The sequence below is a fragment of the Methylobacterium sp. UNC378MF genome, from assembly GCF_900103195.1.
Classification (GTDB): domain Bacteria; phylum Pseudomonadota; class Alphaproteobacteria; order Rhizobiales; family Beijerinckiaceae; genus Methylobacterium.
Window position 1 is genome coordinate 165344 of sequence record NZ_FMWU01000001.1, and the last position, 203773, is coordinate 369116.

Here is a 203773-nt window from a genome sequence, read left to right on the forward strand (position 1 = left end):
CCCGGCCTCGCCCATGAGGCCGGTGCCGCCCGCCATGGGAAAGTAGGTCGGCGCGGCCACGACTCCGCCGGCGGCGAAGGGCTGGACGCGGCCGCCCCGGAACACGCCGCCCCGGGCGAAGCCGGTCTCCGAGCCCGAGCCCAGCATCGCGCCGATGAGGCCCGCGACCCCCGACTGGATCGGCCCGGCCGCCGCCCGCGTCGCCACGCCGGCGAGGCGCGCCCCGATCGTGCCGAGCACGCCGTCGAGGCTACGTCCGGACGCGGCCCCGCGGGTCAGCGCGGTGTCGAGGCTGCGGCCGAAACTCTGCGCCAGCCGGTCCATGGTCTCGAGCTGGCGGATCCGGTCGTCGGCCTGCGGGTCGGTCTCGCTCTCGGCCATGGCGGTGCCTCATGTCGGATCGGGATAGGCGGCCAGCAGCCGCGCGAGGGCGGCGCGGGTCAGGGGCTCCGGCCCGGCGCGCCGGCCCAGCGCGGCGGCGAATTCGCGCGGCGTCGCCGACCAGAAGTCGCGGGGCCGCCAGCCCAGCACGCCGAGGCCGAGCGCGAGGGCGTCGTCCCATGGGAAGGTACCCGGAGCCGGATGCGGGGACGGAGCCTCCGCGTCCGGCTCTAGGGAGGGTTTGCCGGGCCCGGCGCCTCCCCGAAGGCCACCGCCAGGACGTCGCCCAGGGCGGTCGAGACGGCGTCGAGCCCGCCCGCGAGCGGCAGCCGCGCCACGGCCGCGTCGTCGAGGTCGTGGCCCCCGCCCCGCAGGGCGACGCCGAGTAGGGCGATCAGGTCGCGGGCCGAGACGCGCCCGCCCGCGAAACGTGCGGCCAGGCCCGCGAGATCGCCGGCCTGGAGCGCCGCCTCCAGCTCGGCGAGCGCGCCGAGGGTGAGGCAGAGGGTGTAGCGCTGCCCGCCGAGGGCGAGCAGCACCTCGCCGCGGATGCGGTTGGCCATGGGGCTCAGGCCGCCGTGAAGGCGAGCGCGCCGCCGGATTCGAGGCTCATGTCGAAGGTCACCTCGCCGGCATGGTCGCCCCGGTATTCGAGGCTCGCGATCTGGAACGGCCCTTCCAGGATCCCGAAGGCCGGGATCACGATCTGGAACGCCTCGACGGCGCCCTCGAAGAACAGCAGCCGCAGGCGCGCGTCCGAACCCTGGTCGCGGAACACGCCGGAGCCGGCGATCGCGGCCCGGCGCAACCCGGCCCCGGCGAGCAGTTCGCGCCAGCGCCCGGCGGAATCGGCGTTGGTGACGTCGACGGTCTCGGCGTTGAGGGTGATCTGGCGGCTGCGCAGGCCCGCCACCGCCACGAAGCTGCCCGCGCCGTCGCCGGCCCGGATCAGCAGGTCCTTCCCCTTCTGCGCGCCCATCGGCACCCTCCTCAGAGATTCTCGGTGACGGCCTCGACCGTCAGACTCGCCCGGGCCTCGCCGGTCCGGACGTCGCGGTGGGCGCGGACGGCCCGCACCCGCAGGGTGACGAGCCGGCAGCCGGCAAGAGGCAGGACGAGGGGCGTCGGGGCGTCGGCGAGCAGCGCCGCCATCCGCGCCGCGGCGTCGAGGGCGGTGCGCACCGAGCCGGCCTGAGCGATCACCACGATTCCGTGGCTGTGCCGGTGACGCTCGGCGCCGTCGACGGATTCGTCCGTGATCTCGGCATCGCCGAACAGCGCGTAGACCGGGAGCGAGGCCCGGGGCGGCTCGTCGTAGAGCCGGACGCGCCCGCCCAGCAGGGAGGCCAGGGCGGCGTCGGCGGCGAAGCGGGCGATCAGGCCGGCGCGCAGCGCCAGGAGCGGGCTCGGGTCGCTCATGACCGGCCCTCCCGGGGCAATTCCTCGACGTGGCAGATCAGGTCGCGGCCCCGGCCATCCGGCTCGGTGACGGCGCGGATCGCGAAGCGGCGTGGCCCGGCGGCGAGGCGCATGGTCGGGTCGAGGTCGGCCCGGCTCCGCAGGGTGATGCGGTAGGCCGGCAGCGTGTCGGTGCGGCCGCCGGCCGGTCGGTCGACCAGGCCCGCCGGGGCGATGGCGCCCCACAGGACCGGGCCGGCCACGTAGCGGCGCAGCACGCCCCCGAACCCGTCCGGCTCCTCCAGGGGCCGTTCGAGCACGAAGCGGCGGCGGCGTGCGCCGAGGGAAGCGTGGCTCGACGAGAACGCCATCGGAACGGCTCCGGGAACGGGCATCACAGCCGCAGCCGCCGGAACGGCGCGGCGAGGCCGGCGGCGTCGGTGCGCGCGGCGTCGGGCTCGTCGCCGCGACGCTCGTAGCGGGCGGCGGCGAGACGCAGGATCGCGAGGCGCAGGGGCTCGGGAAGCGGCGGCCCGTCGCCGCCGTAGCCCGCGGCGACCTCGATCAGGATCGTGCGGCCGGCGGGATCCGGCGCCGCGGGGTCGACCAGCAGGGACGGTGCCTCGCCCGGATCGGGGCCGAGGCGCACCAGTCCTGCGGCGAGGTCGGTGACGCCCCCCGGAGGCTCGGCGAAGCCGGCGCGAAGGAGCCCGACCAGCGGGCTCAGCGGCAGCGGCACCTGCCCGTCGGGCGGCCAGGCGGAGAGGGCGATCCGGTAGCGGCCCGGGATCAGGGTCCGGCGGGTCTCGATCTCCAGGCTCGTGCGGGCCGCACGGATCAGCGCCTGGAGCAGCCCGTCCTCGTCGGCGCCCGCGTCGGAGTCGAAGCGCAGGTAGGCGCGCAGCTCGGCCACGCTCACCGGCTCGACGGCGGCGGCCTCGATGCGTAACGGGATCATCGCGCGTCTCTCTGCAGGTGGTCCGATGCCGATCTCGAAGCGCCGAACGGCGCGCTGCGCCGCGCTGGCGGCGGCCCTCTCGCTCGCCGCCGTTCCGGCGCGGGCGATCGTCGGCGGCACCGAGGCGCCGGCCGGCGGGGCCGTGATGGTCCTGTCGTCGAAGGGCGGCGTCTGCACCGGCGTGGTGCTCGCCCCCGACACGGTGCTCACCGCCGGCCATTGCCTGGCCGACGCGCGGGAGCACCGCGTCCATTTCCGCGACGCCGCCGGCGCGCCGGTGCTGGTCGACGTCGCCGCCCAGGCGCTCCATCCGGGCTTCGATGCCGGCGCGGCCGCGGCCCGGCGGCGCTCCATCGATCTCGCGCTGCTGCGCACCGCGACGCCGCTGCCGGCGCGCTTCGCGCCCGTGACCCTGAGCGCCGCCCCGGCACGGGCGGGCGAGACCCTGACCCTGTCGGGCTACGGCGCGGCCAAGCCCGGCGACCCGCGCTCCACCGGCACCTATCGCAGCCTCGGCCTGCCGGTGATCGAGCCTTACGGGCCGAGCCGCATCCTGGTCTGGCTGAAGGGCGCGGGCGGCGGCGCCTGCCAGGGGGATTCCGGCGGCCCGATCGCAGGACCGGACGGGGCCGTGCTGGCCCTCTCGGCCTGGATCGGCGGTGCCTGCGGCGGGCTCACCCAGGGCGTCCTGGTCGGCCCGCAGCGGGGCTGGATCGACCGCGTGCTCGGCGGCTGGGGCCGGTCCGCGCGCTGGTCGGAGTAGCGCCGGCAGGGAACCTCAGCTTGGCCGGGCACTTGCCTTGCTCTAGGCTCAACCCGCGCCGCCTCCGCATCCGGCGCCCCACATCCGCGCAGGCCGCGCGCCCGGAGTTCCCGATGTCCCCTCGCCCGTTCCGAAAGGCCGGTTTTCGCGAGCGCAGCCTGCGCGGCGGACTGGGGGCCGGATTGCTGGGCGCGGCGTTGCTCGGCGCCGTGTCGGGCCTGCTCCCCGCGCCCGCGGCGGCGGTCATCAACGGCACGACGACGCGCGACCCGAACGGCGCGCGCAGCTTCGTGGTGCGGATCGAGAGCACCGAGGGCGAGATCTGCTCGGGGACGCTGATCGCCCCGGATCTCGTGCTCAGCGCGGCCCATTGCGTGATGCGGCCTGCCGGCTACACGGTGATCAGCGTCGATCGCGGCTTCCGCCAGCAGCGGACCTCGGTGATCGCCGCCACCATGCACCCGGATTTCGTGCCCGGGACGACCCCCGAGGACCAGCCCGGCGTCGATCTGGCGCTGCTCAAGCTCGAACGGCCCCTGGGCAACGACTACGTGCCCCTCGATCCACGGGGCGCCGCCTCGATCAGCGACGGCCAACCCGTCGACATCGCGGGCTTCGGTGTGGTGGCCGAGAACAGGCGGAACTCGGCGCGGATCCTGCGGCTCGCCCACCTCGTGTCGATCGGCTCGCTGCAGGTGGCCAACCGGGTCACCGTCGTGACCGACCGGCGGCGGATGGCCGAGACCTCGGGGGCCGGAGCCTGTCTCGGCGATTCCGGCGGTCCGATCCTGACCGGCGGCCCGGGCGGTTACCGGATCGTCGGCGTGGTGAGCTGGTCGAGCGGCGCCCTGCAACAGGGCGCGCGCCGGACCGCCTGCGGCGGCTTCACCGCCGTGACGCCGGTGGCCGAGCATGCCGGCTGGATCGCCGCGCGCTCGGCGGAGCTGTCGCGGATCCAGGTCGGCGAGGCCCTGCCCCGCGGCGGCCGGTCCGATTGGATGGCCCGCCCGGGCCGCCGCTAGGGGCCGTCCCAGCCAGAACCTGTCGGCATCCCTGGATCCTGCGCGCCGACGGGAACCCGGGGCCGCATCGACACTTTCGAATCCGAACCTTTCCGCCGCACGGAGCGAGAGCATGGCCGACACTGGCACCAGCAACACCCCCCGGACCCACAAGACCCGGAACAACACCGATTCGAACGCCAAGAAGGTCTCGATCGAAGCCCTCAACGCGCGGCTCGCCGACGGCATCGACCTCGCGCTCGCGATCAAGCAGGCCCACTGGAACCTCAAGGGCCCGCAATTCATCGGCGTCCACGAGATGCTCGACGGGTTCCGCACCCAGCTCGACGAGCTGAACGACAGCGTCGCCGAGCGGGCCGTCCAGCTCGGCGCCACGGCCTTCGGTTCGACCCAGGCGGTCGCCGAGCGCACCAAGCTTCCGGCCTACCCGACCGGCATCTACGCGATCGCCGACCATATCGCCGCGCTGATCGACAGCTACGCCGCCTACGCCAACGCCGTGCGTCAGAACATCGACGAGACCGACGAGGCGGGCGATCCCGACACGGCCGACCTGTTCACCGAGATCTCGCGGGCGGTCGACAAGCACCTCTGGTTCCTCGAGGCCCACGTGCAGGAGCCGACCGGGACCCTGCGCGACGGCAATTCCGGCCGCTGACGGCCGCGGCGCCCCGCCCGTTGGCGGGGCGTCACCCGAGGAACGGAGAGGCCCGGCCGCGAGGCCGGGCCGGCCTCTCCCTGTGCGCGGGCTGCGGCCGCCCCTCCTGACTCGCCAGCCCGCGGAAGTGTCCGGGGCCGCTCAGGAGAATTTCAGCAGCTTGATCGCGTCGAAATCCTGCACCCCGCCGCCGACGCGCTTGGTGGTGTAGAACAGCACGTAGGGCTTGGCCGAGTACGGGTCCCGCAGAACGCGCATGCCGGTGCGGTCGACCACCAGATAGCCCCGCCGGAAATCGCCGAAGGCCACCGACAGGCTGTCCTTGGCGAGATCCGGCATCGCCTCGGCCTCGGTGACCGGGAAGCCGACCAGCGTCGCGGCGCGGCCGGCGGCGAGCGGCGGCTGCCAGAGATAGTTGCCCTCCGAATCCTTGAACTTGCGGATCGCGCTCTGGGTGCGCCGGTTCATGACGAAGCCGGCATTCTGCCGGTAGGCCGCCCGCAACCCGTAGATCAGGTCGAACAGAACGTCACCCGGGCTGGCGGAGGGGAAGGCCCCGGCCGCCCCGGTGGCGATCGTGCCGAGCTTGCCTGGCACCCAGGCGGCATTGGCGACCGTGTCGTAGCTCAGGAAGCCCCGCGGGCGGCTGGCGCCGTTGCCGGACACGAAGGCGACGCCTTCCTGCTCGGAAAAGGCGGTCTCCACCTCGGCCGAGAGCCACACGTCGAGATCCACCACGGAATCGTCGAGGAGGGTCTGGGTGGCGGCCGGCATGGCGTAGAGTTCCATGGCGGGGAACGTGATCTCCGACAGGGCCGGCGCGGCGGTCTCGGGCCGCGGCGCGGTCTCGGCGGCCCAGCCGGTGACCGGCGCGCCCACCGAGACCGCGCGCTTGTACTGGGAGCCCGAAATCTGCTGCACGCTGGCGATCGCGCGGATCGGCGAGACCTGGCCGAGGCGCGTCAGAACGGTCCGCTCGATCGTGTCGGGGACGAGATAGCCGCCGTCCGGCCCGGACCCAGCCGACAGCGCCTTGGCCTCCAGCCGCTTGAGGCCGGCGCTCTCGCCGGCCCGGACATAGAGGTCGAAGGCAGCCTTGTGCTCGTGCGCGGCCCCCGTCTCCCGGGCGTCCGGCTGCCCGAGGGGCGGCCGGGCGCGATCGAGGGCGATCCGGTCGAGGCGGGTGCGGGCGGCGTCGAGGGCCGCGTCGATCCGGGCGAGCTTCTCCTCAGTGACCACGTCGACGCCGAGGCGGCCCTCGATCTGGTCGATCCGGGCGTCGTTCGTCTCCTTGAACGCCGCGAAGGCGGCGGCGAGTTCGTCGAGGGCCGAGCGGACAGGGGCGTCGTCGGGCCGGGCGGCCTTGTTCTCCAGCGCGGGCAGGCCGCGGGTGGTCGTGCAGGCGGGATCGGCAAACGGGGTCTGGGCGTGCATCGGGGCCTCGTCGACGGGGTGGAAGTCAGGGCCGCGCGGCCGGCTGGGGCCGGACGGCGGATGTCGCGGGACGGAGCGGAGCGATCAGACCGGCGAGGCCGCGGATCGCGTCGGCCTCGGGATCCGGCGCGGGGCTCGGGCTCGCCCTGGCCCCCGGCTGCAGCGGGAAGGTCACCAGCGAGATCTCCCAGAGGTCGACCTGGTGGAGCCGGCGGTCGCCGCCGGCGCCCTTCCGGGCCAGCAGCGTGCGGAAGCCGATCGACAGCCCGTCGAGGCCGCCGCCGCGCAGCAGCGCGTCCACCTCCCGGGCGCGCTGCACCGCGAGGTTGAGCTGTCCGTGCGCGAACAGGCCGCGTGCATCCTCCCGGAGGGACAGCCAGCGGCCGATCGGCTCGGCCGGATCGTGCTGGAACAGGAGCCGCACGCCCGCGGCGCCGCGCCGGGCAAGGCTCGACGCGAAGGCGCCGGGCACCACCACGTCGCGGCCGAGATCGGGCACGCCGAAGACGCTGGCATAGCCGGTGAAATGGCCGTCCATGGCGGGATCCTCGAATGCGGAACGGGTCGTGCGGGACGGACCGGCGGCTTTCCCGCCGCGGACGAGAAGGCCGCTGGCGGGCATCGTCATCCCGACCCGCCGCGGCGGCAGGCCTTGCAGCGACGGTGCGTTGGGTTGCCCGCCTCCGGCGCGCCCCTTCGGGTTCGGGCTCGCTCGCGGCGTCCGGAATGACGATGCGGATCCATGGGAGGCCGGCGTCGAGGCAGCGAGGTCTCTCCCGCGAGGCGCAGACGGGCTGGGAGGATGCGCCCGGTCAGGCATCCGGCGCTCGCGGCATCGCGGGCGGGTAGCCCACGGCCTCCCGCTTCTCGGCTACCGACAGGAAGTCGGCGGCCTGCACCCGGCGCCAGAGGGATTCCCGCTCGACGGCCAGCGCCTCGACCCGGTCGAGGTCCGGCTCCAGGTCGACCGCGCCGAAGGCGGGTTCCAGCCAGCCGGCCAGCGCCTGCGCGGTGCGGGCGGCGAGCGGGATCAGGGTCTGGCGGTAGAGGGCGCGGTTCGCCTCGGCGTAGTTGGCGTGGGTGTTGTCGCCGGGCAGGCCCAGCAGCAGCGGCGGCACGCCGAAGGCCAGCGCGATCTCCCGGGCGGCCGCGTTCTTGGCATCGACGAAATCCATGTCCCGCGGCGAGAGCGCCAGCGGCTTCCAGTCGAGCCCGCCCTCCAGCAGCAGCGGCCGGCCGGCATTGGCGGCGCCCTGGTAGTTCGCCTCCAGCTCAGCCTTCAGCCGGTCGAATTGCGGTTCGGAGAGCGACGCCCCGGCGAAGACCAGGGCCCCGGACGGCCGCGCGGCATTGTCGAGCAGCGCCTTGTTCCAGGCACTCGCGGCGTTGTGAATGTCGAGGGCCGCGGCCGCCGCCGTGATCGGGGCGAGACCGCCGGCCTCGTCCTCCGGGTGGAACAGCGCCAGCGCCAGGATCGGCGCCACGGCGGCTCCGGGCTCGGGTAGATCGAACCGGCGGCTGCGGCCGCCCGCCGTGTACAGGTAGGCGGCCGGCCAGCCGTCCGGGCCCGGCAGCATCCGGATGCGGCCGGGCCGGAGGGTCTGGAGCGCCGCGAGCCGTCCGTCGAGGCTCACCGCCTCCAGATAGGCCGTGCCGGTGAGCAGGAGGTCGGCATAGACGGTCTCCAGGAGATGCGTGCCGCTCTCCCGGGGGTTCGGCCGCGCCAGCAGGGCCAGCAGGTCCCCCGCCCGCTCGGCCCCCGGGCCGGTGGCGATGAGCGGCAGGCGCGCGGCGCTCTCGGCGACGAGCCGCACTGCGCGGTGGACCACCGGGTTGGCCTGATAACCGGCCCGGGCGAGCGCCGCCGGGTCGCGGGGCGTCCAGCTCGCCCGGCCCTCGGCATAGAGGGCGAAGGCCGGGGCGGCGGCCTTGGTGGCGAGCACCGGGCCGCGGGTGGCGCGGCGCGCGACCCGCGCCAGTCGTTCGAGGAGGGTCGACATGCCGGTCCGTTCCTGAGCTATGGTCACGCGATGCAGCCCCGGTTTCCCAGACGGCCCCCGACGTGGTTCCGGGCGCGCTCCCGCGCAGCCCGTCTCGGCGGCCTCGTCGCGGCGTTCCTCGCCGCTTCGGCCTGGGCAGGCGATGCGCCCGCACCCGGACCCGTCTGGCCGGAACCCGACGGAACCCTGATCCTGGCGCGCCCCTTCGGACGGTCGGAGATCAGCCTGCGCCTGTCCCGGCGGGTCGCCGGGGCGGTGGACACCCTGACCTGGGACGGCGTCACCTTCCTGGCCGACACGGAACCGGGCGACGCCCTGCAGGCGCGGGCGGAGGTCGGCACCGGGACCGGTTGCCGCCGGGCGAGCGAAGCCGGCACCCCGCAGGACGCCACCGGCGAGCCCGCCGCCCGCCGGCTCCGCACCTTACGGGCCGGACGGAGCTGGGCGGAGACCGAGACCCGCATGGCCTGGGATGGGCCGTCCGATCCGGCCGATGAGCCCCCCTCCGATTGCCCGACACGCGCGGCGGCCACCGCGGTCCCGGCGGTGATCCTGCACAAGCGGATCGCCCTCGGCCTGCCGGGCCTCGGCAACGCCGTGGAGGTGCAGACCCGCTTCGACCTGGCCGAGCCTGCGGCGGCGCTCCGGCTCGAACCCCTGGCCGCCGCCGTGCCGGCGGAATTCTCGACGGCCTGGCGCTTCGACCCGGCGAGTGGCGGGATCGCGCCCCTCGATCCCGGACCGGGCGCGCGGCCGGATCCCGTCATTCTGGCGACGCCCGAAGGCTCGCACGCCCTGGCGGTCTGGGCCCCGGGCCCGCCCGAACAGGAACCCGATGGGCCGCGGCCCGGCTTCGCGGTCGAGGCCGAGGCCGGTGCGAACCGCCTGAGCTGCCGCTTCCGGGTGGCGAACGCCGCCGCCGGATCGCATGATTTCGCCTGCTACGCCCTGGTCGGCGCCCTCGCCGACGTGCGGGCCGCCCTGCGGAGCCTGACCGCGCCGCCGTGACCGCCTGTTCTCGATTGTCGGGACCGACGAAGGTTCCGATGGACGGGGCGCAGGCGCCCGAACGCGTCATCGCGCTGATCCCGGTCGTTCCCGTCCTTAGCTGCCTGATTTCGTCCGCCATGCGGTCCCGCCGACCGGGCGCCCGGTTGCCGAGGATCGGTCCCGCGAGCCTGCGCAGCCGGTTCCCCGTCATTCCGGGACTGCGCAGCAAACCCCGGGACCCGGACACGCCGACGCGTCAGAATCGGCACGGGCAGCGGTTCCGGGTTGCCCGCCTCCGGCGTGTGCTCCCGGTCCGGGCTCGCCTGCGGCGCGCCCGATATGGGCCCCGATCCGCCCGTCGGAGCCGTGCAATACGTAGAAGTGCGGTGGCGATTCCCATGACAGGACGGCACGCCGTGTCCGGATCGCTACAGATTTGGCGCACGACATTGTGTATACAGGATTCAGTTCGTTCCAGAGACCACGAACCGACTCCGGCGCGCTTCTTGCAGAAGCGCGCCGTATTGTTTTAGCCCCCTGATCACAGCCGCCGGATCCGCGGCGCCGCCCGGGTTTCCAGCATCAGGTGCGTGAGCGCCCAGACCAGGGCGTCGAGCCGGTCGGGCGAGGCCCCGCCGGACAGGCCGTCCGGCCCGAAATCGCACAGCTCGTCTTCCAGCGCCGGGAACGCCCCGACATGGTGGACCAGCCCGCGGGCGTAGAGCAGCGAGACCGGCTCAGCGCGCAGATACTTGCCCCGCGTGGCGTGGACCCGGGTCACCGGAACGGCGGGATCGCACTGGCCCAGCACGGCGGCGGCCATCTCGCCGCCCTGGTTGACCTCGACCACGAGGGTATCGGCCTGGAGCCGGTGGTAGAGCGCCAGCGCCGTGCCGGCCCAGGCCTGCGGGGTGGCGCGGGCGAGGCTCGCATCGGCGAGCACGTAGGCGTGGCCGCCCGCACGCCCGGCCGCCACGATCCCGCAGGCATCCGAGCGCGCGCCCGAGGCGGCCGGGGGATCCACCGCCACGACGATCCGGCCGAGATCGGGCGCGCCCGCGACCCGGCCCGCCTCCAGGGCGGCGCGGGTCCACAGGGCGTCGTCCCGGTCGGCGATCAGTTCGCCGTCGAGTTCCTGGCGTCCGAGCCGGGTGCCGGCGTAGCGCCCGACCACCTGCTCCAGGAAATCCGGCGCGAGATGCGCGGCGTTGTCGTGGGTCCGGGCGCGGCTGACCACCGTGCGCGGATCGGCGAGCAGGCGCCGGATCAGCGGCACCGGCCGGGGCGTCGTCGTCACGAGGTTGCGCGGCCGGGCGCCGAGGCGCAGGCCGAATTGCAGCATGTCGAAGGTGGCGTCCGGGCGGCGCCACTTGGCGGCCTCGTCGCACCACGCGGCGCCGAATTGCGGGCCGCGCAGCGCGTCGGGCTCCTCCGCCGAGAAGGCGAGCGCGACGGCGCCGTTGCTCCACTCGACCCGGCGGCGGCTCGGCGACCAGATGGGCCGGGCCCGCCCCCGCGCCGGCAGGCCGAGCAGACCCGAGGGCCCCTCGACCATCACGTCGCGCACGTCGAGATGCGTCTCGCCCACCAGGGCGATCCGACCGACCGGTGCAGCCGTGAAGGCGGGATCGCCCCGGGCGAGGGCATCGACCCATTCGGCTCCGGTTCGGGTCTTGCCGCTGCCGCGGCCGCCGATCACCGCCCAGGTGGTCCAGGGCTCCGGATCGGGCGGCGGCAGCTGGTCGGGCCGCGCTTGGTGCAGCCAGTCGCCCGCCAGCGCCACGAGGAGGTCCGACGGCAGGGTCTCGAGGAAGTCAGGCAGCTGGCCGGCGGTCGACAAAGCCAGCATAGCGGCGCGCGATCTCCGCGCGCAGGGCGGGCAGGTCGGATTCGCTGCCATCGCCGCCCGCCCCCGCGGCGCTCCGCGCGCCGTCCGCGTCGATCGTGTCGAGGAGCCGCTTCAGGCCGCCGAGATCGCGCAGGACCCGGGCGGAGTCGCGCGCTGCCGGCTCCCCCGCGCTCAGCGCGGCGTCGAAGGCGGCGATCTGCCGGATGATGTGGGCGCGCAGATGCGTCCGCAGGGTCGTCGGGTCGGTCGCCGCCCCGCGATCCGGCCGCACCAACGCCGTCGGCGGGAGCCGCAGGGCGGTCCCGAAGGCCGCGACCATCATCTCCGGCGTGAGCCGCCCGAGACCCAGAATCGCGGTGACGTCGCCGGGATCGTTCCCGGGCGCGCAGAGCAGCCGGACCAGCGCCGCACGGCGCTCCGCGGGCCAGAGCTTCGTCGCGAGCCACCGCCGCCGCGGCGGCCGGATCCAGCCGGCCCGGACGTTCCAGGACAGGATCGTGCGCGGGTTGATGTCCAGGCGGGCCCCGATCACGTCGACCGGGAAGTCGGTCTCGGCGAGTAGCCGGAGCGCCTCCGCCCGCCGCTCGGCCGGGTGGGCCCTGCCTCGTGGCATCGCCGCTCTCCGCACACGTCTCGACCGTGCAGGGTTGATACCCCAGCAGCCGGACGCTGTCAAGCGTCTTTTCCTATTGATGATCGATTTTAGGACTTTAGGCAGAGGCGGAGGGCTCAGCCTTCCCAATGCGCCACGCCGCCATGGCGGGAACAGGTGCCGCGATGCGTGTGGCTGAAGCTCCATGTCCCGTCCCGGCATTTGGCCGTGGCGCCCCCGGGCTTCGTGCCGTCGCGGCTTTTGGCCGGCTGATGGACCTCGGACCCGTCCCGGCTGCGGTAATGGCCGTGCCGGTCGAGATTCCGGTCGTCGGGCTCTGCGAAGGGCCGGGCCAGCGCGCTGCCCGACAGGCCGAGGAGGATCAGGCCGGCGAGCGCGAACCATCGGCCGAGGCCTCGAACCGAGGGCGACGGACCCGCCGCGCCGCGGCACCGCGCGCTGACATTCGCGAGAGCCCTCTTCCGGAGGGTGGGAACAGTCGCGATGGGACCAGGCAGCACGGCACCCTCAAGGTTGTGTCATATGCCATCAGACACAACCAAGACGAGGCGTCACGCACAATCTGCGGTTATCCCGGGAGACGTTTCAGGTCGTCACGGTGGGTCGCGGTGAGGTCGTCCGGCCGGGGCGCCGGACCGGGCGCGGCGGCCGCGGATCCCCGCCGCGGGCCCGCGGCGCGGCGGGCAGCGGAACGGGCTCGAAAGGTATCGCCGCTATCATCATGGTGAATGGCAGTTCTGAAGGCGGCCCGGGATCGGAACGGCCGTCCGGTCGGCACGTTGACCGGCGCCATCCGCACGCAGGCAAGCCTTTCACGCAGTTCGTCAGAGTGAATCGGGTACAGAATGGTCGGTGAGCCACCAGGGTCCGGTGCGGCAGAGCCGCTGGGCGACGGCCTCGCGGGGGAAACTGGTCGGGGCCCGGCCCAGGGAACAGCGGAAGCCGCTGCCCTGAGCGACAGCTTCAAGCGCTTCGCCGACGTCGTGCCCCTCATGATGTGGCGCTCGGACGAGGCCGGCCACGCGATCCACCACAACGAGTGCTGGCTGAAATTCACCGGGCGCCCCCTGGAGGAGGAACTCGGGCAGGGCTGGCGCAGCGGCCTGCATCCCGAGGATTTCGACCGCCACGCCAAGATCGTCGCGGATGCCTTCGAGACGCGGGCGCCGTTCACCGTCGAGTTCCGGCTGCGGCGCCACGACGGCGAATACCGCTGGCTCCTCGACACGGCCCGCCCCCTCGTGGAGGACGGCCGGTTCCAGGGCTATCTCGGTTCCTGCTTCGACATCACCGACCGCAAGCATGCCGAGGAGCATATCGAGCACGCGCTCGCCGAGAAGGAAGCGCTGCTGGCCGAGGTCTACCACCGCGTCCGCAACAACCTGCAGGTGATGGTCAGCCTGATCGGCCTCTACGGCCGGGCGGCGCCCGATGCCTGCCGCGGCAGCTTCGAGGCCCTGGGCCAGCGGGTCCGGGCGATCGCGCTGGTGCAGCAGCACCTGCACGAGGCGCCGCACATCGCCTCGATCGACCTCAAGGATTACCTGCACCGCCTCGCCTCCGGGCTCGGGCAGCTCCGGCGCGCCGGGCGGATCAGCGTCCAGGTCGGCGGCTCCGGGAACGGCCTCGTGGAGCCGCGCACCGCCAACGCCCTGGGCATGATCGTCGCGGAGATCGTGGCCGAGTGCCTCGACGCCACGGCCGAGCACGTGGCCTGCTCCATCGCCATCGACATCGAGGAGGGGCTGCCGTCGCGGCTTTCGATCGTCTCCGGCGTGAGCGAGATGGCCGCCTCCGGCCGGCCGAACGTCCCGAACCTCGGCCCCCGCCTCATCGCGGCCTACGCGGCCCAGGCCGAGATCGCCGTCACGGGGGATGCCAGCCCGAGCGATCCCCTGCGGCTGACCCTGCCGACGGCCCGGCCGGCCGCGCAATGAACGCCCGCGTCGCCGAAGCCCGTCGCCACGACGGCGCGGCGGGCCTATAGCGGCGCAGACCCTTCCGGACCCGGCCGAGCATGCTTCCTCCGATCGACACCATCATCGAGAATTTCGAGATCGTCGAAGACGACGACATGCGGCTCGAGTACCTGATCGAGCTCGGCCGCGCCCTGCCGCCGATGCCCGAAGCGGAGCGGACCGAGGCGAACCGGGTCCATGGCTGCGAGAGCCAGGTCTGGATCGACACGAAGGCGGAGCTCTCGGAGGGAACGCCGCGCCTCGTCCTGCACGGCTTCAGCGATTCGTTCATTGTCCGCGGTTTCGTGGCACTGATGGTGGCGCTGTACACCGGCAAGACGCCCCGGGAAGCCGCCGACACCGACGGCCTCGACCTGTTCCGGCAGCTCCGCTTCGGCGCCCACGTGACCTCGAAGCGCTCCAACGGCGTGCGGGCGATGGCCGAGCGCATCCACCACGACGCGGTCCGGCTCGCCGCGCAGGCCTGAGCCGCCTCAGCCCCGCCACAACCGCAGGCGTGCCCGATCCGGGCCGGTGGCCTCCCGCTCCAGACCGTAATGCTCGGCCAGCCGCCCCAGCGCGATCCGGGCCACGACCTTGGCGGAGCGGGCCGGCCAGCGCCGCTCGGCCTCGATCCGCTCCAGACCTTTCAGGAAGCCGCAGAGGTCGATCAGGAGGCCCGACAGGTCGCTTCCGACCGCCTCGAGGGCGCCGCGCACCCGCTGGCGGGCCGCGATCACGTGGTCGGCCGCACAGGCGGGATCGCGCGGGCCGCCGCCATCGACCCGGGGCGCCCCGAAATCCGAGCCCATCCGCGGCAGCAGAGCGGCGGTGGTCATGTCCCGCCGCAGCCGCTCCCCGGCCTCGAACGAGGCCGCGTCGATGAGCGGCGCGCCGTGCCGGTCGCGACGGCGCACCATCCAGGCCAGGGGGTTCTCGGCGGCGTTGCGGAAGGTCGGCCCCGCGCCGCCTTCCACGACGGCGAGATCGTGGTGCTGGGCGGCGAAGGCCAGATCGCCCGGCATCGCCTGACGGCGCAGGCGCGCCCGCCCGGCCTCGCTGATCGTGAGCCGCGTGCCGGTTTCATTCCAGGTCGCCAGATCGGCTGCGGCCAGGGCCCGGCCGGACGCGGCCGCGAAGCGCCCGCTCCCGACCGAGATCCCGTCGCCGCCGCGCCGGGTCACCAGCGCATCCTCCACCAGCGGGTCGGGCCGCGCATAGGCCCCCGGTTCGCCGAGCCGCACCAGCAGGCGGGACGCCTCCGCCGGCAGGTCGCCCGGCGCGGCGCCCCGCCGGGACGGTGCAGGGCGCCCGCTTCCGAAAGATTTGTTCATGTTTTGTTCCGCATGCGCTACAACGGACGTGCCGAAGCCCCATTCTCCCAGGAAAAATAAGAACGTCAAGGCTTTTTTACCTACAACCCACAGCTATTGAGTCACCGTTTTACGCGCGGCGCGTGTCGGCGACCGGTGCAGGATGTCGGCGATTTCGGCCTCGGACTTGCCCCGGACCTCGTAGCCCATCGCCTCGAACCGATCGATCAGCGCGGCGCTCTCGGTGGCGGAGCGCGCCGCCCAGGCGGCGAGGACGTCGTTCACCTGCTCCAGCTCCGCCTCGGGGTGATCGTCCTGCGCATCCGGTTGCGGATTGGGGATCGCGACCATGTCGGTACCTCGGAGTCGAACCGGCGACCGCGTTCGACGCCACGGCCCACCCTTCAACGCCCAAGGTCGGAACCGGCTCCCGGCCAAACCTCGTCTCGCCGAGACGCCACAGGCCAGCCGGCCGCGAGACGCGAACGCGGCCTGGCGCCGCCAGGCTTGGCGTCATCCTCCGTCGCAGCGGACGACGCCTTTCACGGAATCACTGGGCCTCGGGTGCCTTGCATCCCGGCGCCGGGCGGGACACACCCCCTCACCCCAACGTGACGGGACCCGACGGGAGAGACCATGACGGAGATCGGCCACGGCTTGCTCGCTCACCGGACCGGCGCGCCGGTCGCGGAGGCCCGGCCGCGACGCTTCAGCGTCCACGGGCAGGAGATCACCGACGATTATGCTTGGCTGAAGGCCGAGAACTGGCAGACGGTCCTGAAGGACCCGTCCGCGCTGCCCGACGACATCGCCACCTACCTGAAGGCCGAGAACGCCTTCGCCGAACAGGCGCTCGCCGGGAGCGCGGCGCTGCGGCGGCAGCTCGTCGCCGAGATGCGCGGGCGAATCCAGGAGGACGAGAGCGGCGTCCCCGAGCCGGACGGGCCCTTCGCCTACTACACGCGCCACCGCGAGGGCGGACAGCATCCGCTGATCTGCCGGCGACCGGCCACCTCCCCCGACGTGCCCGACTCGGGACCGGACCCGGACGAGACGATCCTCATCGACGGCGACCGCGAGGGCGAGGGCCTGCCGTTCTTCGAGATCGCCGCGGCGGTGCATTCCGACGACCACGCCCGGCTCGCCTGGAGCGCCGACACCAAGGGCTCGGAACTCTACACGATCCGGGTGCGCGACGTCGCCACCGGCCTCGATCTCGACGACCGGGTCGAGGCGACCTCTGGCGAGGCGGTCTGGGCCGCCGACGGGGCGAGCTTCTGGTACGTGGCGGTGGACGCCAACCACCGGCCCGCCAAGGTGATGCGTCATCGCATCGGCACCGGGCAGAGCGAGGACGAGACCGTCTTCACGGAAGCCGATGCCGGCTACTTCGTCCATATCGGCAAGACCCAGTCCGGCGCGTTCCTCGACGTGACCGTGAGCGACCACGAGACCTCCGAGGTCCGGCTGCTCGACCGGCACGCGGAGGCCGCCCCCTTGCGCCTCGTCGAGCCGCGCACGCCGCTGCTGATCTACGGCGTGGAGCACCGGGGCGACCGGCTGTTCATCCGCACCAACGCGGACGGCGCCGAGGACTTCAAGATCGTCACCGCGCCGCTGGATGATCCGGGCCGCGCCAACTGGACCGACCTCGTTCCACACCGGGCCGGGGTGATGATCCGCCACCTGCACCTCCTCGCCGGCCACCTGATCCGGCTGGAGATCGAGAACGCCAAGCCGCGGATCGTCGTGCGCGATCTCGCCGACGGCACCGAGCACAGCGTCGCCTTCGCCGAGGAGGCCTATTCCCTCGGCCTGCGGGCCGGCCTCGCCTTCGAGACGGCGACCATCCGCTTCGTCTACTCGTCGATGACGACCCCGTCGGAGACCTGGGACTACGCGTGCGGGAGCCGGGCACGGACCCTGCGCAAGCGGCAGGCGGTGCCGAGCGGGCACGATCCGGCCGCCTACGTCACCCGGCGGCTCTTCGCCACGGCGCCCGATGGCGAGCAGGTGCCGATCTCGCTGCTGCACCGGCGGGATCTGGCCCTCGACGGCAGCGCGCCGCTGCTGCTCTACGGCTACGGCTCCTACGGCACGCTGATGCCGGCGGCGTTCCGCACGAACCTGCTGAGCCTCGTCGACCGCGGCTTCGTCTACGCCATCGCGCATATCCGCGGCGGCACCGAGAAGGGCTGGCGCTGGTACCTCGACGGCAAGCGCGAGAAGAAGCCCAACACCTTCACGGACTTCATCGCCTGCGCCCGGGCTCTGATCGAAGCGCGCTACACCGCCGAGAAGCGCATCGTCGCCCATGGCGGATCGGCGGGCGGGATGCTGATGGGGGCGGTGGCCAACCTCGCGCCGGAGCTGTTCGCCGGCATCGTCGCCGACGTGCCCTTCGTCGACGTGCTCAACACCATGCTCGACGCGGATCTGCCCCTGACGCCGCCGGAATGGCCCGAATGGGGCAACCCGGGCGAGAGCGAGGCCGCCTTCCGGACGATCCTGTCGTACTCGCCCTACGACAACGTCGCCGCCAAGGAGTACCCGGCGATCCTGGCGCTCGGCGGGCTCACCGATCCGCGGGTGACCTACTGGGAGCCGGCCAAGTGGGTCGCGCGGCTGCGCGCCACCATGACGGGCGGCGGGCCGGTGCTTCTGCGGATCAACATGGAGGCCGGCCATGGCGGCGCCGCCGGCCGGTTCGACCGGCTGGAGGAGGTCGCGCTGATCTACGCCTTCGCGCTCATGGCGGTGGGAAAGGCCTGAGCGCGGCCACCCACGCGAGCGCAGGGCCCGTGATGGGGGCGCTGCGCCGGAAGCGTTCATCGGGGCTGGTCCCCCTCCGCCGCCTCATCCTGAGGGTCCCGTGCCAGCGGGCCTCGCGGGAGGGCTCCGGGAATCGCACGGCCGGCCGGAGGAATCCTGCGAGGCCTCCGCCCCGCACCGGCCCCTCAGGATGAGGGCGGGGACGGGAGCCCCACGGCCGCTGGCGCGGATCGCCGCGCCACCGGCGTTGTCAGGATGCGGTCGCGGTCAGCACAAGCCGGATGAGGCTGGGCTCACGGCCTGACCTCGACGGGCGCCGACGGTTGGGCGATCCCCTCCTCCGGATTGCGGCTCCGCTTCGCCGCCTCCTCAGAAGCCTTCTCGGCGGCAGCCTTCTCGGCGGCAGCCTTCTCGGCGGCAGCTTTCTCGGCCGCGGCCTTGAGGGCCGCGGCGCGCGCCCGGTCCATCTCGATCCGGGCGCGGCGGCGCTGCCGCTCCACCTGATCGGCCTCGGTCAGCTCGATCGTCTCCAGCTCGCGCTGAAGCACGAAGGCGGCGAGGCCGTTCGACAGGGCGCCGACATCGAGCACGCGCCCGGGCGCGCCGAGGGGCCCGGTCAGGCCGAACTGGATCGCCGGCGGCCCGGCATTCCAGCCCCGGGGGACCGGGCCGCCGGCGAGCGTGCCGCGGGCGTCGAGGCGGCCGGCGCGCAGATCGTAGCCGACGGTGCCGGCCCAGCGGGCGGGACCGAAATCGAGGTCGAACGGACCGGCCCGCAGCACGCCGCCCACGATGGTGGCGGCGGCCCGGGCGGATCCCCGCGCCTGCGCGCCGCCCCGGCCGAGTTCCTCGGTGACCAGGGCCTGGAGCCGCCCCTCGCGCAGCGGGTCGTCCATCTCGATCGCGCGGGCGAGCGCGTGGCCCAGAGCCGCCGGATCGGCCTCCGGCAGGCTCAGATCCGCGAGCGTGAGCGAGCCGCTGCCCGAGAGGCTGTCGGCGAGGCCCGGCAGGGTCTCGGCCGTGGCGGCGAAGCGCAGGTCTGCGCTCAGGCGGCCGCCGATCGGGCCGCCGGCCAGGGCCGGGATCGCCGCGCCGTCGAGGCTGCCCGAGCCGGAGACCGAGGCGCCGCTCCCGGGCCGAGCGATCGTCACCGAGGCTGCGAGCCGCCCCCCGGCGAGCTTGCCGGTCAGGTCGCGCAGGGTCAGGCTCGCATCGGCGAGGCCGAGGGCGACGGTCGCGTCGGTGGCGACGAGGCCGCGGCCGAGATCCAGCTTGGCGACCCGCGCGTCGAGGGACAGGGCCGGATGGGCGACCGGCGGCCCGAACGTGCCGTTGGCGCCCGGCGGGATCACCAGGGCGGCGGCGAGCTGCGGGACCGACAGGCGGTCGAGGGCGAGGCGGCCGTGCAGCGCGCCGCCCGCCGCCCGCAGCAGCGTCCCGTTCACCCCCGCGCCCGCGACCGTGCCGGCGAGACCGGCGGCGGCCTCGCCCTGCTGGCGCGACAGCGTGGCGGTCAGCTCGGCCGGCCATGCGCCGGGGGCCAGGGTCGCGGCGCCGGCCAGGGTCAGGAACGGCGCCAGATCCGCCGTGTCGGCGTGGATCTCGCCGCCGGTGGGGAGGGAATCGGCACCGACCAGGATCGGGCGGACCGTGGTGAGCCGCAGGCCCGCGACCGTGCCGTTGGCCGTCAGCGCGAGGGCCTGGCCGTCCGGCCGCTCGGCGGTGAGGCGCAGGTCGGCGGGCTGCTGCAGGCCGGCGATGTCGGTGCGGCCGAACCACGTCCCCGCCCGGGGCGCGGTGAGCGTTGCGGTGCCGCCCTCGATCCGCGTGCCCCGGCTCGCCAGGGTCAGGTCGAGGGTACCGCCGCCGGCGCCGCCCTGGGCCTGGGTGCGCAGAGCCGCGGCCGCGCCGCCCTCCCGGTCGAGGGTGACGGCGAGGTCCAGGGGCGCCTCGCGCAGGAAGGGCGGCAGCAGGCGGATCTCGCCCAGCCAGACCCGCTCGAGCAGGCCGAGCAGCGGCGCCGCCGCCGGCGCCTTCAGGCGCCCGGAGACGCGGCCGGTCCCGTCCGCGCCGATCTGGCCGGACAGCCGGGCGCTGGCGCCGGCAAGGTCGGTGACGTCGAGGCTGTCGACCGTGAGGCCGGAGCCGTCCGACTGGATCCGCGCCGCGATCGTGCCGGAGCCGGAGCCCGTGGCGCCGAACCGGACATCCTTCGCCTCCAGCGTGAGGGCGAGGTCGGTGTCGCGCAGGGTGCCGAGCGCCGTCCCGAGCGGCGGCAGGCCGGCAATGTCGAGGCCGCCGGCGCGGATCTGGGCCTCGAACCGGCCGCGCTCATTGCCCTCGGCGGCGGTGTAGCGGGCATTGCCGGTGATCCGCGCCGGTCCGAGGCCGAGGCGCATGTTGCGCAGGGACAGTCCGGTGGTGGCGGCCGACAGGTCGGCGGCCGCCTCGATCGGCCGCCCGTCGAGGAGCGCGACGAGCGGCCCCTCGGCGCCGAGACGGCGCAGGTAGCGGCCGAGGGCCTCCGAATCCGGGGCGGCGAGCGCCACCGGGCCGGTGAAGCGCAGCGGCGCCGTCTCGACCTGCCCGCTCGCCGTGACGGTCGAATCGGCCGGGCCGGCCACCGCGAAGCGGCGCAGCAGCAGGCCGCCGGCCCGCTCCAGGGTGCCGGTGAGGGCGAGGTTCGACCATTCCTCGCCGCCGAGTACGGTGCTGCCAACCGTGAGGTCGAGGTCGAGCATCGCCGGCAGGCTGCCGGCCGAGCGCGGCAGGCCGCGGGCGATCAGGGCCTGCCCCTCCGCCGAGGCCAGGAAGGCGTCGAGGTCGAGGCGGCGGGCCTCGAGGGTCAGGCCGCCGCGCCACTGGCGCAGGTCGAGCCGGCCGGTGCCGCCGAGCCGAAGGGCCCGTCCGCCCGGATCGATGGCGAGGTCGACGCCCTCGAACCGCACCTGCGTGCCCCGGGCCTTGAAGGTGCCGGCCAGCGAGAACGGCAGGTAGGCGCCGGCGGCCTGGGTCGGCGGCCCGACGACGAGCCGCGCGGAGCCCTCGGCCTCGACGAGGGAACCGCCACCGGATTCGGCCGGCACGAAGCCGAACCGGGCATCCGCCTCGAAGCGCGGCGACGCGTCGCCGCCGCCCGAGATCTTGGCGGCGAGCCGCCCGTCCGGTCCGGGCGTGCCGCTGACCGCCCGGAACGGGATACCGCCGCTCGTCCCCTCGATCCGCCAGGGCCCCACCAGGGCCGGCGCCTGCAGGCGCAGGTCCTGGACGTAGAGCTGGTCGGTCCGCCCGGTGGCGGGGACCTGCGTGGTGATGAGGAACTGCTGGATCTGCAGGTTCTCGATGGCGAGATCGCGGTCGCGCAGGGCGCCGCCGAAATCGGGCGGCAGCTTCAGGGCGTCGGGGCCGGCGACGGGCAGCTTGATCTCGGCCCGGCCGATCCGGGTCTCGGTGAAGCGGACCTCGCCCTTCAGGAGCGGCGCGAGGGCGATCTCGGCCTTGACGAACCGGGCGTCCAGGCTCGGGCGCTCGGGATCGATGCCGAGATGCAGACGGTCGACGCGCAGCCGCGGCGAGGGCAGCAGGCGGACCTCGATCCGTCCGTCGGTCCGGACGGGCACGCCGAGGGACCGGGCGAGCGCCCGGTCGACGAGCGCACGATGGGCCTGCCAATCGACGAAGGGCGGAACGGCGAGCGCCGCCACGAGAACCAGGATGACGGCGCACGCCAGCGCGGTCAGAAGATCACGCAATGGTCCTGTTCCGCACCATCTCTCCGCGAGGCCGCGCCATCACCGTGCCGCCGTGCCCCGCGTGCCCCCGCGAGTCAGTCGCCAGGGCCATAGCACGATACGGTGCCGAGGGCTCCAGCGTTGAAGCTCGGGCCTGAGGACGGCGCTTTGCGGCCCGCTCCGTGCCGGGTTCGGATCCGTTGCGCTCCGCTCCACCGGTCCCGGAACGGATCGCGTTTGCACCGCCCCCCTGCTCGGGCGCATGCGCGATGGCGATGGTCGAGCCCGGATCGGATTCCGACCCTCGCGGGACTGCGAAGGGCCGCGGAGGGTGGTTGTCTTCCCGTCCGCTTCCGCGCCTGGTCAGGCGGGAAGCGGACGTTCGCGTGCAAACGAGCCCGGTCGCGCGTGCTGCGGGCCGCCGACCCGAGGTCAGGCAGCTCGCACCGTGGCCAAGAAGCGCCCGACCTCAGCCGTCAGGTGCTCGGACTGACGCGACAGCTCGGAGGCCGCGCCCAGCACCTGGCTGGCCGCGGCGCCTGTCTCCTCGGCCGCGCCAGCCACACCGGAGATGTTGCTCGTCACCTCGCCGGTGCCCATGGCTGCCTGAGCGACGTTGCGGACGATCTCCTGGGTGGCCGCGCCCTGCTCTTCGACGGCAGCCGCGATCGACGTCGCGACACCGCTGATCTCGCGGATCCGGCCCGTGATGCCGCTGATCGATGTCACTGCCTGACCCGTCGAGGCCTGGATCTGCGCGATCTGCGCAGAGATCTCATTCGTCGCCTTCGCGGTCTGCTCGGCCAGCGCCTTCACCTCGGAGGCGACGACCGCGAAACCCTTGCCGGCCGCACCGGCCCGGGCCGCCTCGATGGTGGCATTGAGCGCCAGCAGGTTGGTCTGGCCGGCAATATTCGAGATCAGCCCGACGACGTCGCCGATCCGGGACACGGCCACGCTCAGCTCCTGCACCAAGGTGCCGGTCTGGTCGGCCTCGTGCACGGCACGCTGGGCCAGTTCGGCCGAGCCCGCGACCTGGCGGCCGATCTCTTGAACCGACGAGCCCAGTTCCTCTGCCGCCGCCGCGACGGTGTTCACGTTGGACGCGGCCTCCTCGGCCGCAGCAGCCACAGTGGTCGACTGGCTGGCGGTTTCAGTCGCCGTGGCCGTCATGGTCTGGGCGGTGGCCTGCAGCTCGGTCGCCGACGACGAGACCATGCCGATGATGCCGCCGACCGCGGCCTCGAACCCGTCGGCCATCTGCCGCATACCGGCCTTCCGCTGCTCCTCGGCGGCCAGTCGCGCTTCTGCGGTCTCGTCTTCCAGCGCCTTCATGCGAACCAAACCGTTCTTGAACACCTGCACGGCGTTCGCGATCGCTCCGATCTCCGTCCTCTGGCCCTGATTGGGGATGGTGACGGCGAGGTCGCCGTTGGCCAGCGCCTGCATCGGTTGCACGACAGAGTTGATGCCGCGCGAGATGCTCAGGATAATCGAGGCGGCCAGCACAATTGCAAGACATACGGCGACAAGACCGGCGCCGATGAGCACGGACTGCGTCTGAGCGTATGTCGCTTGACTGTCGCGCGCGGCCTGCTCGGCGCCGTCCTGGTTGAGCTTGATGATCTTGTCGAGCGCGGCCGAAGCGCTTCGACGCGGCGTCACCACCTTGGCTTCGTAGAGGCTGAGGGCCTGCGCCTTCTCACCCTTGCGGGATAGCACCAGGATCGGCTCGACAGCAGTCGCAAGAGCGCGCCATTCCCGATTGAACGCCTCGTAGAGCGCGCGCTCTTCAGGAGAGCTGATCAGCCCCTCATAGACTTTGGACGCCGCTTCAATTTTCTTCGCACGGTCGACGAGATCGTTATCGACACTCGCCAGCATCTGAGGGTCTTCCGTCAGGATATGGCGGAGCAGGCTGGTTGTGTAGCGACCTGTCAGGGAATCAATTTGGCTCGCGGCGCGCACGCTGGGAAGCCAATTCGTCTCGACATCGATCAGCAGGCCGTTGAGCGTTGATGCGCTTCGAAGCCCTATCATGCTCAGGCCGCCGAGAAACAATAGTAACACGGCGAAGGCAGCAATCAGCTTGCTGCGTATGGACAGAGAGTGAAGCTGCACGACCGACCTCGAAGGCAACCATTCAGCGGAACATTCATGAGGCTGCCAGCATCGAGACCTGCACGAAAAAGGTTAATCGGAGGCTTAATATGGCGTGAAGGCAGCTATTCGCCTCGGGATTGTGGAGATTGATCGATAAATCAGCTCGGTGCTCAGGCCTGAGGCAGGGCACCGGACAGGAACAACACGGACGCGGCGCGTGCGGTGAGCCGCTCGCGATGGCCGAGGACGCAGGCGTGGGGGGATGGCGGAGTGGCCCCCAATCGTGGCTGGGCGAAAGGCGAAGGTGTGCACGTCCCCCGAATGCTCGGCGAAGCTCTGACGGCGGGCCGTGTCCGCACAGACAGCGGCGGACCAGGGTTCGTGCCGGGGATGCCACGCTTTCAGAAGCGGATCGAGGCCATTGTTGAGTGTCCGCACGCTGACGCTCGGTACCTGTCCGCGCGGGGCTGCATGCGAACGTTCAGAGCCCCCTGTAGCGCCGGCTTCACGGCCCCTTGATCGAGGTTGGCCCGCGCCGGCATGGGTCTTATGCGAACGGGGGATTCATCGCAGCAGGAGCATGAACGCACGGATCACGGCCGCCACCAGTCACGATTCCGCGCCGAGGCTGAGCAAAAGCGCGACCGGCCAACGATACGCTGGGCCGACACCGAAGGCTCCGGGGGCTCGTCGGCTGGACCAGCGATCACGCGAACCGCAACGCCGAAGGAACGGCCCAAGCCACACCAACGCCGAGGCGCAGGCGGTCGCGGCGGCGCGGCACCGGCGCCTCAGGCCGATCCGACGCGGTACTGCCGCGGGGGCGCGGCGCCGGTGATCGCGAAGGCCCCGACGATGCGGTCCCGGTAGATCCGCGGGTTGTGGGACGCGATGGTGCGGGCGTTGCGCCAGTAGCGGTCGAGGCCGAGGCCAGCCTTCACCGCCGAGGCGCCGAGCGCGTCGAACAGCGTCGTCGTCGCCTGCAGCACGAGGTCGGTGACCACGCTCACGGCCTGGTTGACCTCGACATCGGCGAGCGTGGTCGCCCGGTCCGCCGCGGGCCCGTCCCCGGCCTGATGCGCCTCGTAGGCGCGCTCCAGCGCCTCGGCGCTCTTCAGCACCACGGCCCCGGCCGCGTAGGCGTTGGCGCGGACGCGGCCCACCACCGCCTGGATCTGCGGATCCTCCGCACTGCGCCCGGCATTGCCGTGGCTGTAGACCCGGGTGCGCTCGGCCACGAGCCGCGCCACGTCCTCGGCCGCCGCCCGGCCGATGCCGGCGAGCGTCGCCAGATGCACCAGCTGGAAGAACGCCATCGCGTAGGGGAAGCGGGCCGGATCGGGCTTGATCAGGTCCGGATCGAGCGCGACCCCCTCGAAGGTCGCGGTGCCGCTGGCCGTCAGCCCCTGCCCGAACCCGTCCCAATCGTCGACGATGGTCACCCCTGGCGCCCGGACCGGCACCGCCGCGGTCACGGCGCCGCCCGTCTCGTCCTCCGCCGAGAGATGGATGTAATCCGCAAACAGCGAGCCCGTGGTGTAGAACTTCCGGCCCTCGACCACGAATCCGCCATCCCGGCTCCGGACCACCGTGTCGAACGCGCCGACCTTGGCCGGGCCGGTCTCCGAGACGCCGCTGCCGATGGTCTGACCGGCGCCGATCCGGGCGATCCAGGCGGCACGCCACTCGGCGGAGGCGGCGCAGAGCGCGTCCTCGGTGAAGCCGAAATGCGCCCGCAGCGCATTGGTGACGTTCGAATCCGCCTGGGACAGCTCGATCAGGAGCGCGAACAGCTCGGGCAGGCTCGCGCCGTGGCCACCCTCCTCGGGTGCGAGCCGCAGGGTGGTGAAGTTCGCCTCCCGCAGCCAGCCGATCTCGGCATGGGGCAGGCCGCGGGTTCGGTCCCGGTCCACCGCGGTGGCGCGGATCTCGGCGAAGACCGGTCGGAACCGGTCGGCCAGCGTCTCGTAACGCGCGCTCGGACCCGCGCCCCAGCCCGCTTCCGTCTGCGACATGGCTTCGATTTCCCGGTTCCAGCCCCGACCCGAATGGGCGCCCGAGAAATCGTGGAATTGGCCTTCGATCTCAAGAGAGGAGCGCTGATCCATCGGCGCTTTGGAAAGGTCGTTTCCCAGAACCGGCAGCGGAATTACATTTCTCTAACTGGCCGGATGTTCGGGAAAGATCCCTCTTCCGCGTACGGGACTGCCGGCGGGGCTGTTCCAGGCTTCGGCAGCGGTCAAGCACCGCATAAGGATCGCGGCGGAAGCCTTCGTAGATCGCTCGGTCGTCACGAGCGAAGCGACGTGAACCGGGGACGGGACCTCGACAAGCGTGGCGCGACTGGATTGCTTCGCGGCGCGCAAGCACGGTGCTGCCGAGGCGATCAACCGGGACCGGCATCCGTCCGGCCGCGAGGATGCCGCCCGTTCGGATTCATCGCACCCGACACAGGAACAGCATCGCTGCCGTTGCGGCCGAACGAAGGATCTACTTCTACATTACGCATCGAGATCAAAATACTATTTTATTGATCCCGAACGCGACGCAAGTCTTCAATAAAGCCGGTTGCGCTGCGCCGGCCCGGTGCCGTCGCCGCGCCTCCGACCGCCCGTCCCGAAAGATCCATGATCCGCGAGCGCTCGATGACCGACGACACGACGGGCCGGTTCGGCCCCTCCCGCCGCACGCTGCTGCGCGGCGGGCTCGGCGGGGCGGCTGCCCTGGCGCTCGGGGCTCCGGCGGTGCGCGCGGCGCCTCGCGAGGTGAAGATCAGCATGCAGCGCTCCTCGGTGCTGTTCACCGTGCTGAAGGTGAAGGGGACGCTGGCCGAGCGCCTCGCGCCCCTGGGCTTCACGCCGAGCTGGCACCTGTTCACCAGCGTGATCGAGCCGATGACGGCGGGCGCCGTCGACATCCACGCCGACGTCGCCGACGCGGTGCCGATCTTCACCCAGTCCGCCAAGGCGCCGCTGACCTTCTACGCCCGCGAGCGCGGCGCGCCCGCCGCCGAGGCGATCATCGTGCCCGCGGACTCGCCGATCCGGACCGTCGCGGATCTCAAGGGCCGCACGGTCGGCGTGTCGCGGGGTTCGGGCAGCCATTACGTGCTGGCCGCCGCGCTGAAGCGCGCGGGCCTGAGCTTTGCCGACATCAAGCCGGCCTATCTCCAGGCGCCGGAGGGCGCGGCCGCCTTCGAGCAGGGCAGCCTCGACGCGTGGTCGATCTGGGACCCGTTCCTCGCCTTCGCGGAGGCCAAGCGGCCGGTGCGGGTCGTCGCCGACGCCACCGGCCTGACGAGCTATCACCGGTACTACCTCGTCAACGACAGCTTCGTCGCCGCGCAGCCCGAGGTCGTCGCTGCCGTCTACCGGGCGCTGGTCGAGGCCGGCGCCTGGATGCGGGCGAACCCGCAGGAGGCCGTGGCACTCCTCGCGCCGATCTGGGGCGACCTGCCGACTTCCGTGGTGGCCGCCGCCAACAGCCGCCGCACCTACGCGGTCGAGCCCGTGGACCGCGCCCAGCTCGGCGAGCAGCAGGCCATCGCCGACGTGTTCTACGAGGCCAAGCTCATCCCCCGCCGGATCGACGCCACGGACGTGCCGATCTGGCAGGCGCCCGTGGGCCGGGGCTGAGGCCATGGCCGGATCGACCGATACGCCCCGCTTCGGCATCTGGGCGGCCGTGCACGGCTCCCGGGCCTCCCACCACGACCCCGACGAGCCGGACGATGCCAGCTGGGACCGCAACCGCGCCCTGGTCCTGGAGGCGGAGGCCCTGGGCTTCGATTCCGTGCTGGTCGCCCAGCACACGATGAACCCCTACGACGGGGCGCGCGACCAGCTCGAGGCCTGGACATCCGCGGCAGCGCTCGCGGCCCTCACCCGGCGCATCGAGATCATCGCGGCGATCAAGCCGGGTCTCTACCACCCCGTGGTGCTCGCCAAGATGGCGCTCCAGATCGAGCATATCAGCCGCGGCCGCTTCGCGCTGAACCTCGTGAATGCCTGGAACCGGGCCGAGTTCGAGCGGGCCGGCCTGCCATTCCCCGCGCATGACGACCGCTACGCCTACGGCCGCGAGTGGATCGGCCTCGTGGATCGGCTGATGCGCGGCGAGCGCGTCACCGTCGCGGGGGCGCAGTTCCGCGTGGAGGATTACCAGTTGCGCCCCGCCGGCACCTTCCGGACGCGGCCGACCATCTATCTCGGCGGCGAGTCGGAGCCCGCCCGGGCGCTGGCCGCCGACCATGCGGATGTCTGGTTCATCAACGGCCAGCCGCTGGAGGACGTCGCCGCCCTGATCGCCGACGTGGCGCGGCGGCCCGCTTCCAACGGCCCGCTCCGCTACGGCCTCTCAGCCTTCGTGATCGCCCGGGCGACCGACGCGGAAGCCGAGGCCGAGCACGCGCGGCTCCTCGCCCTGGCGCAGCGCGACGCGGAGTTGCGCGCCGACACCCGCGCCCGCACCGACCAGGCCAGCGTGATGTTCGCCAAGACCGACGCGGCCGCCTCCCGCCATGTCGGCACCAACGGCGGCACCGCGGCCGGGCTGGTGGGCAGCTACGCCACCGTGGCGGAGCGGATCCGGGCGTTCCACGCGGCCGGCATCGACCTGTTCATGCTGCAGTTCCAGCCGTTCGAGGCCGAGATGCGCCGCTTCGCCGAGCAGGTCCTGCCGCGCGTCCGCTGACCCGGAGAGTTCGATGAGCGGACGCACGCTGCATCTCAACGTCAACCTGCTGCATTCGGGCGTCTACCCGTCCGCGTGGCGGCTGCCGGACAGCCGTCCGGACGCCTTCATCGACATCGACCACTTCGTGCGCGTCGCCCGCGTCGCGGAGCGGGGCAAGCTCGACGCGATCTTCCTGGCCGACACGCCGGCGATCAACGACCGGATCGACCACCGGCCGTTCAACGCCCTCGAACCCACGGTGGTGCTGGCGAGCGTCGCGGCGGCGACCTGCCATGTCGGCCTCGTGGCCACCGCCTCGACGACCTACAACGAGCCGTACAATCTCGCCCGGCGCTTCGCGAGCCTCGACCTCGTCAGCCGCGGCCGGGCCGGCTGGAACGTGGTGACCACCGCCGACGCCGCCGCGGGCCGCAATTTCGGCTTCGCGGGCGCGTCCGAGCACGGGGCGCGCTACGCCCGGGCGCGGGAATTCACCGAGCTGGTCCACGCCCTGTGGGACAGCTGGGAGGACGACGCCTTCGTCGGCGACAAGGCGGGCGGCCGGTTCGTCGACACGGCCAAGGTCCACGCCGTCCGCCACCGCGGCGCGCACTACACGGTCGAGGGACCGCTCACGGTGCCGCGCAGCCCGCAGGGGCGCCCGGTGACCTTCCAGGCGGGCGGCTCTGAGGACGGGCGCGAACTCGCCGCCGCGACCGCCGACGCGGTGTTCTCCCTGGCCCAGACCATCGAGGACGGGGCCGCCTACGCCCGGGACCTGCGCGCGCGGGCGGCGCGCTACGGGCGCGGGCCGGACGCGCTGGTCATCCTGCCCGGGCTCGCCACGGTGATCGGCTCCACCGAGGCCGAGGCCCGCCGCCGGCAGGACGAGCTCTGGGATCTGGTGCCGGTGGAATACAGCCTCGCCCGGCTCGCCGGGACGCTGCGGATCGATCCCGCGCGGCTCGACCTCGACCGGCCGCTGCCGGACCCGCTGCCGCTGCCGCCGGATGCCAACCATACGATGTTCCTGGGCACGGTCGCGCTCGCCCGGCGCGAGGGGCTGACCGTGCGCCAGCTCCTGCGGGCGCTGGGCGGCGGCGTCGGCCACCGCATCGTCGCGGGCACGCCCGAGGCGATCGCCGACGACATCGAGGCCTGGTTCCGGGCCGGCGCCGCGGACGGCTTCAACCTGATGCCGGACGTGCTCCCGGACGGCCTTGAGACCTTCGTGGACGCGGTCGTGCCGATCCTCCAGCGCCGCGGCCTGTTCCGGCGCGACTACGCGGGCGCGACCCTGCGCGACCATCTCGGCCTCCCGCGGCCGGCGAACCGCTACGCCGTCGGAGGAACCTCGCTGTCCGCCTGAGCCGGTGGGTGGCTGACAGGCCTGGATCGAAACGGGCGACGGGCGAGCCGGACGAACCGGCCCTGTCCGCATCACAGCAACCGTTGTTCACATGCGGACAGGCCGCTCGCGGCCGCGGCCGGCGACGCGATTGCCCCGACGCCGCAGTCGGGTGAATCTTCGACGGCCTGCTTCCAAGCGGTGAACGCATCCGAGCGGACGTTGCCGTCCCGCCTGCTCTCGACCCTGAACGGCCCTCAGTACTCGGGAAGACGTGCCCAAGAACCACGGTTCCCTTCATTAGCTCGGCCGGCGGCCCGATCGCAGGAGATGGATTTCGACTATTCGGTCAGCCTGCCCCAGATCGCGGAAGATTGATCGTGCTCTGATCCATTTGGGACATGTCCGAGGTCACGCCAGCTAGACCTAGAATTAATACATAGCTACTGGTTCGGCCTTGAATTTGGGTTCGAATTCAAATACCTTCAGATTCTATGAGCAATTTGTAGCGAGATAGAATTTTGGCGTGACTGGATGATAGATATTTGTCAGTGGCAAGAAATTTGCGATGGCTTTGCACTCATACATGATCCCGGATATACAGGAACTTGGGTGCTCCATGAAAGTTATTCGCAAGACAATAATCATTACACAAAAAATTATCCATCGAATTTTGCAGTGGCCGTCCAAAACTATTCACGCAATCTATTCCATTGGTCCGATCAAAAAGAGAGTCACGCAGAATCGGATTCACTCCATTCGCGCTCACAGCCAAGATCTAACGCCATTAGCGACTGAAGAGACTCCGCTCGCCCATGCCTTGAAGGAGCGAGGATTCTGCAAAGTCAACTCCGATTTCTTCGAAGCCTTCAGATCGGAGAAATTTCGGACAGCGGCCGGCGAAATCTATGATTATATAGAAAAGACCTATCTTGAGACGGGGATAACAATTAACATCATAAAGCTTCTCGACGCCGAACCTCGCATGATCGGTCAGTTCGAAACCATTTTTCGGGCCGGGTTGGATATCAAACTCCTGAGGATCATCGAACATTATCTTCAGCTTCCCGTTGGCTATGGGGGCGTAGATATATTTTTCACTGTAGCCGACGGCGTGGAAAGAGGCGCAAGAACTTGGCATAAAGACGGTGAAGACCACCCGATGATAAAGGTTGCCGTCTATCTCAACGATGTCGGCGAAAACGACGGCCCGCTGGAAATCCTTCACTTACAGCGCACCTCCCCCGATTTTGACAAGCTACGAGGCTTCAGGCAACAAAAGTTGATCGACCTGCAGAATGAAGGTAAGATCAAATTCGACATCACGTCCTTTACAGGCCCCCTCGGGAGCGTGATACTTTGCGACACATCCAAATATTTTCACAGAGGCAAGCCCGCCACCGGGCGAAATCGGAGAGCGTTGTTTTTCAACTACTATGCGAACAAGCCTCTGACGCCGTATTTTTGCCCAAACCCGCCTTTTCCGCCCGATAGAATGAAAGAGCTGGTTTCAGATCTATCGATGACACAACGCAATGCAGCTTTGTGGCGCGAGAATTTATCACCGGTCGATAAAATCGTCACAAAAACGAAGCCGTATCTGAATTTATAAGTGAACGCGCGATCGATCTCGATGAGATCCTGAGGCGTTTGCCCGGCCTCTTTCAGGCGGCCATGCGCAAGAGCAAGTGTCGTGGCCACGCTCGCTTCAACGCCAGGTCAGAGCTTGCTGCCTGACGCATCCTGATGTGAGATGCTCCCCGAAGGCGCGGCATCGACTGGATGTGGACCGGATATGGCGCAGGAACGGATCAGCGTGGAGGCAACGGCTCCCGCACCTCTCGATGTCGTCTGGAAAGCCTATACGTCGCCCGAGCATGTGACGCAGTGGAACTTCGCCTCCGACGACTGGCATTGCCCGGCCGCAAGCGTGGACCTTCGAGAAGGCGGAAAGTTCACTTCGCGCATGGAGGCCAAGGACGGCAGCATGGGCTTCGATTTTGACGGCACTTACACCAAGATCATCCCAAACGAGCGGATCGAGTATGCGTTCGGTGACCGTCATGCGGTGATCGAGTTTTCTCCGGCCGGCGACCGAACGATCGTGAGGGTCTCCTTCGATCCCGAGAACCAGTTCCCCGTCGAGCAGCAGCGTAGCGGATGGGCAGCCATTCTCGACAATTTCTGCAAGCATGTGGGCAGAGGCTAAGCTCGGCCTCAGGTGCAGGAAGGGGGGCGACCGCTTGCCTCTGCGCCGAACCTGCCGGACGGCCGACGCATGGACGCTTTCGGGAAGCGTCCACGGCTGCCGGCACCGCTGACAGGGCACGGCTGCGGCCGTTCGAACGGCGGCGCTGCCGCGTGCGACTCCCTCCATAGGCCGTGCCGCGCAGGGGCCGCGGACAGCGCCGATCCGCCGTCCCATCCCGCACGCTCCGGTCGCATCGCGCGCGAACCACCTCGACGCCGTTCGCGATTTGGTCCAGGGATGCGGGATGCAGAACCGCCCGCATGCGCAGCCCGCCGGGGACGGCGCTCCCGCCACTTCCATCGCCGCCCGCGCCATGGGCGCCCTCCGCCGCGAGGCGGCCGGCTATCTCGAGGGGCTGAACCCCGAGCAGCGCCGCGCCGTCGAGACCACGGAGGGACCTGTCCTCGTGCTGGCCGGCGCCGGAACCGGCAAGACACGGGTGCTCACCACCCGCATCGCCCACCTGATCGCCACCAACCGGGCGCGTCCCTTCGACATCCTGGCGGTGACCTTCACCAACAAGGCCGCCCGGGAGATGAAGCACCGGATCGGTGCGCTGATCGGACCGGCCGGCGAGGGCATGCCCTGGCTCGGGACCTTCCACGCCATCGGCACCAAGGTCCTGCGCCGCCACGCCGAGCTGGTCGGCCTGAAATCCGACTTCACCATTCTCGGCACCGACGACCAGCTCCGGCTGATGAAGCAGGTGATCGCCGACCAGAACGTCGACGAGAAGCGCTGGCCGGCCCGGGCCCTGTCCCACGCCATCGACGGCTGGAAGAACCGCGGCCTCGGTCCCGAGCAGGTCCCCCCGGGCGAGGCCGCCTCCTTCGCCTTCGGCAAGGGCGGCGCCCTCTACACCGCCTATCAGGCCCGGCTCGCGACGCTGAACGCCGTCGATTTCGGCGATCTCCTGCTGCTCTGCCTCAAGCTCTGGCGCGAGAACCCGGACGTCCTGGCCAATTACCAGGACCGATTCCGCTACATCCTGGTGGACGAGTACCAGGACACCAACGTCGCCCAGTACCTGTGGCTGCGCCTGCTGGCGCAGAACCGCAAGAACATCGCCTGCGTGGGCGACGACGACCAGTCGATCTACGGCTGGCGCGGCGCCGAGGTCGACAACATCCTGCGCTTCGAGCACGACTTCCCCGGCGCCGTGGTGGTGCGGCTGGAGCGCAACTACCGCTCCACCGGCCATATCCTGGCCGCCGCCTCCGGGCTGATCGCCAAGAACGAGAGCCGGCTCGGCAAGACCCTGCGCACCGACGACGAGCCGGGCGAGCGCGTCACCGTGACCGGCGCCTGGGATTCCGAGGAGGAGGCGCGGATGCTCGCCGAATCGATCGAATCCCTCCAGGCCAAGCAGCACCCCCTCTCGGAGATCGCCGTGCTGGTGCGGATCTCGGCGCAGATGCGCGAGATCGAGGACCGGTTCGTCCAGCTCGGGCTCCCCTATCGGGTGATCGGCGGCCCTCGCTTCTACGAGCGCGCCGAGATCCGCGACGCCCTGGCCTATCTCCGCGCCACCATGAATGTCAGCGACGACCTCGCCTTCGAGCGGATCGTCAACACGCCGAAGCGCGGCCTGGGCGACGCCACGCTCCAGCAGCTCCACACCTACGGCCGGGCGAATCGCCTGCCCTTGCGGATCGCCGCCGAGCGCCTATGCGAGACCGACGAGCTGAAGCCCCGGGTCCGCTCCACCCTGCGGGCGCTCACCCAGAGTTTTTCGCGGTGGGCGCGGCTCGTGGAGGCGCAGCCGCACAGCGAGGTCGCCCAGATCATCCTGGAGGAATCCGGCTACACCGAGATGTGGCAGAAGGACCGCTCGGCGGATGCGGCCGGGCGCCTGGAGAACCTGAAGGAATTCGTCCGCTCGATGGAGGAGTTCCCCGACATGGCGGCCTTCCTGGAGCACGTCTCCCTGGTGATGGAGGCCTCCGAGACCGAGGGCGCCGAGCGCGTCTCGCTGATGACGCTCCACGCCGCCAAGGGGCTGGAATTCGACACCGTGTTCCTGCCTGGCTGGGAGGACGGCCTGTTCCCCAGCCAGCGGGCGCTGGACGAGAGCGGCCGGGCCGGGCTCGAGGAGGAGCGGCGCCTCGCCCATGTCGGCCTCACCCGGGCGCGCAAGCGGGCCAAGCTCTCCTTCGCGGTGAACCGGCGCATCCACGGCCTGTGGTCCTCGACCATCCCGTCCCGGTTCATCGACGAATTGCCGGAGACGGCCGTGGACGTGGTCGAGGCCCCCGCCCATTTCTCGGCCGGCGCCTCGCGGTTCGACCGCAACCCGACGCCGTTCGGATCGAGCTACGGCACGCCCGGCTGGCAGCGGGCGCAGGCCAACACCGCCCAGAACGGCAGCCGGGCCGGCGACCGTGGGGGCCGCGGCTTCGGGTCGGCGCCGGGTGGCCGCTCCGGCGGCTACGCGGGCGGCCCCCGTCAGATCGAGGGCGAGCTGATCGCCAAGTCTTCGGGCGCGCCCTCGGCGTTCCAGGCCGGCCAGCGGGTCTTCCACACCAAGTTTGGCCCCGGGACGGTCGCGGGCGTCGACGGCAACAAGCTGACCGTTGACTTCGACAAGGCCGGCCGGAAGATGGTCCTCGACAGCTTCATCCAGGCCGGGTGAGGCGCGTCCCGCCGATCAAGCCCCGACGTTTCAGGGCGGTAGGGTCGGCCGGCTTCGCCCCGGCGGGCGCGGAGGATCGTGATCGTGCCGGATGCCGCGTTACCGCGACTCCCCCATCCCGAGCCTGATGCATCCGCGACAGCCGCGCGGCTTTTTCAAAGCCTCCCCACCAACCGTCACCCCTTGGTCACACCCGGCGCGCAATCGTCGGGCGCGAACCGCGCTGGTGCGCCAGTTGCATCGTGTATTCGGCCGCGCACGGAACGTCGTGACGCTCTCCACAGGCGGACGAGCGCGGGGCGGAACCTTCGGCCTGGGGCCGGTATTTAGTTCCGCAAGCGAGTAGAACCGGGAGCAAGCAGGTAAACGGCAGTTCAGATACAGATCCAGGTTGGCTAGTCCCGTTGGAGTGTACATCCATGAAGAGACGCCGCGCACGACTTGAACTGGTTGAAGACCGCACGTCCCGCATTCATCGCACGCGCTTCGACGAAGAACGCAATCTCGCTCCCATCCAACCGCTCACCGAACGGCAAGCCGAGTATATCGAGGCCCTCGCCCGCTCGCCGCAGGTCATCGTCCTGGGGCCCGCCGGCACCGGCAAGACCTTCATCGCCGGCACCCGCGCCGCCGACCAGCTCCGCCAGCGCCGGATCTCCAAGGTGGTCATCACCCGCCCGAACGTGCCCTCGGGCCGGTCGCTCGGCTTCTTCCCCGGAACCTTGGAAGAGAAGATCGCCCCCTGGGTCGCCCCGCTCACCGAGGCCATGAAGGAGCGCATGGGCGCCGCCGCCTTCGAGATCGCCCTCAAGACCGGCGACATCGAGATCGTCCCCTTCGAGGTGATGCGCGGCCGGACCTTCAAGAACTGCCTCGTGATCCTCGACGAGGCCCAGAACACCACGATCAACGAGATCAAGATGTTCCTGACCCGGATCGGCGACGATTGTCAGGTCATCATCAACGGCGACGTCTCCCAGACCGACCTGCGTGAGACCTCGGGCCTGCGCACCGTGATGCACCTGATCAAGAGCCGGATGATGCCGATCCCGGTGGTGGAGTTCACCCGCAACGACATCGTCCGGTCCGGGATCTGCGCCGAGTGGGTGAAGGCGTTCGAGGAAACGAATCTCTGACCCAGAAGTTGATGGCGGCGGGTCCTCGCAGACCCGCCGTGCCGTCCCCCGGCATGAGACGACTCTCCGCACCTCCCGTCCGGGAGGATGAACCGGGCGCCATACCCGGCCATCAGAGAATTGGAGTCTCCTCGTGAGGAAACTGACCTTCGCCTTCGCCGTGCTGGCCTCCCTCGGCGGTGCCGCCCTCGTCCAGCCGGCCTCGGCGGCCCCTGCCATGCCCGGCGCTGTCGCGGCTCCCGACGCGGTGACCCATGTCCGCATGACCCCCATGGAGCGGCGGGTGATGCACCGGCGCATGGAGCATCGCATGATGCACCGCCGGATGGAGCGCCGGATGATGCATCACCGCATGCATCGCCGCATGCACCGCATGTGATCTTCATATGATCTTGCGGCGGAGCGGGGTCGTCCGGCCCCGCTTCGCCGTCCCGGCCGGACCGGGCGTTGCTCCCACCTCTGAAGATTCCTATCTCGTCCACTCGAATCGCGCAGTCAGGCGGCCGTCGCGGCAGCCGGCCGATCCGGGAGACCAGGATGCCCCCCTCCAACCGACTGTTCGACGACCTCGCCCGCCTGATGACCGACGCGGCCGGCGCCGCCCAGGGCGTCCGCCGCGAGGCCGAGACCGTGGTCCGCGCCCAGCTCGAACGCGTCGTCCGCGACCTCGACATCGCCTCGCGCGAGGAACTCGACGTGCTCCGCGACCTCGTGACTCAGCTCCAGGCGCAGAACGAGGCCCTGTCGGCCCGGGTTGCGGCCCTGGAAGCGAAATCCGGCGGCGCCGGAACAGGCGCTGCTGGCCTGAGCGAGGTGGTCTGAGTCTCCGCGGCAACGGCGCGGGCTTTTACACAGGAAGCGGCGTCGACGATCCGCTTTCCTGTTCACTGAATGTGACCTGCACTTTGTGTCGCGAGTCACGGCCGGTCTATAGTCGGGCATAGGGTGATTCGGGGGCTGTGAGGCGATGTCCGCAGAGCTTCGACAGTCGATCGCATCACCGCCGGCCTAGATCTGCCGGTCGTTCCAGTTCTCGGAGTGTTCTCACGCTCCGGTTTCGCGTCACCGCCACGTCGGGCCGGATCTCGTCCGGGCCGTCCTTTTGGATCGTCATGCCGCTTCTCAACGTCGACTTCCACGACCCGGACCGGAACGAGCATCCGCTCGACGTCGTCGAGCGGCTTGCGTCCCTGCGCGACTGGATCTTCGACCGGGCCGAGACCGACGAGATGTCGGTCACGAGCCCCGGCCGCTGGACCGACTACAACGTCGCCTTCACCTGGATCGAGGACGTGGAGGCGCTGCACGTTGCCTGCGCCTTCGACCTGAAGGTGCCGGAGCGGCAGCGCACCGAGGTGATGCGCCTGATCGCGATGATCAATGAACAACTCTGGGTCGGTCATTTCGACCTCTGGACCACCGACAGCGTGGTGATGTTCCGGCACGCGCTCCTGCTGACGGGCGGCGCGGTGCCGACCCACCCGCAATGCGCGACCATGATGAAGACCGCGGTCGATACCTGCGAGCGCTACTTCCAGGCGTTCCAGTTCGTGCTCTGGGCCGGCAAGAGCGCCCGCGAGGCGCTGGACGCCGTCCTGTTCGAAACCGAAGGCGAGGCGTGAGCGGTCCGATGCGGATGCCGGCCTCGCTGGTCCTGGCCGGGGCCGGCAAGATGGGCGGCGCGATGCTGGCGGGCTGGCTGGAAGCCGGCCTAGACCCGCGCCGCACGACGATCATCGACCCGGTACCTGCACGCGCGATTGTGGATCTCTGCGCCGAGCGGAGTATCGCCCTGAACCCGCCGGCCCCGGAGCCCGGCGCCGTCCTGGTCCTCGGCATCAAGCCGCAAGGTCTGGAGGCGGCCGCCTCCGGGCTGGACCGGCTGATCGGGCGCGACACGCTCGTCGTCTCGATCCTGGCGGGCAAGACCATCGGGGATCTCCGCGCCCGCCTGCCGCGCGCGCGCGCGATCGTCCGGGCGATGCCCAACCTGCCGGCGAGCATCGGCCGGGGCGCCACCGGCGCCTGCGCGAGTTCCGAAGTCTCGCCCGAGCAGCGGGCGGCCGCCGAGGCGCTGTTCGCGGCGAACGGCACGCTGGCGTGGCTCGCCGACGAGGCGCAGATCGACGCGGTGACGGCGGTCTCGGGCTCCGGACCGGCCTACGTGTTCCTGCTTGCCGAGACCCTGGCGGAGGCCGGCATCGCGGCTGGTCTGGAACCCGACGTGGCCCGCCGCCTCGCCCGGGCCACCGTGGCGGGGGCCGGCGCGCTCCTCGATGCGAGCCCGTCCGAGACGGCGGAGTTGCGCCGCAACGTCACGTCACCGGGCGGCACCACAGCGGCGGCCCTCGACGTGCTGATGCGGCCAGACGGCCTCGGCGCGCTGATGCGAGAGGCGGTGGCCGCGGCCCGTCAACGGGCGGGAGAACTCTCCGGCTGACATCGGACCGCGTCCGTGCGGCATGGCCGCGCGACGGCCCTGCTCATCGCCGCCGACTCGCCTACATGAGGTGACACGACCGACAGACCCGGCGACCGATCCATGACCGACAGCAGAGCCTCCTCCAAGCGTCCCCGCAAGGGCGCGACTCCCGCCAAGGCGAGCAGCGCCCACGAGAGCGTCGCGCCCGCGGCCTCTGCCCACGACGAAGCGGTACAGAGCATCGATGCGGCGCAGAAGGACGGCGAACCGAAGCTGTCGCCCCGGGAAGCCGCCGTCGAGGCCCTGATGCGCCTCGCCGCCGAGCAGCCTTGGAACGACATCGAGGTCAGCGACATCGCCCGTGAGGCGGGCCTGACGCTCGCCGAGCTGCGCGACCTGTTCCCCTCGAAAGGCGCCGTGCTGGGCGGCCTGACCCGGATCATCGACCGCAAGGTCCTGGAGGGCGACCTCGCGGGCCTTGAGGAGGAGCCGACCCGCGAGAGGCTGTTCGACGTGCTGATGCGACGTCTCGACGCCATGGAGCCCTACAAGCCGGCCCTGCGCCGGATCGCCTACGCGCTCCGCGGTGAGCCGCTCTCGATGCTGGCGCTGAACGGCGTCATGCTGAACTCGCACCGCTACATGCTGGCGGCGGCCGGGATCGACACCGAGGGCCCGCTCGGCCAGCTCAAGCTGCAGGGCGTGGTCATTGCCTTCGCCCGCGTGACCCAGGTCTGGCTCGATGACGACGATCCGGCACTGGCTCGGACAATGGCGCGGCTCGACAAGGAGATCCGCAACGGCGAGCGCATCATGGAGCGGGCTGAGGATGTCCGCCGGCTGACGGCGCCGCTGCGCGCTCTCGGCCGCTCGTTCCTGGAACGGCGTCCGCGCGATCGACGGGGACGGGACGGCGACGAGAGCGATCCCGCCGCCGCCATCTAGGCCGTGCTTTCACGCCGCCTGAATGTCGCTCAGGAAGCTGTCGACCTCGCGCTTGACCGTTAGGGACTGCGTCGCCAGCTCGGACGCCGCGCTCTGAACCTGCGCGGCGGCGCTGACGGTTTCGCGGGCTGCACTTAATACGCGCGCCACGGCTGCGGGTTTCGTAACCTTCGTCCAGCCTATCCTGCTGATAAATCGCGTACGCGCCAATAAATGCAGCAGTCGAGACAAGAAGGATAAATCCAGCGTACAAGCGCGATCGAATTCCGATGCTCATACCGGTAACTCCCGAAGCGCACGCCGAAACGATGCGCCATGAAACGGAATATGACGACAGCGACACAAATATGTAGAATGGGCCATTAATAACTGAGGTTTATTGGTTTTCTAATCATTATATTGGTAATATACTGAATTTTTCGGTGCTTGAGGCTGCGTTTAAGCGCAATAGTCGATACGTCAGGCCGCGCATATTGCGTCAACGAATGAAATCGTCCGCGTGTGCAGCGACCGGATAGAAGATGTCGCAATCTCAACGTGCCCGGACCGTCGGTCCGTCGGGCACCATCCGTTTCTGGTCACAGCGCTCCTCTGAACCGCATCCTGAGAGATCAGAGAACGCTCGTCCGATCACGCGTCCGGAACGGGTCGCGGAGCACGGATGGATCCTGCCCCAATTCCGACCTAGGACGCGTCCGATGGGGCGGCGCGCCGCACATCGAAGCGCATTCCTCCCGATTCTTGGACGCAGACGCACCGAAATCCGTGCGACCCCGCACAAGCGCCGGGAATGAAGCTGCGCCTTCAGGACAATGTTGGCCGCATGCTTCAGGCGGCGCGGCTTGCCAGCGCCTCGCGCATCGTCGTTGCGACCATCCCGTTCTGGAGCTGGTCGCGGGGCACGAGCAGGGCATCAGGCACGTGAGCCGCAGCCTCCGGCTCCAAGGCGCCGGCCGCATCACTGGCAAGGATAATGCGCAGGGCGGGTCGCAGAACCCGGGCCTCCACCGCGAGCCGCGCGCAGCACAGGCTGCCCTGGAGGGCTGAATCCACCACCATCACATCAACGGGCAGGCCGAGAGCCAGAACCGTCATGGCATCGACTCCGCGGTCGCAGGTCGTCACCTGATAGCCCAGCAGGCGAACCTGTGCGGCGACCTCGTCGCGCCAGCGCTTATGCCGGCCGACCACGAGAACCTGGATCCGGTAGCATCCGCCCTGAGGGAGCGTGCTGAAGGCAGTCTCGACGTCGGCTGGGGGCATTCCGCACTCGACTTCGCGCTGGCTTTGCGATGCAGCATGCTAAGCTGGGATGCAATCCACACGCAAGCCCGACGCCGTGATGGCGCCGCATTCGGCGCCGCCGTTGCACAAAGCCGATGCACCCCAGCAGCCTGACCATAGGCTGGGCACGGAGTTGACGCCGGCGGGGTCGCGCGGGCAACACCGGGCCGCCGCGGAACCTCAGCCGCGCGCTGCCGGAGCCCGAGCCGATGTCGTCCGCGAAAGCCCCTCCCGTCTCACCGCTGGCGCCCACCGCGATGCCCGACTTGCCGCCCCTGCCGGGCGTGCGAATCGCCACCGCGCAGGCGGGGATCCGCTACAGTGGCCGCACCGACGTGCTCTATGTCGCCCTGGAGCCGGGGACCCGGGCGGCAGGGGTGTTCACCCGGTCGAAATGCCCCTCGGCGCCGGTGGACTGGTGCCGGGACGCTCTGGCGGACGGATCGGCGCGGGTGCTCGTGGTCAATTCCGGCAACGCCAATGCCTTCACAGGCCGCCTCGGACGTGACGCGGTGGCGCGCACCGTCGAGATCGCGGCGGCGGCGGCGGGATGTGGCGCGCGCGAGGTCTACGTCGCCTCGACCGGCGTGATCGGCGAGCCGCTCCCGGCGGAGCGATTCGCGGGTGTGCTCGCGGATTGCGCGGCCCGGGCCGAGGACGGGCCTGCTGCCTGGACCGCCGCGGCCCGCGCGATCATGACCACCGACACGTTCCCGAAGCTCGCCACCCGCACGGCCGAGATCGACGGCGTGCGCGTGACGATCAACGGCATCGCCAAGGGCGCGGGCATGATCGCGCCCGACATGGCGACCATGCTGTCCTTCGTCTTCACCGACGCGGCCCTGCCGCAGGACGTACTGCAGGCGCTCCTCTCGGCCGGGACCAAGACGAGCTTCAACTGCGTGACCGTGGACGGCGATACCTCCACCTCCGACACGCTCATGCTGTTCGCCACCGCCAGGGCCGGCAATCCGGCGGTCACCGACCCCGCCGACGCGCGGCTCGCCGGCTTCCGGGAGGCGCTCGACGGCCTGCTGGTCGAGCTGGCCCAGCTCGTCGCCAAGGACGGTGAGGGCGCGCGCAAGTTCGTCACCGTGCGGGTGACCGGCGCCGAGAGCGACGCCTCCGCGCACCGCATCGCCATGTCGATCGCCAACTCGCCGCTGGTGAAGACCGCGGTGGCCGGCGAGGACGCCAACTGGGGCCGCGTGGTAATGGCCGTGGGCAAGGCCGGCGAGCCCGCCGACCGCGACCGGCTCGCGATCTGGTTCGGCGACGTGCGGGTGGCCGTCCAGGGCGCGCGCGACCCCGATTACAGCGAGGCGGCGGCGAGCGCCGTGATGCGCGAGCCGGAGATCACGGTCCGGGTCGATCTCGGCCTGGGCGACGGCACCGCCCGCGTCTGGACCTGCGACCTGACCAAGGCCTACGTCGAGATCAACGGGGACTACCGCTCGTGAGGGCCGTCCTGTTCGGCGCCCTCCTCGTCCTGGGCCTGGCGACGTCGGCGCGGGCCGACGACGCGGGGTGCAAGCGCCACATCAGCGTCGTCGGGCGCGCGTCCGAGACGCGGGCGCCGGACTTCGCCGAGGTGACCGTCGGCATCGAGGCGCGCGGGGCGAGTGCGGCGGCCGCCCTCGACGCGGCCTCGAAGGCGGTGACCGAGGTCTCGGCGCAGGCCCGCGCCCTGGGGGTTCCGCCGGCCGATCTCGGCACGGCCGCCGTCACCCTGCAGACAGCGACCCGCACCGTCTCCCGGCCAGGGGGCGCCGTCACCGAGGAGCCCGACGGCTACCGCGCCAGCAACCTCGTCACGGTCCGGCTCGCCGACATGGATCGACTCGGCGACCTGCTCCGGCAGGCCCTCGCGTCCGGCGCCAACCGCATCGACGGCGTGAGCTTCGGACTGCGCGACCCGGACAAGAGCGAGGCGGCCCTTCAGGTGGCGGCGACCCGGGACGCCCGGAGCCGGGCCGAAGCCCTTGCCGAGGCGGTCGGTACCAAGCTTGGTCCGCTCTGCACGCTGAGCACCACGGCCGGCACGCCGTACCGCCCGGCGCTGGAGATGGCCCGCCCGGCACCGATGGCCGCCAAGGGGCGGCGGGTGCCCCTCGAGGCGGGCTCGATCCAGATGTCCTCCGAGGTCTCGGCCACCTTCGCGGTGGCGCAGTGAGCGCGCCCGATAACGCCCCCGCGGCCGCGCCCCTGCGCCTGCTCCTCGTGGTCGCCGTCGCCCTCGTCGACGTCGACGGCCGCGTCCTGGTCAGCGAGCGCCCGGTGGGCAAGCAGCTCGCGGGCCTCTGGGAATTTCCCGGCGGCAAGGTCGAGCCCGGCGAGCGCCCCGAGCAGACGCTGATCCGGGAGCTCGCCGAGGAACTCGGCATCCGGGTCGAGGAGCCGTGTCTCGCGCCGCTCACCTTCGCCAGCCACGCCTATCCGGACTTCCACCTGCTGATGCCGCTCTACGTCTGCCGGCGCTGGACCGGGACGCCGCGCCCGATGGAGGGGCAGGCGCTCAAATGGGTCCGGCCGAAGGCGCTGCGCGATCTCGCCATGCCGCCGGCCGACGCGCCGCTGATCCCGTTCCTGATCGACCTGCTCGAGGTCTGAGACGGTTTCCGGCTGACGACCCCGGGTGACGGACCCGCACCGTCATCGCGAGCGCAGCGAAGCGATCCCGGAGCTGGGTGACATCAGCCGGCGTCGCGCCGACGGGATTGCTTCGCTCCGCTCGCGAGGACGGCTGGACGGGAGCGATCACCGCAGTCCTCGGCCGGCCCGGCGCCCTCCGGCTGACGTCCGGCAACGCCGGCGACGTCACCGCCGCTCCGGCCGTCCTGGCCGAGGCGCCCGGCCGGATCCGCCGCCTGAGCGCCGACAAGGGCCACGACGCCGATTGGCCGCGCGCTGACCTGTGCAAGCGCGGCCGCAAGAGAAGGATCCACCACGACAAGCGGCACGACCGGGACCGCTGGCGCATCGAGGCAACCTTCAATTACCTCAAGGACTTCCGCCGCATAGCCACCCGATACGACAAGCTCGCCCGCAACGACGCCTCAACCGTCGCCCTGGCTGCCGTCATCGCCTTCTGGTGCAGAACGAGTCCAAACCCTAGTCCGTCGGATCCAAATTTTTGCTTATCCAAGCTCCGGCCGCACCATCAAGCCGGAGAGCATAAGCTCCGCTTCCACACAGAACGGTATTATAGTATCCATTTGGCAGCCCCCGAATTAGAATACCTATAAGATACTTTACATCATTCTTGCGCGCAAAGACCGGCGACCCTGACTGGCCCTGGCATATCAAATCCGAGCGATCGACGATCATGTTCTCATGCATGCTGATCGAAAACGCCATCGATCCGGCGCTTTTCGGATCAGGAAGACTGATACGGCTTTGCTTATCGAGAGACAGAAGGACGACATCATCGTATCCCTTCGAGTAATGCATAGGCACAATTTCAACGATCCGGGAACGCGCGTCATGTCCATTGGCGTCAAATGTCTTTAATTCGATTGAGAAACTCTGCTTGTCATTGAAATTTTCGATCGGCTCAGCGTCCCCGATGGCGATAACGCCATCGACTTCGGCCGCGAGAGGAACGTTCGCCTGAAACATGGCTATGTCAATGATAGGCGAGCGCGAATACAAAGTTTTTACTCTTGATACTTCAGCAAATCTGACCCGACTGCCGACAAAATATCTAACTCCAAGCCCCTTTCTACCTCGGAAACAATGGGCCGCCGTTATGATATCTTTGCCGATTTTCAGCCCTCGACAAACAAATTGATCTTTCTCATATATACCCACGTGTGAATATTCAAATACTTTGCTCGCATACGATGTCGAAACTGAATGCAATAATCCTACGATGCAAATAAGCACAGACAAAATCGTGCAAAAATATTTCATATGACCTAATGCCATTGGGGGCAGGCACCCCGAAGAGCGCCTGCCAAGATTTATGATCCTCTATTTCAATGCTCGTCGCCAGGATACCCCGGACCATACGGAGGGGGATCATAGGGAGGCGTTGGAGTTGGCTCCGGGTAGTCCGGAGGGTTCGGAATGATTTCCGGCGGGTTGTCGACTGGATTATTGGGAGGAAGGTCGTCACCCGGATTTTGCGGTATGTTTGCAATTTGGAATATTGCTTCTCTGCGTGCTGGAGACAGCGCCAGAGTCGATCGCGGATCGGCCGACTGCTTCAGCTGTGTTGTTTCGACATCGTCCAGAGAAGGCGCTGCCAAACGATCAGTCGGCAGGGGCACTGTCCGAAGGCGAGATGTCGTGAGAGAGGAAATGGCAGCACTCATTCAACGGCTCCTACAAAGACGTGAAATGACTGATGTTTCCTTTGACAACAGCTATGTTCGCTGCAGCCGAGCCGCGTTTTACGATCTTACGATTGCATCCGCCCGTCAATGATCGATCCGGACCGATTTCAGATTCCGAGCCCGCATTGAGTCGCCGGGCTGTCATGCTCGATAGACCGCCACTGATACTTCAGCTGCAAACACAGCAACGTTTCCGGAGATGCCGGTAGGACAATCGTCTTAGTTCGTCAAGCATCCTGCTGCACGACAGCGCAGATCATCACTGTTGGCGCGCAGAAGCTCTCAAGCATTCCTCGCCGAATCTTGCCGGGAGCGATCTTCGAATTTGTAAGGTCAGCACTGTGAGATGTAGCGAACCGCAATCATGGGAGCATGCGATCGCAATTCCCAATCAGCCGCGCCTGGGATCCTTGCACGGGGTTTGCGGGGTCTGCCCCACACTCCGAGCAACCGGGCGCATATACGCTGCCTCTGGTATCGTCATCGTCGTGGTCGTGCCCAAGCTGATGGCGCGGGTGGCGGACGGGCCCTCGGGGGGCGCGCTCCCTTCGAGGGTTGCGCTCCTGGATCGCTTCGCTCTGCCCGCCAGGGCGGCGGGGCCGAAGCCATCACCCGGACAGGGTCCGAGGGCCTCCGCCCTCACAGCGCCAGGATAGCCTCGACGACCTCCTGCACGTCGAGCGCCTCCGCGAAGGTGGCGAGGTGGTGGGGCTCGCCGCGCGCCATGCGGACGACGCCCTCGAGCTGGCGCCGGAGGGTGATCGGCCGCAGCCGCTCGTTCGGGATCGCGTCGGGCTCCGGCTCGAACCGCCCGTCGGCGCCCCGACGCTCGGCGATGGCCCAGTCGCGCAGCCGGACGGCGCCCGCGTCGCCCTCCAGCGTCCACGTGTTGTGGTCGTCGGCCTCGACGCCCCCGACCCGGCCGGTCAGGGTGACGGGGATCCCGCCCGCCGTGAGCGTCACGTCGATCGCGCGCTCGGACCGGCCCGGCTCCGGGAAGGCGATCCGTCCGGCGAGACTCGCGAGCGGGCCGAGCTGGCGGCGGGCCAGGAACAGGAAGTGCGAGACCACCTCGCGGGTGAAGCCGCCCTCGCCGCGCGCGTCGAGCCAGCGGGCGGCGTCGGCCTGCCACGGGCGGGGCCAGCGGGCGAAGGCCACCGCCACGGTGAGCGTCCGGGGCGTGCCGACCGCGCCGGCCGCGATCCAGCGCTCGAGGGTGGCGACGCCCGGCGACGAGGCGAACGGGAAATTGACCGCGCCCGCGCCCCCCGCCTCCGCCACGAAGGCGCGGGCGTCGGCGCGGTCGATGGCCAGCGGCTTCTCGCAGAAGACGCTCCGGCCGGCCGCCAGGGCGGCGCGGGCGTAGCCGAGATGCGAGGCGGGCGGCGAGGCGACGTAGACGCAGTCGCTCGCCGCCACGACGGCGGCGGAATCGGCCACCCGCGGCACCGCCGGGAACGCCGCGCCGATCCGGGCCAGGGCCTCCGGGGCCGGGTCCCAGATCGCCGCGACCCGCACGGGTGAATCCGCCGCCCCGTGGATCGCGCCGAGCAGGCGCTCACCCATGATGCCCGCGCCGATGATCCCGAGGGCGAGCGGTGCGTCGGAGGTCGGCATCCAAGGGTCCTTATGAAGGTCCGCGTCTGACGGGCCACGCTGGCGACCCGTCAGCGGCTTTAGGGGTCTGGACCGCCGCGGGAAAGACCGAACCGTTCAACCTTGGATGAAGGCGAGCAGATCGGCATCGAGCCCGTGCGCGTGCGTCGCGACCAGGCCATGCGGAGCGCCGGGATCTTCCTTCGGCACGGGTTGGGCGGCCCGCGCCGATCGGCACCACGCGAACGTCTCACGCAAGCCTCGGCACCCCAGCCTCTGCATGAAAGCTGCCTGCCGTGCTGCATGGTGACGGAGCGCAGGGTGATCTCCCGCAAGGATTGAAGGACCGGTCAGGCCCGGCCCTGCCGCGCGTCCAGGCTGAACAGACCGGCCCCGAAGGCAACGATCTGGAGCAGGCCACCGGCCATGGCGAGATTCTTCAGGAAGTGGAACATCTGGTTCTGGTCGCCGAGGGAGGCGTGGAAGGTCACCGCGGTGGCCACCGCGAAGAGCGCGAGGACCAGGGCGACCAGTCGGGTGCGGTAGCCGGCGATGAGCAGCAGCCCGCCGACCACCTCCACGGTGGTCGCCCCCGCGTAGGCGAGAGGCGGCAGCGGGAGATGGGCGGCCTCGATGGTGGCGAGCGTCGCCGCGGGGGCGGCGAGCTTGCCGGCGCCGCTCACGAGGAAGATGGCACTCATCAGGACCCGGCCGGTCACCGGCAGCAGGGCGATCGCACCGGGAGAGGAGATCGGGGACATCATCAAACGCTCCGTCCTGTCGTGTGCGGCCGGTTCAGGCCGCTTCGGGAAGTGCGAGGCCGCGAAGCCAGTCCAGCGCCAGGCCGACATCGGCCTGCGACAGGCCGTGGCCGACCGGCAGGATCCGGTGCTCGACGCGGGCTCCGGCCGCGGTGAGCTGCTGCGCGAGGCGCCGCGCGTTCTCCGCGGGCACGATCGGGTCCATCGCCCCGGAGAGGATCAGGACCGGCCGGCCGGCGAGATGCGCGGCCGGGGGCTCGGCGAACGGCACCATCGGGCGGATCAGGACCGCGCCCGCCAGGGTCTCCGGCCGGAGCAGCAGCAGCGACGCGGCGATGTTGGCGCCGTTCGAGAAGCCTAGCGCCACGGGCGCCCCGATCCCGTACCGCGTCCGGGCGGCTGCCACGAAGGCGGCGAGGTCGCCGGTGCGGCGCCGGAGATCCGCCTCGTCGAAGACGCCCTCCGCCAAGCGCCGGAAGAAGCGCGGCATGCCGTTCTCGCTGACGGCGCCGCGCGGCGCGAGCAGGGCGGCCTCCGGCGCAACCATGCGGCCGAGGGGCAGCAGGTCGTGCTCGTCGCCACCGGTCCCGTGCAGGAGGAGCAGCGGACGCGCGGTGTCGGGACCGGGCTCGAAGCGGTGGATGAAGCCGAGGGTATCCTGGGTCATGATGGCCTCACGGGTGATGGAGAGAGGTCCCGCCCCGCGCGGGCGCGGGGTGGGCGTGGCGTCTCAGGCGACCTTGGGCAGGACGGCCTCGATCTCGGCCCGGTGCGGCTCCAGGCCGGCGGGGAGCTTGAGGGCCTGACCGAGGGACTCGACCGGCTCGTCGACCGCGAAGCCGGGCGCGTCCGTGGCGATCTCGAACAGCACGCCGCCGGGCTCGCGGAAGTAGATCGAGCGGAAGTACTGCCGGTCACGCTGCTCGGTGACGTGGAGCCCCCGCGCCTCGAGCGCCCGGCCCATCGCGGCCTGCGCGGCGTCGTCGGCCGCCCGGAACGCGATGTGGTGGACCGAGCCCGCCCCCGCGCGGCCGGGCAGGAACCCGCCGACGGCCCGCAGGGTGACGAGACCGCCGAGTTCCGCGCTGCCCGCGAAGCGGATCAGGTTGCCCTCGCGGCCGACCTCCTCCAGCCCGAGCACCCCCGTGAGGATCGCGGCGGTCGGCTCCGCCTTGTCGAGGAGGAGCGTCACCCCGTGCAGGCCGCGGATCGCGTGCTCGGCGGACACCTCGCTCGACGCCCAGCCCGCCGCGTCGCCGATATCGACGCCCACCAGCGCGAGCATCATGCCGTCCGGGTCGCGGAAGCGCAGTGTCGGCGCGCCGAAGACCTGGACCAGCGGCTCGTGGGCGACGCCCTTCTCGATGAGCCGGTGGGTCCACCAGCCGATCGAGGCACGGGGCACCCGGAAGGCGGTCTCCTGGGTCTCGCCGATCCCGACGCGGCCCGGCGCGGCGTGCTCGATGGGAAAGAAGGTCAGGATCGTGCCGGGCTGACCGGCCGCATCGCCGTAATACAGGTGATAGGTGCCCGGATCGTCGAAGTTCACGGTCTTCTTCACAAGCCGTAATCCGAGGACCCGGGTGTGGAAATCGAGGTTGCGCAGGGCCGGGCCGGAAAAGGCCGTGACGTGGTGGAGGCCGGTCTGAACCATGGCGATGTCTCCCGACAGGCCGCTGCAAGGGGCGGCGCGTTTCGATGACGGGAATGTGCCCCTTGCCATGTCTGTCGAAAATAGAAACGATGGAAACCTATCGTTTCCGGATTTGACCGATGAGACTGCCTGATTTGGAGGCCTGGGCGGTGTTCGCCAAGGTGGTGGAGACCGGCTCCTTCGGGCGGGCCGCAATAGAACTCGGTCTGTCGAAGGCGACGGTCTCGAAGGCGGTGAGCCGGCTCGAAGTCAGGATCGGCGCCCGCCTCTTCAATCGCACGTCCCGGAAGCTCGCCCTGACGGAGGCCGGGCAGGCCGCCAAGGACGGCGCCGCGCGCATCCTGGCCGAGGGCGAGGCCGCGGAAGCCCTGGCCACGGCCGGTGCCGCTGAGCCGCGCGGGCTGGTGCGGCTCGCGGCGCCGATGACCTTCGGGGTGATGCACGTGGCGCCGATCCTGCCGCCCTTCCTCCGGGAGTACCCGACCGTGTCGGTGGATCTCCACCTGTCGGACGCGGTCGTCGACCTCGTCGGCGGCGGGTTCGACATCGGGCTGCGGATCGCGGCCCTGCCCGATTCTTCCCTGCGCGCGCGCCGGCTCTGCGAGATCCGCCGCTCCCTGGTCGCCACGCCCGCCTATCTCGACCGGCACGGCCGGCCCCAGCACCCGGACGACCTCGTCCGCCACACCTGCCTCGGCTACGCCTACCTGCCGACGCCCGACCGCTGGCGCTTCGTGGACGGGAGCGGCGCCGAGGCCGTCGTGGTGCCGGCGGGCCAGTTGCGGGCGAACAACGCCGAGGCGCTGGCGCCGGCGCTGCGGGCCGGCCTCGGCCTCGCCCTGCAGCCCGATTTCATGATCTGGGACGATCTCGAATCCGGGCGGCTCGAGCGGGTGCTGCCGGCCTGGTCGCCGCCGCCGATCGCCCTGCACCTCGTCACGCCCCCGGGCGACCCGAGGCCGGCGCGGGTGACGGCGCTGATCGCCCATCTCGGCCAGACCCTCGGCCAAGCGCCCTGGGCCGCTCCGCAGCCGCGGCGCGACCCGGCGGACCGGTAAGCCGCGCGCCGCCTCCGGCCCCGATTCAGGTGTGTCATTCACCTGGATCAGTGTCGGACCCGTGTGCCTGCGCTATCGGCGAGTCGCGCGGGTCCGAACCGCGGCGTGGTCCTTGCTGCTCGGCGTCCAGGCCGACATCCGTGATTCGCGATCCCCGCGCAATTCGTCAGGCGAACCAACCTCAAGTTTATTCGGGACAATCTGGCATTGGACAGGCGCGCGTTTTCCAGGCAAGAGGATGCCGTGTATACATGTATACCGTTTTTCTGAGGCGTTAATGTCCCCCACGGGCCCTGGACGTCCCGCTCCCGACCGGCTGCGGCACAAGACCGTGGCGGCGGCCGTCGCGGATTCGCTGCGCGAGCAGATCCTGAACGGGGATCTGCCGCCGGGGGTGCAGCTGCGCCAGGACGCCCTGGCGGAGGAGTTCGGGATCAGCCGCATCCCGGTTCGCGAAGCCCTGCTGCAGCTGGAGGCCAGCAAGCTCGTGCGGATCATGCCGCATCGCGGGGCGGTCGTGACGGGCCTGTCGCTCCAAGAGGTCGAAGACATCTTCCAGCTGCGCCTTCAGCTCGAGCCGCAACTGCTCCTGCTGTCGGCCCCGCACCTGACCCCCGACGACATCCGCGATCTCGACGCCCTCTCGAAGGACTACGGCGCGGCGCTGGAGACCGGCCAGGTCCTCCGCTGGGGCGACCTGAACAGCCGCTTCCACCTCGACCTGATCCGGCACGCCGGCCGGCCGCGCTCCCTGGCGATCGTGTCCGAACTGCTGCAGGATTGCGAGCGGCCAACGCGGCTGCAGATCTCGACCTCCGAGGACGCGACCCGCGCGGTCAGGGAGCACGCGCAGATCCTGGCTCTGTGCGAGGCCGGAAAGTCCGACGAGGCGGCTGCCTGCCTGCGTCGCCATATCGAGCATATCGGCGCCTCGCTCATCGCCCTCTACCGGGGCGCGCTCCTCGAAGCGTGAGCGGGGACCGGGCCCGCCCCGCGCGGCCGGATCAGTCCAGCTTGGCCGACCGGCCGCCGATCCGGCCCGGCAGGCGGGTCAGGCGGTCCTTCATCTCCAGCACCTTCTGGACCTTCGAGCCGAGGGTGAGGAGCTGGACGAGGCGCTCGGTGTCGAGGCGGCGCACGTCGGCGTACCAGCCGGCGAACAGCTCGAAGAGGTCGTGCATCTCCCGGAGGCGCGCCTGCGCGTGTCGCTCCTCCTCGGTCCCGGCCTCCTGCATCAGGAGCTCGCGCAGGAGGGTCAGCGTCGGGTCGACCTCGCGCTTCTTGCGCTCCTCGACCAGCGTGCGGACGATCTGCCAGATATCCTCGGGCGTCGTGAAGTAGTCGCGACGGTCGCCCGGCCTGTGCTGGAGGCGGACGAGGTTCCAGGCCTGGAGTTCCTTCAGGCCCATGCTGACGTTGGAGCGCGACACGCCGAGCCGCTCGACGATCTCGTCGGCGTTGAGCGGCCGCTCGGCCACGAACAGCAGGGCGTAGATCTGCCCCACGGTCCGGTTGATGCCCCAGCGCGAGCCCATCTCGCCGAAATGCAGCACGAAGGTCTGGACGAGCGGGGGCAGCTGCACGGCAGGAATCCGACGCTGGGAGAGGTCAGGCGGGAGCCCCCCGGCTTATCAGCTCTTGAGCCAATACCGGAGGACCGTGGCGACGAAGCCGAGGCCGACGATGCTGGAGGCCCAGAGCCCCGCGAACCACGCGAGACGCTTCCAGAGGGGCTGTGCTGCTGCGGGTGCCATCAGTGATATCCGTGCGCGTCGACCTTGCCGCGGAAGACCCAGTACGAGTACGCGGTGTAGGACAGTATGATCGGGATCAAAACCGACGCGCCGGCGAGCAGGAAGATCTGGCTCGCCTCGGGGGCGGCCGCCTGCCAGATCGTGATCCGGCCCGGAACGACGTCGGGGAAGATGCTGATGCCCAGCCCCAGGAAGGTCAGGGCGAACAGCCCCAGCGCGATCAGGAAGGGCGCCCGCTCGGCGCCGCCCCGCAGGCTGCGCCACAGGGCGTAGGCCGCGAGCGATACGAGCAGCGGCACCTGCGCGGTGACGAGCACATTCGGCATCGCCAGCCAGCGCTCGTAGTAGCGGCCCTGGAGGAACGGCGTCACCGCGCTGACGAGGGCGATGGCCACCACCGTCGCAACGGTGAGGCGCAGGGCCAGGCGCCGGGCCCGCAGTTGGAGCAGGCCCTCGGTGCGCATCACCAGCCACGTCGCGCCGAGGAGCGCGTAGCCGACGACCAGGCTCGCGCCGACGAGGACACTGAAGGGCGTGAGCCAGTCCCACCAGCCGCCGGCATAGGCCCGCCCCTCGACGGTGATGCCCTGCAGGAGCGCGCCCAGCGTGATGCCCTGGGCGAGGGCCGCCACCAGCGAGCCGCCCGCGAAGGCCACGTCCCAGGCAGCGCGGTGGCGGGGATCGCGCCAGCGGAACTCGAAGGCGACGCCGCGGAAGATCAGCCCGAGCAGCATCGCGATGATCGGCGCGTAGAGCGCCGGCAGGATCACCGCGTAGGCCAGGGGGAAGACGGCGAACAGGCCGCCGCCGCCGAGCACCAGCCAGGTCTCGTTGCCGTCCCAGACCGGGGCGACCGAGTTCATGGCGGTGTCCCGTTCCGCGCCCGGCCGCAGGACGGGGAACAGGAGGCCGATGCCGAGGTCGAAGCCGTCCATGACGATGTAGGCGAAGACCGCGAACGCGATCACGAGCGCCCAGATCACCGTGAGGTCGAAGCTGTAGGCCATGGGTCCCTCACTCGGCCGGCTGGAGGTGACGGTCGGGATCGATCGCCGGGGCGGGCGTGATGCCCGCCGTCCGGATCGGCGCGCCGGGCTCAATCCCGCTCTCGCCGGCATGCGGGGGCTGGCCCATCAGGCGCAGGATGTAGCCGGTGCCCATGGCGAAGACCGCGAAGTAGATGACCACGAAGGCGGTGAGGGAGGCTGCCACCGCCGGCGCGTGCAGCGGCGAGGCCGACTGCGCCGTGCGCAGCAGGCCGTAGACCGTGTAGGGCTGGCGCCCAACCTCGGTGGTGATCCAGCCGGCCAGCACCGCCACGAAGCCCGCCGGGCCCATGGCGATCGCGAAGCGGTGCAGCGGGCGCCACGCGTAGAGGGTGCCGCGCCAGCGGGCGAGGAGGCTCAGGGCGCCCAGGAGCAGCATCAGCATCCCGAGGCCCACCATGATGCGGAACGACCAGAACACGATCGGCACCGGCGGCCACTCCGCCCGGGGCAGGCTGTCGAGCCCCTTCAGGGGCGCGTCGAGGGCGTGCTTCAGCACCAGCGAGGACAGCTTCGGGATCTCGACCGCCCAGCGCACGGTGCCGGCCTCCTGATCGGGCAGGCCGAACAGCACCAGCGGCGCGCCGTCCGGGTGGCTCTGGAAGTGCCCTTCCATGGCCATGACCTTGGCGGGCTGGTGCTCCAGGGTGTTGAGGCCGTGCGCGTCGCCCGCGAGGATCTGGACCGGCGCGACCAGGGCGGCCATCCACATCGCCATCGAGAACATCGTCCGGGCGGCCGGGTTCGCCCGGTCGCGCAGCAGGTGCCACGCGCCGACCGCGCCCACCACCAGCGCGGTGGTGAGGTAGGCGGCCAGGACCATGTGCACGAGGCGGAACGGGAAGGACGGGTTGAACACGATCGCCCACCAGTCCAGCGGCACGAACTGGCCCTCGGCGTTCGTGCCGTAGCCCGCGGGCGTCTGCATCCACGAGTTCACCGCCAGGATCCAGAACGCCGAGAAGAAGGTCCCGAACGCGACCATCAGCGTCGCCGCGAAGTGCAGCCGCGGCCCGACCTTCGTCATGCCGAAGAGCATGACGCCGAGGAAGCCGGCCTCCAGGAAGAAGGCCGAGAGCACCTCGTAGGCCATCATCGGCCCCAGCACCGGGCCTGTCTTGTCGGAGAAGACCGACCAGTTCGTGCCGAACTGGTAGGACATCACCAGCCCGGACACGACGCCCATCGCGAAGGCAATCGCGAAGATCTTAATCCAGTACTTGAACAGGTCCATGAAGACCTGGCGGCCGGTCGCAAGCCAGAGCCCCTCCAGCACCGCGAGGAAGCTCGCGAGGCCGATCGAGAAGGCCGGGAACACGATGTGGAAGGCCACCGTGAACCCGAACTGGATGCGGGCGAGGATCAGGGGATCGAGGTTGGCGAGCACGTCGGGCCTCCGGCTCAGGGTGCGACCCGGTCTATAGCAATTTCAGAAATGGCTGAAAAGTCGGAACATACCGAAGCCTCGGGCGGCCCTCGGCGGTCGCGCCTCGCGGCAGCCGGGGCGGGAGCGGGCGTCGCCCGGGTCTGGACGTCCGAGCCCGAACGCGTCAGGGTCGCGCCATTCCCTACCGGTCGGGACCTCTCAGGCGCCACGTGGCTCGCTGCGTCACGACCCGCCGCGTCTCGACGCAAGGAGAGCACGCGCCGCCATGGCCGATACCCTCGTCTCCGCCGCACCCGTCGATCTCTCCGCCGCGCTCTCGGCGCGCATCCGCGGCATCGGCACGAGCCAGATCGGCCTCGTGGCAGATCGCGGGCGGGACGACCCAGAGGTGGTGAAGCTCTGGATCGGCGAGGGCGACCTGCCGACGCCGCCCTTCATCGTCGAGGCGGCCCACCGGGCGATGCTGGCCGGGCACACCCGGTACACGACCTCCCTGGGCCTGCCGGCGCTGCGCGCGGCGCTCGGCGCCTACCACGCCCGCCACTGGGGCGTGGAGATCCCGCCGGACCGGTTCGGCGTCACGGCGGGCGGCATGAACGCGATCATGCAGGCGGCCCAGGTGCTGCTGGAGCCGGGGGACGAGATGATCATCCCCTCCCCGGCCTGGCCCAATCTCGGCGAGGCGGTCCGCATCGCCGGCGGCGTGCCCGTGACGGTGCCGTACCGGCGCTTGCCGGACGGGCGCTTCGCGCTGCCGCTCGCCGACATCGCGGCCGCGATCACGCCGCGCACCCGGGTGATCATGGTGAACTCGCCTTCGAATCCGACGGGCTGGACCATGCCGCTCGCCGAGATGACGGCCCTGCGCGACCTCGCCCGGGACCGCGGCCTCTGGATCCTCTCGGACGAGGTCTACGCGCATTTCACCTACGGCAACCGGATCGCGCCGTCCTTCCTGCAGATCTGCACGGAGGACGACCGGCTGATCGTGACCAACACCTTCTCGAAGAACTGGGCGATGACCGGCTGGCGGGCCGGCTGGGTGATCTATCCCCGCGGCCTCGCGCCGACCTTCGCCAAGCTCGGGCATTACAGCACCACCTCGATCCCGACCTTCGTCCAGCACGCCTGCATCGCGGCCCTCGAGGAGGGTGACGGCTTCATCCGCACGATGGTGGAGCGTTGCGCCGAGGCCCGGGCGATCCTGGTGGACGGGCTGTCGCGCCTGCCGGGCGTCACGGTCGCGCCGCCGGACGGGGCCTTCTACCTCATGGCCCGGATGGGCGGCGACGAGCCGAGCCTCGACCTGGCGCTGCGCCTCCTGCGGGAGGCCAAGGTCGGCGTGGCGCCGGGCACCGCCTTCGGGCCCGAGGGCGAGGGCCTGGTGCGGATGTGCTTCGCCATCAGCCCGGACCTGGCGCGCGAGGCGGTGCGCCGGCTCACGGGCGTGCTCGGGACCCGCGTGCCGGCCGCGGCAGCGCACTGATTCGGGCGGAGTCCGGCGGCGGCCCCTCGGCCTCCGTGCCGCCCCGACTCCCGCGGCCTCAGCGCCCCCAGCGCAGGACCAGCGCGTCGTTCCGCCGGGCGAGCTCGATCAGGCCGGCCCGCGTCGCCGGGTGCAGCGGCTGGATCGGCAGCCGCGCGGTCTCGCTCGCGATCACCCCGCCCTCGGCCATCAGCGCCTTGCAGGCGAGCAGCCCGCACTGCCGGTTCTCGTAGTTGATCAGCGGCAGCCAGCGCGCGTAGGCGTCCATCGCCTCCTCCCGGCGGCCCGCCGCGTAGGCGTCGGTGATCTGCCGGATCCCGTCCGGGTAGCCGCCGCCGGTCATCGCCCCAGTGGCGCCGGCGTCGAGGTCGGCCATCAGGGTAATCGCCTCCTCGCCGTCCCAGGGGCCCACGACGGCGTCGCCGCCCAGCGCGATCAATTCGCGGAGCTTGGACGCAGCGCCCGCGGTCTCGATCTTGAAGTACGCGACGTTCGCGATCTCGCGGGCCATGCGCGCCAGGAACGGTGCCCCGAGCGGCGTGCCCGCCACCGGCGCGTCCTGGATCATGATCGGGATCGAGATCGCGTCCGAGACCGCGCGGAAGAAGTCGAAGATGCCGAGCTCCGGCACGCGGATCGTGGCACCGTGATAGGGCGGCATGATCATCACCATCGCGGCGCCGGCCTCCTGGGCGCGGCGCGAGCGCTCGGCGCAGACCTGCGTGGCGAAGTGCGTGGTCGTGACGATCACCGGCACGCGGCCAGCCACGTGCTCCAGCACGGCGTGCATCACCCGCTCGCGCTCGTCGTCGGTGAGGACGAACTGCTCGGAGAAATTGGCCAGGATGCACAGGCCCTGGCTCCCGGCGTCGATCATGAAGTCGATGGCTCGGCGCTGCCCGTCGAGGTCCAGGGCGCCCGCGGCGTCGAAGACCGTGGGGGCGACCGGAAAGACGCCGCGATAGGCTTGGGCGGACGAAGTCATGCGCGGTCCTTCTGCCGGGATCGCGCATCCCGACGGACGAATCGTGTCCGCGGGCGGGACCCGGCCGTCTCTTAGCACGCTGCGCCGAATGGTGTGACCTCCGACAGGGTGCGGGCCGGATTGAGCAAACCAAGCTGTCGACAAGCGCACCGGCTTTCCTGTACGGCCGAGCTCTTCTTTGCTTTGTCCATCGACAGCCAAGATCAAGCGCGGCGGCCGCACGAGAACAGCATTTTCTTTTCGGAGCTACTGTAATGCGATTTTTCTCTGCCAGCCGCGTCGCGGCGTTCATCGTCGCGACGCTCCTCGGCGCAGCCGCCAGCGCGCCCGCGAAGGCCGACGATCTCGACGCGATTCGCGCCGCCAAGACCCTGCGCATCGGCACCGAGGGCACCTACGCGCCCTTCACCTTCCACGACGCGTCCGGGCAGCTCGTCGGCTTCGACGTCGAGATCGGCCGCAAGGTCGCCGAGCAGCTGGGCGTCGCGCCGCAATTCCTCGAAGGCAAGTGGGATGGCCTGATCGCCGGGCTCGACAGCAAGCGCTACGACGTGGTGATCAACCAAGTCGGAATCACTAAGGAGCGGCAGGCGAAGTTCGACTTCTCCGAGCCCTACATCCGGGCCCGGGCCGTGCTGATCACGCGGGCGGACCGGTCGGACATCAAGGCCTTCGCCGACCTCAAGGGCAAGAAGGCCGCCCAGAGCCTCTCCAGCAACTTCGCGCGCCTCGCCGAGCAGTCGGGGGCCGAGCTCGTCGGAACGGACGGCTTCGACCAGTCGGTCCAGCTCGTCCTCACCGGCCGCGCCGACGCCACCGTCAACGACAGCCTGTCGTTCCTGGACTTCCACAAGCAGAAGCCGAACGCCCCCGTGAAGATCGCCGCCGAGCAGGCCGACGCGGACGCCTCGGGGATCATCATGCGCAAGAACAACCCCGCGCTGAAGGCCACGATCGACAGGGCGCTCGAGGCGATCAAGGCCGACGGCAGCTACGCGGCGATCGCCCAGAAGTATTTCGGGGCCGACGTCTCAAAGTAGACCGCCCGCAGCGCGCCCGGCGGGGACCCGTCCGGGCGCCGATCCCGTAAAGCTCGCCGCTCGTTCCGCCCGGTAGGAGACGCCGTCCCGTGCCGCACTGGCTCGACCTCATGCTCCAGTCGCTGGGGCCGCTGCTCGCGGCCGGCCTGCGCTTCACCGTGCCGCTGACGCTCATCGCCTTCGCGCTCGGCCTCGCGCTGGGGCTCGGGACCGCCCTCGTGCGCCTGTTCGCACCGCGGCCGCTGGCGGCGCTGGCGTGGCTCTACGTGTGGATCTTCCGGGGCACGCCGCTCCTCGTGCAGCTCTTCGTGATCTTCTACGGCCTGCCGAGCACCGGCATCCTGATCGACGCCTTTCCGGCCGCCGTGATCGGGTTCACCCTCAATGTCGGTGCCTACACGTCCGAGATCGTCCGCGCGGCCATCGCCTCCATCCCGAAGGGGCAGTGGGAGGCGGCCTACGCCACCGGCATGACGCCGGTTCAGGCCCTGCGCCGCACGATCCTGCCCCAGGCGGCACGGGTGGCCGTGCCGTCGCTTGCCAACTCCTTCATCGCGCTGGTGAAGGACACCTCGCTCGCCGCCGCGATCACCGTGCCGGAGCTGTTCCAGGCGGCCCAGCGCATCGTCGCCGTCACCTACGAGCCGCTGATCCTCTACATCGAGGTGGCGCTGATCTACCTCGTCCTGTCGACGCTGCTGTCCTGGCTCCAGACGCTGCTGGAGCGGCGCCTCGGGCGCTACGGCGGCTACCTGGAGGCCCGCGCGTGATCGCCCTGTCGGCCATCGAGAAGCGCTTCGGCGACAACCCGGTCCTGCGGGGCGTCGACCTCGCGGTGCCGGAGGGGCGCGTCACGGCGCTGATCGGCCCGTCGGGCTCGGGCAAGTCGACGCTCCTGCGCTGCGTGAACCTGCTGGAACTCCCGCAGGCCGGGATTCTCATACTCGGCGACATCCGCCTGACTTTCCGGCCCGGCAGCCCGCCGGCGCGGCGGGACGTGCTCGCCGTGCGCCGGCAGACCGGCATGGTGTTCCAGAACTTCCAGCTCTTCCCCCACCGCACGGTGCTGGAGAACGTCACCGAGGGGCTCGTCACGGTCGGCAAGTGGCCGCAGGCCCGGGCCCGGGCGCGCGCGCTGGAGCTGCTGGAGCGCGTCGGCCTCGCCCACAAGGCGGCGGACTGGCCCGCCAGACTGTCGGGCGGCCAGCAGCAGCGGGTGGCGATCGCCCGGGCGCTGGCCCCCTCCCCGCGCCTGCTGCTCTGCGACGAGCCGACTTCGGCCCTCGATCCGGAACTCGCCGCCGAGGTGGTGGACGTGCTGGCCGGCCTCGCGGGCGAGGGCATGACCATGCTGATGGCCACGCACGACCTTCGCCTCGCGCGGCGCGTCGCCGACACGGTGGTGTTCCTGGAAGGGGGCACGATCGTCGAGCAGGGCGCGGCAGCGGACCTCTTCGGCCGACCGACCGATCCGCGCACCCGCCGCTTCGTCCGGACGCTGCTCGGCGAGGCAACGGAGGGGGCCTGACCGGCGCATGCCGGGACGCGCGGATCAGCGCGACAGGCAGCGCAAGGTGAGAAGATCCTCGACGGTGAGCGCGGTCCCGAAGATCAGCGGCCGCCAAGCCGGCAGGGTGGCGAGGATCAGGCCGGCTGTCAGCGCGAGCCAGGGCAGAACCGGTCGAAGGCCGGGACCGGCGGCCTTCACGCGGGTCGCCGCGCCAGCGACGCCTCCTCCCCCCGGCCGACCAGAACGAGGCCGAGGCCCGCGGCCAGCATGGCACCGCCCCAGAGAAGGAACCCGATGTCCCAGTAGAGCCACTGCGCCCGCGGCGTCAGCTCGTTGACGTGGTGCACGCCGAGGATCTCGTGGTCGATCACGCCCTCGACGAGGTTGAACAGGCCCCAGCCGATCAGGATAGACCCGGCGAGCAGCTTGCTGGACCAATAGAGGTGCGTGCGGTGCGCGGCTCGCCAGAGGATGAACAGCCCGAGGACCACGAAGACGTAGGTCGCACTGTGGAAGATGCCGTCCCAGAGGGTGTTCAGTTCGAGATTCGGGATCGTATCGATCGGGTACCAGCTGCTCAGCATATGGTGCCATTGCAGAACCTGGTGCAGCACGATCCCGTCGAAGAAGCCGCCGAGCCCGAGCCCGAACAGGATGCCGGCGCTCAGGGGGAAGGCGCGCTTTCGGGTGTCAGCCGCTTCCATGCACAACTCCCGCTTGGCGGATGATCCAGAGCCCCGTCAATGCTTCGCTCCGCACGCCAGGACGACGGCGTCTCGAGGAAAAACCGCTCCGGACCCCGGCGGGTCCGTCACGGCTCGCGCGGCGTCACGGCCGGGGTCGACACCATCCGCAGGTAGACGATCAGACCCGCCAGGAAGACCGCGAGGCCGAGCCCCGTGGCGTAGGGTGCGAAATCCTTGCCGGCGATCGCGATCGCCGCACTGTGGCCCGCCAGGAGATCAGTCCCGGCGAGCAGCACGCCCACGCAACTCTCGCCGACCAAGAACCCGGAGGCGAGGAGCACGCCCCGGCGGCGCGCGGCGCCTACCGCCTTGTCGGCCTTCTTCCCCGTCTTGCCGCCGTCGGAGCCGATCCGGGCGCGCAGCCGGCGCTCGGCGACCCAGCCGAGGACGCCACCGATGGCGATCGTCATCTCCACCGAGAGCGGCAGGTACATGCCGATCCCGACCGTCAGCGCCGGGAAGGTGAGATTGCGCCGCTTCAGCCAGGATTCCGCGGCGACCAGCACCACGCCGAGGCCGGCACCGATCAGCACCATGCTCCAGGGAAGCTCGCTCTGCGTGATGCCGTTGGCGATCTGGGTCATCAGCGCGGCCTGGGGGGCCGGCATGGCGCTGCCCGGATCCTGGCCTTCGTGGGCGGGGGCGCCGACGAAGCCGTAGGCCTCATAGAGCAGCGCCAGGAGCGGGGCGATCACCACGGCGCCGACCCCGACGCCGAGGATGAGGGCGACCTGCTGGTGCCAGGGCGTGGCGCCGACGACCTGCCCGGTCTTCAAGTCCTGCAGGTTGTCATTGGCGATCGAGGAGGTCGTGATGATCACGGACGTCAGCAGCAGCGCCATGCCGGTGACGAACCGGTCCCCCTCCGCGCCGGCGGAATGCCCGAGGATGACAGGCAGCAGCAGCGCGGTGGCCATCGTGGTCAGGATGCCGATCCCCGAGATCGGGCTCGACGAGGATCCGAGAAGGCCCGCGAGGTAACCGCAGGCCGCCGCCATCAGGAAGCCGAACAGGACGGTGAACAGGGTCGCGGCCACCGCCAGCACGATCATCAGGCTGCCGAGGTCGGCCGGCTGGGCGAAGTACCCGAACAGGATGGCCAGCGGCACGCACAGGCCCAGCGTCGCGGCGGCGACCCAGGTGATCGGCAAGTCGCGCTCCTCGCGCGGATGATCCTTGCCGAGACCGCCGCTCCCGGACAGGGCGGCGCGGATGCTCGCGAAGATCGGGCGTGCCAGGGATCCGACCGTCCACATTCCCCCCACCGCGATGATGCCGGCACCCATCAGGCGCACCTGCCCGGACCAGACCGCTTCGGCCGCCGCCCCCGCGGACTTGCCGGGATCGGGCGACAGCGCGGTGAGAATCGGGACCGCGATCCCCCAGGCGACCAGGACGCCGGTCAGCAGCGCCAGGCAGGCGCCGATGCCCACGAGATAGCCGACGCCGACCAGCGCCAGCGAGAAGCCGGTCCCGCTGCGGAACACGGCGCCGCCGAGGCTGACCGCACCGTTGAGGCCCTCGCCCAGAATCTTCAGCCCCGTCGTGGCCAGCCCGATCATTCCGGCGACCGCGGCGGCGCCGAGCAGGTCCCGCAGGCCGTGGCCGCCCTGCTCCTCGTGGCCGGTCTTGAGCACCTCCGCGGCGGCGATGCCTTCGGGATAGGGAAGGTCGCTGCCCGATACGAGGGCGCGCCGGAGCGGGATCGAGAAAGCGACCCCGAGGAGGCCGCCCAGCAGGCACACGGCCGTGGTCTGCCAGAACGGGAAGCCGTGCCAGTGCCCGATGAGGACGAGGCCCGGCAGGGCCAGGATGACGTTGCACAGGGTGCCGGCCGCCGAAGCCTGGGTCTGCACGATGTTGTTCTCGAGGATGCCGGCGCCGCCCATCAACCGGAAGGCGCCCATTGAGATCATCGCGGCCGGGATCGAGGACGAGAACGTCATCCCGGTCTTCAAACCCATGTAGAGGTTGGCGGCCATGAACACGACGGTGATGGCCGCGCCGAGCGCGATCCCGCGCAGGGTCAGCTCGGCCTGACGGTCCTGCGTCTTCGGCGTGATCGTCGGGTTGCAGGCGTCCATCATCCACTCGGGCTGTCGTCCGCAAACCATCCGAGGGGCGAAAACTTTCCCCGGGCCTGCCGCCATACCCCCTTCCGCATCCCCGACGGTCGATGCCTGAGGCGATCTGTCCCTGGGACATGCGGTCGACGGGATGCAGTCACCTGCCGCCCTGCAGGGTTTCGTAGCAGACCCTCCCCGCTGCCCCGCTCGGGGTGCCAGGCGCATCTTCCGGGACATCCCAGACAGCCCATGTGGTATCTCTACGGCATCGCACTGCTGGCCGGCGTCGCCAACGCCATCGAGCCCGGCCAGAACGCCACGCTGGCAAAGGTCACGGGGCAGCCGATGCTGGCGGGTCTCTTCTGCTTCGGCCTGGCGATCGTCTGCTTCCTCGGCGCCATGATCGTCGCCCGGCTGCGGGGACGGACGCAGGCCGAAGCGGCGTCCAGCGTTCCGTGGTGGGCCTGGCCCGGCGGCATCCTCGGGGCCGCCGTCGTCCTGGCGCAGCTCTACATCTCCGAGACGGTCGGTGCCGCAGCGTTCCTAGGCTGCGTGATCACGGCGGGCGTCGTCGGCTCCATCGCCCTCGATCATTACGGCCTCGTGGGCTTCGAGCGCCATCGCGCCAGCCTCTGGCGCATCCTCGGGGGCGTGCTGATGGTCGCAGGCGTCGCTCTCGTGGCGGTGTTCTGACGGCCCCGGCCGACGATCCGAACGTGTCGCATCCTCAGGATCCCAGCATGATCTTCCTCTACGGCTTTGCCCTGCTGGCAGGCATCGCCACCGCGATCGAACCGGGCCAGAACGCGGGCCTCGCCAAATCCCTCGCGCGGCCGCTGCTCGCCGGCGTGGTGAGCCTCGTCGTCAGCATCACCACGATTCTCGCCGCCATGCTTGTGACGGGGCAGTACGGGTTGCCGGCGACGGACCGCCTCGCGCAGGTGCCCTGGTGGGCATGGCTCGGCGGCCTGATGAGCGCGGGCCTGACCATGGCGCAGCTCTCCGTCTCCAAGCGGATCGGCGCCGCCAGCTTCCTCGGGCTGATCGTGACGGCGGGCGTGGTCACGTCGATCCTGCTCGACCATTTCGGCCTCGTGGGCTTCAAGGTCCACGAAGCGAGCCTGTGGCGCATCCTGGGGGGCGCCCTGATGATCGGCGGTGTCGCGCTGGTCGCCCGGTTCTGAGGCCCGCGCCGCCGGTTAGATCGTCCAGCCGCCGTCGATCATGACGGCTTGGCCGGTCGTGTAGGTCGCGCCCGCGAGATAGACGGCGAGGTCGGCGATCTCCTCGGGCGTGCCGAGCCGCCCGATCGGCTGGCGCGCGATGAAGGCGGCGCGGGTCTCCTCGTAGTCGCCCTGCTGGCGGATGCGCTCCTGCAGAGACGGGCTCTCCACCGTGCCGGGGCAGATGGCGTTGCAGCGGATGTTGTGGCCGACATAGTCGGCGGCCACCGCCTTGGTCAGGCCGATCACCGCCGCCTTCGTCACCCCGTAGGCGAAGCGGTTGGGCACACCCTTCACCGAGGAGGCGACGGAGGCCATGTTGACGATGGCACCGTCGCGGCGCTCCAGCATGCCGGGCAGGACCGCCCGGATCGTGCGGATCATCGCCTTGACGTTGAGGTCGAGGGCGAAGTCCAGCTCGTCGTCGCGCATCTCCAGGATGGTGCCGGCATGCACGATGCCGGCGCAGTTGAACAGGATGTCGACCGCGCCGATGCGCGCGACCAGGGCGCTGACGGCGCCCGCATCCAGCACGTCGAGGGGTGCGGTGCTGAGGTTGTCGGCGCGCAGATCGGCCAGGGCCGCCGCGTTGATGTCGGTGGCGTGGACCCGCGCCCCGGCGCGGGCGAAGGCGAGGGCGCTGGCGCGCCCGATTCCCTGTCCCGCCGCCGTGACCAGGACCGTCTTCCCGGAAAGATCTGCCATTGCTCGCTCCCAGCAGGCTTAGCTTCGCCGCGAAGGCGTCCGGACCGGGTCACGCGGGTCGCGCCCGGCGGGGCCGCCAATCAGATCCCGGATTCCCGGCTGAGCGGCCGATCCTTGTAGGTTCTCACCGCGCCGAGCTCCAGGCCCGATCGCCCCTCCGCCTCGCTCCGTCGGCGCTGCGCCGCCGTTTCCAACATAGGCTATCGCCGGCCCGGCTCAGGCTTCGTATGGCCATTCCGATCACGAGTGGGGCAGCGCGTGCGCCGGAACTCACAACGCCTCTGGTCGGGCGAGGCCGGGATCAACTGGCGCGCCGCCATGCTGCTCGGCCTGCTCAGCAGCACGTTTTCGACGCTGGTCAGCCAGGTCACGGCGGCCCGCATCGGCCGGGATGCCGTCGTCGACTGGATGGTGGTCGCCGCGATCCCGCTGCGCGACGGCGCGCTTCAGATGGATCCGTCCGGTCCCGTGATCCTCGCCGGCATCCTGTTTCATCAAGCGGCGGATTTCTCCTGGGCGGTGGTGTTCTTCGGCCTGTTCGGGCGCTGGACCGGCCGCCTCGATCCCTGGATGATCCTGCTGATTGCGCCGGTCTGGGCGCTGTTCACCTCGGCGACCGAATGGCTCGTCCTTGTTCCGCTGCTGCCGTTCCGCCAGCCGATCTTCTCCCTGGAGCAACCCTACTGGATCGGCTTCCTCGTCCACGTCACCTCGGCCTCGCTCTACCCGCTCTTCCCATGCCTGCGGGATGCCGTCGCGCGACGGCACCCGTCGCCCCATCGCCGCTTCGCGGTCGCCTGGAGCGGCGGCGCGCTGCTGGGCGCGGGCATGCTCGGGGTACTGGCCCTCTTCGGCTGGCAGGGCCGGGAGGTCGCCTGGATGGGGCGTGATCCCGCCTTCGACCAGGATTACATGCGGCGCATGATGGCCCATCATCGCCAGGGGATCGACCTTGCCCGGCTCGCGGCGGTGCGCGCACAGAACGACCATCTCCGGGCCCTGGCGCGCCTGATCGCCGCCGCCCAGGGCGGCGAGTTCGCGGTCTTCGATCAGTGGTGGCGCAGCTGGTTCGGCGCCGTGTCCCAGATCTGCGCACCGGCGGAAGAAGCGTTGATGCCGGGCATGCTGGAGCCCGGCCAGATCGACCAGCTGCGCGCGATGACCGGGGCGGCCTTCGACGCGCAGTTCGTGGCGCTCATGACCTTCCACCACACCGGCGCGATCCAGATGGCCGATACGGCGATGGACCGGGCATCCGACCTGCGCCTGCGGATCATGGCGCAGGCGATCCGCCACGAGCAACGCGGGGAGATCGCGCTGATGCACGGGGTCGCCGGCCTCGATGCGGTGCGCGCCGCGCTGGGAGATCTTGTGCTGCCGGCGGGCGACGCGGCGCCCGAGCGGGAGGCCCGCGACCGGCTGGAACCGTAGCCTCCGGCGCGGATCCGCGGCTGCCGGTCCTGCGTTCTCCCGGCAACATCGTTCTGTGGAGGATCGCCGTGGGACTTGCCGCCTTCGTCTTCTTCGTCGTCCCCTGGATGGCCGTCGCGATCTGGCTGTCGCTGCGGCCGTCCAGCGCCCGCCTCGGCGCTCCGGCCGCCCCCTGGCGTCCGCTGACGGATTATCCGCCGCCCGCCCGGGATCAGCGGTACGCCGCCGAGACGCGGAGCCTGGAATCGGGCGCGGCGCATGACGGCAAGCACACTCCGATCGAGGCCCTGTAGAGCCGGGTCAGCCCTCGGATTGCAGCAGGTGGAGGTTGAAGCTCCCGCCTTCTGCCGTCCAGAGGGCGCGGGGCTGCCAGCCGCTCTCGACCGCGAGGGCCCGGAAGGTATCCGCAGGGTACTTGTGCGACGTGTCCGTCCGGATGCTCTCGGCGGAAGCGAACGCGATGGTCTGGTCGCCCAGACGATACATAGCGGGCTGCGTTGCCACGAGATGCGCCTCGACCCGCAGCGGATCCGGGCAGATCCGGACGGCGTGCCGGAAATTGTCGCCGTCGAAATCGGCGCCGAGTTCCCGGTTCAGCCGCGCAAGGATGTTGCGGTGAAACGCGGCCATCAGGCCGTCCGCACGCCCGTAGGCACGTTGCAGGCGTTCCGGATCCGTCGTGCCGTCTGCACCGACCAGGAACAGGCTCGGTCCGAGCGTCGCGCGCGCCCGTTCGAGGAAGAGCCGCGCCTCGTGCGGATCGAAATTGCCGATGCTCGTCCCCGGATAGAAGCCGAGGATGCCGCCCGGTCCCGCCGCTTGGGGCAGCTGCACCGGCTTCGAATAGTCGGCGCAGACCGGAATCATCGGGATGGCGGGGTAATCCGCGGAGAGGCGCCGGATCGCGGCTTCCAGGTAGGCGCCGGAGATGTCGATCGCCACGTAGGCCGCCGGCTCGGGCAGCGCATCCAGGAGCGTGCGGATCTTGCGGCTCGCGCCGCTTCCGAACTCCACGACGGTCACGCCCGGGGCCACCAAACGGGCCACGTCAGCGGCGACCTGGGGCAGGACAGTCATCTCCTGCGCGGTCGGATAGTAGTCGGCGCTGTGGCAGATCCGATCGAACAGGTCGGAGCCGGTCTCGTCCCAGAGGTACTTTCCCGGCAGCGTTTTCGGCTGGCCGGTCAGGCCCGCGAGGGCGTCACGGAGAAACGTGTCGGTCATGGCTGGGTTACAGGGCGCGTGACGGTCAGGATGACCAGGGCGAGCCGCTCGACCGCATCGTAGGCGGCGGTCGCGAGTTCCTCGCCGTATTCGTCCGGGTCGAACTCGCTGTAGGTCCAGTCCAGCCCGGTCCGTCCGCAGAGTTCGGCTACCGCGGCACGGAACGGGTCCTCCCCGTCGACGATGGCTGCGCCGGTGAAAAGGACGAGGCTGCCGCCGGGGGCGAGCCGCTCGGCAGCCTGCTCGGCCACGGCGAGGGACAGCCCGGCCCCGAGGGGGCCGCCACCGTGCCGGTAGGCGCGCTCCGCCGTGTCGATCATGAAGGGCGGGTTCGACACGATGAGGTCGAACTGGCCCTCGACGTCACGCAGCATGTCGCTGCGGCGGACCTCGACCCCGTCGGCCCCGGCGAGCCGGGCGTTGACGCGCGCCGCCCGCATGGCCGCCGGGTTGATGTCGACGAGCACGACCTCCGCCTCCGGCGCCCTCTTGGCAATGCAGATCCCGGCCGCGCCCGACCCGCAGCCGATGTCGACGGCACGGCGCACCGGCCGCGAGCGCCCCTCGACATGCGCGATCACCGCCGCGGCGAAGCGCATCGTGTCGGGACCGAAGAACACCGCGTCGGTCGCGCTCGGCGGATACGAGGAATGGGCGAACAATTCGCCGTCGAGGCTGGAGAACCGGATCGTCGGTCGCAGCAGCGGGCCGTCCTCGGTCACCGCCCCGGCCGTCCGCATCAGGCGCAGGATCGGCTCGGGCAGCAGATCCTGCGCCTGATCGGGACGGAAAGGCCGGCTCCAGCCGAACACGTCGCGCAGCTTCCGCGCCTCGGCGTTCCGCGGCCGAGCATTGACGTGGGCGTGGGTGGCCGGCGTTACCGTCGTGAAGGTATAGCCGGTCTCGCGCAGGGCGCTCGCCAGGGCCAGCACGGCCCCTTCGTCCTGGGGAAACGGGTCGGAACGCGTCATCTGTCGGCCCTCAGCTGTCCATCTGGCGCATCACGAAGGCGCCCGATGCGAGATCGGCGGCGACCTGCTGCGCATCCCAGGTCGCCGCTGCCTCCCCGCGCCGGAACGGGCAGGCCCAATCCTCGGGGACTACGCGTCCGCTGAACTGCCGGGCGGCCGAACGCTCGCCGTGCTGGGCGAGCATGGGATTGATCGTTCCGGTCCAGGCCGCGTCGCGGCCGACAATCGCCGCGCGCAGGCGCTCATAGCGCCCTGTGGCTCGCAGCTGCTCGAACTGGTCGTGCAGATTGAACACCAGGGCAGGCGTCTCGAAGCGGCGGGCCCGGCGGCTCGCCCCGGGATGCAGCCCGACGAGGAAGAAGCCCTGGCCGCCGAGGCTGAGCGAGAAATGCGGATCGTCGGGGTCGGAAGCGACGCGCGGGTCGTAGGCTTGGCCGAGGCACTGATCCAAATCGGAGAGCGACTGAACCCGCTGCCATAGCGCGGCCTCGAAGGCTTCCTCCGAGAGGATGTGCGGTTCCTCGAACAGAACCGCGAAGCTCTGGAACAGGCTCGGCTGCGCACGATACCGACAGATGAAGGCGAGCAGGGCCGGATAGATCCGGGCATCGTCAACGCCGGAGGTGATGTCGCGGGCGACCACGATCTTCATCTGGCCGCGCGAAAGGGCGGACTTGGCGCCGACACAGGGGAAGGGCGCATGCTCGATGAAGTCCCGAAACCGTGCGGCAACGGGATGTTGATCGTCATTCGTGGGAAGCTGCATGTGAGCGTTGGTTCACACCATCGGCGTCGGGCGCGGACGCGCACACCACCGCCCGGCCGGCCGCGGTGTAGTCCCGACTTGAATGCCCGGGAAACCGGAGGGGGCCAGCATTGTTCCCCGGCCGGCATTGCCAATCCACTGATTGATCTATGTTAATTCTGGACCCTTAAGAGTACATCTGGATCTAATACTCATCAGAAGACGACCATGATTTCGGCCTCTGGACGATCGAACGGTCGCAGCCGACCGCAGGGCGGTCCAGCGCAAGGGATCGCAGTGAGGCCGCGCCGCCACGCTCGCCGCGTCGTGATCGCAGCCCGACGCGTCGTTAACCAACCGATTACCATGCGATCCTAGCGCAATCGGCAGAACCGGCGCCTCCGCGCCGGCCGGTCGCGCATGATGAACACCGCAATATTTCTGTATTCCTGGTCCGCCGCGGCCGCGACGCACCTCGATCTGTTCGGATCTCTGGGCTTGCTCCTGGGCTTTACTGCCGGCGTGATGCCGCGGCGCGCCTGGATCCTTGCTGCCTCGGCGGCTTGTGCGGCCTGTTTCGGCGCGCATTACCTGACGCTCGGGGCACTCACCGGGACGGCGATGTGCGCCATCTCGGTGCTGCAGAGCCTCGTCTCCCTCCGCTGCATCGGCACGCCGGGTCGGAGCGGCTGGGTTCCGCCCGTCTTCACCGCCAGCACCGTCGCGGCCGCGTGCCTGACCGTGGCCACGTGGAACGGGTGGCCATCGGCCTGCGCGGCCCTGGGCACGCTGCTCGCCACCGGCGCGCGGCTGCAGGCGGCTCCGCAGATGATGCGCCAGCTGTTCCTCGGCGCCTCCCTGTGCTGGGCCGGGCACAACCTTCTGGTCGGCTCGGTCTTCGGTTTGACCTGCGACGTGCTGACGATCCTCGGCCTCGGGATCGCGCTCATGCGCGCCGTCCCGGTGGCGCCCGTGGAACCGGTCGCACCGGACTGCGCGCGCGCGTGAGGCGCGCCGAACCTGCGGCGATCCATACGGGAAATTCGTCGCGGTTCCGCTGTTGCACAGGTGCGGGGTCGCCACGCCGGACGCCCAAGTGAGAGACCGGGACTTGCCCGAAGCAACCTATCCACCCCTCGACGTTCTCAAACCCGTGGCCGATGGCGTCTGGATCGTCGACAGCGGTCCGCTCCGGGCCCTCGGCATTCCCCTGCCCGTCCGGATGACCGTGATCCGGCTTCGGGACGGGGCGATCTGGCTGCACTCGCCGACGCGCTTCGACGAGAGATTGTATCGCGCGATCGCCGCGCTGGGGCCGATCCGCCATCTGGTCGCCCCCAACATCGCCCATTGGACCTTCCTGAAGGACTGGCAAACCCATTGCCCGGAGGCACTGACCTGGGCGGCGCCGAACCTGCGGCAGCGTCGCCAGGTCCGTCGCTCCGGGCTGCGCATCGACCGGGTGCTGGAGGATGCCGCGCCCCCCGACTGGGCGGCGGATCTGCGTCAGATCGTCGTGCCGGGCGGCTTCGGGTTTCGGGAGGTCGCGTTCTTCCACAGCGCGAGCCGGACGCTGATTCTGACTGATCTCGTCCTCAATCTGGAGCCGGTGAAGATGCCGGCCCTCCTGCGCCCGTTCCTGCGTCTCGCCCACATGACGCCGCCCTACGGCGAGCCGCCGCCCTATCTGCGCTTCGTCATCAAGCTCCGCAGGCGCGACGCGGCGCGTGCGGCGGCAGACCTCGTCGGCCTGGCGCCCGAGCGGGTCGTGTTCGCGCACGGCCTCTGGTTCGCGGGGGACGGTACGGCGCGCCTGCGGCGCTCGCTCCGCTGGCTCGGGACGCCGTCCTGAGAGCCGTCGGCGTCAGGCTGCGGTGGCGAGCTGGCGCATGATCCAGGCCCGGGCCGCCCCGAGGTCCGCGAAGAGCGACGGCGCGGCCGGTCCGATCGGGCCGAACCCGGCCTCCAGGAACCATTTCCCGGCATCCTCGTCGTGCTGCGCCGAGAGACGGACCAAGACCGCGACCAGAAACCCGTCGGCGAAGACGAGCTGACTTTCAGCATCGTCGCTGCCGGTTGCGACCTGCACGGCCTGCAGGTTCAGGATCATGTGGACATCGACTTCGAGACGAAAACAACACGAAGGATTGCGGCCGGACGAGACCGTCGCGCGACAGTGACGGGCGCGGATTTTCGTGCCGGTCCCTCTGATCAATCGGCCCTTCGCGACGAAGTTCCGGGCTGGACCGCCCGGTTGGCCAGGGATGGACCGGTCGCCCTGGAAAGCAGGATTGCAGAGGGAGGACAGGGGAATGGCCCGCGGGCCGGCCCTTGTCCCGGATGCGGACCTCTCCCCACTTGGCCCGCATTCGGCACGCGGCCGGCGGCCACCCCGTCCGGGAGCCGCGGGCGATGGTGAGCGTTCCGGCCTGAAGGCCGGGACGATCCGGTCCGCTCAGGCGCCGGCCCGGCCCATTGCGACCGTCCCGTCCGCCCGGTTCAGGGCGCTGACGCGTGGGCCGCGCAGCCCCGGATTCTGCTGCTCCAGGGCGTCGAGAACGGCGTTGGCGGCGTCGATGATCGCGCCGGGGGATCCGCCCGGGATCTCGGGCCGGATCGCCTCGGCGAGACGCGCGAGGCAGGTCTGCTCGATCTGCGGGTGATCGGCCCCAGCGGCCTGGCGCCAATAGGCGGCGTAGACGTTCTCGGCGATCGTTCGGGCCGTCCGATCGACTCCCGGCGTGTCCTGCTGCATCGCGTCCCTGCCTCGATCTCGTGGTGATCGATACAAGGGTGGCTCCCGGAGCGCCGCGTTCAAGGCTCTCCCGGCACGCCGTCCGCGACGGAGCCGGCCCCCTCGATGGTGCGGGCAAGTTCGGTCAGCACCTCCTCGACCATCGGCGGCCAGGGTGCCTTCTCCTCGTCCATGAGGCGTGCGGCGCTGACCAGCGCGGAGATCTGCGCCTCGTAGACCGGTCGGCCCACCAGCTGCGCGTAGCGCACCCGCGCCGCGAGCGCCGTGGCGAGGCGCTGCACCTCCGCGATCTTCGCGCCGCCGTCGCCGTTACCCATCCGTCCGCCCCCTCGGGATCCTCATCGATCCTCATAGGCCATGGCAGGGATGCAGTCAGGACCGGCTACCAGGCCTGCAGGATCCGGCCGCCGACGAGCGCGACCACGATCCCGACCAGCAGCGCCATGGCGATGTCCCGGAGCGGAGCGGTGATCCAACCCGGCTTCGGGACCGGTTGCGACACGAAGCGTGTCAGGCTCTCGGGCAGAGCCGGCGCGGGCGGCAGGGGTCTCCGGCGCGTTCCATTGCGGATGCGGTGCATGGGCTTGGTCCCCGGCGAACTCAGGCAGTCTCGACCCGGCGGGAGGGGGCGGCCGCCTGCGCCTTCCGCGCGGCGGTCTTCGGCCGGACGAAGTCGCCGAGGGGCTTGCAGACTGGGAGGCCGATCACCTCTGCCGGTCGTGGCCCGGCTTGCGTCGCCGGTGCGCGCGCCACCGAGGCGTCGGGCTCGGCGGCGATCTCGGTTGCTTCATCGCCCACGTTCGGCAGATCGACTCGGTGTCCGATCAGGTACGCTTCGAGGTCGATGAGGCGGTGGCGCAGGCGCCAGATGTCGTTCTCGACGCCGTTGATCTGGACCAAGAGGTCGGACACGGTGCCCTGACGCGCCGCGATGGCCGACAGCACGGCGGCCCGCTCGTTCAGCAGAACGGCTCTGACGGTCGGGTTCATGCGCGTGCCTCCGGATGTTCGATCGGCACCATCCGCCACTTCTGTCGCGGAGAAAGTTCTCAAAATGGCTTAGCCGTTACGCCCGAAGGTGAGCGCCTGCATTCGACACCGTCTGGGCGCTGATCCGCCGCGGAATGCCGCGCGTCGGGGAACTTCCCGCGCGCGCATGCGTCAGTTTCTCGCAGACCGACGCACGCAGTGCTGGGAGCTTCTCATGTGCAGATCCGCGATTCTCGCCATGGCCGCCCTGACCCTGGCCTCCGTCACCGCCTGGGCCGATCCGGTGAGCCAGACGGGAACCGGGGGCGGTCCCGACACGGCCGCCAAGGCGCCTCACACCGCGGCGACCGGCCAGACGGTGCCCAACCCGAGCGCCCTCGGCCCGAACGAGACCGGCAGCATCGAACGGCGGGACGCCGTCGAACAGCGCAACGACGCCATCACGCGCGGCATCTGCATCGGCTGCGACCGGTGAGGCCGGGCTGCTCCCGGGAGCGGGTATGACGAGGGTTCATGGCCGGGCTCCCATGGCTGCGGTCGGGGCTTGAAGCCGCGGCCGCCCTGGGCCAAATCAGCGCTCCTTACCAACCATGAACAGGAGTCGAAGCGTGGCCACCGAGTCTGCCCAACAGGCGACGGAGAAGTCCTATTTCGGCCTGACCCTCTCGCAACATGCGGAGCGGATCCGGAAGCTCGCGGCGGAACGCGGCCTGACCGGGGATGTATTTGACCGGGTGACCGCGCAGGCCGTCGCGATGATCCCCACCATCCGGTTGAACGACACCGCCCAGCGTTAGACCGGGCCGGACCGATCATCGTTCGGCCCGCAGCCCCTTGATCATGCGCCGGGCGATGGTCCGCACGGCCTCATCGTCCCGCGCCTCGCCCTCAACCGTGTCCCACAGGTGGGCGAGGCTGCCTTCAAGCTCGTCCAGCAGTTCTGGATGGCGCCGCGCCAGGAATTGCATCGTCCCGAACAGAAGATGCTCCGTCGCCATCTCGCGGCGACGCGCCTCGGTGACGGGATCCGGATGCGGCTTGGGGGTCTGATCGCTCATGGACGCCAAACGGTGCGCGCGCGCCGCGGTTCGGCCAGGTAGACGCGGTGCGACGCCGCGGCTCTGCAGGTCGCGGTTGAGAACGCACCCACGCGTCGATGGGGCGCGCCCACCGTTCCGAAACGCCTGTCCGGGGCGCCCAAGGTGAGCCTAGACCCGAAGGATCACGCCGGAGGCGGGCAAGCCAGAACCTCTGTCGGAAGAGACCCGGAGACCCGGGGCGCGGCGGGGCTGAATTCCGGACTCCGCTGCGCGACACCGGGGTGGTCGGACGCGGCCGCGACGTCGCTCCGCAGAGGCACGGATCGAAGCGGATCCCGGGCACCGAGCGATGAAACCGGCTCCCTGTCACGCCCAAAGCTTGCCGCGACGAACGTGGCCCGGAACAGCGTCGGTCGCGCCCGGTTTGCCCGGCAGAACCAGGCGTCCGGAGAGGGTAGACGATGGCCGAGACGGATCCGCGCAAACCTGGGGACGAGGCCCCGCCCGGCACGCCGGGGACCGGCGAGAATCTGTGCCGAACCTGCGGCGGCACCGGCAAGGTCGCTGACGCGAGTTGTCCCGAATGCAAGGGCACCGGCAAGGTGACGACCGGTATCGGTGGAGCCTGAGGTCCCGCCCGAACGAGCGAACCGCTACCCGCTCAGCGACGGAGCGCGCCGAACCAGGCGGCGACCGGTTCCACGAACGCGGCCCAGGTCCGCGACCAGACCGTGCCGGTGCGCGCATCCGCCGGGCGAGCGCCGGCCATCAGGGCCGCCACCAGGGCGTCCTCTCGGGGCTTGCACTCGTCGAGGGCGTTGCGCTCATCGCCGGCGCGGCTCTGGCCCGTCGGCTGATGTACCCTGGCCTCCCGCAGGCAGCGATGCCAAGCGCGCTCCAGCTCGGCAGGATCAGGAACGCCTGCGGCCGAACCCGCGGCCGCAGGATCGGTGGCCAGAAGGAACATCGCGGACAAGCTGAGCACCGGCATGCGCATGGCCGTTCTATGCCCGATTCGCCTGCGCCTCGGATAGAACGTAGCGGCAACAGTGGCCGCCGCCTGGTGCGGCCGCTCATCCGGGCCGGTCGGCCTTCGCCATCCGGCAGCTGTGATCCATGAGGTACTCGGCGCTGGCCTCCGGCTCCCGATAGGCCAGGAGGATCATCCCGCCCCGCGGATCTTCGGGCACGGCCTCCACCGCCGCGAAGGTCGCATCGTGCAGATGACCCTGCCAGCCCGGCACGTGGGCCAGGGCCGCGAACGGGTTGAAGTCCGCCACGGCGTCGGCCGGAACCCGCAGGGCGATGTAGGGCACCTCCTCCAGCGGCACCGGGAACGGGGACCAGGCCTCGCCGACCGCGCCGCCATGGACCTTCAGGGCCGCCATAACGCTCCGGCGCATGCAGTCGAGGTGGATGTGCAACTGGTCCTGGCTGCGGCCGTCTGCGGAATTCACCTCCAGGCCCACCGCCGATACCGGCAGCCGGTTCTGCAACGCATCCGACACGTAGTGTCGGGCCGCCAGTGCCGCGCGCCAGTAGGCGGCTCCCCGCGGGCCCTGAAGCGCGGGGGCCTCGATGCCCGAGACGCTGTCGGTAGGCATCACCACCGTGTGGGTGGGGTGTCCCGGCGCGCGCAGCACCGCCGTTCCCGGGCGCGCGCCGTCGCCGAGGTCGACGGCCAGACAGGGAAAGCTCCGGCCCGCCGCCTTCTTGGCGAGCACGCAGCCCTGCAGCGCCACCCAGAGCACGTCCCGCACCGGGTTGGCCGCGATGGCGGCGGGGATCGCCGTGAAGGCGAAGAGGGTGGCGACGACCAGAATACCACGCATGATGAGATGTTCCGGTCTCCGGCCGTCGTTATGATACGGGCGGCGCCGCGCCATCATTGTACGCGGCCGCCGTCGATGTGAGGTTACGTTTCCGCGATGCTGAGATCGAACGTGCGGTGGCGGGGCCTGATACGGGTCGCGGCCTGGATCCTGGTGGCGCTGATCGCCGTGGTCACGCTGGTGCCGATCGGCCTCCGCCCCGTGGTCACGGCCAATCCCAGCATCGAGCGCATCGCGGCCTACGCAGCGGCCGGGCTGCTCATGACAGTGGCCTACCCGCGGCACTGGCTCTGGATCCTGGCCGGCAGCGTGGTGCTGGCCGGCGGTCTGGAAGCAGGCCAGACCCTCACCGGATCCCGCCATGGCCGATTCGACGACTTCCTCGTAAAGGCGGGCGCCGGCCTTGTCGGCGCCGTGGCGGGCCGCCCGCTCGCGATCCTGGCCGACCGCCGATTCGGCAGCGGCCTGTTGGCCAGCGATGCGTTGGCTAGCAGTCCCTTGGCCAGCGGGACCCGCAATGGCCGTGATCTGGGCGACCGGACCTGCGGATGAGTCCCGCCGGACCGGTTCGCTGACGTCGCGAGAGGATAGGGGCGAAACGTAGGGCGTCGCGACGGTGGCCACTCGCGCGCCTGTAGTCCGTGCATGGATGCGACACCTTTTCGGCGCGTAGCAACCAGCTTCCGGCGGAAACCGCCGAGCTTGACCCGCGTTGCCTCACGGGGCTCTCACGCGAGGTGCGGCATGTTCGGCGCGGCCAAGCTCACGGGACGGTTCTGGTTTCGCAAGACGTGGACGGGCAAGCTGGTCCTGCTTGTCGAAGAGGAAAGGCCGCGGTGGTTCAGCCGGGCCGGTCTCACCAAGCTCCGCTGGCGCGACGCCCGCCTCCTCGACCTGGCCGAGGCGCCGATGCGGACGCTGATGAGCCTTGAGCGCAGCTATCGCGCCGATTACGCGTCCGGGCCGGCGCGGGTGCTGCAGGCCGTCGTCCCGCCGGGAACGCGCGGCGCGGTCGCGGTGCCGATCGAGAGTGCGGCCAGCGCCTGAGCGCCCAGAGGGCGCGGGCCGAGCTTGGAGGGGCATGGCTCGGCCCGCCTGTCGTTCGGCTTCTTGCCCCCGAAACCGGAGCGACCCTGCCAGGTACCACGGCAGGATTAACGCTTTCTAAAGCCGCCCGTACGGCTCCGTCCCGCGCGATGGCGGGCCAGCCGATACGGCGGCGCGCGCAACCATCGTGTCTGAAAGTATCCAGCGCCAAAAGCGCCACTGATCTATGTTGGTATTCGTCGATGCATCCGGTAGATAACAGGCATTATGGGATATCTTCATGCAGATAAGGACTTGACTGTCGAGAAGCGAATCCACGTTCATGGATCACTCACACGTGAGAGGCGCCCATGGAAGATAGCAATCCTGCACCGCACCAGGACCCGATCGATTTCGTTGAGCTGACCGCCGACATTGTTTCGGCTTATGTGGCCAACAACTCGGTTCCGGTTCCCGACCTCCCGTCGCTCCTGTCCGGCGTTCATGCTGCGCTGGCCGGTCTTGGCCAGACGACGGCCTCGGCCGAGCCGGAGTTCAAGAAGGCGACACCGGCGCAGATCAAGAAGTCGGTCACGCCCGACGCCCTGATCAGCTTCATCGACGGCAAGCCGTACAAGACGCTGAAGCGTCATCTCACCGGCAACGGCATGACGATCGAGCAATACCGGCAGCGCTACGGGCTGCCGCCGGACTACCCGACGACCGCGTCCAACTACTCGGCAATGCGGGCCGAATTCGCTCGCAATGCAGGCCTGGGCCACAAGCGCCGGGGCCCTGCCACGAAGCGGAGCGAAGCCTCGGACGCCGTCACGCCTCCGGAGGCGAGCGGCACGAAGTCGAGCAAGGGCCGCAAGTCCCGGAAGGCCACCGCGGAGGCGTGAGCGCCGGCCGCGCTCCGGCGCCCGATCACCGGGCACGGAGCTGGGATGACGGGATCGGGCGCGCCGCGCTGGCTGCATCCGCCCGTCACCTCCGGGCCGCCGCGCGTCGGAACGACGCCTGCGGCCGGCCGTTGGCCCCGCTGAACGCCCGACCGAGCGCGACGGAGCCAAGCTTGAGCCGATCGATCCCCACCCTTCTCTTCGCCGCCGCGACCATGGCCGCCCTGCCAGCCGCGGCCTGGGCGCAGGACCGGCCCGGACCGGAGCCGCGCGCCGAGACTGCGCCGAAGCCGGCAGCCGACACGAAGGATCCGGGCAAGACTGCGACCGACGCGGTCACCCATCCGTCCGCCGTGCCCCCGACGGAGGGCGAGGTCGGTACCGGCAAGCCCCCGGCCACCGGGACTGCCTCGCCGACGGGCCGTTAACCCCCGCCGCATCCCCAGGCCGAGAACTTTTCCAGCTGGGCGGCGTATCCCTGTCGCGGCCAAGCATTGGCCGTGACGGGCGAGGTGAGCCGGATCATGCGTCAAGACCGGGTCGTTCACGCCCGCCGCGAGCCCGCCCGCCCCGATCGAAGCTCCGCCCACCCCTGGTACCGTCTCCTGCGCCGGCACAGCACCGGGATCGCCGCGCCGGATCCCGGGCTATGGGTTCTCGCCCTGGCGATCAGCGTGGTCGATGCGATCTGGATGGGGGTGGCCGGGGTGGCGGCCGAGCCCTTGGGCTTCAGCCTCGCCGGCGGGGCCGTTCTTGTCCTGCTGATCGCGGCCTCCTGCCTGAGCACGGTGAAATCGGATCCGCCCCTGCGCGGCATGGCCCTGGCGAGCGCATTCCTGATCGCCTTCACGGTGCCGGTGGCGGTCCTGCACTTCCTGGCCGCCGGGCTTGGACTGCCCTTCATCGACGGCATTTTGGCCCGCATCGAGACTGCCCTCGGCTTCGACTGGACGGCCCACGTGGCTTTCCTGGCCCGGCATCCGACCCTGTCGTGGTGGCTGGCGCTCGCTTACCACTCCAGCGGGCCGCAGGTCGGGCTCGTGGTGATCGCGCTGAGCGCGACCCGCCGGCTCGGTCGGCTCTGGACCTTCATCCGACTGTTCGCTGCGACGCTGCTCTGTGTGGTCGCCCTCGCGGCGCTGCTGCCGGCGCTCGGACCCTACGCCCATTATGCGCCGCACCTCGTCCCGTCCGAGCCGCTTGAGACGGTGGGCGCGCTCTGGCACCTGGAGCCGGTGGCGCGGCTGCGGGCCGGTACCCTGCACACGCTGGCGCTCGGCGACCTGCGCGGACTCGCGACCTTCCCATCCTTCCACGTCTGCCTGGCGATCCTGACGGCCTGGGCGCTCGCACCGGTGCCGCTCCTCGGCCTCCTCGCCGCCCTGCTCAACCTGGCGGTGATCGTCGCGACGGTCGGATCGGGGGGCCATTACCTGTCGGATGTGCTGGCGGGCGGGCTGCTGGCCCTCGCCGCCCTCGCCTGCCGGGACAGAGCTGTGCGGCGCGCGCCGGCCGGCGCCTCGACTCGTCGGGATCCGGCAGCGCGGGCGATCGAGACGATCAGCCCCGCCGACGCCTGAGCGCGGCGGCTCCGCAGCGAACAACCCCGCGCCCGGCGGATTAGCCGAGGAGCGGAGATGTGAGCGACGATGACCCGGACCCGGTGGACGATCCGCGACATGCCGAGCCAGACCGGACGGCGGGCGATCGTCACCGGCGCGACCAGCGGGCTCGGCTTCGAGGCCGCCCTCGCCCTCGCCGGGGCGGGCGCCGCGGTGATCCTCGCCGCCCGCGACGTAGAGAAGGCGCAGCGCGCCATGGCGTCGATCCGGCGCCGTCATCCGGGCGCGCGGCTGGACTTCCGCCATCTCGATACCGGCAGCCTCGCCTCCGTGCGCGCCTTCGGCGCGGCGTGCCGGGCGGATCAGCGGCCGGTCGACATCCTCCTGCTCAATGCCGGCATTGCCTCCGTTCCGAGGCGCGAGGAGACGGTGGACGGATTCGAGCGCCAGCTCGGCACCAACTATCTCGGCCATTTCGCGCTTACCGGGCTGCTCCTGCCCCTCATACCCGCGCAGGCGACCTCCCGGATCGTGCCGGTGGCGAGCCTCGCGCATCGGCGAGGACGGATTCACTTCGACGATCTCCAGCTCCAGCAGGGCTACGGGCCGCAGAAGGCCTACCGGCAGTCGAAGCTCGCGATGCTGATGTTCGGGCTCGAACTCGACCGGCGCCTGAAGGCGGCGGGCTCGCCGATCCGTGCGGTCCCGGTCCATCCCGGAGCGGCGCGGACGGATGTGTTCCGCCGCGGCGACCGGGCCGGTCCGGTCCAGCGACTCGCCGGGCACCTGATCTTCACGGTGATCGGCCAGCCCGCGGCGCGGGGCGCGCTGCCGCTGCTCTTCGCCGCCACGGCGCCGGAGGCCGAGGGCGGCGCCTATTACGGGCCCGATGGGATCTGGGAGCTGCACGGCTATCCGACCCGGGCCGACATCGCCGCCCAGGCCCGCGATTCCGCCGCCGCTCAGCGGCTCTGGTCCCTGTCCGAGACGCTCACCGGACTCGACTGCACCGTCTGATCCCGCTCATCCGGAGGGCGGCGCTTGCCCCCCGCTCCCGCCCTCCATAGATCCTGATGATGACGGCACTCCCCTTCGACAACAGCTATACCCGCCTGCCAGAGCGCTTCTACGCGCGTCGGCCCCCCACGCCCGTGGCGGCGCCGCGCTTGGTCCGGCTGAACCGCGCGCTCGCCGAGGAACTCGGTCTCGATCCGGACTGGCTCGCCGGCCCGGACGGCGTCGCCGCGCTCGCGGGGAACGCCGTCCCGGAGGGCGCCGATCCGATTGCGGCAGCCTATGCCGGGCATCAGTTCGGCCAGTTCGTGCCGCAGCTCGGCGACGGCCGGGCGGTCCTCCTCGGCGAAGTGGTCGACCGCGATGGGCATCGCCGCGACATCCAGCTCAAGGGGGCGGGCCCGACCCCATTCTCCCGGCGGGGCGACGGGCGGGCGGCGCTCGGCCCGGTACTGCGCGAATATCTCGTCAGCGAGGCCATGGCGGCGCTCGGCATCCCGACCACCCGGGCGCTCGCCGCCGTCACCACCGGCGAGCCGGTGGTGCGCGAGACGCTCCTGCCCGGCGCGGTCCTTACCCGCGTGGCCGCAAGCCATATCCGAGTCGGAACGTTCCAGTTCTTCGCAGCGCGCGGCGACGTCGAGGGCCTGCGCGCCCTCGCCGACCACGTCGTGGCCCGGCACTATCCCGAGGCCGCTACGGCCGCGAGCCCCTACTGGGCGCTGCTGGAGGGCGTCGTCGTCGCCCAAGCCGACCTCGTCGCCCGCTGGCTGCATGTCGGCTTCGTCCACGGGGTGATGAACACCGACAACATGTCGGTCGCCGGCGAGACGATCGATTACGGGCCCTGCGCCTTCCTCGACGCCTATGATCCCCGGACAGTCTATAGCTCGATCGATCGGAACGGCCGCTACGCCTATGGCCAGCAGGCGCGCATCGCGCTCTGGAACCTGACCCGGCTCGCCGAGACCCTGCTGCCGCTGCTCGCCGACGACGAGACCGCCTCGGTCGCTGAGGCCGAGGCGGCGCTGGCTCTCTACGCGCCGCGCTTCGAGGCCGCCTATCACGGCGGCTTGGCCCGCAAGCTCGGCCTCGCCGAGACCCGGGAAGGCGACCCCGCCCTGGCGGGCGACCTCCTCAAGCGCATGGCCGAGAACCAGGCCGACTTCACCCTGACGTTCCGCAATCTCTGCGCCGCCGCGGAGCGCCCGGAGGCCGACGCGGTCGTGCGCGACCTTTTCGTCGATCCCACGGCTTACGATGCCTGGGCGGTTGAATGGCGCGGCCGGCTGGCGCAGGAGGCGCGTGACCCGGCCGAGACCGCCGACGCGATGCGCCGGACCAATCCGGCCTTCATTCCGCGCAACCACCGGGTCGAGGCGATGATCGAGGCGGCCGTGGAGCGGGCGGATTTCGCGCCGTTCGAGACGCTCCTGGCGGTTCTGTCTCGCCCCTATGCGGACCAGCCGGACCACGCCGCCTTCGCCGCGGCGCCCGAGGGCGGCGGCGTCGGCTACCGCACCTTCTGCGGCACGTGAGGCGGTGCGCCGCCGGTCAATGGCGCGGCCAGGTGAAGATCTCGCGCACGCCCCCCTGATGGCGAAACCAGTGGACGCGGGTGGCGGGATTGAAACCGTGATCCCGGTACGACGTAGCGATCACGGAAACGAGAGTTTCCGCCGCCGACCGGTCATGAATGTCGTAGGCCAGAAGTTGCTGCGTGCCTGCATTCGCGCGGGCGAGATCGCGAACCAGTATCGAATACGACATATCTCCCCTCCTTTCGACCAGAACAATCTAATCAAGAATATCTCTTGAGGGCTATGATTGTTCGCAGCAGGATCATGTAAAGGTTAAGCAATATTAACGGGATTGCGTTCATTTGATACGGCTCCGATTCGGGCCTTCGTTCGATGTGCCTTCCCGGGCATGACGAGTGCGGCGGACAGCTCCCCGGGGCCGCGCGCAGGAACGGCGCCGAGGCAGCGATTGGAAACGTCCGCCCCGTGCGCCGTCGAACCGCGCCGCGACCGTGGCCACCGGAATGTCGCCCGGACTCAACGGGATTTGCCCGGGCCGACCCTACATGTCGCGGCGCAGGCGCCTGCCGAAACCGGCCGGCGCACGAATGGGGGAACCTTGAGACGATGCTGAATCGGATCCTCGCATGGCTCGCCGCGCCGGCCATCGCGCTGCTCATCGCCTTCCCCGATGCGCAGGCGGCTGGGATCGTCGTCGCCTCCAAGATCGATACGGAGGGCGGGGTGCTCGGGAACATCATCCTGCAGGTCCTGAAGGCCAGAGGCCTACCGACAGTCGACAAGATCCAGCTCGGCGCCACCGCGATCCTGCGTCAGGCCCTGATCGAGGGTCAGATCGACATCTATCCCGAATACACCGGTAACGCGGCGTTCTTCTTCGGGAAGACGGATCTCCCTGTCTGGAAGGACCCGGAGGCGGCCTACCGGACGGCCCGGGACTTGGACTTGGCCGCCAACGACATCGCTTGGCTGACCCCGGCCTCGGCCAATAACACCTGGGCCATCGCGTTGCGCCAGAACATCGCGCAGGCGGCGGGCCTGAAGACCATGAGCGATTTCGGCCGCTACGTAGCGGGCGGCGGTGCGATCAAGCTCGCCGCGTCGTCGGAATTCGTGACTGCCGCGGCCGCGCTGCCGGCCTTCGGCAGGACCTACGGCTTCGCGCTCAAGCCCGAGCAACTCGTCATCCTGGCCGGCGGCGACACGGCTGCCACGATCGCCGCTGCGGCAAGGGGCACCTCTGGAACGAACGCCGCCATGGTGTTCGGCACCGATGGCGGCCTCGCGGCCGCGCGCCTCGTGATGATGGATGACGACAAGGGCGTGCAGCCGGTCTACCAGCCGGCACCTGTGGTCCGCGGGGCTGTCCTGAAAGCCCACCCCGAGATCGCCAGGGCCCTAGATCCGGTCTTCCGCAGGCTCGATCTCGCCACGCTGCGGGATCTCAACGGCCGCGTCCAGATCGGCGGCGAGCCCGCCTCCGCCGTCGCGGCGGATTTCCTCCGGCAGAACGGGTTCGTGCGTTGAGCAGCCCGCACAGACAGCACGGCGACCCGCGTCTTTGCGAGCGGAGCGTAAGCGACCCAGGGCCGCGCGACATCGGACGCGATGGTGCCCACGGGATTGCTGCTCGCCGCGCGAAGAGACGGTGCAGAATCCTCAACGGCCTTCCGAAGGATCCTGCGTCGACAAGCCGACGCTCCGTCGGCAAGGATGGTCGGCGGGCCGCAGGGACGCGTCGCGGAGCCGGTCACCAGTCGCATGAAATGGGCCCCCGTGCAGACCAGACTTGAACTAGCGCCGCCGGGCACCGTCAGAGCTTGAGGATGGGGGAACGTTCCACGACCGGGCTGTTCCGCCCCGGCGTCGATCCGCTGGGCTCGGCCTTCGCTGTCCTGCTGGCACTGAGCCTGCTCATCCTGCCGCTGATGACGACCCGACCGAACAGGATCGCGGCCGGCTCCGGGCTCACCGCTTGGTCGGCGCTTCCGCTCGGCGAGGCGCTTCTCCTCGGGGGCATCGTCGCCGTCGCCCTGCCGCTCCTGGCCCTGCGAGCGGCACCGCTCCTGCGCCTCGTCGCCGCCGCCGCAACGCTGCTTCTGCTCGGCCTCGCGGCCGGCTGGGCGGCCGACCATTTGACCGCGCCGGGCGACCGCTACGGCCGGGTCTCGCCGGATGCGGGCTGGTGGTTGGCCTTCGTGACGGCGGCCCTCGCCGTCGGCGACGGGCTGGCGCGGCTGCGGCCGGGACCGGTCCTGCGGATCGCTCTGCTGGCGTCGTTAACGACGGTGACGGGGCTCGCCCTGCGAGCCGGGTTCTGGAACAACCTCTCGGTCCTGCGGGAATATGCCAGCCGCTCCGACACGTTCGGCCGGGAGTTGCGGACCCATGCGGGACTTGCCCTGGCCTCGGTGGCGGCCGCCGCCGCTCTGGGCATCCCGGCGGCCATCCTGGGCCGCCCGGTCCCGCCGCTGCGGACCGGCCTGCTCGCCACCCTCAACGTCGTGCAGACCATCCCGTCCATGGCGCTGTTCGGGATGCTGATCGCGCCGCTCGCCTGGATCGGCCGGGAGATTCCGGGCGCGGCCGCCCTCGGCATCGCGGGGATCGGCGCCGCACCAGCCTTCGTGGCGCTTCTGGCCTATGCGCTCCTGCCCGTGGCCGCAGCGACCGTCACCGGCCTCGACGCCGTGCCCTGGCGGGTGCGCGACGCCGCCCGGGGCGTCGGCATGACCGCGCGGCAGCGGCTGTTCCAGGTGGAGCTGCCCCTCGCCCTCCCGGCGATCCTGACGGGAATCCGGATCGTCCTCGTCCAGAATATCGGGCTCGCGGTGATCGCGGGGCTCGTGGGCGGCGGCGGCCTCGGCGTGTTCGTCTTTCAGGGCATCAGCCAGAATGCGGGCGATCTCGTCCTGCTCGGCGCGCTGCCGACCGTCGCCATGGCGACCGGCGCCGCCGTGCTGCTCGACGCGGTCATCGACCTGAGCCGCGGCCACGCGGCGGAGCGGATTCCATGATCGATCTCGCCGAGGTGAGCCGCGTCTTCGACGGGCGCGCGGTCGTGGCGGGCGTCACCCTGCGGGTCGAGGCCGGGACGATCCTGACGGTGGTCGGCACCTCGGGATCGGGCAAGACGACCCTGTTGCGGATGATCAACCGCCTGATCGAGCCGAGCGCCGGCACGATCCGGATTGCGGGCCGGGACATCCGGGAGGTGCCCCCACATCGCCTGCGGCGCGGGATCGGCTACGCTATCCAGGGACACGGGCTGTTCCCCCACCGCACGGTCGCGGAGAACATCGCGGTGGTGCCGAACCTCATCGGCTGGGCGCGCGGGCGGATCGCCGCCCGGGTCGATGAACTCCTCGGCCTGTTCAACCTCGATCCGGCGATCTACCGGGACCGCCTGCCGGCGGCGCTCTCGGGGGGCGAGCAGCAGCGGATTGGCGTCGCCCGGGCGCTCGCAGCCGAGCCGCCGATTCTGCTGATGGACGAGCCCTTCGGCGCCCTCGATCCGATCATCCGCAGCCGGGCGCAGGAGGATCTGCTGGCGATCCAGAAGCGATACGGAACCACGATCGTGCTGGTGACCCACGACATGAACGAGGCCCTGCACCTGGGCCACCGGATCGCCGTGATGGATGGCGGACGTCTGGTCCAGGAGGCCGCGCCGGCGGACCTTCTCGGCGCGCCCGCCACCGCCTTCGTGGGCGCCCTCCTCGGCAGCGGCGACCGGGCCTTCCAGCTCATGAGCCTGCGCGTCGTGGACGATCTCGTCGAGCCCGGGCCGGCACCGGGCCTGCCCATCCCGACCGGGACCTCGGTGCGCGTAGCCCTGGCGGAAAGCCTATGGTCCCGGCGCCCTGCCCTCCCGGTCAGCCGCGACGGCGTGGTCCTGGGACGGGTCACGCGGTCGGCCCTCGAGGCCCAGGGCGGCCGGCCGTGAGCCGGGCCTCGCGTTGCGCCTGGGCCGCGCTCCTCGCCCTGCTCGGCACGTTCCTGATCACGCCGGGCCGCTTCGCGCCACTGTTCCGCCCGCTCACCCCCGGCGACACGCCGCCGATCTACGCGCAGACGCCGCTGCTGACACTCGCCGTCAATCACCTCTTGCTGGTCGCCGTCGCAACCCTGACGGCCGCCGTGATCGCCCTCGGCCTCGCCGTCGCAGCGACGCGGCCGGCCGGGCGCGACGTGCTGCCGTTCGCCCGGTCGGTGGCCCGCGTCGGCCAGACCTTCCCGCCCGTGGCGGTCCTGGCCCTGGCAGTGCCGATCTTCGGGTTCGGCGCCGTCCCCACCCTCATCGCGCTCGTGCTCTACGGGCTGCTGCCGATCTTCGAGACCGCACTCACCGGACTCGACGGGCTCGATCCGGCGGTGATGGAGGCCGCGCGCGGCATGGGCATGACCGACTGGCAGCGGCTCCTCCGCGTCGAGCTACCCCTGGCGCTGCCGATGATCCTGTCAGGGATCCGCCTCGCTGCGGTCATCGGCCTCGCGACGGCGACGATCGGCTCGACGGTGGCGGCCAGCACCCTCGGCGAGGTCATCGTCTCCGGCCTCCTCACCGGCAACACCGCCTACGTGCTGCAGGGCGGCCTCGTGGTGTCGGCGCTGGCGCTCCTGATCGATGCCGGCTTCCGCTATCTCGAGCGCGGCGCGACACGCCGGGCTGGATTCGGTTCCTAGAAGCGGCTAGAAAGCCCGCGGGGCCGTACGCGCGACCCTGGGGCGTGGAACCCCCTGTCTGATGGTTGGTGCCGACCAGAACGGCACCCGCATCCTTGGCCATACGGTCGGGGAGCCTGCGACGCATGTCCAGGCGTTCCGGCGCTAAAGGTCGTAGGGACCGTTCAGACACGGTTTTCCAACTCCCCGACTCGGGATGGTCGAAGGCTCGTTCGCGGGGGCGCACCGCGAGCCAGAGCCCGTTGGGAGGATGGACCATGGGCTCCAGCGATCCCGATACGCGCAGACGGCAGCTTGCCCGGTTGCGCGCGGCCTACGAGGCCCATCCAGGCCGTCCGGACCCCACAGCCATCGGGAGCGGCGCGCGCCACTCGCGGGCGCTGCTGGGACGCATACTCGTTGTGCTCGGCGGCTTGCCGGACGTGAGCGGCCTGCCGGCGGTCGGACCGAGCGGAAACGGGCGCGCCCGGCCGTAGCGGGACCCGAACGCCTCCTCGTCCTGAACGGCGCGACGGCTCCGGCCACTGAAGACCAGCCTCCCGGCCAGACCCTGCAGATCACCGACTCGCCCACCACTCCGTCAGACGATTCCGACCAAAAAATCTCGTTGCGTTCGATCCATATTGAATATTCATCCGGCCGAGAACAGTATTACACGGACGCTCATGATTCGGTAGGCTGTCGTCCGACAGAACGATCGAAGCCGACCGGTCTCGAATGCGTCGGACTGGGAGGTCGCCATGACACCAAGGGCCATCCGCGCAGCATCCCTCACGAGTCCATCCGCCACCGCACTCGGCCTGCTTCTCCTCGGCGCGATCACGGCCCGCGCCGAGGACATGCCGCGGCAGGGTGATTTCAGGATCACCTATACGTCGACCAGTATCTCCGCACAGAAGCCTGTGGTGATCGGCGAGAACCGCACGGCCTCGGCGAGCATCAACATGATGACCGCCGTCAACGAATCGGGTGGCCGGCTCCTGCACAACATGGCCGGACGCTGCACTTCCGCCCCGCTCATCGACAATACCGCCAAGACCCTCGAGAATCACGGCTATTGCGACTACGTCGACGCCGACGGCGACCACGTCTTCGAGAAGTGGGACTATCCGGTTCAGCCTCTGGGCGCGGTCAACGAGGGGACGGGCGAGTGGATCGGCGGCACCGGCAAGTTCGCGGGCCTGTCCGGGACCATGAAGATCCGCTCCCGACGGTTGAACTCCCTCACGGAGGGTGCCGTCCAGGTCGTCGGCGAGAAGCTCGGCAGCTACAGCTTCACCAACACGGTGGCCAGCGCGAAGCCGGATTGACGGGCGCGGACGGGTTGGCGCGCCGCGGCGGGACAGGCGGGCCGAGTTGGCGGTAAGACGCCGCCCATGACGCCCGCCGACCGAGACCGGTTCGAGAAATGCCTCACCCTCGCCGCCCAGGGCGGCACGGCGGGCGAGCGCGCGGCCGCTTGGGCTGCCGCCGAGCGCATCGCCCGGGGCGCCGGACTCACCCTCGCCGAGGCGGCCGAGATCGTCCGGCGGAGTGGGCAGGCGTCCGAGCCCCGGGCGACGCGTCCGCCTCCGCCCCGGCGGACCTATCCTTGGGCGCAACCCAAGGCGCCGGTGACGCCTATCACGGTCGAGGAACTGCTCCGTCAGAAGGCCGAGACGGAAGCGTGGCGGAAGCGGTCGGCAGCCGCCGCCGACCGCCGCCGGAAGCGGGAGCGCGCCGACCAGGACGTCTACGCGGCGGAGCAGCGCGCCCGGCAGGCGGAGCGCGACCGGGACTGGGCGCGCACGCGCGCCGATCCTCCAGACACGGCGCGGAACGAGACCTGAGCGCAGGTCACCCGGCGGACAGCCGGTTCAGCGGTGATGCCGCGGGCGCGCGCCCCGGTGCGTTCGCACTCGGCGGTGGCGCGGCGCGATCCGCGGTGCCGCCTGCGGCTCCGCGGCGACCGCCGGGCCGGGCGCGACGCCGTCATGGGCCGCCACGACCCGCCGGGCCTCCTCGACGCTCATGTCGCAGGCGCTCGTCATGCCCTGCAGGGCACCCAGGGCGCGGTTGTATTCGGGGAGGTTGGTGCATCCGGGAACGCCCCAGGCCCCGGCGGGGGTCGGCGCCGCACCCGCGGCCGCCAGCATGAGGGCGGCAAGACCGTTCCTGACCGACACGGATCATCCTCTTGATCGCAAGGGCCCGATTCACGCCCTCGCTGAGGAAACGCGGTCATCCCCACGGTGGGTTCACCGTCGCGGAATCAGGCCCCGCCGCACATATGCTGCGAGTCGGGCAGCGTCCAAGAATCCAGCGTGCGCAGGTTGGTCGTGGTGTACATCTTGCCGCGATCGTCGCCCTTGGGGCAGCCGGTCGGCAAGGCGACGAGGCAGGTCAGGACCCGGTCTCCGACCCGCGACCGCCCGATGGGCTCGATATAGGCATAAGAGATGCCGTAGACGCCGTTCTTCAGATCGACGCTCGTCCCATCGCCTGTCCCGTCGCCCTTCGGCTTCACGAGCGTATCGCTGAAGCGGGTTCCGATCCGCGTGATCGTGGTCGACACGCAGGTGCCGATCCGTGTCGGCATCTGTGCCTCGGCGACGCCAGGCACGAGGCCGAGACCGCCAAGAAGGACGAGCACGCCGGCCAGACCTTTGCCGAAGCGGCCCGCCATCAGGCGGCTTCGAGCAGGAAATCGGCCCTTCGGAACATCAGCTCGCGCCGGTAGAAGTAGACGCCCTGCTGCCGCATTGCCGCATGCGCCGCATCCGCGTCGAACCCGTACGGCTTGTCCCGCGCGGTGTCGATGCAACTCACATACTTCCAGCGCACACCGTCGATCACCGACGGGATCGGCTGATCCTGCCGGACGGCGCAGAACTGCGCTCCATCGGAGGCCTCGACGAAAATGTAGAACGTCTTCCGCGCGCACATCCGAACCTCCAAAGGTCTCGGGGGTGTAACTGCAACGCCACGGTCAAGTTATAATCTCATTGCGCCACAATAGTCAAGCTTCTGCCACATTTCTGTCACGCATGAGACGGAGCACCCCGGCCGTCGGCCTCAGAGGCAACCGACGCGCCGCAGTGCGCCGATCAGCTTCCGGCCGACACGATAGCCGTTGAGGGACTCGGCGCCGAGGATGCGGACGGTCTCGGCCGTGGCGGTTCGATCGTAGAGGAACAGCTGGAAAACCGCCCGTCCCTGCGCCGGATTTCCAGCGCTGACCTGGCCGCAGAACGCCACCATGGGCTCCGCCCCTGCGGTGATCGGCCGGACCTTGCGGAACCGCACCAGACCCGCATCCGGGAACGCCGCCGCGACCCGGGCCCGCATCTCGGCTTCCGACGGATCATCCACCTCCTGCCCGTGCGCACAGGGCGCTGCGAGCAGCATTCCGAAGAGTGCCACCAGCAACACGCACCCTCGGCCTGCCGCAGGCACCGCGCGGTGCGTGGCCGTGAGGGCGGAAAAGCTCTGCACTCTCGGCCTCGACACGGTCAGGCGGCGTGTGGCGGTCATGGAGAGACTTCGCAATCCGGTAAGACGGCATTGGATCACGAAGACTGGCGAAGCAAAAGCGCCAGACCACTCCCCTTGAAATCTCAGACATGAGTGCCGGCTCATTCGCGACCGAACGCCATCGCATATTCAAGCAAAGAATTTTTTATTCAAATCAAGTCACTTGCCGGATACATCATGGATCATTGACACCCGATAATGTCCGAGTAAGCATGATGAACGGAAGGTTTCGCGAGGATCGAAGATGGGATCGATCGAATTGCGCACGGACCAGGACAGTCGCGAACCGACGCTCAGCGAGGTCGCGGTGCGAGTCGTAACCGCCTATCTGTCGTACAACGCGATCCCGCACACCAGTGTGCCGCCGCTTCTGGCGACCGTGCACGGAGCGCTGTTTGCACTCGCCGACCGACCGGAGGCCGTAGAGGCGCGCCCCGAACAGCCCTCGCCCGCACAGATCCGCGGGTCCGTCCGCCAGGATGGCATCGTCAGCTTCATCGACGGCCGATCCTACAAGACCATGAAGCGGCACCTCCGGGCGCATGGGCTCACGCCCGAACTCTACCGCGCGCGCTACGGGCTGCCCGATGATTACCCGATGACCGCGCCCGGCTATGCCGAGCGCCGCTCAACGATCGCCAAGGCGATCCGGCTCGGCCGAAGGGCCGCCTGACCGACGGAAGCCCGTCCGTTCCGCCGAGCGCCGCCGACGACCGCCGCCTTGGTGAACCGATCGCCCGCACGAGCGTAGATATGCCTATATGCCTGACGGGTGACGCGCGCCGGCGACTGTCGGTCCGGGCCTTCGGATCCCGGCGGCCGGTGCGGAAGGGCGAACCGGGGTCCGCACCTTGGGGCGGCGAGATCGATGAGGAGGAATGCGGGCATGAAGGGTCTGTCGGGCTGCGCCGCGATCGCCGTCCTTCTCGGCGCTGGACCAGCCGCCGCGCAGACCGTCCTGGCCCCGTCGGGCGACTCGGCCGTGACGCAGCCTGGCGGGACGGCGGGGCGGGCCGCGCGCCACAACATCCGGGAGGCCTACCGGAACGGGGACGTGGTCGGCCATTGGCCCGCCCTAGCCGCTCCCGCATCGCCGCCGGACCGGTCACGCCGCACGAACCCACGCTTCTAGAGAGCCGGATTCGACGCGCGATGCCCATTCGTGCCCCCGCGACGGACGGCGAGCGTCCGATCCGCGTTTGGGTGAGCGCGGCAAAGCAGACGTCCCGCGGCCCTGCTGGCCCCGAGCATTTTTGAAATCGTCCTGTCACAGGAGGCGAGCAGATCGAGGCGTGCGAGTCGACCGCGTAGCGCGGCGATTACGGTTCGAGATGTCCCGTCCCTATCCGACAGCCCGGTTCCGAACCTCACGGACAGGCGCTCGATGCTTCGACGTGTGATCGCCCTCTCGCTCCTGCTGTGCTGTGCTCCGGCCTGGGCCAAACCGCGCTGGCAGGAATTGCCGCCGACTCCCGCGCCGCTCGTCGGCGAGACCGCGGGCTATGCAGCGGTCAATGGCATCCGGCTGTATTATGCCAGAATTGGCAGTGGCCCGCCGATCGTCATGCTGCATGGCGGCTTGTCGAACTCCGATTACTGGGGTCACCAGGCCGAGGCGCTCGCCAGCCACCACACGGTCATCCTCGTGGACAGCCGTGGGCACGGCCGCAGCACGCGGGATGATCAGCCGTTCGGCTACGACCTGATGACCGACGACGTGGTCGGTCTGCTCGACATGTTGAGGATCCCACGCGCCGACGTCGTCGGGTGGAGCGACGGCGCGATCCTGGGTCTCGACATGGCGATGCGCCACCCCGACCGCGTCGGCAAAGTGTTCGCGTTTGGCGCCAATGCCGATCCTTCGGGCCTGATCGAGGGTGTGGAGAAGAACCCGACCTTCGCCGCCTTCATCGATCGGGCCGGCAAGGAGTACGAGGCCCTCTCGCCGACTCCGAAGGACTATGGCGCCTTCGTCGACGCGGTCGGCCGGATGTGGAGCGGGCAGCCGCACTGGACCGAAGCCGATCTGAAGCGGATCCGCACGCCGGTCCTGATCGCGGACGGCGACCACGACGAGGGTATCAAGCGCGCGCATACCGAATATCTCGCCGCCACGATCCCCGGGCCGGGTCTCCTGATCCTGCCGAATGTCAGCCACTTCGCCTTCCTCCAAGATCCGGCACTCTTCAACGCGGCGCTACTCGCTTTCCTGGATGGACAGTGATTTCCGCGAACGCACCTGCCTAACGTGACGGTCGCGATCCCGAACACTCACATCGAGAGGTGGCACGCAGCGCGTCGCGCGATGGCTCAGCGATGGACACGCGGACAGGCGGCCACCGCCGGTCGACCAGCTCAAATTGCAGATGGCGTCCTATCCGCCCGCGCCGGGCCGGCTCCTCCGAGCCGCGACGACCGCGCGCATGGTGGATTTGTGAGCGCCATCACGTTCCCCGATGCCGGGCGCACCGCTAAGGCGGTGCGTCACCGGCTGCGCGCATGCTCCGGATCGGAGAGGACACACGCGTGATCGATGCCCGAATTCAGGCCGCGAGGCCCCCCGATGCCGCCGTGCATACGGGAGGGTCGGTCGCGGCCGTGACGCAACGGCTCGACGCCCTGCCGATCACGCGGCTTCACGCGGCGGCGCTCGCGGTCTGCACGCTGGGCCTGTTCACCGACATCGCCGAAGTCGCCCTGAGCAACGCGTTGGCGGCGATCTTCCTCGCCCCACCCCACAACATGGCGCGCGGCAGCCTCTCGCTGCTTCTCGCCTCCGTCTTCGCCGGCGGGGCCGTGGGCGCCCCATTCTTCGGGATGCTGGGTGATCGCCTCGGCCGCAGGCGCGCGCTTCAGGCCTCCCTGGCACTGATGGCCGCCGGATCGCTGGCGGCTGCCGCGAGCCAGGGACTCACCGCGCTGACCGTGGCCCGCACGATCTCGGGTTTCGCGATCGGTGGGTTTCCGCCCCTGGTCGCAACCTACCTCGCCGAGGTGATGCCGGCGCGTCACCGCGGCGCGACGCTGCTGATCTGTGCCGGGATCGGGCTTCTCGGCGGCCTGGCGGTCATCCTCCTGGTTCAGGCGCTCTCACCGGGCGTGCCGCTCGGGATTGAGCCGTGGCGCTGGGCGCTGATCCTCGGAGGCGCCCTGGCGGCGCTCGGCGGCTTCCTGTTCGCGCGGTTGCCGGACTCGCCGCGGTGGCTCGCCTCAATCGGGCGCTCCATCGAGGCCGACAGCGCCTGCCGCCTGTTCGAGCGCGCCGCCGGCCGGCTGCCGGTCTCGACACCAGCCGGACCGGCCGCCACGCCGGCAGCACCCGGGGCGGCGGGCTTTCGCGCCCTGTTCACCGGGACGCACGAATTGCGACGGACCGGCCTGTTCGTCGGGCTCTACACGCTCGCACCCCTGGCGACGATCGCTTTCCCGCTGCTCAGCGCCGTCGTCATGGTGGAGAAGGGCTTCAAGGTCGAGCAATCCCTCGCCTTCGCCGCGCTGTCGATGCTCGGTCCGCCGCTGGGCACTCTGCTGACCGCGCTGGTGATCGACCGGCTCGAGCGGCGCGCCTGCCTGACGGGTCTGGCGGCAGCGATGGCCGCCCTGGGTACCGGCTTCGCGGCGAGCGGCACGTTCCTGACGCTGGTCCTGGTCGGCATCGCTTTCAACACGGCGGCGGCGACCTACGGCAGCATCCTTGCCGTCTATGCGACGGAACTGCTCCCGACACCGCTGCGGGCTTCGGCCATGACCTGCGCCTGGGCCGGCGGCCGGATCGTCGCGGCGCTGGCGCCGATCATCCTCCTGCCGATCCTCACGGCCTACGGACCGCATGCGATGTTCGCCGTGATCACGGTCGTTCTGGGCGCGAGTGCGACCCTGCTGGTCGCGGGTCCGCGCGGCCTGTCAGGCCAAGCCGTTGCATAAGTCTTGCGGGGCCGTCCCACCTTGCCGGGTCGGCAGGGCATCGATTGCCAATCCGGCAAGATTCACAGGATAGACTTGTGCAGTCGGCGGGAGGGCGCCGCCGGACGGGACGGGAGCGTCACACGTGTCTAGCCCGGTGCTTGTCCCGAGCCTCGTCGAGACGACGAACCATATCGAGCCCAAGCGGTCTTTCGAGTTCTGGCGCTGCACGGCACTGGCGGCGTTCGGCGATATCGACCGGCAGCATCCGCGGGAGCGGTTCTCGGCCAAGCGCCTGACCGTGGCCTCAACCGGTTGGTCGCTGACCCACACGGTGAGCAGCCCGGTCGAGGTGGAGTTCCGCTCCCGCCACGTCGACCGGAACGCCCGCGGGATCGTGGTGATCGGCCTCGCGCTCGACGGTATCGGCTACCAGGAGCAGAACGGCCGCGGGGCCCAGCTGACCCCTGGCGACATCAGCTTCCTGTCGCGGAACCGGCCCTTCGTGGCCGGCACCCAGAGCGCCTACGATGAGATCCGCCTCGCCGTACCGCGCGAGTTGTTCGAAGCCTGGGTCGGCGACGCCGACGCGTTCGTGGGCCGCAGCCTCACCCCGCACCCGGCCGGGGCGGAGGTCCGGTTCCGGCTGCGCAGCCTGGCCAACTCGATCGCCTGGATGTCCGAGGACGAGGCGCAGGCGGCCATCGAGGGCGTGCTCCATCTCCTCGGCCGCCTCGTCGACGGCGCGGCCCAGCGCACGAAGCCCGAGGAGGTCTCGCAGGCGGCCGTCGTCTCGCTCGCCCGCGCCCATATCGCGCGCCGGATGCACGATCCCGACCTGAACCCGCGCGACATCCAGGTGGCACTGGGTCTGTCGCGCACCAGCCTGTACCGCGCCTTCGCGGAGACCGGCGGCATCGCGGCGGCGATCCGGGACGCGCGCCTCGACCTGGCCCGCAGGCGGCTCCAGGCCGCCCGCGACGACAAGATGCGGATCGCCACGATCGCCTATGCGTGCGGGTTCACCGACGTGCCGACCTTCAATCGCGGGTTCCGCAAGCGCTTCGGCCTGGCGCCGGGTGACCTCCGGCTCGCCCTTCCCTAGGCGAACCGAGTCAGCCCGCGGCGGCCAGATCCGCCGCGCCCCGGACAGAGGCGGGGAAATCGAACACCGCGTCCGCATGCGCGATCGTCGCCGGGCGATGGGCCACGATGACCCGCGTCATGCGCAGGTCCCGCAGGGCGCCGGCGATCACCGCCTCGGTGGCCTCGTCGAGGTGGCTCGTGGCCTCATCGAGGAACAGGATCTCGGGTCGCCGATAGAGCGCGCGCGCCAGCACGATGCGCTGCTTCTGCCCACCCGACAGGGTTGAGCCCATGTCGCCGACGAGGCTCTCGAAGCCCATCGGCATGCGGCGGATGTCGTCCAGAATCGCCGCCCGGGCGGCGCATTCGGCGATCCAGCCCGCATCCGGATGCTCGTCGAAGGCCGCGATGTTCTCGGCGATTGAGCCGGCGAACAGGCCGTCGCTCTGCATCACGCCGGCGATCCGGCGCCGGTAGGACCCGGCGGCAACGCGGATGTCCTGGCCGTCGGCGGTGACGATCCCCTCACTGGGGGGCGTCAGCCCCATCATCACCTTCATGAGCGAGGTCTTGCCGCATCCCGAGGGGCCGGCGATCGCGAAACAGGCGCCGGCCCGGACCGACAGCGAGACCCGGCGGAAGATCCAAGGCTCGTCCGCCCCGTAGCGCAAAGCTAGTCCCTTGCCGGCAAGCGCCCCGGCCTTCAGGGCGACGGCCGGCGGCACGGCGGCCTGAGCGGCGGCGAGATCCTGCTCCTCGGGCTCGCACTGCACGATGTCGGCCAGCCGGTCGGTCTGCACGTCGAGCATGCGCAGCTTGAACCACGCGTCGATCAGGCTGCCGACCCGCGCGGCGAACTGGTCGCGATAGGCGAGGAACGCCACCAGCATGCCGAGCGACAGGGAGCCGCCGATAACAGCGCGGGCGCCCAAGACCAGCAGGATCAGGCGGTCGAGGCCGAACAGGAACTCGTTCGCGCGGCCGAACACGAGGTCGAGGCGCTGCAGCCGCAGCCGGGCGTTCAGGGCCGTGACGAAGTGGTTCATCCAGGCGTTGCCGCGCCGCTCGCGCAGGTCGAGGAGCTTGACGCTCGCCATGCCGCGGACCGTCTCGATGAAGTGCGTCTGCTGGCGGGCCTCGGCCACGAGGGCCTCCTCGCTGCCCTCCCGGTAGGCGCCGTAGGCGAAGACCCGCAGGATCGCGTTGAGCGCCGTCGAGGCCAGGACCACGGCAACCAGCCAGCCGCCGTAGACCGTCAGCATGGCCAGCATGCCGACCGCCATGAGCCCGTCGAGCATGGCCTGGACGAGGTCGGTCGTCAGGCCCTTCTGGATGGTGGCCAGGGAGCCGAACCGCGAGATCACGTCGCCGACGTGGCGCTTCTCGAAATAGTCGAGGGGCAGCCGCGACAGGTGATCGAACAGGCCGGCCGACCACTGGTAGTTCAGCCGGGTCCCGGCCAGCATGATCGCCCAGGTGCGGGCGATGCTGAGGCCGAGCTGGAGCAGCAGCAGCAGCGCGAGGCCGATCGCCACCACGAGGAGCAGGTCGTGGTCGGCATTCACGATCACCTCGTCGATCACGACCTGCGAGGCGATGGGCATCAGGAGGGCGACGAGCTCGATCCCCAGCGACAGGGCCAGGACCTGGGCCAGGGCGGCGCGGATGCCGGCCATGTTGCGGAACAGGTCGCGCAGCCGCAGGCCCGGGGCGGCCCGCTCGCGCCGGAAGCCCGGGTTGGGCACCGCCTCCAGGGCGACCCCGGTGAATTCCCGCGACGCCTCCGCCAGGCTGACCCGGCGCCGGCCGCGGCCCGGATCGTTGATGACGAGGCCGCCGCGCTCGACCCGGGTCAGCACCACGAAGTGGTTGAGGCCCCAGTGCAGGATGCAGGGCAGCCGGAGCCGGGGCAGATCCGTGAGCTCGACCCGCAGGGCGCGGGCCGTCAGGCCCTGCGCGCCGCACAGGTCGATCAGGTTGCGCAGGGTCATGCCCTTGAGGGACAAGGGATGGCGCCGCCGCAGCGTCGCGAGGTCGATCTGGCGCCCGTGATAGGCCAGGACCATGGCGAGGCAGGCCATGCCGCACTCGGCGGCCTCGGCCTGGAGGACGACCGGCACCCGGCGGCGGAGCCCGAAATCCAGCCGGGCGGCGCGGGACGGCGCCGTCACGGCGCGGCCTTCCGGACCGGCAGGGCGTCGAGGCCGCCGCGCGTGACGAGGGCGAGGCTCTCCCGGACATGCGCCACGGGATCGAGCAGCCAGCGGTAGAGCGACCGCTTCTCCAGGGCGATGTCGGCCTCGACCCGCATGCCCGCCTCGAGGCTGCGCCGCTCGCCGTAGGCCAGCACGGTGTCGGAATCGGGCCGGACCACGATGCGGTAGAGGTCGGTCCCCTCGCCCCGGGCGGCCGCGCGCCGCGCGAAATCGGGCGCGTCGTCGCTTCCCAGCGGCGCCCGCGTGACCTCGGTGACGACGCCGCGGTGCAGGCCGAAGCGCTGGAACGGGAAGGCGGCGTAGCGCAGCATCACCGGCGCGCCGGCCTCGGCGAAGCCGATGGCCGACGAATCCACGAACAGGTTGGCCTGGAGGCGCCCGGCGCTCGGCAGCAGGGTCAGCAGCGTCGCCCCGGCCGCCACGGTCTGGCCGACCTGCGCGCGGATCGACGTCAGGGTCCCGGCCTCCGGCGCCCGGACCTCGATGGCGCGGCGCGCCTCGCTCTCGGCCTTCTGCTGCGCCAGCTGGGCGGCGGTCCGGTCGAGGTCGGCGAGGTCGCGGGCCAGCCGGTCGTCGTAGGCGGCGAGCTGGGATCTCGTGTCGGCGAGCTTGCCGTCGATCTGGAGGCGGCTCTGCTGGAACTGGGCGAGCTGCGCGCTCGCCTGCATGTAGAGGTAGTTCTGGCTCTGGAAGTCGGCGGCGCGGGCGTAGCCGCGCGCCACGGCGTCGGCGAGCTCCTCGACCCGCGCCCGGAGCGGCGGAACCAGCTTGTCCTGCAGCTCGATCTGCTTGGCGAGCTGGGCCGACTGCTCGCTCAGATTCGCCACCTGCTCGCGCAGGGCCCGCCGCTCCGTGCCGGCGAGATCGGCCCGGGCGGTCCGCTGCCGCTCCACGCTCTGGCGCTGCCGCTCCAGCTCGGCGATCACGCGCTCCTGCGTGGGGCCGCTCGCCGACACGGCGTCGAGGTCGATCGTGTACAGGAGCTGCCCGCGGGCGACCTTGTCGCCCTCGCGGACGCCGGTCGAGCCCACGCGCCCCGCCACAGGGCTGGCGAGGCTAATCAGCCCGATATCGGGTGCGAGCAGGCCGACGGCGTGGATGCGGCGCGTGTAGGTGCCCTGCCAGGCATAGAGGCCGACGGCCACCACCATGATCATGCAGGCCAAGGCCACGATGCGGATCGGCAGGGGCTGGATGATCTGCGCCTCGCCCAGCCACGCATTGCGCCGCGCCTCGATCACCTCAAGTCGAAAGAGCGGACTTGGCACCCGGCAGTAGCAACCTTTCTGCAAGGAACACGCACATTCGAGAACAATGCGCCGCGCGTTCTCTACCTTACTCGCTCGCATCACACGAGTTCTGTGTCAACACCGTCAAAGATGTGGAATATTGAATAATCCTGCCTGCGTCATAACGTCGCGAATTCGGGAAAAAATCATCTTTTTCAATGGTTTACATCACAACCTCGCTCGACTTCTTCCGCAGCGCAAAATCAGGTCAATTTTTGCACCGTTTCATGCCGCGCCGCGAAGACGGCCGTTGCGGGGCGTTGCTGAAACGCCCGCTTCCCCAGCGCCGAGGGCGGATCGAACGGCAACGCATGGGGCGCGGCGCCGGGAAGGCAAGTCCCGTCAGTTTTTGCCCAATGGTCTATTTGGAGAGGTCTCGATCCATATCGGCGGCTCAAGGCCGATTGACATGAAGCATATCTTTGTAATCCTAAAGGCAGGTGCCGACGTCCAAGGCACCTCGACGCTACGGTCAGGCAATAGACCGCAGCAGTATAACCTTCTTCATAAGTCTCAACCTGGAGAACGATCATGCAGGACAGCATCGATACCGTCCGCGAGCTGAGCGCCGCCGAGCTTGATCAGGTGGGCGGCGGCCTCGGGGTTGGCCTCACCGTCGGTCTTGGGGTCGACGCAAGCCAGGAACTCGGTGCGGTCTCGGGGCTCGTCGGCCAGGCGGGCGGTCTGGTCAGCGGCCTCGTGGGCAGCGTCCTCGGTGCAGTCGGCGGCCTCGTCGGTGGCGTAACCGGCGCCCTTCGCTGACGGCGGCGCATCGGGAGGGCGGCCGCGAGGCCGTCCTCCTCCGCCCCGGATGCGACGCCGTCGGAATCGCTTTGGCCGGCATGGACAGCACAGCCGAGAGCCTATCCGAGACCATCGCGTATGCCACCAGCGGGAGTTCCGGGCATCTCTCCGACCGTCCCGAGCTGACATGCTACGCGCCGAGCGCGCGCGGTCGCCCGGAAATCACCTTCATCGACTTCCGCTTCGCCGACGGCGGGTGGAGCACGCATGCGGTCACCGGCCTTGAGGTCGCCGCCAGCACGCAGCCCGCGGGGGCGGACCACGCGGTCGATTACGAGATCGCGGCGCGCCTGAGCGAGCGCGAGGGCCTGCTGGTCCGGCGCCCCGGCCTGAACGGCACGACCCGCTGGGTGGGTCCCTATTCCGGCCGCGTTCTCTCCTTCTCGGCCGCCGCCGTGGAGCGGCTCGCGGACGCGCCGATCGGCCGGATCGCCTTCGCGACCGATGGGAGCGATCTCCGCGTCTGCCAGAGCACCTGTCACATCCTCAGCGCCCTGAGCTGCGTGCACCAGGACGATCCATCACCCGATCCGCTGCTGATCGAGAGCCTCCATCTGGCGGTCCTGCGCTCGGTCATCGCGATCCGCGCGTCCGGACGGTCGGCCGCCCCTGATCTCTCTGCGTCGCAGGCCGGACGGGCCTGCGCGTATATCCGGGAGCACCTGGACCAGGAGATCACCGTCTCCGCCCTGGCGGGGATCGTCGGGCTCAGCGAAGGCTACTTCATCCGGGCCTTCCGCCAGACCACCGGGGTCACGCCCTATCAGTACATCATGCGCGAGCGGGTCGACCGGGCCGAGGCCCTGATCCGGTCCGGCGCGGGATCGATGGCGGAGGTCGCCGCACGGTCGGGCTTCACGAGCGCCAGCGCCATGAGCCGGACCTTCCGGAAACTCGTCGGACGCTCACCGACCGGGCGCACGGCCGGCCGGCGCGCCTGACCGCCTAGCGGGCAGCCCGCCCCGTCGCCCCGCGGAACAGGTCCTCCATCTCGCGCCGGACGCGGATCGCCTCCTGACCGGCGTCGAAGGCGACGTCGCTCCAGCGCACGGCCCGACCAGCAGGCACATCGTTCTTGAGGACCATGTTGTGGGCGAGCCCGATCGGCAGAGCGTCCTGCGCCAGGGACGCGGCCGCCGGCATCAGCTTGCCGTAGACGGTGAACCCGCCCTCGCCGTCGAGCCGCTCGCCGGCCCGCAGCGGCCGCTTGGCCGTGGCGGCGACGTCGCCGCGCCACTCGCCCGTCGCCCCCGTCGCCTCGCCGCGGACCGCGATGGAGGCGACGGAGATGCCGAGTTCGAGGCCGATCAGGTGATAGGGCTTGTAGGTCGCGGCGAACCGGCCGCTCGCGTCGGTCTTGAGGCCGTACTGGGCGAAGCAGTCACGCACATAGGGAGTCGGCGCCTCGAACACCGCGTAGACACCCCAGCGCAGGTCCCGAAAGACCGGCCGCCCGTCCCGCTCCACCGACGAGACCACCTCGACTGTGCCGCGCTCGGTGAGGAGGCCGCCATCCGCCACGGGCTTCAGGATGCTCGGCAGGTCGTCGACGCCGCAGGGCGGGAAGGCGAGGCCGTCGCGGGGCGGGGTGAGCCCGCAGGCATTGGCAACGGCGGCCATCTCCAGCGCCGACTTGGTGCCGTCCAGGAAGGAGTTGAACATCTGCGGGTTGAAGTCGCCGCCTGCGACCTGGCTCTCGCTGAAGCCGTAATGGCCCCAGACCGTATCGGGCGTAGAGGCGTGGTAGGCCGGCAGGTACTTGGTGCCCTTGCCGGCACAGATCACCTCCAGCCCGATGGTGCGGGCCCAGTCGACCAGCTCGGCGATGAGCGCCGGCTGATCGCCCGAGGCCATGGAGTAGATCACCCCGGCCTCGGCCGCCCTGCGCGCCAGCAGCGGCCCGGCCAGGACGTCGGCCTCGACGTTGACCATCACGATGTGCTTGCCCGCCGCGAAGGCCCGAAGTGCGTGACGGATGCCGGCGGCCGGGCTGCCGGTGGCGTCGATGACGATGTCCACGAAGGGGCTCGCGATCATCGCGTCGGCATCCTCGGTGACCAAGGTCGTGCCGGCCCTGGCGGCCTCCTCCAGCCCGCGTGCCGCGAACCGGGCGTCGTCCCAGCCCACCCGCCGGAGCGACGCGCGCGCCCGGTCGGGCGACAGGTCGGCCACCGCGATCAGATGGATCCCGGCCGTGCGCGGCGCCTGCGACAGGTACATCGCGCCGAACTTGCCGGCCCCGATCAGGCCGACCCGGACAGGCCGGCCCTCACTGGCACGCCGCTGCAGCTTGGCGAATAGGGACATGGGGCGTTCTCCCTGAGCGGCGCACAGTCGGGCCCTGGCTCCGCCGCGTTCGCCTCGTTGCTTGGACCTGAACCTAGAGCGGCTCCCGATCCCGTTGAGACCTGTCGAACGACAAGACCGGCACCGTCGGTTCGGACGATGGAACGCGCCGCCGCTCCCGTGCGGGAGGGGGAATCCGCTCCGGCTTCTGCACCGTCGGCGGCTCCGGGTTCCGGGCTCGCCTGCGAGGCCGGAAACGACACCGTGAGTCACGGCGCTGTGACCGAAGCGCTAGCGTCCCGCCGCCTCCTCCGAGTCAGGCCGGCTCAGCCCTTCGCCCCGACCGGCTCTCGGCCTCCACGTCCAGGAGCCAGCGGCGAAAGGCCCGGATCTTCTCCAGAGCCCCGTCGCGCTCGCGGTAGCAGATGAAATGGAGGTCCCGAGTCAGGCTCTCGACCCGACCGCCGCCGAGGCGAACCAGCTGTCCGGCGGCGAGTTCGTCCTGCGCGAACCGCAAGGTCTCCAGCGCCACGCCGAGTCCCTGAACGGCCGCCGAAATCACCAATGCCCCCCGGTCGAAGGCCGTGCCGGCGCCCCGGGCCGGGACGGGCAGGCCGTTCTGGGCGAACCAGTCCGGCCAGCGGACGGGACTGAACGACGAGTCCAGGCGGGTGAAGGGACCGATCGCTCCGGGCGCGGCCGACTCCGCAGCCCGGGCGACCTCCGGCGCGCAGAGCGCGGCGATCTCCTCAGGCCCCAGGGACTCGACGGTCAAGCCGGGCCCGCGCGGCGGGCGCCCATAGGCGATCAGGATGTCGATTGCCGCCTGCCGGCCGAGATCCACCGGTTCCGCGCTGGTCGAGAGCCGGATGGCGATATCGGGATGGCTCTCCACGAAGGCGGGCAGCCGCGGCCCGAGCCACTTCGCCGCGAAGCTCGGGGTGCAGTGGACGGCGAGCGACGACGGCGCCGGCGGGCCGAGTTCGGCGCAGACCGACTCGATCGCGTCGAACGCGCTGGAGAGGCCCGCGAGCAGGCGCTGTCCGTCGGCGGTGAGCAGCGCCTGACGATTCGCCCGCCGGAACAAGGCGCGGCCGAACCAGCGCTCCAGGCCTCGGATCTGGTGGCTCACCGCGGAGGGCGTGAGGTGCAGCTCCTCGCTCGCCCGGGCGAAACTGCCGAGACGCGCGGCCGCCTCGAAGGCGCGCAGGGCCGGGAAGCTCGGTATCCGGCGCATGCGCAATCCGTGAACCAAATTCACGAAAAGGGTGAAAAATCGTCGTTTGTCAACGTGGAGAGGCAGCAGGATAGTGCCAGCCATCCCGCGATCGGCGGCGCCCTGCCGGCAAGGACACGCCATGCTCGACGATCACGCCCACGACGAGGCCGTCGTCCTCGATCTGCCCGACGACGATGCCGGCCGCAAGCGAACCTCGATCTACCAGCCCGAACAGGCCGGCCTGATCTTCCCGGAGATTCCGGATTTCGCCACCCATGCCGAGGCGCGCGCGTACCGCAAGCAGCACCTCGTCGCCGCCTGCCGCGCCTTCGCGCTGCACGGCTTCGACTATGGCTTCGCCGGACACCTGACGATCCGCGACCCGGAGCGGCCGGAGCTGTACTGGACCAACCCGATGTGCGTGCACTTCTCGCAGGTGCGGATGTCGAACTTGATCCTGGCCGACCACAAGGGCCAGGTGGTCGAGGGGCGTCACGCCATCAATCGGGCGGGCTTCGTCCTCCACGCTGCCGTCCACGAAGAGTACCCCGAGGTCATGGCGATGTGCCACGCGCACACCACCTACGGCACCGCGTGGTGCGCCACTGGCCGACCGCTCGAGATGATCAGCCAGGACGCGGCAGCCTTCTACAACAGTCATGCGGTGATCGGCGCCTCGGCCGGCGCCGTGGCGGTTGAGAAGGAGAGCGGTCTCTCGGTCGCCCAGCAGATCGGCCGCAACCGCGGCGTGCTGCACCAGAATCACGGCCTCCTGACCTGCTCGCAGCACAGCATCGACGACGCGGCCTTCTGGTTCATCGCCCTGGAGCGGGCCTGCCAGCAGCAGCTCCTGGTCGAGGCCTCTGGCATCAAGCCGCAGCTCCTCTCGGAGAAGACCGCGCGCTACAGCCGCGAGCACGTGGGCAGCGACTATATCGGCTGGCTGCACTTCCAGACGCTGTACAACCACATCGCCGAGACCCAGCCGGACATGTTCGCCTGAGCCTGTGCCCTCCGCGGACGGCACCGCGACGCGCATCGGGGCCGGCCCTTCGGCGGGGGCCGGGGTCGACCAGCCGGGCTCCGCCGTGCGGATCCGCCGCCCCTCGTACCCGGCCCGCGGACGGATCATGATGCCCTGGCAACCCTGCTCCATGCCGTGCCCCGCCCAGCCCCGGCTCCGTCCGAGCATGAGGACCGTGAAGGGTGCGCTCCGCGGCAGGGACGCCTTGGATCGGGGCCGTGAGCGCGAATTCGAGCATCGAGGACTTCGGCGCGGTCCAGCCAGTCCGTCATGTTGATCAGTTGGATCAAGATTGATTGATCCGCCGACGGCCGGCAGGGTGCAGGCACCCTTCGAGGGCCGCAACCATGCTCGAACGACACGCCGCCGGTGACGCCCTGCCGTCGATCCTCTCGGAGGTGCTGGCCGCCCTGGCGCTCCGGCCCGATGCCGGGGAACGGCTGACAGTGACCGGCGCGGAGAATCTGCCATCCTGCTTCCCGGTCACCGCGCTGGCGACGGCGGCGATCGGTGCTGCCGGCGTCGCCGTCTCCGAGCTCCTGGGCCTGTTCGGACACGCGCCTGAGGTAACGGTGGACCGGCACTTGGCCTCGGCGTGGTTCGGGACGTCGCTGCGACCGTGCGGCTGGACGATACCGGCTGCCTGGGATCCGATCGCCGGCGACTACCGGACAGCGGACGGCTGGATCCGACTGCACACCAACGCGCCCCACCACCGCGCCGCGGCCCTCGCGGTCCTCGACTGTCCGGGCGAACGGGACACCGTCGCGGCCGCATTGGCGGGGAAGGCGGCCGAGCCCCTGGAAGCCGCGATCCTGCGCGCGGGCGGTTGCGCCGCTGCGATGCGCAGCCCGGAGGCGTGGCAGAGGCTGGACCAGGGCCAAGCGGTCCGCGTCGAACCTCTGGTGTCGATCGCGGCGATGTCCGGCCACGGTCCGTCGCGATGGCGCCCGGACTCGGCCCGGCCCCTCGCGGGGATCCGGGTCCTCGACCTGACCCGCATCCTGGCGGGACCGGTGGCCACGCGCTTCCTGGCGGGACTGGGTGCCGACGTCCTGCGGATCGACCCGCCCGACTGGGACGAGCCGTCCATGGCGCCCGACATCACCCTGGGTAAGCGCTGCACCCGGCTCGACCTCCATCGGGCAGCCGACCGGCGCCAGTTCGAGACCCTGTTGGCCGAAGCGGATATCCTCGTGCACGGATACCGCCCGGGTGCCCTGGAGCGGCTCGGCTACGGGGAGGCCGGTCGTCGGGCGCTCAACCCGAACCTGATCGACGTCGCGCTCTGCGCCTATGGCTGGACCGGACCCTGGGCCAGCCGCCGCGGCTTCGACAGCCTCGTCCAGATGGCAACGGGCATCGCGGCGGCCGGGCAGCGCTGGAAACAGGCCGACCGGCCGGTGCCGCTGCCCGTCCAGGCGCTCGACCACGCCACCGGCTACCTGATGGCAGCCGCATCCCTGCGGGGCCTTATCGCCCGGCTGCGGGACGGGCAGGCCGTCACCGCGAAGCTCTCCCTGGCCCGGACGGCAGGTCTGCTCACGGATCATGCCGGCGGCGCACCGGGCTCCGCCTTCAGCGGGTATCAGGATCGGGACTTCGCACCGGAGATCGAGCACACGGCGTGGGGACACGCCCTCCGGCTGCACGGGCCCCTGCGGATCGATGGTGCACCACTGCGATGGGACCGCCCCGCCTGCGCTCTCGGCTCGACGGAGGCGGCGCAGGTCCTGCATTTCGCTGGCGCGAGCAACCGCCCGGGGGCGGTACGCCATGGCCGGTGAGACTGCTCTCCCGGACTGCCGATCCGCCCCCTCCGACACGCTGCAGCGGCTCGCGGCATGGTGGCCGCGGGAGGCGGCCGAGGCTTTGCGCATCGCGCTCACCGCCATCGCGGCGATCTGGCTCGCCATGTGGCTCGAACTGGCGCTGCCGCACTGGGCTGGCTGGACGGTCATCTCGGTGACCCTCGCCACCCGCGCGGCCTCCCTGCGCAAGAGCCTGTGGCGGGCCGGCAGCACCCTGGTGGGCGTCGCGGTCGCGATGGCGCTGGTGGCCAATTTCGCGCAGGCGACCCTGGCCTTCGACCTTGCGCTCGCCCTGTGGATGGGCCTGCTCACCGCGGCCTCCAGCGTCGAGAGCGGCCAGCGCGCCTACGGCTTCGCCTCAATGGGCTTCACCGTGCCGATCATCGCGCTGGCCGACGTCCAGAATCCGGAGGCGGTGTTCCAGATCGGCGTCGACCGGTGCTCGACGATCCTGCTCGGGATCGGCTGTGCCTACGCGTCGAACGTGTTCGTCGCTCCGGGCGTCCCCGCCGTCAGCCGCGCCCTGGCGGAGCGGCTCGAGGCGGCCGCGGAGGCCTGCGACGTCTGGATGGCCGCCCTGCGGCGGGGCGCGCGGCCCGGACCGATGCCGATCGCCGCCGTGATGACGCTGGGCGAGGTGGTCACCGACACCTTCACCGAGCAGCCCTCCTTGCGCTCCGGCGGCCGGGGCATCCGCAACGCCGCGCCGCGGCTGCGGCGTGTGCTCGCGGCGGGCCTGCTGCGGGCCCTGCTGCCGGACCGTCCGGGATCGCGCTCGACCGATCTGATCGGGGCCAGCGGGGCGATCGCCGTCCGGCAGATCGGGCGCGTCCGGGTCTCGGCGCGGCTCCTGCGCGCCGGAGGCCGGGTGGGGCGGCGCCGCGTACCGTTCCGCCCGCACCTGCTCCTGTGGAACGACCTCGACTGGGACGGCTGGCACGCCTTCGACAACGCCCTGCGCACCGCAGCCGCCGTCCTGATCGTCAACGGCTTCTGGTACGTCACCGGCTGGTCGCACGGGGCCGGCGCCGCGACCTGGGCGAGCCTCGTCTGCGTCCTGCTCGCCGCGCATGCCGATCCGCGGGCGGAGTCCCGGGCCTTCCTGATCGGCGCGCTGCTCGCCGCGGTGGTCGGGCTCACCCTGCGCTACACCTTGCTGACGACAACCGGGAGCTTCACGCTCCTGGCCGCCGTGCTGTTGCCGGTGGCGATGCTGGCGGTGGTCGGCCGGGCCGACAAACGCGCGATCTACGGGATCGGCTTCGGCTTCTTCGTCTTCGGCGTTCTCGATCCCAAGAACCCGATGACCTACGACCTCGCAGACTCGCTCAACACCGCGCTGGCCGAGCTGCTCGGGATGGCGGTGGCGGCGATCGCGTTCGCCGCCCTGCCGCCGCCCGTGAGCGCCGCGACCCTGCGGCTGCGGGCCCGTCGCCGGCTCGTCCGGTCGGTGCGCGGCGCGGCCCTCGATCCGGCGTTCCTGCTGCCGCCGCTCGACCGCTATCTCGCCCGAGGCTTCGGCCGGCTCGCCCTTATCGGGGCGGAGGACCAAGCGGCCAGCAGCGGCGAGCGGCTGCTCGTCATCGGGCTCCTGCTGCTCGCCCTGCGGGAGACGGACGACCGGGAGGGCCGCCGTGTTGGCCGTGCGGTCTGGGCCCGGCTCGTCGCGCCGCGTCCGGCAGAGCCGATGACGGTGCTGGATCCCTTGCGCGATCTCGCCGACCGGGCGACCTTGCCGCTCCAGGCGGAGCGCATCGGGGCGCTGGCCGCCCTCGTGTCGGATCTCGACCGCGCGGGCTGGCCGAACCTCGATCCGGGGGTGCGGGCGTGATCGGATTGCGAGCGTTCGACGTGCTGGGGCTCTTCGTCGAGCCCGCGGTGATCTGCCTGCTCGCCGCCCTGGTGATCACCTGGGGCCTGCGATGGATCCTGGACTGGATCGGCATCAACCATCTCGTGTGGAACCGCGCCCTGCTCGACTTCAGCCTTCTGACCGCCGTGACGGCGCTGCTGATCCTGTCCCTGCGCATCCAGGGATCGTGACATGGCCACGAACCCGCGACCGTCGCTGCGCGACTGGCAGCCGCCGCCTGCCTACAACGTCGCCGCCACCCTGCTGGCGCTCGCGTCGGCCGTCGGCCTCGCCTACCTCGCCTTCCTCTACTACGCCTACACGCCCTGGACCCGGGACGGACGCGTACGCGTCTACACCGTGCAGGTGGCCCCCGAGGTCTCGGGGACCGTGGTGGCGGTCCGAGTCCGCGACAACCAGTTCGTTCGCAAGGGCGACGTGCTGTTCACGATCGACCCCGGCACTTTCAAGAACGCCGTGACCCAGGCCGAGGGCGCCCTCGAAAGCGCCCGGGCGCAGGCCGGATACCTCGCGGGGATCGCGCAACGCACCGCCGCACTCGACGATCTCGCCACCACGCCGGAGCAGAAACAGACGACCAGCGGACAGGCGCAGGCCGCCCAGGCCAACGTGGTCCAGGCGGAGGGCGCGCTGGCGCAGGCGCGGCTCAACCTGGAGCGCACGACCCTGCGGGCCACCGTGAACGGCTGGGTCACCAACCTGCTGCTGCAGGAGGGCGGGTTCGCCGCCACGGGGCAGCCGGCGCTGACGCTGGTCAACGGCGACAGCTTCTGGATCGAGGGCTATTTCGAGGAAACGCAGCTCCCCCGCATCGGCGAGGGCGACGCCGCGCGCGTGTCGCTCATGGCGTGGCCGGACCGGCCGATGCGGGGTCGGGTGACCGGCCTCGGCCGCGGCATCAGCGTCGCCGACGCCGCCCCCGGCGTCCAGGGGCTGCCGACGGTCAACCCGATCTTCACCTGGGTCCGGCTGGCGCAGCGGGTGCCCATCCGGATCGACCTCGACGACGTGCCCTGCCCGATCGTGCTGGCGGCGGGGATGACGGCGAATGTCGCGATCCTGGCCGAGAAAGCCGGGTCGCCGGCCACCCTGCCGCCGGATCGGCGCACGGGCGCGGCGGCCGGCCAGCGCTGCGACGGGATGCAGGGCGTCGGGACGCGGCGCTGAGGACGGCCGGGGAACGTCGTGCCGACCGGCCGCCGGGAAAGCCGGAGCGCCTCGCCGTGTTAGACCCGCAGGCGCGCCGATAGGCGGCGCCCGCGATCGTTATGAGGACGTGATGGACTACAGGCAGTTCGGACGCTCCGGCCTCACCGTGCCGGTGCTCAGCTTCGGCACCGGCACCTTCGGCGGGACGAACGAATTCTTCCAGCGCTGGGGCCAGACGGACGTCGACGAGGCGACCCGCATGGTCGATCTCTGCCTCGATTCCGGGGTCAACTTCTTCGACACGGCCGACATCTACTCGGCGGGCGCTTCGGAGGAGATCCTGGGACAGGCCTTGAAGGGCAAGCGCGGGCGCGCGCTGATCTCCACCAAGGCGACCTTCCGGTTCAACGACGACCTGAACCAAGTCGGCTCCTCGCGCTACCACCTCATCCGCGCCTGCGAGGCCAGCCTGAAGCGCCTCGGCACCGACCATATCGACGTCTACTTCATGCACGGGTTCGACGCGCTCACCCCCGTGGACGAGACGCTGCGGGCGCTGGACGACCTCACCCGCGCCGGCAAGATCGGCTATATCGGCGCCTCAAACTTCTCGGGGTGGCAGCTCATGAAGGCGCTCGCCACCTCGGAGCGCCACGGGCTCTCCCGCTACGTGGCCTATCAGGGCTACTACTCGCTGATCGGCCGCCACTACGAGTGGGAGCTGATGCCGCTGGGCATCGACCAAGGTGTCGGCCTCATGGTCTGGAGCCCGCTCGGCTGGGGCCGCCTCACCGGCAAGATCCGCCGCGGCCAGGCCAACCAGAGCGGCCGTATCGCCGCCGGCGGTGCCGAGGGCGGGCCGCCGGTCTCCGACGATTATCTGTTCGGCGTGGTCGACGCCCTCGACGCCGTGGCCGCCGAGACCGGCAAGACGGTGGCGCAGGTGGCGCTCAACTGGCTGCTCACCCGTCCGACCGTGTGCAACATCGTCGTCGGCGCCCGCACCGAAGAGCAGTTGAAGCAAAATCTCGGCGCCCTCGGCTGGAGCCTGACGGCCGAGCAGGTGGCGCGCCTCGACGCGGCGAGCCAGGAGACGCCGATCTACCCGTACTGGCACCAGAAGGGTTTTGATGAGCGCAACCCCAAGCCGACCGTCTGGTAGACCAGTTTCGCGCGGCCGGGGCCACAAGGGCTAAAACCGGAAACGATGTGTTTCGATCGTTTCTGTTTGAACCCGGACGATCCCGGTCCAGGATGCCTGCAGAGGACGGGCCGATCTTGGACGGCTGGCTGCGCCCTCCGGGGCGCTGCCCGCGGCAGCCGATGGCGCCCCGCCCTCCCCCCTGCGCGAAGGAGATAAGGCGATGAGCTGGCACAGTGCCGAGGACCCGATCCCGGGCGACCATTTCAGCTGCGACGCGATCCGGACCCTGATCGTGCCGCGCTCGCGCGATCTCGGCTCCTTCGCGGTGCGGCGGGCGCTGCCCTCCACCGAGTGCCGGATGGTCGGCCCGTTCATCTTCTTTGACCAGATGGGCCCCTCCGAGTTCCTGCTCGGGCAGGGCATGGACGTGCGGCCCCACCCGCATATCGGCCTCTCCACCGTCACCTACCTGTTCGACGGGGAGATCATGCACCGCGACAGCCTCGGCACGGAGCTGCCGATCCGGCCGGGCGAGCTGAACTGGATGACGGCCGGCCGCGGCATCACCCATTCGGAGCGCACGGCCCCGACACTGCGGCAGTCTGGCTCCCGGTTGTTCGGCATCCAGAGCTGGGTCGCCCTGACGGACCGCGACGAGGAGAACGCACCCGCCTTCGAGCACTACGACGCCGCCGCGCTGCCGGTCCTCACCGGCGAGGGCAAGACCGTCCGGCTGATCGCGGGCGAGGCCTTCGGCGCGCGCTCGCCGGTCCGGACCTCGAGCCCGATGGTCTACGCCGACGTGGCGCTCGAGGCCGGCGCCGTCCTGCCCCTCGATCCGACCTACGACGAGCGGGCGATCTACACGGTCGCGGGCGCCATCGAGATCGCCGGCGACGGCTTCGGCCCCGGCCAGTTGCTGGTCTTCCGGCCCAGCGACCGCATCAGCGTGCGCGCTCTGGAGAGCTCCCGCTTTATGGTGCTGGGCGGCGAGCCGATGGATGGTCCGCGCCATCTGTGGTGGAACTTCGTCTCCTCTCGGCCAGAGCGGATCGCGCAGGCCAAGGAGGATTGGCGTCAAGGCCGGTTCGACACCGTGCCCAACGACGCCGAGTTCATCCCGCTCCCTGAGGACCCGCAGCCCGTTCGGTATCCGTAAGCCAGGACCGCGATCCGGCAGTCCCAGATGCAACGTCAGCACGTATACTCTCAATAAAACAACCCTAGAGGGCATATTAACGAACTGTTAACTATTGTCGGCCGATGTGGCACGACCGCCGATGCCTCACCGAAGGCATGCGCTGCACTTTGTCGGCAGGACGCGCGATGGAACAGACGAAGCATGCCAAGGCCGAGGCGTCGGACCTGATCGAATCCGCCGCCTGCGGCGCCCGCGAGGCAACGACGCGGATCGACGCCGGCAACCTCGTCCTGCTCGCCTCGGACGCGCGTGCCTTGCCGCAGGGCAAGAATCCGAGTCCGTCGCCGGTCGAGCGGTGGCCGGATCTGCTGGAGCGCGTGCAGGGCGCGGCGCGCTACATCCGGGACGTCGAGGAGCGCGCGCAGGAGCAGGAAACGCACGTCCAGGACCTCCTTCGGCAGGTGGGGGCCGATATGGACGCGGCCCGGGCGCAGGTACGGGCGGCCGAGCGGGAGACCCACGAGGTCCATGCGCAGGCCATCAAGCTGATCCAGGCCGCCGAGGAGCGAGCCGCGGCCGCAGAGGCGCGCGCCGCGGCGGCGGAGCAGATGCTCCAGCGCATCGCCGAGACGATCGACGCGGAGTTCGTGATGCAGGCGGGTGGCCAAGTGGGCGGTCAAGCGGGCGGCGTGCAGCACACCCGTACCCCGACCTCGGCGGCTCGGGCGGCTTCGTGACCGGCGCCGTGGCGTCGCGGCGGCGATGAACGCGGCGTTCTGGGCTCAGCTCGACGCCCGCATCGCGCGCGCAATCAGATCCGGCCGCTGTGATTAGCGACCGGCTCGGGACGGCCGGCGCGCCGAAGCCGGCTGCGCTCCCCGCAGCGCCAGCCGCATCCTCTTGCGAATCCCCGTCGAGGCCGGTGGCCGACTGGACCAAGGTCCCGGACACGCTGTCGGCCGCGAGCGTCGGGGCCCAGGAGCAGGATCAGCGCCTGCGCCAGCAATCCACCACCTGCGAAGCGCTGGCTGGGGATCTGGAGGCGGCCCGGCAGGAGATCCAGAGCTTGAGGGCGCTTCTGCAGGAGGCGCAGGCCCAGGCGGCCGTGCAGGTCCGCGCGATCGAGACGCGGGCCGGCGCGCGTGTCCGGGAGGCGGAGGCGCGCGCCGAGGCTGCCAACCTGCGGGCGGAGTCGGCCGAGGACTGGCTGAAACGGATCGAGCAGGCCAGCCGGGACCTGCTGCCGAACGACCGGCGCGCGGCCGCCTGAACGGCGGTGCGCCAGCGGAGACGAAAGCGAATCCGCGGCTGCCGGCCGAGACCCGTCGGGTCAGGCGGCGCGGTCGCTTGACACGCCGAGCCCGATCGAGCGCGCCAGCGCGGACCGACGGGCAGCATATTCCTGTGCGACCATCGGGTAATCGGCCGGCAGACCGTAGCGCTCGCGATAACTCTGCGGGTGCAGCCCGTGGGCCGTGAGGTGACGCTTGAGCGTCTTGTAGACGCGCCCGTCGATGAAGCTCACGATTCCGTCGGGCCGGATCGACGTGCGGATCTGCGCCGCGCTTGGCCGGTCGCGCCGCACCGGCAGATCCGTCACGGCGTCCGGCGACACGTCTCGGCCGGCCGCCAGCGCGGCGATCGCGTCGTGACAATGCGCGATCAGGATCGGCAGCTCGGTGGCGGGCACCCGATTGTTCGATACATAGGCGACGACCAGCCCGGCAGTCAGCGCGATTTTGGATTGGGGGCTGACGGGGGTCGGTGCGGACACGTTCTGGTCTCCTGAAGGGGGCGAGAACCGTCATAAGTTGGTCTGCGCCATTGCGCTTGCCTGAGAGCGTGCTACCGTTTTCCCGAGCGCGCACGCAGAAGCACGAATACAAGAACTTGCGATGAGGACTTTGTTCTCGACGGCGGATTACAAGCCGAAAGACAGTTTCCGCCTCTGGCGCGAGACGATCTTCGAGCGGATCGTGCCGGTCGAACTTACCCCGGCCGCCGCACACGGATTCGCCGGGACCCTGGAGGCCGCCGAGGTCGGCCCCCTGCTGATGACGCGCATCACGCAAAGCGCCGTCACGACCGTTGCGACCCCGAATACGATCCGCCAGCACGGCAAATACGAGACGTTGAACGTCGCGATCACGCTGAAGGGCCGCGTGTTCTGCGCGCAAGACGATCGCACCGCGATCCAGCATCCCGGCGACATCGTCGTGATGGACCGGCGGCCGGCGACGATGGGATCCGATATCGACACGCAGACGCTGTTCGTCGAATTGCCGCGCGAGTGCCTGGAACGGGCGCTCGGCTCGACGCGCCGCTTCACCGCCCTGACGATCGGCGCGGACCAAGTCGGCACGTCGATGGTGACGACCTTCTTCCAGGAGCTGGTCCGTATGGCGGGCCGGCTGACGCCGGACATGTCCAACCGCCTGTCGTCCATCGGCATCGATCTCATCGTGGCGAGCATCGCGGAGCGCCTTGCCCACGAGACACCCAGGAACATCCAGGGCATCCTCATCTTCCAGCGCGCCCTGGCCCATATCGAGGCGCATCTCGGCGACGTGAACCTCGACCCTGCCCGGCTCGCGGCGGCCGTCGGCGTGTCCCTGCGCCACCTCCAGGCGCTGTTCCGCGAGCAGGACCGCAATATCGCCGACTGGATCTGGCGGCGGCGACTGGAGATCGCCGCGCAGCGGCTCACCGATCCCGGCTTCGCCCATCTGTCCGTCGGAGAACTGGCTTATAATTGCGGTTTCAGCACCCAGAGCCACTTCAGCCGACGCTTCAAAGAAAGCTACGGGATCTCACCCAGCGAATACCGTTGCCGCAACCGGGGGGCGCCCGAGATCATCTGCTGACGGCCCGCTACTGCGGGCGGGCGCTCGCGGAATTCGCCCGGATCCATCCCGGGGCGAGGATGTCGCCGCCCTCGGTGATGATCCAGGGATTGGCATCCTCGGCGTCGATCGCCGCAGCCGCAGCGGCCAGCGCAGCCCGCAGCGTGGGGAAGCTGTGTAACGCGGCGACCCGGGCGGGCGCGGAGCCCGGCCAGAGGGTCAGTTCGGCAGGTCGGTCGAGGTCGGACTGCATCATGGGTCTAGCGGGCTGGAACGGCACGCCGCCTGTGCGGCGGACGTGCTGGGACGGTGATCGGCAGCCGAGCGTGCGATGCACTCAGGCGGTCTTCGGCTTCGGCCGGGGCACGCACACCTCGACCATCTGTCCGGTCAGCGGATTCAGGATCAGCATGGCAGCACGTCTCCGGTGGAACTGCCCGTAGAACGCCGGCCGATCACGCCCGGATCGAGGCGGTCGACGCAATTGTGCGGTTTGGGTAAACCAACCGTTCACCGTGGCGGCACGCCGTTGATCCGCCGCGTGATCGTCTGACGATACATCCGAGCCGCCGTGCCGAGGAAGATCTGCAGGCGTACCGTTTTCGACGTAGGATCCGGCGGCAGCCGGACGGACAAAAGCCCGCCGCGGCAGGACCGGGCGGGCGGAGTGACGGCATAGGGTCGGGAGGTTCGCCGTGGCGGCGACGTGCCACCCCAACCGTGACAGTCGCGTGACGATCGGCCGATCCGGTCAGATCCGCTCCGGCTCCGCCAGCAGGATGGCGGAGCGGCGCGCGGCCGGGCGCAGCGCGGCATCGGCCCCGGGCTGATCGATCAGCGTCCGGGCGAAGGGATGTGAGGTCAGAGCCGCTGCCGGCCGATCCGGTGTCGCGCCCGTGATCGTTCCGTCATACGGTTTCGCCACCGATCACGGCGACCGGAGATGCGTCATGGCTGGACAAGCGACGAGGATCGCGCCGAAGCGTCCGCGGGACGAGCCGGATCCGGCGCGGGCCGAGGGCGAGAAGGCCGGCGCGCGGATTGACGCGGCGTTCGAGAAGCTCGCCCGGAAGATGCGCGCCCGAGCCGACAAGGCTCACGGCAAGCTCGCGGCGGTGACGGAGCCCGGCAAGCGCGCGGTGCTGCTGCGCCGCTACGAACTCTACGCGGATGCGGCCGCCTATCTCGAGGAGCGGCTCGTCCATCGCGGGGAGCGATCCGCGTGATCTCCATCGACCCGGCCGGGCGCGTCGCCGCCCGCCGCCGCCGCTGACGGCGAGGACCCACCATGTTCGACGCGACCAAGATGCTCGCCGACGCCCTCGGCGAGCACCTGGCCCACACCTACCAGCGCACCTTCGGCAGCCGGGAGCCGCGCTACGCCGAGATCATCGAGGCTGCGGCGCGCCTGACAATCGAGCGGATCGTCGGGAGCGACGCCCTCTACCATGACGGCGACCATACCGCCCTCGTCACCCTGGTCGCCCAGGACATCCTGCGCGGCCGTTTCCTGCAGGAGGGCATCACGCCGGAAGACTGGCTGCACATGATCCTGGCCGCCCTCTATCACGACATCGGCTACGTGCGCGGCGTCTGCGCGGGGGATCGGGCGCGGGCCTTCGTCATCGACGCGCAGGGAACGACCGTGAGCCTACCCCGCGGCGCCTCGGATGCGGCGCTGGCACCCTACCACGTCGAGCGCTCGAAACTGGCGGTGCAGGAGCGCTTCGGCACGCACGATCTCGTCGACGCGGCCCGGGTCATCCGGGCGATCGAGCTGACCCGCTTCCCGGTGCCGGAAGACGACGCGCATCGCGAAACCGCGACCGAGGCCGGCCTGTTGCGAGCGGCCGACCTGATCGGCCAGCTCGGCGACCCGCTCTACCCGCGCAAATTGAACGCCCTGTTCCACGAATTCGCCGAGATCGGCGTCAACGCGGAACTCGGCTACGACAGCCCGGCCGATCTCGCGGAGCGTTACCCGTCCTTCTTCTGGGGCAAGATCGAGCCCGTCATCGGCGACGGGATCCGTTTCCTCGACCTGACGGTCGAGGGCCGGGGCTGGGTCGCCAACCTCTACGCCCATGTCTTCGCCATCGAGCACGATCGCCGCCGCATGGGCCCGCATCCCGGACCGGGCCCGATCTGAGGCGGCCCCGCGCATCGGGGCCGCCTCAGCGGGCCGCGACGAGTTCGGGCAGGACCCGGACCAGCTCAGCCGCCACGAACGGCTTCTCCAGGATGCGACGCCGGGATCCGGCCGAGGCGCCCGAGACCCGCACATCGCCCGTGGCGAACAGGAACGGCGCGCCGAGCACATTCGGCTTGGTGGCGACCGGATAGGCGGTATCCCCGTCACCCAGATTCACGTCGAGTACCGCGGCGTCGAGCTGCTGCTCCGCGATCAGGTCCCGGGCCAGATCGGCGCGCGGAACCGGACCGATCACCTCGGCCCCGGCGCTGCGCAACCAGCGCTTGACCTCGCTGGCGATGAGATACCCGTCCTCGACGACGAGGACACCGCATCCGGCGAGCGGGGGAACAGGGTCGGACCCGATCCCTCCCATCATGGCGGGGTCACCGTTGCACAACCGCGCCAAACAACTGGAAGTTCGGCCCGTTCAGGCGACCGGCATCTCGATCCGGCAGCGCAGGCCGTCGGCGCCAAGGGTGTAGTCGACGTCGGCCTCCAGCGCGTAGGCCAGAGCTTCCTGTCGCTCTCGTGGACCTTGACCTGTCCCATCTCCTCCTGAACGCGCAGCACCTCGGCCTGCGCGGCCTTCCAGGCCGTTATCTCCTTCGTAGTGGTAGCCGGACCGTCGCCGAGCCTGACCGCCGACTGGCAGAACCAGCCGTTGACCTGCTTGTGGACGTTGTGCCGTTCCGCGATCGTGGCGGGTCTGCCGGCTGGGCGCCGGGCTCGACCTCTCCGGCTCCCGAATCGTGGCCCCACCCGGCTGTTTTGGAGGAACGTCGAGGTGGGGCCACACCGACGGCGAGCCGCCGGTGGACCGATCATGTCACCGGTTGATCCGGGGCGAACTCACCTGTGTCAGCCCTGGCGTCGCACCCTCAGCGACCCGAATGGGGTAGCAGGTTGCGAGCTTCCTGGACGGCATCCCGGCAGCTCTGGTCGCCCTTCGCGTTGAGGTCGACGGCACGCTGTAAGGACGATTTGGCCTGCGAGACCTTGTCCTCCGACGCGAGACCCGGCGAGGCCTTGGCGTCGCCGCCCTGCGCCGCCGCAGCGGCCGCCGTCGGCCGGTTCTCGGATTGCCGGCGGACATCATCCGGCGACGTCGCGATCCGGCCGCTGGCGACGTCGTCGGCCGGCCCCTTCCCGCTGGCGGACCCGACCGGTCCCGACACCCCGCCGACGGTGCCGGGCGTGCCGCCGCTCTCGCGCGAGGCGCCGCCCTTCTGGGCGCGGTCCGTGTCGGGCGTGCCGACCGGCTTCGCCGTGCTGCCCGTCGTGCTGGCCGTCTGCTGACTCCCGCCGTTCTCCGGCCCCTTGCGCTGGCCGTAATCCGGCTCGGATGTCGGCGCCCCCATCCCGACCTGGTTGCCCATGTCCCGCCTCAGCTGGGCGATGGCATCCGTGCAGGGCCCCCCCTCCTGGGCGAGGGAGACGGCCGGAATCAGGGTGAGAGCGGTCAGGGCCGCGGCCCCGCCGAGCAGGTTGAACTGACGCATGCAGGTTTCCTCCAGACGTATGGGATTACCTGTGGTCCAACCCGAAGCGCCTGGCGTTGTTCGGCCCCCGCCCGCACTCAGGCGCGTTGTGCAGCGTTCGGCGCGAAGAAGCGGTTGGCCGGCCGCGCGAGGCCGAGATGGTCGCGCAGCGTCGTCCCCAAGTAGTCACGGCGGAACAGCCCGCGCCGCTGCAGCTCCGGCACCAGCCGGTCGACGACGTCGTCGAGACCCTCGGGCACGAACGGGAACATCACGTTGAAGCCGTCGCAGGCGCGGGTCTCCAGCCATTCCTCCATCCGGTCGGCGACCTGGGCGGGCGTGCCGACCATCTGCAGGCCGCCGTAGCCGCCGACCTTGCGGGCGAGCTCCCGCACGGTCGCCCCCGTGCGCCGGGCGTAGTCGACGATCTGGGCCTGCCCGCTCTTGCTGGCGTTGCTCTCCGGGAGTTCCGGCAGCGGCGCGTCGAGGTCGAAGCCCGTGGCGTCGACGCCGAGGCGGACCGAGAGGTTGGCGAGCCCGCTGTCGGGATGGACGAGGTCGTCGAGGCGCGCCTTCTTGGCCTGCGCCTCCGCCTCGGTCTCTCCCAGCACGACGAAGCAGCCGGGCAGGATCTTGAGCTGGTCCGGGTCGCGCCCCGCCGCCGGCATCCGGCCCTTCACGTCGGCGTAGAAGGCCCGCGCCGCCTCCAGGGTCGAGCCTGCGCCGAACACCATCTCGGCGGTCTCGGCGGCGATCTGCTTGCCGGCCTCGGAGGCGCCGGCCTGGACGATCACCGGCCAGCCCTGCACCGGCCGGGCGACGTTGAGCGGGCCCTTCACCTTCAGGAAATCGCCGCGGTGGTCGAGGACGTGCATCTTCGCCGGGTCGAAGAACAGGCCGCTCTCCGGATCCATCGTGAAGGCGTCGTCGGCGAAGGAATCCCACAAGCCGGTCACCACGTCGAAGAACTCGCGCGCCCGGGCGTAGCGGATGGCGTGCTCCAGATGCGCGTCGCGGCCGAAGTTCAGGGCCTCGTCCGGGTTGCCGGAGGTGACGAGGTTCCAGCCGGCCCGCCCCTTCGAGATGTGGTCGAGGGAGGCGAACTTGCGGGCCACGTGGTAGGGCTCGTTGTAGGTGGTCGACGCGGTGGCGATCAGGCCGATCCGCTGGGTGAGCACGGCGATCGCCGGCAGCAGGGTCAGCGGGTCGAACGACGTCACGGTGGCCGAGCGGCGCAGGGCCGCCGGGGGCATGTTCATCACCGCCAGATGGTCGGCCATGAAGAACGCGTCGAACTTCGCGGCCTCCAGCCGCCGGGCGAAGTGCGCCAGGTGTTCGAAGTTGAAGTTCGCGTCCGGGTAGCCGCCCGGATAGCGCCACCACGCGGTGTGGATGCCGACCGGGCGCATGAAGGCGCCGAGATGCAGCTGGCGGTCCCGGCTCATCGCTGTCGTCTCCGGTCTCTCACGGATGCTTGTGGATCGGGTCGACCCAGTACACGGTCTCGGGCGCCTCGGCGGCCTCGACGTCGGGCAGGTTGACCACCACCGCCTCGTTGTCGGAGCGAACCAGCACGCAGTGCAGGGGCTCGTCGGTCGAGGCGTTGATCTCCTGGTGCGGCACGAAGGGCGGCACGAAGATGAAGTCGCCCGGTCCGGCCTCGGCGACGTATTCGAGCCTGTCGCCCCAGCGCATCCGGGCGCGGCCCGAGACCACGTAGATCACGCTCTCCAGTTCGCCGTGATGGTGCACGCCGGTCTTGGCGTCGGGCTGGATCGCCACCGTTCCGGCCCAGATCTTCTGGGCGCCGACCCGGGCAGCGTTGATCGCCGCCTGCCGGAACATGCCGGGCGTCTGCGCGGTGTTGGAATCGAGCCGGTCGCCGGGGATCACCCGCACGCCGTCGTGCTTCCAGCGCTCGGACGCGCCGTGGTCGTGGGTATGGTCATGCGCATGATCGTGCGCGTGGCCGTGGTCGTCGCCGTGGTCGTGCATGTCGAGTCCTCCAGCGCCATCATTGCACGGCGGCGCCGGTTTGCGAGACGCTTGGATCGAGGATCGCCTCGGCCCGCGGCGCGCGGGCCTTCGGAATCAGCCCGGCGCGGACGTAGAGATCGATGTTGCGCTGCTCGTCGGCGATCACGGACGCGTCGATCGGGACGGCCCGGTAGGCGGCGCGGCCGAACCAGCGCAGCGGCACCGCCTCCGGCAGGCCGATGAGCTTCGACCAGACGGCCGCGTAGGGCGCCGGGTCCTTCAGGGCCCAGGCGCGGGCGCGAGCGAGGCGCGCGCCGAAATCGGCGAGCAGCGCCCGCTTGGTCCGGATCGCGTCGTCGCTCGCCACCGCGAAGGTCAGGCCCGGGGTGATGCCGTTGCCGTCGCGGATCACCCGGACGAGGCCGGCGAGCTCCGCCGTGGAGGTGTAGGGCTCCCAGGTCGCCCAGGCGTCGACCGCCACGGAGGCGAGCGCGATCTTGGCGTCGGCCGGCGGCAGGAAGCTGAAGGTCACGCTGTCGGCGGGGAGCCCCGCCTCCTCCAGCGCCGCCAGGACGACCTGATGGCCGATCGAGCCGCGGTTCGTCGCGACGCGCCTGCCCTTCAGGTCAGCCACCGTGCGGAGGGGCGAATCCCTCAGGACCAGGATCGCCAGCCCGTCCTGCCGGTTGCGGAAGGCCAGGAAGGCCTTGACCGGCACCCCGGCGGCGGCCGCGAAGGTGAAGGGCGCGTCGCCGACGCCGCCCGCGTCGATCGCGCCGGCGTTCAGCGCCTCGAGCAGGGGCGCGGCCGCCGGGAACTCGCTCCAGTCGAGGCGGTAGGGCAGCCCGTCGAGCACGCCGGCCGCCTCCATAAGCGCGCGGGCATTGCCGCGCTGGTCGCCGACCCGCAGCACATCCTGGGCGCGCGCGGGCCAGACCGCCAGGAGCGCCAGCAGGGTCAGGATGACGGCACGCATCAGGCGGCCTCGGCGGCGCCGCGGCGCCTGAGGGTGTCCCGGAAGGCGGGCAGCAGCGCCCGGCCGTACTGGAGCGCGTCCTCCAGCGGGTCGAAGCCGCGGATCAGGAAGGTCCGCACGCCCAGGTCATGGTAGTCGAGCAGGGCGTCGGCGACCTGCTCGGGTGTGCCGACCAGGGCGGTCGAGTTGCCCGCCGCCCCGGTCTCGGCCGCGATGGCGGTGAACAGGCGCTTGTCGTGGCGCGGCCCCGCGGCGGCCGCCGCGAGGAGCCGCCTCGAGCCCTCGTTCTGCGGCGTCGCGGCCGGGCCGAGGCCCTTAGCGGCCCGGATGGCCCGGGTCCGGGCCAGGATGTCCTCGGCGCGCTCCCAGGCGCGCGCCTCGGTCTCGGCCAGGATCGGCCGGACCGACAGGCTGAAGCGCGGCGCCCGGCCGTGGGGCGCCGCCGCCGCCCGCACCTGGCCGATCAGCTCGGCGACCTGCGCGTGCGTCTCGCCCCAGAGGGCGTAGGTGTCGGCGTGGCGGCCGGCTACCGCCAGCGCCGCCGGCGAGGCGCCGCCGAAATAGACCGGGATCGCGTCCACCGGCTTCACCTCGGAGAAGCCGCGCTCCACCCGATAGAAATCGCCCGCGTAGTCGAACGGCGCCGCGGCGGTCCAGCTCTGCCGGACGATGTCGAGGAACTCTCGGGTGCGGGCATAGCGCTCGTCCTTGGTGAGGTGGTCGCCGTCCTGGGCGAGTTCCCGGTCGTCGCCGCCGCTGATCACGTGGATCGCGACCCGGCCGCCGGTGAGCTGGTCGAGGGTCGCGAATTGCCGCGCCGCCACGGTCGGCGCCGTGAAGCCGGTGCGGTGGGCGATCATCAGCCCCAGCCGCTCGGTCACGGCGGCGACCTGCCCGGCGAGCAGGAGCGCGTCCGGCGTGGTCGCGTGGAAGGCCACCAGCACCCGGTCGAACCCGCCCCATTCGTGCGCCTGCGCCAGGAGCTTCAGGTAGTCGCGGTCGATGGACGGCCCCGCGGCCGGGTGGATCTCGGAGGTGTGGCGGGGCGCGACGAAGCCGATGAACTCGACGGAATCGGGGGGAAGCAGGCTCATGAGGCGATCTCCGGGTCGCGGGCGGGGTCAGGCGCCGAGGGCGGCCCGGCCGGCGGCGCCGTGGACGGCGTCGGCCTGGGGCCAGTGGATGCGCGCGCACAGGACGTCGCGCAGGTGCCGCTCCAGCGGGTTCGCCCGGGACAGGCCGGCATTGCCGCACAGCTCCGCGGCGCGCTGGACCGCCGCGATGGCGTTCTCCGTGACGGTGAGCTTCACGAAGCCGGACTCGCGCGGCAGCGGCGGATGGCCCGCGTCGACCTCGGCCGCGAGTCCGGCGACGAGGCGGGCGTTGACAGCGAGCCGCCGCTCGTTCTCGCCGACCGCCTCGTGGAAGCGCGGCAGGCTCGCGAGCGGCGCCCCGAGGCTGCCGGGCCGGCGCGCCCGCAGGAAGCCGATGAACCAGTCCTGCGCCGCCCGGGCCACGCCGTCGTAGAGGGCGGCGAGCAGGGTGCAGCTCCAGGCCTGCTGCCAGGGATCGGGCCCCGACCAGCCGCCCGGCGGCCGCAGGTCGACCGCGTGGTCCCCGGGGATTGGCACGTCCGTGAAGTAGACGTCGTGGCTGCCGGAGGCGCGCAAACCGAGATGGTCCCAGCTCTCCGCGATGCGGATGCCCGGCGCGTCGAACGGCACCAGGACGTTGCCGGTGCGCGGCTCCGCCTCGTCGGTCCGGACGAAGACGAGGCCGTAGGCGAGCCCCGGCGACCCGGTCGCGTAGATCTTGTGCCCGGAGATCCGCCAGCCCGCGCCGTCGCGGCGGGCGACCGTGGCGGGCAGGCCGCCCCGCGAGGGCGTCCCGAGTTCGGGCTCGACCCGCAGGGCGTTGATCAGCGCCCCCCGGGCCACCGCCGCCGCGCCGACCGCGTCGGCGAGCGCGCGCGGCCACGGGGCGTCGGGCCGGTGGATCAGCCCGTGCTGGAGATACTGCATCGCCACGACCAGGGCGGTCGCCGGGTCGGCGGCGCCGAGCGCGCGCACCACCGCGGCGGCCCGCGCCAGACCCGCACCGCCGCCGCCGAGACGCCGCGGTACGGTGAGGGCCAGGAGCCCAGCCTCCCGCAACGCCGCGAGGGAGTCGTGCGGGAAGGTGCCGGCCCGGTCGTGGCGGGCCGCGGCTTCGGCGAGGCGGCCGGCGAGGCTGCTGACGATGTCGGGAGGCGGGACGGCGACGGTCATGGGGCGTTCGGCGGCGTGGTCTGCGGGCGACCGCGCGGCGCGATCCCGGAAGCCGCGATCGTCCGCCCGCGCCCGGGGTCGCGTCAACGAAATGTGGTTCCGAATATTGCTCATCCCGCAGGAGGATGATGCAGCATCTTCGACCGGTGGAGAAGAACGTGTTTCCACCCCCAGGGATGGCGAGCAATCGTTCTCCCGATCATCGATCGAAGTCCTGGTGCGGAGAGACCGACGAGCGCCGCCCCGCCGATGGGAAGCAGCGATAAAGCGCTGTCGCCGCCGGCCGGAGCGTGAACGATATTGTCCGATACCGGAGAAATAGAGGATACGCTTTCGTTGACTCGGTCCACCTGCGATCGAATACTCGGACCCCTGATCCCTCGACGGATCATTCCCCAACGATGCGGACGCCAGATCCGCCCGGTCGCGCGGCCGGGGCGGTGACGTGCGCCGTTCCCGCCGCGCAGTCGCGCGGCCCGGAGACCCGAGATGACCGACGCGCCCTCCCAACCGGGCAGCCCCTCCTCCAGCCCGTCGCTCTCCCGGCGGCGCCTGCTCCAGGTCGGCGCCGCGGCCGCCGCGCTGCCGCTCGGCCTCGGCATGGGCACCAGTCGCGCCTGGGCGCCCGGCCCGGGGGCGCCGTTCGATCCCGGCCCGCTCTGCCGGCCCGCCGCCGCGGAGGCGCCCGCGGGGCCGCTCCGGCCGGTCAAGCTGGCCTGGAACGCCACGGCCATCTGCACGGCCGCCGCGCCGCTCGCCAAGGAGCAGGGGATCTTCGCCCGGCACGGCCTCGACGTGGAGTTCGTCAATTTCGGCGGCTCGACGGAGGCGCTGCTGGAGGCGATCGCGACGGGCAAGGCCGATGCCGGGATCGGCATGGCCCTGCGCTGGCTCAAGCCCCTGGAACAGGGCTTCGACGTCAAGATCACCGCGGGCCTGCACGGCGGCTGCCTGCGGCTGCTCAGCGCCAAGTCCTCCGGCATCGCCGACATCGCCGGACTGAAGGGCAAGACCATCGCGATCAGCGATCAGGCGAGCCCGGCCAAGAACTTCTTCGGCCTGCTGCTCGCCAAGGCGGGGATCGATCCGGAGAGCGGGGTGGAGTGGCGGCAATACCCGGCCGACCTGCTGAACCTCGCGGTGGAGAAGGGCGAGGCGCAGGCGCTGGCCGATTCCGACCCGCGGACCTGGATCTGGCTGAAGGACCCGCGCTTCACCGAGGTCGCCACCAACCTCTCGGGCGAGTACGCCGGCCGGACCTGCTGCGTCGTGGCGGCCCGCGGTAGCCTGATCCGGAACGATCGCGCGGTGGCGAGCGCGTTGACCCGGGCGATCCTGGAGGGCGGCCACGCCGTCCACCGGGATCCCGAGGCCGCGGCCCGGGCCTTCTCCGGCTATGGCGGCAAGGGCTCGATCGCCGATCTGGCCGCGATGCTGCGCAGCCAGCAGCACGGCGACAGCCCGGTCGGCGGGGATCTCAAGCAGCAGCTCGCGCTCTACGGGGACGAGCTGAAGCAGGTGAACGTCCTGCGGCGGTCCACCGACACGGCGAAGTTCGCCGAGCGGATCTACGCCGACGTGCTGAGCTGAGGCGCGCCATGTCCGGAAGCATCACCGCCGGCGTCGCCCCGCGGGCCGCAGCCCCGCCCCGAAGGCTGCCGCAGCCGCCCTGGCGGATCGTCCTCTCCGGCGCCGCCTGGCTCGCCCTGGCAGGCGTGACCCTCGGCCTGCCCGAGGCCGACGACCTGCCCGAGACCGCGGCCTTCGGGTCCGGCGCGGCGGCGCTCGGCCTCGCCCTCCTGGCCCTCGCGCCCGTGGCCGCCCGCCTCGGCCCCCTCGGGTCGCGGCTGCGGTACGGGAGCCCCTGGTTCACGGTGCTGGCGCTGGCGCTGCTGGTCTGGGAGGCCGTCACGGCGAAACTCGCCCTGCTGCCGATGCCGTTCTTCCCGCCGCCCCAGGCGATTCTGGAGGTCTTCCTCGACGACTGGCCGAAGCTCGGCGGCAGCATCCTCGCCTCGCTGATCCTGCTCTCCGGCGGCTACGCCATCGGGGCGGCGACCGGCTTCGTCCTGGGCGTCGCCATCGGCACGTTCCGGGCGGTGGGCTACTGGGCCCATCCGGTGCTGCGCTTCGTCGGGCCGCTGCCGGCCACGGCATGGCTGCCCCTCGCCTTCTTCGTCTTCCCGTCCTCGTGGTCGGCCAGCACCTTCCTGGTGGCGCTCGCCACCGGCTTTCCGGTCACGGTGCTGACCTGGTCAGGGGTGGCGGGGGTCAACAAGGCCTATTTCGACGTGGCGCGGACGCTCGGCGCCTCGCGCGGCTTCCTGATCCTGCGGGTCGCGATCCCGGCGGCGCTGCCGCACGTCTTCGTCGGCCTGTTCATGGGGCTCGGCGGCTCCTTCGCGGTGCTGGTCGTCGCCGAGATGCTCGGCGTGAAGTCCGGCCTCGGCTGGTACCTCCAGTGGGCCCAGGGCTGGGCCGCCTACGCCAACATGTACGCGGCGCTGATCGTGATGGCGCTGATGTGCTCCTCCCTGATCACGCTGCTGTTCCGCCTGCGCGACCGTCTGCTCGCGTGGCAGAAGGGGCTGGTGCAATGGTAGCCGCCGCGACCCTCGAACGCCCGGAGGCCCGGGCGGCCGGGGCCCGCCTGACGGTCGAGTCCGTTAGCCACGCCTTCGCGATCCGCGGCGCGCCCCTGCCGGTCCTCGACCGGGTGAGCCTCGACGTGGAGCCCGGCGGCTTCGTGGCCCTGCTCGGCCCCTCGGGCTGCGGCAAGTCCACCCTGCTGCGGCTCGTCGCCGGCCTGGAGCCGCCCGACCAGGGTGTGATCCGGGTCGACGGCGACCTGGTGGAGGGCCCGGACCCGTCCCGGCTCCTCGTCTTCCAGGATCCGACCCTCTATCCGTGGCGGACCGTGCGCGGCAACGTCGCCCTGGGGCTGGAAGCCCGCGGCGTCGGGCGGTCGCGGGCGGCCCTTGTCGATCAGGCGCTGGGGCTCGTCGGCCTGACCGGCTTCGCGGATGTCTACCCGCACCAGCTCTCCGGCGGCATGGCGCAGCGGGCGGCCCTCGCCCGGGCGCTCGTCAACGCGCCGCGCCTGCTGCTCCTCGACGAGCCGCTGGGCAAGCTCGACGCCCTGACGCGGCTGGCCATGCAGGCCGAGATCCTGCGGCTCTGGCAGGAGAAGCGCTTCACCGCGCTCCTCGTGACCCACGACGTGGAGGAGGCGCTGGTGCTGGCCGAGCGCGTGATCGTGCTCTCCGACCGCCCGGCCGCGATCCGGGCCGAGCTGTCGGTCACGGCGCCCTACCCGCGCCACCGCGACGATTCCGAGATCGTGCGGCTGCGCCGGGAGATCCTGGGGATCCTCGGCCAGCCGACCTGAGAGTCGCCTCGGCCGCCTCAGCCCCGCGCCGCCGACGGGGCCGCCCCGACGGCCGCCGTCCGCGGCTGATGCCGGCCGATCCAGAAGACCAGGGCGCAGCCGATGCCGGTGAGCGCGCAGAGCGGGAGCAGGGCGACGGGGAAGCTGCCGGTCTGCTCGCGCAGCACGCCGATCAGCGAGGTGATCGCCCCGGTGCTGAGATGCGCCAGGGTGTTGATCGCCGCGATGCCGGCGGCCGTCTGGGCCGGCGGCAGCGTCTCGGTCGCCAGGGCGAAGAACGGACCCTTGATCGCGTAGTTGCCGAGCAGGACCAGCGAGAGCAGGACCAGGGTCATCCAGAGCGAGCCCGTCAGCAGCGTCAGGGCGAAGCTCACCGAGGTCAGCGCCAGCGGCAGAGCCGTGCTCCAGATCCGCTCGCCGCTGCGGTCCGCCCGCAGGCCCCAGATGATCATGAAGACCGAGGCGATTCCGAACGGGATCATGTTCAGCAGGCCGGTCTGCAGGTTGCTGAGGCCGAACCCCTTGAGGATCTGCGGCATCCAGAGGGACAGCGTGTTGCTGGTGGCCGAGCTGCCCGCGTAGATCACGGCCAGCAGCCAGACCTGCCGGCTCGCGAGCACCGCCCAGACCGCCGCGAGGCCGTGGGCGTGGTGCCCGGCGCCCGATTCGGCGGCGCGCCGCTCGGCCTCCAGCCGGTCGGTCAGCCAGCCGCGCTCCGCCGGGCTCAGGAAGGTCGCCTCGGCCGGCCGGCTCGGCAGCAGCGCGAGGGCGGCGACGCCGAGGAGGACGGCCGGGACCGCCTCCATGATCAGCAGCCACTGCCAGCCGCGCAGGGAGGCGGCGCCGTCGAGGGTGAGCAGCGCCGCCGAGAGCGGGGAGCCGAAGAAGCTGGAGAGCGGGATCGCGACCATGAACATCGCCACGATCCGCGCCCGGTAGGCCTTGGGGAACCAGTAGGTCAGGTACAGGATCACGCCGGGGAAGAAGCCGGCCTCGGCCGCGCCAAGCAGGAAGCGCGCGGTGGCGAAGCTGACCGGTCCGGTGACGAAGGCCGAACCGATGCCGACGAGCCCCCAGGTGATCATGATCCGCGCGATCCAGATCCGCGCGCCGACGCGCTCCATGGCGAGGTTGCTCGGCACCTCGAACAGGACGTAGGCCACGAAGAACAGGCCGCCGCCCAGGCCGAAGGCCGCGGCGGAGAGACCGAGATCGTGGTTCATGGTCAGCGCCGCGAAGCCGACATTCACCCGGTCGACGTAGGCGATGAAGTAGCAGAGCACGAGGAAGGGGATCAGGCGCAGGCCGACCTTCCGCATCGTTCGGCTCTCGAAGGCGGCCGCGTCCGCCGCGTGTGGCGTGGTCGGTGTTGCCATGGTCCTGTCCTCGCTGGAATTCGGGCGGGCCCGCTTCGGCCTAGCGGTCGAAGCGGAAGAGTTCGGCGGGCGTCTCGGCCAGGACGATCCGGCGCTCGGCCGGGTCCGGCACCCAGGCGTCGAGGTCGCGCCGGGCCTCGGCGGGGCTGGCCTGGGTCTCGAACTGCGTGTGCGGCCAGTCGCTGCCCCAGAGCAGGCGCCGCGCCCCGAAGGCGCCGCGCAGGCGCTCGGCGGCCTGCAGCGCCGTCTGCCGGCCGGCCTCGCCGCTGCCGATGCGGTAGGCGCCCGAGAGCTTGACCCAGACGCGGCCGCCGCGGCCGAAGCCGAGAAGGTCGGCGAAGCCCGGATCGGCGATGCCGAGGGCCGGGTCGATCCGGCCGAAATGATCGACCACGACGGGGACGCCCGCCTCGACCAGCGGCGGCAGCAGCCGCGCGAGGCGCCGCGCCTCGGCCTGGACCTCGATCTGCCAGCCGAGATCCGCCACGCGCGCGAGGTGGGCGCGCCAGACCGGGCCGGCGAAATCCGGGTCCGGCCGGCCGATCAGGTTGAGGCGCAGGCCGACGACGCCCTGCCCGGCGAGGCCGCGCAGGGTGGCGGTCTCGGCGCCTGGGTCCAGCACGGCGATGCCGCGCAGCCGCTCCGGCGCGGATTGCAGGGCCGAGACCATGTAGCCGTTGTCGGTCCCGAGGAAGCTCGGCTGGATCAGCACGCCGCGGGCCATGCCGTTCCGGTCCAGCATGGCGCGGTAATCGGCGATGCTGGCGTCGTAGTCGGGGGCGTAGCGCCGGTCGCCCGTGAGGGTCAGGGCCCGGGTGAAGACGTGGGCGTGGGTGTCCACCGCGGCCACGCCGTCGGCGGCGGAGCCGGCCTCGGCCGCACGGCCGCGGGCGGGGAGTGCGAGCGTGACGCCGCCCGCGAGCAGGGTGCGGCAGAACAGGCGCCGGTTCATCGGATCATCTCACGGTCTGGGGGATCAGCGCGCCGCCGGACTGCCGATCCGGCAGGAGCGCGACGGCGAGGAGGACGAGCCCGTAGGCACCGAGGGCCGAGAGGCCGATCGCCGGGCCGAGGCCGCAGATCTCGCTGAGCAGGCCGACGCCCAGGGGCAGCAGGCCGGAGGCGAGACGGCCGGCATTGTAGCAGAAGCCCATCCCGGTCCCGCGCAGGCCGTCCGGGAAGAGTTCGCTGAACAGGGCCGCGAGGCTCGCGGGGATGCCGGCCGTGCAGAAGCCGAGGGGCGCGCCGAGGAAGAGCAGGCCCGCGCCGCCGACCGGCAACAGCAGGTAGAGGACGACCAGGGCCATGCAGCTGGCGGCGTAGAGCGCCACCGTCCGGCGCCGGCCGAGCCGGTCCACGAGCCCACCGGCGACGAGGCAGCCCAGACCGAAGGCCGCGATGATGATGGCGAGGTAGAGCCCGGTGCCGAGGACCGAGGCGCCGCGCTCGACGCTCAGGTAGGTGGGCAGCCACGTGAACAGGGCGTGGAAGCCCCCGTGGGCGCCCAGGCCGAGCAGTGTCGCGAGCACCGTGATCCGGCGCAGGCCGGGCGCGAAGATCGCGAGCCCTCCGGCCGGCGGCCGGGCCGGGCCCACCACCGATCGGGACGGCTCCGGCACGGAGCGGCGGAGGTAGAGGAGGAGCAGCGCGGGTGCGAGGCCGCAGGCGAACAGAGCGCGCCACGCGGTCTCCTGATCCAGGACGGAGAAGGCCGCGGTAGAGAGGAGCACGGCCGCGCCCCAGCCGAGCGCCCAGCCCCCCTGGACGGCGCCGAGCGCCTTGCCGCGGTGCTCGGGCCGGATCGCCTCTGCCATGAGCACAGCGCCGGCCGCCCATTCGGCGCCGAAGCCGACCCCCTGCAGCGCCTTCAGGGTCAGAAGCTGGGTGAAGCTCTGCGCGAAGGCTGCCAGGAAGGTCGCGACCGCGAACCACAGCACCGTGATCTGGAGGGCCCGGACGCGGCCGATCCGGTCCGCCGCGAGGCCGCCGAGCCAGCCGCCGAGCGCTGCCGCGACGAGCGTGACCGCGCCGATCAGGCCGGCCTCCGAGCGGCTGAGCCCGAAGCTCGCGACCAGCGCGGGGATGGCGAGGCTGAACATCTGCACGTCCAGGGCGTCGAGCGACCACCCGCCCAGACAGCCCCAGAAGGTGCGACGCTCGGCCGGACCGACTTGTCGGTACCAGCGGAACACGGGCTTTCCTCCGTTCTCCGAAGAGAACTAGTCATTTATATGAATTAATGAGCATGGCTCCGCCGGCCCGTCAAGGTGCTCGCCTTTCAGCGGATGTCGACGTGATACCGGAAGTCTTTGGCCGCGCCGCGCGTCACCCGCCACTCGATCGGGCGCGCATCGAAGCCGAAGGCGAGGCGCTCGATGACGACGACGGGATCGCCCTCCGCAATTTCGAGACGCCCGGCGTCCATCGCATCGGCGATGCCGATGGTCAGGGTCTCTTCGGCCCGGGCGACGATCTCGCCGCAGAGGCGCTCGTAGGCCGGGTAGAGGAGATCGCCGATCTCCGCCAGCGGAGCCTTGAGTATCGGGGCGAACCGCCCTGCCGGCAGCCAGATCGCCTCGGCCAGGATCGGGCGGCCCTGCAGAAGCCGCGTCCGGATCAGGCGGATCGACTCGCCGCGCGCGTCGAGGCCGAGAGCCGCCCGGACGGTCTCGGGCGCCGCACAAGCCTCGCGCAGCAGGATCCGCCCCTCGGGGACCGACGGAGCGCCGTCCGGCCCCAGATGCCGGAAGAATCGGAACAGGGACCGATCGAAGCGGGGACGTCGGACGAAGGTGCCGCGGCCCTGCTGGCGCTCCACCAAGCCGTCGGCGACCAAGACGTCGATCGCCTTGCGCACCGTGCCGATGGCGACACGGTGGGCGGCCGCCAGTTCCGCCTCGGTGGGGATCGGATCGCCCGACCGCCAGACGTTGCGGGCGATCTGATGTGCGATCTCGTCGCGCAGGCGCTGGTAGAGCGGCAAGCGGAGATCGGGCTGCGGTGCAGATGTAGCGGTCATGTGTATGACTGTATGATTATCGCCCTACGTCGCCAATGGGTGACCGAGTTGAGGCAGGCCGCCCCGAGGATCTGATCCACAGCGTCGCAGGGCCGATGATGGCCGCAGGGACCGGACTGATGAACTGGCAAGGCGAAGCCGCGCCTCCGGATTGCGCCAGCCAGAGCCAGGCCGCCCGCAAGACCCTCAGCGCCTCCGGGAACGGCGCGGGCGGTACGCCACCGGCGGACACGCGGTCCGTGCCCTGATCGATAGCAGCCGTCACCGGCCTTCCGCGCCGAAGAAGACGTGGCTCATGACGCGCGAACGCCAGCCCCAAGAGGATCGGCAATGACCGGGAGCGCGCCGGCGTCGATGCCGAGTCGACACGCCGCCTCCGCGTTGCCGGTGTCCTGGCGGATCGCGATAATGTCATTGGTATTATTTCGTGGTCGCCGCCCCTGCCCGGACAAGACTTCACGGCTCCGAACTTGATCTCACCGGTGACCGCCTCATTTCGTCTCGGGTCTCGAGCCCGACGGGAATCCCCTGAGAGTTCGAACCGCGTGCACCGACCACAGCCGTCCGAGCCTCGTGCGCCCGGCCGCGGCCCAACACCAAAGGGGGACCACCGGATGAGCGAGACGATCGACAAGACAGACACGACCACGTTCCGCATGGAGGGCAAATGCCCGTTCGGCGGCGACCGCATCGGCGGCGCCTTCGGCGATCGTCCGGCGCTGGAGAATTGGTATCCCCACCGCCTGCGGATCGAGCTGCTGCACCAGAACGGGCTGGCGGCCGATCCCCTCGGCCCGGATTTCGACTACGCGGCCGAGTTCGCCAAGATCGACTTCGCGGCGCTCAAGCGCGACATCAAGCAGTTCCTGACCTCGTCGGTGGAATGGTGGCCCTCCGACTACGGTAATTACGGCCCGCAGATGATCCGCATGGCCTGGCACTCGGCCGGCACCTACCGGATCGCAGACGGGCGCGGCGGCGCCGGCACCGGCATGCAGCGCTTCGCCCCGATCTCGAGCTGGTGGGACAACGGCAACACCGACAAGTCGCGGCGTCTCCTGCAGCCAATCAAGCACAAATACGGCAACGCGCTGTCCTGGGCCGATCTCATGGTCCTGACCGGCAACTGCGCCCTGGAGATCATGGGCCTGCCGACCTACGGCTTCGCTGCCGGTCGTCTCGATGCCTGGGAGGCGGACAACGCCACCTACTGGGGGCCCGAGGTCGTCGACATGGGCACGGTGTCGAGCTTCGACGACATGGTGAACCGCGACAAGCGCTGGCGGGGCAAAAACGGCGAGCCCGAATACGATCTGGAGAACCCGCTCGCCGCCTCCCACCAGGCGCTGATCTACGTGAACCCAGAGGGCCCCTACGCGAGCGGCGATCCGCTGGCCTCCGCGCGCGACATCCGGATCACGTTCACCCGCATGGCGATGAACGATGAGGAGACCGTGGCGCTGATCGCGGGCGGCCACGCCTTCGGCAAAAGCCACGGCATGGTGCCGGCCAAGGAGATCGGCCCGCCGCCCGAGATGGCGCCGATGGAGGCGATGGGGCTGGGCTGGCACAACCCGAAGGGAGCCGGCAAGGACACGATGACCAACGGCATCGAGGGGAGCTGGACCCCCGATCCGACGCAATGGGACAACGCCTACCTAGAGAACCTCTTTAAGTTCGAGTGGGAGCAGACCAAGAGCCCGGCGGGCGCGCTGCAATGGACGCCCAAGGATCCTGGCGCCCCGAAGACGCCGGACGCCCACGTCGCGGGCCAGATGCACCCGCTGATGATGATGACCTCCGACATCGCCCTGAAGGTCGACCCGGACTACCGCAAGGTCTGCGAGAAGTTCCTCAACGACTTCGACGCCTTCACCCAGGCGTTTTCCAAGGCGTGGTACAAGCTCACCCATCGCGACATGGGACCGAAGCACCGCTACCTCGGCCCGGAGGTGGTCATCGAGGACGGGCTCCTGTGGCAGGACCCCCTGCCCGAGCGCGACTACGCCCTCGTCGGCAAGGCCGAGATCGCCGCGCTGAAGCAGGCGATCGCCGCGACCGGCCTGTCGGTCTCCGATCTCGCCTTCACGGCCTTCTCGGCCGCCTCGACCTACCGCGACAGCGACAAGCGCGGCGGCGCCAACGGTGGCCGCCTCGCCCTCGCGCCGCAGAAGGACTGGGCCGTCAACCGGCGGGCAGCACCGGTCGTCGAGGCTCTGCGCGGCGTGATGGCCACCTTCAACGACGGGCGCGGCGACGGGAAGAAGATCTCCCTCGCAGACCTGATCGTGCTGGGCGGCTGCGTCGCCGTGGAGAAGGCGGCCCGCGATGCCGGGATCGAGACGCCGGTTCCGTTCACGCCGGGCCGGGTGGACACGACGCAGGACCTCACCGACCTTGAGATGTTCGATTGGCTGAAGCCGGTGGTGGATGGGTTCCGCAACTACGCCGACGACAGCTTCGGGCAGATGACCCGCAGCGTCTCGCCGGAGGAGCTGTTCCTCGACAAAGCGAACCTGATGACGCTGACCGCCCCGGAATGGACCGTCCTGACCGGCGGCCTGCGGGCGCTCAACGCCAACCACGACGGGTCGAACCGGGGCGTCCTGACCGATCGCGTCGGGGTGCTGACGAACGACTTCTTCCGCAACCTGACCGACACCGACCTGATCTGGGAGAAGGCGGATGCGGACGGGATGACCTTCGCGCTCAAGGATCGCGCGACCGGACAGGCGAAGTTCGCGGCGACCCGCAGCGATCTGGTGTTCGGGTCGAACGCGCAGCTCCGGTCCATCGCCGACGCCTACGCGGGCAGCGACGGACAGCGGCGCTTCGTGGCGGATTTCGTCCGGGCCTGGGACAAGGTCATGATGCTCGACCGCTTCGACGTGAAGGGTCACAAGCGCTACGCGCCGATGGCGGCCTGACCGTCCGACCTCGGACCCGCCCACGCCGCCTGCGCGGGTGGGTCCTTGCAAGGGGCCTGGTCTGGCCGGGCGCAGCCCGTCCCAGCCACACCAACACCGACCGGAGCGCCTACGCGCGGCCGAGGCGCCGTAGACGCTTCGGGTCACCCGGCTTTTCCGACGGCCACATACCGCGAAGTCCACGGAAATCCTGACCGCAGATGATGCGGCAGGCTCCGCACGGGCCTGTGCGGGCAGAGTGGCGGCCGCCGCTCTCAGAAGACCGCCAGCCCCCTCGCAACGCCCCCGGGCTTCCCGTTAAGCTGGTTCCGAGCTTCGCCGAGTCGGAGCGGAGCCGGACGGATCCGCCGGGCCGCGCCGTTCGGGCAAACCGGAGAAGTTTCGTGACTGCCTTCCTTGCTCCGCTCGCCGGCGGTGTCCTGATCGGCGCGTCGGCGGTGCTGCTTCTGCTGGCCAATGGCCGCATCGCCGGGATCAGCGGCATCGTCGGCGGCCTGCTTGCGCCGACGGCTCGGGACTGGGCGTGGCGGGTGGCCTTCCTGGCCGGGCTTCTCGCCGGGCCGGTGCTGTTCCACCTCCTGTCCGGCCATTGGCCGCAGGTCCGCATCGGCGCGTCGTGGCCGATGCTGGTGACCGCGGGGCTGCTCGTCGGCTTCGGGACGCGCCTCGGCTCGGGCTGCACCAGCGGGCACGGGGTCTGCGGCCTCGGGCGGCTGTCACCGCGCTCCTTCGCGGCGGTCGCGACCTTCATGGCCACGGCGATCGTCACCGTCTTCCTCGTCCGGCACGGAGTGGGCCGATGAAGGTTTCGCGCCTCGTCGCGGCCCTGGCGAGCGGCCTGCTCTTCGGCGTCGGCCTGGCGCTGTCGGGGATGATGGATCCGCAGAAGGTCCTGGGCTTCCTCGATCTCGCGGGCGCCTGGGACCCGAGCCTCGCCTTCGTGCTGGCCGGGGCAGTGGGCGTCTCGGCCCTCGGCTACGCGATCAAGGGCCGGCTGGACCGGCCCGCCTTCGCGCCCCGCTTCGCAGTGCCGGAGAACCGGCGCCCCGATGGCCGGCTCCTGTCCGGCGCCGCCCTGTTCGGCATCGGCTGGGGGCTCGCCGGCTTCTGTCCGGGCCCGGCCCTGGCCGGCTTGGTGCTCGGCTTGCCGGAAGTGGCGCTGTTCGTCGCGGCAATGCTCACCGGCATGCTGCTCTACCGGCTACTCGCGGAGCGTCCGGCGCGCACGGTCGGCGCAGGCCTGTGAGGGTCTGCGCCAGCAGCCGCGCCGTCGCGCACAACGACGGTTACCGGCAGAGCCTTCGTCCGTCCCGCCGCCTCAGATCCTGAGACTGTGCGTGGCCAGGGCGGCCCAGTAGGCTGCGCCGATCGGCAGGGCCGCGTCGTTGAAATCGTAGCCCGGATTGTGGAGCGGCAGGCTCCGCTGAGACCCGTCGGTTCCGATCCAGGCATAGGCGCCCGGGCAGGCTTCGAGCATGAAGGCGAAATCCTCGGAGGCCATAGAGGGCCCGACATCGCCGCGGCGGGCGGTGATGTCCGGGACGGTCCCGGCGGCCGCGAGGGCGGTCCCGACGGCGTCAGCGGTGTTGATGGTGGCGGGATATCCGAACCGGTAAGCGACCTCGGCACGGGCGCCGTGCGTGCCGGCGGTCCCGCTGGCGATGGCCTCGACGAGTTCCGCGACGCGCGCACGCACGGCCTCGTCCAGGCAGCGGACCGTGCCGCGGATGACAGCGCGGTCGGGGATGACGTTATAGGCGTCGCCGCCGTGGATCTGTGTAACGCTGAGCACAACCGGGTCCGTGGGGGCGATCCGCCGACTCACGATCGTCTGGAGAGCGAGGACGATCTCGGAGGCGACCACCAGCGTGTCGGTGCCGCGCTCGGGCATGGCGGCATGGGTGCCGAACCCGGTGACCGTGATCTCGAACGTGTCGAGGGAGGCCATGATCGCCCCCACCCGGGTTGCGAGAGTCCCAAGGGGCAGACCCGGCCAGTTGTGCAGGCCGTAGACGGAGTCGCATGGGAACAGCCGGAACAGACCGTCCTCGACCATGGCGCGCCCGCCGCCCTCGCATTCCTCGGCCGGCTGGAAGATGAAGTGGACCGTTCCAGTCAGGTCGGTGCGCGCCGCGAGATGCCGTGCCGCCCCGAGCAGCATCGCCACGTGACCGTCATGGCCGCAGGCATGCATCACGCCGGGCGTCCGGGAGGCGTAGGCCACGCCCGTCGCCTCCTGGATCGGCAGGGCGTCCATGTCGGCCCGCAGACCGATGGTCGGACCGTCGCCCCGGCTCAGGGTCCCGACCACACCGGTGCGCCCGAGCCCGGTCTTCACCGACAGGCCGCAGGCGGCCAGTTCCCGGGCGACGAGATCCGCGGTGCGGACTTCCTGGAAGGCCAGTTCGGGATGGGTGTGCAGGTCGCGCCGCCACGCGACCATCCGCTCCACGGTCTCCGCCTCGATACCCATAAGATGTCTCTCACCTGCCAGAGGCTGCTTGAGCGCCTCGATCCCCCGCCCTGACCCTACGCCGATCGGCGCGGCGGTTCACCCCAGCGGCGCGTGCATGAAGAACTGCGCGATCAGGACTGCGCCGAGGAACGTCCCGGCATTGGCCATGAACGAGACCACGACGATGCGCCAGCCGAGGCGGCGGAAGGCGGGCACGTCCTTGGCGACGGAGAGCCCCGCGAAGGTCAGGATCGGCGTGGCCAGCGCCAGGAAGTTGAGCTTGCCGGTCAGGGCGGCGATCTCGGCCGCGTAGGGCGTGCCCGGATAGGTCAGGGCCATGCCGATGATCGAGACCCAGAGGACGGCGGGCAGGCGCCGGCCGAGGAGCAGGTAGAGGCCCCACCCGGCCAGGACGGTGCCGATGATGATCGCCATCCCGGCCACCACGCTCGCGTCCGGGACGACACCGTAGGTCAGCCAGTTGCCGATGAGCCCGTAGGCGCCGATCAGGAGCCAGGCGAGCACGGTCTCGGCGAGGCCGATCCGGACCTCCTGATGGGCCGGGGCGGCCGCCTGCGGGTCGGCCACCGCCGGCCGGGCGGCGTCCGGCCGGTTGCGGCCGAGGATCGGCTCCAGTTTGCCGTAGGCCCAGATCGTGAAGGGCAGCGACAGGAACAGGGTGAAATACGTGCCGATCGTGGTGGTGACGAGGTTGCTGGCCGCCGCGAAGGTCGCGACGTCCTTGGCGATTTCGGGCGTCTGCTGGGCCGCGATCGCTCCCGAGGCGGCGGCCATCATGCTGCCGGAGCCGACGCCGGCCCCCATCGCCAGGGCCAGTGGGTTGAAGACGCCTAAGCTGGTGATCAGCCCGGCCAGCAGAGCGATGAACACCGCGCCGAACACCGTGCCGGTCAGGTACTCGGCCAGGACGCCGCGGCCCTCCGGCGAATCCATGCCGTAGCGCTCGCCGATGATGGCGAGGCTCGGCTCGCGGCCGACCGAGAAGGTCGCGCCGATCGCCTCGCGCTTGATACCGAGCAGGAGCGCCACCGGCAGGCCGAACACCATCGTGCCGAAGAAGTGGCCGAACTCCTGGAAGGCCAGGGCCCAGCCCGAGGCGAGGATCTTCGGCAGCGAGCCGCCGACGAGCAGGCCGAGCTTGGCGATGAAGATCAGGAGCGCCGGCTGCAGGTAGGCGCCGGCCGCGTTCTGCAGGGCGCCCGACAGGCGCAGCGGCGCCGGCAGGCGCGGGCTCATCAACCCCAGCGCCCCGCCGAGCAGGAGCGCCCAGAGCAGCGGAAGCAGCACGATCTTGCCGGCGCCCACCGGGATGCTGACGTTGCCGATCGCCTCCGCGATGACGACGATGACGAGGGCGAGCAGGAACAGCGTGAGCTTCCCGCCGGCCGAGACGGGCGGCGCGACCGAGCGCGTGTTCGTCGCAGAGAGTTCGCCCGCCATCGTCATCCTCCATGGCCCTCTTGGGGCTGCCCGTTGCTCCGCCTGCCGGTCTTGATCGCCGGTCTTGTCGTTTGTCTGTGCGTGGGACGACGCGGAGGGACGTGCCCGGCGGCGTCGCGACGAAGTCGTCGACATTGCCCGAGCCGGATGGAGCGCGGGTCCTCTCTCCCGTGCGGGAGAGGGCGTCCGTCGCGCTGTCCGAGCCCGCGTCGCTCGCCCGTCAATCTGTCGTTCCGCGGTCGGGCACAGCTCTAGCCCACGTAGCCGAAGGTCACGGCCGGCTCGGCGGCGGTCTCGACCCAGACACTCTTGGTCTGGGTGTAGGCCATCAGCGCCTCGCGGCCCGAGGAGCGGCCGAAGCCCGAGCGGCCGAAGCCGCCGAACGGGGAGGCCACGTTGATGGTCTTGTAGCCGTTGACCCAGACGGTGCCGGCCCGCAAAGCCGCCGCGACCCGGTGGCCGCGCCCGCCATCGCCGGTCCAGACCGCGCCGGCGAGGCCGTAGGGCGTGCCGTTGGCCAGTGCGACCGCCTCGTCCTCGCCGTCGAACGGCAGGACCGCCAGGACCGGGCCGAACACCTCCTCCCGGGCGATCACCGCGTCCGGCGCGACGCCGTCCACGATGGTCGGGCCGTAGTAGAAGCCGCCCGTGTCGCGCAGGGCCGCCGGGCAGCCCCCGCCCGCCGCGATCGTAGCACCGGCCCCCGCGGCGGCCTCGACCATGTCGGCGATCTTGTCCCGCTGGCGCCGGTTGTTGATCGGGCCGATCTGCGTCGCCGGGTCGGTCGGCGCGCCCACCGGGATGCGCGCGGCGGCGTGGGACAGGCGCTCGACGAAGGACGCGTGGATCGAGCGGTGCACGAGGAGCCGGGAGCCGGCCACGCAGCTCTGCCCGGCGCCGCCGAAGATCGCGGCCTGCGCGCCGATCAGCGCCCGGTCGAGGTCTGCGTCGGCGAACACGATGTTGGCCGACTTGCCGCCGAGCTCCAGCACGCTCGGCACGATGGCGCGGGCCGCCGCGGCGGCGATCTGCGCGCCCGCCTCGGCCGAGCCCACGAACACGACCAGCCGGGTGTCGGGATGGGCCACCGCGGCGGCGCCGGTGGTCGGGCCGGCGCCCGCCAGCACCGAGACGAGGCCGCGCGGCATCCCCTCGGCCCGGTCGCAGATCAGGCCGAGGGCAAGCGAGGTCAGAGGCGTCAGCTCGGAGGGCTTCAGCACCACGGCGTTGCCGGCGCAGATCGCCGGCGCGATCTGCCAGCCCGCCGTGAAGATCGGGGCGTTCCAGGGGGTGATCTGCACCACGGTGCCGAAGGGCTCGTGGCGGGTGTAGTTCAGGTGCGAGGTCGGGACCGGGATGACGTCGCCGTGCAGCTTGTCGCACCAGCCGGCGTAGTACTCGAACATCTCGGCGACCTTGGCGACCTCGCCGCGTGTGTCGCGGATCGGCTTGCCGGCCGAGAGGGTCTCCAACTCGGCCAGGGCCGCGGCGTGCTGTCGGACCAGGGCGGCCACGGCCCACATCGCCCGGCCGCGGGCGGCCGCGCTCATGCCCCACCACGCGCGCTGGGCGTCGCGGGCCGCCGCCATGGCAGCCTCGACGACCGACGAGCCAGCATCGGCGAAGCTTGCGAGGACGCCGCCATCGGCGGGGTTGACGAGGTCGAGGCTGGCGCCTGTCCCTTCCAGGATCTCACCGGCCACGACGCTACCGATGCAGCCGCCCGGCAGCAGGTCGGCCAGGAGTGCGGTGACCCGGTCGGCGGCGGGCGAGTGCGGCGTGCCGGACATCAGTGGGCTCCCTTGGGATCGCGGTAATCGGCCATGCGGGTGAAGTCGGCCGTGTCGGGGATGGCGGCCTGCGTCGCCTGCCAGATCCGCTTCACCTCGGCGGAGAGCGGCAGGTCGATCCCGCACGCGGCGGCGAGGTCGAGGGCGAGGCGCACGTCCTTGCGCATCAGGCCGGCCGAGAAGCCGCTGTCGAAGGTGCCGGACTGGACCCAGCGCGGGACCATGACCTCGCTGATCGCGCTGCGGCCGGTCGCGGTGTTCACGACCTTGACGGCCTCCTCGGCCGAGAGGCCCGCCGCCTCGGACAGGCGCAGGGCCTCGCCGGTGGTCACGAGATGGGCCGCAACCAGCAGGTTGTTCACGAGCTTGACGATGTTGCCGGCGCCCGAGGGCCCGACATGCGGCGCGCGGGCCGACATGGCCTCCAGGACCGGCCGGGCCAGTTCGTAATCCGCTTGGGTCCCGCCGATCATCATGGTCAGGGTGCCCTCGGCGGCGCCGGACGGGCCGCCGCTCACCGGGGCGTCGAGGAGCGCGTGACCCGCCGCGGCGAGGCGCTCGGCGAGGCGCCGGGTCGTGCCGGGATCCGAGGTCGAGGTGTCCACCACGACCACCTTCCGGTCGGTCCGGGACAGGAGGCCGCCCTCGGCGGTGACGACCGCCTCCACGTCCCGCGCCAGCGGCAGCGAGAAGACCAGGGCGTCGGCCCGGCGCAGCACGTCGTTGAGGGCGTCGAGGACGGTGACGCCGGCCGCCTCGGCGGCGGGGCGCCGGCCCGCGTCGATGTCGTAACCCAGGACCGCGAAGCCCTTGCGGGCCAGGGTCGCGGCCATGCCTAGGCCCATATTGCCGAGCCCGACGACCCCTACCATTGCGATGGTCATGCCGATCCGTCCTCACGAAGCGGCACGATAATTCCGGCAATCGAGTGTTGCGACAACAGCCGATTTCTGCACGTTCCGTGCGGAAATTCCGCACGCTCGCGTCAGGCCGACGGCGGGCGGAACGCCACCATGTGGTCGGCCAGCCAGCCGAGCAGCCGCGCCGCGCCCTCTGGCAGACGCCGCCCCGCGCGGATGACGAGGTGGGCACTCGCCTCCGACAGGATCGCGTCGCGCAGCGGCACCGCTGCAAGGTGACCGTCGCGCAGCTCGGCCGCGACCACGAAGCGGGGCAGGAACGCGACGCCCATGGCGGCCATTACGAACCGGCGGTGCATCTCGAAGGACGCGGTCTCCAGCCGCGGCATCAGCCGGAAGCCGCCATCGGCCTCGACGCGGCCGATCAGCTGGCGCACGCCGTGGTCGGGCGGCAGGAGGGCGGCGGGCTCGGTGGCGAAGCTGCGCAGCGGGACCGGGGCCGCCCCGTCGGCGAGGGGATGCCCCATCGGCAGGACGGCGAGCAGGGGCTGCCGGGCGGAGACGATTCCGCGGACATCCGGGTGTGCGGGCGGATTATAGACGAGGCCGATATCCGCATCCCCCCGGGCGATCGCCGCGAGGATCCCGTCGGTGGTGCCGATCTCAACCTGATAGGCGATGCCGGGATGGTCCCGGGCGAAGCCGGCCAGCGCGTTGTCGAGGAGGTCGATCAGGAAGCCGGCGCCGCAGCGCAGGCTGATCGTGCCCCGCTGCACCCCGCGCAGGCGCTTCAGCTGGTCCTCCAGCAGCGCCGCCTCGTCGGCCTGCCGCTGCGCGTGCGCGGCGACGAGACGCCCGGCCTCGGTGGGGACCACGCCCCGGGGCAGGCGTTCGAGCAGGGGCTCGCCGACCTGCGCCTCCAGCTCGATGATCTGCCGGCTCACCGCCGAGGCGGCGACGTTCAGCAACTCGGCCGCCGCCCGGACCGAGCCCGCGCGCACGACGGCCAGCAGGTAGCGCAGCGCGCGGTCGTTCACGGCGGCGGGTCCCCGGCGGCGCGGCGGTCGACCGCGACGGCGCCCCGCGCCACGACGAGCGCCGGCTCCTGGCGCTCCACGATCACCTGCGGCACTCCGCCGGCCGCGAAGGCGACCAGGTCGGCCCGCGCGCCGGGCGCCACCGTCCCCGGACCGAGGCCGAGCACCCGCGCCGGGACGGCGGTGATCGGCGCCAGCAGCGCTGCGAGGTCCGCGTCGGTGCGCAGGTCGAACCGATAGGCGGCGAGCTGGGCCCGGGCGACCATGCTGGTGACGGTAGCGGGATTCCAGCAGTCGCGGACATTGTCGGTGCCGAAGCAGACCGGGACGCCGAGCTCCTGCAATCGCCGGATCGGCGGGCATCGGGACCCGCCCGGGATGCTGCTGAGGATCGCGACGCCGGCCCGGTTCAGGGCCTCCGCGATCCGGCCGAGCTCCAAGTCGCCGGCCTCTGCCAGGGCGAAGGCGTGGCTGATCGTGACCTGGCCGCCGAGCCCCGCCGTCTCCGTGCGGGCCGCGATCGCCGCGATCGTGCCGAGTCCGGCCGCGCCGCCGTCGTGAAGGTGGATGTCGATGCCCCTTCCGTGCCGCTCGGCCAGGGCGAAGACGATGTCCAGGTGAGCGTCGCGGTCGCCGTCGATGCCGACGGGGTCGAGACCGCCGACGAGGTCCGCGCCCATCCGCAGGGCCTCGCCCAGGTCGGCCGCGACCGGCGGGCAGCCCAAGATCCCGCTCTGCGGGAAGGCGACGATCTGGATCTGCAGCCGGTCGGACCAGCGCGCCCGCAGGTCGAGGATCTGGGCGAGATGGTCGATTCGCGTGACGTCGTCGATGTCGACATGGGTCCGCAGGCTCGTCGTGCCGCCGCGGAGCATGCGTTCGAGCAGCGCCTCGGCGCCCTGCTCGGCGAGCGGGATCCGCGTGGCGCGGCGGAATGCCTTCTCGTCGTCGATGATCGCGCGGACGGACCCGCTCGCCCCGTGCGGGCGCCATGGGAGGCCGAGCAGGCACTTGTCGAGGTGCACGTGCCCGTCTGACAGGCCCGGCAGCACCAGGGCACCGCCGAGATCGATGGTGCGGGTGGCGGGCGGCAGCGGCGCGCCGGGATCCCGCAGGGCGGCGACGCGGTCGCCCAGGATGTCGATGGTCGCCCGGCGGCCCTCGGCGAGCGTGGCGTCGTGGAGGCGCAGGTCGCAGGGGATGTCTCCGCGCGGCTCGGCGATCGACGTCATGGCGGGGCTCCGTTCAGAGCGGCCGGCCCGCCGCCACGACGGTCCGGATGGCGAAGCTCGATTGCAGCCGGGCGACCCCCGGCAGGCGCGACAGGACATCCTTGTGCAGCCGCTCGTAATCGGCCGCGTCGCTCACCTTGAGCTTCACGAGGTAATCGGCCGTCCCGGTCATCAGATAGCAATCCTGCACCTCGGGACAGCGCCGGACGGCCGCCTCGAACCGGTTGAGATAATCCTCGGTCTGGCGGTCCAGGGTGAACTGGGTGAGGACGACCAGGCCCGGCCCGTCGACAGCGCCGCCGATCAGCGCCGTGTAGCCCCGGATGATGCCGGATTCCTCCAGCAGCCGCACGCGGCGATGGCAGGCCGAGGCCGACAGGCCGACCGTCGCGGCGAGATCCGCATTGCTGATCCGGCCGTCGCCGCGCAGGGCCTGGATGATGCGGCGGTCGATCTCGTCCACACCCGACTCGCAGGAACTTCGAACTGGCCGCAGTAAGTTGCACGGCCAAGCTCAGAACTCAAAGGTCTTCGACAACACGCACGCCCGTTCGACGATCCTTCGTGTAGCCTTTCGGCGCTGCATCCGAGCGCCGTCACGAGGGCTGCCATGAGCATGATCGAGCGCAATCTCCAGCCCGATGCGGGCCCGGCCGGGACGGCCTCCGCACTCCTCACGATCGATCTCGCGGCCATCGCGGAGAATTACCGCCTGCTCGCCGCGCAAGCCGGGACGGCGACCTGCGCGGCCGTCGTCAAGGCGGACGCCTACGGCCTCGGCGCCGACCGGGTCGCGCCGGCTCTCGCCGCCGCAGGCTGCCGGCACTTCTTCGTCGCCCAGGTCGGCGAGGGCGTGTCCCTCCGGTCCATCCTCGGACCCGGCGCGGTGATCGCCGTGCTCAACGGCGCCGCTCCGGGCAGCGAGGCGACCTGCGCGGACCACGACCTCGTGCCCGTCCTCAACGATCTTTCCCAGCTCGATGGCTGGCAGGGCGTGGCCCGGCGGCGCGCGCGGCGCCTGCCCGCGATCCTCCAAGTCGATACCGGCATGGCCCGCTTCGGCTTCGCGCCGGACGAAATCGGCGCGCTCCTCGACCGGCCGGACGCTTTCGCGGGCCTCGACCTGCGGCTGGTGATGAGCCACCTCGCCTGCGCGGGCGAGCCGGACAGCCCGGTCAACGCGGCGCAGCGCGCCGCCTTCCAGGCCGTCCGCCAGCGCCTGCCCGCGGTGCCGGCGAGCCTCGCGGCCTCGTCCGGGATCTTCCTCGGTCCGGACTTCCATTTCGACATGGTGCGCCCCGGCTCCGCCCTCTACGGGATCGCCCCGCAGGAGGACGCGCCCAACCCGATGCGGCCGGTGATCGGCTTGCGGGCCCGGGTGATGCAGACGCGCAGCGTCCCGGCGGGGACGCCGGTCGGCTACGGGCACGCGGCCACAGTCGCCCGGGACAGCCGCCTGGCCACGGTCGCGATCGGCTACGCGGACGGGTTCTTCCGCAGCACGGCGGGCGGCGCGGCGTGGTTCGGCGGCGTCCGTCTGCCCGTGATCGGGCGCGTCTCGATGGACAGCCTCGTCCTCGACGTCACCGACGTGGCGCCCGGCACCCTCGGGCCGGGGGCGCTCGTCGACATCGTCGGGCCGGAGCGCGACGTCGACGCCGTCGCCGCCGCGGCCGGCACGATCGGCTACGAGGTCCTGACCAACCTCGGACACCGCTTCCACCGCGTCTATCTCGGAGCCTGAGGCCCGCCATGCACGTGATCATCCTCGGCGGCGGCGTCGTTGGCGTCACCTCGGCCTATTATCTCGCCCGGGCCGGCCATCAGGTCACCGTGCTGGAGCGCCAGCCGGGCGCCGGCCTGGAGACCAGCTTCGCCAATGCCGGGCAGGTCTCGCCCGGCTACTCGGCTCCCTGGGCCGCACCCGGGATACCCGTGAAGGCGCTCAAGTGGCTGATGATGCGGCACCGGCCGCTGGTACTCTGGCCGCGGCTGGAGCCCCGCCTCTACGGTTGGCTCACGCGGATGCTCGCGAACTGCACCGAGGAGGCCTACCAGCGGAACAAGGGCCGCATGGTCCGGCTCGCCGAGTACAGCCGCGACGCACTGCGCGACCTGCGCACCGAGACGGGCATCGCCTACGACCACCGGGAGAAGGGCACGCTGCAGCTCTTCCGGACGCAAAAGCAGCTCGACCATGTCGGCGACGACACCTGCGTCCTCGACGCCTACGGCGTGCCCTACGCGGTGCTGGATCCGGCCGGCTGCATCAGTGCCGAGCCGGCGCTCGCCGCCGTGCCGGACGTGTTCGTCGGCGGCCTGCGGCTGCCGGGCGACGAGACCGGCGACGCGCACCTGTTCACCCAGCGCCTCGCGGCGATCTGCGAGGGCCTCGGCGTGACCTTCCGCTACGGGACGGCGATCGCGCGCCTGCATCACGCCGGCGACCGGGTGACGGCGGTCGAGACCGCCGACGGTGCGCTTCTGCGGGCGGATGCCTACGTGGCGGCGCTGGGCAGCTACACGCCGGCCCTGCTGCGCCCCCTCGGGATCGCGCTGCCGGTCTACCCCGTGAAGGGCTATTCCCTGACCCTGCCGATCACCGATGCGGAGGCCGCGCCGGTCTCGACGGTGATGGACGAGACCTACAAGGTCGCGATCACCCGGCTCGGCGACCGCATCCGCGTCGGCGGCACGGCCGAGCTCGCCGGCTTCAGCAGCGCCCTGCGCGGGCCGCGCCGCGAGACCCTCGCGCGCTCGGTGCAGGACCTGTTCCCGGCCGGCGGCGACCTCGACCGCGCCTCGTTCTGGACCGGCCTGCGGCCGATGACGCCGGACGGCACACCGATCGTCGGGGGCACGCGGGTCGGGAACCTGTTCACCAACACCGGTCACGGCACCCTCGGCTGGACGATGGCCTGCGGCTCTGGCCGCCTGCTCGCCGACCTCGTGTCCGGCCGGGCCCCGGAGATCGCGAGCGACGATCTGGCGTTCGACCGCTACGCTGCGTGAGCCGGCCGGTCGGGGTGGCTCGGCTCGCGAGCCGCGCAACCATGGAACCGCCGGCGCGCTGCGCAGCGTGTGCGGTGGCGCACCAGCACAACCCAACCCCGTAGAGCGCAGATCGCGACCCGACTCTGCGTTGAGAAACATGCCGCGAGTCATCGCGAGATCTCGTCGAGGCTCCGTACGATCATTCATTATCCATCGCGGTACGACCACCGGTTGATTACATGATGTTCATGATGTGCGGATTCGCATAATCGCTGGATGACTTCTGGCAGGCCCGGCAACCCTTCGCACCGAGTCGAGTTGAGGATCTGAACGAACGATCCGGGTGCGCAGATGAGTTTCATCGTCGTCCAGGGCCAGGAAGATCACGAGCAGGCGGATGCCGTTCTCCGAGGCGTCGCCGACGGGCTGGCCCGCCTGTTCCGCGTGCCCGATCATCCGCCCGGTGTTCAGGACCTGCTGGATGCCGGACCGCAGGAAGAGGGCCCCTACCCTGGGCAGGTCGCCCCGCGCGGCGCGCGAAGCCCGGAGCGCGCGAACACGGGCGTGCGCCGCGGCGGCGGCAAGGGGTCTCCCGCAGCAAGGTCGATGAAGACGGGCACCGGCAGGGTGCCGCGCGGGGCGGCTCAGGCGCGCAGCCGCGCGCGGGGGCGGCGGGCGAGATCCGAGGCGCAGTCCGGGCAACGCGACCAGTCCTGAGTCCGGCCCGGCGCGCACCCCGGCCTCAGCGCGTCGCGGACAGGCCGAAGCGCCGGATCTCCAGGTGAATCTGCTCGAGCGGCAAGACCTTGGCGGCCGCGCCGCGGTCGATCGCCTCCTCGGGCATCCCGAACACGACGCAGCTCGCCTCGTCCTGGGCGACGGTCTGCGCCCCGGCCCGGCGCATCTCCAGCAGGCCATTGGCGCCGTCATCGCCCATGCCGGTCATCAGGATGCCGAGGGCGTTCGCGGCCGCCGCCCGGGCGGCCGAGCGGAACAGCACGTCGACCGACGGGCGGTGGCGGGCGACAAGCGGACCGTTCTTCACTGAGACCGCGTAGCTCCCGCCCCGGCGCTCGACCATGAGGTGGCGCCCGCCGGGGGCGATCAGGGCGCGGCCCCGCATCACGAGGTCGCCGTCCTCCGGCTCCTTGACGGTGATCGCGCAGAGGCCGTTCAGGCGCTTGGCGAACGCCGCCGTGGAATGCTCCGGAATGTGCTGCACGATGTGACGAGGCAGGGGGACCCGGCGGGCAGCACCTCGAGCACGTCGCGCAGCGCTTCCGTCCCGCCCGTCGACGCGCCGATGCAGACGATCCGGTCGGTCTCCGACCACCACGCGCCCGGGGACGGGCGGCGGCAGGACGGCGCCGGCCGAGAGCTTCGCCTCGACCAGTTGCCGGGGCGGCCGGCTCCCGCGCAGCTTGCCGAGCTGCACGGGCGTGCCGATCCTCTTCCTGAGCACGGAATCCGACGCGGGGATCAAGCAGCAGGCGAAGGCGGCCGGGGCGACGGGCTGGATCACCAAACCGTTCAAGCCCGAGCAGCTGCTCGCCGTCGTGGGCAAGCTCGTCCGCGCCTGAGCCCGTCCCCGCGGCGCCGCGCGGCAGGCCTGCGGAACGCGGTGCAATCGGCTATGGACCGTGGATCGACTGGCCGGGACGCTTCCGGCCGCGGGGTCTTCCAGTTCGCGGGCCTGCCATGCTGAATACCGGTTCGAACGCGCCGACCGAGGACGGCAAGAGCCTGGAACGGGCACTCGGGCACCAGGTCCGCGCCCTGCGCCGCGAGCGGGAACTGTCGGTCGCGGATCTCAGCGCGGCGGCCGGCATCTCGCCCGGCATGGTCTCGAAGATCGAGAACGGGCAGATCTCGCCGTCGCTCGCCACGGTCAACGCGGTGGCGAAGGCGCTCAACGTGCCGATCACCACCCTCTTCGCCGCCTTCGAGGAGAGCCGCGACTGCTCCTACGTGAAGAAGGGCACCGGGGTCGTCATCGAGCGGCGCGGCACGAAGGTCGGGCACATCTACGAACTGCTCGGCGCCGGCATCCGCGGCGAGACCGTGCTCGAGCCCTACCTCATCACCCTGGAGGAGGATGCCGAGGTCTATACCGGCTTCCGCCACGCGGGCATCGAGTTCATCTACATGCTGAGCGGCGAAGTGAGCTACCGCCACGCCGGGCAGGATTACCACCTGAAGCCGGGCGATGCGCTCCTGTTCGACGCCGAGGCGCTGCACGGGCCGCAGACGCTGATCAAGCGGCCGATGACCTACCTGTCGATCATCGCCTATCCCCGGCAGTGACGGCGCCGCGCCGTGCGGGCCGCGCCCCCTGCCCGACCTCACCGCAGCCGGTGGCTAATTTCTCAGCAAGAAATTTTAGTGATCCTCAGTTGACGAATCCGGGGCACCGTGCGAGCCGTATGCCGGCAGGCGACACGGAGTTCGCAGCGTCATGTGCGGGATCGTCGGACTATTCCTGAAGGCTCCGAGCCTGGAACCGCAGCTCGGCGCGCTGCTCTCCACGATGTTGGAGACGATGACCGATCGCGGCCCCGACAGCGCCGGCTTCGCCGTCTACGGCGACGCCGCCGCGGGGGTGAAGCTCACCTTGCGCGGGGCGGACGCGAGGGCCCTGGCGACCGTCGTGACCCGGCTCGAGGCTGCGACCGTCCAGGCCTGCGCGGCGCGCGCGCGGGACACCCACACGGTGCTGACCGTAGACGCGGCGGCGGCGGACGCGGTCCGCGCCTGGCTCGCCGACCACGCGCCGGAGATCGACGTCGTCTCAGCGGGCCGGCGGATGGAGATCTACAAGGAGGTGGGCCTGCCCGCCGCGGTGGCGGACCGCTTCGACCTCGCCGGCATGGCGGGCAGCCACGGTATCGGCCACACCCGCATGGCCACCGAGAGCGCCGTGACCACGAACGGCGCCCATCCCTTCTCGACGGGGCTCGACGAGTGCCTCGTCCATAACGGCTCCCTGTCGAACCACAACGACCTGCGCCGGCGGCTGCGCCGAGAGGGGATACGCTTCGCCACCAGCAACGACACCGAGGTCGCCGCCGGCTACCTGAGCTGGCGGATGCGCGCCGGCGCCTCCCTCGAACAGGCCCTGCAGGCGAGCCTGACCGATCTCGACGGGTTCTTCACCTTCGTGGTCGGCACCCGGACGGGCTTCGCGGTCCTGCGCGACCCGATCGCCTGCAAGCCCGCCGTCATGGCCGAGACGGACGCCTACGTGGCCTTCGGCTCCGAGTACCGCGCCCTCGTCGGCCTGCCCGGCATCGAGAGCGCCCGGGTCTTCGAGCCGGAGCCCGCCAAGGTCTACGCCTGGGAGCGCCATTGATGCCGACCGTCGACCTGCGCGCCGAGCCGCTGCGTGCCCTGAACCGCGCCCTCCACGCCCTGCGCCCCGACACGAACGAGACCCGCTGGACGGTCGTGAATCCGGACGGCCGGCACGCCATCGCGGCGGGCCTCGACGCCCCGATCCACGTCGAGATCGACGGCAACGCCGGCTACTACTGCGCCGGCATGAACAAGCAGGCCACCGTCGTGATCGGCGGCAATGCCGGGGTCGGCGTGGCCGAGAACATGATGTCGGGCGTCGTGCACGTGCGCGGCGACGCCAGCCAGTCGGCCGGGGCCACCGCCCAGGGAGGGCTGCTCCTGATCGACGGCAATGCCGGGGCGCGCTGCGGCATCTCGATGAAGGGGGTCGACATCCTCGTGAAGGGGTCGATCGGCCACATGTCGGCCTTCATGGCCCAGGCCGGAACCCTGACGGTGCTGGGCGATGCCGGCGAGGCGCTGGGCGACTCGCTCTACGAGGCCCGGCTCTATATCCGCGGCGCGGTGACGAGCCTGGGCGCCGACTGCGTCGAGAAGCCGATGGGCGACGCGCACCGGGAACAGCTCTTCGCCAAGCTCAAGGAGGCGGGCCTCGCGGGCGAGGTCGATCCGGGCGAGTTCCGCCGCTACGGGTCCGCGCGCAGCCTCTACCACTTCCACGTCGACAACGCCGGAGCCTACTGATGGCCGAGACGCCCCCGCGCACGGTGCCGCGCACCTCGGCGACCTTCACTCCCGAGGTCATGGCGGAGATCCGCCGGGCGGCGGCGACCGGCATCTACGACATCCGCGGCGCCGGCGCGAAGCGCGCGCTCCCGCATCTCGACGACCTGCTGTTCCTCGGTGCCTCGATCAGCCGCTACCCGCTGGAGGGCTACCGCGAGCGGTGCGGCACCGAGGTGGTGCTGGGCGACCGCTTCGCCTCGAAGCCGATCCGCCTGAAGACCCCGGTGACCATCGCCGGCATGAGCTTCGGCTCCCTCTCGGCCAACGCCAAGGAGGCCCTCGGGCGCGGCGCGAGCCTCGCCGGGACCTCGACCACCACGGGCGACGGCGGCATGACCCCGGAGGAGCGGGGCCACTCGCAGACCCTGGTCTACCAGTACCTGCCGTCCCGCTACGGCATGAACCCGGACGACCTGCGCCGGGCCGACGCCATCGAGATGGTGATCGGCCAGGGCGCCAAGCCCGGCGGCGGCGGCATGCTGCTCGGGCAGAAGATCACCGAGCGGGTCGCCGGGATGCGTTGCCTGCCGCCGGGCATCGACCAGCGCTCGGCCTGCCGCCACCCGGACTGGACCGGACCGGACGACCTCGCGATCAAGCTCGAGGAGCTGCGCGAGATCACCGACTGGGAGAAGCCGATCTACGTGAAGGTCGGCGCGAGCCGCCCCTATTACGACACCGCGCTCGCCGCGAAGTCCGGCGCGGACGTCGTCGTGCTGGACGGCATGCAGGGCGGTACCGCGGCCACGCAGGACGTGTTCATCGAGCATGTCGGCATCCCGACCCTGGCAGCGATCCGGCCGGCCGTGCAGGCCCTCCAGGATCTCGGCCTCCACCGGAAGGTCCAGCTGGTGGTCTCCGGCGGTATCCGCTCCGGCGCCGACGTCGCCAAGGTGCTGGCGCTCGGCGCCGACGCGGTGGCGATCGGCACCGCGGCGCTGATCGCGCTCGGCGACAACGATCCCCGCTGGGAGGCCGAGTACGCGGCGCTCGGCACCACGGCGGGCGCCTACGACGACTGGCACGAGGGCAAGGATCCGGCGGGGATTACCACGCAGGATCCGGAGCTCGCCCGGCGGCTCGACCCCGTGCTCGGTGGACGGCGCCTCGCCAACTTCCTCGCCGTCATGACCCTGGAGGCGCAGACCATCGCCCGCGCCTGCGGCAAGAGCCACCTCCACAACCTGGAGCCCGAGGACCTCGTCGCCCTGACGATCGAGGCCGCGGCCATGGCGCAAGTCCCCCTCGCCGGGACCGACTGGATCCCCGGCAAGGCCGGCCTGTGACAGCCGCGCCCTGACGGTCGCACTCCGATAGACAGGGGCTGCCGACCGGCGACCCCTCCCCCGTTCCGGCCCTCGTCGGCCCTAGTGAGGGTGCATGCGATGTCGCTCGATCTCGAGACCGCCGCCAAGGAGCGCGGCATCAAGTACTTCCTCGTCTCGTACACCGACCTGTTCGGGACGCAGCGCGCCAAGCTCGTCCCGGCCGCGGCGATCGCCAGCACCTGCCGCAGCGGCGCCGGGTTCGCGGGCTTCGCCACCTGGCTCGACATGAGCCCGGCCGATTCCGACCTCCTCGCAATCCCCGACGCGGACGCGCTGATCCAGCTGCCCTGGCGCCCCGAGGTCGGCTGGCTGCCGGCCGACCTCGTCATGGACGAGCGCCCCGTGGACCAGGCGCCCCGCAACCTGCTCAAGCGCCTGATCGGGGAGGCGGCGGATCTCGGTCTGCGGATGAAGACCGGGGTCGAGTGCGAGTTCTTCCTGATCACCGCCGACGGCGCCGAGCCCGCCGACATGTCCGACCGGCAGATGAAGCCGTGCTACGACCAGTCGGCGCTGATGCGGCGCTACGACGTGATCAGCGAGATCTGCGACGCGATGCTCGCCCTCGGCTGGAATCCCTACCAGAACGACCACGAGGACGCGAACGGCCAGTTCGAGATGAACTGGGACTACGCCGACGCCCTCGTCACCGCCGATCGGCACGCGTTCTTCAAGTACATGACCCGCTCGATCGCCGAGAAGCACGGCCTGCGCGCGACCTTCATGCCCAAGCCGTTCGCGGACCTGACCGGCTCGGGCTGCCACGCCCACGTCTCCCTCTGGCGGAACGAGGAGAACATCTTCGCCGATCCGTCCGACGCGGTCGGCTTGTCGCCGACGGGCTACCACTTCATCGGCGGCTTGATCCATTCGGCCGACGCGCTGGCGGCGATCACCAACCCCTGCGTCAATTCCTACAAGCGGATCAACGCGCCCCGGACCAATTCGGGGGCGACCTGGGCCCCCAATACGGTGACCTATTCGGGCAACAACCGCACCCACATGATCCGGATTCCCGGGCCGGGTCGGTTCGAATTCCGCCTCGCCGACGGGGCCGTCAACCCGTATCTCCTCCAGGCCGCGCTCCTGGCGGCCGGCCTCGACGGGATCCGCAACCATCGAGATCCGGGCCCGCGGCTCGACATCAACATGTACACCGAGGGCCACACGGTCGAGGGCCTGAAGCGGCTGCCCCTCAACATGCTGGACGCCCTGCGCGCCCTGTCGGGCAACGCGATCCTGGGCGAGGCCCTGGGCCCCTTCGTGCCGAGCTATCTCAAGCTGAAGAACGAGGAGTGGACCGCCTATTGCCAGCACCTCACCCAGTGGGAGCGCGACACGACTCTGGATTGCTGACGCCACCGGCAAGGGGCACTGCACGGATCACGACGGACCGGCTCATTTCAGATGATAGGCGACGCCCGCGATCAGCGCCTTCTCCTCGGTGTTGATGGTGCGCCGCGGATCGGCGCCGAACTTGTTGTGCCAGTACTGAAACCCGGCGAAGATCTCGACCCGGTTGGGCGTATCGGCAAGCAGTTGCCCGACATCCAGGACCAGATTGGTCTGTGAGACGAACTCCAGTTGCGTGTCGTTCTGGTTGATCGTGCCGTAGCGCCCCTTGGGTAGAACGATGGTGTTGAAGCCGGCAAGCGAGAGCGGCAGCCCGGTGAACGGCAGTGGAATCGTGTAGGTGATCTCGAATTCCGGTGTCATCTTGAACTCGACACTGCGGAAATGCGCGTAGTCGAAATCCGGCACGGCACCGTTCCCGGGGATGCCCGGCGTGGGCCCGTTCCCGGCGAAGCCGTTGCGCGAGAAGTCCTTGTAGCCCTGGACCTTCAGGTTCACGAAGCCGGCCGGCACGTCGAAGGCGAAGCTCAGGCCGAACGTGCCGGCCCGCTTCTCGGCGTCGAAATACGTGTTCTTGGTGTTGATATCGGCGCCGAACGACAGGCCGACGTCTTTGACGAACCCGGGAATCGCGATGGACTCGGTCTCGAAGATCTTGTTGAGGCTCAGGACGCCCCGGTAGATCAGGTAGACCTCGGTGGCGCCGTAATCCTTGAACGGGCGCTCCTTGTCGCCCGCCGGATCCTGCGACCCAGACCTGAGGATGTCGAGGGAGATGAGGTTGGTTCCGTACGCCCAGCTGTTGGCGTGGAAGAAGTTGATGACGGTCTTCGGCACCTCGCGCGGCGCGAACCCGCCCCGCGCCGTGCCGTTGGGGCGCCTCACGAAGAGCCCGGGTTCCGCTGACGGCCCCTGAAACCGGTAGCTCACCACCGTGTCGGAGAAGCTGAGGAACGAGGGCGGAGGCGCCGCCATCACGGTGGCGGCCGCGACGGAAATGCCGGCCTCCTGGCGCTTCGCGCGGGCCGGGGTCGGCGCCGCCGGAACGCGCGTCCCGTCCACATCCCCGGTGACGACCGGAGCCGGGGCAGGCTCAGCGCAGGCCGGCCCGAGCAGCGCGGATGCGCCCGCCAGGATCAGCAGCCCCGCCGCCGAGAGCGGGCTCACCCGGGACACCGGTCGGAGCGTGAGGCGCCCTTTCCCGGTACGACGCCGCGCGGCGGCCGGGGCGCGGTCGCGCGCGAGCCGCGCCGGCCCGGATGCCACGCCGGTCAAAACAGCTTCCAGAACACGAGGATCATGAGTGCGTAGGCGGCGATCAGCAGCGCTGCGCCCTGCAGGTTGACCCGCGCCCGCCGTGCCGGATCCGGCGACAGCCACCAGCTTAGCCGCTTGGCCGTCCAGGGCACCATCTGCGAGGTGAGGAGCACGCTGAACACGTTGCCGATGAACAGGGCGACCGGGAAATCCACCTTCAGCATCCCGGAGAGGATCGGCGTGCCGATCAGGACCCCCCACAGGAACACAGTCGGGTAGAGTGTCAGTACGACGATCATGTTCATCTTCCACGCCGCGGGGGCCGCCCCCCCGTCTGGCGCGACGTTGCGGAACCATTGTTCGAAGCCGCTCTGCACCGTCCGCGTGTGGTATTCCGCGGTCAGGGGGGCCGCTTCCGCGACCAGGGCCTGGCGCTCGGGCGAGTCCATCCAGATCTGCAGGTTCGCCTCGCTGTCGAAGCGCAGGATCGCGACGTAATCCTCCTGCACCCCCGGCACTGCCGGCTCGAACCGATAGCCTTGCATGCCGGGCGCCCTGGACTGCGCGGCGGCGATCTTCTGTTCCCACTTGAGATAGGCGGCCTCCAGGCCGGGCTTCACGCGGGTGCTGATCACCGTGCTGACCGGCGACGTGCGGGCCGCACTGGCGTCGTCCTTGACGATGTGGACGTCGTCGCGGCCCACGAGCATCGGCGTCGCGCCCTCGATGCGCGCCTGCCTCTGGGGCGAGGCCAGCCAAGCCTGTGCCTGCTCCAGACTGTGGAACCGCTGCACGATCACCCAATCCACCTGCAGCGGCGGCCGCGGCGGGATCAACTGCTGCTCGATGAAGCCCGCAAAGGTCGCGACGACGGCATGGGTATCGGCCTGCCAGCGGGCGAAGGCGTCCGCGCTCTCCGGCCGGACGGTCGTCTGCGTCACGATGCTGACGGACGTTGTGGCACCGCTCATGAACCGACGCGCTTCCCTTGCACAGCTGCTTGCACCCGCGCGTTCGTGTGGAGTGGCGGACGGCCCTCCGCACTGCGCCCGCCCGCCGACCGGCGGGTCCCGCGATGGGCGTCCAGGAGGCCGCCAGACCGGCCGGTGCGAGGGCGCGAACACGCACCTCCCCCGGCGGAAGGAAGCAGCGGTTCGCATTCCGTGACACCGAGCCGGCGACGGACTCGCAGGAGCCTGTCACTGCGCGAAACAAGAGGAGAAACAACCGAAAATTGGTCTTGCATCGTGCCTCCGCCGCTCGAACGTCGGCGCTGCCTTGCAAGCATAGATCAACATGCAACGTCGACAGAGAGTCAAGACCTTGGAAAGGAAAGCGAGTATTTGGATTGTAAATACAATACACCTTCCCAAGCGCTCGCCTTTTCAGACGAGAGGCCGAAAAATTCTTTATCTGACGCGCTCGCGGCCTGGAACGTCGAAACTTATCGGCCGGCGCCAAGTTCGGATCCCGGCGGGTTGGGACGGAGCGACAACGAAAAATGGGGGCGACGCTCGTCTCCGAGAGGCTACGGTCAGGCTCCATCCGGCACGTCGACCAACCCCTCCTGACCGCCGTGCTGTGGCAGGATCCGCTCTTGGCGTTGCGGGCAGCGCCGTCCATCGCCCCCCTCACAGGCAGGGGCCCGGCCGGACCGGCAGCGAGGGACGCCTTTATTGGCCTGCCTGCCCAGGGCGCCAATCTTTTCCGGAGGCTTGAACGCGGGTAACGTCTCGTGTCCCGATCTACCTGCCCGGACCTCACAGGCGCGGCCGGGAGGGTTGGGGTCGCCGTGGACGGCCTCGACGAGGCGAATGATTTTTTCTTGTCCCTGCGTCTCAGCCCGCATGCTGCCGGCCCGACGCCGGGCGCCGCTGTCGCCGTAAAACGACAGATGTGCAGCAAGAGCCGCCGTGTCGACGATAGCGATCAAGCATTTTCTCTCGCATTATTGCATTCGTAAATATTTACAATTCCACCGCGAGCGATTGCTGGGCGGCGTTGACGGCGATCCGTGAGCCCTGTCTATTCCTGTCACAATCGGATCGTGGCCGTCGGCCATGTGCTGATGAAGATGCGCTTCGCGGGGAGCACGGTTCCAGCGGGACGGTCCAATCCGCGTGACCGATGATCGCGGAGGCCTGTCCGTGCCGGCCGGTCGCGACCATAGGCCCACCTCGACTCGCGCCGTTCCTCAGATCCGCGCGGCAAGACGGCTCGAACCGAAAGTCATATCGGCTGGAACAACCGCGGTTTTTAATCATGCTGCACAAAGTCTAGTGCCGACCCACACAAAAGATGTCGTCGAGCATCGGCCGTTAACTCATCACGGCTCACAATCTCGAACATTCAAACAGATTTTCCACGACAGAGGATCCCATGTCTGACAACCACGAGCACTTCATGGCCCGGGCGATCGCCCTGTCGGAGAAGACGTCGCTGGTCGACAGCGCCGGCGGCGTGTTCGGCTGCGTGATCGTCCAGGACGGCGAGATCATCGCCGAGGGCGCCAATCGCGTCGTCGCCGAGAACGATCCGACCTGGCACGGCGAGATCGAGGCCATCCGCAAGGCCTGCAAGTCGCAGGGCAGCTTCAAGCTTCGGAACGCAACGCTTTATACCAGCGCCGAGCCGTGCCCCATGTGCATGGCGGCCGCCTATTGGGCCGGAATCAAGAATGTCTACTACGCGGCCCAAGTCGAGGATGCCCTGCAATACGGCGGCTTCGACGACAGCATGATCTATTCGGAACTTAAGAAGGATGTCGGCGAGCGCTCGATCCCGACCCAGCAGATCATGCGCGAAGAGGCCGTCGAGGTGTGGAAGAAGTACGCCGAGAAGGCGGACCGCGTCCCCTACTGAGGCCGCATCGACGGGCCGTCCATTGTTCAACGCCCGCTCAGGCCGCCTCGCCTGAGCGGGCCCTCCCTTATGCAGTGCGCGGCCATGAATATTGAGAACCTGAGGAACGTCTGCAGGGGCCCTGTCATCGGCGCGGGCGATGCCCGCTTCCTGGACGCCCTTCATGGGAAGTTGTGGAACAGACTGATCCCCGACCGGGCGCCGCAGATGATCGTGAAGGCGGCCGACGAAGACGACATCATTGCCACGGTCAAGTTCGCCCGCGCGCATGGCCTCAAGGTGGTCGTCCGCGGCGGTGGCCATAATTGGTGCCAGCCGAGCCTGCGCAACGGCGGCATCCTGATCGACCTCGAGAGCCTCAACAAGATTATCTCGATCGATGTCGAGGATCGCAGGGCCGTCATCCAACCCATTCTCAGCAATCGCGAGATCCAGAAGGCTCTCAACGCCCACGGCCTCGCCTTCCCGACCGGCCATTGTCCGCAGGTGAAGGCGAGCGGCTACTTCCTCGGCGGCGGCATGGCCTGGAACCCCACCGTCTGGGGTTACGGCACCGAGAGCCTGGACGCGATCGAACTGGTCACCGCACAGGGTGCGTTGATCCGGGCGAGCGAGACCGAGAACGCGGATTTCTTCTGGGCCGCGCGCGGCGCCGGTTCGGGCTACTTCGGTGTCGTCACGAAGTATTTCCTGAAGCTCCACGCCCTGCCAAAGGCCATTCACGGCAGTACGTATTTCTATCGCCTCGAGGATGCGCCGGCCGTCGGCACGTGGCTCGGGACGGCCGCGCCGCGCATCGCGCCCAGCGTCGAGCTGACCCAGTTCATCGTCAAGGCGCCCCCCGCGCTGGCGGAGGTCGCGGCTGGCCAGAACGGCTGGGTCTGCATGGTCACCGCGACGGCCTTCGAGGACAGCCCGGAGGCGGCCCGGCGCGCGCTCCATCCGCTGGATGACGTTCCGGTCGAGCCGCTGTCGTGTTCACGGGCCACACCCCTCGATTTCGAGCAGCTCTTCGACGCCTCCGGCGCGCTCTTCCCGGAAGGCGTGCGGTCTCGGGTCGAGGCGGCCTATTCCAATCATAGTCCCGGCGCGCTGATGGCAGCGATCCTGCCGCTCTGGCACAGCGCGCCTTCGGCGACCTCGGTGTTCCTCTCGACGATCTTCTGCGGACCCAACGTCCCGGGGCCGCAGAAAAACATGGCCCGGTCGGTCAGTTCCAAGGTCTATGGCGGGCCCTGGACGATGTGGCACGAGGCGGAGGCCGATCAGGCCAATGCCGCATGGCATCAGGCGGTAATCACCGCTCTGAAGCCGTTCAACGTCGGCTACTACATCGGCGAGACGAACACGGTCGAGCAGCCCGACATCGTCGCCCAGGCTTTCACGCCCGAGAAGTGGCAGAAGCTGTGCGGCCTGCGCGACCGATATGATCCGGACCGCGTGTTCTTTGACTATTTCGACGGCCTCACCGCCGAGCCCGAGCGGGATGCCCGATAGGATCGGTCCTCGCGCCGGGAAATGCGGGACCGCTCGTCATGGTCTCCGAGCCTGGATCGTCGACGTCGTCGGCCTAATCCAACAGGGGCGATGAAACGGCCGATTTCGGCGCCACCGCCGCATCGTGCGGACCGCCGCGTGCAAGGGTGGCGCCGACGAAGCGCTACCGAAGCCGAGCGTGCAGCCGGCGACGGGCTCGCCGCGTTTGGCGATGCGGCGTCCTGGATGGCGTAGCCCTCCTCCATCGCGCGGCCAAGTCCGGGCGGCGTCGCGCCGATCGGTCGCCTTCTGGACCACAGGTCGGCGCGCAGCGCCGCGGCTGGGGTGGGATCGAAGATGTCCGCCGTGGTCGTCCCCTGGTCCAGGTCGGAAGGCCGGCTCCGCTTCTCTCAGCCCTCGGCCTTCGCGAGGAAGTCGAAGTCGCAGCCCTCCGGCGCCTGCGTGACGCTGCGCCGATAGAGGGCCTTGTAGCCCCGGGCCGGAACCGGCGGCGGCCGGTGGTCGGCGAGCCGCCGGGCGATCTCGTCGGCCTCGACCAGCAGGTCGATCCGCTTGTCCCGGATCGACAGGCGGATCCGGTCCCCGTCACGCACCGCCGCGAGCGGGCCGCCGATTGCGGCTTCGGGCGCCACGTGCAGCACGATCGATCCGAAGGCCGTGCCCGACATCCGCGCGTCGGAGATGCGCACCATGTCCTTCACCCCCGCCCGGGCGAGCTTCTTGGGGATCGGCAGATAGCCCGCCTCCGGCATGCCGGCCGCGTGCGGCCCGGCATTCTGCAGGACCAGCACATCCCCCGGCGCCACGTCGAGATCGGGATCGTCGATCCGCCGGCTCAGATCCTCCAGACCGGTGAACACCACCGCCCGCCCCTCGGATTCGAACAGCTGCGGGGTCGCGGCCGCCCGCTTGAAGATCGCGCCCTCGGGGGCGAGGTTGCCGGTGAGCGCCACCAGCCCGCCCACGGCCGAAACCGGGTTGTCGGAGGCGCGGATCACCGCTCGGTCGACCCAGCCGACAGGCTCGTCCAGGCGCTCGGCCAGCGTGCGGCCCTCCACGTCCACAGTATCGAGGTGGAGGAGCGGGCGCAGTTCGCGCAGCAGCGCGCCCATGCCGCCGGCGGCGTGGAAATCCTCCATGTAGCCCTCACCCACCGGCTTCAGGTCGACCAGCACCGGGGTCTCCTCCGAGATCTGGTTGAAGCGCTCGTAGGGGATGCGAATGCCGAGCCGTCCGGCGATGGCGGTGAGGTGCACGATGGCGTTGGTCGAGCCCGAGACCGCCATCAGCACCCGGATCGCGTTCTCCACCGACTTCTCGGTGATGACCTGAGAGGGCCGGACCTTCGAGCGGATCAGCCGCACCGCAGCCCGGCCGGTCTCCTCGGCGGCGACCAGGCGGTCGGAATGCACCGCCGGGATCGCCGCGGTGCCCGGCAGCGACATGCCCAGAGCCTCGGCGATGCACGCCATGGTAGAGGCTGTGCCCATCACGGCGCAGGTGCCCTGGGTCACCGACAACCGTCCCTCGACCTCGGCAATCTCCTCGGCATCGACGGTGCCGGCCCGGTACTTCGCCCAGAAGCCCCGGCAATCCGTGCAGGCGCCGAGCCGCTGGCCCTTGTGGCGGCCCGTCGACATCGGTCCGGTCACGAGCTGGATCGCCGGCAGGTCGGCGGAGGCCGCGCCCATGAGCTGGGCCGGCACGGTCTTGTCGCAGCCGCCGATCAGCACGACCGCGTCCATCGGCTGGGCCTGGATCATCTCCTCCGTGTCCATGGCCATGAGGTTGCGGTACATCATGCTGGTCGGGTTGAGGAAAACCTCGCCGAGCGACACGGTGGGGAACGGCCGCGGCAGGGCGCCGGCCGCCAGCACGCCGCGGGAGACCGCCTCCACCAGGTCGGACATGCCGCGGTGGCAATTGTTGAAGCCCGACGGCGTCATGGCGATGCCGACCACAGGTTTGTCCAGCAGGCCGACCGAGATGCCCATCGAGCGCGCGAAGGAGCGGCGCAGGTAGCGGGCGAAGTCGCGGTCGCCGTAATTGGTCAGGCCGCGGTCGAAGCCGTGCGGTTCGTCGGTCATGGTCGTTTCCTCGCGCGATCGGACCGGGTGGCCCGGCCGTCCGGTCTGTTGCAGCGGCCGCCGGGATCCCGGCTTCTGAAGCGCATGTCGAGCAGATCCTCGAATACGCGCATCATCCCGGTCCTGTCAGCCCGGCGCATTCGCGCCGTGGCTCAGCCTGCGAGGGCTCGTCCGGTCAGCGTCGTGCTCGTGGTTGGCCGGCAGCCTCAAGGATGAGGTCCGCGATGTCCTGGGCATGCGAGATCAGGGACAGGTGGCTCGCCTTGAGTTCCACGATCCGCGCGTTCATGCGCTTGGCCATGAACCGTTCGAGGTCCGGGTTGATGGTCCGGTCCTCGGTCGACACCGCATAGAAGCTCGGCTTTGATCGCCAAGCCGCCTGGGTCGTCCTCCCCGTCAACAACGCCTTGTGGAACGGCTGCTGGACCGCGAACAGAACCTTGGCCCGGTCCGCCGGCAGGTCGCCCGCGAAGTCCTTCAGGAAGGCCGCCTCGCTCAGACGTCCCTCGTCGCCGTCGAACAGGATCCCCGCCGAGGCGGGCGGTGTCGGATAGGTCTTGGCCAGCGCCGTGTAATCCTCGCCGGCATCGGGCGCCCGGGCCGCGACGTAGACGAGTGCGGACACCTTCGGGTCGACGCCGGCCTCGGTCACGATCATGCCGGAGAACGAGTGGCCGACGAGGACCGTCGGTCCCTCCTGCCGGGACAGAACGCGCTGTGCGGATGCGACCGCCTCTTCGAAGGTGGTCAACGGGTTCTGCACGGAGGTGACGTTCAGGCCCGTCGCCTGCAATCGCGGGATGACCTCCGACCAGCACGACCCATCGGCGAACAGGCCGTGGACGAGGACGACGTTGCGCGCACGCGGCAGATCCTGCTGGGCCGGCGCCTCCGCGGGAAACAGCGCGGCGGCCGCGCCGGCGACGAGCGTCTGGCCGAGCATTCTCCTGGTCATCATGGCGGGCATCTCCGTTCCGGGCTGGCAGTTGCAGGCAAGCCGTCCATCTTCGCCGTCGGCGCGGGACGGATACGCCCGATGAGCGTCGGCGCTCGCCCTGAGCGTGACCCGGCGGCCCCGGTCTCGGCCTGCAGGCAGATCGCACCTGCGTGCTGTACGGCATATTCTTCGCTCGTCTCACCGTGTTGCCCAATCATCGCAAGCAACGGAGAAGCGGAGATAACCTGGCTCACCTCTCGAAGCCGCCCTTGCGGGACGACCGACGGATGGCTGCTGTCGGGAAGCGGCGACAGCTGCCGGAACGGCCGGCATGGGTCGCACCCGGACTGGCAGCGCGATGGTTTTACGCCGGTCCTCTTATGAGCGCGCCGGCTATGAAGCGGACGGCAATCCCGAGCTGGGCCGCGCTCGGTTCACCTTGCCGGCCCGTGTGATCCGAAGGGGTAGCTCACGCATGAGGCTCGCGCGCCGGTAGGGCGTCATCTTCCGCCATGCCCGGATCTCCGGGATTGTGCGGCCGCAACCCGCGCACCATCCTGTCCGGCCATCGAACTGGCAGACGCCGACGCATGGGTCGTCCTTCTTCATGGTAGGGGCTCGTCATCCCGGTGAGGATCAGGCTCGACACCGATAGGGTACCCCCCTATATCACATCAACGGAAGGGCGCCCGATGGGCCACACGATCAAGGACAAGACGAAGCTGCTCGCCCGCGTGCGCCGGATCAGGGGGCAGGCGGAAGCGGTCGAGCGCGCTCTGGAGGCCGAACTCGGCTGCACCGATGTGCTCATGCTCGTCGCCTCGATGCGTGGCGCCATCAACGGCCTGACCGCCGAACTGATGGAGGACCACATCCGCCATCACGTCGTGAACCCGGCCACCGAGCCAGACGCCGAGCGTGCCCGTGGTGCGGCCGAGCTGATCGAGGTGGTTCGCACCTACCTCAAGTGACGAGGGGTCTGCCCCATGACGCCGTTGACCGACCTGCTTCAGCAGGGGACCGCACATGCCTGGCTGTTCGTGCCGACCGCGATCCTGCTGGGCGCCCTGCACGGGCTCGAACCCGGTCACTCGAAGACGATGATGGCGGCGTTCATCATCGCGGTGCGCGGCACCGTCACACAGGCGGTGCTGCTGGGCTTGGCGGCGACGCTCTCGCACACGGCGGTCGTGTGGGTCATTGCGCTCGGCGGTCAGTATCTCGGGCAACATTGGGGGGGCGAGACCAGCGAGCCGTACTTCCAGCTCGCCTCCGCCGTCATCATCGTCGGGATCGCCCTTTGGATGCTGTGGCGGACATGGCGCGAGCCGCGTGACGAGCATCACCACCACGAGGAAGCGAAGCACGTCGCCGCCCGCGACGGCGTTTTCAAGTTGGAGGTGTTCGAGAGCGGCGTGCCGCCCCGTTGGCGCTTGAGCCGGATCAAGGGCGTGTTGCCTCCGCCGCAGCGCGTTGCTCTTGAAACGGTCCGGCCGGACGGCGGCCGTCAGGCCTTCTCCTTCACGGACGGCGGCGATTTCCTGGAGAGCAGGGAGGAGATCCCGGAGCCGCATGCTTTCACGGCGCGGCTGACCCTGGTAGGATCGGCTGGCGTGGAGATCCATGAGGTCGCGTTCGAGGAGCACGGCCATGATCACGGGCACCTGAACCTGGGCGACGAGGATGATGCCCATGCCCGGGCGCATGCAGACGATATCCGGCGTCGCTTCTCGGGGCGGCCGGTGACGACGGGGCAGATCGTTCTGTTCGGCCTGACGGGCGGCCTGATCCCATGCCCGGCGGCGATCACGGTGCTTCTGCTCTGCATCCAGCTGAAGCAGATCAGCCTGGGCTTCGTGCTGGTGGTGTCCTTCAGCATCGGCCTGGCGATCACCATGATGTCGGCGGGCGTGATCGCGGCGTTGAGCGTCAAGCACATCGCCAATCGCTGGGCCGGGTTCAGCACCTTCGCACGGCAGGCACCCTACGCCTCGGCCGCGCTGATCGTACTCGTCGGCATTTACACTGGCTGGCTGGGCTGGCAGGGCATCCAGCAGGGCCATGCCGTGCATGCACTCGTGCTGGATCCGAGGCACGGATAAGGTGCGGCCTTTTCGACAACCTGATCGAGAGCTACCGCACCTCGGGGCTGCTCCCGGCATGACGTCCGCGGCGTGTTCGGCCGGGATGCCGAACACGCCGCGGGTTCGTCGCCACGATGCGTGACCCGCTGGCCTCAGGCGTTCGCCAGCCTCTGGAGAACGCGCTCGGACGGCGCTGACATGATCCAGCTAGACCGGTCGTCTAGTGGCTCGACGACAAGATGCGGATGGTCCAGAGGCGCCGTCGACTGCCGGACACCACGTTGCAGGCTTCCATCCGATCCCGCCGGTTCGTCCGAGCCGTAGAGGGATAAAGGGCACACATCGATGAGAGCCACGGCGAAAGACCGCGGACGTACGACGAAACGATTTCGACGCGGACAGCGAAGACCGGCTTACGGCTGGACGCTCAGGCTCTCCCTCCAGCTCCGCCAGCCCGGTCGGCGTCCTGTCTCCCCTTGAAGAGACCAGCGCCCGCCGGCATCTCATCGTCATGCCCGACGCCACGCTCGACGAAGACAGCCTCACCCGCTTTCTCGATGCCTTCTACACGCGCGTACGTGGCGATGGGCTGATCGGCCCCGTCTTCGCAGCAGCGATCTCCGACGCGGACTGGCCTCGACACATGGCGACCATCCAGGCGTTCTGGTCATCGGTTCTGTTCAAGACAGGCCGGTACAAGGGCAATCCGTTCGGCAAACATGTCGCCCTGGGCAGCCTGGAACCGGAGCATTTTGCACGATGGCTCGGCCTATTCGAAGCAACGGCATCGGCACACTTTCCGCCTGAAACCGCTGCCGTCTTGGCGGAGCGCGCGCACCGCATCGGCGACAGTCTGAAGGCCGGCTTGTTCTTCCGACCGAGCTCGACGCACGGGTCGCAGACGGAGTGACCCGCGCCGATCCGGCGGGACCGCTCATGCACGGTGTGCGGGCGCAGGACCGAGGTCTTACCCGCGACAGCGCCGGCTTGCACCTTCAGGGCCGAACCCGGCGGACGGCAGCCTCTCGCGTTCGGCATGAGCCGCGGCCTTTCGCACCCTTTCCCCGCGATTGCCTGCGCGGTTGCCTGAGAACAAAATGTGAACTATCTGTCGGGCGTGGCGGATGCCTTCGCGGTCAGCGACATGTCACCTCCGAATTCCGGCCGGACGCTGTTCTTCTTCGAGAAGCCTTCGGCGATGCGGCAGCTGCAGCGCTTCTTCCGCTCGCCGGACACGATCTGCGTGGCCGCCGAGGGACACTTGCTGTCGGCCCAGGAGCCGGGCAGCATCCGGCCGGAATGGAAGTCCTGGCGCTTCGACGCATTGCCCATCGTGCTTCCCACGATCCCGGTCAGCTGCGGCACGAACCGGTCCGGCCAGTCGCACGAGCCGAAGATCGCCGCCATCCGGCAAGCGCTGGGTGGCGTCGAGCGCGTGATCATCGCCACCGATCCCGGGCGCGAGGGCTCGATGATCGCCTGGGAGGTTCTGGAGCACCTCGGCTGGCGCGGCCGGGTCGATCGGCTCAAGCTCGGCGCACTCGATGATGTCTCGATCCGCCGCGCCTTCGCCGCCCTGGCCAGAGAGCCGGGCTCGGGTGAGCGCGATTACGCCGCCTACCTTGAGGCGCTCTGCAGGCAGTACGAGGACTACCATCTCGGCCTGAACGGCACACGGGCCATCTCGCTTCGCCTGCGCCCGCCGGCCTTCCGGGAGCCCTGGCGCTTCGGCGGCGTTCAGACGCCCACCCTCGCCATCCTGGCCGACCTGGAGGAGCGTATCCGATCCTTCGTGCCGCAGGACTTCTTCAAGGTCGCCTTGCACGTGGGCACCCCGTCCGGTGCCGAACTGACCCTGTGGCATGCGCCCAAGGAGCGGATCTTCGACGCGGCGGTCGCCGAGACGATCCGGGCGGCAGCCGCGGCATGGTCGGGCCCTCTGGCGGTCGATCTCAGGGATGTGAGGCGGGCGCCACCCCGGTTGTTCTCGAAAGATACCCTAGCGCGGCGCTGCGCCAAGCGGTTCGGCTGGGATCCGCAGCACACGGCCGGCCTCGCCCAGGACCTGTACGATCAGGGCTACCTCAGCTACCCGCGCACCGAATCCGAATACTTGCCGGAAGGACAGGCTGCGGACGCCGCGACGGTGATCGCAGCGGTGACTTCCGTGCTGACCCATCTGCGCAGCCTCATCTCACAGGCCGATGTGCCCCTGATCCGCCGCGGCGCCAAAGGGCACTACGTCAAGGATCCGGGCGAGCACCATGCCATCGTGCCCTTGCGCAAGGTGCCCGAGCAGAGCCGCCTGTCAGCCGATCAGTTCCGGCTGTGGGACCTCATTGCGAAAGCTTTCCTCGCGGCTCACCTCCCCGACGGCATCGACGCCCGCACGAGCGTGACGGCCGAGGTCGGGACCACGCTGGGCTCCAAGCGGTTCGTCGCCTCCGGCAGCGTCATCCGCGTTCCGGGTTGGCGGGCGGTCTACGGCAGCGAGGCTGAGCTCGAAGTCGACCTCGTGCCCGGCAAGGCCAAGCGCGAAGCGGAGGCCACGTCCGCTCGCCTGCCGTTCGTGGAAGACGGCGAAGCTGCATCGGCCGCGAGCGCAGAGATCGCCACCGCCATGACCGAGCCGCCGCGGCGGATCACCCGAGGCGAGCTGCCGGTGGTGATGGGTCGGCTGATTGACCAAGTCGATGATCCGGCGGCCAAGCGTGCCCTCGAGAACCCGGTCAATCCGAACGAACCCAAGGGCCTCGGCACGGCCGCGACGCGCGATACAATCCTCCCCAAGCTCCTGAAGAGCCGCTACATCACACTGGCGAACGGCAAGGATCCAGCCATCGAAGTCACCGAGGTCGGGCTGGCCTTCATCACGGCGGTGCGACGCGTATTCCCGGCCTACGGTGATCCGGTCGGGCGCGCCATGTTCGAGGCGGAGTTGGCGGAGATCGGTCGCGCGGCCACGCGCGCTGAGGCCGTTCAGCGCGCGAACACCTTCCGGCAGCGCACCCGTGCGCGCCTTGATGAGCTGATCGCCGCGATCTCAAGCTCATCGGCGCTCAGCCTCGATCCGAGTCTCATCCCGCCCAGCCAGACCGACAATCGGCCGCCGACCTCGGCCATGACGTCATTCGCGGTCAGCTTGGCCGAGCGAAAGGGCTTGAAGCTGCCGCGCGGCTGCAAGAGCAGCATCAGCGTCTGCCGGGCGTTTCTGGACACGCATGCCGGGCCGCGCGCACCTCAGACGGACAATGCCCGCCAACCCGGCGACCGTCGGATCCCGAGCGCGGCGATGCTCAGCTACGCACGCAGTCTGGCGGAGCAGCGAGGTCTCACCTGTCCGCCTGAGGCCGAAACGGATTTCGAAGCCTGTCGACGCTTCCTCGACGCGCATGTCTCTCAGCCGCGGCAGCGGACAGGTGAGCCAAGCTCTGGAGCGACAAACGGCAAAACGCCTGCCGAGCGGGACAAGCGGCGGAGCAGGGTGCCTCGGATGGCGCGAGCGGCGGCGGCACGGCGCCGGGCCTGACGCGCTCCGGCGCAGGCATCCGGGATTCCGGCTCCCGATCGTGACGCCACGAATGGCTCGCGAAGCGCGTATCCAGTCGCTGCAGATCTGGTGGCTGCGTTACGCGCCCTCGACGTTCTGAGAGCGCAGCCAGCGTGCGATGGCGGCGACCGCATGTGCCTGCTCGGAGGCGGTCAGGTCCCGCCCCGCAGGGATGGCGTACCACTTGGCCAGACAGCCGCGGCAGCAGGTTGCGGTCGCATGCTGTGCCGTGAAGACCGGGTGTCCGCGAAAGGGCGTCTGCTTGCCTTCGTTCCTGGGCTCGGCCGGCGCAAGGCGTCGGCTCACGAAGTCCCGTGCATGCTCCAGAACGATCGGGAGGCCCTTCTCCCGCAAATAGGCTTGGTCGGCGGCCGCGAGGCGAAACCGCCGCCGAAATGCGGATTGCGGGAGACGATGAAAGACCTCGTCAAGCGCTCGCATGCACACAGGGACCCGATCACCCGCCGCCCCTCTGCCCGGCACGGCTTCGACGCCTTATGGTATCCCATGCTGAGACCGGACCCCATTGCTGTCGGAACCGCCGGCTGGAGCCTGCCGAAGGCCTATGCGCCTCACTTCCCGGAGGCCGGCAGCCATTTGGAGCGGTACGCGCAGCGTTTCTCAGCAGTTGAAATCAACACGTCCTTCTATCGGCCCCATCGGGTCTCGACCTACGAGAAGTGGGCCGCGGCGGTGCCGGACGGGTTCCGCTTCGCCGTGAAGGTGCCCCGGGCGATTACGCATGAGCAGCGCCTGACCGGCGCGGACGAACTCCTGGCGCGCTTTTCATGGGAGGTGGCGGGCCTGGGGCCGAAACTCGGGCCGGTGTTGCTTCAGCTCCCGCCGAGCCTGGCTTTCGACCGGACATCCGCCGAGCCTTTCCTGGTGGCCTTCAGGCGGCGCTTTCCAGGCGATATCGTCTGTGAACCGCGCCACGCCACCTGGCTTGCCGAGGACGTTGACAAACTCCTCTCCGGACTTGCGATCGCCCGCGTCGCCGCCGACCCCGCGCCGGCTCGTGGCGCCGACACCCCGGGTGGGTGGACGAACCTGGTCTATTATCGGCTCCACGGCTCCCCACGCATGTACCACTCGGCGTATGAAGCGCCCGTTCTCAGCCAGATGGCCGCGCACCTGCACCAGCAGGCGGCTCAAGGAGGCCGCGCCTGGTGCATCTTTGACAACACCGCAGAGTTTGCAGCCACCGGCAATGCTCTGGACACCCTTGCGCTTATAACGTCGAGCAGCCCCTGCACGCCCTGAATTCCAGGCGGAGCAACGGCCGATCAGAAATCATCCGGCTTCGTTCATGAATTCCGGGGCAGCGCCCGCGCGATGGCGGAAAGCGGCTGTGCGGGGTGTCCCGTGAGGTCGAGCGGAGTGGGCACGTTCGTGCAGGGCGTGGTGCAGGGCAGCCTTCCTCGATCCGGACAATGATTGGCTCTGTCCGGGCTCGCGCCCGGTGCCGTCGATCGGGTCGCGCGTGGGTGCATCGCTGCGCAGTCGCTCTGTCCTGGCGCCTCTGTCCCGGCGGCCGACGATTGGCCGCCTGCTCGGAGTAAAAGGCCCCCTCGATCACGGCCGACCGACGGCACGAAGTCGGGTGCGCGCCAGGATCGCATGCAATGCCACTGGACTGGATCCCGGCCACGCAGAGGCGGCGCCGAATATCCGGCAACCTTCGGCATGACAGGAAATGTACCAAAGGCTTTCAGCCCATCACCATGGGCGCGGGAATGACAGAAAATTCGATCTAAAAATCGTGAGATACCGCAGATTTTCGCGGATCCGGATGAATTCACGGCAAGTCGGCCCGGATAGTTTGTTTCCCTCGACGGCGGTCAGCCCGTCGCGCGAGGGGAAGACAATGCTGTTGCCTACTAACGTCAAGCTCAACTCAAAGCTGCAGGCACTTGACGCCTCGCAGGCGCTGATCGAGTTCGACCTCGACGGCAAGGTGGTGACGGCCAACGCCAATTTCCTGACCGCCGTCGGCTACGGCCTGGAGGAGATCCAGGGGCAGCATCACTCCATGTTCGTCGACCCTGCCGAGCGCGAGGGCGAGGCCTATCGGCGGTTCTGGGCGGCGCTGCGCCGAGGTGAACACCAGGTCGCCGAGTACAAGCGCATCGGCAAGGGCGGGCGCGAGGTCTGGATCCAGGCGAGCTACAACCCGCTCGTCGGGCGCAACGGCAAGCCCTACGGCGTGTTCAAGTGCGCCACCGACATCACCGCGCAGAAGCTGCGCAACGCTGACAACGAGGGCAAGCTCGACGCCCTCGACCGTTCCCAGGGCATCATCGAGTTCCACCTCGACGGCACGGTCATCACCGCCAACGCCAACTTCCTCGCGGTCGTCGGCTACGGCCTCGACGAGGTGCGGGGCAAGCACCACTCGATGTTCGTGGACGCGGCCGAGCGGGAAGGCGAGGCCTACCGCGCCTTCTGGGACGGACTGCGTCGGGGCGAGTTCCAGCAGGCCGAGTACAAGCGCATCGGCAAGGGCGGGCGCGAGGTCTGGATCCAGGCCACCTACAACCCCGTCCGCGACGCCGCCGACCGCCTCGTCAAGGTCGTCAAGTTCGCCACCGACGTCACCGAGGCCGTCGCGGAGCGGCTGCGACGAGCCGAACTGCACCGCGGCATCGACCGCGATCTCGACGGCATCGCCACGTCGATCTCGCGAGCCTCGCAGCAGGCCGTCGGCGCGGCGAGCGCCGCCGAGCAGGCGTCGGGCAACACCCAGGGCGTCGCCGCCGGCGCCGAGGAGCTTGCCTCGTCGGTCGGTGAGATCGGCCGGCAGGTCAACCGCGCCCTGCAGGTCACCGGGCGCGCCGTGGAGCAGGCGAACGCTACCTCGACCGTGGTGGCCGGGCTCGCCTCGGCGGCCCAGCGCATCGGCGACGTGGTCGGGACGATCTCCGGCATCGCGTCGCAGACCAACCTCCTGGCGCTCAACGCGAGCATTGAGGCCGCCCGCGCCGGCGAGGCCGGCAAGGGCTTCGCCGTCGTGGCGGCCGAGGTGAAGGAACTTGCCGCGCAGACCGCCAAGGCAACGCAGAGCATCGGTGGCCAGATCGCCGAGACGCAGGACGCCGCGAACCGGGCGGCCATCGCCATCTCGGGCATCGGCGAGACCATCGGCGAGGTCAACGAGATCTCGTCCGCCATCTCCACCGCCGTCGAGCAGCAAGCCGCGGTGGCGCAGGAGATGTCGGCCAACATGCAGGCCATGACGGGTGCGGTTGGCGAGATCAGCCGCAGCGTCGGCCTGATCGCCACCTCGACCCGGGAGGTGGATGCCTCGGCACGTCTCGTCCGCGACGCCTCGCGCAGCATGGCGGCCTGACGGCCGTCCACCTGTCATCCTGACCCGAGCAGAGGGGCGGTGGACGCGCTCCTGCGCGCGTTCCCGACCGCGTAACGTGGGATGGGGGTCTCATCTCCGTCGTTGCCGTGCGCGGTTCCGTGGCGGCGCGGCGACCGAGTTGCAGGCAACGGCCTCCGGCATGAGCGGCATCGCGACCGCGTCGGCCCGTCAGAGGCAGCGGCCGACACCGCGGCGGATGCGTTCGGTGCCGCGGTCGCCGCGATCGGGCGTCATGTGGCCGGCTGGGGAGACTTGCGGGCCAGAGCAGCCGTGGTGCTCCTCCGTGATCCGAAAACCATCGCATCACAGCACCGGCCACCACACTAACCCCGTCCGGCTCAGACTGAACGGCAACAGCTCCAGTCGGATCCGACCAACCGCCGTCCGTCCGCCTTCGAACGAGGACGCATCAGGTATTCAACTTAAGCCGACATAGAACCGCTGCCGGGCGTCCATTCAAAACGCGTTTCTAGCGCGCGCAGCGTTTTGCAGCGAGGCATCAACCGCCTCCCCTTGGAGGCCGTCGGGCCCAGGCGATCGTCACGTGTCTTCGAAGCACCGTCCGATGATGGTTTTCCCGGCACCCCAGCGAGGCGGTGATCTACCTGCGCATCTGTAAATTAGCCTGCAACCGGCATGATCGACACGTGAGCTGACACCACCTTCCAACCGAGGTCGGGCAAGCGCATCCAGGTCTGGCTCTGGCGCCCGATGCCGGGCTTGCCGCGCGGCTTGAACTCCAGATTGACGGTTGCGACGTCGGTCCCGATCGTCAGGATCTCCAGCCGGATCCGAGCCTCCTTGGTACCGCCCGGCGGCGGATCGGCCGCCACGCGGGCGGCGTGGACCTCGGCGAAGCCGTAGCAATTCTCGCCCAGGGCGTAGCGAATCGTGTGCGGACTGTCCCAGAAGGTCGCGTCGAGGACAGCGACATCCTTCTCGACGAGCGCCCGCTCGTAGCGCTCGAACAGGGCGGTAATCTCGGCCACGACCTCGGGGCGGTTCAAAGTCACGTCCATTCAACCCTCCAGGGCGACCGCGATGCGGATCAGATCGAGGTCGGTCCCGCGCGCACCGATGACCGACAGGCCCACCGGAGCGCCGTCGACCCGTGCGCCCGGCAGATTGACCTGCGGGACGCCGGTGAGCCCACCGTGGCTCGTCAGGCAGGCGATGCGCTCGCGCAGGGGATGCAGCGCGCCGAGCGGCAGCCCGCGCAGGGGCGCCGGGAACGGTGTGGTCGGGAGGCACAGGATCGTGCCGGGGGGCAGGAGCCGCGCGAGGCGGGCCCTCGCCTCGATCCGCATCAGGCTCGCGGCGCTGCGCTCGGCATCGGCCATCATCGAGCCCTGCATCAGCGACCGGGCGACCGAGAAGGCCATTCGTGGATTGCAGGCATCGAGCCAGGGCTCGAAGGTCTGCCACGCCTCGCTGCTCTGCAGAACGCGCTGCGCCCGCTGCCAGACGGACAGGCCCTGCGGCGCCATCGTCACGTCGCGGCGATTGCCGATCAAGGTGGCCAAGCGGTCGATCAGCGGAGCCAGCGCCTCCTGCACGGCGGCGTCGGCGAAGCCGAGCGCGTCGGCGGCCACGAGCAGTGTGCGCGGCAGACGGTCCGGCATCCCTTGGCCGAGCAGGACCTCGCCGACCTGCGCGAAGGTGCGCGCGTCCCGGGCGAACCAGCCGCAGGTGTCCGAACTCGGCGCCTGGGCGCAGATCCCGGAAAAGTCGATCTGGCCGTGCGTCGGCCGGATGCCGTAGAGGCCGCAGAAGCTCGCCGGCACGCGCACGGAGCCGCCGGTATCCGTGCCCAGGGCGAAGTCGCAGGCGCCAGCGGCCACCGCGGAGGCCGATCCGCTGGACGAGCCGCCGGGCACCCGATCGGGCGCCGCGGGATTGAGCGGCGTGCCGTCGTGGGCGTTCTCGCCGAGGATCCCCAGGGAGACCTCGTCGGTCACCGTCTTGCCGACCACCGAGGCGCCCGCATCAAGCAGCGTCTGCACCACGCCGGCATGGCGGGTCGGCGTCGGGTAGACGCGCGGCCAATCCGGGTTGCCGCCCCCCGTGGGGGTGTCCGCGACGTCGATCAGGTCCTTCACGGCAAAGGCGAGGCCGGCGAGCGGCCCCGTCGCGGATCCCGCGACGCGGACGCGCGGCCCGGGCAGGAACGGGTCCGTCGAGAGGGGCTGCGCGGTGGTCATGCGGGGATCGGGTCCTGCCATTGGGCGCCGGGCACGGCGGCGAACAGTGCCTTGGTGTAGGGGTGCTTCGGCGCGAAAAAGATCTCGGATGTCGGCGCGACCTCGACCACCTGACCGGACCGCATCACCGCGATCCGGTCGCAGACCTGCAGTGCGACCCGGAGGTCGTGGGTCACGAACAGCATGCTGAGGTGGAGCCGCGCCTTGATGTCGGCGAGCAGCGCCAGGACCTGCGCCTGCACCGAGACGTCCAGGGCCGAGACCGGCTCGTCGGCCACCAGGATTTCGGGCTTCATGGCGAGCGCCCGGGCGATGCCGATGCGCTGGCGCTGGCCGCCGCTGAACTCGTGCGGGTAGCGCTGCGCCGCCGCGGGATCCAGGCCGACCAGCGCCAGCATCTCGCACGCCTGAACGCGCGCGATCCCGGGTTCGGTGCCGTGGATGATCGGCCCCTCGGCGACGATGTCGACCACGCGCTGGCGCGGATCGAGGGAGCCGTAGGGATCCTGGAACACCATCTGCACGCGCCGGCGGTGCGGGCGCATCTGGCGGCGGCTCAGTTCGGCGACGCTGTGGCCGGCAAGCAGGATCTCCCCGCCATCGACGGGCATCAGCCGGGTGATCGCCCGCGCCAGCGTGCTCTTGCCCGAGCCGCTCTCGCCGACGAGGCCCAGGGTCTCGCCCCGCCGCAGCACGACGTCCACGCCGTCGAGGGCTCGGGTGACGCGGCCGCCGAACAGGCCGCGGGCGCCGTAGGTCTTCTCGACCTGCTTGGCCTCCACCACCAGGGGGGCGGTGCTGGCGGCCCGGCGCGGCGGAGGCGCGAGCTTCGGCACGGCGGCGATGAGCGCGCGCGTGTAGGGATGCTTCGGCGCCCCGAGGACCGCGGCTGCGGGCCCCTGCTCGACCAGGACGCCCTTCTGCAAAACCGCGACCGTGTCGGCGATGTCCGCCACGACGCCGAAATCGTGGGTGATGAACAGGACGCTCGTGCCGTGCTCGCGCTGCAGGTCGCGGATCAGAGAGAGGATCTGCGCCTGCGTGGTGACGTCGAGCGCCGTGGTCGGCTCGTCGGCGATGAGCAGCCGCGGGTTCAGCGCCAGCGCCATGGCGATCATCGCGCGCTGGCGCTGGCCGCCCGAGAGCTGGTGCGGGTAGGAGCGCAGCAGCCGGGCCGGGTCCGGAAGGTGGACGCTCGCCAGCAGCGCGAGGATGCGCGCCCGGCGGTCCGCGCGCCCGAGCGTCGTGTGGATGCGCAGGACCTCGTCGATCTGCCGCCCGATCGTGTGGAGCGGGTTCAGCGCCGTCATGGGCTCCTGGAAGATCATCGCGATGCGCGCGCCCCGGACGCCGCGCATCTGACGCGGCGGGATCGCCGCGAGATCCGCGCCCTCGAACTGGATGCGGCCGCCCGCGACGCGCACCCGCGGCCCCGGGAGCAGTCCGAGGATCGCGCGCGCCACCATCGACTTGCCCGATCCGCTCTCGCCGATCAGGCAGGTGACCGCGCCGGGCCGCAGGACGAGATGCAGATCGGTGACGGCGTTCGGCCGATCCGCACCGGGTGGGAGCGTGATCGTCAGCTTCTCGATCTCGAGGACGGCGTCGCTCATCGCTCTCGGAGCCTCGGATTCAGGACCTCGTTCAGGCCGTCCCCGACGAGGTTGATGGCGAGGACGGTCAGCAGGATCGCCAGCCCGGGGAATGTGCAGATCCACCAGGCCGACCGGAGGACCGCGCGGCCCGAGCTGATGATCAGGCCCCAGCTCATCACGTTGGGATCGCCGAGGCCGAGGAAGGCGAGCCCTGCCTCGATCAGGATCGCCGTGCCGATCAGGAGCGTGCCGACCGCGATGATCGCCGAGGTGCAGTTCGGCAGCATGTGGCGGAAGACGATGCGGGCGTCGCCCGCCCCGAGGCCGTCGCAAGCCAGCACGAACTCGCGGCCGCCGAGCGCCACGAACTCCCCGCGCACGAGCCGGGCGATGCCGGGCCAGGAGACGGCGACGATGGCCACGACCTCGCTGAAGAGCGACGGCGAGAGGATCGCCACGATCAGGATGGCCAGCACGAAGGCGGGGATGGTCTGGAAGAACTCCGTGAGCCGCATCAGCGCGACCTCGACACCGCCCCGGTAGTAGCCGGCCAGCCCGCCGATCAGGGTCCCGAGCAGGATCGCCGCCCCGGTCGCGCTGAGGCCGATGATCAGGGAGGTGCGGGCGCCGTAGGCGATCTCGGCGGCCACGTCCCGGCCCAGCGTGTCGGTGCCCAGCAGAAACCGGCCGCCCGGCGGCTGGAGGGCGGGGCCGACGAGCCGGAACGGATCGCCCGGATAGAGGAGCGGCGTGAGCACCACGAGGGCGACCAGCCCGAGGAGCACCGCAGCCCCCGCGAGCGCGAGGCGGTTGCGCGCGAACCGCGCCAGAGCCGTGCGCATCGCTAGAGCTCCAGCCGCGGATCGAGGCAGACGTAGACGAGGTCCACGGCGAGATTGATCACCACCACGAGGCAGGCCGAGACGAAGAAGATGCCGAGGAGCAGGTTGAGGTCGCGCGACTGGAGCGCGTTGAAGGCCAGCGTGCCGACCCCCGGCCAGCCGAACACCGTCTCGACCACGATGGAGCCGCCGATCAGGTTGCCGGCCTGCACGCCCGCCATGGTAACCACCGGCAGCAGCGCGTTGCGCAGGACGTGCCCGGTCATCACCCGCGCCTCGGTCTGGCCCTTGGCGCGGGCGGTGGTGACGTAGTCCATGCCGACCTGCTCCAGCACGGAGGCGCGCATCACCCGGGCGTAGACCGCGAGGTAGAACAGCGCGAGCGCGACCGCCGGCATCACGAGGTGGCGACCGACGTCCCAGACCTCATCCCAGCCCTCGTTGTCGGCGCCGACCGTGTCGTAGCCGCTGGTGGGCAGCCAGCCGAGGCGGATGGCGAAGACCACGATCATCATCAGTCCGAGCCAGAAGCCCGGGGTCGCGTAGGCCACGAGGCTGACGAGGGAGATGACCGCGTCGCGCCAGGAATTGCGCCCGGTCGCGGCCACGAGGCCGAGGAGCGTGCCGATCAGCAACGCGGCCGCGAAGGCGGTCAGCATCAGCAGCCCGGTGGGCCAGAGCCGGTCGACGATCAGGCTCCCAACCGGGCTGTCGTTGCGGAACGAGTAGCCGAGATCGAGGTGGAGCATGTTGAGCAGGTAGACGCCGAACTGCGTGGCAAGCGGCTGGTCGAGGCCGAACTTGTGGCGCAGCTGCTCCATGTATTCGGGGCTGGCCGCCCCGCTCTCGCCGGCCAGCACGGAGGCCGCGTCGCCGGGCGCGAGGTGGATCAGGAAGAAGTTGAGCACGACGATGCCGAGCACCACCGGGATTGCCAGCAGCAGCCGGTAACCGAGGAAACGCGCGAGCCGCACGGGACTACTTGTCCATCCAGGCCCGCTCGAAGGCTTGCTGGGTTCCGAGGGGGCCGGTCGTGTGGTCCTTGAGGCGGCGGTTGAAGACGCTGACGTACTGCACGTCGATGAGCCAGATCATCGGGCTGTCCTCCGCCAGGATCTGCTGGACTTTCTTGTAGAGCGCGGCGCGCTTCTCCGCATCCGGCTCGTGCGCACCCTCGCCGAGCATGCGGTCGACCTCGGGATTGCTGTAGAAGGTGTCGTTGACGAAAGTCACGCCCTTGCGGATCTGGCTGGTCAGGAACTGCTTGTTGAGCCCGTAGACCGGGTCGACGCCCTGGCTGAGGAACGGCTCGTTCAGGTCGTAGTCGTAGTTCGTGTAGACGCGCCGCAGCCAGGTCGCGGTGTCTTCCGAGCGCAGCGTCACGGCGATGCCGACAATGGCAAGTGCCTGTTTCAGGTACTCGGCCTGCCGCAGCCACTGCTCGCCGAAGGAATTCACCTCCAGGTGAAGGGCGAAGCGGGTCCCATCCGCGCCGCGCGGGGCGCCGGCCTCGTCGAGCAGCCGGTTGGCGATGTCCAGCCGGTCCGGCACGTCGTACTGGCGCACGTCGTCGGTGTAGAGGCCGGCGGTCTTGAACTTGCGGCTGAGCGGACCGGTGGCGGGCAGGCCGTAGCCGAACATCACGTCCTTGAGGATGACCTTGCGGTCGATGGCGTAGGCGATTGCCTGGCGCACCTCCTTTTTCTGGAGATGCGGGTGACGGCCGTTCAGCTCGAGGACGCTCTGGGCGGGCGTCATCTCGTAGCCCTTGGTCGTGAGATCGAGGATCGGGTTGGTCTTCATCCGTTCGAGGTCGGCGTAGTTCACCGCGCTGTAGCCGGCGAAATGTGCCTCGCCCGCCTCCATCGCCGCCGAGCGCGTGGCCGCATCCGGGATGAACCGGGCGACGATCCGGTTGAGATACGGCAGGCCCGGCTTCCAGTAGTTTTCGTTGCGGTCCAGGCGCACAGACTGGCCCCGCTCCCAGCTCACGAACTTGAAGGGGCCGGTCCCGATCGGCTTGTTGGCACTGGGGTTCTGGAGGACGTCCGTACCCTCGAAGACCGAGCGGCACAGGATCGGAAGGTCGCGCCCGGAGAGCGCCTTCATGATGTAGGGCGCCGGATTGGCCAGCCGCAGGATTGCGGTCATCGGATCCGGCGTGTCGACGGCGACCAGTTCCGCGAGCATGACCGGCGCGATCGGATTGTACTTCTTAAGGATCTCCATGAAGGAGTACTGCACGTCGGCGCTGGTGAACGGCTTGCCGTTGTGGAAGGTCACGCCGTCCTGAAGCTTGAACGTGATGGTCTTGCCGTCGGGCGCGACCTCCCACGACTTTGCGAGGTTCGGCTGCGGGTTCTGGTCCCAGTCGTAGGTGCACAGCCCCTCGTAGACCTGCGTGGCGATCGGCGGGATGTTGCCCGCCGACACCGCGTAATGCGCCAGGGTCGAGGGCTCCGGATGGACGATCATCACCATCGTCCCCCCGCGTTTCGGCTCGGCGGCGCGCGCGCCGCTCGCCGCCGCTGCGAGGCCGAGGGGAAGCGCCAGAATTGTGCGGCGGGAGAGATCGGTCACGTTGGACGTGCGGGACAAGCCAAGAAACTCCTGAAGCTTCTCATCGCGCAGCAAGGCGCATGCCACTCAGGCGAGGAAGCTGACAACATCTTCACAACTATCGGTTGAGGCCCCTCATCCAGAACGTGGTCATGCCCGGGTGACCGTGAGGCGTCGAGCACGCAACTTTGTCTGGCCCGGAGCGCGGGAGTGGAACCGGCTGTTCTGTGCAGGACTTTTCGGCGACTTGCCTTCTCATCCGCGCCTCAAGCCTCTCCATCGAAGATTGCCGCGGCGAGCAGGCGAGACCGGATGCTTGTCTTTTGAGGATGTTTCCATCCAATTTCCGCGAACACAAACATCTGTGCGGCGGCGCTTGCTGAAGAGGGCACCGGGCCGCGAGAGCCCACGGCGTCGATCAATTTCGAAAGATGAACCGCCTGGCTCGGTCGGACTGCGGATTGGTGAAGAAGTCCGTCGGCGCAGCAACCTCTCGGATGCGCCCCCCGTCCATGAAGACGATTGTGTCGGCGACCTCACGAGCGAAGCTCATCTCATGGGTTACGACCACCATGGTCAGCCCCTCTCGCGCAAGCTCGCGAATGACGCAAAGCACCTCTCCGACCATCTCGGGATCGAGGGCGCTGGTCGGCTCATCGAAGAGGATGACCTTCGGCCTCATGGCGAGCGCGCGACTGATGGCGACGCGCTGCTTTTGGCCGCCGGACAGCGTGTGCGGGTAGACGTCGGCCTTCTCGGTGAGGCCGACGCGCGCCAGGATCGCGCGGCCCTCCTCCTCAGCCTCTCGCTTGGGACGGCCGAGGACCTGGACTGGCGCCTCGGTCACGTTGCCGAGCACGGTCAGATGCGGCCAGAGTGCGAAGTGCTGGAACACCATGGCGATGCTGGTTCGCGTGGCCGCCAGTTCGCGCCGTGCCATCGGCTTCGCGGCCCTGCCATCCCCGCTCCGGCCGATGGGCTTGCCATCGATGCGGATGGAGCCCGCGCTCGGCTGCTCAAGCCAGTTGAGACAGCGCAGGAAGGTCGACTTGCCCGAGCCGCTCGGCCCCAGGATGCAGGTCGTCGTGCCGGGCGCGAGGTCGAGATCGATGTCACGCAGGACCTCGAACCCATCGAAATCCTTGCACAAACCCCGCACCGAGATCGCGGCGTCGGTCTCAGCCATAGCGTACCTTCCTCACCCGCTCCATGCGGCGCACGCCCGCCTCGACCACGAACGACATGAGCAGGTAGAGGCCGACCGCCGCGGCGAACGGCGCGAACGGCGTGAAATGGTTGGCACTGACGAAGTTCGCCGCGAAGGTCAGTTCCTGCACCGTGATGATCATGAGGAGCGCGCTGTCCCGGATGGTCGTGATCACCTGGTTCCCGATCACCGGGGCAGCGGTGATGGCGACCTGGGGCAGGATGATGCGCCGGTAGATCAGGCTGCGGGACAGGCCGAAGGCGTGCGCCGCCTCGATGTTGTCCGGAGCAACCGCAAGGAACGCCGCCCGGAAGATCTCCGCGAGGTAGGCCGTCGTGTAGACCGTGAGCGACATCAGTCCGGCCCACCAAGGATCGAGTCTGAGGCCGAGCTCGGGCAGGCCGTAGTAGACGACGTAGGCGAGCAGCAGGAACGGCACGCACCGCAGGAGATCGACGACCTCACCGAACAGGCGGCGCAGCGGAGCCGGCGCCTCCGTGAGGACGACGGCGCCGAGGATGCCGACCGGGATGCTGAGCAGGAGGCAGCCCAGCACAAGCGACAGGGTGTTGGCCGCCCCCCACAGGAAGACGTCCCGGCTCTCCCAGACGACCAGAAGTCCGTTCACGGGCGCACCAATCCGAAGCGCCGGGCGATCCTGCGCTCGACGACGCGCTGGCCACGCACGAGCGTTGCGATCAGCGCGGTGTAGATGAGCGTCGCGACGAGGAAGGGAGGCAGCGGCTCGTAGGTCTCTGCGCCGACCCGGCCGGCCGCGCGGGTGATCTCCACCACCCCGATGACTGCAACGGCCGGGGTGCACTTCAGGAGGATCGTGACCTCGCTGACCAGGGGCCCGAGATTGGCTCGCCAGATCTGAGGGAAGACGATGCGGATGAAGGTCGCTCGCTTCGACATACCGAAGGCGGTGGCCGCCTCAAGTTGATCCCGGGGAAACGTCAGCAGCGCCGAGCGCCAGATCTCGCTGCTGAACGCCGCCGTATTCAGCGTGAGCGCCACGATGGCGGCTGGAACCGGTTCAAGCTCCAATCCGGCCGCCGGCAGGATGAAGAAGACGAACAGGACGAGCGTCACGAACGGCGTCGCCCGGACGAGGCTGACGAAAGCGGCGAGAAGGCCCGTGACCACGGGGATGCGGCCCGCGCGCAGGAGCGCGAGCAGCAGACCCAGGGGCAGGCTGAACACAATACTGACCGCGGCGAGCGCAGCGGTGACCACCGCGCCGTCGAGGATGGTGCGTATCGCTGGCCACGTCATGGCCGTCACTCTCCGCGTCCGGCCCTATCGTCCCGTGCTCCCAGGCTACTTGGTCGGTGCGGACGGCAGGTCCTTGAAGGCGCGGCCGAGCCACTTCTCCTGCAGGGCATAGAGTTCTCCGCTCGCCCGCACCTTCGCCATGAACTGGTCGAGGTAGGCCAGGAGGCTGTCGTTCCCCTTGGCGACGGCCCAGGCCGCATAGGTTGGCGCGCCGACAGCCTCGCCCATCCTGAAGCGCTTCGGCTGGTCCTTCGTCAGGCTGACGAGGTTGACGACGCCATTGATCACGTAGTCGAGCCGGCCATTGGCGAGGTCCTGGTAAGCCTCAGGCAGCGAGGTGTACTGCACCACCTTGCCGAGCTTGCCGCCGGTCTTCGCGAGCGTGGGTTCGAGATCGGCCAGGGCCGCGTAGGACGCGCCGCCGGACTGCACGCCGACCGTCTTGCCGGCCAAGTCGGGGACGCCCTTGATCCGGGTCTCGTCAGCGCGGACCACGTAGTATTGCGTCGCCTCGGCGATCGGCATCGTGAAGGCGAGGCTCTGGACGCGATCGGGGGTGATGACGGCCGCCGTCAGGGCCACGTCGTACTTCCCGGTCGCGACGCCGGCCAGAAGCCCCGTCCAGGGTATGATCTGCTGGTCGATCTTGAACGGCGCTTCCTTGCGCAGCAGCGCGAGGAGGTCGTGGTCGAGGCCCATCGGCTTGCCGTTCTCGACGTACTCGAACGGCTTGTAGCTGTCCTCGGTCGCGACGACCATGGCCCCCCTGGTCTTGATCTCGTCGAGGCTCGCCGCAGAGGACGGTGACGCCCCGAAGCTCAAGTTCAGCGTCGCCGCGACGGCGATGCCGATGATCCTGTCCCGAACGGAAGCCATGGCTCAGTCCTTTTGCGCGCTCGACGGAAGGGATGGCGCATCGCCCCGACGGGCGATCAGGTCGATCTCGACCAGGGCGTCGTAGGCGAGCCCCGTCGTGCCCACGCAGGTTCGCGCCGGCAGGCGGTCCTGCGGGAAGAAGGACTTGTACGTGGCGTTGAACGCCGCGTAGTCGCGCTTGAACTCCGTCAGGAAGGCGCGCGCGACGATCACGTGCTCCAATCCCAGGCCGAGCCCGGCCAGGACCGTTTCGAGGTTGGCCATCACGTTGCGGGTCTGCGCCTCGATGCCGTCCGGCAGGATGCCGGGATTGGCCGGCGTGTCCGGCATCTGCCCCGTGACGAAGACGAAGCCGTCGGCCTCGACCGCGTGGCTGAAGGGAGCCACCGGCTGCGGCCCGCCGGAGACCATGTGGAACAGCATGGCAGACGGGGCTGATTGTGTCTTCGGCACCGCGATCTCCGTTCCGCAGGCTTGACCCGCGTGATGTCCCAGACCCAGGTTCCGGGCCGTATTGTCATGATCAAGCTAGGCGACATTGTCGGACCTGGCTCGCGGATATCGGCGGCATGGCGCTCGAATTTCGGTCGCAGATCCGGTCGGACCGAGACAATGTGTGGGACAATCGGTGCAAGGATGAGTCGACCCGAATGGACCCATGCCGTCGAGCGGACGGCCGGCGCCCGCTATTTGGCCATCGTCGGCGCGGTCGAGATCGCGCTGCGGACCGGCGCCCTGCGGCCAGGCGATCGGCTGCCGCCGCAGCGCGACTTGGCCGCGTGGCTGTCGCTCAATATCGGGACGGTCAGCCGGGCCTATGCCGAGATGCAGCGGCTGGGCCTTGTCAGAGGCGAGGTCGGCCGCGGCACCTTCCTCAACCACGTGCAAGATCCGGACGGGCCACCGTCACTTCGGGAGCCGGTCCCACGTCAGACCTTTATCGACCTGTCGCACAACTTCCCGGCGCATGCGATGCATCACCCTGCGCTGGCGCTGATCCGCCCCGAACTCGACGGCGCCGTCGATCTCGGAGCCCTGCTCGCGAGCCAGGTCGACGTCGGTCTTCACAGGCATCGGGCCATCGCCGCGCGATGGCTCGGTCGCTTCGGGATCGAGGCCGAGGCCGACGAGGTGCTGGTCACCTGCGGCGGCCAGCACGGCCTGCTGCTCTCCCTTATGGCGCTGACGCATCCGGGCGATGTCGTCCTGGCCGAAGAGCTGAGCTTCTACGGCCTGAAATCCGCGGCCGGCATGCTGGGTCGCTCGCTGGTCGGGGTCCGCATGGACCGCGAAGGCATCGTGCCCGAATACCTCGACGTGGTCTGCCGCCGAACCGGGGCGAAGGTCCTCGTCTGCACGCCGACGCTACACAACCCGACCACCGCCACGATGTCGGATGAGCGGCGGCGGGAGGTGGCCGAAGTCTGTGCATGCCACGACGTCCTGATCGTCGAGGACGATGTCTACGGCTTCCTGCCGGACCCAATCCTGAAACCGCTGGCTGCATCAGCGCCAGACCGGGTCGTGCACATCTCAAGCTTGTCGAAGCTTGCGGGCCCGGGATTGCGCGTCGGCTTCCTGCGCGTGCCCCGGCATCTGGTCTATGCTTTCGGGATCGCGCTGCGTGCGACCACGCTGATGGCATCGCCGTTCAACGCGGAATGGGCGACGCGCCTTTTGGAGGCGCAGCAGATCGATCAAATCGTCGCCGCGATGCGTGCGGAAACGCAAGCACGGCAGGCCCTCGTTGCTGGCCTCCTGCCAAGGCAAGCCGTCCTCACCCAAGCGAACGCGTACTATTTCTGCCTGAAATTGGGGAACGGCTGGTCAGCGGAAGCTTATACGCGGGCCGCGGAGGAGGCAGGGGTGGGAGTTACGCCGATCAGCCTGTTCGAGGTGTCTTCGTTGCACCAAAGCGATACCGTCCGAGTCTGCGTCAACGCAGCGCCCGATCAAGAGGCGCTTCGCGCGGCACTGGAGAAGTTGGCAGGTTTGCTCGAGGCAGGTGCACCGTCCACGGTTCGATTCAGGGCCGCGGTGTGAGGACAAGCATCGAGCGTTCCCATCTACGGGCTGGTCATCTCCAGCCGAGGGCTGGAGCCACGTGCTTGAGGATGCTCTCGATGAGGTGAGTATTGTAGGCGACGCCCAACTGGTTCGGGACCGTCAACAGTACGGTGTCGGCCTCAGCGATCGCCTCGTCGCCCCTGAGCTCATCGATCAGCCGCTCCGGCTCCGCAGCGTAGGAGCGGCCGAACACCGCCCGCATGTTGTCGATGATACCGACTTGGTCGCTGCTCGCGCCGCGCCCGAAATAGGCATGGTCGCGGTCGTTGACGAGCGCGAAGATCGATCGCGAGACGGAGACCCGCGGCGCGCGGGTGTGTCCTGCCTCCGTCCAGGCCTCCCGATAGCGGCGGATCTGCTTGGCCTGCTGGACGTGGAACGGCTCGCCGGTCTCGTCTGCCTTGAGGGTGGAGCTTTGCAGGTTCATGCCCTGTCGTGCCGCCCAGACGGCGGTCGCGTCGGAGGCCGATCCCCACCAGATCCGATCCCGGAGGCCTTCGGAATGCGGCTCGAGGCGCAGCAGCCCCGGCGGGTTGGCGAACATCGGCCGCGGGTTGGGCTGGGCGAATCCCCTCCCCTGTAGCAGGTCGAGGAGGACCTCGGCGTGGCGCCGACCCATGTCGGCATCCGTTTCGCCCTCGGCCGGGGCGAAACCAAAATGACGCCAGCCGTCGATGACCTGCTCGGGTGAACCGCGGCTGATACCGAGCTGCAGGCGCCCACCCGAAATGAGGTCCGCCGAGCCGGCGTCTTCGACCATATAGAACGGGTTCTCGTAGCGCATGTCGATGACGCCGGTGCCGATCTCGATGCGCTTCGTCCGGGCGCCTACTGCCGCGAGAAGCGGAAAGGGCGCGGCGAGCTGGCGCGCAAAATGATGAACCCGGAAATAGGCGCCGTCCGCCCCGAGTTCCTCCGCGGCGACCGCGAGGTCGATCGACTGCAGGAGGGTGTCGGCTGCGGTCCGTGTTTCCGACCGCCCGGCAGGCGACCAGTGTCCGAAGGACAGGAACCCGATCTTCTTCATCTGCGGACCCCCTGCCCTCTCGTCTGGCCGGATGGGCGATAGCCGCCACGGTTCGGTCGAGCAACAATCCCAGGCCGCGGGCCTGACCCGCGCACGGCTCGGCAAGCCCCCGACCGCGACATCCCCGGGGCGCAAGGTGGCCGCGCGACCGGCGGTCCGGCAGACTCAGTCTCCGGGCGGGGCGCGGTGTTCCGGCTGCCGCGCTACCTTGGGGCAGCCAATAGGCCGGCACGAAAGTGGCAGAGCGGCACTGGCGGGTCCATTCCGGCTCCCGCCCGGGGAGACGTAGCGATGGACAGCGTGGCCGCTATCGAGGCAGCCGTGCGCGCGCAGCACGGCCGGGTCGAGGCCCTGTTCACGGAGCTGGCCCGGTGCGGCCGGACGGACCCCGGGTTCACGCGGCCCTCCTACAGTCCGGAGGAAACCGAGGCGCACGCGGTGGTGGCGCGCTGCGCCGCGGATCTCGGCCTCGCGATCGGCCGGGACGCCGCCGCCAACACCGCGATGACGCTGCCGGGGCGGGACCGGACTCTTCCGCCGATCCTGATCGGCTCCCACCTCGACACTGTGGCCCAGGGCGGCAACTTCGACGGCGCCGCCGGCGTGGTGGCCGGGCTCGCTGCCGTCGCGGCCATCCGCCAGCTCGGCCTGGAGCCGGAGCGGGACATCACCGTGATGGGCATCCGCGCCGAGGAGAGCGTGTGGTTTCAGGTTTCCTATATCGGAAGCCGTGCCGCCCTCGGAGCCCTGCCGGACGGCGCGCTCGACGCCGCCCGGATCGACAGCGGCCTCAGCCTCGCCGCCCATATCGCCCGGGAGGGCGGCGACCCGGACGCGCTGCGCCGCGGCCCGGCCGCCCGCGACGCCGCGATCCACGCCTTCCTGGAGGTGCATATCGAGCAGGCGCCGAGCCTCGAGGAGGCCGGGATCCCGGTCGGGTTGTGCACCGGGATCCCCGGCAACGTCCGCTATCCCGACGTCCGCATCGCCGGCCGCTACGACCATGTCGGGACGCCGCGGTGCTTCCGGCGCGACGCGGCGATGGCCGGGGCCGAGATCGCCCTGGCGCTGGACCGGGTCTGGGCGGCGCGCGAGGCGGCCGGCTGCCCGATGGCCGTGACCTTCGGCCGGTTCCACACAGACGCCGCGGCGCACGGCCTGACGACGGTCCCGGGCGAATTCCGGTTCAGCCTCGACATGCGGGCCTACGCGGCCGAGGTGCTGGCCGAGCTCGAGGCGGCGTTCCTGGCGGCGGTGGCGGAGGTGTCGGCGCGCCGCGGCGTGACGGTGACGCTGGGCTCCCGCGCCGAGGCGGGCGCCGGCGCGGTCTCGCCCCGGATCCGCGACGGGCTCGCGGCGGCCGCGGACGCGCTCGGCATCGCGACCCGGCCCCTCGGCAGCCCGGCCTCCCACGACGCCGCCGCCTTCGCGAAGGCCGGCGTGCCGATGGCGATGCTGTTCGTGCGCAACGCCAACGGCAGCCACAATCCCCGCGAGGCCATGGCGATCGACGACCTGCTCGACGCCGTGGCGATCCTCACCGCGTGGCTCGTGGCGGAGACCTGCGCCGCCTGACGGGCGCTCCGTCAGGCGGCGAAGCGCGCGAGGCGGCCGACGGGCTCGCCCAGCACCGCGTCGTCGCGCATGACGGGGATCCCGCGCACGATCGTGGCGACGGGCCAGCCGGTGACGTCGACGCCCGCGAAGGGCGTCCAGCCGCAGGGCGACACGATCCAGGACTCCTCGATCCTGCGGCGGGCCTTCAGGTCCACCAGGGTGAAGTCCGCGTCGTAGCCGGCGGCGATGCGGCCCTTGCCGAGGAGCCCGTAGACCCGGGCCGGACCGGCCGCCATCAGGTCGACAAGGCGGGCCAGTGACAGCCGCCTCGCCGCGACGTGGTCGAGCATCACCGGCACCAGGGTCTGGACCCCGGTGAGGCCGGCCGGACAGTCCGGCCAGGGCTGCGCCTTGGCCGCCCGCGCGTGGGGCGCGTGGTCGCTGCCGACCGTGTCGACGGTGCCGTCACGCAGGGCCGCCCAGGCGGCCGCCCGGTGGCGCTCGTCGCGGATCGGCGGGTTCATCACGCCGAGACCGCCCAGCGTGTCGTAGCACTCGGGCGCCACCTGGGTCAGGTGATTGACCAGCACCTCGACGGTGGCGACGTCGCGGAAGTCGCGCAGGTAGGCGAGTTCCTCGGCGGTCGAGACGTGGAGGATATGGGTCGCCCGGCCAGTCTTGCGGGCGAGGGCCATGAGGCGCCGCGTGCCCAGGAAGGCGCATTCCGGGTCGCGCCACTCCATGTGGGTCCGGTAGGGCTGTCCCCGGCTGAACAGCGGCTTGCGCGCCTGGAGCCGGTACTCGTCCTCGCTGTGGAAGGCCATGCGCCGGTGGCCGGCGCGCATCGCCCGCTCGAGATGCGCGTCGTCCTCGATCATCAGCGCCGCCGTGGAGCTGCCGGCGAAGACCTTGACGGCGCAGACCCCCGCCTCGCGCTCCAGGGCGGCGAGGGCGTCGATGTTGGTCTTGGTCCCGGCCACGTAGAGGCCGATGTCGCACCAGCTGCGGCCCACGACGTAGTCGCGCTTCCAGGCGAGGCGCCCGGCCTCGGCGATCGGCGGGACGGTGTTGGGCATGTCGAACAGCGTGGCGATCCCGCCGAGGATTGCGGCCCGCGTGCCGGTCTCGATCGTCTCCACCGCCGGGTCGCCGGGATCGCGCAGGTGGACGTGGCTGTCGATCAGTCCGGGCAGGACGTGCAGGCCTGCGGCGTCGATCACCGCCTCCGCGGTCGCGCCGGCCGGGACCCCAAGCGCCGCGATGCGCCCGTCGCGGATCCCGACATCCACGGTCTCGGAGCCCCAGGGCGTCACGCAGGTGCCGCCGCGGATCAGGAGGTCGAAATGCATGGCCAATTCCTTCTCACGGGGCCGCCCGGAGCAGCACGGCCCCGAGGGCCCCGGCGGCCGCCTGCTGGCAGGGCTCGATGACCGGGCACCCGATCGCGGCCTCCACGGCGGCCCGGTGGAGCGCCATGCCGGCGCAGCCGAGCACGACCACGTCGGCGCCGTCGCGCTCGACCAGGGTCCGACCGGCCGCGATCAGGCGCGGGCCCATCGCGGCGTCCGCGGTCTCGGAGGCCCGCGCCTCCACCGGCCGGCTTCCGGCATAGCGATCCCGGAGGCCCATCTGGCGCACCATGCGGCGCTGGCGCCGGACGCTGCCCTCCGACAGGGCCACGATGCCGAAGCGCTCGCCGAGCGTCAGGGCCCGCAGGATCCCCCACTCGGCGATGCCCATCACCGGGCGACCGCTTGCCGCCTCCCGGACCGCGTGCAGGCCCGGATCGCTGAAGCAGGCGATGACGAAGGCGTCGGACGGATCGTCCGCCACGCGCCGGACGAGCGGCATCACCACCGAATCGGCGTCCTGCTGGGTCGCGATACTCTCCGGGCCCTCCGGCAGGTCGGTCACCGCGAGGGTGGGGCCGCCCGGCAGGCGCAGCGGCGCCAGGGCGGCGTCGATGGCGGCCGTCACCGCCCGGGACGCGTTCGGGTTGATGACGAGGATGCGCGCGGGGGCGGTGGTGTCGCGAGGCTGCACGGCGCCTTCCCTCTGAACGCGGGTCGATCCGGACCGACTCCGGAGCCGAGACGTCGACCGACTGATCGTGACCGCGGATGGGGCCAAGCGAAACCCGGGCCGCACGGCCGCCGATCCGGCCGAGAGGCTCCGGCACCTGCTGGAACGGGTCGGTGACGGCGAGGCGCTCCGGCATCATGGCGCAGACCGGGACGGACGCCTTGCCCAGCGCGATCGGCAGGAGCGGGAACGGACGCCTGAGGCGGAACCGGATCGCCCGGTCATCGGGCGCCGACAGTTCGTCGGTGATCTCCATGAGGGAGCCGCCGAACGGGTCGCGCTTGGCCCAGCGCCGCAGGGAGGCGACGCAGTCGCGGGCCAGCACCGGCGTCCCGTCGTGGAAGCGCAGGCCCTCGCGCAGGGTCAGGTCCCAGCGGCGCCCGTCCGCCTCGACCCGGTGGCCCTCGACCATCTGCGGCGTGGCGCGATAGGCCGCGTCCATGCTGTAGAGCGTGTCGAAGACCATGTAGCCGTGGTTGCGGGTGATGTACGCGAAGGTCGTCACCGGATCGAGCGTGACCAGATCCTGCTGCGGGATGAAGCGCAGGCTCGTGACCGCCTCCGCGCGGACAAGGGCCGGCGCTGCAACGGCGCTGGCGACGAAGGCGCCGGCTCCCTGCAACAGCGTGCGTCGCTTTATCCGAAACCTCCCGCTCAGCGCCGGTCAGGCGCGTCGCACACCGGCAAGCCGGGAACCTTCGAGACGCCCGGCATGCCGCTGCTTGCAGGAATGGGGCCGGCTCGTGCTTGAGCGCCGCTGATCAGCTTTTAACCTTCGCAATGAGACGGCCGCCCGCCGGTCCAACGTTTGCCGATAGGGATGGGACGCCACCATGGCCATCCGCTTCGTCGCGAACGGCCATCACCGCCAGGATCCGCATGCCTAAAGCCGACACATCCCGGTTGATTAAGACAAGGGATGGGCCGATCCGACCTGAAAGACCTCAAGCCTGACCAGATCAGCGGCCGCCAAGAACAGAGGATTTATTGGCAACCTCACTGCGGACCAGCTTGAGAAAAGCCAGAGCGGCGGTGGAGAGCGGGTGTCCTGGGCTGCCCAGGACCGTGACCGAGTAGGTCACCGTCGGCCGGAGGCTGCGCGCAACGACCTGCGCACCGAGCCCCTTCACGGTCACGGCCTCCGCGACGGTGAAGCCAAGACCCGCGGCGACCATGGCGCACGCGGCGGCGGCGTTCTGGGTCTCGGCGACGAGGCGGGGCGTGACTCCGTTCACGGTGAAGAGTTCGTCGACCTGATCGCGGAGGCGATACTGTCGACCGAGTGAGATGTAGGGCTCGTCGTGGAGCTCGGTAAGCGGAACGATCTTGTTGCGCGCCAGACGATGCCGGAGCGGCAGGACCACCAATCCGGGGAGTTCGATCGGTGGTGCTGCGACGAGCGCGCTCCGACCGACCGGCAGGGCGAAACCGAGGTCGGCGTTGCCGGCCTGCACCAAGTCATGGACCTCGCGCGAGCTTGCCACAACGAGCGAGATCCGCACCGGCTGCACCTCCCGGGCGAATTTGGCCAGAAGTCGCGGGATGAGCGACAGGCCCATGAGCGGCATGGCGGCGACGCGTAATTCGCCGCTCCCGATACCGCGCATATCGTCGATGGTGCGATCCAGGCGATCGGCGGCTGCGAACAGGGTCGCGACGGCGCCCTCCAGCTTCACGGCTTCCGGCGTGGGCTGAAGGTGACGCCGGGAGCGGTCGAACAGCGGGAGGCCGGTCTCGTCCTCCAGGCCACGCAGCAGCTTCGTGACCGCCGGTTGCGAGAGATACATCCGCTGCGCCGCCCGGCTGACCGAGCCGCTCTGCATGACCGCGCGGAACGCTTCCAACTGGCGGAGCCGGCTCGGTGTCATTCCAAATCCTGCGACTCACTACCCGGAGGAATGAAACGGCAAAAATTATGAATTTGCCTCCCACGTCAAGAGACCGCACGTTGATAAGAATTCAGGGTCGAAAAGTGGCTGGAATGCTCAACAGAGGAGCGTCCTGCTTACTTCATACCCACGGATAGCTTTCCGACTGCTCACGGAGGCAAAGCAATGCTGCGGGCGATACAGGGATTCTTTACCGCAACGGCCGCAGCGCTCGTCCTGGCGGCGTCCCCGGCCTCGGCCGAGCAGCGCCTGACGGTTGCCGGTTACGGCGGCAGCTACGAGCAGATCATGCGCACGAGCGTCATTCCGGCCTTCGAGCGCGAGAACAATGTTCGGATCGACTATCTGACCGGCAACTCTTCCGACAACCTCGCCCGCATGCAGGCGCAGCGCGGCAACCAAACCGTCGGCGTCGCGGTGCTCGACGACGGTCCTATGGTCCAGGCGGTGTCGCTCGGGCTGTGCGGGAAGCTCCCCGACGCGATCCGGGACGGGGTCTATCCCATCGCCGTCCTGGGCGATGACCATGCCGTAGGCACCGGCTTCGGCTTCACCGGGATCGCCTACAACACGAAGCTCTTCGGGGAGCGGGGCTTTCCGGCGCCGACCTCCTGGATGGATCTGGCCCGGCCGGAATACCGGCAGCGGATCGCGATCCCCGGCATCGACAACACCTACGGCGTCCACACCCTGGCGATGATGGCGCGGATCCACGGTGGCAGCGATAGCGACATCGCCCCGGGTCTGAAGGTCATGCGCCAGCAGATCAATCCGAACGTGCTCGCCTACGAGAGCAGTCCCGGCAAGATGAGCGAGATGTTCCAGTCGGGGGAGATCTGGCTGGCCGTCTGGGGCTCGTCTCGGGTCGCGGCCATGCAGCAGGCGGGATTTCCCCTCGCCATCGCCCGGCCCAAGGAGGGCGCGGTGGTACTGATGACGGCGGGCTGTGCCATTGCCGACAGCCCCGAGCCGGCGCTCGCCGACAGGTTCCTCGCCTACCTCGTCTCGCCAAAGGTCCAGGAGATCTTCGCCACGCAGTACGGGGCAGGCCCGACCAACCGGTCGACGAAGCTGCCTCCGGACGTCGCAAGCCGCGTCATCTACGGCGAGGATCAGGTCCGCACGCTGATCGGCCTCGACTGGAACGTGGTCAACCGTAACCGCGCCGACTGGACGCGGCAGTGGCAGCGGCAGGTCGAGCGCTGATGTCCGCGCCCGCCTTCCTCACGCTCGACGGCGTCGGCAAGGATTACGGCACCGTGACCGCCGTGCGCGCGGTCAGCCTCACGGTCGCGCCCGGCGAGTTCCTCGGCCTCCTCGGTCCCTCCGGCTGCGGCAAGACGACGACGCTGCAGATGATCGCCGGGTTCGAGACGCCGAGCCGCGGCCACGTCCTGATGGAGGGGCGTGATCTGGCCGGAATTCCGCCGGCCAAGCGCGGCATCGGTCTCGTGTTCCAGTCCTACGCCCTGTTCCCGCATATGACCGCCGCCGAGAACGTGGCCTTCGGGCTGGAGATGCGCGGCGTACCGAAGGCGGAACGGGCCAAGCGGGTCGCCGAGGCCCTGGCCCAGGTCCGCCTCGGCCATCTCGCCGATCGCTTCCCGCGCAACATGTCGGGTGGCCAGCAGCAGCGCGTCGCCCTGGCGCGGGCGCTGGTGTTCGAGCCGCGCTTGCTGCTCCTCGACGAGCCGCTCTCGAACCTCGACGCCAAGCTGCGCGAGGAGATGCAGGTGGAATTGCGCGCGCTGCAGCGCCGCATCGGCGTCACCACGGTCCTGGTCACGCACGATCAGGCCGAGGCGATGGCGCTGTGCGACCGGGTGGCGATCATGCAGGGCGGCCGGGTCGTCCAGATCGACGCGCCCTGGCAGGCCTACGATATCCCGGCCGACGCGTTCGTCGCCGACTTTCTCGGCCGCAGCAACCGCCTGCCTGCCCGGGCCGCATCCGGCGAGGCGGAGGCGGCGGGCCACCGCTTCTCTCTGCCGCCGGAACTCGCCGACCGGCACGGCGAGATCCTCCTGACGATCCGGCCGGAACGCCTGCGCATTCGCTGCGAGCGCACTGCCGAGAGTGCGCCCGGGCTGGACGGACGCGTGCAGGCACGGCTCTTCCTCGGCGGGTTCTGGCTATACACGGTGGAGACGGCGCTGGGCGCCTTCGCCGTCATGGCGCAGAACACCGGAGCGACGCCCCTCGACGAGGGGGCCGCAGTGACGCTGGATTGGGACGCCCACAGCCTGCGGCGGCTGGAGCCGGCATGACCCGCCTCGACCGCCTGACACCCGCGCTGCTGACAGCGCCGTCCGCCCTCGTCTATGCCGGGGCGCTGCTCGTCCCCCTCGCCGGCGTGCTGGCGCTGAGCCTGCACGGCTTCGACTTCCAGGACGGTATCCTGCCGGGCTGGAATCTCGCGAATTACCGGGACCTCCTGACCGATCCGCTCTTCGGCGAGGCGCTCGCCCGGACCTTCCGCATCGCCGCGCTGACCACCCTGATCTGCCTCCTCATCGGGGTGCCCGAAGCCTGGATCATCCACCGCATGGATCCGCGCTGGCGTGGACCGATGCTCCTCATCGTCGTCGGCCCGCTGTTGGTCTCGGTCGTGGTGCGCAACTTCGGCTGGATGGTCCTGCTCGGCACGAACGGGCTCGTGAACCAGGCTATGACCGCCCTCCACATGCCCGGCGCCCCCTTCCGGCTGATGTTCACGGAACTCGCCGTGGTGATCGGCCTCGTCCACGTGATGGTCCCGCTCGTGGTCCTGTCCGTCTGGGCGAGCCTCGGCCGGCTGGATCCGGTGCTGGAGCGGGCGGCCATCAGCCTCGGCGCCGGACGCTTCACGATCTTCACCCGGATCGTGCTGCCCAACGTCATGCCCGGCGTCCTGGCCGGGGCGCTGATGGTGTTCTGCCTCTCGGCCTCCGCCTTCGCGACCCCCGCCATGCTCGGAGGCAAGCGGCTGAAGGTCGTGTCCAGCATGACCTACAACGAGTTCCTCAACACCCTGAACTGGCCGTTGGGCGCCGCGCTGGCGACCGTGCTCATGGCGGCGATCCTGCTCGCCACGCTCCTCTGGACGCGGCTGGTCGAGAAGCGGGCGCTGCGCCGCCTGGGCGAGGTCGCGCGGGGAGGCCCGGCATGAGCCGCAACGGTCCCCTGGCGCTCGCCTTCCACGCCTTGTTCCTCGCCTTCATCCTTGCGCCGCTTCTCGTGGTGATCGCCGTCTCCTTCACCGGCCAGGGCTATCTCGCCCTGCCGTTCGAAGGCCTCTCCCTGCGCTGGTGGCGAGCGATCGGCGAGAACCCGCGCTTCCTGGAGAGCTTCTGGTACAGCGTCCGCCTCGGAGTGACGGCCGCGACCCTCTCGGCTCTGATCGCCGTCCCGGCCGCCCTGGCGATCGCGCGCTGGCGCTTTCCCGGCCGCGGCACGCTGGTGGCGATCCTCGCCTCGCCGCTGATGATCCCGCACGTCGTGCTCGGCGTGGCGCTGCTGCGCTTCTTCTCGGGATTCGGCCTCTCGGGCAGCTTCGCGGGCCTCGTGGCGGCCCATATCATCGTGATCACGCCCTACATGCTGCGCCTCGTCGGCGCTGGCCTGTCGGGCCTCGATCCGCGCATCGAGCGTGCCGCGGAGAGCCTCGGCGCCGACCGGTTCACGGTGTTCCGGCGTGTGACGCTGCCGCTGATCGCGCCGGGCCTGGCGGGCGGCTGGATCCTGGCCTTCGTCACCAGCTTCGACGAATTGACGGTGAGCCTGTTCCTCGCCTCGCCAGCGGCCAACCCGCTGCCGGTGCAGCTGTTCAACTACATCGACCAGATGACCGACCCGCTGGTCGCGTCGGTCTCGGCGGCACTGATCCTCGTCACCGCCCTGGTCCTCCTGGTGCTCGATCGCTTCTACCCGATCGACCGCCTGCTCACCGGGGAGCGCCGCGCATGAACGCGATCGGACACGCGACGCGGGACGCCATCGTGATCGGCGGCGGGCTGGTGGGGGCGGCCATCGCCTACGGGCTCCAACGGCAAGGCCTGTCGACCGTGATGCTCGACGAGGGCGATGTCGCCCACCGGGCGAGCCGCGGCAATTTCGGTCTGGTCTGGGTCCAGTCGAAGGGCCTCGGCGCGCCGCATTACCAGCACTGGACCCACGCCTCGGCCCGGGCGTGGCCAGAGCTGGCCGCTGATCTCCTCGAGGCAACGGGCATCGGCGTCGGGCTGCACCAGCCGGGCGGCCTGCATTTCTGCTTCTCCGACGACGAGATGGCCCAGCGCGACGCACTGATGGGCCAGTTGCGCCGGGAGGCCGGCAACGCCGGCTACGAATATCGCATGATCACGGCCGCCGAGCTGCACGACATGGTGCCGGGGCTCGGACCGCAGGTGGTGGGCGCGTCCTGGACGCCCTACGATGGCCACGCGAGCCCGCTGCACCTCCTGCGCGCGCTCCACGCAGCGTTCCAGGGGGCGGGCGGCCTCTACCGGCCGAACGCCCTCGTCACGGCCATCAAGGCGTTGCCGGGCGATTTCGCCGTCGATCTCGGGGCCGACACCGTCCGGGCGCCGCGGCTCGTCCTCGCCTCGGGCCTCGGCAACGCCGATCTTGCGCCCCTCGTCGGCCTGTCCGCCCCCCTGCGGCCCGAACGCGGGCAAATTCTGGTCACGGAGCGCGCGCGGCAGGTGCTCGCCTTGCCGACCCACGTCGTCCGCCAGACCGAGGAGGGCTCGCTGCTCCTCGGCGACAGCAAGGAGGATCTGGGCTTCGACACGCTGACCCAGACGCCGGCGATCATGCGCGCCATCGCGCGGCGGGCGGTCCAGACCTTCCCGTGGATCGCCGAGCTGAACATCGTCCGGGCCTGGGCGGCGCTGCGCGTCATGTCGCCCGATGGCAAGCCGATCTACGACGCGTCCGAGCGCTTCCCCGGCGCCTACATCGCCAATTGCCACTCGGGCGTCACGCTGGCGGGCGCGCATGCGAGCCTGCTCGCCCCGATGATCGCCGCTGGTGCCCTGGCGCCGGATCTGTCCCCCTTCAGCGCGAGACGCTTCCATGTTCAGAAGACGGCCTGAGGCCCGTCCGGCCACCCAGGACCGGCTGGTGGAGGTCTTCGTCGCGGGCCGGCCACTCCGCGTTCCCGAGGGCGCCTCGGCGGCCGCCGCCGTCCTGCTCTCCGGAGCGCCGGCGATCCGCACGACGCCGGTCGGCGGGGCTCCGCGCCTGCCCTATTGCATGATCGGAATCTGCTTCGACTGCCTCGCCGAGATCGACGGCGTCGCCAACCGCCAGTCCTGCCTCGTGCCGGTCGCTCCGGGCATGCGGATCGAGCCGCAGATCGGTGCGCGGGTGGCTCGGGCCGATGACACGGCGCCGGAGGCGGCATGATCTACGATCTCGCCATCGTGGGCGCCGGCCCGGCCGGCATGGCCGCCGGCATCGAGGCGGCCGCCCTCGGACTCTCGGTCACCGTGCTGGACGAGCAGCCCGCTCCGGGCGGCCAGGTGTTCCGCGCAGTGGAGGCAGCCTCGGGAGACGCGGCGCTCGCCGGCGAGTTCCGCGATGCCGGCGGTGCCCTGGCGGCCGCCTTCCGCGCGGTCCGGGGCATCGCCTACCGTCCGCAGACGACGCTCTGGCACCTCGATCCCGAGGCCGGCCTGCTCTCCGTGGTCTCGGGCGGTGCCACCGCGGAGATCCAGGCCCGGCGCATCCTGCTCGCCACCGGCGCCCAGGAGCGGCCGGTGCCGATCGCCGGCTGGACGCTCCCCGGCGTCATGAGCGCGGGCGCCGCCCAGATCCTGCTCAAGACGGCCGGCGCCGTGCCGGACGGATCCGTGGTGATCGCCGGACAGGGTCCGCTCTGCTGGCTGCTCGCCGTGCAGTTGCTGCGCGCCGGCGTCGAGCGGCTGACCCTCCTCGAGACCGGCTCCGGCGGCGCGTTCCGGGACGCGCTGCGGGCCGGCGGCCTCTGGACCGGCCGCAAGCTCCTGGCGAAGGGCCTGGCCCTGATGCGCGAGACGCGGGCGCGCGGCCTGCGCGTGGTGCGCAATGTCCGCGACCTGCGGGCAGAGGGCGACGGCCGGATCCGGACCGTGCGCTGGCGCCAGGGGAGCCGCGACCACGCGCTCGCCTGCGACACGCTCCTCCTTCACGAGGGGGTGATCCCCTCCACGCACATCACCCGGGCACTCGGGCTCGATCATGATTGGGATGCGCGGCAGCTCTGCTGGCGGCCGCGTCTCGACCGGTGGGGCGCCACGAGTCATGCGAATGTCGCCGTCGCCGGCGATGGCGGCGGCATCGGCGGCTGGGAGGCCGCGGCCGCGGGCGGTCGTCTGGCCGCGATCGACGCGGCTCACCGCCTCGGCCGGTTCGACGCTGCCGTCCGCGAGACCCGCGCCGCGGATGCGTCGAAGGCCCGACACGCAGCCCTGGCGCTGCGGCCCTTCCTCGATCGCCTCTACCGCCCGGGCCCGGGCGTGCTCGCCCCCACCGACGACACGATCGTGTGCCGCTGCGAGGAGATCACGGCCGGGCAGATCCGCGACGCCGCCCGCCTCGGCGCCGCCGGGCCGAACCAGGTCAAGGCGTATCTGCGGGCCGGCATGGGGCCCTGCCAGGGCCGCATGTGCGGAACCGTCGTCGCAGGACTGATCGCCGAGACCCGTGGCACCTCCATGGAGTCGGTCGGCGCCCTGCGGCCGCGCGCCCCCTTCAAACCGATGACGGTGGGCGAGTTGGCCAACCAGCGGCCCGATGCGATCCCGGAGCTGACCGCGTGACCGCCGCCGAGACATGCCGCGCAGTGATCGTCGGCGGCGGCCCGGCCGGACGCGCCGCCTTGGTCGAGCTTCCGGGGGCCGTCCTGATCGCCCGGCCCCAAGCCACGGCCTGGCATGCGGAGCCCGGCCATGTCTGGGTCGAGGGCGGTGGGCGAGTCTGGGCGGAGCCGTTCGACATCCTGCTCGTCTGCGCCGATGAGCCGTTGCTGCTCGCGGCGCTCGGCTGCGCCGTCTCGGACGGACGGGTGCTGACCGATGCCGAGGGGCGGACGAGCGTGCCCGGCGTCGCGCTGGCCGGGCGCGGCACTGGCGCGGCCACCCCGCAGGACGCGGAGCGGCAGGCCGTCGCCGCGGCGCGCGCCCTGCGCGCAGATCCGCGGGTCCTGCAGCTGGAAGAGGCGCGGTCGGCCTTGGATCCCGCCGCGACGCGGCTCGACCCGGTCGCCCTCGCGTCCCTCCTGGAACAGCCCGTGGGACCCGGGCGGAACGGGCCCGCGCTCGCGCAGCGCGCGATCCTGGGCGCGGTGGTGCCGGCCCGGCCGGTGAGTCTCGCGGCCCTGGCCGGCCTCGTCGCGGCGATGCCGGAGCCGATCCCGCCGCAGAGGGACGAGGGCGCACTCGCATGACGGATCCCGACATCCTCGTCGTCGGCGGCGGTCTGCACGGCCTGTCCGCCGCCCTGCACCTGGCCCGGACCGGTCGACGGGTGCGCGTGCTCGAGGCCCGACAGGTCGCGGCCCAGGCCTCGGGTTATTCAGCGGGCGGCGTGCGCACGCTGGGCCGACACATCGCCGAAGTGCCGCTCGCCCTGGAGGCCATCGCGCGCTGGCACCGGATCGCGGACCTCGTCGGCGATGGCTGCGGCTTCCACGCCGCCGGGCAGGTCAGGGTGGCCGAGACCCAGGCGGAACTCGCACGCCTGTCCGAGCGGGTCGCGCGCCTGCGCGCCGAGGGCTGGGCGCACGAGGAACTGGCCGATGCCGCGACGGTGCGCCGGCTGCTCCCCGCGGTCGCGCCCCATGTCGTGGGCGGCATCGTCACGCGCCGCGACGGCTTCGCGGCGCCCCTGCGCACCACGCTGGCCTTCGCCCGCGCGGCGCGGGCCGCAGGGGCCGAGATTGCCGAGGACGCGCGCGTCACGACGGTGGAACGCCGCGCCGGGCTCTGGCAGCTGCGGACCCGCGAGGGGGACCTGCACGCCGCTCCGCTCCTTCTGAACGCCGCAGGCGCCTGGGGCGGGCGCATCGCCCGCGCGGCCGGCGAGCCGATTCCGCTCGGCTTCAACGCCTTCCAGATGCTGCTCACGGACGCTCTGCCGCCATTCCTGGCACCGGTCGTCGGGGCGGCCGGCCGGCCACTGTCGTTCAAGCAATCCGAGACCGGGCACGTGATGATCGGAGGCGGCCACAAAGGGCACGCGAATCTCGACACGGGAGACGTCCGGCTCGATGTCCCGCGCCTCGCCTACTCGGCGCGCACGGCCCTCGACCTCTTCCCGATCCTGCGCGACGCGCGGATCGTGCATGCCTGGGCCGGGATCGAGGGTGTCACGCCCGACGAGTTGCCGGTCATCGGCCGGTCCGCCGTGGCGGACGGGCTGGTTCACGCCTTCGGATTCTCCGGCCACGGCTTCGCCCTGGCGCCGCTCGTCGGCGAGATCGCCGCCGACCTGCTGCTCGATGGCGTGTCGCGCCACCCCATCGCGGCGTTCGGCCCGGCCCGCTTCGGGCAGCCAGGCGCCGTCTCCGAGACCCGGTCGGCCCTGCTGCAGCCCGCCGGTTAGCATCCTCAGGAACCGAAGGACACGTTTCGATGATCCAACGTCATATCCGTACGCCCATCATGCACCGCGTGGTCGAGCATGGCGGCGTTCTCTACTTCGGCGGCATCGTGGCCGAAGATCGATCCGCATCGATGCGGGGGCAGACGGAGCAGATCCTTGCGCGGATCGACGCGCTGCTCGCCGAGACGGGCAGCGACAAGACCAAGATCCTCACGGCCACGCTCTACATCACCGACATGGCGCTCAAGGACGAGATGAACGCCGCCTGGACCGCGTGGTTCGCCCCCGAAACCTTGCCGAGCCGGTCCACCATCGGCGTCGCCGAACTCGGTCCCCAGATCCTGATTGAGGCGGTGATCACCGCGGCGCGATGAGCATCGCCAGAGGCAAGGGGATTGCGGCCGTCGCGCTCGGCAGGTGCGGGATCGGGACCCGCGCCTTCGGGTGCGATGGCCGACGGATACCGGCGGTACCCTGCTCCGAAACCTGCCCGCCCAGGAAGGCCGCTGTTCGGCTTCTCTGACACGTGACAGCCGGTCATCGAGACCAGCACGACCCTCGTGACCTTCCTGATGGCGTTCCCGATCCAGAGCACCCCGGAACCGAGACGGGGCGGCCATCCAGGCCGAGCGCGACCAGAAGGGTCCTGACCTTCATTGGCTCACGCCCGGTACCCGACGTCCGGATGGTGCACGCGGATTGAGCCAGGAAGCCTGGGGCGCCGATCCGGGTGCCGACGACAGTGCCATTGGCGACCGCCATCCCGCCTTCGGCGATCGACCGCCTTGGGATGGGTTGCGATCGCGCGACGCGGAGATGCCACGCCCTCAGGCGGCCCTGGCCTCGTCCGCGCGTTCGGTTGCCGTCCCTAGGCACGCATCGACGGCATCGCGCAGCGAGGAAACATAGACGTCCGCCCCGACCTCGCGACCGAGCACGGCGTCGGTGAGCACCTTCTCGCCCACCGGCCAGAGGCCCACCAGCACCGGAACGCCCGGAGCGCGACGCTTCAGGCGCTCCAGAAGGTAGCGCAGGTGCGCCGGGTTGCCGGTGATGTCGAGATAGGAAATGCAGATCATCGCCACGCCGGTCAGGTCGAGGTCGCGAATGCGCTCGCGCGAGACCGCTTGGTAGGGGGTGACCCGCGCGCCGAGCCCATGTTTGCGCAGCAACTGGGCCAGCATCGCCGAAGAGGCCTCGTCGAGGGGCCCCCGCCCCGCCACACACAGCACCGGCGCTTCGCCCCGCCAGGACTCCGGAAGGGCCTCCCGCGGCGGGGCTTGGCCCGGCACAGCCTCGGTCTTGGTATGGGTCCGCTCGGCCAGGGTCGGCGTCTCGCTCGGGTTGACCGCCTTGTCGTCGCGCGCCGGCTCGGCGTCGGGGTGGTCCTCGAAATCCTCCACGAGCGAGCGGGCCGAGGCGCGGATGTTCTCCAGCTGCGCCGGCGTGACCACGCCGCGCGCGAAGTCGTTGGCGGCGAGCTGGAGACCCTTGAGCGCCACCTCGTCGTAATACGAGGACAGCGAGCGCTCCTTCAGCATCGCCTCCGCGACGTCACGCACCTCGTCCGGGTCGCCGGCGAGCATACGCTGGTAGAAGTTCTCGACCGGCGTCAGCGGCGGCCGATCGCCCAGCAGCACGTCGAAGAACTCCAGGCTGTCCACGTGCCGCCCCAGCACCACGAGGCAGACGGTGAACGGGGTGGCCAGGATCAGGCCGATGGGCCCCCACAAGAAGCCCCAGAACAACGTCGAGACGATCACCGCGAAGGGCGAGAGGCCCGTGGAGTGGCCGTAGAGCAGCGGCTCGATCACCTGCCCGAACACCGGCTCGGCGATCAGGAAGAGCGCCGCGGTCTCGATCACCATCGTCCAGCCCGGATCGACGGCGGCGGCCAGGGCGACCGGAAGGATGCCGGACGCGATGGCACCGATATACGGGACGAAGCGCATGATGGCCGAGAAGACGCCCCACAGGAGCGGATTGGGCACGCCGATGAACCACAGACCGGCACCGACGATGACGCCGAAGGTGGCGTTCATGCCGAGCTGGGCGAGGAAGTAGGTGCCGAGCCGACCCGCCGCGTCGTCCATGGCCACCGTCGTGCGGTGCAGGTCGCTCGATCCGAACAGGCGGATCATGCGGTTGCGCAGATCCTCGCGCTGCATCAGCAGGAACACGACCACGACCAGGACGATGCCGACATCGGTCAGCGGTGAAACAATCGGCCCGAGCACCTTCTCCGCCAGCGCCAGGGGGGAGAGCTCGGGCTCCTGCACGCGCACGAGCTGCGCCTTGGGCGTGTCCCCGGCCGGTGCGGTTTCGGCGGTCGTGCCGGCGGCTTCGGCCTTCTGGCCGACGTCGTGGACTTGGTGATTGAACTTTTGGAGGACGCGGTTGGCCTCGCCGAGCCAGCCCTGCTGCAGGCCCGCAACCTTTCTCTGCACGGTCGCCTGGTACTGCGGCAGGTTGCCGGCGAGGCCCGCGACCTGCGTGCCGATGACTGCCCCGATGCCGCCGATGACGCCGAGCGCGAGCAGGACCGCGGCAATGACGGACGGCACGCGTCCGAGGCGTAATCGGCGCAGCAGATTGACGACGGGGCCCAGGACAAAGCTGAGCAGGACGGCCAGCACGAGCGGGATGAACACTTCGCGCCCGAAATACAGGGCCGCGACGAGCACGACGCCGACAGCGAGGGTCAGGAGCCCGCGCAGGCCTGGCACGAGCGGCGGCGGAACCTGAGCCGGCTGACGCGGGGCGGCTTCGTCGACAGGCATGCGGCGTATACTCCTCGTCGCTGCGCCGACATTGCGCGGCACACAGTCGGGGTAACGCTGTCGCGCGTGTTTTAGCCTCAGACTTTCGACCTGTTGGATGGGGCGCTCATGCGCCCCCGTGCACGAAGCGGCCGCCGGAACCTGGCCGAAAGGGGCACATCCGATTCGGAGTCGATCCGTCTCAGAAGCGGACAGGCGCCCGCACGCCTCACGATGAGGAGGGCCGCTTGTCGACGAGACGTTTTTCGAGCCGCTCCAAGTTGATCACCATCCGCTCGTGCGTCCCGGCGCCAATCTGCTCTGCCTCATCCCAGGCCGCAACTCGGAATTGGATCTGACGTCCCGTCACACCCACCACCTCGGCCTCCGCTCTCACCCGGTGCCCGACTGGGGTCGCCGCCATATGGCTCACGTCGACCTTCGTTCCGACGGCGCTCTCGCCGGGGTCAAGGAACTGGCGGATGGCGTTGAGGGCTGCGTTCTCCATGATCAGGATCATCATCGGTGTGGCAAAGACGGGCGGCAGGGTGGTGTCCTTGAACTGGTTCGCCAGATGCGGGGGACGGACCAGCATGGCGAAGCTGCCCTTTGCGCCCAATGGGATGTCTTGCATCTGCTCTCTCCAGATCCGGACCACTCTACCGGTTTGAACCGCCAAGCGCGTTGGGGCAGCGCGGAGCTGTCGCCGCTGCCGTCCTGACCGGCCGTCGCGCGCGTGCCTGACCTGATCAAGCAAGAAGTCCGACCGTGAAGGTGCTGCGGCAAGGACGTGTTCGCCCAAATCTCTGCGGTTGAGCGTGCGCGACTGTGCGCCCTCGGCGAGGGATAGAAGACCTCTTACGACGCAGAGACCAGTCGACGCAGCGGCGCGACGAGATCGCCACTGACCCTGGGGCGCCCCAAACTTCAGGCCCCGACCTTGCTCGGTGCCCCTTTTCCGCAACGCCCCGGCTTCACGCCATCCGCTCGGCCCATTGCGCTCGGGACGCCCCCGGCTCGAACGCATCGCCAAAATACTGGGACTCCCGGATCACCTTCCCCTCCAGAAATTCCATGATGCTCACGGTGTAAGACGGCTGCCCGTCATACGTCAGAACATATTCGGTAACTCAGAGGCACCCTGAACCGATGATCCGCCGCACGGCAAAGCGCTTCCGGTTCGGTTGTGCAACGCGGGACGACTGGATGTTTCGCCGCCCGCGGATGCGCTCGCCTGATTGCGGGTACTCAAGGACCGCGTCGTCCCGATAGATCGCATGTTCCTGATCGAAGTCGCCCGCGTCGGATGCAGCCCAGTGACGATCCAGAGCCTCTCGAATCTGTTGATCGTTCATAGCGAGCCTCCCTGAGCAGGACCGGCGACCTTGGGCCACCATACCACGCGCGTGCCTCGCAACAGGCTACCGCGAGCAAGCCGCCAGGGCGATCGAAGCGGGCCTCCCGCTGATCGCGAAGCCCGACCAACCTGCCGCGCTTCCGCTTGCCGTTGAGGGGATTGGTTCGACAGTCGCCGCTCCTGCGCTGACCGCCGACGTTGTCCGACCGCTGCGCGTAGCGAAGGGATCACAGACGGAGCGTAAGGCACCGCTCCATCTTCGATCGGCGCTCCTTGAAAGCCTCGACCGTGTTCAAACGACCAAATGATCCATCAAGGCCATCCTGATCACCGCGGCCGACCCCGACGAACCTGGTCCCCTCGCCAAGTATGCCGACCCCGCCTTCACCCGCCTGAACTCTACAGAATCTCGTTCGGCGCCGGTGGTTCAGGAGGCGAGAGTGAGTTCGCCTTCGCGAGCAGCGCGCTCGCCCGCCGCCGACTTGATCCGGTAGCAAGGCTCACCGGATCGGTCGTCAGGCATGAGCCGAACCACCTCAAAGAGGCCGTCGACGACGGTGCTCTTATTACCGGCATAGCTGATACCCAGCTGCCGAACGTTCTGACCAACCTTGAACTTATGAGACATCTCTCGTCCTCTGGGTTGTTGGCGCCTTGCGATCCTGGGCGCGCCTACCGGCGAGCCTTGGCCTTGCGGGCAGCAAAGCGTGCGTCGCGCGCAGCCTTCTGCTCGGCAGCGAGGGCGACCTGCCGTTCCGCTCTCTCGGCAGCTTGGCGGACGAGTTCGGCCGCGGCACGCTCCCTTGCAGCCAGGGCTTCAGCTTCGCGCTCAGCCTCAGCCGCCGAACGGGCTATTTCCCGCTCGCTGATCCGCACCTCGCGCGCCTGTACGATGGCTTGCCGGGCCCCCTGCCGCGCGAGGACGGCCGGATCGTCGGCTGCGGGGCGTGCCCGGAACCGGGCAAGTGTGGCGTGCCGCGCCTTGGCGGTCGCCTCAAGACGATCAACGAGCTGGTTGGTTTTGAATTGACCCACGTACATTCCTTATGCGCACCGCGGCGTAGTCGGGGTGGCGAGAAACAGATGAAGCCGCTCCCGGGGGAACGGCTCCGAAACTCGTCAGAGTCAGATGAGCGAGGCTCAAGCGGCCTGAAGGTTGCCCGCGGACTGCTTACCGCTGCGACGGTCGGTCTCCATCTCGTAGGAGACCTTCTGCCCTTCGACCAGGTTTCGCATACCGGCGCGCTCGACGGCGGAGATGTGCACGAACACGTCCTTGCCGCCGTCATCCGGCTGGATGAAGCCGAAACCCTTGGTGTCGTTGAACCACTTAACGGTGCCGATGCTCATAGGTATTCCGTATCCATATAGGCAAACGAATAAGCTGAGCGCATGCACCGCACGCGCTCGGTCGATGGTCGTCGAAAATGGGAGAGATGCAGAACGCGCGCCCTGTTGAGGCGGTGCGGCCGAATATCTGGCCAAAAGTCGATTTAATACGTGTACGCCATTCGTCAGATAATCACAACCGCACATCCGACTGAGGCAGATATGCCTGGAGAACCGATAGTCTCGGCGCTCGCGCCGTGAGGTGCCTGCGCAGGATCGCTGGCTCTGGCGCACATCACACGCCGCAGCAGGGCGCCGGGCGACCTGCTTGGTGACTTTCGGCTTGAAGGAACGCGCCGACCGCACGCGAACGGAGACGACAGGGTAGCCGGCACGCTCGCGGGCGGGAATGTGAGCGCGCTTAACCTCCGCGATCGGGAAAGAAAGGATCTCCCGCCGTTGAGAACAGGATCCTGTGCGCGATTATGCCCCGGGCCGCTCCTTCGACCGGCGACCCCGTTTTGGCTTCTCCGTAACGGCCTCCGAAGCCGCGGCAGCCTCCGGCGCCACCTTCTTACGCTGCTGCCCAAGTCCAAAGGACAGGGCTAGCCTGGAGCGCTGCTCGGAGTAGCTGGCAGCCGTGGTCGGATAGTCTCGCGGCAGACCGTAACGTTCCCGGTACTCCTCGAACGTCAGGCCGTTTCCGGTGAGATGCCGCTTCAGCGTCTTGTACGGCCTGCCGTCGATGAAGCTGATCAGCGCGTCCGGCGTGATCGACTTCCGAATCTGGGCGGGGCTGGGCTTCTCGACGGCCGGAGCGGCGGCTGCGCCCCCCCGGCCCAGGCCAGCGAGCACAGCGTGAACGCTGGTGAGCAGGTCCGGCAGATCGGAAGGCCGAACAGGATTGTTCGACACGTAGGCTGAGACAAGGTCAGCCGTCAGCTCGGAGTAGTTGGCTGCCCCACGCTCGTTCGGTTCTAAATCTTTGTCCACGGTGCACCTGCTCGAGGGAAGCAGGGCATCTGCGTCGACGCGCCGTGGAAATCAATACGGCGAGAGCGTTTAATTACCTCAATCGCAGGTTCTTCAACTTGCCATCGCCCGCATTTCAGGAGCATCCTCGCGCAGGACGTAGCCGCGACCCCAGACGGTCTCGATGTAGTTCTTGCCCTGGCTGGCGTTGGCGAGCTTCTTGCGCAGCTTGCAGATGAACACGTCGATGATCTTCAGCTCCGGCTCGTCCATGCCGCCGTAGAGATGGTTGAGGAACATCTCCTTGGTGAGGGTGGTGCCCTTCCGCAGCGAGAGGAGTTCCAGCATCTGGTACTCCTTACCGGTGAGGTGGACCCGGGCGCCGCCGACCTCGACGGTCTTCTGGTCGAGGTTCACGATCAGGTCGCCGGTGGTGATCACCGACTGAGCGTGGCCCTTCGAGCGGCGCACGATGGCGTGGATGCGCGCCACCAGCTCGTCCTTGTGGAACGGCTTGGTCAGGTAGTCGTCGGCCCCGAAGCCGAGGCCCTTCACCTTGTCCTCGATGCCGGCCATGCCGGACAGGATCAGGATCGGCGTCTTCACCTTGGCCACGCGGAGCGAGCGGAGCACCTCGTAGCCCGACATGTCGGGCAGGTTCAGATCGAGGAGGATGATGTCGTAGTCGTAGAGCTTGCCGAGATCGACACCCTCTTCCCCGAGATCGGTGGTGTAGGTGTTGAAGTTCTCGGACTTGAGCATCAGC

General features: G+C 70.3%; 205 protein-coding genes and 6 pseudogenes (1 of these 211 only partly in view). 105 read left to right on the forward strand and 106 right to left on the reverse strand.

All coding sequences use genetic code 11. The features are described from left to right. The 7 genes and pseudogenes from BLT59_RS00825 to BLT59_RS00855 form a co-directional block, all read right to left on the reverse strand. Positions 1 to 381, reverse strand: the 5' portion of a protein-coding gene (locus BLT59_RS00825) for a phage tail tape measure protein (RefSeq protein ID WP_091775158.1). Its footprint begins 192 nt before the window's first position; 381 of the gene's 573 nt are visible here — the first part of the coding sequence; it begins with the start codon at positions 379 to 381; its stop codon lies off the left edge, out of view. 9 nt (positions 382 to 390) lie between these two features. Continuing rightward, a pseudogene (locus tag BLT59_RS00830) lies at positions 391 to 555 on the reverse strand (phage tail assembly chaperone); the annotation flags it as partial. Between the two features lie 56 nt (positions 556 to 611). After that, a complete protein-coding gene (locus BLT59_RS00835) occupies positions 612 to 944 on the reverse strand; it encodes a gene transfer agent family protein (protein WP_091775164.1) in 333 nt (110 codons plus the stop codon). A gap of 5 nt (positions 945 to 949) precedes the next feature. After that, positions 950 to 1360 carry a phage major tail protein, TP901-1 family gene (locus BLT59_RS00840; RefSeq protein ID WP_091775167.1) on the reverse strand — a complete coding sequence of 137 codons (411 nt, stop codon included), beginning with the start codon at positions 1358 to 1360 and terminating at the stop codon, positions 950 to 952. 11 nt (positions 1361 to 1371) lie between these two features. Then, entirely contained in the window at positions 1372 to 1800 is a 429-nt protein-coding gene (locus BLT59_RS00845) for a tail completion protein gp17 (RefSeq protein WP_091775170.1), read from the reverse strand. Then, complete coding sequence (locus BLT59_RS00850; protein WP_091775173.1) at positions 1797 to 2150, reverse strand: head-tail adaptor protein; 354 nt, start codon at positions 2148 to 2150, stop codon at positions 1797 to 1799. The genes BLT59_RS00845 and BLT59_RS00850 overlap by 4 nt, the downstream gene beginning before the upstream one ends. A gap of 23 nt (positions 2151 to 2173) precedes the next feature. After that, entirely contained in the window at positions 2174 to 2737 is a 564-nt protein-coding gene (locus BLT59_RS00855; RefSeq protein WP_091775176.1) for a head-tail connector protein, read from the reverse strand. Between the two features lie 25 nt (positions 2738 to 2762). On the opposite strand from BLT59_RS00855, the gene BLT59_RS00860 reads away from it, so the two are divergent. The 3 genes from BLT59_RS00860 to dps all read left to right on the forward strand — a co-directional run bounded on the left by BLT59_RS00860 (position 2763) and on the right by dps (position 5180). After that, positions 2763 to 3500 (forward strand): S1 family peptidase, encoded by a 738-nt coding sequence (locus BLT59_RS00860; protein WP_091775179.1) that lies wholly within the window; start codon positions 2763 to 2765, stop codon positions 3498 to 3500. A 113-nt stretch (positions 3501 to 3613) separates the two neighbouring features. Beyond that, on the forward strand, positions 3614 to 4522 hold the full coding sequence (locus BLT59_RS00865; protein ID WP_091775181.1) for a S1 family peptidase: 909 nt from the start codon (positions 3614 to 3616) through the stop codon (positions 4520 to 4522). Positions 4523 to 4634: 112 nt separating this feature from the next. Continuing rightward, a complete protein-coding gene (dps, locus tag BLT59_RS00870) occupies positions 4635 to 5180 on the forward strand; it encodes a DNA starvation/stationary phase protection protein Dps (RefSeq protein ID WP_091775184.1) in 546 nt (181 codons plus the stop codon). A gap of 141 nt (positions 5181 to 5321) precedes the next feature. On the opposite strand, the gene BLT59_RS00875 is transcribed toward dps, so the two are convergent. The 3 genes from BLT59_RS00875 to BLT59_RS00885 form a co-directional block, all read right to left on the reverse strand. Further along, entirely contained in the window at positions 5322 to 6614 is a 1293-nt protein-coding gene (locus BLT59_RS00875) for a phage major capsid protein (protein WP_091775187.1), read from the reverse strand. A 25-nt stretch (positions 6615 to 6639) separates the two neighbouring features. After that, positions 6640 to 7152 (reverse strand): HK97 family phage prohead protease, encoded by a 513-nt coding sequence (locus BLT59_RS00880; RefSeq protein ID WP_091775717.1) that lies wholly within the window; start codon positions 7150 to 7152, stop codon positions 6640 to 6642. Between the two features lie 274 nt (positions 7153 to 7426). Next, complete coding sequence (locus tag BLT59_RS00885) at positions 7427 to 8614, reverse strand: phage portal protein (RefSeq protein WP_091775190.1); 1188 nt, start codon at positions 8612 to 8614, stop codon at positions 7427 to 7429. Positions 8615 to 8644: 30 nt separating this feature from the next. Here BLT59_RS00885 and BLT59_RS00890 point away from each other — a divergent pair, with 30 nt between their 5' ends. Further along, positions 8645 to 9622: a hypothetical protein gene (locus tag BLT59_RS00890; protein ID WP_091775193.1), complete on the forward strand. Its 978-nt coding sequence runs from the start codon at positions 8645 to 8647 to the stop codon at positions 9620 to 9622. 523 nt (positions 9623 to 10145) lie between these two features. Here the strand turns inward: BLT59_RS00890 and BLT59_RS00895 are convergent. The 3 genes from BLT59_RS00895 to BLT59_RS31660 all read right to left on the reverse strand — a co-directional run bounded on the left by BLT59_RS00895 (position 10146) and on the right by BLT59_RS31660 (position 12566). Then, complete coding sequence (locus tag BLT59_RS00895) at positions 10146 to 11453, reverse strand: DNA-packaging protein (RefSeq protein WP_175543889.1); 1308 nt, start codon at positions 11451 to 11453, stop codon at positions 10146 to 10148. After that, the gene (locus BLT59_RS00900) at positions 11419 to 12066 is read right to left on the reverse strand and encodes a hypothetical protein (protein WP_091775196.1); all 648 of its coding nucleotides are present in this window, start codon (positions 12064 to 12066) and stop codon (positions 11419 to 11421) included. The genes BLT59_RS00895 and BLT59_RS00900 overlap by 35 nt, the downstream gene beginning before the upstream one ends. Positions 12067 to 12182: 116 nt before the next feature. Next, positions 12183 to 12566, reverse strand: a complete 384-nt coding sequence (locus tag BLT59_RS31660) for a DUF3761 domain-containing protein (RefSeq protein ID WP_244513768.1) — start codon at positions 12564 to 12566, stop codon at positions 12183 to 12185. 345 nt (positions 12567 to 12911) lie between these two features. On the opposite strand from BLT59_RS31660, the gene BLT59_RS00910 reads away from it, so the two are divergent. Continuing rightward, the gene (locus BLT59_RS00910) at positions 12912 to 14003 is read left to right on the forward strand and encodes a sensor histidine kinase (protein WP_175543890.1); all 1092 of its coding nucleotides are present in this window, start codon (positions 12912 to 12914) and stop codon (positions 14001 to 14003) included. An 80-nt stretch (positions 14004 to 14083) separates the two neighbouring features. Next, entirely contained in the window at positions 14084 to 14512 is a 429-nt protein-coding gene (locus BLT59_RS00915; RefSeq protein ID WP_091775199.1) for a SufE family protein, read from the forward strand. A 6-nt stretch (positions 14513 to 14518) separates the two neighbouring features. Here BLT59_RS00915 and BLT59_RS00920 read toward each other — a convergent pair whose 3' ends face one another. Both BLT59_RS00920 and BLT59_RS00925 read right to left on the reverse strand, forming a co-directional pair. Further along, positions 14519 to 15358, reverse strand: coding sequence for a DUF6456 domain-containing protein (locus BLT59_RS00920; RefSeq protein ID WP_175543891.1), 840 nt, complete (start codon positions 15356 to 15358; stop codon positions 14519 to 14521). Positions 15359 to 15451: 93 nt separating this feature from the next. Then, positions 15452 to 15688 carry a hypothetical protein gene (locus BLT59_RS00925; RefSeq protein ID WP_091775202.1) on the reverse strand — a complete coding sequence of 79 codons (237 nt, stop codon included), beginning with the start codon at positions 15686 to 15688 and terminating at the stop codon, positions 15452 to 15454. A 285-nt stretch (positions 15689 to 15973) separates the two neighbouring features. Between BLT59_RS00925 and BLT59_RS00930 the strand changes: the two genes are divergently transcribed. After that, on the forward strand, positions 15974 to 18109 hold the full coding sequence (locus BLT59_RS00930; protein WP_091775205.1) for a S9 family peptidase: 2136 nt from the start codon (positions 15974 to 15976) through the stop codon (positions 18107 to 18109). A 293-nt stretch (positions 18110 to 18402) separates the two neighbouring features. On the opposite strand, the gene BLT59_RS00935 is transcribed toward BLT59_RS00930, so the two are convergent. The 3 genes from BLT59_RS00935 to BLT59_RS00945 all read right to left on the reverse strand — a co-directional run bounded on the left by BLT59_RS00935 (position 18403) and on the right by BLT59_RS00945 (position 25958). Continuing rightward, positions 18403 to 21861, reverse strand: a complete 3459-nt coding sequence (locus BLT59_RS00935; protein ID WP_091775206.1) for an AsmA family protein — start codon at positions 21859 to 21861, stop codon at positions 18403 to 18405. A 411-nt stretch (positions 21862 to 22272) separates the two neighbouring features. Beyond that, positions 22273 to 23961 carry a methyl-accepting chemotaxis protein gene (locus BLT59_RS00940; RefSeq protein ID WP_091775208.1) on the reverse strand — a complete coding sequence of 563 codons (1689 nt, stop codon included), beginning with the start codon at positions 23959 to 23961 and terminating at the stop codon, positions 22273 to 22275. Positions 23962 to 24734: 773 nt separating this feature from the next. Next, on the reverse strand, positions 24735 to 25958 hold the full coding sequence (locus BLT59_RS00945) for an acyl-CoA dehydrogenase family protein (protein WP_091775730.1): 1224 nt from the start codon (positions 25956 to 25958) through the stop codon (positions 24735 to 24737). A 630-nt stretch (positions 25959 to 26588) separates the two neighbouring features. Between BLT59_RS00945 and BLT59_RS00950 the strand changes: the two genes are divergently transcribed. The 12 genes from BLT59_RS00950 to BLT59_RS01005 all read left to right on the forward strand — a co-directional run bounded on the left by BLT59_RS00950 (position 26589) and on the right by BLT59_RS01005 (position 39351). Then, positions 26589 to 27578 (forward strand): aliphatic sulfonate ABC transporter substrate-binding protein, encoded by a 990-nt coding sequence (locus BLT59_RS00950; RefSeq protein ID WP_091775733.1) that lies wholly within the window; start codon positions 26589 to 26591, stop codon positions 27576 to 27578. A 4-nt stretch (positions 27579 to 27582) separates the two neighbouring features. Next, positions 27583 to 28635 (forward strand): LLM class flavin-dependent oxidoreductase, encoded by a 1053-nt coding sequence (locus BLT59_RS00955; protein ID WP_091775210.1) that lies wholly within the window; start codon positions 27583 to 27585, stop codon positions 28633 to 28635. Positions 28636 to 28648: 13 nt separating this feature from the next. Continuing rightward, a complete protein-coding gene (locus tag BLT59_RS00960) occupies positions 28649 to 29986 on the forward strand; it encodes an LLM class flavin-dependent oxidoreductase (protein WP_091775212.1) in 1338 nt (445 codons plus the stop codon). Positions 29987 to 30584: 598 nt separating this feature from the next. Further along, positions 30585 to 31577, forward strand: a complete 993-nt coding sequence (locus BLT59_RS00965; RefSeq protein WP_091775737.1) for a hypothetical protein — start codon at positions 30585 to 30587, stop codon at positions 31575 to 31577. Between the two features lie 183 nt (positions 31578 to 31760). Further along, positions 31761 to 32174, forward strand: a complete 414-nt coding sequence (locus BLT59_RS00970) for an SRPBCC family protein (RefSeq protein ID WP_091775214.1) — start codon at positions 31761 to 31763, stop codon at positions 32172 to 32174. 286 nt (positions 32175 to 32460) lie between these two features. After that, positions 32461 to 34848 (forward strand): ATP-dependent helicase, encoded by a 2388-nt coding sequence (locus tag BLT59_RS00975; protein ID WP_091775216.1) that lies wholly within the window; start codon positions 32461 to 32463, stop codon positions 34846 to 34848. Positions 34849 to 35267: 419 nt separating this feature from the next. Then, positions 35268 to 35984 carry a PhoH family protein gene (locus BLT59_RS00980; protein WP_091775217.1) on the forward strand — a complete coding sequence of 239 codons (717 nt, stop codon included), beginning with the start codon at positions 35268 to 35270 and terminating at the stop codon, positions 35982 to 35984. Between the two features lie 133 nt (positions 35985 to 36117). After that, positions 36118 to 36363, forward strand: coding sequence for a hypothetical protein (locus tag BLT59_RS00985; RefSeq protein ID WP_091775219.1), 246 nt, complete (start codon positions 36118 to 36120; stop codon positions 36361 to 36363). 158 nt (positions 36364 to 36521) lie between these two features. Continuing rightward, on the forward strand, positions 36522 to 36806 hold the full coding sequence (locus tag BLT59_RS00990; RefSeq protein ID WP_091775221.1) for an accessory factor UbiK family protein: 285 nt from the start codon (positions 36522 to 36524) through the stop codon (positions 36804 to 36806). A gap of 290 nt (positions 36807 to 37096) precedes the next feature. Beyond that, the gene (locus BLT59_RS00995) at positions 37097 to 37606 is read left to right on the forward strand and encodes a type III secretion system chaperone family protein (protein ID WP_091775224.1); all 510 of its coding nucleotides are present in this window, start codon (positions 37097 to 37099) and stop codon (positions 37604 to 37606) included. A gap of 14 nt (positions 37607 to 37620) precedes the next feature. Beyond that, positions 37621 to 38424, forward strand: a complete 804-nt coding sequence (gene proC, locus BLT59_RS01000; protein ID WP_175543904.1) for a pyrroline-5-carboxylate reductase — start codon at positions 37621 to 37623, stop codon at positions 38422 to 38424. 102 nt (positions 38425 to 38526) lie between these two features. Continuing rightward, positions 38527 to 39351 (forward strand): TetR/AcrR family transcriptional regulator, encoded by an 825-nt coding sequence (locus BLT59_RS01005; RefSeq protein ID WP_175543892.1) that lies wholly within the window; start codon positions 38527 to 38529, stop codon positions 39349 to 39351. A gap of 9 nt (positions 39352 to 39360) precedes the next feature. Here the strand turns inward: BLT59_RS01005 and BLT59_RS01010 are convergent, their stop codons facing one another. Next, on the reverse strand, positions 39361 to 39582 hold the full coding sequence (locus tag BLT59_RS01010; protein WP_244513769.1) for a hypothetical protein: 222 nt from the start codon (positions 39580 to 39582) through the stop codon (positions 39361 to 39363). Positions 39583 to 40179: 597 nt separating this feature from the next. Beyond that, entirely contained in the window at positions 40180 to 40614 is a 435-nt protein-coding gene (locus BLT59_RS01015) for a response regulator (protein ID WP_091775230.1), read from the reverse strand. A 230-nt stretch (positions 40615 to 40844) separates the two neighbouring features. On the opposite strand from BLT59_RS01015, the gene argJ reads away from it, so the two are divergent. The 4 genes and pseudogenes from argJ to BLT59_RS01035 form a co-directional block, all read left to right on the forward strand. Beyond that, positions 40845 to 42095, forward strand: a complete 1251-nt coding sequence (gene argJ, locus BLT59_RS01020; protein ID WP_091775233.1) for a bifunctional glutamate N-acetyltransferase/amino-acid acetyltransferase ArgJ — start codon at positions 40845 to 40847, stop codon at positions 42093 to 42095. Further along, positions 42092 to 42808, forward strand: a complete 717-nt coding sequence (locus tag BLT59_RS01025) for an SIMPL domain-containing protein (protein WP_091775236.1) — start codon at positions 42092 to 42094, stop codon at positions 42806 to 42808. The genes argJ and BLT59_RS01025 overlap by 4 nt, the downstream gene beginning before the upstream one ends. Then, on the forward strand, positions 42805 to 43245 hold the full coding sequence (locus BLT59_RS01030; protein WP_091775240.1) for a (deoxy)nucleoside triphosphate pyrophosphohydrolase: 441 nt from the start codon (positions 42805 to 42807) through the stop codon (positions 43243 to 43245). The genes BLT59_RS01025 and BLT59_RS01030 overlap by 4 nt, the downstream gene beginning before the upstream one ends. Before the next feature lie 143 nt (positions 43246 to 43388). Continuing rightward, positions 43389 to 43730: pseudogene (locus BLT59_RS01035) on the forward strand (transposase); the annotation flags it as partial. Between the two features lie 16 nt (positions 43731 to 43746). On the opposite strand, the gene BLT59_RS31060 reads toward BLT59_RS01035, so the two are convergent. From BLT59_RS31060 to BLT59_RS01055, 5 genes are all read right to left on the reverse strand, one after another. Beyond that, complete coding sequence (locus tag BLT59_RS31060; protein WP_175543882.1) at positions 43747 to 44445, reverse strand: trypsin-like serine protease; 699 nt, start codon at positions 44443 to 44445, stop codon at positions 43747 to 43749. Between the two features lie 1166 nt (positions 44446 to 45611). Continuing rightward, positions 45612 to 46589 (reverse strand): Gfo/Idh/MocA family protein, encoded by a 978-nt coding sequence (locus BLT59_RS01040; RefSeq protein WP_091775243.1) that lies wholly within the window; start codon positions 46587 to 46589, stop codon positions 45612 to 45614. Positions 46590 to 46918: 329 nt separating this feature from the next. After that, on the reverse strand, positions 46919 to 47329 hold the full coding sequence (locus tag BLT59_RS01045) for a DoxX family protein (RefSeq protein ID WP_091775746.1): 411 nt from the start codon (positions 47327 to 47329) through the stop codon (positions 46919 to 46921). A gap of 34 nt (positions 47330 to 47363) precedes the next feature. Beyond that, the gene (locus BLT59_RS01050) at positions 47364 to 47996 is read right to left on the reverse strand and encodes an alpha/beta hydrolase (RefSeq protein WP_091775246.1); all 633 of its coding nucleotides are present in this window, start codon (positions 47994 to 47996) and stop codon (positions 47364 to 47366) included. Positions 47997 to 48059: 63 nt separating this feature from the next. Continuing rightward, a complete protein-coding gene (locus BLT59_RS01055) occupies positions 48060 to 48983 on the reverse strand; it encodes a ring-cleaving dioxygenase (RefSeq protein WP_091775249.1) in 924 nt (307 codons plus the stop codon). A gap of 119 nt (positions 48984 to 49102) precedes the next feature. Here BLT59_RS01055 and BLT59_RS01060 point away from each other — a divergent pair, with 119 nt between their 5' ends. Together BLT59_RS01060 and BLT59_RS01065 are read left to right on the forward strand one after the other, a co-directional pair. Beyond that, a complete protein-coding gene (locus BLT59_RS01060) occupies positions 49103 to 50041 on the forward strand; it encodes a LysR family transcriptional regulator (RefSeq protein ID WP_091775252.1) in 939 nt (312 codons plus the stop codon). A 277-nt stretch (positions 50042 to 50318) separates the two neighbouring features. After that, complete coding sequence (locus BLT59_RS01065) at positions 50319 to 51014, forward strand: GntR family transcriptional regulator (RefSeq protein WP_091775255.1); 696 nt, start codon at positions 50319 to 50321, stop codon at positions 51012 to 51014. 31 nt (positions 51015 to 51045) lie between these two features. Here the strand turns inward: BLT59_RS01065 and BLT59_RS01070 are convergent, their stop codons facing one another. From BLT59_RS01070 to BLT59_RS01085, 4 genes are read right to left on the reverse strand one after another with little or no spacing between them, the layout of a single operon-like run. Beyond that, the gene (locus BLT59_RS01070; protein WP_091775258.1) at positions 51046 to 51624 is read right to left on the reverse strand and encodes a GbsR/MarR family transcriptional regulator; all 579 of its coding nucleotides are present in this window, start codon (positions 51622 to 51624) and stop codon (positions 51046 to 51048) included. Between the two features lie 48 nt (positions 51625 to 51672). Then, on the reverse strand, positions 51673 to 51795 hold the full coding sequence (locus BLT59_RS01075; protein ID WP_012321840.1) for a DUF2474 family protein: 123 nt from the start codon (positions 51793 to 51795) through the stop codon (positions 51673 to 51675). Then, positions 51795 to 52802, reverse strand: coding sequence for a cytochrome d ubiquinol oxidase subunit II (gene cydB / locus BLT59_RS01080; protein ID WP_091775261.1), 1008 nt, complete (start codon positions 52800 to 52802; stop codon positions 51795 to 51797). Before cydB ends, BLT59_RS01075 begins: the two co-directional genes overlap by 1 nt. Positions 52803 to 52809: 7 nt before the next feature. Then, on the reverse strand, positions 52810 to 54228 hold the full coding sequence (locus BLT59_RS01085; RefSeq protein ID WP_091775264.1) for a cytochrome ubiquinol oxidase subunit I: 1419 nt from the start codon (positions 54226 to 54228) through the stop codon (positions 52810 to 52812). Between the two features lie 265 nt (positions 54229 to 54493). On the opposite strand from BLT59_RS01085, the gene BLT59_RS01090 reads away from it, so the two are divergent. Next, positions 54494 to 55714: a pyridoxal phosphate-dependent aminotransferase gene (locus tag BLT59_RS01090; protein WP_091775267.1), complete on the forward strand. Its 1221-nt coding sequence runs from the start codon at positions 54494 to 54496 to the stop codon at positions 55712 to 55714. Positions 55715 to 55772: 58 nt separating this feature from the next. On the opposite strand, the gene BLT59_RS01095 is transcribed toward BLT59_RS01090, so the two are convergent. Continuing rightward, a complete protein-coding gene (locus BLT59_RS01095; RefSeq protein ID WP_091775270.1) occupies positions 55773 to 56699 on the reverse strand; it encodes a dihydrodipicolinate synthase family protein in 927 nt (308 codons plus the stop codon). Between the two features lie 254 nt (positions 56700 to 56953). On the opposite strand from BLT59_RS01095, the gene BLT59_RS01100 reads away from it, so the two are divergent. From BLT59_RS01100 to BLT59_RS01110, 3 genes are all read left to right on the forward strand, one after another. After that, positions 56954 to 57739 (forward strand): amino acid ABC transporter substrate-binding protein, encoded by a 786-nt coding sequence (locus tag BLT59_RS01100; protein WP_091775273.1) that lies wholly within the window; start codon positions 56954 to 56956, stop codon positions 57737 to 57739. Positions 57740 to 57828: 89 nt separating this feature from the next. After that, positions 57829 to 58509, forward strand: coding sequence for an amino acid ABC transporter permease (locus BLT59_RS01105; protein ID WP_012321834.1), 681 nt, complete (start codon positions 57829 to 57831; stop codon positions 58507 to 58509). Next, positions 58506 to 59267, forward strand: coding sequence for an amino acid ABC transporter ATP-binding protein (locus BLT59_RS01110; RefSeq protein ID WP_091775276.1), 762 nt, complete (start codon positions 58506 to 58508; stop codon positions 59265 to 59267). The genes BLT59_RS01105 and BLT59_RS01110 overlap by 4 nt, the downstream gene beginning before the upstream one ends. Positions 59268 to 59291: 24 nt before the next feature. On the opposite strand, the gene BLT59_RS31065 is transcribed toward BLT59_RS01110, so the two are convergent. The 3 genes from BLT59_RS31065 to BLT59_RS01120 all read right to left on the reverse strand — a co-directional run bounded on the left by BLT59_RS31065 (position 59292) and on the right by BLT59_RS01120 (position 62079). After that, a complete protein-coding gene (locus BLT59_RS31065; protein WP_175543893.1) occupies positions 59292 to 59447 on the reverse strand; it encodes a hypothetical protein in 156 nt (51 codons plus the stop codon). Continuing rightward, entirely contained in the window at positions 59444 to 59953 is a 510-nt protein-coding gene (locus BLT59_RS01115) for a DUF2243 domain-containing protein (protein WP_091775278.1), read from the reverse strand. Before BLT59_RS01115 ends, BLT59_RS31065 begins: the two co-directional genes overlap by 4 nt. Before the next feature lie 107 nt (positions 59954 to 60060). Beyond that, the gene (locus BLT59_RS01120) at positions 60061 to 62079 is read right to left on the reverse strand and encodes an OPT family oligopeptide transporter (RefSeq protein ID WP_091775750.1); all 2019 of its coding nucleotides are present in this window, start codon (positions 62077 to 62079) and stop codon (positions 60061 to 60063) included. A gap of 231 nt (positions 62080 to 62310) precedes the next feature. On the opposite strand from BLT59_RS01120, the gene BLT59_RS01125 reads away from it, so the two are divergent. Continuing rightward, a complete protein-coding gene (locus BLT59_RS01125) occupies positions 62311 to 62754 on the forward strand; it encodes a DMT family transporter (RefSeq protein ID WP_091775281.1) in 444 nt (147 codons plus the stop codon). 47 nt (positions 62755 to 62801) lie between these two features. Further along, positions 62802 to 63245 carry a DMT family transporter gene (locus BLT59_RS01130; RefSeq protein WP_091775284.1) on the forward strand — a complete coding sequence of 148 codons (444 nt, stop codon included), beginning with the start codon at positions 62802 to 62804 and terminating at the stop codon, positions 63243 to 63245. Positions 63246 to 63260: 15 nt separating this feature from the next. Here BLT59_RS01130 and BLT59_RS01135 read toward each other — a convergent pair whose 3' ends face one another. Continuing rightward, positions 63261 to 63989 (reverse strand): SDR family oxidoreductase, encoded by a 729-nt coding sequence (locus BLT59_RS01135; protein WP_091775287.1) that lies wholly within the window; start codon positions 63987 to 63989, stop codon positions 63261 to 63263. Positions 63990 to 64247: 258 nt separating this feature from the next. Between BLT59_RS01135 and BLT59_RS01140 the strand changes: the two genes are divergently transcribed. Beyond that, complete coding sequence (locus tag BLT59_RS01140) at positions 64248 to 65420, forward strand: DUF305 domain-containing protein (RefSeq protein ID WP_244513770.1); 1173 nt, start codon at positions 64248 to 64250, stop codon at positions 65418 to 65420. Between the two features lie 68 nt (positions 65421 to 65488). Beyond that, entirely contained in the window at positions 65489 to 65713 is a 225-nt protein-coding gene (locus BLT59_RS01145) for a hypothetical protein (RefSeq protein ID WP_091775290.1), read from the forward strand. Between the two features lie 7 nt (positions 65714 to 65720). Here BLT59_RS01145 and egtD read toward each other — a convergent pair whose 3' ends face one another. From egtD to gntA, 3 genes are read right to left on the reverse strand one after another with little or no spacing between them, the layout of a single operon-like run. Continuing rightward, positions 65721 to 66644: an L-histidine N(alpha)-methyltransferase gene (gene egtD / locus BLT59_RS01150; protein WP_091775293.1), complete on the reverse strand. Its 924-nt coding sequence runs from the start codon at positions 66642 to 66644 to the stop codon at positions 65721 to 65723. Next, positions 66641 to 67615, reverse strand: a complete 975-nt coding sequence (locus tag BLT59_RS01155) for a class I SAM-dependent methyltransferase (RefSeq protein ID WP_091775296.1) — start codon at positions 67613 to 67615, stop codon at positions 66641 to 66643. Before BLT59_RS01155 ends, egtD begins: the two co-directional genes overlap by 4 nt. 10 nt (positions 67616 to 67625) lie before the next feature. After that, positions 67626 to 68381, reverse strand: coding sequence for a guanitoxin biosynthesis heme-dependent pre-guanitoxin N-hydroxylase GntA (gene gntA, locus BLT59_RS01160; protein WP_091775298.1), 756 nt, complete (start codon positions 68379 to 68381; stop codon positions 67626 to 67628). A 402-nt stretch (positions 68382 to 68783) separates the two neighbouring features. Between gntA and BLT59_RS01165 the strand changes: the two genes are divergently transcribed. Further along, positions 68784 to 69368 (forward strand): YgjV family protein, encoded by a 585-nt coding sequence (locus tag BLT59_RS01165; protein ID WP_091775756.1) that lies wholly within the window; start codon positions 68784 to 68786, stop codon positions 69366 to 69368. A 103-nt stretch (positions 69369 to 69471) separates the two neighbouring features. Further along, positions 69472 to 70212, forward strand: coding sequence for a DUF4336 domain-containing protein (locus tag BLT59_RS01170; RefSeq protein ID WP_091775301.1), 741 nt, complete (start codon positions 69472 to 69474; stop codon positions 70210 to 70212). Between the two features lie 12 nt (positions 70213 to 70224). Here the strand turns inward: BLT59_RS01170 and BLT59_RS01175 are convergent, their stop codons facing one another. From BLT59_RS01175 to BLT59_RS01195, 5 genes are all read right to left on the reverse strand, one after another. Beyond that, entirely contained in the window at positions 70225 to 70470 is a 246-nt protein-coding gene (locus BLT59_RS01175; RefSeq protein WP_091775304.1) for a hypothetical protein, read from the reverse strand. A 345-nt stretch (positions 70471 to 70815) separates the two neighbouring features. After that, on the reverse strand, positions 70816 to 71115 hold the full coding sequence (locus BLT59_RS01180) for a hypothetical protein (RefSeq protein WP_091775307.1): 300 nt from the start codon (positions 71113 to 71115) through the stop codon (positions 70816 to 70818). Positions 71116 to 71174: 59 nt separating this feature from the next. Continuing rightward, positions 71175 to 71432 carry a hypothetical protein gene (locus BLT59_RS01185; RefSeq protein ID WP_091775310.1) on the reverse strand — a complete coding sequence of 86 codons (258 nt, stop codon included), beginning with the start codon at positions 71430 to 71432 and terminating at the stop codon, positions 71175 to 71177. Between the two features lie 65 nt (positions 71433 to 71497). Then, positions 71498 to 71695 (reverse strand): hypothetical protein, encoded by a 198-nt coding sequence (locus BLT59_RS01190; RefSeq protein WP_091775313.1) that lies wholly within the window; start codon positions 71693 to 71695, stop codon positions 71498 to 71500. Between the two features lie 20 nt (positions 71696 to 71715). Then, entirely contained in the window at positions 71716 to 72105 is a 390-nt protein-coding gene (locus BLT59_RS01195; protein ID WP_091775316.1) for a hypothetical protein, read from the reverse strand. Between the two features lie 214 nt (positions 72106 to 72319). Here BLT59_RS01195 and BLT59_RS01200 point away from each other — a divergent pair, with 214 nt between their 5' ends. Together BLT59_RS01200 and BLT59_RS01205 are read left to right on the forward strand one after the other, a co-directional pair. Next, positions 72320 to 72580 (forward strand): hypothetical protein, encoded by a 261-nt coding sequence (locus BLT59_RS01200; protein WP_091775319.1) that lies wholly within the window; start codon positions 72320 to 72322, stop codon positions 72578 to 72580. A gap of 133 nt (positions 72581 to 72713) precedes the next feature. After that, a complete protein-coding gene (locus BLT59_RS01205) occupies positions 72714 to 72902 on the forward strand; it encodes a hypothetical protein (protein ID WP_091775322.1) in 189 nt (62 codons plus the stop codon). Between the two features lie 15 nt (positions 72903 to 72917). Here BLT59_RS01205 and BLT59_RS01210 read toward each other — a convergent pair whose 3' ends face one another. Continuing rightward, entirely contained in the window at positions 72918 to 73163 is a 246-nt protein-coding gene (locus tag BLT59_RS01210) for a hypothetical protein (RefSeq protein ID WP_175543894.1), read from the reverse strand. Between the two features lie 443 nt (positions 73164 to 73606). On the opposite strand from BLT59_RS01210, the gene BLT59_RS31070 reads away from it, so the two are divergent. Beyond that, a complete protein-coding gene (locus tag BLT59_RS31070) occupies positions 73607 to 73774 on the forward strand; it encodes a hypothetical protein (protein WP_175543895.1) in 168 nt (55 codons plus the stop codon). A 32-nt stretch (positions 73775 to 73806) separates the two neighbouring features. On the opposite strand, the gene BLT59_RS01215 is transcribed toward BLT59_RS31070, so the two are convergent. After that, entirely contained in the window at positions 73807 to 74142 is a 336-nt protein-coding gene (locus tag BLT59_RS01215) for a hypothetical protein (RefSeq protein WP_091775330.1), read from the reverse strand. A 76-nt stretch (positions 74143 to 74218) separates the two neighbouring features. Beyond that, a complete protein-coding gene (locus tag BLT59_RS01220) occupies positions 74219 to 74977 on the reverse strand; it encodes a CDP-diacylglycerol diphosphatase (RefSeq protein ID WP_091775335.1) in 759 nt (252 codons plus the stop codon). Between the two features lie 96 nt (positions 74978 to 75073). On the opposite strand from BLT59_RS01220, the gene BLT59_RS01225 reads away from it, so the two are divergent. The 7 genes from BLT59_RS01225 to BLT59_RS01255 all read left to right on the forward strand — a co-directional run bounded on the left by BLT59_RS01225 (position 75074) and on the right by BLT59_RS01255 (position 81019). Then, positions 75074 to 75529: a hypothetical protein gene (locus BLT59_RS01225; protein ID WP_244513772.1), complete on the forward strand. Its 456-nt coding sequence runs from the start codon at positions 75074 to 75076 to the stop codon at positions 75527 to 75529. A gap of 192 nt (positions 75530 to 75721) precedes the next feature. Next, the gene (locus tag BLT59_RS01230; protein WP_091775340.1) at positions 75722 to 76024 is read left to right on the forward strand and encodes a hypothetical protein; all 303 of its coding nucleotides are present in this window, start codon (positions 75722 to 75724) and stop codon (positions 76022 to 76024) included. 350 nt (positions 76025 to 76374) lie between these two features. Further along, positions 76375 to 76905 carry a Ros/MucR family transcriptional regulator gene (locus BLT59_RS01235; RefSeq protein WP_091775347.1) on the forward strand — a complete coding sequence of 177 codons (531 nt, stop codon included), beginning with the start codon at positions 76375 to 76377 and terminating at the stop codon, positions 76903 to 76905. Between the two features lie 173 nt (positions 76906 to 77078). Beyond that, positions 77079 to 77333 carry a hypothetical protein gene (locus BLT59_RS01240; protein ID WP_091775762.1) on the forward strand — a complete coding sequence of 85 codons (255 nt, stop codon included), beginning with the start codon at positions 77079 to 77081 and terminating at the stop codon, positions 77331 to 77333. A gap of 96 nt (positions 77334 to 77429) precedes the next feature. Next, entirely contained in the window at positions 77430 to 78485 is a 1056-nt protein-coding gene (locus BLT59_RS01245) for a phosphatase PAP2 family protein (protein WP_091775765.1), read from the forward strand. A gap of 69 nt (positions 78486 to 78554) precedes the next feature. Continuing rightward, positions 78555 to 79484 (forward strand): oxidoreductase, encoded by a 930-nt coding sequence (locus BLT59_RS01250; RefSeq protein ID WP_091775354.1) that lies wholly within the window; start codon positions 78555 to 78557, stop codon positions 79482 to 79484. A 59-nt stretch (positions 79485 to 79543) separates the two neighbouring features. Further along, entirely contained in the window at positions 79544 to 81019 is a 1476-nt protein-coding gene (locus BLT59_RS01255; protein WP_091775768.1) for a protein adenylyltransferase SelO, read from the forward strand. Positions 81020 to 81035: 16 nt separating this feature from the next. On the opposite strand, the gene BLT59_RS01260 is transcribed toward BLT59_RS01255, so the two are convergent. Then, positions 81036 to 81251 (reverse strand): hypothetical protein, encoded by a 216-nt coding sequence (locus BLT59_RS01260; protein WP_091775360.1) that lies wholly within the window; start codon positions 81249 to 81251, stop codon positions 81036 to 81038. A gap of 377 nt (positions 81252 to 81628) precedes the next feature. On the opposite strand from BLT59_RS01260, the gene BLT59_RS01265 reads away from it, so the two are divergent. The 6 genes from BLT59_RS01265 to BLT59_RS01295 all read left to right on the forward strand — a co-directional run bounded on the left by BLT59_RS01265 (position 81629) and on the right by BLT59_RS01295 (position 87537). Further along, the gene (locus BLT59_RS01265; RefSeq protein ID WP_091775364.1) at positions 81629 to 82549 is read left to right on the forward strand and encodes a glycine betaine ABC transporter substrate-binding protein OsmF; all 921 of its coding nucleotides are present in this window, start codon (positions 81629 to 81631) and stop codon (positions 82547 to 82549) included. A 299-nt stretch (positions 82550 to 82848) separates the two neighbouring features. Continuing rightward, positions 82849 to 84039: an ABC transporter permease gene (locus tag BLT59_RS01270; RefSeq protein ID WP_091775369.1), complete on the forward strand. Its 1191-nt coding sequence runs from the start codon at positions 82849 to 82851 to the stop codon at positions 84037 to 84039. Next, positions 84036 to 84968, forward strand: a complete 933-nt coding sequence (locus BLT59_RS01275) for an ABC transporter ATP-binding protein (RefSeq protein WP_091775372.1) — start codon at positions 84036 to 84038, stop codon at positions 84966 to 84968. The genes BLT59_RS01270 and BLT59_RS01275 overlap by 4 nt, the downstream gene beginning before the upstream one ends. 38 nt (positions 84969 to 85006) lie before the next feature. Continuing rightward, positions 85007 to 85708 (forward strand): ABC transporter permease, encoded by a 702-nt coding sequence (locus tag BLT59_RS01280; protein ID WP_244513787.1) that lies wholly within the window; start codon positions 85007 to 85009, stop codon positions 85706 to 85708. A 740-nt stretch (positions 85709 to 86448) separates the two neighbouring features. Continuing rightward, positions 86449 to 87018 carry a hypothetical protein gene (locus BLT59_RS01290; RefSeq protein ID WP_091775381.1) on the forward strand — a complete coding sequence of 190 codons (570 nt, stop codon included), beginning with the start codon at positions 86449 to 86451 and terminating at the stop codon, positions 87016 to 87018. Between the two features lie 66 nt (positions 87019 to 87084). Further along, positions 87085 to 87537, forward strand: coding sequence for a hypothetical protein (locus BLT59_RS01295; RefSeq protein ID WP_091775384.1), 453 nt, complete (start codon positions 87085 to 87087; stop codon positions 87535 to 87537). A gap of 27 nt (positions 87538 to 87564) precedes the next feature. Here BLT59_RS01295 and BLT59_RS01300 read toward each other — a convergent pair whose 3' ends face one another. From BLT59_RS01300 to BLT59_RS01315, 4 genes are all read right to left on the reverse strand, one after another. After that, entirely contained in the window at positions 87565 to 87873 is a 309-nt protein-coding gene (locus BLT59_RS01300; RefSeq protein ID WP_244513773.1) for a hypothetical protein, read from the reverse strand. A gap of 86 nt (positions 87874 to 87959) precedes the next feature. Then, positions 87960 to 88373: a hypothetical protein gene (locus tag BLT59_RS01305; RefSeq protein ID WP_091775389.1), complete on the reverse strand. Its 414-nt coding sequence runs from the start codon at positions 88371 to 88373 to the stop codon at positions 87960 to 87962. Continuing rightward, a complete protein-coding gene (locus BLT59_RS01310; RefSeq protein ID WP_091775391.1) occupies positions 88373 to 88633 on the reverse strand; it encodes a hypothetical protein in 261 nt (86 codons plus the stop codon). The genes BLT59_RS01305 and BLT59_RS01310 overlap by 1 nt, the downstream gene beginning before the upstream one ends. 129 nt (positions 88634 to 88762) lie before the next feature. After that, on the reverse strand, positions 88763 to 89110 hold the full coding sequence (locus tag BLT59_RS01315; protein ID WP_244513774.1) for a hypothetical protein: 348 nt from the start codon (positions 89108 to 89110) through the stop codon (positions 88763 to 88765). A gap of 355 nt (positions 89111 to 89465) precedes the next feature. Between BLT59_RS01315 and BLT59_RS01320 the strand changes: the two genes are divergently transcribed. The 5 genes from BLT59_RS01320 to BLT59_RS01340 all read left to right on the forward strand — a co-directional run bounded on the left by BLT59_RS01320 (position 89466) and on the right by BLT59_RS01340 (position 94229). Continuing rightward, positions 89466 to 89894, forward strand: coding sequence for a Ros/MucR family transcriptional regulator (locus BLT59_RS01320; protein ID WP_175543897.1), 429 nt, complete (start codon positions 89466 to 89468; stop codon positions 89892 to 89894). Between the two features lie 213 nt (positions 89895 to 90107). Next, positions 90108 to 90353: a hypothetical protein gene (locus tag BLT59_RS01325; RefSeq protein WP_091775397.1), complete on the forward strand. Its 246-nt coding sequence runs from the start codon at positions 90108 to 90110 to the stop codon at positions 90351 to 90353. A gap of 252 nt (positions 90354 to 90605) precedes the next feature. After that, a complete protein-coding gene (locus BLT59_RS01330; RefSeq protein WP_091775400.1) occupies positions 90606 to 91445 on the forward strand; it encodes an alpha/beta fold hydrolase in 840 nt (279 codons plus the stop codon). Between the two features lie 374 nt (positions 91446 to 91819). Then, entirely contained in the window at positions 91820 to 93145 is a 1326-nt protein-coding gene (locus BLT59_RS01335; RefSeq protein WP_244513775.1) for an MFS transporter, read from the forward strand. Positions 93146 to 93269: 124 nt separating this feature from the next. Continuing rightward, a complete protein-coding gene (locus BLT59_RS01340) occupies positions 93270 to 94229 on the forward strand; it encodes a helix-turn-helix domain-containing protein (RefSeq protein ID WP_244513776.1) in 960 nt (319 codons plus the stop codon). Between the two features lie 10 nt (positions 94230 to 94239). Here the strand turns inward: BLT59_RS01340 and BLT59_RS01345 are convergent, their stop codons facing one another. Both BLT59_RS01345 and BLT59_RS01350 read right to left on the reverse strand, forming a co-directional pair. After that, positions 94240 to 96381: a peptidase domain-containing ABC transporter gene (locus BLT59_RS01345; protein WP_091775409.1), complete on the reverse strand. Its 2142-nt coding sequence runs from the start codon at positions 96379 to 96381 to the stop codon at positions 94240 to 94242. Further along, the gene (locus BLT59_RS01350; protein WP_091775412.1) at positions 96378 to 97694 is read right to left on the reverse strand and encodes a putative HlyD family type I secretion protein; all 1317 of its coding nucleotides are present in this window, start codon (positions 97692 to 97694) and stop codon (positions 96378 to 96380) included. The genes BLT59_RS01345 and BLT59_RS01350 overlap by 4 nt, the downstream gene beginning before the upstream one ends. Positions 97695 to 98246: 552 nt before the next feature. On the opposite strand from BLT59_RS01350, the gene BLT59_RS01355 reads away from it, so the two are divergent. Both BLT59_RS01355 and BLT59_RS01360 read left to right on the forward strand, forming a co-directional pair. After that, positions 98247 to 98477, forward strand: coding sequence for a hypothetical protein (locus tag BLT59_RS01355; RefSeq protein WP_091775415.1), 231 nt, complete (start codon positions 98247 to 98249; stop codon positions 98475 to 98477). An 80-nt stretch (positions 98478 to 98557) separates the two neighbouring features. Beyond that, the gene (locus BLT59_RS01360) at positions 98558 to 99460 is read left to right on the forward strand and encodes a helix-turn-helix domain-containing protein (RefSeq protein WP_091775418.1); all 903 of its coding nucleotides are present in this window, start codon (positions 98558 to 98560) and stop codon (positions 99458 to 99460) included. Positions 99461 to 99464: 4 nt separating this feature from the next. Here BLT59_RS01360 and BLT59_RS01365 read toward each other — a convergent pair whose 3' ends face one another. Together BLT59_RS01365 and BLT59_RS01370 are read right to left on the reverse strand one after the other, a co-directional pair. After that, positions 99465 to 100826: an NAD(P)H-dependent oxidoreductase gene (locus tag BLT59_RS01365; protein WP_091775420.1), complete on the reverse strand. Its 1362-nt coding sequence runs from the start codon at positions 100824 to 100826 to the stop codon at positions 99465 to 99467. A gap of 295 nt (positions 100827 to 101121) precedes the next feature. Then, on the reverse strand, positions 101122 to 102042 hold the full coding sequence (locus BLT59_RS01370; RefSeq protein ID WP_091775423.1) for a LysR substrate-binding domain-containing protein: 921 nt from the start codon (positions 102040 to 102042) through the stop codon (positions 101122 to 101124). 121 nt (positions 102043 to 102163) lie between these two features. Between BLT59_RS01370 and BLT59_RS01375 the strand changes: the two genes are divergently transcribed. The 9 genes from BLT59_RS01375 to BLT59_RS01415 all read left to right on the forward strand — a co-directional run bounded on the left by BLT59_RS01375 (position 102164) and on the right by BLT59_RS01415 (position 111436). Continuing rightward, complete coding sequence (locus tag BLT59_RS01375; protein WP_091775426.1) at positions 102164 to 103027, forward strand: class II aldolase/adducin family protein; 864 nt, start codon at positions 102164 to 102166, stop codon at positions 103025 to 103027. 368 nt (positions 103028 to 103395) lie between these two features. Then, positions 103396 to 104835: a CoA transferase gene (locus tag BLT59_RS01380; RefSeq protein ID WP_091775429.1), complete on the forward strand. Its 1440-nt coding sequence runs from the start codon at positions 103396 to 103398 to the stop codon at positions 104833 to 104835. Next, positions 104825 to 106690 (forward strand): FUSC family protein, encoded by a 1866-nt coding sequence (locus BLT59_RS01385; protein WP_091775432.1) that lies wholly within the window; start codon positions 104825 to 104827, stop codon positions 106688 to 106690. Before BLT59_RS01380 ends, BLT59_RS01385 begins: the two co-directional genes overlap by 11 nt. After that, positions 106687 to 106902 carry a DUF1656 domain-containing protein gene (locus BLT59_RS01390; RefSeq protein ID WP_244513777.1) on the forward strand — a complete coding sequence of 72 codons (216 nt, stop codon included), beginning with the start codon at positions 106687 to 106689 and terminating at the stop codon, positions 106900 to 106902. The genes BLT59_RS01385 and BLT59_RS01390 overlap by 4 nt, the downstream gene beginning before the upstream one ends. Before the next feature lies 1 nt (position 106903). Beyond that, positions 106904 to 107899, forward strand: coding sequence for an HlyD family secretion protein (locus tag BLT59_RS01395; protein ID WP_091775434.1), 996 nt, complete (start codon positions 106904 to 106906; stop codon positions 107897 to 107899). 112 nt (positions 107900 to 108011) lie between these two features. Further along, the gene (locus BLT59_RS01400) at positions 108012 to 109043 is read left to right on the forward strand and encodes an aldo/keto reductase (RefSeq protein WP_091775438.1); all 1032 of its coding nucleotides are present in this window, start codon (positions 108012 to 108014) and stop codon (positions 109041 to 109043) included. A gap of 202 nt (positions 109044 to 109245) precedes the next feature. Further along, positions 109246 to 110184, forward strand: a complete 939-nt coding sequence (locus BLT59_RS01405) for a pirin family protein (RefSeq protein WP_091775441.1) — start codon at positions 109246 to 109248, stop codon at positions 110182 to 110184. Between the two features lie 167 nt (positions 110185 to 110351). Then, entirely contained in the window at positions 110352 to 110903 is a 552-nt protein-coding gene (locus BLT59_RS01410) for a hypothetical protein (RefSeq protein ID WP_091775444.1), read from the forward strand. A 185-nt stretch (positions 110904 to 111088) separates the two neighbouring features. Continuing rightward, the gene (locus tag BLT59_RS01415; RefSeq protein WP_244513778.1) at positions 111089 to 111436 is read left to right on the forward strand and encodes a hypothetical protein; all 348 of its coding nucleotides are present in this window, start codon (positions 111089 to 111091) and stop codon (positions 111434 to 111436) included. Between the two features lie 60 nt (positions 111437 to 111496). Here BLT59_RS01415 and BLT59_RS01420 read toward each other — a convergent pair whose 3' ends face one another. After that, a complete protein-coding gene (locus tag BLT59_RS01420) occupies positions 111497 to 111940 on the reverse strand; it encodes a Ros/MucR family transcriptional regulator (protein ID WP_091775447.1) in 444 nt (147 codons plus the stop codon). Positions 111941 to 112061: 121 nt separating this feature from the next. Here BLT59_RS01420 and BLT59_RS01425 point away from each other — a divergent pair, with 121 nt between their 5' ends. Next, positions 112062 to 113030, forward strand: coding sequence for a helix-turn-helix domain-containing protein (locus BLT59_RS01425; RefSeq protein ID WP_091775451.1), 969 nt, complete (start codon positions 112062 to 112064; stop codon positions 113028 to 113030). A gap of 7 nt (positions 113031 to 113037) precedes the next feature. Here BLT59_RS01425 and BLT59_RS01430 read toward each other — a convergent pair whose 3' ends face one another. After that, positions 113038 to 113265: a hypothetical protein gene (locus BLT59_RS01430; RefSeq protein WP_091775454.1), complete on the reverse strand. Its 228-nt coding sequence runs from the start codon at positions 113263 to 113265 to the stop codon at positions 113038 to 113040. Positions 113266 to 113760: 495 nt separating this feature from the next. Continuing rightward, positions 113761 to 113934: a hypothetical protein gene (locus BLT59_RS31075; RefSeq protein WP_175543898.1), complete on the reverse strand. Its 174-nt coding sequence runs from the start codon at positions 113932 to 113934 to the stop codon at positions 113761 to 113763. 25 nt (positions 113935 to 113959) lie between these two features. Here BLT59_RS31075 and BLT59_RS01435 point away from each other — a divergent pair, with 25 nt between their 5' ends. Both BLT59_RS01435 and BLT59_RS01440 read left to right on the forward strand, forming a co-directional pair. Continuing rightward, on the forward strand, positions 113960 to 114235 hold the full coding sequence (locus BLT59_RS01435; RefSeq protein WP_091775457.1) for a hypothetical protein: 276 nt from the start codon (positions 113960 to 113962) through the stop codon (positions 114233 to 114235). Positions 114236 to 114297: 62 nt separating this feature from the next. Continuing rightward, positions 114298 to 115158, forward strand: coding sequence for a metal-dependent phosphohydrolase (locus tag BLT59_RS01440; RefSeq protein WP_091775460.1), 861 nt, complete (start codon positions 114298 to 114300; stop codon positions 115156 to 115158). A gap of 25 nt (positions 115159 to 115183) precedes the next feature. Here BLT59_RS01440 and BLT59_RS01445 read toward each other — a convergent pair whose 3' ends face one another. The 7 genes from BLT59_RS01445 to BLT59_RS01475 form a co-directional block, all read right to left on the reverse strand. Next, positions 115184 to 115579 carry a response regulator gene (locus BLT59_RS01445; RefSeq protein WP_244513779.1) on the reverse strand — a complete coding sequence of 132 codons (396 nt, stop codon included), beginning with the start codon at positions 115577 to 115579 and terminating at the stop codon, positions 115184 to 115186. A gap of 502 nt (positions 115580 to 116081) precedes the next feature. Next, positions 116082 to 116702 (reverse strand): hypothetical protein, encoded by a 621-nt coding sequence (locus tag BLT59_RS01450; protein ID WP_091775463.1) that lies wholly within the window; start codon positions 116700 to 116702, stop codon positions 116082 to 116084. Between the two features lie 77 nt (positions 116703 to 116779). Further along, the gene (locus BLT59_RS01455) at positions 116780 to 118126 is read right to left on the reverse strand and encodes an LLM class flavin-dependent oxidoreductase (protein ID WP_091775467.1); all 1347 of its coding nucleotides are present in this window, start codon (positions 118124 to 118126) and stop codon (positions 116780 to 116782) included. A gap of 19 nt (positions 118127 to 118145) precedes the next feature. Beyond that, positions 118146 to 118676 carry a cupin domain-containing protein gene (locus tag BLT59_RS01460; protein WP_091775470.1) on the reverse strand — a complete coding sequence of 177 codons (531 nt, stop codon included), beginning with the start codon at positions 118674 to 118676 and terminating at the stop codon, positions 118146 to 118148. 19 nt (positions 118677 to 118695) lie between these two features. Continuing rightward, positions 118696 to 119634: an ABC transporter substrate-binding protein gene (locus BLT59_RS01465; protein WP_091775473.1), complete on the reverse strand. Its 939-nt coding sequence runs from the start codon at positions 119632 to 119634 to the stop codon at positions 118696 to 118698. Next, entirely contained in the window at positions 119634 to 120728 is a 1095-nt protein-coding gene (locus BLT59_RS01470) for an LLM class flavin-dependent oxidoreductase (RefSeq protein WP_091775475.1), read from the reverse strand. Before BLT59_RS01470 ends, BLT59_RS01465 begins: the two co-directional genes overlap by 1 nt. Before the next feature lie 27 nt (positions 120729 to 120755). Further along, positions 120756 to 121901: an acyl-CoA dehydrogenase family protein gene (locus BLT59_RS01475; RefSeq protein WP_091775478.1), complete on the reverse strand. Its 1146-nt coding sequence runs from the start codon at positions 121899 to 121901 to the stop codon at positions 120756 to 120758. A 489-nt stretch (positions 121902 to 122390) separates the two neighbouring features. On the opposite strand from BLT59_RS01475, the gene BLT59_RS01480 reads away from it, so the two are divergent. Genes BLT59_RS01480 through BLT59_RS01490 form a run of 3 tightly spaced genes read left to right on the forward strand, consistent with a single transcriptional unit; the run spans position 122391 to position 125289 of the window. Further along, positions 122391 to 123491 (forward strand): ABC transporter substrate-binding protein, encoded by a 1101-nt coding sequence (locus BLT59_RS01480; protein WP_091775481.1) that lies wholly within the window; start codon positions 122391 to 122393, stop codon positions 123489 to 123491. 8 nt (positions 123492 to 123499) lie between these two features. Further along, positions 123500 to 124504, forward strand: a complete 1005-nt coding sequence (locus BLT59_RS01485; protein WP_091775483.1) for an ABC transporter permease — start codon at positions 123500 to 123502, stop codon at positions 124502 to 124504. Beyond that, a complete protein-coding gene (locus BLT59_RS01490) occupies positions 124498 to 125289 on the forward strand; it encodes an ABC transporter ATP-binding protein (RefSeq protein WP_091775486.1) in 792 nt (263 codons plus the stop codon). Before BLT59_RS01485 ends, BLT59_RS01490 begins: the two co-directional genes overlap by 7 nt. Positions 125290 to 125306: 17 nt before the next feature. Here BLT59_RS01490 and BLT59_RS01495 read toward each other — a convergent pair whose 3' ends face one another. From BLT59_RS01495 to BLT59_RS01510, 4 genes are all read right to left on the reverse strand, one after another. After that, positions 125307 to 126665, reverse strand: a complete 1359-nt coding sequence (locus tag BLT59_RS01495) for an MFS transporter (RefSeq protein WP_091775489.1) — start codon at positions 126663 to 126665, stop codon at positions 125307 to 125309. Between the two features lie 40 nt (positions 126666 to 126705). Beyond that, positions 126706 to 127617, reverse strand: a complete 912-nt coding sequence (locus BLT59_RS01500) for an amidohydrolase family protein (RefSeq protein ID WP_091775492.1) — start codon at positions 127615 to 127617, stop codon at positions 126706 to 126708. A gap of 4 nt (positions 127618 to 127621) precedes the next feature. Further along, positions 127622 to 128857: an MFS transporter gene (locus BLT59_RS01505; RefSeq protein WP_091775494.1), complete on the reverse strand. Its 1236-nt coding sequence runs from the start codon at positions 128855 to 128857 to the stop codon at positions 127622 to 127624. Between the two features lie 86 nt (positions 128858 to 128943). Further along, positions 128944 to 129684: a GntR family transcriptional regulator gene (locus tag BLT59_RS01510; protein ID WP_091775497.1), complete on the reverse strand. Its 741-nt coding sequence runs from the start codon at positions 129682 to 129684 to the stop codon at positions 128944 to 128946. Positions 129685 to 130298: 614 nt separating this feature from the next. On the opposite strand from BLT59_RS01510, the gene katG reads away from it, so the two are divergent. The 3 genes from katG to BLT59_RS01525 all read left to right on the forward strand — a co-directional run bounded on the left by katG (position 130299) and on the right by BLT59_RS01525 (position 133857). After that, positions 130299 to 132611: a catalase/peroxidase HPI gene (katG, locus tag BLT59_RS01515; protein WP_091775500.1), complete on the forward strand. Its 2313-nt coding sequence runs from the start codon at positions 130299 to 130301 to the stop codon at positions 132609 to 132611. 203 nt (positions 132612 to 132814) lie between these two features. Next, on the forward strand, positions 132815 to 133414 hold the full coding sequence (locus BLT59_RS01520) for a YeeE/YedE thiosulfate transporter family protein (protein ID WP_091775779.1): 600 nt from the start codon (positions 132815 to 132817) through the stop codon (positions 133412 to 133414). Continuing rightward, on the forward strand, positions 133411 to 133857 hold the full coding sequence (locus tag BLT59_RS01525; protein WP_091775502.1) for a YeeE/YedE family protein: 447 nt from the start codon (positions 133411 to 133413) through the stop codon (positions 133855 to 133857). Before BLT59_RS01520 ends, BLT59_RS01525 begins: the two co-directional genes overlap by 4 nt. 72 nt (positions 133858 to 133929) lie before the next feature. Here BLT59_RS01525 and BLT59_RS01530 read toward each other — a convergent pair whose 3' ends face one another. The 7 genes from BLT59_RS01530 to BLT59_RS01560 form a co-directional block, all read right to left on the reverse strand. Then, positions 133930 to 135084, reverse strand: coding sequence for a M20 aminoacylase family protein (locus tag BLT59_RS01530; protein WP_091775505.1), 1155 nt, complete (start codon positions 135082 to 135084; stop codon positions 133930 to 133932). A 78-nt stretch (positions 135085 to 135162) separates the two neighbouring features. After that, positions 135163 to 136527 (reverse strand): DUF3100 domain-containing protein, encoded by a 1365-nt coding sequence (locus BLT59_RS01535; protein ID WP_244513780.1) that lies wholly within the window; start codon positions 136525 to 136527, stop codon positions 135163 to 135165. Between the two features lie 251 nt (positions 136528 to 136778). Further along, positions 136779 to 138317, reverse strand: coding sequence for an aldehyde dehydrogenase family protein (locus BLT59_RS01540; protein ID WP_091775511.1), 1539 nt, complete (start codon positions 138315 to 138317; stop codon positions 136779 to 136781). Continuing rightward, positions 138317 to 139201 carry an NAD(P)-dependent oxidoreductase gene (locus BLT59_RS01545; protein WP_091775514.1) on the reverse strand — a complete coding sequence of 295 codons (885 nt, stop codon included), beginning with the start codon at positions 139199 to 139201 and terminating at the stop codon, positions 138317 to 138319. The genes BLT59_RS01540 and BLT59_RS01545 overlap by 1 nt, the downstream gene beginning before the upstream one ends. A gap of 101 nt (positions 139202 to 139302) precedes the next feature. Next, on the reverse strand, positions 139303 to 140214 hold the full coding sequence (locus BLT59_RS01550) for a LysR family transcriptional regulator (RefSeq protein WP_091775518.1): 912 nt from the start codon (positions 140212 to 140214) through the stop codon (positions 139303 to 139305). Then, positions 140211 to 141446 (reverse strand): amidohydrolase family protein, encoded by a 1236-nt coding sequence (locus tag BLT59_RS01555; protein ID WP_091775521.1) that lies wholly within the window; start codon positions 141444 to 141446, stop codon positions 140211 to 140213. The genes BLT59_RS01550 and BLT59_RS01555 overlap by 4 nt, the downstream gene beginning before the upstream one ends. A 13-nt stretch (positions 141447 to 141459) precedes the next feature. Next, entirely contained in the window at positions 141460 to 141909 is a 450-nt protein-coding gene (locus BLT59_RS01560) for an Lrp/AsnC family transcriptional regulator (protein ID WP_091775524.1), read from the reverse strand. 147 nt (positions 141910 to 142056) lie between these two features. Between BLT59_RS01560 and alr the strand changes: the two genes are divergently transcribed. The 3 genes from alr (at position 142057) to BLT59_RS01575 (ending at position 145157) form a co-directional block, all read left to right on the forward strand. Beyond that, entirely contained in the window at positions 142057 to 143190 is a 1134-nt protein-coding gene (alr, locus tag BLT59_RS01565) for an alanine racemase (RefSeq protein ID WP_091775527.1), read from the forward strand. An 8-nt stretch (positions 143191 to 143198) separates the two neighbouring features. Continuing rightward, on the forward strand, positions 143199 to 144458 hold the full coding sequence (locus BLT59_RS01570; protein ID WP_091775531.1) for a D-amino acid dehydrogenase: 1260 nt from the start codon (positions 143199 to 143201) through the stop codon (positions 144456 to 144458). A 333-nt stretch (positions 144459 to 144791) separates the two neighbouring features. Beyond that, the gene (locus BLT59_RS01575; RefSeq protein WP_091775534.1) at positions 144792 to 145157 is read left to right on the forward strand and encodes a hypothetical protein; all 366 of its coding nucleotides are present in this window, start codon (positions 144792 to 144794) and stop codon (positions 145155 to 145157) included. Positions 145158 to 145182: 25 nt separating this feature from the next. On the opposite strand, the pseudogene BLT59_RS01580 reads toward BLT59_RS01575, so the two are convergent. Further along, positions 145183 to 145863 (reverse strand): annotated as a pseudogene (locus tag BLT59_RS01580) (CheB methylesterase domain-containing protein); the annotation flags it as partial. Here BLT59_RS01580 and BLT59_RS01585 point away from each other — a divergent pair. The 6 genes and pseudogenes from BLT59_RS01585 to glnT form a co-directional block, all read left to right on the forward strand. Next, positions 145856 to 146020: pseudogene (locus BLT59_RS01585) on the forward strand (response regulator); the annotation flags it as partial. The pseudogenes BLT59_RS01580 and BLT59_RS01585 sit on opposite strands and share 8 nt — an antisense overlap. Positions 146021 to 146138: 118 nt before the next feature. Further along, complete coding sequence (locus BLT59_RS01590) at positions 146139 to 146744, forward strand: helix-turn-helix domain-containing protein (RefSeq protein WP_091775537.1); 606 nt, start codon at positions 146139 to 146141, stop codon at positions 146742 to 146744. Positions 146745 to 146895: 151 nt separating this feature from the next. Then, positions 146896 to 147789, forward strand: a complete 894-nt coding sequence (locus tag BLT59_RS01595) for a class II glutamine amidotransferase (RefSeq protein ID WP_091775540.1) — start codon at positions 146896 to 146898, stop codon at positions 147787 to 147789. Beyond that, positions 147789 to 148478: a GltB/FmdC/FwdC-like GXGXG domain-containing protein gene (locus BLT59_RS01600; RefSeq protein WP_091775543.1), complete on the forward strand. Its 690-nt coding sequence runs from the start codon at positions 147789 to 147791 to the stop codon at positions 148476 to 148478. The genes BLT59_RS01595 and BLT59_RS01600 overlap by 1 nt, the downstream gene beginning before the upstream one ends. Next, the gene (locus tag BLT59_RS01605) at positions 148478 to 149806 is read left to right on the forward strand and encodes an FMN-binding glutamate synthase family protein (RefSeq protein WP_091775546.1); all 1329 of its coding nucleotides are present in this window, start codon (positions 148478 to 148480) and stop codon (positions 149804 to 149806) included. Before BLT59_RS01600 ends, BLT59_RS01605 begins: the two co-directional genes overlap by 1 nt. Positions 149807 to 149905: 99 nt before the next feature. Then, a complete protein-coding gene (gene glnT / locus BLT59_RS01610; RefSeq protein ID WP_091775549.1) occupies positions 149906 to 151204 on the forward strand; it encodes a type III glutamate--ammonia ligase in 1299 nt (432 codons plus the stop codon). Positions 151205 to 151246: 42 nt separating this feature from the next. Here glnT and BLT59_RS01615 read toward each other — a convergent pair whose 3' ends face one another. Next, on the reverse strand, positions 151247 to 152368 hold the full coding sequence (locus tag BLT59_RS01615) for a hypothetical protein (protein WP_244513781.1): 1122 nt from the start codon (positions 152366 to 152368) through the stop codon (positions 151247 to 151249). A gap of 104 nt (positions 152369 to 152472) precedes the next feature. After that, complete coding sequence (locus BLT59_RS01620) at positions 152473 to 153429, reverse strand: antibiotic biosynthesis monooxygenase (RefSeq protein WP_091775552.1); 957 nt, start codon at positions 153427 to 153429, stop codon at positions 152473 to 152475. A gap of 1408 nt (positions 153430 to 154837) precedes the next feature. Here BLT59_RS01620 and BLT59_RS01630 point away from each other — a divergent pair. Together BLT59_RS01630 and BLT59_RS01635 are read left to right on the forward strand one after the other, a co-directional pair. Then, positions 154838 to 155320, forward strand: coding sequence for a nucleoside deaminase (locus tag BLT59_RS01630; protein WP_091775558.1), 483 nt, complete (start codon positions 154838 to 154840; stop codon positions 155318 to 155320). A gap of 171 nt (positions 155321 to 155491) precedes the next feature. Continuing rightward, positions 155492 to 156817, forward strand: coding sequence for an FAD-binding oxidoreductase (locus BLT59_RS01635; RefSeq protein ID WP_244513782.1), 1326 nt, complete (start codon positions 155492 to 155494; stop codon positions 156815 to 156817). A 389-nt stretch (positions 156818 to 157206) separates the two neighbouring features. Here BLT59_RS01635 and BLT59_RS01640 read toward each other — a convergent pair whose 3' ends face one another. The 3 genes from BLT59_RS01640 to BLT59_RS01650 form a co-directional block, all read right to left on the reverse strand. Next, complete coding sequence (locus tag BLT59_RS01640) at positions 157207 to 158904, reverse strand: IlvD/Edd family dehydratase (protein WP_091775561.1); 1698 nt, start codon at positions 158902 to 158904, stop codon at positions 157207 to 157209. A 175-nt stretch (positions 158905 to 159079) separates the two neighbouring features. Beyond that, positions 159080 to 159862, reverse strand: coding sequence for an alpha/beta fold hydrolase (locus tag BLT59_RS01645; protein ID WP_091775791.1), 783 nt, complete (start codon positions 159860 to 159862; stop codon positions 159080 to 159082). A 372-nt stretch (positions 159863 to 160234) separates the two neighbouring features. Further along, complete coding sequence (locus BLT59_RS01650) at positions 160235 to 160450, reverse strand: DUF1289 domain-containing protein (RefSeq protein WP_091775564.1); 216 nt, start codon at positions 160448 to 160450, stop codon at positions 160235 to 160237. 83 nt (positions 160451 to 160533) lie between these two features. Between BLT59_RS01650 and BLT59_RS01655 the strand changes: the two genes are divergently transcribed. The 4 genes from BLT59_RS01655 to BLT59_RS01670 all read left to right on the forward strand — a co-directional run bounded on the left by BLT59_RS01655 (position 160534) and on the right by BLT59_RS01670 (position 165454). Beyond that, positions 160534 to 160812 (forward strand): metal/formaldehyde-sensitive transcriptional repressor, encoded by a 279-nt coding sequence (locus BLT59_RS01655; protein ID WP_091775566.1) that lies wholly within the window; start codon positions 160534 to 160536, stop codon positions 160810 to 160812. Positions 160813 to 160827: 15 nt separating this feature from the next. Next, the gene (locus tag BLT59_RS01660; protein ID WP_091775569.1) at positions 160828 to 161943 is read left to right on the forward strand and encodes a nickel/cobalt efflux transporter; all 1116 of its coding nucleotides are present in this window, start codon (positions 160828 to 160830) and stop codon (positions 161941 to 161943) included. 493 nt (positions 161944 to 162436) lie between these two features. Next, the gene (locus tag BLT59_RS01665) at positions 162437 to 162835 is read left to right on the forward strand and encodes a group III truncated hemoglobin (RefSeq protein ID WP_091775572.1); all 399 of its coding nucleotides are present in this window, start codon (positions 162437 to 162439) and stop codon (positions 162833 to 162835) included. A gap of 234 nt (positions 162836 to 163069) precedes the next feature. Then, on the forward strand, positions 163070 to 165454 hold the full coding sequence (locus BLT59_RS01670) for a type IA DNA topoisomerase (protein ID WP_175543905.1): 2385 nt from the start codon (positions 163070 to 163072) through the stop codon (positions 165452 to 165454). 99 nt (positions 165455 to 165553) lie between these two features. On the opposite strand, the gene BLT59_RS01675 is transcribed toward BLT59_RS01670, so the two are convergent. Beyond that, entirely contained in the window at positions 165554 to 165916 is a 363-nt protein-coding gene (locus BLT59_RS01675) for a DUF4186 domain-containing protein (protein WP_091775574.1), read from the reverse strand. 66 nt (positions 165917 to 165982) lie between these two features. On the opposite strand from BLT59_RS01675, the gene BLT59_RS01680 reads away from it, so the two are divergent. Further along, positions 165983 to 166738, forward strand: coding sequence for a DUF72 domain-containing protein (locus tag BLT59_RS01680; protein WP_091775577.1), 756 nt, complete (start codon positions 165983 to 165985; stop codon positions 166736 to 166738). Between the two features lie 604 nt (positions 166739 to 167342). Beyond that, positions 167343 to 168824 carry a methyl-accepting chemotaxis protein gene (locus BLT59_RS01685; protein WP_091775579.1) on the forward strand — a complete coding sequence of 494 codons (1482 nt, stop codon included), beginning with the start codon at positions 167343 to 167345 and terminating at the stop codon, positions 168822 to 168824. A 641-nt stretch (positions 168825 to 169465) separates the two neighbouring features. Here the strand turns inward: BLT59_RS01685 and hpxZ are convergent. The 11 genes from hpxZ to BLT59_RS01740 all read right to left on the reverse strand — a co-directional run bounded on the left by hpxZ (position 169466) and on the right by BLT59_RS01740 (position 179826). After that, complete coding sequence (gene hpxZ / locus BLT59_RS01690; protein ID WP_175543901.1) at positions 169466 to 169864, reverse strand: oxalurate catabolism protein HpxZ; 399 nt, start codon at positions 169862 to 169864, stop codon at positions 169466 to 169468. After that, positions 169865 to 171046 (reverse strand): amidase, encoded by a 1182-nt coding sequence (locus tag BLT59_RS01695; protein WP_091775582.1) that lies wholly within the window; start codon positions 171044 to 171046, stop codon positions 169865 to 169867. Continuing rightward, a complete protein-coding gene (locus BLT59_RS01700) occupies positions 171043 to 172659 on the reverse strand; it encodes an ABC transporter ATP-binding protein (protein ID WP_091775585.1) in 1617 nt (538 codons plus the stop codon). The genes BLT59_RS01695 and BLT59_RS01700 overlap by 4 nt, the downstream gene beginning before the upstream one ends. After that, entirely contained in the window at positions 172656 to 173483 is an 828-nt protein-coding gene (locus BLT59_RS01705; protein WP_091775588.1) for an ABC transporter permease, read from the reverse strand. Before BLT59_RS01705 ends, BLT59_RS01700 begins: the two co-directional genes overlap by 4 nt. A gap of 2 nt (positions 173484 to 173485) precedes the next feature. Then, the gene (locus BLT59_RS01710; protein ID WP_043755366.1) at positions 173486 to 174457 is read right to left on the reverse strand and encodes an ABC transporter permease; all 972 of its coding nucleotides are present in this window, start codon (positions 174455 to 174457) and stop codon (positions 173486 to 173488) included. A gap of 4 nt (positions 174458 to 174461) precedes the next feature. Continuing rightward, positions 174462 to 176081: an ABC transporter substrate-binding protein gene (locus BLT59_RS01715; RefSeq protein ID WP_139173895.1), complete on the reverse strand. Its 1620-nt coding sequence runs from the start codon at positions 176079 to 176081 to the stop codon at positions 174462 to 174464. A 379-nt stretch (positions 176082 to 176460) separates the two neighbouring features. Further along, complete coding sequence (locus BLT59_RS01720) at positions 176461 to 177228, reverse strand: amino acid ABC transporter ATP-binding protein (protein WP_091775595.1); 768 nt, start codon at positions 177226 to 177228, stop codon at positions 176461 to 176463. Next, on the reverse strand, positions 177221 to 177877 hold the full coding sequence (locus BLT59_RS01725; protein WP_091775598.1) for an amino acid ABC transporter permease: 657 nt from the start codon (positions 177875 to 177877) through the stop codon (positions 177221 to 177223). Before BLT59_RS01725 ends, BLT59_RS01720 begins: the two co-directional genes overlap by 8 nt. Continuing rightward, positions 177874 to 178527, reverse strand: coding sequence for an amino acid ABC transporter permease (locus tag BLT59_RS01730; RefSeq protein ID WP_091775601.1), 654 nt, complete (start codon positions 178525 to 178527; stop codon positions 177874 to 177876). Before BLT59_RS01730 ends, BLT59_RS01725 begins: the two co-directional genes overlap by 4 nt. 45 nt (positions 178528 to 178572) lie before the next feature. Further along, complete coding sequence (locus tag BLT59_RS01735) at positions 178573 to 179403, reverse strand: transporter substrate-binding domain-containing protein (RefSeq protein WP_091775604.1); 831 nt, start codon at positions 179401 to 179403, stop codon at positions 178573 to 178575. Between the two features lie 3 nt (positions 179404 to 179406). Continuing rightward, positions 179407 to 179826: a RidA family protein gene (locus BLT59_RS01740; protein WP_091775606.1), complete on the reverse strand. Its 420-nt coding sequence runs from the start codon at positions 179824 to 179826 to the stop codon at positions 179407 to 179409. Positions 179827 to 180039: 213 nt separating this feature from the next. Here BLT59_RS01740 and BLT59_RS01745 point away from each other — a divergent pair, with 213 nt between their 5' ends. Then, positions 180040 to 181446, forward strand: a complete 1407-nt coding sequence (locus BLT59_RS01745; protein ID WP_091775608.1) for an aminotransferase-like domain-containing protein — start codon at positions 180040 to 180042, stop codon at positions 181444 to 181446. 34 nt (positions 181447 to 181480) lie between these two features. On the opposite strand, the gene BLT59_RS01750 is transcribed toward BLT59_RS01745, so the two are convergent. After that, positions 181481 to 182497 carry an LLM class flavin-dependent oxidoreductase gene (locus tag BLT59_RS01750; protein ID WP_091775611.1) on the reverse strand — a complete coding sequence of 339 codons (1017 nt, stop codon included), beginning with the start codon at positions 182495 to 182497 and terminating at the stop codon, positions 181481 to 181483. Positions 182498 to 182788: 291 nt separating this feature from the next. Here BLT59_RS01750 and BLT59_RS01755 point away from each other — a divergent pair, with 291 nt between their 5' ends. Next, entirely contained in the window at positions 182789 to 184072 is a 1284-nt protein-coding gene (locus tag BLT59_RS01755) for a hydantoinase/carbamoylase family amidase (RefSeq protein ID WP_091775614.1), read from the forward strand. Between the two features lie 11 nt (positions 184073 to 184083). Here BLT59_RS01755 and BLT59_RS01760 read toward each other — a convergent pair whose 3' ends face one another. The 4 genes and pseudogenes from BLT59_RS01760 to BLT59_RS01775 form a co-directional block, all read right to left on the reverse strand. After that, a complete protein-coding gene (locus BLT59_RS01760; protein ID WP_091775617.1) occupies positions 184084 to 185403 on the reverse strand; it encodes a dihydroorotase in 1320 nt (439 codons plus the stop codon). Between the two features lie 13 nt (positions 185404 to 185416). Then, positions 185417 to 186097: an aspartate/glutamate racemase family protein gene (locus BLT59_RS01765; RefSeq protein WP_091775619.1), complete on the reverse strand. Its 681-nt coding sequence runs from the start codon at positions 186095 to 186097 to the stop codon at positions 185417 to 185419. Between the two features lie 118 nt (positions 186098 to 186215). Next, positions 186216 to 186776 (reverse strand): annotated as a pseudogene (locus BLT59_RS01770) (ABC transporter substrate-binding protein); the annotation flags it as partial. 319 nt (positions 186777 to 187095) lie between these two features. After that, positions 187096 to 188004, reverse strand: a complete 909-nt coding sequence (locus BLT59_RS01775) for a LysR family transcriptional regulator (protein WP_091775622.1) — start codon at positions 188002 to 188004, stop codon at positions 187096 to 187098. A 186-nt stretch (positions 188005 to 188190) separates the two neighbouring features. Here BLT59_RS01775 and BLT59_RS01780 point away from each other — a divergent pair, with 186 nt between their 5' ends. From BLT59_RS01780 to BLT59_RS01825, 10 genes are read left to right on the forward strand one after another with little or no spacing between them, the layout of a single operon-like run. Continuing rightward, a complete protein-coding gene (locus BLT59_RS01780; RefSeq protein ID WP_091775625.1) occupies positions 188191 to 189231 on the forward strand; it encodes an ABC transporter substrate-binding protein in 1041 nt (346 codons plus the stop codon). Next, positions 189231 to 190292 (forward strand): ABC transporter ATP-binding protein, encoded by a 1062-nt coding sequence (locus tag BLT59_RS01785; protein WP_091775628.1) that lies wholly within the window; start codon positions 189231 to 189233, stop codon positions 190290 to 190292. Before BLT59_RS01780 ends, BLT59_RS01785 begins: the two co-directional genes overlap by 1 nt. Then, a complete protein-coding gene (locus tag BLT59_RS01790; protein ID WP_091775631.1) occupies positions 190289 to 191173 on the forward strand; it encodes an ABC transporter permease in 885 nt (294 codons plus the stop codon). The genes BLT59_RS01785 and BLT59_RS01790 overlap by 4 nt, the downstream gene beginning before the upstream one ends. Continuing rightward, entirely contained in the window at positions 191170 to 191970 is an 801-nt protein-coding gene (locus BLT59_RS01795; RefSeq protein ID WP_091775634.1) for an ABC transporter permease, read from the forward strand. The genes BLT59_RS01790 and BLT59_RS01795 overlap by 4 nt, the downstream gene beginning before the upstream one ends. Next, positions 191967 to 193100 carry an NAD(P)/FAD-dependent oxidoreductase gene (locus BLT59_RS01800; protein WP_091775637.1) on the forward strand — a complete coding sequence of 378 codons (1134 nt, stop codon included), beginning with the start codon at positions 191967 to 191969 and terminating at the stop codon, positions 193098 to 193100. Before BLT59_RS01795 ends, BLT59_RS01800 begins: the two co-directional genes overlap by 4 nt. After that, a complete protein-coding gene (locus tag BLT59_RS01805; protein WP_091775640.1) occupies positions 193081 to 193413 on the forward strand; it encodes a (2Fe-2S)-binding protein in 333 nt (110 codons plus the stop codon). Before BLT59_RS01800 ends, BLT59_RS01805 begins: the two co-directional genes overlap by 20 nt. Continuing rightward, a complete protein-coding gene (locus BLT59_RS01810) occupies positions 193410 to 194807 on the forward strand; it encodes an FAD/NAD(P)-dependent oxidoreductase (RefSeq protein WP_091775643.1) in 1398 nt (465 codons plus the stop codon). The genes BLT59_RS01805 and BLT59_RS01810 overlap by 4 nt, the downstream gene beginning before the upstream one ends. Further along, a complete protein-coding gene (locus BLT59_RS01815; RefSeq protein ID WP_091775646.1) occupies positions 194804 to 195433 on the forward strand; it encodes a hypothetical protein in 630 nt (209 codons plus the stop codon). The genes BLT59_RS01810 and BLT59_RS01815 overlap by 4 nt, the downstream gene beginning before the upstream one ends. Beyond that, complete coding sequence (locus BLT59_RS01820; protein ID WP_091775649.1) at positions 195430 to 196590, forward strand: NAD(P)/FAD-dependent oxidoreductase; 1161 nt, start codon at positions 195430 to 195432, stop codon at positions 196588 to 196590. The genes BLT59_RS01815 and BLT59_RS01820 overlap by 4 nt, the downstream gene beginning before the upstream one ends. A 29-nt stretch (positions 196591 to 196619) precedes the next feature. Then, positions 196620 to 196964, forward strand: a complete 345-nt coding sequence (locus BLT59_RS01825) for a RidA family protein (RefSeq protein ID WP_091775652.1) — start codon at positions 196620 to 196622, stop codon at positions 196962 to 196964. A 453-nt stretch (positions 196965 to 197417) separates the two neighbouring features. Here BLT59_RS01825 and BLT59_RS01830 read toward each other — a convergent pair whose 3' ends face one another. The 8 genes and pseudogenes from BLT59_RS01830 to BLT59_RS01865 form a co-directional block, all read right to left on the reverse strand. Continuing rightward, a complete protein-coding gene (locus BLT59_RS01830; RefSeq protein WP_091775655.1) occupies positions 197418 to 199370 on the reverse strand; it encodes an AI-2E family transporter in 1953 nt (650 codons plus the stop codon). 208 nt (positions 199371 to 199578) lie between these two features. After that, positions 199579 to 199983, reverse strand: coding sequence for a thioesterase family protein (locus BLT59_RS01835; protein ID WP_091775657.1), 405 nt, complete (start codon positions 199981 to 199983; stop codon positions 199579 to 199581). Between the two features lie 340 nt (positions 199984 to 200323). Then, positions 200324 to 200704: pseudogene (locus BLT59_RS01840) on the reverse strand (nuclear transport factor 2 family protein). Positions 200705 to 201133: 429 nt separating this feature from the next. After that, positions 201134 to 201334 (reverse strand): hypothetical protein, encoded by a 201-nt coding sequence (locus tag BLT59_RS01845; protein ID WP_091775660.1) that lies wholly within the window; start codon positions 201332 to 201334, stop codon positions 201134 to 201136. A gap of 44 nt (positions 201335 to 201378) precedes the next feature. Then, positions 201379 to 201747: a DUF6481 family protein gene (locus BLT59_RS01850; protein ID WP_091775663.1), complete on the reverse strand. Its 369-nt coding sequence runs from the start codon at positions 201745 to 201747 to the stop codon at positions 201379 to 201381. A gap of 99 nt (positions 201748 to 201846) precedes the next feature. Continuing rightward, positions 201847 to 202056, reverse strand: a complete 210-nt coding sequence (locus tag BLT59_RS01855) for a cold-shock protein (RefSeq protein ID WP_091775666.1) — start codon at positions 202054 to 202056, stop codon at positions 201847 to 201849. 462 nt (positions 202057 to 202518) lie between these two features. Further along, on the reverse strand, positions 202519 to 203028 hold the full coding sequence (locus BLT59_RS01860) for a Ros/MucR family transcriptional regulator (protein ID WP_091775669.1): 510 nt from the start codon (positions 203026 to 203028) through the stop codon (positions 202519 to 202521). A gap of 93 nt (positions 203029 to 203121) precedes the next feature. Then, the gene (locus BLT59_RS01865; protein WP_244513783.1) at positions 203122 to 203772 is read right to left on the reverse strand and encodes a response regulator transcription factor CtrA; all 651 of its coding nucleotides are present in this window, start codon (positions 203770 to 203772) and stop codon (positions 203122 to 203124) included. Between the last annotated feature and the right edge of the window lies 1 nt (position 203773).

Coding starts and splice junctions, on each gene's coding strand:
- BLT59_RS01590 (WP_091775537.1), top strand. CDS start 146,139: ATGCTGAATACCGGTTCGAACGCGCCGACCGAGGACGGCAAGAGCCTG.
- BLT59_RS01430 (WP_091775454.1), bottom strand. CDS start 113,265: ATGATGCAGTCCGACCTCGACCGACCTGCCGAACTGACCCTCTGGCCG.
- BLT59_RS01440 (WP_091775460.1), top strand. CDS start 114,298: ATGTTCGACGCGACCAAGATGCTCGCCGACGCCCTCGGCGAGCACCTG.
- BLT59_RS01675 (WP_091775574.1), bottom strand. CDS start 165,916: ATGCGAGCGCTTGACGAGGTCTTTCATCGTCTCCCGCAATCCGCATTT.
- BLT59_RS00845 (WP_091775170.1), bottom strand. CDS start 1,800: ATGAGCGACCCGAGCCCGCTCCTGGCGCTGCGCGCCGGCCTGATCGCC.
- BLT59_RS01055 (WP_091775249.1), bottom strand. CDS start 48,983: ATGGTTCAGACCGGCCTCCACCACGTCACGGCCTTTTCCGGCCCGGCC.
- BLT59_RS00880 (WP_091775717.1), bottom strand. CDS start 7,152: ATGGACGGCCATTTCACCGGCTATGCCAGCGTCTTCGGCGTGCCCGAT.
- BLT59_RS01230 (WP_091775340.1), top strand. CDS start 75,722: ATGTTCGGCGCGGCCAAGCTCACGGGACGGTTCTGGTTTCGCAAGACG.
- BLT59_RS01360 (WP_091775418.1), top strand. CDS start 98,558: ATGGACAGCACAGCCGAGAGCCTATCCGAGACCATCGCGTATGCCACC.
- BLT59_RS01825 (WP_091775652.1), top strand. CDS start 196,620: ATGATCCAACGTCATATCCGTACGCCCATCATGCACCGCGTGGTCGAG.
- BLT59_RS01155 (WP_091775296.1), bottom strand. CDS start 67,615: ATGACGCGTTCCGACCCGTTTCCCCAGGACGAAGGGGCCGTGCTGGCC.
- BLT59_RS00890 (WP_091775193.1), top strand. CDS start 8,645: ATGCAGCCCCGGTTTCCCAGACGGCCCCCGACGTGGTTCCGGGCGCGC.
- BLT59_RS01850 (WP_091775663.1), bottom strand. CDS start 201,747: ATGTACGTGGGTCAATTCAAAACCAACCAGCTCGTTGATCGTCTTGAG.
- BLT59_RS01525 (WP_091775502.1), top strand. CDS start 133,411: ATGAAGGTTTCGCGCCTCGTCGCGGCCCTGGCGAGCGGCCTGCTCTTC.
- BLT59_RS01630 (WP_091775558.1), top strand. CDS start 154,838: ATGTCTGACAACCACGAGCACTTCATGGCCCGGGCGATCGCCCTGTCG.
- BLT59_RS01485 (WP_091775483.1), top strand. CDS start 123,500: ATGTCCGGAAGCATCACCGCCGGCGTCGCCCCGCGGGCCGCAGCCCCG.
- BLT59_RS01075 (WP_012321840.1), bottom strand. CDS start 51,795: ATGGCACCCGCAGCAGCACAGCCCCTCTGGAAGCGTCTCGCGTGGTTC.
- BLT59_RS01380 (WP_091775429.1), top strand. CDS start 103,396: ATGCTCGAACGACACGCCGCCGGTGACGCCCTGCCGTCGATCCTCTCG.
- BLT59_RS00995 (WP_091775224.1), top strand. CDS start 37,097: ATGCCGCTTCTCAACGTCGACTTCCACGACCCGGACCGGAACGAGCAT.
- BLT59_RS01190 (WP_091775313.1), bottom strand. CDS start 71,695: ATGCACCGCATCCGCAATGGAACGCGCCGGAGACCCCTGCCGCCCGCG.
- BLT59_RS01720 (WP_091775595.1), bottom strand. CDS start 177,228: ATGGCTGAGACCGACGCCGCGATCTCGGTGCGGGGTTTGTGCAAGGAT.
- cydB (WP_091775261.1), bottom strand. CDS start 52,802: ATGGCCTACAGCTTCGACCTCACGGTGATCTGGGCGCTCGTGATCGCG.
- BLT59_RS01785 (WP_091775628.1), top strand. CDS start 189,231: ATGTCCGCGCCCGCCTTCCTCACGCTCGACGGCGTCGGCAAGGATTAC.
- BLT59_RS00945 (WP_091775730.1), bottom strand. CDS start 25,958: ATGTCGCAGACGGAAGCGGGCTGGGGCGCGGGTCCGAGCGCGCGTTAC.
- BLT59_RS01090 (WP_091775267.1), top strand. CDS start 54,494: ATGGCCGATACCCTCGTCTCCGCCGCACCCGTCGATCTCTCCGCCGCG.
- BLT59_RS00885 (WP_091775190.1), bottom strand. CDS start 8,614: ATGTCGACCCTCCTCGAACGACTGGCGCGGGTCGCGCGCCGCGCCACC.
- BLT59_RS01540 (WP_091775511.1), bottom strand. CDS start 138,317: ATGTCCGGCACGCCGCACTCGCCCGCCGCCGACCGGGTCACCGCACTC.
- BLT59_RS01305 (WP_091775389.1), bottom strand. CDS start 88,373: ATGGCGGGCCGCTTCGGCAAAGGTCTGGCCGGCGTGCTCGTCCTTCTT.
- BLT59_RS01705 (WP_091775588.1), bottom strand. CDS start 173,483: ATGCGCACGGCTCTGGCGCGGTTCGCGCGCAACCGCCTCGCGCTCGCG.
- BLT59_RS01460 (WP_091775470.1), bottom strand. CDS start 118,676: ATGCACGACCACGGCGACGACCACGGCCACGCGCACGATCATGCGCAT.
- BLT59_RS00925 (WP_091775202.1), bottom strand. CDS start 15,688: ATGGTCGCGATCCCCAATCCGCAACCGGATGCGCAGGACGATCACCCC.
- BLT59_RS01755 (WP_091775614.1), top strand. CDS start 182,789: ATGGACAGCGTGGCCGCTATCGAGGCAGCCGTGCGCGCGCAGCACGGC.
- BLT59_RS01320 (WP_175543897.1), top strand. CDS start 89,466: ATGGGATCGATCGAATTGCGCACGGACCAGGACAGTCGCGAACCGACG.
- BLT59_RS01425 (WP_091775451.1), top strand. CDS start 112,062: ATGAGGACTTTGTTCTCGACGGCGGATTACAAGCCGAAAGACAGTTTC.
- BLT59_RS01480 (WP_091775481.1), top strand. CDS start 122,391: ATGACCGACGCGCCCTCCCAACCGGGCAGCCCCTCCTCCAGCCCGTCG.
- BLT59_RS00950 (WP_091775733.1), top strand. CDS start 26,589: ATGACCGACGACACGACGGGCCGGTTCGGCCCCTCCCGCCGCACGCTG.
- BLT59_RS01735 (WP_091775604.1), bottom strand. CDS start 179,403: ATGGCTTCCGTTCGGGACAGGATCATCGGCATCGCCGTCGCGGCGACG.
- BLT59_RS01620 (WP_091775552.1), bottom strand. CDS start 153,429: ATGAGCGGTGCCACAACGTCCGTCAGCATCGTGACGCAGACGACCGTC.
- BLT59_RS01295 (WP_091775384.1), top strand. CDS start 87,085: ATGACGCCCGCCGACCGAGACCGGTTCGAGAAATGCCTCACCCTCGCC.
- BLT59_RS01375 (WP_091775426.1), top strand. CDS start 102,164: ATGCTCGACGATCACGCCCACGACGAGGCCGTCGTCCTCGATCTGCCC.
- BLT59_RS01695 (WP_091775582.1), bottom strand. CDS start 171,046: ATGACCACCGCGCAGCCCCTCTCGACGGACCCGTTCCTGCCCGGGCCG.
- BLT59_RS01370 (WP_091775423.1), bottom strand. CDS start 102,042: ATGCGCCGGATACCGAGCTTCCCGGCCCTGCGCGCCTTCGAGGCGGCC.
- BLT59_RS01745 (WP_091775608.1), top strand. CDS start 180,040: ATGAGTCGACCCGAATGGACCCATGCCGTCGAGCGGACGGCCGGCGCC.
- BLT59_RS00930 (WP_091775205.1), top strand. CDS start 15,974: ATGACGGAGATCGGCCACGGCTTGCTCGCTCACCGGACCGGCGCGCCG.
- BLT59_RS01530 (WP_091775505.1), bottom strand. CDS start 135,084: ATGGGTATCGAGGCGGAGACCGTGGAGCGGATGGTCGCGTGGCGGCGC.
- BLT59_RS01760 (WP_091775617.1), bottom strand. CDS start 185,403: ATGCATTTCGACCTCCTGATCCGCGGCGGCACCTGCGTGACGCCCTGG.
- BLT59_RS01200 (WP_091775319.1), top strand. CDS start 72,320: ATGTGCAGATCCGCGATTCTCGCCATGGCCGCCCTGACCCTGGCCTCC.
- BLT59_RS01095 (WP_091775270.1), bottom strand. CDS start 56,699: ATGACTTCGTCCGCCCAAGCCTATCGCGGCGTCTTTCCGGTCGCCCCC.
- BLT59_RS01780 (WP_091775625.1), top strand. CDS start 188,191: ATGCTGCGGGCGATACAGGGATTCTTTACCGCAACGGCCGCAGCGCTC.
- BLT59_RS00920 (WP_175543891.1), bottom strand. CDS start 15,358: ATGAACAAATCTTTCGGAAGCGGGCGCCCTGCACCGTCCCGGCGGGGC.
- BLT59_RS01290 (WP_091775381.1), top strand. CDS start 86,449: ATGACACCAAGGGCCATCCGCGCAGCATCCCTCACGAGTCCATCCGCC.
- BLT59_RS01275 (WP_091775372.1), top strand. CDS start 84,036: ATGATCGATCTCGCCGAGGTGAGCCGCGTCTTCGACGGGCGCGCGGTC.
- BLT59_RS01545 (WP_091775514.1), bottom strand. CDS start 139,201: ATGACCATCGCAATGGTAGGGGTCGTCGGGCTCGGCAATATGGGCCTA.
- egtD (WP_091775293.1), bottom strand. CDS start 66,644: ATGACCGACACGTTTCTCCGTGACGCCCTCGCGGGCCTGACCGGCCAG.
- dps (WP_091775184.1), top strand. CDS start 4,635: ATGGCCGACACTGGCACCAGCAACACCCCCCGGACCCACAAGACCCGG.
- BLT59_RS00915 (WP_091775199.1), top strand. CDS start 14,084: ATGCTTCCTCCGATCGACACCATCATCGAGAATTTCGAGATCGTCGAA.
- BLT59_RS01595 (WP_091775540.1), top strand. CDS start 146,896: ATGTGCGGGATCGTCGGACTATTCCTGAAGGCTCCGAGCCTGGAACCG.
- BLT59_RS01490 (WP_091775486.1), top strand. CDS start 124,498: ATGGTAGCCGCCGCGACCCTCGAACGCCCGGAGGCCCGGGCGGCCGGG.
- BLT59_RS01640 (WP_091775561.1), bottom strand. CDS start 158,904: ATGACCGACGAACCGCACGGCTTCGACCGCGGCCTGACCAATTACGGC.
- BLT59_RS01830 (WP_091775655.1), bottom strand. CDS start 199,370: ATGCCTGTCGACGAAGCCGCCCCGCGTCAGCCGGCTCAGGTTCCGCCG.
- BLT59_RS01790 (WP_091775631.1), top strand. CDS start 190,289: ATGACCCGCCTCGACCGCCTGACACCCGCGCTGCTGACAGCGCCGTCC.
- BLT59_RS01835 (WP_091775657.1), bottom strand. CDS start 199,983: ATGCAAGACATCCCATTGGGCGCAAAGGGCAGCTTCGCCATGCTGGTC.
- BLT59_RS01040 (WP_091775243.1), bottom strand. CDS start 46,589: ATGCCGACCTCCGACGCACCGCTCGCCCTCGGGATCATCGGCGCGGGC.
- BLT59_RS01130 (WP_091775284.1), top strand. CDS start 62,802: ATGATCTTCCTCTACGGCTTTGCCCTGCTGGCAGGCATCGCCACCGCG.
- BLT59_RS00860 (WP_091775179.1), top strand. CDS start 2,763: ATGCCGATCTCGAAGCGCCGAACGGCGCGCTGCGCCGCGCTGGCGGCG.
- BLT59_RS01495 (WP_091775489.1), bottom strand. CDS start 126,665: ATGGCAACACCGACCACGCCACACGCGGCGGACGCGGCCGCCTTCGAG.
- glnT (WP_091775549.1), top strand. CDS start 149,906: ATGTCGCTCGATCTCGAGACCGCCGCCAAGGAGCGCGGCATCAAGTAC.
- BLT59_RS01135 (WP_091775287.1), bottom strand. CDS start 63,989: ATGGCAGATCTTTCCGGGAAGACGGTCCTGGTCACGGCGGCGGGACAG.
- BLT59_RS00975 (WP_091775216.1), top strand. CDS start 32,461: ATGCAGAACCGCCCGCATGCGCAGCCCGCCGGGGACGGCGCTCCCGCC.
- BLT59_RS01810 (WP_091775643.1), top strand. CDS start 193,410: ATGATCTACGATCTCGCCATCGTGGGCGCCGGCCCGGCCGGCATGGCC.
- BLT59_RS01385 (WP_091775432.1), top strand. CDS start 104,825: ATGGCCGGTGAGACTGCTCTCCCGGACTGCCGATCCGCCCCCTCCGAC.
- BLT59_RS01795 (WP_091775634.1), top strand. CDS start 191,170: ATGAGCCGCAACGGTCCCCTGGCGCTCGCCTTCCACGCCTTGTTCCTC.
- BLT59_RS00835 (WP_091775164.1), bottom strand. CDS start 944: ATGGCCAACCGCATCCGCGGCGAGGTGCTGCTCGCCCTCGGCGGGCAG.
- katG (WP_091775500.1), top strand. CDS start 130,299: ATGAGCGAGACGATCGACAAGACAGACACGACCACGTTCCGCATGGAG.
- BLT59_RS01265 (WP_091775364.1), top strand. CDS start 81,629: ATGCTGAATCGGATCCTCGCATGGCTCGCCGCGCCGGCCATCGCGCTG.
- BLT59_RS01660 (WP_091775569.1), top strand. CDS start 160,828: ATGACGCCGTTGACCGACCTGCTTCAGCAGGGGACCGCACATGCCTGG.
- BLT59_RS01245 (WP_091775765.1), top strand. CDS start 77,430: ATGCGTCAAGACCGGGTCGTTCACGCCCGCCGCGAGCCCGCCCGCCCC.
- BLT59_RS00895 (WP_175543889.1), bottom strand. CDS start 11,453: ATGCTGGCTTTGTCGACCGCCGGCCAGCTGCCTGACTTCCTCGAGACC.
- BLT59_RS01750 (WP_091775611.1), bottom strand. CDS start 182,497: ATGAAGAAGATCGGGTTCCTGTCCTTCGGACACTGGTCGCCTGCCGGG.
- BLT59_RS01805 (WP_091775640.1), top strand. CDS start 193,081: ATGTTCAGAAGACGGCCTGAGGCCCGTCCGGCCACCCAGGACCGGCTG.
- BLT59_RS01655 (WP_091775566.1), top strand. CDS start 160,534: ATGGGCCACACGATCAAGGACAAGACGAAGCTGCTCGCCCGCGTGCGC.
- BLT59_RS01475 (WP_091775478.1), bottom strand. CDS start 121,901: ATGACCGTCGCCGTCCCGCCTCCCGACATCGTCAGCAGCCTCGCCGGC.
- BLT59_RS01250 (WP_091775354.1), top strand. CDS start 78,555: ATGACCCGGACCCGGTGGACGATCCGCGACATGCCGAGCCAGACCGGA.
- BLT59_RS00960 (WP_091775212.1), top strand. CDS start 28,649: ATGAGCGGACGCACGCTGCATCTCAACGTCAACCTGCTGCATTCGGGC.
- BLT59_RS00850 (WP_091775173.1), bottom strand. CDS start 2,150: ATGGCGTTCTCGTCGAGCCACGCTTCCCTCGGCGCACGCCGCCGCCGC.
- BLT59_RS00990 (WP_091775221.1), top strand. CDS start 36,522: ATGCCCCCCTCCAACCGACTGTTCGACGACCTCGCCCGCCTGATGACC.
- BLT59_RS01730 (WP_091775601.1), bottom strand. CDS start 178,527: ATGACGTGGCCAGCGATACGCACCATCCTCGACGGCGCGGTGGTCACC.
- BLT59_RS01605 (WP_091775546.1), top strand. CDS start 148,478: ATGGCCGAGACGCCCCCGCGCACGGTGCCGCGCACCTCGGCGACCTTC.
- BLT59_RS00970 (WP_091775214.1), top strand. CDS start 31,761: ATGGCGCAGGAACGGATCAGCGTGGAGGCAACGGCTCCCGCACCTCTC.
- BLT59_RS01325 (WP_091775397.1), top strand. CDS start 90,108: ATGAAGGGTCTGTCGGGCTGCGCCGCGATCGCCGTCCTTCTCGGCGCT.
- BLT59_RS01330 (WP_091775400.1), top strand. CDS start 90,606: ATGCTTCGACGTGTGATCGCCCTCTCGCTCCTGCTGTGCTGTGCTCCG.
- BLT59_RS01255 (WP_091775768.1), top strand. CDS start 79,544: ATGACGGCACTCCCCTTCGACAACAGCTATACCCGCCTGCCAGAGCGC.
- BLT59_RS00980 (WP_091775217.1), top strand. CDS start 35,268: ATGAAGAGACGCCGCGCACGACTTGAACTGGTTGAAGACCGCACGTCC.
- BLT59_RS01820 (WP_091775649.1), top strand. CDS start 195,430: ATGACGGATCCCGACATCCTCGTCGTCGGCGGCGGTCTGCACGGCCTG.
- BLT59_RS01855 (WP_091775666.1), bottom strand. CDS start 202,056: ATGAGCATCGGCACCGTTAAGTGGTTCAACGACACCAAGGGTTTCGGC.
- BLT59_RS01065 (WP_091775255.1), top strand. CDS start 50,319: ATGTCCCCCACGGGCCCTGGACGTCCCGCTCCCGACCGGCTGCGGCAC.
- BLT59_RS01195 (WP_091775316.1), bottom strand. CDS start 72,105: ATGAACCCGACCGTCAGAGCCGTTCTGCTGAACGAGCGGGCCGCCGTG.
- BLT59_RS01650 (WP_091775564.1), bottom strand. CDS start 160,450: ATGAAGAAGGACGACCCATGCGTCGGCGTCTGCCAGTTCGATGGCCGG.
- BLT59_RS01120 (WP_091775750.1), bottom strand. CDS start 62,079: ATGGACGCCTGCAACCCGACGATCACGCCGAAGACGCAGGACCGTCAG.
- alr (WP_091775527.1), top strand. CDS start 142,057: ATGAGCATGATCGAGCGCAATCTCCAGCCCGATGCGGGCCCGGCCGGG.
- BLT59_RS01410 (WP_091775444.1), top strand. CDS start 110,352: ATGGAACAGACGAAGCATGCCAAGGCCGAGGCGTCGGACCTGATCGAA.
- BLT59_RS01535 (WP_244513780.1), bottom strand. CDS start 136,527: ATGGCGGGCGAACTCTCTGCGACGAACACGCGCTCGGTCGCGCCGCCC.
- BLT59_RS00875 (WP_091775187.1), bottom strand. CDS start 6,614: ATGCACGCCCAGACCCCGTTTGCCGATCCCGCCTGCACGACCACCCGC.
- BLT59_RS01845 (WP_091775660.1), bottom strand. CDS start 201,334: ATGTCTCATAAGTTCAAGGTTGGTCAGAACGTTCGGCAGCTGGGTATC.
- BLT59_RS01510 (WP_091775497.1), bottom strand. CDS start 129,684: ATGACCGCTACATCTGCACCGCAGCCCGATCTCCGCTTGCCGCTCTAC.
- BLT59_RS01115 (WP_091775278.1), bottom strand. CDS start 59,953: ATGGAAGCGGCTGACACCCGAAAGCGCGCCTTCCCCCTGAGCGCCGGC.
- BLT59_RS01670 (WP_175543905.1), top strand. CDS start 163,070: ATGTCACCTCCGAATTCCGGCCGGACGCTGTTCTTCTTCGAGAAGCCT.
- BLT59_RS01465 (WP_091775473.1), bottom strand. CDS start 119,634: ATGCGTGCCGTCATCCTGACCCTGCTGGCGCTCCTGGCGGTCTGGCCC.
- BLT59_RS01600 (WP_091775543.1), top strand. CDS start 147,789: ATGCCGACCGTCGACCTGCGCGCCGAGCCGCTGCGTGCCCTGAACCGC.
- BLT59_RS01220 (WP_091775335.1), bottom strand. CDS start 74,977: ATGCGTGGTATTCTGGTCGTCGCCACCCTCTTCGCCTTCACGGCGATC.
- BLT59_RS01520 (WP_091775779.1), top strand. CDS start 132,815: ATGCGGCAGGCTCCGCACGGGCCTGTGCGGGCAGAGTGGCGGCCGCCG.
- BLT59_RS01680 (WP_091775577.1), top strand. CDS start 165,983: ATGCTGAGACCGGACCCCATTGCTGTCGGAACCGCCGGCTGGAGCCTG.
- BLT59_RS01045 (WP_091775746.1), bottom strand. CDS start 47,329: ATGTCCCCGATCTCCTCTCCCGGTGCGATCGCCCTGCTGCCGGTGACC.
- BLT59_RS00855 (WP_091775176.1), bottom strand. CDS start 2,737: ATGATCCCGTTACGCATCGAGGCCGCCGCCGTCGAGCCGGTGAGCGTG.
- BLT59_RS01050 (WP_091775246.1), bottom strand. CDS start 47,996: ATGACCCAGGATACCCTCGGCTTCATCCACCGCTTCGAGCCCGGTCCC.
- BLT59_RS01310 (WP_091775391.1), bottom strand. CDS start 88,633: ATGTGCGCGCGGAAGACGTTCTACATTTTCGTCGAGGCCTCCGATGGA.
- BLT59_RS01235 (WP_091775347.1), top strand. CDS start 76,375: ATGGAAGATAGCAATCCTGCACCGCACCAGGACCCGATCGATTTCGTT.
- BLT59_RS01665 (WP_091775572.1), top strand. CDS start 162,437: ATGCCCGACGCCACGCTCGACGAAGACAGCCTCACCCGCTTTCTCGAT.
- gntA (WP_091775298.1), bottom strand. CDS start 68,381: ATGCAGCTTCCCACGAATGACGATCAACATCCCGTTGCCGCACGGTTT.
- BLT59_RS01260 (WP_091775360.1), bottom strand. CDS start 81,251: ATGTCGTATTCGATACTGGTTCGCGATCTCGCCCGCGCGAATGCAGGC.
- BLT59_RS01125 (WP_091775281.1), top strand. CDS start 62,311: ATGTGGTATCTCTACGGCATCGCACTGCTGGCCGGCGTCGCCAACGCC.
- BLT59_RS01570 (WP_091775531.1), top strand. CDS start 143,199: ATGCACGTGATCATCCTCGGCGGCGGCGTCGTTGGCGTCACCTCGGCC.
- BLT59_RS31070 (WP_175543895.1), top strand. CDS start 73,607: ATGGCCGAGACGGATCCGCGCAAACCTGGGGACGAGGCCCCGCCCGGC.
- BLT59_RS00910 (WP_175543890.1), top strand. CDS start 12,912: ATGGTCGGTGAGCCACCAGGGTCCGGTGCGGCAGAGCCGCTGGGCGAC.
- BLT59_RS01215 (WP_091775330.1), bottom strand. CDS start 74,142: ATGCGCATGCCGGTGCTCAGCTTGTCCGCGATGTTCCTTCTGGCCACC.
- BLT59_RS01740 (WP_091775606.1), bottom strand. CDS start 179,826: ATGCTGTTCCACATGGTCTCCGGCGGGCCGCAGCCGGTGGCTCCCTTC.
- BLT59_RS01800 (WP_091775637.1), top strand. CDS start 191,967: ATGAACGCGATCGGACACGCGACGCGGGACGCCATCGTGATCGGCGGC.
- BLT59_RS01445 (WP_244513779.1), bottom strand. CDS start 115,579: ATGATGGGAGGGATCGGGTCCGACCCTGTTCCCCCGCTCGCCGGATGC.
- BLT59_RS00955 (WP_091775210.1), top strand. CDS start 27,583: ATGGCCGGATCGACCGATACGCCCCGCTTCGGCATCTGGGCGGCCGTG.
- BLT59_RS01015 (WP_091775230.1), bottom strand. CDS start 40,614: ATGCCCCCAGCCGACGTCGAGACTGCCTTCAGCACGCTCCCTCAGGGC.
- BLT59_RS01270 (WP_091775369.1), top strand. CDS start 82,849: ATGGGGGAACGTTCCACGACCGGGCTGTTCCGCCCCGGCGTCGATCCG.
- BLT59_RS01060 (WP_091775252.1), top strand. CDS start 49,103: ATGAGACTGCCTGATTTGGAGGCCTGGGCGGTGTTCGCCAAGGTGGTG.
- BLT59_RS01575 (WP_091775534.1), top strand. CDS start 144,792: ATGAGTTTCATCGTCGTCCAGGGCCAGGAAGATCACGAGCAGGCGGAT.
- BLT59_RS01435 (WP_091775457.1), top strand. CDS start 113,960: ATGGCTGGACAAGCGACGAGGATCGCGCCGAAGCGTCCGCGGGACGAG.
- BLT59_RS00965 (WP_091775737.1), top strand. CDS start 30,585: ATGAAAGTTATTCGCAAGACAATAATCATTACACAAAAAATTATCCAT.
- BLT59_RS01180 (WP_091775307.1), bottom strand. CDS start 71,115: ATGCAGCAGGACACGCCGGGAGTCGATCGGACGGCCCGAACGATCGCC.
- BLT59_RS01400 (WP_091775438.1), top strand. CDS start 108,012: ATGGACTACAGGCAGTTCGGACGCTCCGGCCTCACCGTGCCGGTGCTC.
- BLT59_RS01225 (WP_244513772.1), top strand. CDS start 75,074: ATGCTGAGATCGAACGTGCGGTGGCGGGGCCTGATACGGGTCGCGGCC.
- BLT59_RS01555 (WP_091775521.1), bottom strand. CDS start 141,446: ATGACGTCGATCGCCGAGCCGCGCGGAGACATCCCCTGCGACCTGCGC.
- BLT59_RS01175 (WP_091775304.1), bottom strand. CDS start 70,470: ATGATCCTGAACCTGCAGGCCGTGCAGGTCGCAACCGGCAGCGACGAT.
- BLT59_RS01395 (WP_091775434.1), top strand. CDS start 106,904: ATGGCCACGAACCCGCGACCGTCGCTGCGCGACTGGCAGCCGCCGCCT.
- argJ (WP_091775233.1), top strand. CDS start 40,845: ATGTCGTCCGCGAAAGCCCCTCCCGTCTCACCGCTGGCGCCCACCGCG.
- proC (WP_175543904.1), top strand. CDS start 37,621: ATGCCGGCCTCGCTGGTCCTGGCCGGGGCCGGCAAGATGGGCGGCGCG.
- BLT59_RS01365 (WP_091775420.1), bottom strand. CDS start 100,826: ATGTCCCTATTCGCCAAGCTGCAGCGGCGTGCCAGTGAGGGCCGGCCT.
- BLT59_RS01700 (WP_091775585.1), bottom strand. CDS start 172,659: ATGAGCGACGCCGTCCTCGAGATCGAGAAGCTGACGATCACGCTCCCA.
- BLT59_RS01165 (WP_091775756.1), top strand. CDS start 68,784: ATGAACACCGCAATATTTCTGTATTCCTGGTCCGCCGCGGCCGCGACG.
- BLT59_RS01355 (WP_091775415.1), top strand. CDS start 98,247: ATGCAGGACAGCATCGATACCGTCCGCGAGCTGAGCGCCGCCGAGCTT.
- BLT59_RS01645 (WP_091775791.1), bottom strand. CDS start 159,862: ATGATGACCAGGAGAATGCTCGGCCAGACGCTCGTCGCCGGCGCGGCC.
- BLT59_RS01450 (WP_091775463.1), bottom strand. CDS start 116,702: ATGCGTCAGTTCAACCTGCTCGGCGGGGCCGCGGCCCTGACCGCTCTC.
- BLT59_RS01470 (WP_091775475.1), bottom strand. CDS start 120,728: ATGAGCCTGCTTCCCCCCGATTCCGTCGAGTTCATCGGCTTCGTCGCG.
- BLT59_RS01210 (WP_175543894.1), bottom strand. CDS start 73,163: ATGAGCGATCAGACCCCCAAGCCGCATCCGGATCCCGTCACCGAGGCG.
- BLT59_RS01500 (WP_091775492.1), bottom strand. CDS start 127,617: ATGAACCGGCGCCTGTTCTGCCGCACCCTGCTCGCGGGCGGCGTCACG.
- BLT59_RS01455 (WP_091775467.1), bottom strand. CDS start 118,126: ATGAGCCGGGACCGCCAGCTGCATCTCGGCGCCTTCATGCGCCCGGTC.
- BLT59_RS01775 (WP_091775622.1), bottom strand. CDS start 188,004: ATGACACCGAGCCGGCTCCGCCAGTTGGAAGCGTTCCGCGCGGTCATG.
- BLT59_RS00865 (WP_091775181.1), top strand. CDS start 3,614: ATGTCCCCTCGCCCGTTCCGAAAGGCCGGTTTTCGCGAGCGCAGCCTG.
- BLT59_RS01185 (WP_091775310.1), bottom strand. CDS start 71,432: ATGGGTAACGGCGACGGCGGCGCGAAGATCGCGGAGGTGCAGCGCCTC.
- BLT59_RS01685 (WP_091775579.1), top strand. CDS start 167,343: ATGCTGTTGCCTACTAACGTCAAGCTCAACTCAAAGCTGCAGGCACTT.
- BLT59_RS01100 (WP_091775273.1), top strand. CDS start 56,954: ATGCGATTTTTCTCTGCCAGCCGCGTCGCGGCGTTCATCGTCGCGACG.
- BLT59_RS00900 (WP_091775196.1), bottom strand. CDS start 12,066: ATGCCACGAGGCAGGGCCCACCCGGCCGAGCGGCGGGCGGAGGCGCTC.
- BLT59_RS01405 (WP_091775441.1), top strand. CDS start 109,246: ATGAGCTGGCACAGTGCCGAGGACCCGATCCCGGGCGACCATTTCAGC.
- hpxZ (WP_175543901.1), bottom strand. CDS start 169,864: ATGGACGTGACTTTGAACCGCCCCGAGGTCGTGGCCGAGATTACCGCC.
- BLT59_RS01005 (WP_175543892.1), top strand. CDS start 38,527: ATGACCGACAGCAGAGCCTCCTCCAAGCGTCCCCGCAAGGGCGCGACT.
- BLT59_RS00840 (WP_091775167.1), bottom strand. CDS start 1,360: ATGGGCGCGCAGAAGGGGAAGGACCTGCTGATCCGGGCCGGCGACGGC.